Origin of the sequence: Hymenobacter swuensis DY53, from assembly GCF_000576555.1 — a bacterium.
In the GTDB taxonomy this organism is placed as follows: Bacteria; Bacteroidota; Bacteroidia; order Cytophagales; family Hymenobacteraceae; genus Hymenobacter; species Hymenobacter swuensis.
Genome location: NZ_CP007145.1, coordinates 170,494 through 401,179 on the forward strand (window position 1 = coordinate 170,494; position 230,686 = coordinate 401,179).

The 230,686-nt window shown below is 59.0% G+C and carries 194 protein-coding genes, 1 tRNA gene and 3 pseudogenes (1 of these 198 cut by a window edge); 101 read left to right on the forward strand and 97 right to left on the reverse strand.

The window, feature by feature from the left end:
- Positions 1-106: 106 nt before the first annotated feature.
- The 3 genes from HSW_RS02235 to HSW_RS02245 all read right to left on the reverse strand — a co-directional run bounded on the left by HSW_RS02235 (position 107) and on the right by HSW_RS02245 (position 2,828).
- A complete protein-coding gene (locus HSW_RS02235; protein WP_044000657.1) occupies positions 107-793 on the reverse strand; it encodes a DUF4468 domain-containing protein in 687 nt (228 codons plus the stop codon).
- 71 nt (positions 794-864) lie between these two features.
- Positions 865-1,737, reverse strand: a complete 873-nt coding sequence (locus HSW_RS02240) for a DUF58 domain-containing protein (protein ID WP_044000658.1) — start codon at positions 1,735-1,737, stop codon at positions 865-867.
- Positions 1,738-1,850: 113 nt separating this feature from the next.
- The gene (locus HSW_RS02245; RefSeq protein WP_044004004.1) at positions 1,851-2,828 is read right to left on the reverse strand and encodes an AAA family ATPase; all 978 of its coding nucleotides are present in this window, start codon (positions 2,826-2,828) and stop codon (positions 1,851-1,853) included.
- A gap of 176 nt (positions 2,829-3,004) precedes the next feature.
- Here HSW_RS02245 and HSW_RS02250 point away from each other — a divergent pair, with 176 nt between their 5' ends.
- Together HSW_RS02250 and HSW_RS02255 are read left to right on the forward strand one after the other, a co-directional pair.
- Positions 3,005-3,661, forward strand: a complete 657-nt coding sequence (locus tag HSW_RS02250; protein WP_044000659.1) for a hypothetical protein — start codon at positions 3,005-3,007, stop codon at positions 3,659-3,661.
- Between the two features lie 153 nt (positions 3,662-3,814).
- Positions 3,815-4,438 (forward strand): hypothetical protein, encoded by a 624-nt coding sequence (locus HSW_RS02255; RefSeq protein WP_044000660.1) that lies wholly within the window; start codon positions 3,815-3,817, stop codon positions 4,436-4,438.
- 5 nt (positions 4,439-4,443) lie between these two features.
- On the opposite strand, the gene HSW_RS02260 is transcribed toward HSW_RS02255, so the two are convergent.
- Together HSW_RS02260 and HSW_RS02265 are read right to left on the reverse strand one after the other, a co-directional pair.
- Positions 4,444-5,181, reverse strand: a complete 738-nt coding sequence (locus HSW_RS02260; protein WP_071883052.1) for an outer membrane beta-barrel protein — start codon at positions 5,179-5,181, stop codon at positions 4,444-4,446.
- A gap of 11 nt (positions 5,182-5,192) precedes the next feature.
- A complete protein-coding gene (locus tag HSW_RS02265) occupies positions 5,193-5,816 on the reverse strand; it encodes a DUF4159 domain-containing protein (protein ID WP_044000662.1) in 624 nt (207 codons plus the stop codon).
- Positions 5,817-6,023: 207 nt separating this feature from the next.
- Between HSW_RS02265 and HSW_RS22410 the strand changes: the two genes are divergently transcribed.
- On the forward strand, positions 6,024-6,605 hold the full coding sequence (locus HSW_RS22410; protein WP_052346020.1) for a porin family protein: 582 nt from the start codon (positions 6,024-6,026) through the stop codon (positions 6,603-6,605).
- 144 nt (positions 6,606-6,749) lie between these two features.
- Positions 6,750-7,349, forward strand: a complete 600-nt coding sequence (locus HSW_RS02275; RefSeq protein WP_044000663.1) for a porin family protein — start codon at positions 6,750-6,752, stop codon at positions 7,347-7,349.
- An 85-nt stretch (positions 7,350-7,434) separates the two neighbouring features.
- On the opposite strand, the gene HSW_RS02280 is transcribed toward HSW_RS02275, so the two are convergent.
- From HSW_RS02280 to HSW_RS02310, 8 genes are all read right to left on the reverse strand, one after another.
- Positions 7,435-8,760, reverse strand: a complete 1,326-nt coding sequence (locus tag HSW_RS02280) for a TldD/PmbA family protein (protein WP_044000664.1) — start codon at positions 8,758-8,760, stop codon at positions 7,435-7,437.
- A gap of 4 nt (positions 8,761-8,764) precedes the next feature.
- Positions 8,765-10,417, reverse strand: coding sequence for a TldD/PmbA family protein (locus HSW_RS02285; protein ID WP_044000665.1), 1,653 nt, complete (start codon positions 10,415-10,417; stop codon positions 8,765-8,767).
- Positions 10,418-10,500: 83 nt separating this feature from the next.
- Entirely contained in the window at positions 10,501-11,835 is a 1,335-nt protein-coding gene (locus tag HSW_RS02290; protein ID WP_044000666.1) for a TldD/PmbA family protein, read from the reverse strand.
- 125 nt (positions 11,836-11,960) lie between these two features.
- Positions 11,961-13,613 (reverse strand): TldD/PmbA family protein, encoded by a 1,653-nt coding sequence (locus tag HSW_RS02295; RefSeq protein WP_044000667.1) that lies wholly within the window; start codon positions 13,611-13,613, stop codon positions 11,961-11,963.
- A gap of 201 nt (positions 13,614-13,814) precedes the next feature.
- A complete protein-coding gene (locus tag HSW_RS02300; protein ID WP_044000668.1) occupies positions 13,815-14,846 on the reverse strand; it encodes a 5-methylcytosine restriction system specificity protein McrC in 1,032 nt (343 codons plus the stop codon).
- Positions 14,847-14,862: 16 nt separating this feature from the next.
- Positions 14,863-16,173 carry an AAA family ATPase gene (locus HSW_RS24030; protein WP_052346021.1) on the reverse strand — a complete coding sequence of 437 codons (1,311 nt, stop codon included), beginning with the start codon at positions 16,171-16,173 and terminating at the stop codon, positions 14,863-14,865.
- Between the two features lie 107 nt (positions 16,174-16,280).
- Positions 16,281-16,403 (reverse strand): hypothetical protein, encoded by a 123-nt coding sequence (locus tag HSW_RS24920; protein ID WP_262489405.1) that lies wholly within the window; start codon positions 16,401-16,403, stop codon positions 16,281-16,283.
- Between the two features lie 86 nt (positions 16,404-16,489).
- Positions 16,490-18,592: a sigma 54-interacting transcriptional regulator gene (locus tag HSW_RS02310; protein ID WP_044000669.1), complete on the reverse strand. Its 2,103-nt coding sequence runs from the start codon at positions 18,590-18,592 to the stop codon at positions 16,490-16,492.
- Between the two features lie 232 nt (positions 18,593-18,824).
- On the opposite strand from HSW_RS02310, the gene HSW_RS02315 reads away from it, so the two are divergent.
- The 3 genes from HSW_RS02315 (at position 18,825) to HSW_RS02325 (ending at position 21,868) form a co-directional block, all read left to right on the forward strand.
- Complete coding sequence (locus HSW_RS02315) at positions 18,825-20,159, forward strand: TolC family protein (RefSeq protein WP_081768223.1); 1,335 nt, start codon at positions 18,825-18,827, stop codon at positions 20,157-20,159.
- Positions 20,160-20,258: 99 nt separating this feature from the next.
- Positions 20,259-20,684, forward strand: coding sequence for a universal stress protein (locus HSW_RS02320; RefSeq protein WP_044000671.1), 426 nt, complete (start codon positions 20,259-20,261; stop codon positions 20,682-20,684).
- Between the two features lie 77 nt (positions 20,685-20,761).
- The gene (locus tag HSW_RS02325; RefSeq protein ID WP_044000672.1) at positions 20,762-21,868 is read left to right on the forward strand and encodes an HlyD family secretion protein; all 1,107 of its coding nucleotides are present in this window, start codon (positions 20,762-20,764) and stop codon (positions 21,866-21,868) included.
- Between the two features lie 92 nt (positions 21,869-21,960).
- On the opposite strand, the gene HSW_RS02330 is transcribed toward HSW_RS02325, so the two are convergent.
- Complete coding sequence (locus HSW_RS02330) at positions 21,961-22,338, reverse strand: four helix bundle protein (RefSeq protein ID WP_044000673.1); 378 nt, start codon at positions 22,336-22,338, stop codon at positions 21,961-21,963.
- A 77-nt stretch (positions 22,339-22,415) separates the two neighbouring features.
- Between HSW_RS02330 and HSW_RS02335 the strand changes: the two genes are divergently transcribed.
- Positions 22,416-23,987: a DHA2 family efflux MFS transporter permease subunit gene (locus HSW_RS02335; RefSeq protein ID WP_044000674.1), complete on the forward strand. Its 1,572-nt coding sequence runs from the start codon at positions 22,416-22,418 to the stop codon at positions 23,985-23,987.
- 170 nt (positions 23,988-24,157) lie between these two features.
- Here HSW_RS02335 and HSW_RS02340 read toward each other — a convergent pair whose 3' ends face one another.
- The 4 genes from HSW_RS02340 to HSW_RS02355 all read right to left on the reverse strand — a co-directional run bounded on the left by HSW_RS02340 (position 24,158) and on the right by HSW_RS02355 (position 28,281).
- On the reverse strand, positions 24,158-25,195 hold the full coding sequence (locus HSW_RS02340; RefSeq protein WP_044000675.1) for a hypothetical protein: 1,038 nt from the start codon (positions 25,193-25,195) through the stop codon (positions 24,158-24,160).
- 187 nt (positions 25,196-25,382) lie between these two features.
- On the reverse strand, positions 25,383-26,372 hold the full coding sequence (locus tag HSW_RS02345; RefSeq protein WP_052346022.1) for a hypothetical protein: 990 nt from the start codon (positions 26,370-26,372) through the stop codon (positions 25,383-25,385).
- A gap of 162 nt (positions 26,373-26,534) precedes the next feature.
- Positions 26,535-27,893 (reverse strand): TonB family protein, encoded by a 1,359-nt coding sequence (locus HSW_RS24925; RefSeq protein WP_044000677.1) that lies wholly within the window; start codon positions 27,891-27,893, stop codon positions 26,535-26,537.
- The gene (locus HSW_RS02355; protein ID WP_044000678.1) at positions 27,865-28,281 is read right to left on the reverse strand and encodes a BlaI/MecI/CopY family transcriptional regulator; all 417 of its coding nucleotides are present in this window, start codon (positions 28,279-28,281) and stop codon (positions 27,865-27,867) included. Before HSW_RS02355 ends, HSW_RS24925 begins: the two co-directional genes overlap by 29 nt.
- Positions 28,282-28,464: 183 nt before the next feature.
- On the opposite strand from HSW_RS02355, the gene HSW_RS02360 reads away from it, so the two are divergent.
- On the forward strand, positions 28,465-29,676 hold the full coding sequence (locus tag HSW_RS02360) for an alpha/beta hydrolase family protein (RefSeq protein ID WP_044004007.1): 1,212 nt from the start codon (positions 28,465-28,467) through the stop codon (positions 29,674-29,676).
- Positions 29,677-29,753: 77 nt separating this feature from the next.
- Here HSW_RS02360 and HSW_RS02365 read toward each other — a convergent pair whose 3' ends face one another.
- From HSW_RS02365 to HSW_RS02420, 12 genes are all read right to left on the reverse strand, one after another.
- Positions 29,754-30,131, reverse strand: coding sequence for a hypothetical protein (locus HSW_RS02365; protein WP_044000679.1), 378 nt, complete (start codon positions 30,129-30,131; stop codon positions 29,754-29,756).
- A 14-nt stretch (positions 30,132-30,145) separates the two neighbouring features.
- Entirely contained in the window at positions 30,146-31,738 is a 1,593-nt protein-coding gene (locus tag HSW_RS22415; protein ID WP_081768224.1) for a TonB family protein, read from the reverse strand.
- A gap of 75 nt (positions 31,739-31,813) precedes the next feature.
- Positions 31,814-34,309: a penicillin acylase family protein gene (locus tag HSW_RS02375; RefSeq protein ID WP_044000680.1), complete on the reverse strand. Its 2,496-nt coding sequence runs from the start codon at positions 34,307-34,309 to the stop codon at positions 31,814-31,816.
- A gap of 67 nt (positions 34,310-34,376) precedes the next feature.
- On the reverse strand, positions 34,377-34,970 hold the full coding sequence (locus HSW_RS02380) for an outer membrane beta-barrel protein (protein WP_044000681.1): 594 nt from the start codon (positions 34,968-34,970) through the stop codon (positions 34,377-34,379).
- A 199-nt stretch (positions 34,971-35,169) separates the two neighbouring features.
- On the reverse strand, positions 35,170-35,985 hold the full coding sequence (locus tag HSW_RS22420) for a septal ring lytic transglycosylase RlpA family protein (protein ID WP_081768225.1): 816 nt from the start codon (positions 35,983-35,985) through the stop codon (positions 35,170-35,172).
- A gap of 396 nt (positions 35,986-36,381) precedes the next feature.
- Positions 36,382-37,143 (reverse strand): LytR/AlgR family response regulator transcription factor, encoded by a 762-nt coding sequence (locus HSW_RS02390; protein WP_044000682.1) that lies wholly within the window; start codon positions 37,141-37,143, stop codon positions 36,382-36,384.
- Positions 37,144-38,256, reverse strand: a complete 1,113-nt coding sequence (locus HSW_RS22425) for a sensor histidine kinase (protein ID WP_052346026.1) — start codon at positions 38,254-38,256, stop codon at positions 37,144-37,146.
- A gap of 147 nt (positions 38,257-38,403) precedes the next feature.
- Positions 38,404-40,590, reverse strand: a complete 2,187-nt coding sequence (locus HSW_RS02400) for a peptidase domain-containing ABC transporter (protein ID WP_044000683.1) — start codon at positions 40,588-40,590, stop codon at positions 38,404-38,406.
- 73 nt (positions 40,591-40,663) lie between these two features.
- Positions 40,664-41,611 carry an LLM class flavin-dependent oxidoreductase gene (locus tag HSW_RS02405; RefSeq protein WP_052346027.1) on the reverse strand — a complete coding sequence of 316 codons (948 nt, stop codon included), beginning with the start codon at positions 41,609-41,611 and terminating at the stop codon, positions 40,664-40,666.
- Positions 41,612-41,635: 24 nt separating this feature from the next.
- On the reverse strand, positions 41,636-42,856 hold the full coding sequence (locus tag HSW_RS02410; RefSeq protein WP_044000684.1) for a lanthionine synthetase LanC family protein: 1,221 nt from the start codon (positions 42,854-42,856) through the stop codon (positions 41,636-41,638).
- 1 nt (position 42,857) lies between these two features.
- A complete protein-coding gene (locus HSW_RS02415) occupies positions 42,858-44,066 on the reverse strand; it encodes a lanthionine synthetase LanC family protein (protein ID WP_044000685.1) in 1,209 nt (402 codons plus the stop codon).
- Entirely contained in the window at positions 44,044-46,482 is a 2,439-nt protein-coding gene (locus HSW_RS02420) for an outer membrane beta-barrel protein (protein ID WP_044000686.1), read from the reverse strand. The genes HSW_RS02415 and HSW_RS02420 overlap by 23 nt, the downstream gene beginning before the upstream one ends.
- 503 nt (positions 46,483-46,985) lie before the next feature.
- Here HSW_RS02420 and HSW_RS02425 point away from each other — a divergent pair.
- The 6 genes from HSW_RS02425 to HSW_RS02450 all read left to right on the forward strand — a co-directional run bounded on the left by HSW_RS02425 (position 46,986) and on the right by HSW_RS02450 (position 52,600).
- Complete coding sequence (locus HSW_RS02425) at positions 46,986-47,177, forward strand: hypothetical protein (RefSeq protein ID WP_044000687.1); 192 nt, start codon at positions 46,986-46,988, stop codon at positions 47,175-47,177.
- A gap of 131 nt (positions 47,178-47,308) precedes the next feature.
- Positions 47,309-47,500, forward strand: coding sequence for a class I lanthipeptide (locus HSW_RS02430; RefSeq protein WP_044000688.1), 192 nt, complete (start codon positions 47,309-47,311; stop codon positions 47,498-47,500).
- 34 nt (positions 47,501-47,534) lie between these two features.
- Positions 47,535-47,729: a class I lanthipeptide gene (locus tag HSW_RS02435; protein ID WP_044000689.1), complete on the forward strand. Its 195-nt coding sequence runs from the start codon at positions 47,535-47,537 to the stop codon at positions 47,727-47,729.
- Positions 47,730-48,015: 286 nt separating this feature from the next.
- On the forward strand, positions 48,016-48,225 hold the full coding sequence (locus HSW_RS02440) for a class I lanthipeptide (protein ID WP_044000690.1): 210 nt from the start codon (positions 48,016-48,018) through the stop codon (positions 48,223-48,225).
- A 255-nt stretch (positions 48,226-48,480) separates the two neighbouring features.
- Positions 48,481-51,681 carry a lantibiotic dehydratase gene (locus HSW_RS02445; RefSeq protein WP_044000691.1) on the forward strand — a complete coding sequence of 1,067 codons (3,201 nt, stop codon included), beginning with the start codon at positions 48,481-48,483 and terminating at the stop codon, positions 51,679-51,681.
- Positions 51,671-52,600, forward strand: coding sequence for an HlyD family efflux transporter periplasmic adaptor subunit (locus tag HSW_RS02450; RefSeq protein ID WP_044000692.1), 930 nt, complete (start codon positions 51,671-51,673; stop codon positions 52,598-52,600). Before HSW_RS02445 ends, HSW_RS02450 begins: the two co-directional genes overlap by 11 nt.
- A gap of 90 nt (positions 52,601-52,690) precedes the next feature.
- Here HSW_RS02450 and HSW_RS02455 read toward each other — a convergent pair whose 3' ends face one another.
- Positions 52,691-53,068, reverse strand: a complete 378-nt coding sequence (locus tag HSW_RS02455; RefSeq protein WP_044000693.1) for a response regulator — start codon at positions 53,066-53,068, stop codon at positions 52,691-52,693.
- Between the two features lie 141 nt (positions 53,069-53,209).
- The gene (locus HSW_RS24035; protein WP_155832792.1) at positions 53,210-53,353 is read right to left on the reverse strand and encodes a hypothetical protein; all 144 of its coding nucleotides are present in this window, start codon (positions 53,351-53,353) and stop codon (positions 53,210-53,212) included.
- A 234-nt stretch (positions 53,354-53,587) separates the two neighbouring features.
- Between HSW_RS24035 and HSW_RS02460 the strand changes: the two genes are divergently transcribed.
- Entirely contained in the window at positions 53,588-54,562 is a 975-nt protein-coding gene (locus HSW_RS02460; protein ID WP_231501342.1) for a DUF72 domain-containing protein, read from the forward strand.
- 87 nt (positions 54,563-54,649) lie between these two features.
- Here HSW_RS02460 and HSW_RS02465 read toward each other — a convergent pair whose 3' ends face one another.
- Positions 54,650-54,919 carry a hypothetical protein gene (locus tag HSW_RS02465; RefSeq protein WP_044000694.1) on the reverse strand — a complete coding sequence of 90 codons (270 nt, stop codon included), beginning with the start codon at positions 54,917-54,919 and terminating at the stop codon, positions 54,650-54,652.
- A 564-nt stretch (positions 54,920-55,483) separates the two neighbouring features.
- Here HSW_RS02465 and HSW_RS02470 point away from each other — a divergent pair.
- Positions 55,484-57,586, forward strand: a complete 2,103-nt coding sequence (locus tag HSW_RS02470; protein WP_044000695.1) for a matrixin family metalloprotease — start codon at positions 55,484-55,486, stop codon at positions 57,584-57,586.
- Between the two features lie 211 nt (positions 57,587-57,797).
- On the opposite strand, the gene HSW_RS02475 is transcribed toward HSW_RS02470, so the two are convergent.
- A complete protein-coding gene (locus HSW_RS02475; protein WP_044000696.1) occupies positions 57,798-58,745 on the reverse strand; it encodes a 3-oxoacyl-ACP synthase III family protein in 948 nt (315 codons plus the stop codon).
- 160 nt (positions 58,746-58,905) lie between these two features.
- On the opposite strand from HSW_RS02475, the gene HSW_RS02480 reads away from it, so the two are divergent.
- Both HSW_RS02480 and HSW_RS22430 read left to right on the forward strand, forming a co-directional pair.
- Positions 58,906-59,487 carry a hypothetical protein gene (locus tag HSW_RS02480; RefSeq protein WP_044000697.1) on the forward strand — a complete coding sequence of 194 codons (582 nt, stop codon included), beginning with the start codon at positions 58,906-58,908 and terminating at the stop codon, positions 59,485-59,487.
- 397 nt (positions 59,488-59,884) lie between these two features.
- Positions 59,885-62,695 carry a PA14 domain-containing protein gene (locus HSW_RS22430; RefSeq protein WP_052346028.1) on the forward strand — a complete coding sequence of 937 codons (2,811 nt, stop codon included), beginning with the start codon at positions 59,885-59,887 and terminating at the stop codon, positions 62,693-62,695.
- Positions 62,696-62,778: 83 nt separating this feature from the next.
- Here the strand turns inward: HSW_RS22430 and HSW_RS22435 are convergent, their stop codons facing one another.
- On the reverse strand, positions 62,779-63,486 hold the full coding sequence (locus HSW_RS22435; RefSeq protein WP_052346029.1) for a head GIN domain-containing protein: 708 nt from the start codon (positions 63,484-63,486) through the stop codon (positions 62,779-62,781).
- Positions 63,487-63,669: 183 nt separating this feature from the next.
- On the opposite strand from HSW_RS22435, the gene HSW_RS02495 reads away from it, so the two are divergent.
- Positions 63,670-64,140: a nuclear transport factor 2 family protein gene (locus tag HSW_RS02495; RefSeq protein ID WP_044000698.1), complete on the forward strand. Its 471-nt coding sequence runs from the start codon at positions 63,670-63,672 to the stop codon at positions 64,138-64,140.
- Positions 64,141-64,406: 266 nt separating this feature from the next.
- On the opposite strand, the gene HSW_RS02500 is transcribed toward HSW_RS02495, so the two are convergent.
- Positions 64,407-66,464 (reverse strand): M13 family metallopeptidase, encoded by a 2,058-nt coding sequence (locus HSW_RS02500; RefSeq protein ID WP_044000699.1) that lies wholly within the window; start codon positions 66,462-66,464, stop codon positions 64,407-64,409.
- A gap of 94 nt (positions 66,465-66,558) precedes the next feature.
- On the opposite strand from HSW_RS02500, the gene HSW_RS02505 reads away from it, so the two are divergent.
- Both HSW_RS02505 and arfB read left to right on the forward strand, forming a co-directional pair.
- Positions 66,559-66,993, forward strand: a complete 435-nt coding sequence (locus HSW_RS02505) for a hypothetical protein (RefSeq protein ID WP_044000700.1) — start codon at positions 66,559-66,561, stop codon at positions 66,991-66,993.
- Positions 66,994-67,173: 180 nt separating this feature from the next.
- Positions 67,174-67,581: an alternative ribosome rescue aminoacyl-tRNA hydrolase ArfB gene (gene arfB, locus HSW_RS02510; RefSeq protein WP_044000701.1), complete on the forward strand. Its 408-nt coding sequence runs from the start codon at positions 67,174-67,176 to the stop codon at positions 67,579-67,581.
- A gap of 61 nt (positions 67,582-67,642) precedes the next feature.
- Here arfB and HSW_RS02515 read toward each other — a convergent pair whose 3' ends face one another.
- The 3 genes from HSW_RS02515 to mgtE all read right to left on the reverse strand — a co-directional run bounded on the left by HSW_RS02515 (position 67,643) and on the right by mgtE (position 70,786).
- A complete protein-coding gene (locus HSW_RS02515; protein ID WP_155832793.1) occupies positions 67,643-68,314 on the reverse strand; it encodes a hypothetical protein in 672 nt (223 codons plus the stop codon).
- A gap of 90 nt (positions 68,315-68,404) precedes the next feature.
- The gene (locus HSW_RS02520) at positions 68,405-69,322 is read right to left on the reverse strand and encodes a magnesium transporter CorA family protein (RefSeq protein ID WP_044000703.1); all 918 of its coding nucleotides are present in this window, start codon (positions 69,320-69,322) and stop codon (positions 68,405-68,407) included.
- A 78-nt stretch (positions 69,323-69,400) separates the two neighbouring features.
- The gene (mgtE, locus tag HSW_RS02525) at positions 69,401-70,786 is read right to left on the reverse strand and encodes a magnesium transporter (protein ID WP_052346762.1); all 1,386 of its coding nucleotides are present in this window, start codon (positions 70,784-70,786) and stop codon (positions 69,401-69,403) included.
- Positions 70,787-71,060: 274 nt separating this feature from the next.
- On the opposite strand from mgtE, the gene HSW_RS22440 reads away from it, so the two are divergent.
- The 3 genes from HSW_RS22440 to HSW_RS02540 all read left to right on the forward strand — a co-directional run bounded on the left by HSW_RS22440 (position 71,061) and on the right by HSW_RS02540 (position 74,745).
- Positions 71,061-71,882 (forward strand): cyanophycinase, encoded by an 822-nt coding sequence (locus tag HSW_RS22440; protein ID WP_052346030.1) that lies wholly within the window; start codon positions 71,061-71,063, stop codon positions 71,880-71,882.
- Positions 71,883-72,048: 166 nt separating this feature from the next.
- Positions 72,049-73,296, forward strand: a complete 1,248-nt coding sequence (locus HSW_RS02535; RefSeq protein WP_044000704.1) for an OmpP1/FadL family transporter — start codon at positions 72,049-72,051, stop codon at positions 73,294-73,296.
- A gap of 21 nt (positions 73,297-73,317) precedes the next feature.
- Complete coding sequence (locus HSW_RS02540) at positions 73,318-74,745, forward strand: SGNH/GDSL hydrolase family protein (RefSeq protein WP_044000705.1); 1,428 nt, start codon at positions 73,318-73,320, stop codon at positions 74,743-74,745.
- Between the two features lie 81 nt (positions 74,746-74,826).
- Here HSW_RS02540 and HSW_RS02545 read toward each other — a convergent pair whose 3' ends face one another.
- The 4 genes from HSW_RS02545 to polA all read right to left on the reverse strand — a co-directional run bounded on the left by HSW_RS02545 (position 74,827) and on the right by polA (position 79,913).
- Complete coding sequence (locus tag HSW_RS02545; protein WP_044000706.1) at positions 74,827-75,843, reverse strand: YpdA family putative bacillithiol disulfide reductase; 1,017 nt, start codon at positions 75,841-75,843, stop codon at positions 74,827-74,829.
- Between the two features lie 52 nt (positions 75,844-75,895).
- On the reverse strand, positions 75,896-76,333 hold the full coding sequence (locus HSW_RS02550) for a DoxX family protein (protein WP_044000707.1): 438 nt from the start codon (positions 76,331-76,333) through the stop codon (positions 75,896-75,898).
- Between the two features lie 134 nt (positions 76,334-76,467).
- Positions 76,468-76,950 (reverse strand): DinB family protein, encoded by a 483-nt coding sequence (locus HSW_RS02555; RefSeq protein ID WP_044000708.1) that lies wholly within the window; start codon positions 76,948-76,950, stop codon positions 76,468-76,470.
- A gap of 77 nt (positions 76,951-77,027) precedes the next feature.
- Complete coding sequence (gene polA, locus HSW_RS02560) at positions 77,028-79,913, reverse strand: DNA polymerase I (protein ID WP_044000709.1); 2,886 nt, start codon at positions 79,911-79,913, stop codon at positions 77,028-77,030.
- A 138-nt stretch (positions 79,914-80,051) separates the two neighbouring features.
- Here polA and HSW_RS24040 point away from each other — a divergent pair, with 138 nt between their 5' ends.
- The 4 genes and pseudogenes from HSW_RS24040 (at position 80,052) to HSW_RS22445 (ending at position 81,346) form a co-directional block, all read left to right on the forward strand.
- Complete coding sequence (locus HSW_RS24040; protein ID WP_155832794.1) at positions 80,052-80,201, forward strand: hypothetical protein; 150 nt, start codon at positions 80,052-80,054, stop codon at positions 80,199-80,201.
- A 21-nt stretch (positions 80,202-80,222) separates the two neighbouring features.
- Positions 80,223-80,528, forward strand: a pseudogene (locus tag HSW_RS25140) (DUF1684 domain-containing protein); the annotation flags it as partial.
- 26 nt (positions 80,529-80,554) lie between these two features.
- Positions 80,555-80,656 (forward strand): annotated as a pseudogene (locus tag HSW_RS25145) (DUF1684 domain-containing protein); the annotation flags it as partial.
- Between the two features lie 75 nt (positions 80,657-80,731).
- Positions 80,732-81,346, forward strand: a complete 615-nt coding sequence (locus HSW_RS22445) for a 3'-5' exonuclease family protein (protein WP_052346031.1) — start codon at positions 80,732-80,734, stop codon at positions 81,344-81,346.
- A gap of 54 nt (positions 81,347-81,400) precedes the next feature.
- On the opposite strand, the gene HSW_RS02575 is transcribed toward HSW_RS22445, so the two are convergent.
- From HSW_RS02575 to HSW_RS02585, 3 genes are all read right to left on the reverse strand, one after another.
- Positions 81,401-82,231, reverse strand: a complete 831-nt coding sequence (locus tag HSW_RS02575) for a TPM domain-containing protein (RefSeq protein ID WP_044000711.1) — start codon at positions 82,229-82,231, stop codon at positions 81,401-81,403.
- Positions 82,228-82,683 (reverse strand): TPM domain-containing protein, encoded by a 456-nt coding sequence (locus HSW_RS02580; protein WP_044000712.1) that lies wholly within the window; start codon positions 82,681-82,683, stop codon positions 82,228-82,230. Before HSW_RS02580 ends, HSW_RS02575 begins: the two co-directional genes overlap by 4 nt.
- Positions 82,684-82,766: 83 nt before the next feature.
- The gene (locus tag HSW_RS02585; protein WP_044000713.1) at positions 82,767-83,345 is read right to left on the reverse strand and encodes a LemA family protein; all 579 of its coding nucleotides are present in this window, start codon (positions 83,343-83,345) and stop codon (positions 82,767-82,769) included.
- Positions 83,346-83,581: 236 nt separating this feature from the next.
- Between HSW_RS02585 and HSW_RS02590 the strand changes: the two genes are divergently transcribed.
- The 9 genes from HSW_RS02590 (at position 83,582) to HSW_RS02640 (ending at position 97,375) form a co-directional block, all read left to right on the forward strand.
- On the forward strand, positions 83,582-84,583 hold the full coding sequence (locus HSW_RS02590) for a sugar phosphate nucleotidyltransferase (RefSeq protein ID WP_044000714.1): 1,002 nt from the start codon (positions 83,582-83,584) through the stop codon (positions 84,581-84,583).
- 8 nt (positions 84,584-84,591) lie between these two features.
- A complete protein-coding gene (locus HSW_RS02595; RefSeq protein WP_052346032.1) occupies positions 84,592-85,320 on the forward strand; it encodes a DUF4272 domain-containing protein in 729 nt (242 codons plus the stop codon).
- Between the two features lie 92 nt (positions 85,321-85,412).
- On the forward strand, positions 85,413-86,795 hold the full coding sequence (locus HSW_RS02600; RefSeq protein WP_044000715.1) for a hypothetical protein: 1,383 nt from the start codon (positions 85,413-85,415) through the stop codon (positions 86,793-86,795).
- A gap of 189 nt (positions 86,796-86,984) precedes the next feature.
- A complete protein-coding gene (locus tag HSW_RS02605) occupies positions 86,985-87,377 on the forward strand; it encodes a hypothetical protein (protein WP_044000716.1) in 393 nt (130 codons plus the stop codon).
- Positions 87,378-87,503: 126 nt separating this feature from the next.
- Positions 87,504-88,952 (forward strand): hypothetical protein, encoded by a 1,449-nt coding sequence (locus HSW_RS02610; protein WP_044000717.1) that lies wholly within the window; start codon positions 87,504-87,506, stop codon positions 88,950-88,952.
- A 258-nt stretch (positions 88,953-89,210) separates the two neighbouring features.
- Complete coding sequence (locus HSW_RS02615; protein ID WP_044000718.1) at positions 89,211-92,675, forward strand: acetate and sugar kinases/Hsc70/actin family protein; 3,465 nt, start codon at positions 89,211-89,213, stop codon at positions 92,673-92,675.
- A 453-nt stretch (positions 92,676-93,128) separates the two neighbouring features.
- Positions 93,129-94,595, forward strand: a complete 1,467-nt coding sequence (locus HSW_RS24515) for a hypothetical protein (protein ID WP_044000720.1) — start codon at positions 93,129-93,131, stop codon at positions 94,593-94,595.
- A gap of 135 nt (positions 94,596-94,730) precedes the next feature.
- A complete protein-coding gene (locus HSW_RS22450; protein WP_052346033.1) occupies positions 94,731-96,191 on the forward strand; it encodes a hypothetical protein in 1,461 nt (486 codons plus the stop codon).
- A gap of 506 nt (positions 96,192-96,697) precedes the next feature.
- Positions 96,698-97,375 carry a hypothetical protein gene (locus tag HSW_RS02640; RefSeq protein ID WP_044000722.1) on the forward strand — a complete coding sequence of 226 codons (678 nt, stop codon included), beginning with the start codon at positions 96,698-96,700 and terminating at the stop codon, positions 97,373-97,375.
- A gap of 90 nt (positions 97,376-97,465) precedes the next feature.
- Here HSW_RS02640 and HSW_RS02645 read toward each other — a convergent pair whose 3' ends face one another.
- Together HSW_RS02645 and HSW_RS02650 are read right to left on the reverse strand one after the other, a co-directional pair.
- A complete protein-coding gene (locus HSW_RS02645) occupies positions 97,466-98,605 on the reverse strand; it encodes a PepSY-associated TM helix domain-containing protein (protein WP_044000723.1) in 1,140 nt (379 codons plus the stop codon).
- A gap of 100 nt (positions 98,606-98,705) precedes the next feature.
- Positions 98,706-101,162: a TonB-dependent receptor gene (locus HSW_RS02650; RefSeq protein ID WP_052346034.1), complete on the reverse strand. Its 2,457-nt coding sequence runs from the start codon at positions 101,160-101,162 to the stop codon at positions 98,706-98,708.
- A 266-nt stretch (positions 101,163-101,428) separates the two neighbouring features.
- Here HSW_RS02650 and HSW_RS02655 point away from each other — a divergent pair, with 266 nt between their 5' ends.
- The 3 genes from HSW_RS02655 to HSW_RS02665 all read left to right on the forward strand — a co-directional run bounded on the left by HSW_RS02655 (position 101,429) and on the right by HSW_RS02665 (position 104,639).
- Entirely contained in the window at positions 101,429-103,609 is a 2,181-nt protein-coding gene (locus HSW_RS02655; protein ID WP_081768227.1) for a prolyl oligopeptidase family serine peptidase, read from the forward strand.
- A gap of 173 nt (positions 103,610-103,782) precedes the next feature.
- A complete protein-coding gene (locus HSW_RS02660; RefSeq protein ID WP_044000724.1) occupies positions 103,783-104,010 on the forward strand; it encodes a hypothetical protein in 228 nt (75 codons plus the stop codon).
- A 119-nt stretch (positions 104,011-104,129) separates the two neighbouring features.
- The gene (locus tag HSW_RS02665; RefSeq protein ID WP_044000725.1) at positions 104,130-104,639 is read left to right on the forward strand and encodes a GNAT family N-acetyltransferase; all 510 of its coding nucleotides are present in this window, start codon (positions 104,130-104,132) and stop codon (positions 104,637-104,639) included.
- Positions 104,640-104,711: 72 nt separating this feature from the next.
- Here the strand turns inward: HSW_RS02665 and HSW_RS02670 are convergent, their stop codons facing one another.
- The 10 genes from HSW_RS02670 to HSW_RS02710 form a co-directional block, all read right to left on the reverse strand.
- A complete protein-coding gene (locus HSW_RS02670; protein WP_044000726.1) occupies positions 104,712-105,014 on the reverse strand; it encodes a DUF4286 family protein in 303 nt (100 codons plus the stop codon).
- 145 nt (positions 105,015-105,159) lie between these two features.
- Positions 105,160-105,609 carry a DUF6526 family protein gene (locus HSW_RS02675; protein WP_044000727.1) on the reverse strand — a complete coding sequence of 150 codons (450 nt, stop codon included), beginning with the start codon at positions 105,607-105,609 and terminating at the stop codon, positions 105,160-105,162.
- A gap of 103 nt (positions 105,610-105,712) precedes the next feature.
- Positions 105,713-106,090, reverse strand: a complete 378-nt coding sequence (locus HSW_RS02680; RefSeq protein ID WP_044000728.1) for a hypothetical protein — start codon at positions 106,088-106,090, stop codon at positions 105,713-105,715.
- 74 nt (positions 106,091-106,164) lie between these two features.
- Positions 106,165-107,430, reverse strand: coding sequence for an MFS transporter (locus tag HSW_RS02685; RefSeq protein WP_044000729.1), 1,266 nt, complete (start codon positions 107,428-107,430; stop codon positions 106,165-106,167).
- A gap of 37 nt (positions 107,431-107,467) precedes the next feature.
- Positions 107,468-107,797: a hypothetical protein gene (locus tag HSW_RS24060; protein ID WP_155832795.1), complete on the reverse strand. Its 330-nt coding sequence runs from the start codon at positions 107,795-107,797 to the stop codon at positions 107,468-107,470.
- A gap of 6 nt (positions 107,798-107,803) precedes the next feature.
- Positions 107,804-108,739 carry a cation diffusion facilitator family transporter gene (locus tag HSW_RS02690; RefSeq protein ID WP_052346035.1) on the reverse strand — a complete coding sequence of 312 codons (936 nt, stop codon included), beginning with the start codon at positions 108,737-108,739 and terminating at the stop codon, positions 107,804-107,806.
- A 74-nt stretch (positions 108,740-108,813) separates the two neighbouring features.
- Complete coding sequence (locus HSW_RS02695) at positions 108,814-111,282, reverse strand: TonB-dependent receptor (RefSeq protein WP_044000730.1); 2,469 nt, start codon at positions 111,280-111,282, stop codon at positions 108,814-108,816.
- 189 nt (positions 111,283-111,471) lie between these two features.
- Positions 111,472-112,035 carry a hypothetical protein gene (locus tag HSW_RS02700; RefSeq protein WP_044000731.1) on the reverse strand — a complete coding sequence of 188 codons (564 nt, stop codon included), beginning with the start codon at positions 112,033-112,035 and terminating at the stop codon, positions 111,472-111,474.
- Positions 112,036-112,107: 72 nt separating this feature from the next.
- Positions 112,108-114,546, reverse strand: coding sequence for a TonB-dependent receptor (locus tag HSW_RS02705; RefSeq protein WP_052346036.1), 2,439 nt, complete (start codon positions 114,544-114,546; stop codon positions 112,108-112,110).
- A 163-nt stretch (positions 114,547-114,709) separates the two neighbouring features.
- Positions 114,710-115,054: a hypothetical protein gene (locus tag HSW_RS02710; protein WP_044000732.1), complete on the reverse strand. Its 345-nt coding sequence runs from the start codon at positions 115,052-115,054 to the stop codon at positions 114,710-114,712.
- Positions 115,055-115,632: 578 nt separating this feature from the next.
- On the opposite strand from HSW_RS02710, the gene HSW_RS02715 reads away from it, so the two are divergent.
- Both HSW_RS02715 and HSW_RS02720 read left to right on the forward strand, forming a co-directional pair.
- Entirely contained in the window at positions 115,633-116,061 is a 429-nt protein-coding gene (locus HSW_RS02715) for a hypothetical protein (protein ID WP_155832796.1), read from the forward strand.
- Between the two features lie 124 nt (positions 116,062-116,185).
- Positions 116,186-116,629, forward strand: a complete 444-nt coding sequence (locus tag HSW_RS02720; protein WP_044000734.1) for a SpoIIAA family protein — start codon at positions 116,186-116,188, stop codon at positions 116,627-116,629.
- A gap of 34 nt (positions 116,630-116,663) precedes the next feature.
- Here the strand turns inward: HSW_RS02720 and HSW_RS02725 are convergent, their stop codons facing one another.
- Entirely contained in the window at positions 116,664-116,945 is a 282-nt protein-coding gene (locus tag HSW_RS02725) for a hypothetical protein (protein ID WP_044000735.1), read from the reverse strand.
- Between the two features lie 191 nt (positions 116,946-117,136).
- Between HSW_RS02725 and htpG the strand changes: the two genes are divergently transcribed.
- Together htpG and HSW_RS02735 are read left to right on the forward strand one after the other, a co-directional pair.
- On the forward strand, positions 117,137-118,969 hold the full coding sequence (gene htpG, locus HSW_RS02730) for a molecular chaperone HtpG (protein ID WP_044000736.1): 1,833 nt from the start codon (positions 117,137-117,139) through the stop codon (positions 118,967-118,969).
- 226 nt (positions 118,970-119,195) lie between these two features.
- Positions 119,196-120,179 carry a toxin-antitoxin system YwqK family antitoxin gene (locus HSW_RS02735; RefSeq protein WP_155832797.1) on the forward strand — a complete coding sequence of 328 codons (984 nt, stop codon included), beginning with the start codon at positions 119,196-119,198 and terminating at the stop codon, positions 120,177-120,179.
- A 92-nt stretch (positions 120,180-120,271) separates the two neighbouring features.
- On the opposite strand, the gene HSW_RS02740 is transcribed toward HSW_RS02735, so the two are convergent.
- Positions 120,272-120,631 (reverse strand): YraN family protein, encoded by a 360-nt coding sequence (locus HSW_RS02740; RefSeq protein ID WP_044000738.1) that lies wholly within the window; start codon positions 120,629-120,631, stop codon positions 120,272-120,274.
- 267 nt (positions 120,632-120,898) lie between these two features.
- Between HSW_RS02740 and lipB the strand changes: the two genes are divergently transcribed.
- The 10 genes from lipB to porN all read left to right on the forward strand — a co-directional run bounded on the left by lipB (position 120,899) and on the right by porN (position 131,221).
- Complete coding sequence (gene lipB / locus HSW_RS02745) at positions 120,899-121,708, forward strand: lipoyl(octanoyl) transferase LipB (protein WP_081768228.1); 810 nt, start codon at positions 120,899-120,901, stop codon at positions 121,706-121,708.
- Positions 121,705-122,121 carry a hypothetical protein gene (locus HSW_RS02750; protein WP_044000739.1) on the forward strand — a complete coding sequence of 139 codons (417 nt, stop codon included), beginning with the start codon at positions 121,705-121,707 and terminating at the stop codon, positions 122,119-122,121. Before lipB ends, HSW_RS02750 begins: the two co-directional genes overlap by 4 nt.
- A gap of 66 nt (positions 122,122-122,187) precedes the next feature.
- On the forward strand, positions 122,188-123,255 hold the full coding sequence (locus tag HSW_RS02755) for an MraY family glycosyltransferase (protein WP_044000740.1): 1,068 nt from the start codon (positions 122,188-122,190) through the stop codon (positions 123,253-123,255).
- A gap of 39 nt (positions 123,256-123,294) precedes the next feature.
- Positions 123,295-124,452 carry a DUF4271 domain-containing protein gene (locus HSW_RS02760; RefSeq protein WP_052346037.1) on the forward strand — a complete coding sequence of 386 codons (1,158 nt, stop codon included), beginning with the start codon at positions 123,295-123,297 and terminating at the stop codon, positions 124,450-124,452.
- Positions 124,453-124,530: 78 nt separating this feature from the next.
- On the forward strand, positions 124,531-125,349 hold the full coding sequence (locus HSW_RS02765) for a uroporphyrinogen-III synthase (protein WP_052346038.1): 819 nt from the start codon (positions 124,531-124,533) through the stop codon (positions 125,347-125,349).
- A gap of 144 nt (positions 125,350-125,493) precedes the next feature.
- A complete protein-coding gene (locus HSW_RS02770; RefSeq protein ID WP_044000741.1) occupies positions 125,494-126,486 on the forward strand; it encodes a PorP/SprF family type IX secretion system membrane protein in 993 nt (330 codons plus the stop codon).
- A 236-nt stretch (positions 126,487-126,722) separates the two neighbouring features.
- Positions 126,723-127,742, forward strand: coding sequence for a T9SS ring complex lipoprotein PorK/GldK (porK, locus tag HSW_RS02775; protein ID WP_044000742.1), 1,020 nt, complete (start codon positions 126,723-126,725; stop codon positions 127,740-127,742).
- Between the two features lie 99 nt (positions 127,743-127,841).
- Positions 127,842-128,648: a type IX secretion system motor protein PorL/GldL gene (porL, locus tag HSW_RS02780; RefSeq protein ID WP_044000743.1), complete on the forward strand. Its 807-nt coding sequence runs from the start codon at positions 127,842-127,844 to the stop codon at positions 128,646-128,648.
- Between the two features lie 59 nt (positions 128,649-128,707).
- Positions 128,708-130,291, forward strand: coding sequence for a type IX secretion system motor protein PorM/GldM (gene porM / locus HSW_RS02785; protein WP_044000744.1), 1,584 nt, complete (start codon positions 128,708-128,710; stop codon positions 130,289-130,291).
- 48 nt (positions 130,292-130,339) lie between these two features.
- Complete coding sequence (gene porN, locus HSW_RS02790) at positions 130,340-131,221, forward strand: type IX secretion system ring subunit PorN/GldN (protein ID WP_052346039.1); 882 nt, start codon at positions 130,340-130,342, stop codon at positions 131,219-131,221.
- A 128-nt stretch (positions 131,222-131,349) separates the two neighbouring features.
- On the opposite strand, the gene uvrC is transcribed toward porN, so the two are convergent.
- The 3 genes from uvrC to porW form a co-directional block, all read right to left on the reverse strand.
- Positions 131,350-133,167 (reverse strand): excinuclease ABC subunit UvrC, encoded by a 1,818-nt coding sequence (gene uvrC / locus HSW_RS02795; protein WP_044000745.1) that lies wholly within the window; start codon positions 133,165-133,167, stop codon positions 131,350-131,352.
- Positions 133,168-133,386: 219 nt separating this feature from the next.
- Positions 133,387-135,723: a transglycosylase domain-containing protein gene (locus HSW_RS02800; protein WP_081768229.1), complete on the reverse strand. Its 2,337-nt coding sequence runs from the start codon at positions 135,721-135,723 to the stop codon at positions 133,387-133,389.
- A gap of 100 nt (positions 135,724-135,823) precedes the next feature.
- On the reverse strand, positions 135,824-138,973 hold the full coding sequence (porW, locus tag HSW_RS02805) for a type IX secretion system periplasmic lipoprotein PorW/SprE (RefSeq protein WP_155832798.1): 3,150 nt from the start codon (positions 138,971-138,973) through the stop codon (positions 135,824-135,826).
- 211 nt (positions 138,974-139,184) lie between these two features.
- Between porW and HSW_RS23720 the strand changes: the two genes are divergently transcribed.
- The 9 genes from HSW_RS23720 (at position 139,185) to HSW_RS02850 (ending at position 148,216) form a co-directional block, all read left to right on the forward strand.
- On the forward strand, positions 139,185-139,433 hold the full coding sequence (locus HSW_RS23720) for an AtpZ/AtpI family protein (RefSeq protein WP_044000746.1): 249 nt from the start codon (positions 139,185-139,187) through the stop codon (positions 139,431-139,433).
- 33 nt (positions 139,434-139,466) lie between these two features.
- Positions 139,467-139,874 (forward strand): hypothetical protein, encoded by a 408-nt coding sequence (locus HSW_RS02815; protein WP_044000747.1) that lies wholly within the window; start codon positions 139,467-139,469, stop codon positions 139,872-139,874.
- A gap of 33 nt (positions 139,875-139,907) precedes the next feature.
- On the forward strand, positions 139,908-140,972 hold the full coding sequence (gene atpB / locus HSW_RS02820; protein WP_044000748.1) for a F0F1 ATP synthase subunit A: 1,065 nt from the start codon (positions 139,908-139,910) through the stop codon (positions 140,970-140,972).
- Positions 140,973-141,023: 51 nt separating this feature from the next.
- Entirely contained in the window at positions 141,024-141,281 is a 258-nt protein-coding gene (gene atpE, locus HSW_RS02825; protein WP_044000749.1) for an ATP synthase F0 subunit C, read from the forward strand.
- Between the two features lie 166 nt (positions 141,282-141,447).
- Positions 141,448-141,942, forward strand: a complete 495-nt coding sequence (locus HSW_RS02830) for a F0F1 ATP synthase subunit B (protein WP_044000750.1) — start codon at positions 141,448-141,450, stop codon at positions 141,940-141,942.
- Positions 141,943-142,035: 93 nt separating this feature from the next.
- Complete coding sequence (atpH, locus tag HSW_RS02835; RefSeq protein ID WP_044000751.1) at positions 142,036-142,596, forward strand: ATP synthase F1 subunit delta; 561 nt, start codon at positions 142,036-142,038, stop codon at positions 142,594-142,596.
- Positions 142,597-142,602: 6 nt separating this feature from the next.
- Complete coding sequence (gene atpA, locus HSW_RS02840; protein ID WP_044000752.1) at positions 142,603-144,186, forward strand: F0F1 ATP synthase subunit alpha; 1,584 nt, start codon at positions 142,603-142,605, stop codon at positions 144,184-144,186.
- Positions 144,187-144,291: 105 nt separating this feature from the next.
- Positions 144,292-145,182: an ATP synthase F1 subunit gamma gene (atpG, locus tag HSW_RS02845; protein ID WP_044000753.1), complete on the forward strand. Its 891-nt coding sequence runs from the start codon at positions 144,292-144,294 to the stop codon at positions 145,180-145,182.
- A gap of 271 nt (positions 145,183-145,453) precedes the next feature.
- Positions 145,454-148,216, forward strand: a complete 2,763-nt coding sequence (locus HSW_RS02850) for an RCC1 domain-containing protein (protein WP_052346041.1) — start codon at positions 145,454-145,456, stop codon at positions 148,214-148,216.
- A gap of 66 nt (positions 148,217-148,282) precedes the next feature.
- Here HSW_RS02850 and HSW_RS02855 read toward each other — a convergent pair whose 3' ends face one another.
- The gene (locus HSW_RS02855) at positions 148,283-148,993 is read right to left on the reverse strand and encodes an HAD family hydrolase (RefSeq protein ID WP_052346042.1); all 711 of its coding nucleotides are present in this window, start codon (positions 148,991-148,993) and stop codon (positions 148,283-148,285) included.
- Between the two features lie 124 nt (positions 148,994-149,117).
- On the opposite strand from HSW_RS02855, the gene pafA reads away from it, so the two are divergent.
- The 4 genes from pafA to HSW_RS02875 all read left to right on the forward strand — a co-directional run bounded on the left by pafA (position 149,118) and on the right by HSW_RS02875 (position 154,957).
- Positions 149,118-150,830 (forward strand): alkaline phosphatase PafA, encoded by a 1,713-nt coding sequence (gene pafA / locus HSW_RS02860; protein WP_052346043.1) that lies wholly within the window; start codon positions 149,118-149,120, stop codon positions 150,828-150,830.
- A 144-nt stretch (positions 150,831-150,974) separates the two neighbouring features.
- Complete coding sequence (locus HSW_RS02865; RefSeq protein WP_044000754.1) at positions 150,975-151,556, forward strand: inorganic diphosphatase; 582 nt, start codon at positions 150,975-150,977, stop codon at positions 151,554-151,556.
- 113 nt (positions 151,557-151,669) lie between these two features.
- Positions 151,670-152,599 (forward strand): UbiA prenyltransferase family protein, encoded by a 930-nt coding sequence (locus HSW_RS02870; protein ID WP_052346044.1) that lies wholly within the window; start codon positions 151,670-151,672, stop codon positions 152,597-152,599.
- A 69-nt stretch (positions 152,600-152,668) separates the two neighbouring features.
- On the forward strand, positions 152,669-154,957 hold the full coding sequence (locus HSW_RS02875; protein ID WP_044000755.1) for a GH92 family glycosyl hydrolase: 2,289 nt from the start codon (positions 152,669-152,671) through the stop codon (positions 154,955-154,957).
- On the opposite strand, the gene HSW_RS02880 is transcribed toward HSW_RS02875, so the two are convergent.
- Positions 154,940-156,463 (reverse strand): bifunctional ADP-dependent NAD(P)H-hydrate dehydratase/NAD(P)H-hydrate epimerase, encoded by a 1,524-nt coding sequence (locus tag HSW_RS02880; RefSeq protein ID WP_044000756.1) that lies wholly within the window; start codon positions 156,461-156,463, stop codon positions 154,940-154,942. The genes HSW_RS02875 and HSW_RS02880 overlap by 18 nt on opposite strands.
- 39 nt (positions 156,464-156,502) lie before the next feature.
- On the opposite strand from HSW_RS02880, the gene HSW_RS02885 reads away from it, so the two are divergent.
- Positions 156,503-157,297 carry a M949_RS01915 family surface polysaccharide biosynthesis protein gene (locus tag HSW_RS02885; protein ID WP_052346045.1) on the forward strand — a complete coding sequence of 265 codons (795 nt, stop codon included), beginning with the start codon at positions 156,503-156,505 and terminating at the stop codon, positions 157,295-157,297.
- Between the two features lie 83 nt (positions 157,298-157,380).
- Positions 157,381-157,839: a peptide-methionine (R)-S-oxide reductase MsrB gene (gene msrB / locus HSW_RS02890; protein WP_044000757.1), complete on the forward strand. Its 459-nt coding sequence runs from the start codon at positions 157,381-157,383 to the stop codon at positions 157,837-157,839.
- 76 nt (positions 157,840-157,915) lie between these two features.
- Here the strand turns inward: msrB and HSW_RS02895 are convergent, their stop codons facing one another.
- The gene (locus HSW_RS02895; RefSeq protein WP_155832799.1) at positions 157,916-158,521 is read right to left on the reverse strand and encodes a hypothetical protein; all 606 of its coding nucleotides are present in this window, start codon (positions 158,519-158,521) and stop codon (positions 157,916-157,918) included.
- Between HSW_RS02895 and sdaAA the strand changes: the two genes are divergently transcribed.
- Entirely contained in the window at positions 158,505-159,410 is a 906-nt protein-coding gene (gene sdaAA, locus HSW_RS02900) for an L-serine ammonia-lyase, iron-sulfur-dependent, subunit alpha (RefSeq protein ID WP_044000759.1), read from the forward strand. The genes HSW_RS02895 and sdaAA overlap by 17 nt on opposite strands.
- Positions 159,411-159,413: 3 nt before the next feature.
- Here the strand turns inward: sdaAA and HSW_RS02905 are convergent, their stop codons facing one another.
- The 4 genes from HSW_RS02905 to ispF form a co-directional block, all read right to left on the reverse strand.
- Positions 159,414-160,451 (reverse strand): hypothetical protein, encoded by a 1,038-nt coding sequence (locus HSW_RS02905; protein ID WP_052346046.1) that lies wholly within the window; start codon positions 160,449-160,451, stop codon positions 159,414-159,416.
- Between the two features lie 52 nt (positions 160,452-160,503).
- The gene (locus tag HSW_RS02910) at positions 160,504-161,925 is read right to left on the reverse strand and encodes a LutB/LldF family L-lactate oxidation iron-sulfur protein (protein ID WP_044000760.1); all 1,422 of its coding nucleotides are present in this window, start codon (positions 161,923-161,925) and stop codon (positions 160,504-160,506) included.
- Between the two features lie 268 nt (positions 161,926-162,193).
- Positions 162,194-163,876 carry a M28 family peptidase gene (locus HSW_RS02915; RefSeq protein WP_044000761.1) on the reverse strand — a complete coding sequence of 561 codons (1,683 nt, stop codon included), beginning with the start codon at positions 163,874-163,876 and terminating at the stop codon, positions 162,194-162,196.
- 162 nt (positions 163,877-164,038) lie between these two features.
- A complete protein-coding gene (gene ispF, locus HSW_RS02920) occupies positions 164,039-164,515 on the reverse strand; it encodes a 2-C-methyl-D-erythritol 2,4-cyclodiphosphate synthase (protein WP_044000762.1) in 477 nt (158 codons plus the stop codon).
- Between the two features lie 213 nt (positions 164,516-164,728).
- Here ispF and HSW_RS02925 point away from each other — a divergent pair, with 213 nt between their 5' ends.
- The 5 genes from HSW_RS02925 (at position 164,729) to HSW_RS02945 (ending at position 172,195) form a co-directional block, all read left to right on the forward strand.
- Positions 164,729-165,343, forward strand: a complete 615-nt coding sequence (locus HSW_RS02925) for a TetR/AcrR family transcriptional regulator (protein ID WP_044000763.1) — start codon at positions 164,729-164,731, stop codon at positions 165,341-165,343.
- Positions 165,344-165,367: 24 nt separating this feature from the next.
- Complete coding sequence (locus HSW_RS02930; RefSeq protein WP_044000764.1) at positions 165,368-167,059, forward strand: TolC family protein; 1,692 nt, start codon at positions 165,368-165,370, stop codon at positions 167,057-167,059.
- A gap of 100 nt (positions 167,060-167,159) precedes the next feature.
- Complete coding sequence (locus tag HSW_RS02935; RefSeq protein ID WP_044000765.1) at positions 167,160-168,293, forward strand: efflux RND transporter periplasmic adaptor subunit; 1,134 nt, start codon at positions 167,160-167,162, stop codon at positions 168,291-168,293.
- A gap of 19 nt (positions 168,294-168,312) precedes the next feature.
- Entirely contained in the window at positions 168,313-171,726 is a 3,414-nt protein-coding gene (locus HSW_RS02940; protein ID WP_044000766.1) for an efflux RND transporter permease subunit, read from the forward strand.
- A gap of 196 nt (positions 171,727-171,922) precedes the next feature.
- The gene (locus tag HSW_RS02945; protein WP_044000767.1) at positions 171,923-172,195 is read left to right on the forward strand and encodes an acyl carrier protein; all 273 of its coding nucleotides are present in this window, start codon (positions 171,923-171,925) and stop codon (positions 172,193-172,195) included.
- Positions 172,196-172,615: 420 nt separating this feature from the next.
- On the opposite strand, the pseudogene HSW_RS25055 reads toward HSW_RS02945, so the two are convergent.
- A pseudogene (locus tag HSW_RS25055) lies at positions 172,616-172,969 on the reverse strand (YkvA family protein); the annotation flags it as partial.
- Between the two features lie 158 nt (positions 172,970-173,127).
- Positions 173,128-173,727 (reverse strand): C40 family peptidase, encoded by a 600-nt coding sequence (locus HSW_RS02955; RefSeq protein ID WP_044000768.1) that lies wholly within the window; start codon positions 173,725-173,727, stop codon positions 173,128-173,130.
- 315 nt (positions 173,728-174,042) lie between these two features.
- On the opposite strand from HSW_RS02955, the gene HSW_RS02960 reads away from it, so the two are divergent.
- Entirely contained in the window at positions 174,043-174,408 is a 366-nt protein-coding gene (locus tag HSW_RS02960; protein WP_044000769.1) for a hypothetical protein, read from the forward strand.
- A 163-nt stretch (positions 174,409-174,571) separates the two neighbouring features.
- Here HSW_RS02960 and HSW_RS02965 read toward each other — a convergent pair whose 3' ends face one another.
- Entirely contained in the window at positions 174,572-175,360 is a 789-nt protein-coding gene (locus HSW_RS02965) for an SDR family NAD(P)-dependent oxidoreductase (RefSeq protein ID WP_231501344.1), read from the reverse strand.
- Positions 175,361-175,604: 244 nt separating this feature from the next.
- On the opposite strand from HSW_RS02965, the gene HSW_RS02970 reads away from it, so the two are divergent.
- A complete protein-coding gene (locus HSW_RS02970; protein ID WP_044000771.1) occupies positions 175,605-176,093 on the forward strand; it encodes a hypothetical protein in 489 nt (162 codons plus the stop codon).
- A 124-nt stretch (positions 176,094-176,217) separates the two neighbouring features.
- Here the strand turns inward: HSW_RS02970 and HSW_RS22460 are convergent, their stop codons facing one another.
- Positions 176,218-180,933 carry an FG-GAP-like repeat-containing protein gene (locus HSW_RS22460; protein WP_081768232.1) on the reverse strand — a complete coding sequence of 1,572 codons (4,716 nt, stop codon included), beginning with the start codon at positions 180,931-180,933 and terminating at the stop codon, positions 176,218-176,220.
- A 158-nt stretch (positions 180,934-181,091) separates the two neighbouring features.
- Positions 181,092-181,164 (reverse strand) — tRNA-Thr (locus tag HSW_RS02980).
- Between the two features lie 134 nt (positions 181,165-181,298).
- Here HSW_RS02980 and HSW_RS02985 point away from each other — a divergent pair.
- Both HSW_RS02985 and HSW_RS02990 read left to right on the forward strand, forming a co-directional pair.
- Entirely contained in the window at positions 181,299-182,051 is a 753-nt protein-coding gene (locus HSW_RS02985; RefSeq protein ID WP_052346049.1) for an FkbM family methyltransferase, read from the forward strand.
- Between the two features lie 23 nt (positions 182,052-182,074).
- A complete protein-coding gene (locus HSW_RS02990; protein ID WP_044000772.1) occupies positions 182,075-182,356 on the forward strand; it encodes a DUF4834 family protein in 282 nt (93 codons plus the stop codon).
- A 76-nt stretch (positions 182,357-182,432) separates the two neighbouring features.
- On the opposite strand, the gene HSW_RS02995 is transcribed toward HSW_RS02990, so the two are convergent.
- Positions 182,433-185,084, reverse strand: coding sequence for a DUF5686 and carboxypeptidase regulatory-like domain-containing protein (locus HSW_RS02995; RefSeq protein ID WP_052346050.1), 2,652 nt, complete (start codon positions 185,082-185,084; stop codon positions 182,433-182,435).
- Positions 185,085-185,333: 249 nt separating this feature from the next.
- On the opposite strand from HSW_RS02995, the gene HSW_RS03000 reads away from it, so the two are divergent.
- Positions 185,334-185,831 (forward strand): regulatory protein RecX, encoded by a 498-nt coding sequence (locus HSW_RS03000; RefSeq protein ID WP_044000773.1) that lies wholly within the window; start codon positions 185,334-185,336, stop codon positions 185,829-185,831.
- A gap of 100 nt (positions 185,832-185,931) precedes the next feature.
- Here HSW_RS03000 and HSW_RS03005 read toward each other — a convergent pair whose 3' ends face one another.
- Positions 185,932-186,561, reverse strand: a complete 630-nt coding sequence (locus HSW_RS03005) for a DUF4230 domain-containing protein (RefSeq protein WP_044000774.1) — start codon at positions 186,559-186,561, stop codon at positions 185,932-185,934.
- A gap of 145 nt (positions 186,562-186,706) precedes the next feature.
- On the opposite strand from HSW_RS03005, the gene HSW_RS03010 reads away from it, so the two are divergent.
- Positions 186,707-187,909 (forward strand): hypothetical protein, encoded by a 1,203-nt coding sequence (locus HSW_RS03010; protein ID WP_044000775.1) that lies wholly within the window; start codon positions 186,707-186,709, stop codon positions 187,907-187,909.
- On the opposite strand, the gene HSW_RS03015 is transcribed toward HSW_RS03010, so the two are convergent.
- The 3 genes from HSW_RS03015 to HSW_RS03025 form a co-directional block, all read right to left on the reverse strand.
- Positions 187,887-188,798 (reverse strand): 1-aminocyclopropane-1-carboxylate deaminase/D-cysteine desulfhydrase, encoded by a 912-nt coding sequence (locus tag HSW_RS03015; RefSeq protein ID WP_044000776.1) that lies wholly within the window; start codon positions 188,796-188,798, stop codon positions 187,887-187,889. The genes HSW_RS03010 and HSW_RS03015 overlap by 23 nt on opposite strands.
- A 141-nt stretch (positions 188,799-188,939) precedes the next feature.
- On the reverse strand, positions 188,940-191,519 hold the full coding sequence (locus HSW_RS03020; RefSeq protein ID WP_052346051.1) for a YfhO family protein: 2,580 nt from the start codon (positions 191,517-191,519) through the stop codon (positions 188,940-188,942).
- Between the two features lie 149 nt (positions 191,520-191,668).
- Positions 191,669-192,559 (reverse strand): EamA family transporter, encoded by an 891-nt coding sequence (locus HSW_RS03025; RefSeq protein ID WP_044000777.1) that lies wholly within the window; start codon positions 192,557-192,559, stop codon positions 191,669-191,671.
- A gap of 204 nt (positions 192,560-192,763) precedes the next feature.
- Here HSW_RS03025 and HSW_RS03030 point away from each other — a divergent pair, with 204 nt between their 5' ends.
- Both HSW_RS03030 and HSW_RS22465 read left to right on the forward strand, forming a co-directional pair.
- Positions 192,764-195,265 (forward strand): bifunctional UDP-N-acetylmuramoyl-tripeptide:D-alanyl-D-alanine ligase/alanine racemase, encoded by a 2,502-nt coding sequence (locus HSW_RS03030; protein ID WP_044000778.1) that lies wholly within the window; start codon positions 192,764-192,766, stop codon positions 195,263-195,265.
- Positions 195,266-195,345: 80 nt separating this feature from the next.
- Positions 195,346-195,996, forward strand: coding sequence for an OmpA family protein (locus HSW_RS22465; protein WP_052346052.1), 651 nt, complete (start codon positions 195,346-195,348; stop codon positions 195,994-195,996).
- A 214-nt stretch (positions 195,997-196,210) separates the two neighbouring features.
- Here the strand turns inward: HSW_RS22465 and HSW_RS03040 are convergent, their stop codons facing one another.
- Positions 196,211-197,110, reverse strand: coding sequence for a carboxypeptidase-like regulatory domain-containing protein (locus HSW_RS03040; RefSeq protein ID WP_170170376.1), 900 nt, complete (start codon positions 197,108-197,110; stop codon positions 196,211-196,213).
- Between the two features lie 266 nt (positions 197,111-197,376).
- Here HSW_RS03040 and HSW_RS03045 point away from each other — a divergent pair, with 266 nt between their 5' ends.
- Positions 197,377-197,595, forward strand: coding sequence for a FeoA family protein (locus tag HSW_RS03045; RefSeq protein WP_044000780.1), 219 nt, complete (start codon positions 197,377-197,379; stop codon positions 197,593-197,595).
- Between the two features lie 10 nt (positions 197,596-197,605).
- Positions 197,606-199,789, forward strand: a complete 2,184-nt coding sequence (gene feoB / locus HSW_RS03050) for a ferrous iron transport protein B (protein WP_081768234.1) — start codon at positions 197,606-197,608, stop codon at positions 199,787-199,789.
- 19 nt (positions 199,790-199,808) lie between these two features.
- On the opposite strand, the gene HSW_RS03055 is transcribed toward feoB, so the two are convergent.
- The 7 genes from HSW_RS03055 to HSW_RS03085 form a co-directional block, all read right to left on the reverse strand.
- On the reverse strand, positions 199,809-200,519 hold the full coding sequence (locus HSW_RS03055; protein WP_044000781.1) for an SAM-dependent methyltransferase: 711 nt from the start codon (positions 200,517-200,519) through the stop codon (positions 199,809-199,811).
- Positions 200,520-200,646: 127 nt separating this feature from the next.
- The gene (locus tag HSW_RS03060) at positions 200,647-201,426 is read right to left on the reverse strand and encodes an alpha/beta fold hydrolase (RefSeq protein WP_052346054.1); all 780 of its coding nucleotides are present in this window, start codon (positions 201,424-201,426) and stop codon (positions 200,647-200,649) included.
- A gap of 161 nt (positions 201,427-201,587) precedes the next feature.
- Complete coding sequence (locus HSW_RS03065; protein WP_044000782.1) at positions 201,588-203,483, reverse strand: ATP-binding protein; 1,896 nt, start codon at positions 203,481-203,483, stop codon at positions 201,588-201,590.
- Between the two features lie 181 nt (positions 203,484-203,664).
- Positions 203,665-204,258: a hypothetical protein gene (locus tag HSW_RS03070; protein WP_155832800.1), complete on the reverse strand. Its 594-nt coding sequence runs from the start codon at positions 204,256-204,258 to the stop codon at positions 203,665-203,667.
- 72 nt (positions 204,259-204,330) lie between these two features.
- Positions 204,331-205,374 carry a selenide, water dikinase SelD gene (selD, locus tag HSW_RS03075; RefSeq protein WP_044000784.1) on the reverse strand — a complete coding sequence of 348 codons (1,044 nt, stop codon included), beginning with the start codon at positions 205,372-205,374 and terminating at the stop codon, positions 204,331-204,333.
- A 76-nt stretch (positions 205,375-205,450) separates the two neighbouring features.
- Complete coding sequence (gene mnmH / locus HSW_RS03080; protein WP_044000785.1) at positions 205,451-206,467, reverse strand: tRNA 2-selenouridine(34) synthase MnmH; 1,017 nt, start codon at positions 206,465-206,467, stop codon at positions 205,451-205,453.
- 112 nt (positions 206,468-206,579) lie between these two features.
- Positions 206,580-207,293, reverse strand: a complete 714-nt coding sequence (locus HSW_RS03085; RefSeq protein ID WP_044000786.1) for a pyridoxine 5'-phosphate synthase — start codon at positions 207,291-207,293, stop codon at positions 206,580-206,582.
- A gap of 168 nt (positions 207,294-207,461) precedes the next feature.
- On the opposite strand from HSW_RS03085, the gene HSW_RS03090 reads away from it, so the two are divergent.
- The 14 genes from HSW_RS03090 to HSW_RS03155 all read left to right on the forward strand — a co-directional run bounded on the left by HSW_RS03090 (position 207,462) and on the right by HSW_RS03155 (position 221,133).
- On the forward strand, positions 207,462-207,926 hold the full coding sequence (locus HSW_RS03090; RefSeq protein ID WP_044000787.1) for a GatB/YqeY domain-containing protein: 465 nt from the start codon (positions 207,462-207,464) through the stop codon (positions 207,924-207,926).
- A gap of 75 nt (positions 207,927-208,001) precedes the next feature.
- Positions 208,002-208,523 carry a CvpA family protein gene (locus tag HSW_RS03095; RefSeq protein ID WP_044000788.1) on the forward strand — a complete coding sequence of 174 codons (522 nt, stop codon included), beginning with the start codon at positions 208,002-208,004 and terminating at the stop codon, positions 208,521-208,523.
- Positions 208,524-208,598: 75 nt separating this feature from the next.
- Positions 208,599-209,216, forward strand: a complete 618-nt coding sequence (locus HSW_RS03100; RefSeq protein ID WP_044000789.1) for an anthranilate synthase component II — start codon at positions 208,599-208,601, stop codon at positions 209,214-209,216.
- A gap of 5 nt (positions 209,217-209,221) precedes the next feature.
- Positions 209,222-209,998, forward strand: coding sequence for an alpha/beta fold hydrolase (locus HSW_RS03105; protein WP_044000790.1), 777 nt, complete (start codon positions 209,222-209,224; stop codon positions 209,996-209,998).
- Between the two features lie 159 nt (positions 209,999-210,157).
- Positions 210,158-210,835: a CBS domain-containing protein gene (locus tag HSW_RS03110; RefSeq protein ID WP_052346055.1), complete on the forward strand. Its 678-nt coding sequence runs from the start codon at positions 210,158-210,160 to the stop codon at positions 210,833-210,835.
- Positions 210,836-211,026: 191 nt separating this feature from the next.
- Entirely contained in the window at positions 211,027-212,319 is a 1,293-nt protein-coding gene (locus HSW_RS03115) for a BamA/TamA family outer membrane protein (protein ID WP_197031932.1), read from the forward strand.
- A 38-nt stretch (positions 212,320-212,357) separates the two neighbouring features.
- A complete protein-coding gene (locus HSW_RS03120; protein ID WP_044000791.1) occupies positions 212,358-213,251 on the forward strand; it encodes an NAD kinase in 894 nt (297 codons plus the stop codon).
- 128 nt (positions 213,252-213,379) lie between these two features.
- Positions 213,380-214,261: a DUF6089 family protein gene (locus tag HSW_RS03125; protein WP_044000792.1), complete on the forward strand. Its 882-nt coding sequence runs from the start codon at positions 213,380-213,382 to the stop codon at positions 214,259-214,261.
- Between the two features lie 42 nt (positions 214,262-214,303).
- The gene (porG, locus tag HSW_RS03130) at positions 214,304-215,062 is read left to right on the forward strand and encodes a type IX secretion system protein PorG (RefSeq protein ID WP_052346057.1); all 759 of its coding nucleotides are present in this window, start codon (positions 214,304-214,306) and stop codon (positions 215,060-215,062) included.
- 154 nt (positions 215,063-215,216) lie between these two features.
- Positions 215,217-215,963 (forward strand): isoprenyl transferase, encoded by a 747-nt coding sequence (locus tag HSW_RS03135; protein WP_044000793.1) that lies wholly within the window; start codon positions 215,217-215,219, stop codon positions 215,961-215,963.
- Positions 215,964-215,972: 9 nt separating this feature from the next.
- Positions 215,973-218,504 carry an outer membrane protein assembly factor BamA gene (gene bamA / locus HSW_RS03140; protein ID WP_044000794.1) on the forward strand — a complete coding sequence of 844 codons (2,532 nt, stop codon included), beginning with the start codon at positions 215,973-215,975 and terminating at the stop codon, positions 218,502-218,504.
- Between the two features lie 42 nt (positions 218,505-218,546).
- Positions 218,547-219,227 carry an OmpH family outer membrane protein gene (locus tag HSW_RS03145; RefSeq protein WP_044000795.1) on the forward strand — a complete coding sequence of 227 codons (681 nt, stop codon included), beginning with the start codon at positions 218,547-218,549 and terminating at the stop codon, positions 219,225-219,227.
- 44 nt (positions 219,228-219,271) lie between these two features.
- Positions 219,272-219,904 carry an OmpH family outer membrane protein gene (locus HSW_RS03150; RefSeq protein ID WP_044004050.1) on the forward strand — a complete coding sequence of 211 codons (633 nt, stop codon included), beginning with the start codon at positions 219,272-219,274 and terminating at the stop codon, positions 219,902-219,904.
- 134 nt (positions 219,905-220,038) lie between these two features.
- The gene (locus tag HSW_RS03155; protein WP_044000796.1) at positions 220,039-221,133 is read left to right on the forward strand and encodes an RluA family pseudouridine synthase; all 1,095 of its coding nucleotides are present in this window, start codon (positions 220,039-220,041) and stop codon (positions 221,131-221,133) included.
- Positions 221,134-221,215: 82 nt separating this feature from the next.
- Here HSW_RS03155 and HSW_RS03160 read toward each other — a convergent pair whose 3' ends face one another.
- From HSW_RS03160 to mazG, 9 genes are all read right to left on the reverse strand, one after another.
- Complete coding sequence (locus HSW_RS03160; protein WP_044000797.1) at positions 221,216-222,841, reverse strand: tetratricopeptide repeat protein; 1,626 nt, start codon at positions 222,839-222,841, stop codon at positions 221,216-221,218.
- Between the two features lie 47 nt (positions 222,842-222,888).
- The gene (locus tag HSW_RS03165; RefSeq protein ID WP_044000798.1) at positions 222,889-223,848 is read right to left on the reverse strand and encodes a PstS family phosphate ABC transporter substrate-binding protein; all 960 of its coding nucleotides are present in this window, start codon (positions 223,846-223,848) and stop codon (positions 222,889-222,891) included.
- Positions 223,835-224,092 (reverse strand): hypothetical protein, encoded by a 258-nt coding sequence (locus HSW_RS03170; protein ID WP_044000799.1) that lies wholly within the window; start codon positions 224,090-224,092, stop codon positions 223,835-223,837. The genes HSW_RS03165 and HSW_RS03170 overlap by 14 nt, the downstream gene beginning before the upstream one ends.
- Before the next feature lie 196 nt (positions 224,093-224,288).
- On the reverse strand, positions 224,289-225,116 hold the full coding sequence (locus HSW_RS03175; protein ID WP_044000800.1) for an energy transducer TonB: 828 nt from the start codon (positions 225,114-225,116) through the stop codon (positions 224,289-224,291).
- A 236-nt stretch (positions 225,117-225,352) separates the two neighbouring features.
- Positions 225,353-226,183 (reverse strand): energy transducer TonB, encoded by an 831-nt coding sequence (locus tag HSW_RS03180; protein WP_231501346.1) that lies wholly within the window; start codon positions 226,181-226,183, stop codon positions 225,353-225,355.
- A complete protein-coding gene (locus HSW_RS03185; RefSeq protein ID WP_394332382.1) occupies positions 226,180-226,641 on the reverse strand; it encodes an ExbD/TolR family protein in 462 nt (153 codons plus the stop codon). Before HSW_RS03185 ends, HSW_RS03180 begins: the two co-directional genes overlap by 4 nt.
- 74 nt (positions 226,642-226,715) lie before the next feature.
- Entirely contained in the window at positions 226,716-227,345 is a 630-nt protein-coding gene (locus HSW_RS03190) for an ExbD/TolR family protein (protein ID WP_044000803.1), read from the reverse strand.
- 71 nt (positions 227,346-227,416) lie between these two features.
- The gene (locus HSW_RS03195) at positions 227,417-228,283 is read right to left on the reverse strand and encodes a MotA/TolQ/ExbB proton channel family protein (protein ID WP_044004051.1); all 867 of its coding nucleotides are present in this window, start codon (positions 228,281-228,283) and stop codon (positions 227,417-227,419) included.
- Between the two features lie 289 nt (positions 228,284-228,572).
- Entirely contained in the window at positions 228,573-229,406 is an 834-nt protein-coding gene (gene mazG / locus HSW_RS03200) for a nucleoside triphosphate pyrophosphohydrolase (RefSeq protein ID WP_044000804.1), read from the reverse strand.
- A gap of 168 nt (positions 229,407-229,574) precedes the next feature.
- Here mazG and glmM point away from each other — a divergent pair, with 168 nt between their 5' ends.
- On the forward strand, positions 229,575-230,686 hold the 5' portion of the coding sequence (gene glmM, locus HSW_RS03205; RefSeq protein WP_044000805.1) for a phosphoglucosamine mutase. The gene runs 277 nt beyond the window's last position; the window shows 1,112 of its 1,389 coding nt (coding positions 1-1,112); its start codon is at positions 229,575-229,577; its stop codon lies beyond the right edge, outside the window.

A 230,686-nucleotide genomic window follows, 5' to 3' on the forward strand; every position in this document is an offset into this window, starting at 1 on the left:
TGAACGCGGTGCGCAGCCCTAAGGTGGGGAAGCCTCTCCACAGACACAACTTCTACGCCTGGCGTTGCCGCAATCTGCTCACACTGGCCCGGATAAACTACCCGGCTTACGGCAGTGGCTGGCTCAACTCCCGGCCCAACGCGGCTACCAGCGTCGTCATGGCTTCCTGAATACCCTGACACTGCTGCAGCATGCGCGGCTTCGGCTCGCCTTTGGTCGTGTACTCGTCGTAGTCACGCAAGACTGGCTCCACAGGCCGCCGCCGATTCTGAGCTGCAGTAGTGCTAATGCGGGAGAAGTCGTCAGCCCGCTGCCATTGGGCCAGTCCATCGGCCGCCAGCCCGCCGCCGGCGTCACTGGCGGCGGTAGTAACAGGGTAGCTCGGGTAGCTGAGGTCGGTTAGCTCATACTGCAGGCCGCCTGCCTGAGCCCGGAACTGAAAACGGAACAGCAGGTTGAAGCGGCGAGCCTCCAAGTTCTTCTGGGCCGGTCCCACGGCCTGCACAATGGCCTGTCCGATGAGTACGCCCCGGCCGGCATCAGCAAAGCGCACCACTTGGTCGTACTGCTCAAACTGCCGGGCCAGCCACTCCTGGGCGCGGCCATACACCTCGGTTTGGGGCAGTCCGGCGGCTGGCAGCATACCCCGGTAGGTTATCTGGCGGGTCACGGAATCAAGGGGCACTACCGGTAGCGGCCGTTGGTAGCTGGTGAGCAGTGGGGCCGTCTGGGCGTGGGCGGCCGGGGTAGTCAGGCCCAAGGCAAGCAGGCCAGCAAGTAGATAGAGGGTCATAGCGAGAAGAATAAAGCGGTTGACGCCGACTTCTCGCAACTATCGGGCCTGAGGGCCGGAGTGGTATAGCGTCAACCCCGGGCGCGGCGGCGGAGGAACTCGCGCAACGCGCCGGTCAGGGGCTCAGCAGTGCTTAGCTGGTGGTAGTCGAAGCCGTGGGAGCGGGCGCGCTGGGCCGTGTCGCGGAGCCACTGCTGCAGGTGCTGCTGCCAGGCGCGGCGCTGCTGGCCGGCATCCAACTGGAGCTGCTGGCCGGTTTCGAGGTCCTCGAAGGTAATGGCGCCTTTGAAGGTGAAATCCAGCTCGTTGCGGGCCATCAGGTGCAGCAGCAGCACCTCGCCCGAAGCGGCGCGCAGGCGGGTCAGCAGCCGTTCAATCTCGCCACTGGCTTCGTACAAGTCGCTCACGCAGATGGTAAGAGCCGGCTGCCGCCGGGCCGTGAGCGGGGCCAGGGTGGCCGAATCGGGGAATTGGCCGGCAGCCTCGGTGGTTTCCAGGGCGTGGTAGAGGCGGCTGAGCTGGCGGGCGTCGGCGCGGGGCGGCAGGTGGCGCAGGCCGCCGGGGTGTAGTATCGTCAGGGATACCGCGTCGCCCTGCTGGGTGGCCACGTAAGCGAGGGCCGCGCACAGCAGCCGGCCGTAGTGTAGCTTGCTCAGGCCGTTGTCGTCCTGGTGGTTCATGCTGGCGGTGGCATCCAGCACGAGGTGCACCACCAAGCTGGTATCCACCTCCGATTCGCGCAGATAATATCGGTCGGAGCGGGCGGCCAGGCGCCAGTCGAGGCGGCGCAGGTCGTCGCCGGGCTGATAGGGGCGGTACTGGCTGAACTCCATGCCCGCCCCCTTGCGCCGACTCAGGTGCGCGCCGTGCAGCAGTCCCTCGGCCGCCCGCCGGGCGGCCAGCGGCAGGTTCTGCAGCGCATGGAGGTATTCGGGGGTGAGCATGGGTTTGATTGTTCGTTTTCGGTAAGATGTTCTTGTGGGTTCAGGTCGCTGTGGAGGTAATGGCGTCAACTGCCAGGAAACCACTGACGACGCTTGAAACCAACAACCAAAAACTACAAACGAACCGCTTTCAGCAGGGCGGCTACCGCGTCGTCGGGGGTGAGGTTTTCGGCTTCGGCGTTGAAGTTAAGCAGCACACGGTGGCGCAGTACGGCCGGGGCCAAGGCCTGCACATCTTCCAGCGTGGCGGCGAAACGGCCGTGCAGCAGGGCCCGGGCCTTGGCGCACAGAATGAGGGCCTGCCCGGCGCGCGGACCCGCACCCCAGCGGCCGTACTCCCGGATAAACGGTACTTCCGACGTGGCCGGGCGGGTAGCACGCACCAGGCGGTTCACCAGCCCCATCAGCTCCGCGCTAATGCTCACCTGCCGCGTCAGGAGCTGCAGCTGCCGCACTTCCTCGCCACCCAAAATGGGCTCTACCTGCTGCCGGTTGGTGCCGGTGGTGCCGCTGAGTACGGCTAGCTCCTCCTGCTCAGTGGGGTAGCCAATACGCACGTACAGCAGAAACCGGTCGAGCTGGGCCTCAGGCAGCGGATAGGTACCGCTCTGCTCAATGGGGTTCTGGGTGGCTAGCAGAAAGAACGGCTTGGGCAGTGCGTGCTCCTGGCCGGCGTACGTAACGTGGCCCTCCTGCATGGCCTCCAGCAAAGCTGCCTGGGTTTTGGGCGGCGTCCGGTTAATTTCGTCGGCCAGCACCAGACTGGCGAAAATGGGGCCGGGGTTGAACTTGAACGAGCGGTGGCCAGTGCCGTGGTCTTCCTCCAGAATCTCGGTGCCCAGGATGTCGGTGGGCATCAGGTCGGGGGTGAACTGGATGCGGCGGAAGGGCAGGTCCATGGCCTGGGCCAGGGTGCGCACCAGCAGCGTTTTGGCCAGGCCGGGCACGCCTTCCAGCAGGGCGTGGCCGCCGGCCAGCAGGGCTACCAGCACTTCTTCCAGCACCTCGTGCTGGCCCACAATTACCTTTCCTATTTCCTGTTTGAGCAGCGGAATCTTCTGGAGCAAGCGGGTTACGTCGTGTTCGGTCACCGGGAGCGGGCGTTGAAAGTCAGGGAAAGAGAAGGCGAATACCGCAACAAAGTCCATCAAACCCTGCCAAGGCTGCTTACCGATAGGCTGGGGTAGTAAATTTTCTTGCGGCGGTAAAGTCTAATTAGCGCGGCGAGTGGTTTGCGGCCGGCCGGACTTCTCCGCTACTTCGGACCATGATACGCAACTCCTCCCGCATTTTCCGCCCTGCCCGCCTGCTTACCGCCCTGCTGCTCGGTGCCGGCCTCGCCACTGCTGCCCAGGCCCAGACCACCCCTGATGTTTCGGCTTCCACCAAGCCGCCGTATACCAACGCCCTACGCCTGGATATCGGCGGCGCCCTGGCTCGTAATGCGGCCCATAACATCATGAATTCTTCCCCGGAACTGCTAGTGCCTGTTCTGGTAGGTTACGAGCGGCAACTGGGCCGCCGGATCAGCGGCAATGTGGAGGTACTGGTAAATGGGGGTGAGCCGGACGAGCGGTTATCGGGCGTGGCGTTGCAGGGCCGCTATTACCTGTACCAAGGCCGCAAAATGGGGCTGTTGGGTGTGTACGCAGCTCCTACATTAAGCTTCCGGAACGCGCGCCAGCAGTTTTATTACAGCACCACTACTTATAAAAGCAAGCTGGGCGGGGCGGGAGGATTGCTGGGAGTACAGTTACCTCTGGGGAGCCGGCTGCTGCTGGATGTATCGGGCGGGGTCATGACGTGGAAGCGCCTGGATGAAACCGAACTTTCCAGCTTGCCCAGCCACTACCGATACAAAACGTACTACGAAGAGCAGGGTACCGTTTTCGATGGCCGCCTCAGTCTGGGCTACCGGTTTTAAGCTGTCAAGTGAAACACGCCCTCCCCTTCTCTCAGCAGCAATGCCTTGGATATAGTCTAATATACAGTAGGTTATCAGGCCATCAGTTCACGCTAAAATCTTAATCCTATGCTTACGCTATGTAGAACTGAGCGCCGCAGTCTGTGCAAATACATGTTTCTATTAATACTGACCTTCTGGGCCGCTACCATCTACGCCCAGGCCCAAACCGCTCCCGATACCGTCGCCCCGGCCCGCCCCGGCTTCCGTCACGCCCTACGGCTGGATGTGGGCGGCATTCTGGCGCGCAACTTCGCCTACAACGCCCTGAACGAGAATACACAGTTGTTGCTGCCTGTCCTGGTGGGCTACGAGCAGCAGCTGGGCCGCCGCACCAGCGGCAGCGTGGAGGTGCTGCTGAACGGCGGCGAGCCTACCGAGCGGGCATCGGGCGTGGCGATGCAGGGCCGGTATTACCTGTACCAAGGTCACCAAACGGGGCTGGCGGGTATCTACGCAGCGCCTACGCTTAGCTACCGGGCCATAAAACAGGAGGTGTACTATAGCCTCACCACTGAAAAGCGCAAGCTGGGCGGGGCGGGCGTGTTGCTGGGTGCGCAGCTGCCCCTGGGAGGCCGGGGCCGACTGCTACTCGACGTTTCAGGTGGTATCATGACTTGGAAACGGCTCGACCAGGGCCCAAAAACTACCGTGCCGGGCTACTACGATAACGAAACTTTCTACGAGCGGAATTCCGCCGTTTTCGATGGCCGCCTTAGCCTGGGCTACCGGTTTTAGGGCCCCTACGCCGCCGGCCCGATGAAGCGCGTTAGGTTTAGTTGAGCACTCCAGTTCTTGGTCTGGTAGCCGTAGCCAGTGTAGCGGATGCCCCGGCTGTACAAGGGCTGCACCTGCCAGCCCTTGTAGCGGTAGCCTACCCCAATATTAAAACCGGCATCTAACCGTCTAATTGTAATGTCACTGTAATTTCGGGATTTGCTCGAAAATGATACTTTTTTACTGTAGCCGTATTGGTATGTGTTGTAGTCCGGAGAATACTCGGAGCCAATTGGCAGAGTGGCTTCCTCGTGGAAACGGCCGTTAAGGCCCACGCTCACATATGGGCCAGCCAGTAGCTGAAACCGGTGTATTGTAGCAACCAAATTAATGGGTACTTCCACATAGTTCAGGCGTACCTGGGTGAGGCTACGAAGTGCCAGCGTTTTCCCATTGTGCGTTTCCATCCAGGAGTCCTGCATGCGGAAGCCTTTCTGGATGAATACCACCGCCGGCTGTACGGCCAGCCAACCCCATGATATTTCAGCAGCCAAGCCGGCATTGCCACCCCATAGTCCAACTTGCGGAACATCGTGTTGGATATTGGAAGATAGAGATGTTAGCCCCATCACTTGTCCTCCTACGCGTAGGCCATAGCTGAGCTTAGCGGGTTGCAGCGGTTCAAAGTTTACCTGTACCTGTGCCTGCGCAGAGAAGGCCAGACCAGAAAGAAGCAGAGCTGCAGATACTGCTTTTTTAAGCATACAAAGAGGGACTAGGCTGTAAGAGCGTATAGAATGATATTGACCCCAAATTTAGTGTTATCCTCCGCCAAAAAACGCTTGTTGCGGAAGTCGTAATCCCACTCGCAGCCGTAGTCTTTGTTGGAGTAGAGCACCGCCAGCCGGCCGTTGATTTCGATTCCCTTCAGATAGTCGTGCACTAGGTCGTCGCCCCAGCCGTTGAGCTCGAAGCCAGTGTTGGGCGGGCCATCAGGGAACTTGAAAAACTGCGAGTAGATAGGGTGCGTTTTCGGCAGCTTCTTCAGTGCCCCGGCCCCAAAGCACACGCGCATCTGCTCCTCAAAGGAGCGCGCAAACAGCCCGTCGATATCGTGGTTGCAGTCGTCCACGAACACGAAGCCGCCGCCGCGTACGTACTGCTCAAAGTTCTTACGCTCGGGAGCTGAAAACTGCACCAGCCGGTGGCCCGAGAGGTAGCAGAACGGGTAGCGAAACAGTTCCGGCGAGTCGAGAGCCACCACTTTCTCCTTGGCCGCCACGGGTACTTTGGTGTACTGCACCAGGGAGTGCAGCAGGTTGGCGGGCATACGCTCATCCACCGCGTCCCAGTCGCCGGAGCGGTATTGCAGACGCACGAAAGTGAAGGGAGCGGGCATGAAAAGCAGGGAATAAGGAAGGCCGAGAGCCGCAAAGACACCACCCGGCCGCCGAAGGTGGCTTGAAGCCTCTGTCCGGTGGCGGGCTTTTTTTAAACCGCCTGTTCGGGTAAAGGCACGATTTGTGAAACCCAAACATACACCGGCCGCCGTCAGCACCGTTACACTTGCCGGAAGTCTGTTGTCAACCTTCTCACTACCTGTGCTATGAAACGAATTTTGTTGCTGCTGCCGGCCCTACTGCTAGCCGCCGCGGCCCACGCTCAGTTTGGAGTGAAGGCTGGTATCAACGCCGCCGTACTGGATGGTGAAAACCTGGGGTCCACGTCCACTAGGTACAAAACGTACTACCACGCCGGGGTGCTCTACGAGGCCAAAGTGCTCGGGCCAGTGTCTATCCAGCCCGAGCTGCTGTACTCGTTGCAGGGTAGCTCCATTCGTACCGCCATCGGCAACTACGATGCCCGGCTGCATTACCTCAACCTGCCGGTGCTGGCCAAAGTGACGGTAGGGCCGGTGTTTGTGGAGGCCGGGCCGCAGGTGGGCTTTCTGGTCGCGAATGAAGAAGCCAACCTGGTAGGTGGTGGAGTCGGCTACCGCTTCCGCCGTACCGATTTCACGCTGGCCGCCGGTGGGGGGCTCAAGCTAGGTAATCTGCTGCTGGGTGCCCGCTTCAACGCCGGCCTCAACGACATTGACCGGACTCCGTACCCCACCAACCTCAACGACCCACGCTTCAAAAACCGCGTGCTCCAGGCCTATGTGGCCTACCAGTTCGGCGACGACTAAAGGCCGCGGCCAACTGCCGTGCGGGACTTGATCTGTATCAATTTAGTTGCGGGAAATACGATTAAGGCTACCTAGCAGGCGCTAGTGCCGAAAAGGAAATGCGTGTACTTTTCGGCGTATTCCTCTTCGTTCACTTTCTGCTTTATGCGCCAAAAGTTACTTGCTATTGGGGCCGGCCTGCTAGCCGTTGCCATCTCCACCACTACGCACGCCCAAGCCCTGAGCGGCACTCAGCTAGGGCTGAAAGGTGGTATTTCCATCACCACGCTGGATGGCGTGTTAAACGCCACTCCCAAAACCCGCGGCGGCATTGTGCTGGGCCCCATGCTACGCCTGAACCCAAGTAAGCAGGGGTTTGCCGTGCAGCTGGAAGCATTGCTCAGTGCCCAAGGGGCCAACTTGGATACGGGCACCGAAACTATTAAGCGGGACACCTACTATTTCAACGTGCCCCTATTGCTACGGCAGTATATTGGCGAGCTGTTTTACGTGAACGTGGGGCCACAGTTGGGCCTGCACCTGGGGGCCGGCCAAGGACAGTATAAAACTGCCGAAGCCGCCATTGTGGGCGGTTTCGGGCTGGAAACGGCGGGCGGTTTTGTGGTAGATGCCCGCCTGAACTATGGCCTTTCCGATATCAACGACAACCCGGCTGAGCGGCAGCTGCGCCAACAGCTAGGTATTGGGGGCCTGCATAATCGGGGCGGACAACTGACCATCGGCTACTTATTCGGGAAGAAATAAGTATAAGCGGCTCATCTTTCTTACATGTAAAAGCGGCTCCGTTTCAACCGAAACGGAGCCGCTTTTTATACCTGCCCAACACTTCTTATACCGCGTCGGAGAGGCTGGTGAAGGTGAAGTCCCGAATCTTGAGCGGGGGCACCAGGTTGCCGCCCAGGCGCACGGGCTTACCGATGGCCTCAATATTATTGAGCATAATCACCGGGCTTTCGTTGAAGCGGAAGTTCTTGATGGGGAACTTGATCTTGCCGTTTTCGATGTAGAACGTTCCGTCGCGGGTGAGGCCGGTGAACAGCAGGGTTTGCGGGTCCACGTCACGGATGTACCACAGGCGCGTCACCAGAATGCCTTTGGCAGTGCTCTTGATCAAATCCTGCACACTTTGGGTGCCACCTTCCATGATGAAGTTGCCGGAGAAGGCGGTGGGCTCGGTTTTGTTTTTATCGGCCCAGTAGCGGGTGTAGTAGAGATTCTTCACTACCCCCTTTTCCACCCAGTTCATGCGCTTCACCGGCAGCCCGTCGCCATCGAACACCGAGCCGGGGGCCTGCGGGTTCAGTGGGTCGGAGTAGATGCTGATGCGGGAGTCGAACAGCTTTTCGCCCTTGCGGTTACCACCACCCTTTTTGCTCAGGAAGGAGCGGCCCTCATCGGCCTCGCGGGCCCCGAAAGAGTACACTAGGTTGTTGAGCAGGCCCTCATCCGATACCAAGGCGGCGGGTTCCAGAATTACGGTGTACTTGCCGGGTTCCAGGGCTTTGGCATTGCGCGAGCCGGCGGCTTTATCGGCGGCCAGCTGGGTGAGGTTTTTGGCGCTGAACTTTGCTACGTCGGTGAAATCGGCTACGGCGTAGCCTGAGCCTGTGCCGTCGGGCGTACGTACCGTCACCGAGAAATCCAGGCTGGTGCTTTGCTGGTAGGCTTCCAGACCTTTGTTGTTGCGCATGGCCTGGAAGTAGGTGCCATCTTCGAGGTAGCCGGCCCCGGTGAGCTGCTTGGCGGTGCACAGCGCAATACTGTCGCCGGCCGCTTGAGCCCGGAAATCGGGCGTAATGGCGGCGGTGCCGGCCGCGTAGCTCACGGGCGTGAGGTACTGCTGCGGGCCCAGCAAAGGCATATACTCGGGGTCTTCGGGGGCGAGGCGGGCAATTTCCTCGGCCCGCTGCACGCAGCGGCGCAGGGTGGCATCGTCGAACTCGTTACAGGTAGCCACACCCGCCCGCTTGCCAAACCGCGCCTCCACTACCAACGATACGTTATCGGTGGCGCCAGCCGTGCTTACCGAGTTGCGGGCGTAGCGGATGTTGCCGGTGTTGCGGCCGTTCAGGTTGGCCTGGCACTCATCGGCCTTGCTGAAGCCGATGACTTTCTTCAGAATAGCCTGGGCCTCGTCTTTGGAGAGAATTGCCATGGTCTTAACCGATTTTGCGGGCCGTGTTGATGACGTTCACGCTGTTGAAGCGGGACGTACTGGAACCGTGGCTCACGGCCGACGACTGTGAGGGCTGGCCCTTGCCGTCGTTGAAGAAGCCCGCAAACCGGTAATCCGACTGGTCGCAGACGGCGGCGCAACTGTTCCAGAACTCTAGGGTGTTGGTCTGGTAAGCCACGTCTTCCAGCATACCTGTGATTTTACCTTTCTCGATGGCGTAGAATACCTGCCCGCCGAACTGGGAGTTGTAGCGCTGCTGGTCAATGGAGAAGGACCCGTTGCCAGCAATGTAAATGCCCTTGTCTACCTTGCTCACCATATCGTCCACGCTCATTTTGGCGGTGCCGGGGCGCAGGCTCACGTTGGGCATGCGCTGGAACTGCACATCCTGCCACGACTGCGAGTAGCAGCAGCCGTCCGATTCCGTCTGGCCCACGATGTGCGCCTGGTCACGGATTTTCTCGTAGCCCACCAGCTTGCCCTCGTCAATGAGCTTCCACTCTTTGGTTTTCACGCCTTCATCGTCGTAGCCCACGGCACCCAAAGAGCCGGGCTGCAGCTTATCGGCCACGATGTTGACGTTTTTGGAGCCGTAGGGCAGGTTTTTGGCCTTCCACTCCAGCGTGGCGAAGCTGGTGCCGGCGTAGTTGGCCTCGTAGCCCAGCACGCGGTCCAGCTCCAGCGGGTGGCCCACCGATTCGTGAATGGTGAGGCCCAGGTGGTGCGGGTCGAGCACCAGGTCGTACTTACCGGGTACCACGCTCTTGGCCGTGAGCTTCTCCTTGGCCTGACGGGCGGCTAGGGCCGCGTCTTCCAGGATGTCGTAGCTGTTGCGGTAGCCGATAACGCCCGAGCCCTGGGGACCGGCAATTTTGTCCTCGGCCTTGGGCGTGAGGTACTCGTAGCCCAGGCCCATTGGCGCGCTCAGGGCCTGGCGGCTGCGGAACTTACCCGAAGCCCGATCCACCACCGTCACCCCAAACGTGGGGAAAATACGGTGAATATCCTGGTCGATGTAGGAGCCGTCGGTGCTGGCGAAGTACTTCTGCTCGTTCACCTGAAACAGCACCGAATTCACGAAGCTGGCGCCGTTTTCCATGGCCTTAGCGTTGGCGGCCAGCAGCAGCTCCACCTTATCCTTGATCGGCACCTCGAAAGCGTTCTGCTTGATGGGGGCCTTCCATTCCACCTCGCCGTAACCCTTCTGGGGGGCCAGCTTCACCTGCTCCTTCTGCACTTTGGCGTTGGCTTTGGCAATCTGCACGGCCAGCTGGGCGGCTTTGGCAATGCCGGCTTCCGTTACCTGGTTGGTGGCCGCGAAGCCCCAGGTGCCGTTGGCAATGACGCGCACGCCCGCCCCGTAGCTTTCCGAGTTAACGATGTTCTGCACCTGCTTCTCCCGGGTAAACACACCCTGGTTAAGGTAGCGGCCAATGCGCACGTCGGCGTACGTGGCGCCCGCCGATTTGGCGGCGTTCAGGGCCACGTCGGCCATGCGCTTCTTCACGGCTACATCGGGGCCGGGCTCCAGCAGGCGCAGCGGGTCCACGGCGTCGCCGGCGAAGCTGGGCAGGGAGGGCAGCCACAGGGAGCCGGCGGCCAGGCCGGTCAGGCCCACAAAATCACGTCTTTTCACAGGGAGTAGGAGTTGGAATGACAGGGAAGGATAAAGGGGGAGTAAAACAAGTGTAGCGCGAAGCCGGAGCTTCGCGCTACGCCTTACACCGCGTCGGAGAGGCTGGTGAAGGTGAAGTCCCGGATTTTGAGCGGGGGCACCAGGTTGCCGTTCACGCGTACCGGCTTGCCAATGGCTTCCAGGTTGTTGAGCATAATAATCGGCGACTCGTTGAAGCGGAAATTCTTCACCGGAAACTTGATTTTGCCGTTCTCGATGTAGAACGTTCCGTCCCGCGTGAGACCGGTGTAGAGCAGCGTCTGCGGGTCCACGGGGCGGATGTACCACAGGCGCGTCACCAGGATGCCCTTGGCGGTGCCCTTGATGAGGTCGGCAGTACTTTGGCTGCCGCCTTCCATAATCCAGCCGCCGGGGCGGGGCACGTCGGGGATACCGGCTTTCTGAGCCCAGTAGCGCGAGGTGTAGAGGTTCTTCACCACGCCCTTCTCAATCCAGGTGATTTTCTGCTGCGGACGGCCGTCACCGGAGAACGTGAGGTCGGCAATTTCGGGGTTCAGCGGGTCGGAGTAGATGGTCACCCGCTCATCGAACAGCTTCTCGCCCTTGCGGTTGCCTCCTCCTTTTTTGCTTAGGAAAGAGCGGCCCTCGTCGGCGTTGCGGGCGTCGAGGGCACTCATCAGAGCCTGCATCAGCGAGGCATCAGAGTTGGCTACCAGGGCGGCCGGCTCTAGAATAACGGTGTATTTGCCGGGTTCCAGGGCCTGGGCGTTGCGTGAGCCGGAAGCCTTGTCGGCCGCAATCTGGGTGAGGCGGCGGGCGTCAAACTTGCTGGCGTCGTTGTAATCGGCCGTGGCGTAGCCCGAGCCTGTACCGTCGGGCGTGCGCACCGTGATGCTGAACTCCAGGCCCGAGGTCTGCTGGTAGGCTTCGAGGCCCTTGCTGTTGCGCTTGGCCACAAAACCGGCCGCGTCGTTGAGGAAGGCGGCCGAAGTCAGCTTCTTCTCGTCGCAGAGCTTCATGCTGGCGCCCACTTGGGCGGCCCGGTAGTCGGGCGTGATGTCGGCGGTGGCTTTGGCGAAGCTGTTGGCCGAGGTCAGGTATTTCTGGGGGCCCAGCAGGGGCATGTACTCGGGGCTTTCGGGGGCGAGGCGGGCAATTTCCTCGGCCCGCTGCACGCAGTTGCGCAGTGTCGCGTCGTCGAACTGGTTGCAGGTCGCCACGCCCGAGCGTTTGCCGAAGCGCGACTCCACCGTCAGGCTCACGTTATCCACGCCGCCGCTGGTGCTGATGGCGTTGCGGGCCGAGCGCACGTTGCCGCCGGTCTGGCCGTTGAGGGTGGCCTCGCACTCATCGGCCTTGCTGAAGCTGAGCACCTTTTGCAGAATGCCTTGGGCTTCGGATTGGGAAAGAATTGCCATATGGGTTGATGTGCTGATATCTAGGAAAGAAGGTTTGCTTCAGAGTGTCATGCCCAACGAAGAGAGGAATCCGCGAGTATTTAAAAAGTAGTAACCCAGATTCCTCACTTCGTTCGGGATGACACCTAGCCGATTTTGCGGGCGGTGTTGATGACGTTCACGCTGTTGAAGCGGGTGGTGCTGGACCCGTGGCTCACGGCCGACACCTGGCTGGGCTGGCCCTTACCGTCGAAGAAGGAGCCGAACAGGCGGTAGTCCGACTGGTCGCAGACGGCGGCGCAGCTGTTCCAGAACTCTACCGTGTTGGTCTGGTAAGCTACGTCCTCGATCATGCCGGCAATTTTGCCTTTCTCGATGGCGTAGAACACCGTGCCGCCGAACTGGGAGTTATAGCGCTGCTGGTCGATGCTGAACGAGCCCCGGCCGGCAATGTAAATGCCCTTGTCCACCTTGCTGATCATGTCGTCCACGCTCATCTTCTCCTTGCCGGGCTGCAAGCTGATGTTGGCCATGCGCTGGAACTGCACATCCTGCCACGACTGCGAGTAGCAGCAGCCATCCGACTTATTCTGGCCCACGATGTGCGCCTGGTCGCGGATTTTCTGGTAATCCACCAGCTTGCCGTCCTTGATGATGTCCCACTGGCCGGTCTGCACGCCTTCATCGTCGTAGCCCACCGCGCCCAAAGAGCCGGGCTGCGTTTTGTCGGCGATGATGTTGACGTTTTTGGAGCCGTAAGGCAGGTTTTTGGCCTTCCACTCCAGCGTGGCGAAGCTGGTGCCGGCGTAGTTGGCCTCATAGCCCAGCACGCGGTCCAGTTCGGTAGCGTGGCCGATGCTTTCGTGGATGGTCAGGCCGAGGTGGTTGGGGTCGAGTACCAAATCATACTTGCCGGGCACCACGCTCTTGGCCGTGAGCTTCTCCTTGGCTTGCTTGGCGGCCAGGGTGGCGTCCTCCAGCATGTCGTAGCTGTACTTGTAACCTACTAGGCCAGTGCCGGCGGGGCCGGCAATCTTGTCCTGCGCCTTGGGCTGCATGTACTCATAGCCGAGGCCCATGGGCGAGCTGAGCGCCTCCCGGGTGCGGAACTTGCCGGAGGCCCGGTCAATGGCCGTCACGGAGAAGTTCGGCCAGATGCGGTGAATGTCCTGGTCGATGTAGGAGCCGTCGGTGCTGGCAAAGTACTTCTGCTCGTTGATCTGGAACAGGGCCGAATTCACGAACGTAGCGCCGTTTTCCAGGGCCTTGGCGTTGGCGGCCAGCAGCAGGTCCACCTTGTCTTTCACCGGCACCTCGAAGGCGTTGACCTGAATGGGCGTTTTCCAGGAAACCTCGCCATGTCCCTTCTGCGGAGCCAGCTTCACGGGTTCCTTCTGCACCTTGGCGTTAGCCTTGGCAATCTGCACGGCTAGCTGGGCCGCTTTGGCCATGCCGGCCTCCGTTACCTGGTTGGTGGAGGCGAAGCCCCAGGTGCCGTTGGCAATTACCCGAATGCCGGCCCCGAAACTCTCGCCGCTGGCAATGTTCTGCACCTGCTTTTCGCGGGTGAACACGCTCTGGTTGAGGTAGCGTCCGATGCGCACATCCACGTACGTGGCTCCCGCCGATTTGGCGGCGTTGAGGGCCGCGTCGGCCAGGCGTTTTTTCACGGCCACATCCAGGCCGGGTTCCAGCAGGCGGGCGGGGTCAACTAGCGTCCCGCCGAAGCCGGGTACCGAGGGCAGCCACAGGGCCCCGGCCGCCAGACCGGTCAGGCCTACAAAGTCGCGTCGTTTCAAAAGAGTACAGGTTTGGGTGAATAGAGAAAGGAAAGTGCAGGAAGTTTAGGCAGAAGACCCGCCAATTGCAACCTACGGACAAAAAACCCGTAGCCGGGCTGCATTGCTACAGGTGTAAGCTGGTAATTATTGCAAAATTCGCAATGTGCAAGGTCAGCCGAACGACATGCAGAGGCGTTCTTCCCCAACAGCGTAAGCGCGCTACTGCACCAGTGCCAGCAGATCGGCCGCAATCTGTTCCCAGTGCTGAGCCAGATTAAGGGTGACGATGCGCACGGGGTGGCCGCCGAGGGTGTAGCGCACATCCAGGGAGTGAGTGGCGGCCGGGTACAGCAGAATGCCTTCCAGCTGCTGACCGGGCAAAATCGGTTGATTCTGGAGGTAGGCGTAGAGCTGGTAGAGGTGCGGAGCCAGCAGCTTTTGCTGGTCGTAGCGCAGGCGCAGGGCCGCCGCGTAGTACTTGGTATCGAGGATGATTTTGCGCGCCGGGTTTTCCAGGGTAGTATCGGTAATCATGGCGGGCAGCAGCTCCAGGTCAGCGTCCGTTGCGGCGGCGGCCTGCCACTGAATGGTTTCGCTCAGCACCCGAAACTGCCGCTGCTCCAGCCGGTAGAAGTTGCGCACGAACTGCTCGAACAGCTGGGCCATCAGCCGCTCGTCGCGGCGAAAGTCGCGGAAGCGGCCGGTGCCCTCAGTCTCCGGCGTAGGCAGAGCACTTAGATGGATTAACTCGCACACATTCAGCAGAAAGTCACCCAGCCCGCCTGGCCGCTGCCGGCGCACCAGGCGCAGAGTAGTGGCGGAAAGGGCCAACGGTTCCACGGCCGCCGCCCACCGCCGCACCACCGCCCGCAACTCCTGACGCAACGTGGCCGACAGGCTCCGTGCCCGGCTTAGCTGCTGTAACGTGCCCAACAGTAAACCTCCCAGCGGGGTATTCGTGTCCAACTCATCAAAAGTGCATACGGCCCGACCCCGGCGTAGCAGGTCGCGGCTCAGGGTGGGGCTGAGCAGCACCCGACCTCGCAGTTCCGGCAGCTCGGCGGTTTGCTCCGTGTATGTTACAGGTAGTCCCTGGCGCAGTAAGCGGCGGGTGCCGGTGAGCAATACGTAGCTCAGCAATTCCAGCGGCCGGTGGAATGCCTTCCCACTGATGGCCCGCAACTCCTCCTGTTCCGGCAGCCGGTTCCAGGCGTAGCATAGCAGATAGTAGAGGTTCTGAATGGGAATCATGGTGGGCCGCAGCTATTCACGCCAGGAGCTTTTTCTTGTGCTGCGCGGCTTTGGCAGGCTGATCGAGCCAGTAGTCATCCAGTAGAGGCGCAATTTCTTGTTCCAGAATCAGCCGCAGCCAGCCGGCCGCCTCGGCGGGGCTAGTGGGAGGCTGGCAGAAGTAGCTGTGGCCAATGCAGAAATCGGGGCCCAGCTCGGGGTCATCGGCAATGGTTTGGTTGAGAGCGGTGAGGCGGGTGGTAAGCTGGTCGATGACGGCTGCTGGCACGCCCCGTGCCGCCAGAAACTCCCGCAGCGGGTCGCCAAACTCAGGCTGCAGGCGCACAAAGGCAAAGCGGCGGCGTAGGGCGTAATCCAGTGGGGCCAGGCTCCGGTCGGCCAAGTTCATGGTCCCGATGACGTACACGTTTGCGGGCACGAAAAAGGGCGGGCTACCAGCGGGAGAGTAGGGCAGCCGTACAGCGTGGGCCGGGCCGCGTTTATCAGCCTCCAGCAGCAGTAGCAATTCTCCAAAAATACGGGCGACGTGGCCCCGGTTCAGCTCATCAATCAGCAAGAAATACGGCCGTTCCGGGTCCTGGGCCGCGCGGTGGCAAAAGTCGGCCAGAATTCCGTTCTGCAGCCGAAACTGCCCGTGCGCATCCGGCCGGAAACCCTGCACGAAATCCTCGTAGCTGTAGCTGGGGTGAAACTGTACCAGCTCTATGCGAGCCGCGTCGGTAGCACCCAGCGCCAGCCAGGCCAGTCGCCGCGCCAGAAACGTTTTGCCGGTGCCAGGCGGCCCCTGCAGAATCAGGTTGCGGCGGCGGCGCAGGGCCGCCTGAGCCGCCTGCAGCTCCGCTTCGGGTATAAACAGCTCAGCTAGTGCCATTTCCCGGGTGTAAGTCGTGACAGTGGCGTGCTCGTACGCTGGTTGCGGCTCGTGCACCTCCGTGGCTTCCGGAGCTTTCCTTTCTTTGGTCGGGCGCACCACTTCCCGGGTCGCGCCGGTGTACAGTTCCTGCATCCGCTCCTGGGCCGCTACGTCGCCATCTAGCAGGGGCGAGTTCTCCAGCGTAGGGCGCTTCGTAGCAATGGTGAAGCTGAGGTTTTCCAGAATGCGGTTGGTAGGTGCGCCGGCCGGTAAGGGCCACCGCGCCTCCGGTTGCCCCAACGCCAGCCGATACGCCAACTGGGCCACGGCGCGTGGGGCATACCGCTTGCTGCGGTACACCAAATCGTACACCGTGCTCAGGGGCATGCGCGGACCCTCCCGGTCCATGTGGCGGAGGGCCTGCAATACCTGTTCGCGGGTGAGGTGAGTAGGGTCGAAGGGAGAAGTGGGCATCCGGTTCTAAAGTACGGGCAAAACAGTATTGAAACCGCCTGAGCGGGTGGCCCGGATACAAAAAGCCCGGTCAACAGGGAGCTGACCGGGCTTCGTGGCTGGTAGAATTAGCCTTTCTGGGTGGTTTTCTTCTTGCCGTCCGGCTTGTCTTTCACGGTTTCTTCGTTCTTCTTTTCGTCCCGCTTGGTTTCGGGGTCCGTATGCTTGGGCGTGGTGGTCGGCTGAGCCATAATTTCTAGGTAAGGATGGATGGTGCCCAGGTGTACGCGCCGCAGGGAAGCAGGGTTGGTCAGATGCTGCCTGCGCCACCCGGTGCTTACTGCCCCCGCACCTCCACCGTGCGCTGAATGCCGAGTTTTTTCATGCGGGCTTCCAGGGTTTTAGGGTTGATGCCGAGCAGCTGAGCCGCGCCGTTCGGGCCGCTGACCCGGCCGCCGGTGCGGTACAGGGCCGTCAGGATATGGTCCCGTTCCTGGTCCTTCAGGGTTTTGAGCGGACCACCCGTTTCCGCAGTGGCGGGTGCCGTCTGCGCCGCGGCAGCAAAGCCCTGAAACTCCAGAAATGGCCCCTGACTCACAATTACGGCCTGTTCCACCACATGCTCCAGTTCCCGGACGTTGCCGGGCCAGCCGTACTGTTGCAGAGCCCGTAGGTCCCGCTCCCGCAGGCCGCGCACGGGCTTGCCCATCTGCTTGGTGAAGCGTTCCAGAAAATGCCGCATCAGGGCCTCCACATCCTCGGGCCGCTCGCGCAGGGCGGGCAGCCGGATCGGGAATACGTTGAGGCGGTAGTACAAATCGGCCCGGAAGCGGCCGGCGGCCACTTCTTCCTCCAGCACCCGGTTGGTGGCCGTTATGACCCGCACATCGGTCTGGATTACCCGCCGGCCCCCGATGCGCTCAAACTCCTTTTCCTGCAATACGCGCAGCAGCTTGGCCTGCAGATCCAGCGGCAGCTCACCCACTTCATCCAGAAAAATCGTGCCTCCATCGGCCAGCTCAAACTTGCCGATGCGCCGGTCGTGCGCGCCCGTGAAGGCCCCTTTTTCGTGCCCGAACAGCTCACTTTCAATAAGCTGGGCGGGCAGGGCAGCACAGTTGAGCTTGATGAGGGCCCTCTCGCGCCGGGGCGACAGGTTGTGCAGGGCCCGGGCCACCAGCTCTTTGCCGGTGCCGGTCTCGCCGGTGATGAGCACGGTGGTATCGGTGGGGGCTACCTGAGACAGGCGGGTATACACCTGCTGCATCCGGGCGCTGCCGCCCACAAAATCGTCGAGACGGGAAGCGGCCGTGGTGTTGATTTCGTCGATGAGGTAGGTTCGTTCCCGTTCCAGCTGGGTCCGGAGCGCCTCAATCTGCTCGAAGGCCAGCACGTTCTGGATGGCCAGCCGGACCTGGGGCACCAGGGTCTGAATCAGCTCCAGGTTTTCCTCCGTGAAGGCGAAAGGCTGCCGACTGGCCAGAATTAGGGCCACAACAGGTTCTTCGCCGGTTTTCAGCGGGGTACACAACAACGACTGCGTGCCGCGTTCCTCCCGGATAAAGCGTAGCAGCTCATAGCGTCGGGCCAGCTCTTCAAAATCGGAGCCCACGTATACGCCGGGGGCCGCAAACAGCTCGAGCACGGTCTCTTGGGCAGCGGCCCATTGCGGAAGCTCGTCGTGGCGACTGGCATCAAGCGGGGCGAAGCTGCCGTCGGGCTGCCGGTTGAACTCGGCCAGGGCCCGCACCGGCGAGTTGGATTTGCGCACCCGTACGCCAAAATAGTCGCAGGGCACTACCTGGCTGATTTCGGTGGCAATGGTGCGAAATAACTCTCCGCGCTCCTTAATGCTGAGCAGTGCATTGTTAAGCGCCAATTGCATGGATTTTTCCTGCTCCCGCCGGGCAATATCCTCGAAGGCCATGGTGTTGGTCACGGCCACGGCTACCAGGCTCCCGATTTTCTCCAGCAGATCAATGTCATTGGGCGAAAACGTAGGTTGTCGGCGGGCTACTAATGACAACAGCCCGATGAGCCGCCCGCCCGTCCGCAAGGGCACTACCACAAAATACCGCATCCCCCGCTCCAGCAGCGCACAGAAGGGCAGGTACTGCGGATACGTGGTCAGCAGCTCCTCCAAGTCATACTGGAAGAGGTGCGGCTGGCGTACGAACTGTTCAATAGGCGTGCCTTCAATGGGCATGCGGCCCAGTGGCTTGCTGCCGGCTTGGCTGGGTAATAGCACTTCCCCCAGATAGTCGCGCAGGAATATCCGGCGGTACTGGTGCTCGGCATCGAGGGTGAGGATGGTAATGGCATCAAACGGAAAAATCAACCGCAGCTTTTCCGTTACGCTCCGGAAGAGGTCCTCCTTGTTGCGGGTGGTGGCAATGGCCTCATTGAGATAAAGCAGCAGAGAATCGTCTTGGTCAGGCATGGCGGCGGCAGGTGATCTGCGGTAACTATTCCTTAAATATCAGGAATATAAATCAGCATTTCCTGATATTTGAGGATTTAAGGATAGTATATATAAATTCATATAATTGACCCAGGAAAAATATTTTCTTCATTTCCAGTTAATAAGGAGTGTTTTTTTCTATCATTAAAATGATTTTAACGTGTTGGCACGAGGTTAGGTAAAAGGCGGACATCCATAAGCTGTTCCAGATATGCTTTTCCGACTCCAACACACTGCACCGCTACTCACAACCCTCGGGTTGCTGGTAGGTAGTGCAGCTCATGCGCAGGTGCCTATTGCCGCCGCTACTGCCGGCGACTCCCTGTCGCTGGAAACCACTGTCCGCTCGGTGCTGGATGCCAACCCTGCCATCAATGCTTTGCAGGAAGAGGTGAATCAGGCGCAGAGTCGTCTCGATGAAACCCGCACCTACCTGAAGCCGACGGTGGACGGTACGGCCAGCTACACCCGCATCGACCCGGTGGTGAAAATTCCGCTGGGCGACGCCACGTTTCAGCTGGCGCCGGCCAATAACTACGATACCCACGTAACGGCCCGCTACACGGTACTGGACTTCGGGCGAGCCAATGCGGCCATCAACGCGGCCAAGCTGCGGGCCCTAACCGCTACCGACCAGATCAATGTAACCCGCCGCGACCTGGCGTACGCCGCCGCTCAGAGCTACTACAGCATTCTGTTTGCCCGCGAAGCCATCCGGGTGCAGGATGCGCAGATTGCCTCGTTGCGCCAGCATGAGCGGGAAATGGCGAAGCGGGTAGAAGGTGGTGTAAGCACCAACTTTGACGTGACGACGACACAGGTGCGCATTGCCCAAGCCCAGGACCGCAAAATCGACCTTCAGAGCCAGCTGCGTAACCAGGAGATTCAGCTGGCCCGGCTGCTGCACCGTCCCGAGTCGGCAGTGGTTCCGGTGCGCGGGCGCTTCGAGTACAACCCGCAGACCGTGAATGTGCAGGACGCGCTGGCGAAAGGCGCTGAGAACCGGCCCGAGGTGAAGCTGGCCAAGGATGCGGAAGAGGCCGCCGCCGCGCAGCTGCGCATCACCGAAACCAGCAACAAACCCACGCTGAGCGTGCTGGCGCAGGCGGGCGGCAAGAACGGCTACATCGTGCCGAATCTGGAGCGGTTCCGCTTCAACACGGTAGCCGGCGCCCAACTCAACATCCCGATTTACGATGGGGACAAGAACAAGTATCAGCGCGCTACGGCCCAGTCGGCTATCAAAGGAGCCCAGGCCCGCACTCAGGACACGCAGGAGCAGATCCGGGCTGATGTATTGCAGGCCGTGAATACCATGCAGACCAGTACCGCGCGCTACGATAATTCCCAGGTGCAGATTGGGCAGGCCGCCGACGCGCTGACCCGCGCCAAAGCCCGCTACCGCTACGGGGTGGGCAACAACCTGGATGTGCTCGATGCCGAAACCCAGCTGGCCCAGTCGCGCCTCTCGCGCCTGCAGTCCATTTACAATTACACGCTCGGCCAATACCAGCTGCGCCGCGCCACCGGCGAGCAGATTTGGTAGCGGTGAAATGGTGAAAGGTGAAGTTGTAAAGTAGTAGTTCTGCTTTCGCTCCTGACATCTTCTCACAACTTCACCTTTCACAATTTCACCTTTCCCACCATGACCATCCTGTGTCCGATTGATTTTTCTGCCGCGACGGAGGCCCTGGTCACGTATTCGGCGGCGCTGGCGGCGGGCACGGGGGCGGAGCTGCGGCTGCTGCATGTGCTGGAACCCGGTCCGGCGGCCAACACGGCCCCGGTGAATGATGTAGAGCTGGCCCGGCGGCTGGCCCGACATCATGAAGCGGCCCAGCAGGCCGGCGCGCGGGTAACCACGGTGGTTATTCAGGGCAATGCGGCGCAGGAAATAGTGGCCGAAGCCCGCCGCTACCCTGCCGACATCATTGTTATTGGCGCGCACGGCCAGACGGGCCTCACGCGCTTCCTGATGGGCAGCACCGCCGAAACCGTGGTACGCATCGCCTCGTGCGTGACGCTGCTGGTGAAGCCCGGTTCTCCCAACGCCTACCGCCAATCGGCGTAAATCCTTCTGATTACGTGGTTGTTAACTGCCAGCCGCGTCCTTCCCTTCTTTTGAAACCCGAACAACCAAGTACCCATATGGCAACTCCCGTTCAACACGATTCGGCCGTAGCGCCTACCCAGTCTGCCGCCTACGAGCCGGTAGTGGACGAGCAACCCGAGGGCCGCTCCAAGCGCCCGATTATCTTCATTATTCTGGCGCTGGTGCTACTGGTAGGCGGCTATTTCGGTTGGCAGCGGTACCAGTTCGGGCAAACCCATGAGGAAACCGACGACGCCCAGGTGGAAGGCGATGTGTACCCGATTCTGCCCCGCGTATCGGGTCCCGTGCTGGAAGTAAAGGTGGAGGATAACCAGCCCATCAAGAAAGGCGACCTGCTGGTAACCGTAGATCCCGCCGACTATCAGCAGCGGGTAAACGCTGCTGAGGCCGCCCTGGCTGCGGCTCAGGCCAATGTAATAGCCGCCCGCGCCGGCGTAGGTACTGCCACGGCCAACGTTAGCACTGCGCAAACCACCATTGGCGTAAGTGAAGCGAACCGCTCCCGCCTGGAGAAGGACCTGAAGCGCAGCGAATTTCTGCGTAAAGAGGACATCATTCCGCAGAGCGAGTATGATGCCGTGCAGGCCAACCTGAAATCAACCAGTGCCCAGCGTGCCACAGCCCAGCAGCAGGTGCGGGTAGCCCAGCAGCAGGTTGCGGCCGCGCGTCAGCAGGTTGCCGTAGCAGAGGCCGTAGTAAAACAGCGCCAAGCCGACCTCGATAACGCCAAGCTCCAACTGAGCTACACCACTATTGTGGCCCCCGGTAACGGCATCGTGAGCAAGAAGAACGTGCAGCCCGGTCAGGTAGTAGGTCCCAACCAGCAGCTGATGGGCATTGTAGCCTCGGAGCGTACCTGGGTAGTAGCGAACTTCAAGGAAACCCAGCTGGAAAACATGCGCGTGGGCCAGCCGGTAACGGTGGAAGTGGATGCTTACCCGAACGAGGAGTTCGAGGGGAAAATCGAGTCACTCTCGGCCGCTACTGGTGCCCGCTTCGCCCTGCTGCCCCCCGATAACGCCTCCGGCAACTTCGTGAAAGTAACCCAGCGCGTCCCCGTCAAAATCACCCTCACCAAAACTGACCCCGAGCACCCCTTGCGCGCCGGCATGAGCGTGGTAGCGACGGTTAAGGTGAAATAGGGTAGGCGGGTGAGAGGGTAGGAGGGCAGGAGTTTTTCTGCATCAAACGTTCTTACCCTTCTTACTTACCGATTCTTTCTTACCGATTCTTTTCAGTTTCTCCTGGGCGGTCTTTTCTGCTTTCCCGAGGATGGACGTAATGGCTCTCTGGCTTCAGTCAGAAGATCATCCAGCTTACCAAAGGGTAAGTGGCCGCCTTCGTTCAATAGCTCTAGCCATAATACGGCTTTATCAGCTTCTTCTAAGGCAATGTGCAGCTTGGCGTTGAATTCCCGTTCGGAGCGCGCCCGGCAAGCTGCCCGGTAATTGGCGGCTACGGAAGTACCGGCCCGCAAAATCTGCATGCCGGCAACGTGGCAAGACGGCTCCGTTGGCAACTGGTCTGCCAGCTTCATAATGCGCAACGCAAACGTCTTGGTGCGCTGCCGAAACTCCTCGGCGAAATCAAAATTTGATACACTGTTCGGCATAGTGGATAGAAGCTGATTTCTTCCAAAGAAAATAACTCCTATCCGCTTACCCTCACACCCTCATCCCCTATATCAGCGTGGAAACCGGATTTACCAAGTGGATCATCGTCATTACGGTGGTGATGTGCTGCTTGCTGGAGCTCATTGATACCAGCATCGTAAACGTGGCCCTGACCCAGATGATGGGCAACCTCTCGGCCACGCAGCAGGAAGTCAGCTGGGTAGTGGCCTCCTACGGCATTGCCAACGTCATTGTCATTCCGATGACGGGCTTTCTGGCCGAGCAGTTCGGCCGCCGTAACTATTACCTGTTCTCCGTAATTCTGTTCACGCTGGCGTCCATGCTGTGCGGGCAGAGCACCAACATTTGGGAACTGGTGGCGTTTCGCTTCATTCAGGGCATTGGGGGCGGGGCCCTGATGGCTACTTCCCAGGCCATTCTCATTGATACCTTCCCCCCCAAGCAGCTGCCCCTGGGGCAGGCTCTGTTCGGGATGGGCGTGATTATCGGTCCCACCATCGGCCCCACGCTGGGCGGCTGGATTGTGACCAACTACGAGTGGCCCTGGATTTTCTACGTGAACATTCCGGTAGGCATTATGGCCAGCATCTTTACCGTGCTGTTCATCCGCGACCCGGAGCGCATCAAGAACGCCATTCCGCGCCCTTTGCGGGAAATTGACTGGCTGGGAATTTTCCTGCTGATTCTGGGCGTGGGCTCCTTACAGCTGGTGCTGGAGCAGGGCGAAACCGAGGACTGGTTCGAGAGCCTGTACATCAACTTCTTTACGTTGATGTCGGTAATCGGCGTGGTGGGCTTCATCTGGCGCGAGCTGACGGCCAAGCAACCCATCGTGGATCTGCGGGTACTCACGCGCAGCCGCAACCTGGCCATTGGGGCGTTCCTGTCGTTTATTCTCGGCTTTGGGCTGTTTGCCTCGGTGTTCGTCTTCCCAATTTTCTGCCAGCGCATCCTGGGCTTCACGGCTGAGCAGACCGGCTACATTCTGCTGCCGGGGGCACTGCTGTCGGGCTTTATGATGCCGGTGGTGGGCAAGATGATTCAGGGCGGCGTGCCGCAGAAGTACATTCTGCCGGTGGGTTTCATCACTTTCTTTTTGTTCTCCTATTGGATGAGCACCCAGATTTCGCCCACGGCCGGCGAGAGTGACTTCTTCTGGCCGCTGCTGCTGCGCGGATTTGGTTTGGCCCTGCTGTTCCTGCCCATTACCACCATGTCGCTCAGCGGCATCAGTGGCAAGGATGCGGGTCAGGCCGCCGGCCTCACCGGCATGATCCGCCAGCTCGGCGGCTCGTTCGGGGTGGCGCTGGTGGGCACTTACCTGGAGCGCTCCATTGCCCAGAACCGGGTAGGCGTGGCCTCCAACGTGTCGCTCTACGACCCCGAAACCCAGCAGCGCCTCCAGGGCCTCACAGCCAGCTTCATGAGCAAAGGCGCCAGCTTCCTCGATGCCCAGCAGCAGGCCTACGCCGCCCTCAGCGGCATGATTATGAAGCAGACTTCCATCATCACCTACGGCCAGACCTTCCTGATGATTGGCGCCTTCTTCCTGCTCTGTCTGCCCCTGATGCTGCTCATCCAGCGCGCCAAACCCGGCGAAAAAGTGGATTTGAACGCCGCGCACTAGCGGTGAAATGGTGAGTTTGATGTTCAGAATGCACTGGTTTGCGCAGAAAAAACACCGAACTCCTTATTGTATGAAAACGAAAACGGCCCCGACAACCAAAGTTGTCGGGGCCGTTTTACGTGGGAGCTAGGTGTTAGAACATCAAACTCACTATCTCACCATTTCACCACCTACTGATACTGAATGTACAGCGGCTTGGGAGTTAGCTCAGCCAGCACCTCTTTAGGCGTCATGATGTGGTGGGGCTTGGGGCGGGCGTCGTACTCGTAGAACAGCTTGAAGCCGGTATACTGCACGGGCTCGGCCTGGATGTAGGCTTTGTAGGAGTCCTTTTTCAGGGTCGGTTCGCCGTGGCCGTCCATGTGCATCACAATCTGCACGCGCGGGTCCAGCTTGATGTTTTTGTAGTTGCTGATCATCTTCCGGGTGAAGCGGTGCACGGTCAGCACTTTGGGCGGGAGCTTGTTTTCGCTCACGATGCGGGCCAGGAAGTTCACCGTGAAGTTCACGTCCTTGGCATCCAGCGTCCCGATTTTCTGGTTGGGGCGCACGCCGGGCATGGTGGAGAGCGAAAACTCGGGGTCGATGCCCAGGTGTACGATGGGGTCTTTCAGATACTGCTCCAGCTTGGGCAGCTCGGCCTGCAGGGTGCTGTGGCCCGGCTGCACATCCAGGAACAGAATGCAGTTGTGCTCCTTGGCCCAGCTGAGTACTTCCTCGATGGTGGCTTTGGAGTTCATCAGGCGCCATTTGCCGTCCTTGCCGGGCGTGCCCTGGGCCGTAATGGTCACGTTGTGCAAAGCGGCCTGCACCGGAATGCTGGGGTCGGCGGCCTGCCATTCCTTCAGCACGCCTTCAAACTTGCGGAACATCTGCTCCTTCGGCTCCCGGCCCAGAATACCCATGCCCTTCGAACGGATGTTGCCATAAAACGCCACAATGCGGTGACCCGGCAGGATAGCGCCCGGCAGCTGGCCGTTCTTCTTGGCAATGGAATCGGCCTTGAGTGAGTCGCGGCGCATGGCTTCCATTTTCAGCTTCACCGTGTCGATAACCGCAGGTTTGGTAGTATCGGCTACGGTGGCGGGATTCTCAGTATCAGTGCCGGAGCGGGAGCCGCAGCCGGGCAAGGTGGTGAGAGTGAAGGCGAGGCCCAGGGAAGCCAGCGCGGGGGCCGTCAGGCGGGTGAAGGTCCGGAAATAAGACACTGAAAGGAAAGGGATTGAAGTCGGAAACGCAGCGAAGGTACGGGTTTCTCAAAGGTGAAATGGCGAATTCGTGAAATTGTGCCGGGGCAGGTAGTAAGGTAGTCGGGCTGATGCTGCCGGCCAGACCAGAAGCTGCGCATCAACAGCCGACGGGCTACTTCACGCTGCACAATTACACACTTGCTTTTTACTGATACTGAATGTAGAGCGGCTCGGGGGAGAGGGCAGCTACTTCGCGGGGTGTCATGAGGCGGGAGCCGGGGCGCTGGTCGTTGCGGTAGAACAGCTTGAAGCCAGTGTACTGCACGGGCTCCTTCCGGATGAACTTGCGGTAGGAGCTGCGCTTGATGCCGGGCGTGCCCCAGCCATCCATGTGCATCACAATCTGCACGCGCGGGTCGAGCTGGATGTTCTGGTAGTTGGTGACCATATCCTGGCGGAAGCGGTGTACCACCATCACCTTAGGCGGTAGCCGGTTGTCGCGCACGAGGCGGGCCAGAAACTGGCGGGCGTAGTTGATGTCGGCCGCGTCGAACTCGCCCACCTCCGTGCCCGGCCGCCGCCCCGATTTCATGGAAAACTCCGGGTCGATGCCCAGGTGTACGAAGGGCAAGCGCAGGTATTTGGCCAGCGGCGGCAGCTCGTGCTGCAAATCACTCAGACCCACCTGCACATCCAGGAATACCAGGGCATTATGCTCCCGACCCCACGCAATAACGCGGCGAATGGTGCTGTCGGGCAAAGGCAGGCGGTACTTGCCATCGGCCCCGGAGTCGCGCTGGGCAATAATGGCTGTCATGTGCAGGGCCGGGCGTACGGGCAGGCTGTCGGCGCGCTGCCAAGCGGCAGTTTCCAGGCGCAGGCGGCGCAGCATCTCGTCCTTGGGGTACTGGCCCAGAATGCCCATGCGCTTATGCAGCGGATTGCCATAAAACGCCACGATGCGGCTGCCTGGTAGCACGGCGCCCGCCAGCTGCCCCCCGGTGCGGGCCACCGAATCGACCAGCAAAGAATCCTGCAGCAGGAGCTGCTGGCGGCGGCGGGCCAGCTCGGCGGGCGTAGGGCCGGAGTCGGCCGAGGGTTGCCGGGAACCGGAGTCGCAGCCGCTCAGCAGCCCTAGTACAATCAACAACCAACCAAACCACGCAACGGGAGTAACTCCCTTTTTCTTCCGCATCACAGCATAAATCAAGCAGCGGCTCCCACGGAACTCCACTGTACCCAACATCCTGAGCAGCCCTGCACTACCGGGCGCTCAGGGCTAATATACGGTCCAAGGCCAAAAACCGCTGCCCACTCAACAGTGAACAGCGGTTTTGCTAATTAATAGTCCACAGGGTTACTTGATGGCAAACGAAATGGGAATAGTATAGCGGGTTTCTATCGGCTGGCCGTTGCGCTGGCAGGGCGTCCAGCGGCCCGGCAGGCTATTGACGGCTGATAAGGCCTCTTTTTTCAGCGCCGCTACGGCGGTGGCGGGGCCTTTGGGAGCCTTCACTACGGCGGCGTCCCGGATCAGGCCCTGCTCACTTACAATGAACTGCACAAACACGCTTCCGCCCACTTTCGCATTCTTGGCTACGGCCGGGTATTTTACTAGTTTAAAAATATCCGCCATCAACTGGGCCTGTCCACCCGGATAGCCCGGGCCCTGCTCCTCCGTCGGAAGGGCAGGCGGTGGTGGTGGGGGCGCGGGCTGGTCTTCGCGCAGGGCGGGTGGCGGCGGCGGGGCGGGTTGGGCGTGCGTGAGCAGAATCGGTGGCGGCGGTGGCGGCAGCTCGACGGCTTTTTCGCAGGCCAGCAGCCCCAGCAAAGCCAGGCTCAGAGGGAGGGCCAGTCGCTGTTTCCAGCGCCGGACCGGGGAATGGGAGGTAAGCATACGGATACGGGTAAGGGTGAAGGATTGGGTAAACGAATGAGTAAGCGGTAAATCGGAGTGGAGCTGGCGCAGGGCGGCGCGGGCCAGCAGGGCCGCGTAGGTTTCGGCGGTGCCAGGCGTCGGACGGGTGGTGGGGTCGGGCCGGATGGCGGCTTCATCGGCCAGAAACTCGTGGGTCAGCTCCAGGGCCGGCGGAAACAGGTGCACGAACGGGCAGGGCCACAGCAGCACCCGTGCCACTTCCAGCGCCAGCCGCCCGGCGGTGTGGCCCTGCTGGGCGTGGGCCACCTCGTGACGGAGTACCTGGGCCGCTTCGTTCTCACTGAGCGCGGCGGTATCGTCCCAGAATACCCAGCGGCCAAACGAGCCAGTGGGCCGCCACCCGCCCGTGAGTACCAACGTGTAGCCCGGCCGGGGGTGACGGGGCCAGCGGCGTGTCGTCAGCCAGAGGTGAAGCACCTGTCCGGCAAGTCGGCTCAGCCCCAGCGCCACGCCTAGCCCGTAGAGCAGCGGCAGCCACGCTACCGATCCGGTTGCTGCCCCGCTACCCGTCGCCGAAACTGTAACAGCGGGTAGCACGCGGGCATACAGCAGCTGCGCCACGCCCGGAGCCGCCTGCCAGGTAGGCAGCCAGGGCGTAAGCAATGCCAGCAGCGGCGGGAGTAACAAAGCAGCCCAAGGCGCGAGCAACAGAAACCGGCGGTTGTAGCTGAAGCACCGCTCCTGGCGTAGCAGCTGGCGGTAAAACAGCCATGCCAGGCCCAGCAGCAGAGTGCTCTGACCCAGCCAGCTAAGCAGGGTGCTTGTCGGGAGCAGCATCGGCGTCGGCATCGGAAGGGGGGAGTTGCGCGTGATGCAGGAGCTCTTCCAGCTGTTGGGGGTTCAGGTCCTCTTGCTTGGCGAAGAAGGACACCAGCCGCGAAAAGGAGCCCCCGAAGTAGCCGCCCAGCAGCTTGCCCAGTGAGAAGCGTCGGTAGGCATCCTGGGCTACAAGGGCGTGGTAACGGTGCGTGCGTCCGAAGGCCTCGTGCCCCACAAAGCCCTTCTGCTCCAGAATACGGATGATGGTGGACACGGTGGTGGTGGCCGGCGCGGGGGGCGGCAGCTCCGGCACCACATCCTTCACGAAGGAGGGGCCGCGCTGCCAGAGCACCTGCATCACCTGCTCCTCGGCGCGGGTGAGTTCGGGGAAAGTAGGTTCGGGCATAAGTAGTGGATGGTGAATGAGTTGAAGGTATAACTATTTGTTTAGTTTAACAACTAATTTCTTGGCTGAAACAAAATATATTTTAGTCATCGGGGTAAACCACTCTGGCGGAAGCCGGTGGGAACGGCGCGCGGGTCGGAGCTGTTCTATGGGCAGCTTCTTCACCAACTCCTGTTTCTCTTCGTGACGATATCCTTTCTTCGCCGCCTGCCGGCCGTGGGCGCGCTCTGGCTGAGCACGGTGCTGCTGGCCCCCGGCTGCAACAGCAATACCCCCGAGCCCGCCGCCCCCGAAACCCCGGCTGCCACGCCGCCCGCTACCACGCTAACCGGCAGCACCCTGCTGGGCGAGTACACGCCGGCCCAGCTGGCCGCCCGCGTGCCGGATATTCCGCTGGTGGGCTCCCTGGCCCGCTACTCGGTGCGGGTATACCGCCTCACGTACACCACCCGCAACCCCGATGGACAGCTGGTAACGGCTTCGGGCGCGCTGCTGGTGCCGGTGGCCCCGGCGGCACTGCCGGTCATCAGCTACCAGCATGGCACCATCCGGCCCGATGATGAGAATCGGGCGCCTTCCTACTACAGTCAGAGCAGTGAGTTGTGGTCAGCCGTATCAGTGCTGGCGGCTACGGGCTATGTGGTATCGGCCCCCGATTACATTGGTTATGGGGCCTCAAAAGCCCTGCCGCACCCCTATGAGCACGCCGCTTCTCTGGCCTCGGCCTCGGCCGATATGCTACGGGCGGCCCGGGAGTTCTGTAAAAAGGAAAGCGTCAGCGTCAACCAGAAAAACTTTCTGCTGGGCTACTCCGAGGGTGGCTACGCCACCATGGCGTTACATAAGTATCTGGAGGAGAAATACGCTTCTGAGCTGCCGGTAACGGCCAGTGCGCCAGGGGCCGGGGCCTACCACAAATCGGAGTTTGCGAAGTATATCATGCGCTCCACCCAGCCGCTGAATTTTCTGAGTACTTACGTGTGGGTGCTCGATACCTACAACCGGGTATACCAGCTGAACCGGCCGTATTCGTTTTACTATCAGGAGCCGTACGCCACGCAACTGCAGACCAATGCCTTTGGAGAAGTGCCGGCCCAGGCCAGCCAGTTGTTCACGGCCGGTTTCCGGCAACAGGTGCTGAATGATACGGACGTAGCCCTGACGGCTTCCTTGCGCGACAATGATATCTACGACTGGAAACCCAAGGCTCCGGTAGCCTTGTTCCACGGCACTGCCGATGATTACGTGCCGTACTTCAACTCCCAGGATGCCTACGCGGCCATGCGGGCCCGGGGGGCTACGCAGGTAGAGCTGCGCCCGATTCAGGGTGGTAACCACTTCTCATCGGTTACCAGCTATACGCTGCAGGCCTTTGCATTCATCTCGCAGTTTTAAGGGAGAGTTGCGTGCAAAGAAGCTCCAACCGACCCCTACTAAATTCAGTAGGGGCCGGTTGGAGCTTCTTTTGGTGGCTATAGTAGGCTTTGCGGGGCTGCTTTCGGGGCAAAAGCCTGCCGGAGCCATGTTCCGCTCAGGCAGGCCAGACCACCCACTAACCCTGCCAACAGGCCACTTACCAGCACCAGCAGGGGCGCGCTGCCGCCCAGCGGCAACAGCGTTGCTACGCGGGTGGCCAGCAAGCCGGCTCCGTGCGAGGTAAGCCAGGTAGCGGGTAGCCACCAGCTAAGTCCGGCTCCTAGCAGCCCCGCCACAAAAGCCCGGCCACCGGAAGGGTTGCGCCAGGCAGCCAACAGCAGACACGCCGGCACCAGCATCCACCACGGGAGAAAAAGCTGAACCAGTGCACAGGCAAGCAGCACCAGCAGGAAGAATAAGCCAAAGGATTTCATACAAATGAGGCGGATCAGTCTTCGATGGCTCCGGCGTTTTTGCGCGGCAGCTCGGGGGCGGGCATCGGAATAATAACACTCTGGCGCACGGCAATTGGCTGCCCGGTAACGTCACGGGCCGGAGCCCAGACCGGCATGGTGCGCACCAGCCGCAGGGCCTCTTCGTCGCAGCTGCGGCAAAGCGGGCGCACTACCTCGCCGGACCCAATCCGGCCATCGGCCTGCACTACGAAGCGTACTTCCACGGCTCCCCGCAGGTTTTCTTTGGTCAGTACTTTCGGCTCCTTCAGCTTCTCAGTAAAGTACTGGCGCAGAGCTACGCCGCCGCCGGGAAAAGTGGCCTGCGTGGCTGCCTCACGGGGTTCGAAAACGTGGGTCGGGCTGTAGAGCTGGAGCGCCTGGGTCAGCTGCACGCGCACCGTTCTGCCGTTTTGCCGGCCGGGCTCCAGGCGCGGCAGTTTGGCTACGGCGGCCAGGGCGGCCGCGTCGCAGGCAGGGCACAGGGAGCGGAGGATTTTGGCGTCTTCGGCTTGGCCATCCAGTCCCACCACGAAGCTCACGTACACCCGGCCCTCAGTGGTGCCCTGCAGGATTTCCTTGGGCAGTACCACGGCTGCCTGCAAAGCGGAGGCAATGGTGGCTTCGGTGGTGCCGGCCAGCCGAGGCATCTGCTCCACGTAGGTGTACACTTTTTCCTCGGGTTTGGGCAGGGTGGGAGCGGGCGGAATGGTTACGCCGGGCGCACCCGGGGTGGTTTGCAGACTGAAGGTAACCGGTACTGTGTACGATACTGACACGGTGCGGCCATTCTGCTTGCCCGGCTCAAAGGGCGGCAGCACCCGAATTACCCGCAGCACTTCTTCGTCGCAGCCGGCTCCCAGGCCTTTTATGATTTCCGGGTTGATAGCTTTACCGCCGGGCTCCACCGTGAATTTCACGAATACTTTGCCCTCCACCTGTTTCTGCGCGGCCTCGGCGGGGTAGCGCAGACTGGCCTGAATGTAGTTGATGAGGCCTGACTGTCCGCCGGGGAAGACTGGCATCTGCTCCACGTAGGTGTATATCTTGTTCTCCACCACTTCTTCCATCACACGCCCACTGCCCTCCAGACCCGATAAATCGGTTTCACCCCGGACGGTAACGGTTTTCTGGATGGGAGGCTCGAATGGGATAGAAATAGGGTACTGCACCGCCACGGCCTTGTCCTGGTAGCGGGCGGGGCGCCAGCGGGGCATGGCCTGCACCAGACGCAGGGCCTCGGCGTTACTGGCGGCACTGAGGCCCCGGGCCACAAAGGCATCGGTGAGGCGGCCATCCGGCTGCACGATGAAGCTGACCGTTACCACACCCCGCTCCGTGCCGGCCTTCACGGCGGCGGGCCGGCGCAGCTGGGTCTGTAGGTATTGCCGCAGTGCGTATTCACCTTCCGCGTATTCCGGCCTCGTCTGCACTTCATACAGACTGTAGATGCGGGGCGGAGTAGTACTAGCGGCCGGAACAGGCTTTTTAACGGACTTCTGGGCTTGCGCATCAGGCACTATGGCTCCGGCCAGACAAGCCGCTACTAGCACACGAGGCCACGCGGAGTGGGTAAACGATAAAGACATTACAGAGAGGAGATAGAGCGTAAAAAGTGTGCTGCCAGCCCAGCAAGTTACGTACGGAACCGGTACTGCCGAAACCTACTGCTCCAGCCGCCACGCGGCTTGCAGGCGGGGGTGGTTTTCGTCGGCGGCGCGCAGAAATACCAGCTCGTCCAGCTTGCCCACGCGCCAGCTTTCCAGCATATCATCATAGTACGCCGAGGCTGGGTTGCCGCTCTGCCCGCCGGGGAAAATGCCGTAGGCCTTCACCTGCGGCCCCAGCGCCACCACCATCCGCCAGGAGGGGCCGTTGCGCGAGGTAGTGGCATTGACGGTGCCGCGGCTGCCGGCGCACACGATATCCTGGTGCCCGAAGCCCGGCAGCTGGGCCAAGTGGTTGATGTCGGTGCTTTTCTGGTTGGCCCAGCCCCACTTCGGCCCCTGCGGTCCGAATTTGCGGGTCAGCGAATCCACGGCGAAGTGCAGGGACTCCGTCAGCAGGTCGTGCACATTTTCCTTCTGCGGCGTACACCGGTCGTCAATCCAAAGGCTGCCACCCTGGAAGCAGGTAGCCGGATTACCCGATTGGGTAAGTAACAACCGATTTGTGCGGTCCTGCGAGGGGGCGCGCATTTCCAGCCCGGTAGCCGGTTTACCGAAATCATCGTCCCAGAGGCGTTTCACCAGCTCTTGGTACCATAGCTCAAAAATGGTGGCGGCTACGGCGTCGGTAGTATAGTGGTAGTCCCACTTTGCCAACGCCCGCACTGCCGCATATTCCGGCGAATTCGGAGCGGGCGGCGCATAGCAGTTATCGATCATCTTGCTGCCATTTATCGTGGCCAGCATCCACGGCAGCATGGTTTGGGCGTTGATGCCGAGGTTGTCGTTCTGGAGCAGGCGCAGGGTGTCGGCGGTGGCGCGGCGCATCTTGGCTAGCTGCTGGTTGATGCGGTGGCCCCGGTCCCAGGGCGCGTAGTCCCAACCAATATAATAGGGGTAGTCGGGCCCGGCGGAGTGCTGGTTGGCCGACGATACGAAGCCCCGGGCCGGGTTCTGCACCCGCGGCGTCTGCGTCATCGGAATCCAGCCTTGCCAGTCGGTGCGGGCATCGGTGCCATCCAGAATAAACTTGCCCTGCTCGGGCCACTTCAGCGGGTAATGGCCGTTGGGCCGGATGGCAATGTCATTCTGGTTGCTGGCGAAGATGAAATTCTGAGCCGGGGAGGCATAGGTGCGCAGGGCCCGGTCGTAATCCTGGTAGTTGCGGGCGTGGTTGAGCTTCACGAAGGCCAGTACCTCGTCGGCCCCCTCGTGGGCCGTCCAGCGCATGGCGTGTTGGGTGGGCGTCTGCGGGTTGAAGGGCTTCTCGTCGTGGTCGTATACCACGGGGCCGTGGTGGGTGTAGAGCACTGTGTCGAGGCGGTCGGGGAGGCCGCGCACCACAATGCGCTCCACCACACGGCGCACCGGTTTCCAGCGGCCGTCGTGCCAGTACTCGCGTTTCGTGTTGTCCCGCAATTTGAGTTGGTACCAGTCCAGCACGTCGCCGCCCACGTTGGTCACGCCCCAGGCCACCTGCTCGTTGAAGCCGATAATCACGGCCGGCGCACCCGGAATCGTCACGCCGTACACGTTCTGGCCGGGCGCGTGCAGCTGCACCTGATACCAGATGCTGGGCAGGTTCAGTTGCAAATGCGGGTCGTTGGCCAGCAGTGGCAGGCCCGAGGCCGAGCGGCTGCCCGCCACGGCAAAATTGTTGGAGCCCAGCTCGGCATCCGGCTCCCGCTCGGGCACCTTATCCGACAAGGCTGCCGTGAACGAAGGCGGCGAGGCCGGCACCGGCAGCGGCTTGAAATCCAGCGGCGTGCCTACTGGCACAATGGGGTCTTCGCGAAACGGGTAATCCGGGAACAGGTCCTGGGTCACCTTGGGGCCGTACTTGCTCAGGATGTTGCTCAGGCGCAGGTCGTCGGAGCGGCCGCTCAGGTCCCAGGCCATCAGCTTCAGCAGCAGGGCGCACTTGAGCGGCTGCCAGGGCTCGGGCACGTAATCGAGGAACTTGTATTCAAACGGGTACTCTTTTGGCGAGAGGCTGCTGATATAGGCATTCACCCCCGCCGAGTACGACTCCAGCACCAGCCGCGTCGTGTCGTTTTTCAGCATGGCCCGCAATGAGTTTTCGGCCCCGTAGGGCAGGCCCATGCGCCGCTGAAACCGGTCGTACTCCAAGGTTTTTGGTCCTACAACCTCTGAAATGCGGCCGGCGGCCACGCGGGTCATAAACTCCATCTGCCAGAGCCGGTCCCGGGCCGTGAGGTAGCCCTGGGTGTAGTATAAGTCGTGGTCGTTCTGGGCAAAAATGTGGGGCACCCGCCGGTCGTCGAACCGTACGCGCACGGGCTGGTGCAGGCCGGCGAGGTGCAGGGTTTGCTGCGGCGGGAAGTCAGCCGGGGTTTCGGCATTCTGCCAGAAGCCCCGGTACGGGCTCAGCAGGCGCGCCACGGGCGGCACGTCGCCCTGCTTGGTGTTCAGGACCCAGGTAAGGGTAAGCGTAACGAGGAGCACCAGAGTGCCCGGAAGAAATCGAAGCATTTGCCAACCAGTTTCGCGGGAGCGGAAGGTAGCAAATGCTTCGGTTTCTGGTGCCGCCGCCGCGTAACTACTGGCCTAGGTAGGCCCGTAGGCCAATGCTTAATCCTAGTGCCCCATTGCCGTTGTCAAAACCGCCTCTGTTGTAGCTCAGAACTCCTTCCAAGCCAACGTTAGGCGTCAGGAAATACGAGTAGCCAGCTCCAACACCAGCCAGATAGCCGAAATCTGTTCCGCTATACTTCTCTGTCCGGTTATTAACAATTGGGTCGTACACAGAGCGGCGTCCCCAATAGGCATCGGCCAGTACGCCTGCCTGCGCCTCTGCAAATAAACGGTGGCGGCTCTCGGAAGGAATGTAGTACCGAAGCCAAGGCGCCAGCCCCAATACTACATTGTGGCCACGGCTGTCTTCCCTCTTATAGCTTCGATAGTAATACGAAAGTGGTACAGCCACGCCAAACGCCCAGTTGTCGGCAAAAAACTTGCCGACAGAAGGAGATACCGACAAATTCAGATCTGAACCGTAGGAACCAGAATCGTAATACGAGTCACTGCTGGCAATGCCCAGAGTACGGGTGCCTTTGGTGGTCTGACTTTGGCCGAGAGCTGCGGTAAGAGGCAGCAATAATGCGGCGGTAATAAAGTAAAAGGGTTTGCACATACTGTAAGGAATGAGAGGATGAAATTATAAGTGGCTAAAGAAGCCTAAGGCATAGCAGCGTATCAATACGAATCTATACCCACCAATCAGTCAGGTGGCAAATAGTGTGCCGGGACAATATAAAAAGGAGCACTTCCCGTTGCCGGCAAGTGCTCCTTACAAATTCGTGTAACCTAGAAAATCTGTTTGAATCCGTGATTTACAGATTCTCACCCTGCCGGACTAGTCCGGCCACGCCTACGCGGGCCAGCCGGAGCCGTACTTCATCGGCCTCAGCTTGGGTGGCGAAGCGGCCTACTACTACGCGGTTCAGGGCTTTGCCCTCGGCAGTAGTGGTGGCCACGGTGGTTACCAGCAGCTTCGGCTCCACACTCTGGATTTTGTCCATCACGGCACGGGCGTTGCGCGGGTCGCCAAAGGTACCGGCCTGAATTACAAAGGTGGCGGTGGGTTCGGCCAGCAGGGCTACATCAGCCGCTTCCGTCTGGCCGGGGCGAATATCGGTGTGAATTTCGGCGGTAATGGTAGAGTCGGCGGCTAGGGCAGCCAGTTCTTCCGGGGCATCGGTTGGGCCCAGGGGAGTAGTAGCGGGTACAACTTCAGCCACTACCGATACGGCACCGTGCGTGACGATGCCCAGCGGGCGGGCCGCTACTTCGGCCAGATCCAGAATGCGCTGGTGGCGGAACGGGCCCCGATCGGTTACGCGTACTATTACTGCTTTGCCGGTTTCGGGGTTGGAAACCCGCAGGCGGGTGCCGAAGGGCAAGGTTTTGTGGGCGCAGGTGTATTTGTTGCGGTCAAACCGCTCACCGCTGCTGGTGCGCATTCCTTGGTGTTCACGACCGTACCAGGAGGCGCGGCCCCGCATTACGGTTGTTTTTTTAGCGGCGGCCGGGGCTTTTTCATCATCACATGCCTGCCGGGTGCGCGCCGAGGCCATGAAGGCCGTCAGCAACACGAGGAGCAGGCCCATCATCAAGCCCGAGAGATGTAGTCGTAGAGTCAACTTCATGTAGTCCCTTGGTTGGTGAATGCGACAAATCTAGAAGCCTCCACCAAACCACTGCCTAATCAGGTTGCGTATACCACGGGTAACACAGCTAAGAATTGATCTTTTTAAAGAAATATTGTATTTAAGCTATTGGGTGAGCACGGCCCAAATAGTTGATTGTGTTTCGTTGAGACGGTTTTTGCACTCTTTTTAGACATTAGGCAACTGGCTGCTGAAATGCGACTATCCGTCGCTTAAAAAATTTTGGCTTTTTACGGGCTGCCTATGCAAAAGGCAGGTTGCAAAAGTCCCGGAAATGTGCTAAGAGTAAGAGGGAGTTCTATAACCTGGTTTCCTTACCGGCGGTGGTGATGAGAGGGCAGTCCAACGTAACGTGCTCATTACCCGATGACTTCTCTATAATACCCCGCTGTCGGTCATCTTTTTGATCATCTCCCGGTAGCTGATTCCAATAGGTATTTCCGTGTTATTAGCCATTTCAATGACGTTGCCATTGATGGCTTTGATGGCCGACTTCTGCACAATATAGGAACGGTTGACCCGCAGGAAATCGGTTTCATGTAGCATTTCCTCCATTTTGGTCATCGTCATGTGGGTGGTGATGACTTTGCCCGTGGTGTGGATTTTTAGGTAGTCTTTCATGCCTTCAATGAAAAACACTTCGGCCAATGCTACTTTCAGAAACCGCTTGTTCTCCTTAATCAATAGCATGCGCCGTTTGTCCGTCAGCTCGGGCTCGTTGGCTGGGGGTAACTCAGGCCGGGAAGGTGCTGCGGGCACCGGCGTTTTAAGGCGCACCTTCTCCCGCACCTTATTTACCGCCTTCACAAACCGGTCAAAAGTGATAGGTTTCAGGATGAAGTCTACCACATCGTATTCAAACCCCTGGATAGCGTATTCTGAGTAGGCGGTTGTCAGGATAACGGCAGGCTTGAACTCATTGAAGGTTTTGAGGAACTCAATGCCGTTCATTTCGGGCATGTTCACATCCAGAAAAATGAGGTCGGGCCGGAGCTCTTCCACTTTCCCTAGGGCTTCAATGGCGTTATCAAACACGGCCACTACTTCCAGAAACCCCAGCCGCCCCGCATACTTCAGAATCAGGTCCTGGGCCAGGGGCTCATCGTCAATGATGACACACGCTAACGGGTTACTCATCTACCAGATTTTTAACAGAACAGCATATTGGGTTTCGCTTTGCTTTATCTCCAGCGAATGTAGGGCCGGATAGATAATATTGAGGCGGCGGCGGGTGTTGCGAATGCCAATTCCTTCCCGCACTTCCTCCCCCGACTGCGGCGGCTTGGAGTTGACCACGGAAAAGCAGAAGGCGCCGGTTTCGTCGCGGTAGGCCTTAATCCGGATCCAGGCCTTTTTAATGAGCTTATCCACGCCGTGCTTGATGGCATTCTCGATGAAGTTGATAAGCAGCAGCGGCGGAATGCTCTGGTGGCCTATCTGATGGGAAATATCCATTTCTATTTCCAGGCGCCGACTGTGGCGGATAGTTTGAATTTCGATGTAGTTCTTGATGAAAGCCAGCTCTTTATCTACCTCTACCTCCGTGGTGTTGGAGTCATAAAGGGCGTAGCGCATCATATTCGAGAGGGAGAAGACGATGGAAGCCGCCGTGCGGTCCTTATCCTCAATGAGTGAATATACACTATTCAAGGTATTAAACAGGAAATGCGGGTTGATCTGGGAGCGAAGAAAGTTGAGCTCCAGTTTCAGATTGTCCTTTTCCAGCGCAATACTCTTGATGCGGGACTGGAAAGCGGCCCGGAAGGCCTTGATAATAAGCGGGACGAAAATGGCCAGCACCAACTGCTCGAAATGAAAGTAGAGCACTTCCGGGTCGCGCAGGAACGTCCAGGCACCTTGCTTGGAGAGGCTGCGCACCAGGTTTTTGAAATACAGCGGCATGGTGGGCACCGTTGTATTGATGTAGTTATAGGTGTAATAGGCCAGCAGACTGTAGCAGATAAGGGCAATGGTGAGCACACCCAGCACCAGCCCCCAGATCTGGGGAGTGGGCAGCTTGAGGGCGATGCAGTAGGAAATCAGGTAGAAGGAAATGAGCACTACCACGTTCTTGTCCAGTGCGATAATCATCGTCACGAACGGGTGGCCTTCGCCGCTGAGCCAGCGGCCCTGGAAGGCAAACCAGTTGTAAGCCACCACCCAGAACAGGACGTGCAGCAGAATAGTGATATTCTTGTTGCTGTTGGTACCGGATAAAATGGCGGTAAGTCCTTTTGATTGGTCCAGCATAAAATAAGGAGGGAGAGAACAAACACAAGGAGGTGTGCGGATTACCGCACACCTCAGGTTTTACATCTGGGCAGAAATGTAGGGAATTTGTACAGCCAAGCCGAGTAGGCCGGCGGCCTGACGTCCGGTTTTTTGCGCGAACCGGGGCTAGTTGCCCAACTCCAGCTGGTTGTGCACCAACTGATAGTAGTGCCCCCGCAGGCCGACCAACTCCTCGTGGGTGCCGATTTCCTGCACTTTGCCTTTGTTGAGCACCACAATCTGGTCGGCATTCTTCACGGTGCTTAGCCGGTGAGCGACTACCACTACCGTCCGGCCCGCGAAAAACCGGTCCAGGTTCTCCATAATGATCTTCTCGTTATTGGCATCCAGGGCGTTGGTGGCCTCATCGAAAAACAGGAAACTGGGGTCTTTGTAAATGGCCCGGGCAATGAAAATCCGCTGCTTCTGGCCTTGGCTCAGGCCGTTGCCCTCGGCCCCGATTTTGGTGTTGAGGCCCAGCGGGGAGTCCTTGATGAACTGCTCAATATTGGCGGCCCGGATGGCGTGCAGCAGCTTAGGCAGGTCCTTCTTCTCGTCGCTCACCATGATGTTGTTGGCAATGGTATCGGAGAAGATGAAGCCTTCCTGCATCACTACGCCGCACTCCTTGCGGATGGCCGTATGGGAAATGGAGTTGTAATCGGTGTCCTCCATGCTGATACTGCCGGTTTCGGGCTGGTAAATCTTCAGCAACAACTTCAGAATGGTGGTTTTGCCGCTGCCACTGTCGCCCACAATGGCCGTTACCTTGCCCGGCGGAATGTACAGGTCGATGCCGCGCAGCACGGGGTGGTTACCCGCCCCGGGATAGGTGAAGTTGACGTCGCGCAGATGAATGGACTTTTCGTCGGGTAGGTTGGTAATCAGAAATTTATCTTCGGGTTCCTCGTCGGGTACCCGGTGGATGTCGTTGAGCCGGTCCACGCTGATTTTGGCATCTTGGGCCGTTTGCATGAACTGGATGAGCTGTTCCACCGGCAGGTTCAGCTGGCCCACAATGAACTGAATAGCCAGCATTTCGCCCAGCGTAAGCGTACCGTTCAGAACGGCCTGCGCCGCGTAAAAAATGATGAGGATATTCTTCGTCTGGTTGATGAAGAATGCGCCTAGCTGCTGATATTGGCTTAGCGCCAGCGTCTGGGTGTTGTAATTGAACAGCTTGGCCTGAATTCGCTCCCATTCCCAGAGCTTGTAGCTGCCGCAGTCATTGAGCTTGATTTCGTGGACGCCGCCGATGAGCTGCATGATGTTGTTCTGGCTGGTGCTGGAAATAGCAAAACGCTTGTAATCTAGCTTCTTGCGGTAGCGCAGAAAGATGGTCACCCAGGCCATGTACAGCAGGCTGCCCCCCATGAAAATCAGGAAGATGGAATTGTTGAATGACAGTAGCACGCTCCCGAATACCAGCAGGCTGATGATGGAAAACAGCGTGTTCAGCAGCGTGCCCGTCAGAAACAGCTCGATGCGGCGTTGGTCGTTGATGCGCTGTATGATGTCGCCGGTGATGCGCGAATCAAAGAACGAAAGCGGCAGGCGCAGCAGCTTCATCAGGAAATCGGAGAGGATGGCAATGCTAATGCGGCTGCTGATGTGCAGCAGAATCCAGCCCCGAATAAATTCCACCGAGGTTTGCCCGATGGACAAGAGCAACTGCCCAGCCAGCACGATGTAAATGAACTGTACGTCGCGGGTGTTGAGACCGATATCCACGATGGCCTGGGTCAGGAATGGGAGCAGGCTTTGTAGGAACGCACCCGCCAGCAGCCCCACCAACAGCTGCAGAAACAGGTGCTTATGGCTGGTCAGGTAAGCCAGAATTTTGGCCACGCCAATGGAGCTGTCAATTTCCTCCTCCACCGAGTAGAAGGATGGAGTAGGCTCCACAAACAGCACAATCCCTTCTTCCTTCACCCCTTCCCCAATCTGCCACTTCTCCAGAAACTCCGTTTTCCTGTACGAAAGCAGGGATTTGCCGGGGTCGGCCACAAACACCCGGTCTTTCTTTACCTTGTAAATGACCACAAAATGGTTCTGGTCCCAGTGGGCAATGCAGGGCAAGTTGGCCTCCGTGAGCAGGTCTTTATAGTGCACTTTAGCGCCCACGGCCCGGAAGCCAATCTGCTCGGCGGCCTTGCTGATGCCGAGCAGGGACACCCCGTTGCGGCTGTGGCGGGTTTTCTGGCGCAGCGTTTCAAGGCTGAAGTTTTTGCCATAAAACCGGGCTATCATCCGCAGGCAGGTAGGCCCGCAATCCATGGATTCGAGCTGCCGGTAATGAGGAAACGTTGTCATATAGCCAAGAAAGGATAGAAAGGAACGGGCCTACTGCTAGGTCCCGGAGCAGGGCAGGAGCGGGAAATCGGGGCTAAACGGCGGCGGCTTTTTTCGCTTTGACCGGCGGAGCTTTCAGGCTGAAGGCTTCGCTCCAAAGCTCCAGGGCCACGGCGCGGTCCTTGGGTTTCATGGCCACGTTCATCAGGATAATTTCATCGAAGCCATAGTCCTGCTGGTATTGCAGAGCCGTGTCATAAAATTGGTTGGCGGTGCCTACAATGTTGTAGTCGTAGCCTTCCTCGGTGGCAAACACGGCGGCTTTGGCTTTGGCCGTGGTGTGGTGCACCGCCCCGGCCAGCACCAGATTCGTTTGCGGGTAGTGGCCGTGTAGGGCGAAGAAAGACTCTTTAAACGCCAGCAACTCCTCCTTGTGAAACTCCCGGTCGGCTCCCTTGTGGAAGATGGAGCGCGAGAGGTTCATCCTATTATCAATGGCGCGCTGCAGGCCCCGGCCCATATTGGTCGTCAGCGACCAGACTTCGGGGATAGTGCCCTTAAACGGGGGAATGACGGTGCCCAATTGTAGGAGCTCTTCCTCGTTGCGCAGGCAGAACAGTAGCTTTTCGAGGTGGCGGGCAAACGACTCAGGCATGTTCAAACCCGCAATGCCGGTGGCCAGCTCCGCCACCGTGGGCATCACGCCGCCATTGGCCAGGCCCAGATCAATACGGCCGGGAAACAGATTGTTGAGCATCTTGTAGTCGCCGGCTACGTGGTAGGGCTGGTGGATACCCAGCAGAATTCCGGCTACTCCAATCTTGATGCGACTGGTCATGCCGGCCAGTAAGGGGAGCAGAATGGTGGGGTTGCTCCAGGACTGCTTCTTGGAAGAAATGTGGTGCTCACTGATCCAGAGCCGGGAAAAACCCAGTAAATCGGCTCGGCTGGCGTAATCCAGCAGGTCCGTTACGCGCAGCAGGCTGTTCATCTCCGTATGACGAATGCCAAAATCCAATAAACCAATGGAGAGCTTTTTCATGATGGCGGGAGGAGGGTGGAAGGACTAGAAGAGAAAAAGCTGCTCCCAGGACGTTGGGGTATCCAGCATTTCCGTGACGAGAATCAGCAGCATTCCCGGAATGCCCATCAGCAGCCCCGGGGCGTGCTTGTTGGTGAGGGCCTGTCGGTATTCTTCGTCGAGGTAAGTGGTAGTGCGGTGCAGCCAGTACTTTTTGGCCTCGGAGTAGCAGGCCAGGGGCATTTCGCGCAGCAGGGCGTTGTAGCACATAACTAGGCTAGCTGAGCCGTGACAGATATGCGCATTCTCGATACCGGAGGCCTCCAGCGTGCGGCGGGTGCAGGTGTACGCGCCTACCTCATCGGCAAGGGCCACTAGGTGAGGCAGCTGTAGGATGCGGGCGGCGCGGTAAAGCACCAGCACCACGTTCAAATCACCGTAACACCAGCCCATGCGGTTGTTGTACTTCACGCGGTTCAGCGGGTCGCTCGGTGCTATATCGTCATCGAAGCGGGCCGGGAAGAAGGAGTGGTAGCCGTTTTCCGGCTCGGGAGGCAGCTGCAGGCTTAGCAGGTACCGAAGCATGCCGGTGGCTACCGGCCGGATTTCCGCCTGCAGGGTGCCGGCCTCGTATAGTTTCAGCAGCACCAGCAGCAGCCCGCATTGCCCGTGGGCTAGGCCCAGGTTCATATCGGTGCTGTTGTTCATGCGGTTGATGTGGGAGTTGTAGAACCGTACGCCGCGCGCATCTTCCACCTTGTGCGCCAGCAAGTCCTGAAGCAGGATGCGCAGGTAGCCGGCGGCGGCCGGGTTGTGGCCTAGGCGGGTGCTGAGGTAGTTGAGGGCCCCCACGGAGCCGTACAGAAAATCGATGTTGCGGTCCTGCAGGTTAGCCTGCGTATTCCGAAATACCACTTCATCCAGCTGCCGCAGCGTGTCAGTTCCCAGGTCGATGTCGGTTATGCCATCAGTGCTCAGCACCTGCAGCAGGTAACACAGGCATGGAATCACGCCGGGTACACTAATCAGGGCCGAGCCGGCCGGGTTCCGGAGTTTGTCCAGCACTTCATCCAGGCAGGTCATGGCGTGGTCCCAGTGGCCTTCCTCGCCCGTCAGCTTATAGGTGTAGGCATACAGCAGCACATGGCCCAGCTTGCCCGAAAACAGGGAAATATCCGTGGCCGGCAGCTGCGGGAGCAGGTTCAGCCCTTCCGTCAGGTAGGCCGACAGGTTTTTTTCAGCGGTAAATGAAGCAGTAGCCGGCATGTCAGTAACCAATCAGGGATAGAAGAACAGAAGAGTCGGTTTCGTACTCAAGCAGGGCCAGGCCATAGCCGGGCACGCCCTCGAACAGGGAGTAGTGGGCACTGGCCGTTTGCTGATTATAGTGGCCTTTGTAGCCGGCCACGCAGCCGGGCTGCTGGCTCAGGTGGTGCGCCTGCTGGTGCCAGTAGGCGGCAGCCTCCTGGAAAGCCGGGCGCTGCATCGTCTGGTACAGGTACTTGAAAAACAGGCTGTTTCCGCTGGCGCCATAAATCAGGGAGGCATCGGGGACGCGGCACTCCGGGGCACCCCGGCGGTAGGCTGCCGACGTAAGCACCGCCAGCGCGGCCGTGTGCAAGGTTTCCTCCGCGAGGGCCTGGCTTGTTTGCAGCAGGGCAAAGCCGATGCCCAGGTCGCCGTAACAGAGGTTGAGGGTATTGGAGGGTCCCGGCTGCCCCACCACGTCCGGAAACAGGTTCAGGCCGTTGGTGGTCTGGTGGGCCAGCAGGTAGCGGCTGGCTCCCCGCATGGCGGCCTGTAGCTCCGACTGCCGGTACGTGCCACCGGTTTGCAGCACCTTGGCCAGGAACAGCAGCACCGCAGCTATACCATGGCTCCAGCCGGTGTATACCTGGTTTTTGTCAAACAGATAAGAGCGCCAGAAACCGCCCTGCGCTTCTTCTTCATAGGTGCGCAACAGCGTGTCCAGCACCTGTCGCACGGCCTGCTCGGCTCCGGCCGTGCGCCGGCCCAGCAGATACGTGGCCGCCGGCAGGTAGCCCACAAACGGATCAAACAGCTCCTGTTTAGTAAGCAAGGAAATGCCCGGCAGCAGCAGGTGGTCTATTTTTTCCAGAACCAGTTCAAACGATTCATCCAGATAATGCTGCTCGCGCAGGTAGCGGATAACGGTGCCGGCTTCTGCCAGCTCCCGGTAATACAGCGTGGAAGTAGCCGGGTAGCTGGGCAGCAGTTTAATGGCCGTCAGCAGGATTTCGGCCGCGCCGGCCGCGTGCGTTTCACTCTCGGTGAGCGTGGCGTAGGTGTGCAGGAACAGAAACGCCCCCAGTCGCCCCCCCGACAGTCCCGGACTGGCCGGCAATTCCGCGCGGTTGGCCAGCAGAAAGTCGGCAATGGCGCGGAGCTTCTCCCGCAACGGCTCCGCTTCCACTTCGGCCAGCAGGTGGGCGCTACTTGATGCGGCTCTCTTCATCACCGGAGGCGTTGCGGCTCTTGGAAGAAGCCTTGATCTTCTGGTTGCCGAAGCTGTAAGTAAGCGTCGCCTGCAGGAAGTTGGAATCCCAGCGGTACAGGGAGCGGGTGCGCAGGTTGCTGAAGCGCGTATCGGTGAGGGCCCGGGACGTTTTCAGCACGTCGTTGTACACTACCCGCAAAGCGAGCCGGTCGGCCAGAAATTTCTTCTGGAGCCCGAGGTTCACCGAGTATTGCCCCCGGTTGCGGCTCACACCATACGGGGCCGGACTCTGGAAGTAGCCCGAGACGCTGGCATTCCAGCCACCCTTGATTTTGAAGTCGTTGGTCATGCCATACACCCCCGAAAAGCCGCGAATGGTCTGAGGGGCGTTTTCCGTGGACTGCAGGGAGTAAATGCTGTAATAGCCGTTGAAAAAATTGGAAATATTCCACCACGCAAACGGCGCGTAGGGGGCCGTTATCGTGAGGCCGTATTGGCTCTGACTATTCAGGTTTTCGGCTCTCGACTGGGTGACCAGCGAATTAGGCGTTTCGCGCTGCGTAACCCAGGAAATCAAATTATTCGTCCGGGAATAACCGGCTGCAATTACGTAAGTGCCATTAACGGTATAGGTAAGGTCTATGTTATTGGCATATTCAGGTCGTAAAAACGGGTTGCCCTGTGAGTAAGAATAAATATCCTGAAAATAAATAAATGGATTTAGGTCCTGGTAACTGGGGCGTTGTAATCTGCGGGAATAATTGAGACTTAGAAAATCATCTTTGCCAACGGCTTGATTTAATAAAATAGAAGGGAAGAAATTGGTATAGTTTCGCTTGTTGAGAATGTTGCTGGTAACCAAATGCCCTTCTGACTGTGTATTTTCCAGTCGGCCCCCAATCCGGTAATCCAGTTTATTGATTTTGCCGCTATAGCTTAGGTATGCAGCCATAATATTCTCTTTATAGGAAAAATAGTTAGTGCGTTGCGGATCATTTACCCAGTCAATTTCCCGATCCAGCTTTTCGTAGCGGGCGTCGTTATCCGTTTCTACCCGGCTGAACTTGAGGCCGGCTTCGAGCTTGTGCGTACCAATGGTCTGTTCGTAATCGGTTTGGGCCGCCAGAATCTGAATGGCGGTTGGCAGCACGTTCCGCAGGCTGATGCCCGGGGCCAGATTTTTCCCCTCGGGCGTAGTGAAGGAGTTGACAATGAGGTTCGTCTGCCGGCTGTCGTAGTTGGAGTAATCCAGATCAGCGGAAATAGTGCGCACCGAGTCGATGGTGTGGCGCAGGCCCAGGTTGCTGGAGTACTGGGTGGTGCCATATTTCGTATCGGTGAGGCTGAGCAGTGTAGAGTCCGGGGTGGCGGCGTAGCGCAGCAGCTGGGTAGCGGCCGTGGCATTGCGCGTCTTGTCGGAAGTAAAGCCCCGCAGGTAGAGGTTGACGCTGGTGCGGGGACTCAGGGTCCAGTCGAGGCCGGCGCGGTAGTTATGCGCCAGGGAGCGGGAAGGATTTACCAGGTCGGTTTTGTGGGTGGTCAGGACCTGGCCGGTGGCTTCATCCAGGTAATCGAGGCGGTTCTGCTCGGTAGTAGTTACCTGCCGGGCCGACAAGGTATAGCCCGCCGACAAGGCCATGGCGCCCCGCCGGTGGTTAAGGCTGAGGCCCAGATTCTGCCGGCTGTTTTTGGTGAAGGCCCCGCCGGCCGTTACGGTAGCTTTGGTGCCGTCCTGCAGGCCTTTTTTGGTAACAATATTGATGACGCCGCCGGGTCCTTCGGCGTCGTAGCGGGCTCCGGGGCTGGTTATCAGCTCTATCTGCTGCACCTCATTGCTTTGCAGGCCCTTCAGAAATACGGCCAGGTCAGCCTCCGACATGTAGGTTTTCTTGCCATCCAGAATCACCGTGGCGCCCTTGCCATTCAGGGTGATGGACTCGCTCTTGGGGTTGACGTAAATGCCCGGCGACTTCTCCAGAACCTCCAGCGCGGTGTAGCCGGAGGCCAGCACCGTATTGGAGATGTTCACAATCATGCGGTCCGGCTTCTGGATGATGGTGGGCCGGGTGGCCGTAATGGTCACCTCTTTCAGGGCCGTGGCATGGTTGGCGGCCAGCCGAACAGTAAGGCGGGCTACCGGTTCACCGGCGGTTACCTGCACCGGCCGGCTGTCGGAGCTAAAGCCGATAAAGGAGGTTTTGAGCAGGTAGCTGCCAGCTGCCACGCCCGGCAGGCTAAAGGCGCCGGTAGCATCAGTAGTAGTGGCCGTAACGTGGGTGGAATCCTGGGCTTTGAGCAGGACCACGGTGGCAAACTCCACCGGCGCCGGCCCTTCGCCCAGCACCTGCCCGGTAATAGTGACACCCTGAGCCCACGCTGGCGCGGTGCTCAGCAGCCAGAAGAAAAGTGCGAGTAGAATCCTGCCGTGTCGCATAGCTTCGTCGAGTTTGAATTTCTTCGAAGTAACCCGGCGCCAGGCAGGCTAGGAAACTTTTTCGACTAAGTAGAAGCTGCCATAGACGTATTGAAAAGGCCCTTTACCCTATCAAAGGCAGGCCTTAGTAGCTGATAGCGGATTTGACGGCGTTTTCAGGGTTTGCTTTTGCCACCCATGTATGGCTACTGCTTGCAGGACCTCCTGAAGCAATGGCTGCGTGTTAAATGAGATTGATTTTCAGGGGTTTATTTCTGTCTCGAGGTAGAGAGGTAAGGCGCCGTTTGCATGCTCAAACGCCTGTTTTAGCCGTTTATGGAAAGTAGGAAACACGTTTTTACGGGACCACATCTTTCGATATCCGCCAGGAAATTGCCACTTGGTCGAAATACAGCGCTTAGTTTATCCTTCATATGCTGCGGTTGGTCTAGTTTATTTTTTTAGGGAGCAGCAGTGCTATTCATTTGTTTTATCAGCGGTGTACTTCTCTAACCAGAAAGCGTATGAAAGTCTTGCAGAATTTTATAAAGTCATTCAGTAAAAAAGCCTCCGCTTATATTCCGGGGGAGAGTTTTTTATCCGTGAATGAAATGGATTTGGTTTTCGGTGGTAAGCCCGAAGAAATTGCATCTGATGATGCCTATTGGTGGATAGACGAGCAGGATTTATCAGATATTGATACACTGATTAAGTAGTTTTTTTATGGTATTGCTGGTAAGGCGGCGCAATACTATTTTATATGCCTTTTCTACTTCTCTGAACCATACGTGAGGAAGCCGGCCCTCACTGGTTGCATAGTTCCTTTCATTCATCCCCCAAAAAAATTATGAAGAAGAAATCCATCTCCCTGGACAAGTCCCTTTCCCTGGACAAGGAAACCGTAGCCAAGCTCAATGAAGACCAGCTGGGCGACGTAGTTGGTGGCGGTACCACCAACACCTGCAACGGCACCCCGCCTGCCCAGGAACTCGAAGCCATTCCCACCATCAATTCCTGCCAGGCTTGCTCCTGCAACTAAACAGCCCCTTTCCACTTCCAAAATACCAGAACCCATGAAGAAGAAATCCATCTCCCTGGACAAGTCCCTTTCCCTGGACAAGGAAACCGTAGCCAAGCTCAATGAAGATCAGCTGGGCGACGTAGTTGGTGGCGGTACCACTAACACCTGCAACAACGTGCCGGCCCAGGAACTCGAAGCCATTCCCACGATTGGCTCCTGCCAGGCTTGCTCCTGCAACGGAGGTTAAGTGATAGGCAAGTGCTACGGGAGGGCAACAGCTTTTCCGTAGCACTTGTATTACACACGCTGTAGCGTAGCGTGCCCGTTGCGCTAGTTAGTGGCGGTGCTGTAATGAGTTCAGGAATAAACCGTTGGGCCAGGCTGTTCACAAACTGCTCGGCCGGGCGGTTTTCCTGTTGAAAAGCACCCTGCTACACCAGTGGCGTAGGCCCTACTCAGAGGTTAAACTCATTCAGGAAGTGCAAGGGCAAGGTCCTTGTCCCGGCGTCAGCTTCCTGCTAACGTAATCCGCAATGAGAAAGAAGTATGTTCAGCTGAACGCCGCTTTGGCGCTGGATAAGGAAACCATTACCCGCCTCAATGAGGAGCAGTTGCAGGATCTGGTGGGCGGGCAGGTTACGGAAGGCGTTATCACCCAGTCATCGTGCGGGGCCTTCAGTTGCAACCCCGTGGACTGCTACGGTGGCCCCCGAGGAACAGAAGCTCCCAACCAACCCGGGTAGCCCAACGCCACGAGCAGAAAGAAGCGCAGCAGGCCTAGCACTATGCACTGCCTGCTGCGCTTTTTTTCCTTGTGGCTTACCCGGTTTAGCCGCTGTGCTGCTGCTGATCAACAGGATAGATATAAGCAGATATAAGTAGTAGCTTAAACGCCGAATAATGCGCTAGTCTATTCTGCTGCCCGTATTTCGCCGCCGTGCGGGCCATGTGTATCCTTAACGGGCGGCAAATTTCATTCACTTATTACGTGTTGTTCCATGGCTGCCACGCCCCCCCTGAAGCTGGAATCGGAGAAATATTACCTGCTGAGGAAGCCCCTGTTACCACTCCAGACGGTACTTGACCTGAACGAACAAACCCGGCAGGAGCCCGCGCAGCTGGGGCCGGCGCTGTTGCACCTGTTCCGCGACGAGCAGTTGCAGGAGGCCATCTACACGGCTTCGCCGGAACTGTACGCGGAGCTGCACAAGGTGCTGGCAAAAGGCCTGGACCCCACCGGCAAGGACGACCGGCTGGTGGCCACGCTCTACAAGTACCTGATTCGGATGAGCATGCGCTGCACGCCCTATGGGCTGTTTGCGGGCTGCGCGAGCGGCGCGCTGGCGGAAACTACCACGTTTAATTTCACCGGGGTACCACCCCTAAAACAGTCCCGGCTGGATATGAACTACGTGAATGAGCTGGTGCAGCACCTGCTCAGCACCACGGAAGTGAAATACCAGCTGCGCTACTTTCCTAACAACAGCCTGTACGCCATTGCCGACAGCTACCGGTACGTAGAGTACAAGGTTAAGAATAAGCGCCGCCACTACTCCATCACCTCGGTTCGAAAATCGAGCTACCTGGAGGTACTGTTGCAGGCAGCTGGTCCGGGTATCCACTTTGCCCGGCTGGTGGAACTGATACAAGCTGCGGAACCGGAAGCCACGCCAGCGGAGGCCCAGGCCTATATTGAGGAGCTGATTGATTCCCAGTTGCTGATCAATGAGCTGGAGCCCACCATTACGGGCGCGGTATTTTTTGAAGGACTGCCACAGAAGCTAGCCGGTAAAGTAGCGGCTCCGGTGGTAGCGCAGGTAGCGGAAATACAGCAATTGCTGGAAGCGGGCGGAGTACGCAACTTTCAGCGGGTGCACCAGCTGATCAACACGTCCTTCGGGCAGTCCAGCTCCAAGGACCTGATTCAGACCGACCTCTTTTTCAGGCCGGAGAGTAACACGCTCAAAACAGAAGTAATAGAAACCGTGACCAGCCAGCTCAGTGAGCTATTCGCGCTGGCCAATAAAACCAACCTGCCAGACCTGGAACGCTTCAAGAAGGACTTTGTAGAGCGTTTCGAGGACCGGGAAGTGCCCCTGCTGCTAGCCCTGGACAGCGAAACCGGCGTGGGCTACGGCCGCGCCGAGGCGGGTCGCAGTGACCACCTGCCGCTGCTGGATGGCATCACGCCGCGTACTAACACTGCTCCCAAAAGCGCCGAGTGGAAAAAGTACACGCAGTTGGTGCACCGCCTGTTCCGGCAGGCGGCGGCCACCGGCGCGCAGGCCGTGGAGCTGACTCCCGCTGACCTGGCCGGCCTGGAGGCGAAACCCGACCTGGGCCGCAACACACCCGCCAGCCTCTACGCGTTCGGCTCCCTGTTGGCCAGCTCTCCGGCCGCCCTGGATGCGGGCGACTTCCGGTTTGCCCTGGGCGTGTGCTCGGCCCCATCGGCCGCGAACCTGCTGGGCCGCTTCTGCTACGGCGATACCGCGCTGCTGGATAACGTGAAAGCCAGCCTGCAACGCGCCGAGCCTGACACGGAAGAAGCCGTGTACGCGGAAGTAGTTCACCTGCCCGAGGCGCGCATTGGTAACATTCTGATGCGGCCTCATTTGCGGACGTATGAAATTCCGTTTTTGGGGCTGTCGGCCGCGCCGGCCGAGCACCAGATTACGGTGCAGGACCTGCGGGTATCGGTGCGGCAGGGGCAGCTGGTACTCCGTTCGGCCCGCCTGAACAAACGCGTTATTCCCCGGCTGTCCTCAGCGCACAACTACACCACGGGGCTGCCCATTTACCGCTTCCTGTGCGATTTACAGAAGCATGACATCTACTTCGGCGTGAGCTGGTACTGGGATAACCTCAGTTCGGAACCGTTTCTGCCCCGGGTGCAGTACCGGAACATCATCCTGACCAAAGCCACCTGGCACCTCACACTGGCTGATCTGCAGCCGGGCGAGGGCCGCCGGAAACCCCTGACGGAAGCTGTGTTGCACCAGCACCTGCTGGACCGCAAACTGCCCCGGTTCTTCTGCCTGACCGACCATGACAACGAGCTGCTGATTGACGGCCACCACGCGGCGGCCCGGCAGCTGGTAGTGCAGCAGCTGGAAAAGAAAGGCCGCGTGACCCTCACCGAGTTTCTGGCTACGCCGGATAACTGTCCGCTGCAGGGCCCTGGCAATACCCACTACACAAACGAACTGCTGTTGCCACTCTACAATGGGGCGTATGTGCCGCCGGGTACCCCGGCGCGCGCCTTACCGCTGCCCGATGTGACGCGCAGCTTTGCCCCGGGCAGCGAGTGGTTGTATCTGAAACTCTACGCCGGTACCAAAACCATGGACCGAGTACTGACCGAAAAAATCAGGCCGCTGGTGGCGCAGCTGCTGGTGGAAGGCATCATTGACAAGTGGTTTTTCATTCGCTATAACGACCCTCACCACCACCTGCGGGTGCGCTTTCATGTGCCGGTGGGGCAGGAAAGCCGGTTTGCGCAGGTAGTGCAGGCGGTGCAGCAGACCTTGGCGCCGGAGCTGGCGGAAGGGCTGGTGCATAAGCTTCAGCTCGATACCTACGTGCGGGAACTGGAGCGCTACGGGGCTGCCAACATGGAAAACTCAGAGTCACTTTTCTATCATGACAGCCAGGCTATAGCCAACGTACTCAGCCTGCTGGAAGGCGATGAAGGCGAAACCTACCGCTGGCTGCTGGCCCTGCGGGGCCTGGATGAGTTGCTGACGGATTTCGGGCTGGAGCTGCCGGCCAAGAAGCAGGTGTTGCAGCAACTGTCGGAGGCCTTCTTCCAAGAGTTCAACGGCGACAAATCTTTGCAGGTGCAGCTCAACGAAAAGTACCGGCAGGAGTCGCGCCGGATCCGGAGCTTCCTGAACCCGGCCGAAGATGAGCACAATGGCATTGAGGAAGCCACGCAGGAGTTTCTGGTTCGGCGTCGGGAGTCGCGGGAAACGGTAGCGGCTATTCAAGGCCTGTATCCGCAGCCCCTGCCAGCTTCTGCGGCTGGTTTCAGCCTGCTGGCCAGCTACGTGCACATGTACGTCAACCGCTTTGTGCTGTCAAAGTCCCGCCTACATGAGCTGACGCTCTACGGGCTTCTGCACAAGCACTACACGGCTCAGGCTGCTATGGAAAAGAACACGCACTCCGCCCCCAAACCCGTGAGCTATGCCCTCTGAAAACTACTACCACAGTGAGGTAAAGGAAATTATGCTCACCAAGCCCAGCTGGATATTGAAGTGGGGCAACGTCATTATTTTGGCGTTATTACTGCTGGTATTTGCGTTTGCGGCCTTCTTCACCTACCCCGAGTCGCTGACTACCCCCATCACCCTCACGGCAGTACGGCCGGTGGAAGTGCTGAAGCCCCGGCCCGTGAACTGGGGCATTCAGGCCGTACTGGTGAAGGAGGGGGCCACGGTTACGCCCGGCACCCCGCTGGTTGCCTGGTACGATGCCGGACAGGCCGACTACCGGGAGGTGCTTCGGCTGGAAAAGCTATTGCGCGATTATGCTGCCCGGCCGCCGTTACCCGCTGGCACCACCCCAAGCCAAGGACTACTGCGCCGTTTTTTCAGAGTTGATACCCTGAAGCTGGGCACCCTGCGCGGCACGTACCGGATGCTCAACCAGCAGTTGCTGAAGCAGCACGATATTCCCGCCAGCCACATCACGCAGGGCCTGCGCCAGGTGGCCGCTTGGAAAGCAGAATGTATATCGTTGGCGCGCAGCACAGGACAGGCCCGCATCAACTACAGCCTGCCCCAAACAGCCACGCCGGTAGCGGCTACCCAACCCATCCTGTACGTGCAGCCCCCGGCCGCCGAGTACGTGGCGCATGGCTACATCACTGATGCGCAGTATCCCACCGTAACTGCTGGCCAGAAGGTGTTTGTGACGGTGGCCGAGCTGGGTGGGACCCGCATTGCGGGGCGGGTGTTGGGCGTGGCTCCACTGGCCGAGAACAGCCGCCATAAAGTGTTTATTTGTCTGCTGCCCACTGAGAGGACGGTGCTGAACGCCACGTTTTCCGGCACGGCCCGCATTGTGCTGCATAACCGGCCGCTGCTGGAAAAATTTCTGTCCATCAAGAGCTGACCTCCCTACCCAAAAAACCGGCGGCCCGGCACCCACGCTTTGGAAGGTGGGTGCCGGGCCGCCGGTTTTTTGGGTGGCACAAGCTGCGGATTACTGCTCAAGCAACGCCAGAGCCTGCGTGACTACCTGCTCGAACATCGGATACGTGAACGGCTTGGTCAGCACTTTTGAATAGCGTATTCCCAGGCTCTGAACAAAGGATTCGGGGTACGCTGTGGTGATGATGATGCTCTGAAATTGATCCGCGTTTATGCGCACTCCGTCGCCAATGCGGTAGGAGTCATTGGGCTTATCCAGTAAATCCAGGAAGACCAGATCTACCGGGGGAGTCTGTTGCTCATCTACCGTATCGGATAAAGATTCGATGCACCATGTCAGGCGCAGTTGGCTGTAGCGTTGCACATACTTGGTAATAAGTGCGCGGGCTAATTCTTCGTCTTCTACTATTCCACAAGTGAAAATACGCATAAGTAAGGGGCAATTAGGTGCTGCTGTAGGGGGAGGCGGCGAAACTTATAGAGCGCAAAAAAAGGCTGTTTGGAGTTGCTTCCGGAGCAACCCCAAACAGCCTTGACGAGCAATTCTGAAAAGAATAGTTCGGGGAAGCAACTATACCGCGCGGCTGGTGCAGAGCGGAGTGGAAGTCAGGATGTCTTCGGTAACGAACAGCAGGCTGGCGCCGGCGGTAGAAAGATTCGTAACGGTTTCTTTTTTGATGTGGAGTTTCTGGGTAGGAGCAGTAAGCGTTTTCATTAGGCAGTAGTTTATGTGAGATGGATGATCAAATGAAGTAAAAGAGCGCTTTGGTTACCCTATAAATTCGACAAACAGAGAAAACCCTTCGACCATCTGCAAAAGATGGACATATGTACTGAATTTCCCCGGTGGCCAGTAACTATAGCGGCTGTATAACCGGTGTATACAGCTTGTGGGAGCCTGGCAGAAAGGCCGCCAGGAAAGTAGCCGGAATACGGGCAGAATGCCGGTGTGCTACGCCTGCAGCTTCCTGCTACCAACGCGGCCCTGGCTTTTGCCGTACCTTCGGATATGGATTTTGGCCGCCTTTCCGACCTGCGCTACGTTAATTTTCGCCTGCCCGCCGACCACCCCGAAACGGCGGCCGTACTAGCCCGCGCCCTGCCCACGCAACCCGCGCCACCGGCCGTGTACGTGGGTTGCCCCATCTGGACCAACAAGGCCTGGGTAGGCAGCTATTTTCCGCTCGGTGTCCGGGAAACGGAGTATCTGCACCATTACGGCCGGCAGTTCAACAGCATCGAGCTGAACACGACGCATTACCGCATTCCGGATGCGCCCACTGTGCGCAAGTGGCGCGAAGCAGTGCCGGTTACGTTCCGTTTCTGCCCCAAAATCCCGCAGGTTATCAGCCACGACCGGGCCCTGTACAACGCCGATGACCTGACGACCAGCTTCTGCCGTGCCATCGAGGGACTGGGGCCGACGCTGGGGCACGCGTTTCTGCAGCTGCCGCCCACCTTCGGGCCGGAGCACTTACCTCGCCTGGAACGGTACCTGCTCGATTTTCCGGCCTACGTGCCGCTGGCCGTGGAACTGCGCCATCCGGCCTGGTTTTCCGACGCGGGGCTGCTGTCCTCGGTGACGGCTATGCTGGAGGCACTGAATAAGCCGCTGGTGCTGAGTGACGTGGCCGGCCGCCGCGACGTGCTGCACATGCGCCTGACTACCCCCGTGACCTTCATCCGCATCAATGGCCACGGCTTGGTAGATTCCGACTTCCGGCGTGCCGACGATTGGGCCGCCTGCATAGCCGGGTGGCTGGAGGCGGGTCTGCACACGGCGTACGTGTTCATCCACCAGAAAGACATCATGCATTCGCCCATCTGGGCAGAGCATTTTCTGCGCCGGCTGCACGAGCTGACGGGTATGGCGGTGGTACCGCCCCGCGTTATTCCGCAACCGGTGCAGGGTAGACTGTTTTAACGCACCTAAGCAGGTAGTCTCAGGTAGTCTGCTACTGCCGCGCAGTTTATGCGGTGGGGGGAGCTACCTGCTTGAGTGAAAGACTTGTTAGCGGGTAAGACGGCTGCCGAGGCTGAATTTAATCCCAATTTCTGGCGCCAAGCCGAAACGGGCAGGCTGTTTGCCGGTGCCATAATAGGTGTAGTACTTGTACCCAGGCTCCCGACCAATACCAACCCCAACATATGCTTCAAACCAGCCATACTTGCCAATGCGGCGCTGTATGCCCCACAATAAGGTAAGGGTGGAATGCTGATAGGGCCGGTAGTCGTTGTGGCTGAAGGCGGAAGTAGACTGCAGCGCCAGATAGTTGCCCACGAACGGCCCGGTAGCCCGGCCTTTCTGTCGGCGCTATATCTTGGTTGTAATAATATTTCACGCCCACATCAAAACCATAATCCCCGATAATGGATTCCCGGCTGTCGTTGAAGTAGCGTTGCCGTCTTCCCACTCTAAAACCACTGAACCCATTGGCGTACAGGGAAAAGGTCGGTGTGAGGTGATGCTCAACCCCCAGTGCCAACGGAAGCGCAAGGCCATAGTAGCCGCTGGAAAGCCCCCGGGTGAAACCCGTGCCGAGTTTGAGCAACGTGCCCGCCCTAGGCCGGGCCGCAGGCGTGGCCACTGAGTCGGGAGTGGTTTGGGCTATTGTGAACTGGGGGGCCAGTAAGGCGGCAAGAAACGACAGGCCAACTGGAGCCGCTAAAGACAGAATGCGCATAGAAATAAGAAAAGAGGTAGAAATTCAGGTTCAGGATATTGAACCAGGAAGGAAGGTTGCGTACCGGAGCACGAAAAGCAGAAAAAAAACGAGTCGGCCCAACCGGAGGCAGGCAAATCCAGTACCTTGCCAACGCCCCTGACGGCGCGTTTTCTGCCCTTATGAAAGTGAATTTTTCCTCCCTGCTCTTCTCCCTGTTACTGGGAGCCGGCAGCCTCCTGCCTCTCCGGGCACAGGTGCTACCCACGGCTGCCGAAACCCGCTGTCTGCTGCTTCCGCTCGACCCCGCCGCCCGGCTGGACCAGGCCTCCCGAATTGTGGAAGGTGAAGTGCTGGATGCCAGTAGCTTCCGGGGAACCAATGGTCGCATCTTCACTCGTCACCGCCTGCGGGTGTTCAAGCAGCTAAAAGGCCCGGCCACTACTGAGTTGATGGTACTGACGGAAGGCGGTACGCTGGGGCTGGAACGACAGGAGTTGACCAATACACTCCGTCTGGCACCCGGTGAGCAGGGCCTCTTCTTTCTGGAGCCAGTCCGGTTTGCCGGCGTGGCGGCTGGTGCCGGGTGGCAGGCATATGGTAGTGAGCAGGGCTTTATCCGGTATGAACTGAACACTGCCACAGCCATTGAGCCGTTCCGGCAGTATCCGCAGCTGGACGCGGCATTTTATCAGACCGTTGGCGGGGCAACTCCGCGCCTGATGCAGGTAAATCCGGCGCTGGATGCGGCCCTGCTGCGCCGGGCGCAGCCACCGATGGCTGCTAAGGGCCAGGCCCCCGTCATTACTACCCTAACTCCGGCCAGCCTCACGGCCGGTACCAATGCCATCCTGACTATTACCGGCTCGGGCTTTGGGGCCAGCCGGGGCACGGGCAGCGTGGAGTTTCGCAATGCCGATGATGGCGGCGCCTCGTACACCAAAGTCAACGACGACGACTACATCAGCTGGACGGATACGCGCATTCAGGTGCGGGTACCCTCGCTGAGTGCCAGCCGCAACCCCGCCGGTACCGGTACCGTGCGCGTTACCACGGCGGAGCAGGTGCCAGCGGTGAGCCCCGGAATAGTGACTATCGTGTTTGCCGCTGCCAATGTGCTGGATACCAATACCGGGCAGCGAACCGTGCCCGGGCACCGCAATTTTGATGGAGCCGGTGGGGTTACGTTCCGGTTTGATGCGAGCTTTGCCAGTAATGTGGCCGCCTCGGCAGCGTGGCAGCGGGCCCTGGCTACCTGGCGCTGCCAGACCGGCATCAACTGGAGCGTAGGCACTACCCGCACCAAAACCGGCGTGGCCGACGACGGGGAAAACTCCGTGGGGTTCGATAGTGGTCCGGAGCTGCCGACGGGCGTTTTAGGCCGTACCACCAGCTACTACCGGGGCTGCTATCTGGCCAATGGCATAGTGGTGTTCTACGTGCAGGAAATTGATACCCAGTTCGATGATGCTACTAACTGGCAGTTTGGGCCGGCCAGCCCTACGGCGGTGCAGCTTGATTTTGAGACGGTAGCGGTTCATGAGCTGGGCCACGCGCAGCAACTCTCGCACCTGATTCTGCCCACGGCCGTGATGCACTACGCCATTGCCAGGGGGCAGCGCAGCCGCACCCTGGCCGCCGGCAGTGATATTGCCGGGGGCCGCTACGTGTTGCGCACCCGTAGCTTTCAGCCCGCCGCCTGCGGCCCGGCCCCGATGCTGCCTGCCCCGCTTACCGGGCAGCTGGCCACCTACGCGGCCGGAAGCGGTACCACCGTTCAATGGACCACCCGCGACGAATGCTACCTGAACAGTTTTGTGGTGGAGCGGGCCCCGGCCGATACTACGGCAGGCTGGCAGCCGGTAGCTACCGTGGCGGCCGGCGCAACGTCCGGGCAGTATCGTTTCGTGGATGCTCAGCCGCTGCCAGGCCTCAGTTACTACCGCCTCCGCCTGCGCCGTCCCGATAATTCCCTGGATACGGCCATGCCCATCGGGGTGACCGATGATGCCTCGGCCCTGAACTCTTTACAGGTGTTTCCGAACCCTTTCCAGACCGGCGAACCGCTGAATCTGCAGTACGTGGGCGGTTCTGCGACCGGTAGTCTGGTGGTGCGCTTCTATGATGCCGTGGGCCGCTACCTGGGCGGCTCCCGCCTCGATTACCTGCCGGGCCTGAACCAGTTCCAGGTAACGCCCCCAGTCCTACGCGCCGGCTACTACCTCATTCGCTGGAATGACACCAACGGCCGCAACGGCACAGTGCCGCTGGCGGTGAGTGAGTGAGTGAGTGAGATGTCATTGCTAGGGCGAAGCACCCGAAGGACAGCACAGCTAATCCGTCCTTTCCAATTCTCAAAGCCCTGAAAAGCAGAAAGCCCCTGACGTCCGTGTTGGCGTTGGGGGCTTTCTGCTTATCTACTATTTACGCCTCGAAAAGAAAGGATTAGTGTGCTGTCTCGAGTGCCTCGTGCTGCTCGTTCGCCATAACAACCACTCACCGCGTCAGGAGCATGGCCCCGTAGGAGTAGCCGCCCCCGAATACGGTGACGATAATGTGGTTGCCGGGCTGCAGCAGCGGCCATGTATCGGCCAGGGCAATGGCGGCGCCGGCGCAACCGGTGTTACCCAGTTCCTCGATGTTGGAAACGGCGCGCTCCTCGGGCAGGCCCAGCTGCTGCAGCACGTTTTTGGTGATGCGCAGATTGGCTTGGTGCGGAATCAGATACGTCACGTCGGCCACGCTCAGGTTGTTCTGCTCCAGAATCTGCTGAGTGACGCGCGTCATGTAGGTGCAGGCGTGGATGAACACGTCTTTGCCGAAGGGCATTACAATGCCGCGCTCCACGGGTTTCAACGTTACGGCCTGGTCGGCCTTGCCGATATTGCCGGCCCCGCCCGTCCGGATTGCCTGAACGTGCAGGTCGGCAGGCGCCAGGCGCTCCTTGGACAGCAGCAGCACCGCCGCGCCGTCGCCCCACAGGTGCCCGGCCACCGTGTCGAAGTCGTTGTTGTAGGCCGTGTTATGTTCGCTCACAACCACCAGCGCCCGTTGGGCTTTGCCCATGGCAAAGTAGCCCTCCACAATTTCCACCGCGTTCAGCAGCGAAGAGCAGGCCGAGGAAATGCTCACCACCGGAATGTCCGACACGTTCAGCTCGCGCTGCACGGCGTGCGCCACGGTGTAAATGGTATCGTGTGGGGTGTAGGTGCCACCCACAATCAGGTCGATATCGGCCGCCGGAAAAGCCGGAGCCTGTGCCAGCGCACGGCGGGTGGCTTCTAGGGCCATCGTGTTCGTATTCTCGTCAGGAGCCGCCTTGCGGCGGGCCCGGATGCCGGTACGCTCCGTTATCCACTCGTTCGAAAGGCCGTTAAGGCGAGTGAAATGTTCGTTGGTAATGATTTCGGCGGGCAGGTAAGCCGCCACCTGATGAATGTACACGGAGCGAAAAGGAGAATAAGGCGCGAAGCGGAAGTGAGGCCGCAAGGTACGGCGTTCGAAACAAGTTGCCGGCTATTCCGGCCGGGGCCCGTACTTTGCACCGGTGCCGTTCGTTGAACACGGACCTCAGGGCTGGGTTCAACGGCCTACTTACAACATTATGATGTTCCTTAATTCGCTTCGTGCGGGGTGGCTCCTGGCGGCCCTGCTGGGGGCCGGAGCCGTGCTGGCTCCGGCCGTACATGCCCAGAAATACCACACCGCCGCCGGCCTGCGGCTCGGCAAAAACAACTACGGCCTTACGGTACAACAGAAAATCTTTGAGAAAACGACCCTCGAAGGCCTCGGTTTGGTAGGATCCCGCGAAGTAAGCGCCACGCTGCTGGCCGAGCGGCACTTTGGCATCCTGGGCCCCAGCCTCAATTACTACTTCGGGGCGGGCGGCCACCTGGGCCGCAACAAGGACACGGGCGGCTTCGGGGGCTTCGATGCGCTGGCAGGAGTGGAGTACAAGGTGGCCTTTGTTCCCATCGTACTCAGCCTCGACTTCAAGCCCACCGTGGAAATCAACTCCGACGACTGGGCCCGCTTCCCTACGGCCGTCTCTATCCGCTACGTTATCATAAAAGACAAATCGAGCATTTTCGATGGCGTATTCGGCGGCGACAAAAAGAAGAAGTCGAAATCAAAGTCGAAGTCCAAAGCGAAAAGCGGCAGCGGGCGTGGCCTGTTCGATTTCTAACTTCAGCGGCTGATTGCAGGGCTAAAGCCGCCACTATGTAACTCCTGAGAACCTCCGGTAAGTAGCTCGCCAGCTACCGACCGGAGGTTCTCGGCGTTTAGAGTGGAGGTGACAGGGGTTTTTGTGTATGCAAGTTGCTGAACGATAAGTGTTTTTGAAATTAATGAGGTCTTGAGGGCTTGCAAATGAATAGGAATAGTGAAATTCATCTTGTTTAATTAATGCAATTAAAAATGAATAACTTTCAATTATAGAAATTTCATCTATCTTTAGTAGTAAGAATAGTATTGTCTTTATTACAAAAATTCCCCTAAAGATGAAAAAACATTCTGCTTCCGCGAAGTGGCCTCGGCTAGTGTGGCTTCTGGTAGTGGTCTGTTGGCCAACCCTGGTTTCTGTGCAGGCGCAGCCTACGGGATGCACTGGCACCAGTCCCGGTGGGCAGCCGGCTGATAATGGACTGTATGCTGAGTATTTCAGTGGCTATTTCGCCGATGATCCAGCTTTTTTCACTGATAACAGTCATCCGGCCAGCCTCATCCGTACGGATGCGCAGGTGAACTTCGCCGCCAACAACAGCTTCGGCGACCTGCTGCCCATAGCGGGCGGCGCTGCCCAAGATCCGGACCGGTTTAGCCTGCGTTTGCGCGGCAGCCTCACTATCACTACCGCCGGAGACTATACCTTTTACCTGACCTCCGATGATGCCGCGTACCTCTGGCTGGATGATAATGCCCTGGCATTGCCTGCGGCTCTTTCTACTGCCCTCATCGACAATGGCGGCGGCCATTCCAGCCTTACTCGCTCAGCTACGGTAACGCTGCCGGCCGGCCGCCACAACGTGCTGATTCTGTACGGGGAGGACTGCTGCGACAATGTACTGGTGTGGGAGTATGAAGGCCCCGGCATTTCCCGGCAGGTAGTGCCCGCCTCGGTACTGTGCACCTCGGTGGTGCCGCTGCCGCTGGCCCCGCAGGCCATTACCTACACCCCGGCTACTAGGGCCCTGCCTACCGGTGCCTCGCGCAACTCCGGCGTGCCGGTGGTGCAGGATGGGGGCGCGGCCGTTACGGAGTTTGCCGTGACCAACGCGGGTGCGCTGCCGGCGGGTATTACTATCAACGCCACTACGGGAGTACTGACGGCGGCGGCTTCCGTGGCCCAGGGGACATATGATGTGGATGTGGCCATCAGCAACGCCAACGGTACCAGTTCTTTTCGGAACGCCTTCCGGTTTCTGGTCACGGCTCCGCTGCCCGGCGGCTGTGGTGGCCCCGACCCCGCCGGCGAGCCAGCCTCAGCGGGCCTGTACGCCGAATATTTCAGCGGCTATTTTGCCGATGATCCGGGATTCTTCACCACCCTCACGCCGGGCTTGGTCCGCACCGATCCTCAGGTGAATTTCGCCGCCAGTTACAGCTTCGGAAACCTGCTGCCCGTAGCCACCGGCACCACCCAGGACCCCGATGAGTTCAGCCTGCGCCTGCGCGGCAGCCTGTACCTGGCCACTACGGGTTCTTATACCTTCTACCTGACGGCCGATGACGCCGCCTACCTCTGGCTGGATAACAATGCGCTGGCACTGCCAGCCGTGCGCCCCGATGCGCTTATCGATAATGGGGGCTACCATCCGGCCACTACCGTAGCGGTTACGGTAACGCTGGGCGCGGGCCTGCATAACGTGCTGCTGCTATACGGTGATAATGGCTTGGGTAACAGCCTAGTGCTGGAGTACGAAAGCACCGGCCTGGGCATCAGCCGGCAGGTGGTGCCCGGTACGCTGTTCTGCACTTCGGTACAGCCTCTGCTGCCGCCCCCGGCCGCCCTGGGCTACTCGCCCAAAAGTCTGCGGCTGGTAGTCGGTGCTTCGGCTACCTCTGCCGCTCCCACGGTTACGAGTGCCTCGGCCGTAGTGGAATACGCCATTACTAACACGGCTGACTTGCCGACGGGCATTACCATCAATGCCGCCACCGGTCAGGTGACGGCCAATGCCACAGTGCCCGAAGACAGCTACCAGCTAGATATAGCTGCGCGTAATGCCGGGGGCAGTGCCGTCTTCGCCCGCTCGTTGTCGGTGCAGGTGGTGCCGCCCGCGCCGGTCGGGTGCTCCGGGCTTGATGCGGGCGGCCGGCCGGCTTCGTCAGGATTATACGCCGAGTTTTTTCCGGGTTACTTCAACGATGATCCGGCCTTTTTTAACACCACTACCCCCGCCCAGGGGCGCAATGTGGAGGTGCTCGATTTCAGCAGCCCCGAAAGCTGGGGCGACCTGACCGGAGCGGCCGGCGGCACCCCCGAAGACCCGGATAGCTTCAGTGCCCGCTTCAAAGGCCGCATCCGGATAGCGGTAGCCGGTACCTATACCTTCTACCTGACCGCCGATGATGGGGCCTTTCTATGGCTGGATAACGCCGCCTTGGCCTCAACCCCGGCCATTGCTCAGGCACTCATTCAGAACGGCGGCCAGCACTCTGAAACCACTGAGCAGGCCAGCATCTATCTCAGCGCCGGCCTGCACGATATTCTGGTGCTATACGGCGAAAATGCAGCTTTCAACAGCCTGAAGCTGGAATACGCCAGTACCGAGGCCGGCGTGGCCCGGCAGCTCACTCCCACAGCCGGTTTGTGCTCCTCCAGCTCCAATGCGCCACTGCCCGTAACGCTGGTCCGGTTTGGGGCCCAGCCCCAGGATGTTGATGTGGCCCTCAGCTGGGAAACGGCTCAGGAGCTGAACAGTGCGTCGTTTGAGGTAGAACGCTCCGCCAACGGACAAGTATTTGAGGTACTTGGCCAGGTAGCCGCGGCCGGCACCACTACCCAGCGTCAACGCTACACGTTTACTGACCGCGCCCCGTTGTCGGGCATCAGTTACTACCGGCTGCGTCAGCTCGATCTGGATGGCACGGCCCACCTTTCCGGCGTGGTGGTGGTGCAGTGGGGCGGGGCCGTGGTGACGCAGCTGCGGCTGTTCCCGAACCCCAGTCCCAACGGTGAGGTGACAGTGGAGCTGACCCAGCCTACCCCCGAAGCCACCACCGTGGAAGTCTTGGATCTGCGCGGGGCAGTGGTCCACCGCCAACTAGTGCCGGCCGCCACCCACCCCCAGGAAGTGCCCCTGAAGCTGCGCAAATTGCCCGTGGGCATCTACCTCCTGCGCCTGATAACTCCCACGGGCATTACCACCCGCCGGCTGATGCTGCAATAACCGGGCAGGCTTCTGATACGCAAAAGGCTCCAACGACGTGCCGTTGGAGCCTTTTTGCGTCAGGATCTGGCTGATGGATTTGCTTATTCGCGGTGGACGCGGCCGCTGCCTACCACCGAGCTTTTTACCTGCGGATTGCCCGTCACATACACCTCGCCCGAGCCCACAATACTGGCCTCCAGCAGTTGCGTGGCCTGCACCCGACAGTCGCCGGAGCCGCTGATGCTCACGCTGCAGGTTTTGCTTTGCAGCTTAGCCGCCTGCACGCCGCCCGAGCCGCTCACGCTGATGGCCTGTTCCGGGGCTACCCCCGCCGCCTGAATGGTGCCCGAGCCCGAGAGAGAGGAGCTGATTTTATCGGCCGTAACGCTGGTGAGCTGAATCCCGCCCGAACCGCTGACAGCCAGATCCAGATTAGCCGCTTTAATGTCGTCGGCCGCCTTGATGGTACCGGAGCCGCCTACCGACAGGCCCTTGATGACGGGCATGGTCACGTACACCGTGACGTTGCCTTTCATGTTATACCAGCTCATGCCGCTTTGCTTTTTGGTATTGATGCGCAGCTTGTTGTTGGTGACGATGGTTTCGAGGTGGGCCAAGTCCTCGGCGTCGCCCTGTACTTCTACTTTCTGCGGGCTGCCCTGGCGCAGCACCACCTTCATCGAACCGCCCAGGCCTACCGAGGTAAAAGCGCCTACAGAGCGGGTTTCGCGAGTATCAGCCATACGGAAAGCAGATAACAGCACAATGGCCATGAGCAGGCCCGGCAGCAGGAAACGAAAGGCTTTCATAACAAAACAGCGTTGAAGTTGGACGTATGAGAGGATAGATGTGCCGGCTCATGCAACAGTTGCCTGTTGAAAAAAAAGAATTCCAACAAAGCTATACCTCAACACACAGGAAGCTACAGCGGTGTTGAGGTGGGTAAATTCGGTAGCTTTGGCGGGCTCAACTCATCGGCCGCTTCTGTACTTATGCACCCGCACCAGGAATTACTGCACCGCTTCTACCAAGCCTTCCAGCGCCGCGACCACGCCGGCATGGCCGCGTGCTACCACCCCGAAGCTACTTTCGAGGACGCGGCCTTTCAGCTGAAAGGAGCCGAAATCGGGCAGATGTGGCGCATGCTCTGCGAGCGGGGCCGCGACCTGCGCTTGGCCTACAACGACGTAGCTGCCGACGAGCACGCCGGCCGCGCCACCTGGGATGCCCGCTACACCTTCTCGCAAACCCGCCGCAAGGTGCACAACCACATTCAGGCCCACTTCACCTTCCAGGACGGCCTCATCCGCACCCACCGCGACGAGTTCAGCTTCTGGCGCTGGTCGCGGCAGGCGCTGGGGCCGGTGGGCTGGCTGCTGGGCTGGTCGAAGTTTCTGCAGAACAAGGTGCGCGCCACCGCCCGGCAAGGCTTGGAGCAGTTCATGGCTCGCCCGAAACAGTAAGTATGCAGCGGTGCTCGCATGAAAAGAACGTCATTCCGAGCGAAGGCGGAGCCGCAGTCGAGGAATCTCGCGTGCTGACGCTGCAGGGGTAATCATTATGTAGAAGCGGATCTTTCGGCTGGAATCGTTGAGCCACTGAGTTAGCTTGACAACATCAGCACGCGAGATGCTTCGGCAAGCTCAGCATGACGCTCAGCATGCTGATAAGCAAGAAAGGCTTTCTGCACTGCGCAGAAAGCCTTTTTCTTCGTTTTTGAAAAGTCAGCCTACCAGATTTTCACCCGGGCTGAATCAGGCAGGTAGAGTTTCTGGCCGGGCTTCACGTTGAAGGCTTCGTAGAACTCGGGCACGTCGGCGAAGGGGCCGTTGATGCGGAACTGGGCCGGCGAATGTACATCGGTGAGGATGGCCTGGGCCAGCCGCTCATCGCGCTGGTGGGTTTGCCAGCCCAGCGCGTAGCCCAGGAAGTAGCGTTGGGTAGGCGTGAGGCCGCCAATCTTCTCGCCCTTCTTGTACTGCTCGGTTTTCTTAAAAGCATCCAGGGCAATGACGATGCCGCCCAGGTCGGCAATGTTTTCGCCGGCCGTGGCCTTGCCGTTGATGTGCAGCGAATCGAGGATGGTGTAGCCATTGAACTGCCGCACGATGCCGTTGACGCGCTGCTGGAAGGCGGCCCGGTCCTTCTTGCTCCACCAGTTGCGCAGGTTGCCCTTCTCATCAAACTGGCTGCCTTCATCATCGAAGCCGTGGGTTAGCTCGTGGCCGATGGTGCTGGCCCCGGCGTAGCCATAGATAACGGCATCGTCGGCATTGGCGTCAATCAGGCCGGGAATGGCGAAAATGGCGGCCGGCAGCACAATTTCGTTGTTGCTGGGGTTGTAATAGGCGTTGTAGGTCTGGGGCGTCATTCCCCACTCGGTGCGGTCGACGGGTTTGCCTAGTTTGTTGAGGTTGTAGCGGTAGGCCCACTCGTTGGCGCGCATCACGTTGGCGGCGTAGGAGCTGCGGTCTACTTTCAGGGAGGAGTAGTCCTTCCACTTATCGGGGTAGCCTACTTTGCGGGTGATTTTGGTGAGCTTCACCAGCGCCTTTTGCTTGGTGGAGTCGCTCATCCAGTCCAGCTTCTGGATATGCTCGCGGAAGGAGGCCACCACATTTTCGGTGAGGTCCTCGTAGCGCTTCTTGGTGGCGGGGGTGAAGTATTCCTGCACGAACAGCTGGCCCAGGGCCTCGCCCATGGCATTTTCCTCGGCATCGAGTACGCGTTTCCAGCGGGGGCGCTGCTGCTTGGCGCCCTGCAGCACGGTGCCGTAGAAGCGGAAGTTCTCGTTGTCGAAGTCCTGGCTGAGCGTGCCGGCAAAGGCGTGCACCAGCTGCCACTGCAGGTAGGCTTGCCAGTCGGCCAGGGGCGCGGTGGTGAGCAGGCGGCCGGCTTCGCGGTAGAACTCGGGCTGGCCTACAATCACCGTATCTACCTTGGCAAGCTGCATCTGCGCCAGCCAGGGCTTCCAGCTGAGGCCGGGCGTGAGCTTATCCAGGCCCGAAACGGCCATCTTGTTGTAGTTGGCGTACGGGTCGCGCAGGGCTTCGAGCTTGCGCGAGGAGGCCGCCAGCCGGGTTTCCAGCTGCACCACGCGCTGGGCGCTGGCCTGGGCCGTGGCCGCATCCTGGCCCAGCAGCCCGAACATGGTGGTGAGGTGCTTGTCGTACTCCTGCCGGATGTTCTTGGTGCGGGCGTCCTTGTTGAAGTAGTAGTCGCGGTTGGGTAAGCCCAGGCCCGACTGCCACAGCTGCAGGGCCATTTTGTCGCTGTTTTTGGCGTCCTGGCCCACGTAGTAGCCAATGAGAGCATTCACGCCCAGCGGCTGCAGGCGGGCAATGGCGGCCTGCACATCGGCCACCGACTGGATGGCGGCAATGCGGTCCAGCTCCTGTTTCAGCGGGGCCACGCCCTGCTTATTGATGGTGGTGCTGTCCATGCCCGTGGCCCAGAAGTCGCCGATTTTCTGCTGCACCGAGCCAGCAGCGGCGCTGGTTTTGGCGGCGTCCTCGTTGAGCTTGCGCAGGCGGGCGTACACCTCGTTCTGCACCTCCTTGCCGATGCCCCAGTTGCTTTCCGACGCCGGAATAGGATGCTGCTTGAACCAGGCCCCGTTGGCGTAGTTGTAAAAATCGTCGCCGGGGCGCACGGTGGTATCCAGGTTGGCCTGGATGAGGTCGGGGCCAGCGGCCCGGGACTTGCCGCCGGGCTGGCAGGCCGTGAATACAAGGCCCAGCAGCGGGGCCGCCAGCAGCCAGGGCCGCAGGAGAGGAGAGGAAATCATAGAAAACAACAGGTAAGGGAGGACGAATGTAGCGCGAATGGGTTGTTTCGCGTAGCGGCAAGGACGCCGCCGTCTTCCCTGTCGTTGCCTGCCCATGAAACTCCCGCATCTGCTGCTGCTCAACTTTGCACTAGCTACTTACCTTACCGGCCTTATCTGGACGGTGCAGCTAGTGCATTATCCCGGCTTTGCCTACGTGGCGCCCGAGAAATTCGGGGCCTTCCACCAGCATCACACCCGTACCATGAGCTGGGTGGTGCTGGCCCCGATGGTGCTGGAACTGGGCCTGGCCGGCTGGCTGGCCGGGGCCGCCCCGGAGCTGGGCTCAGCCCGTTGGTGGCAGCTGGCGCTGGTGGTGCTGATCTGGGCCAGCACGTTCTTCATCTCCGTGCCTTTTCACAACCGCCTCGGCGCCGAAGGTTACGACTACGTGGCCATCGACGGGCTGGTGCGCACTAACTGGCTCCGCACCGTCGCCTGGACCATGCGGAGCAGCCTGCTGGGCTGGCTGCTGTGGAAGATTTTGTAGCATTGCCGCGGCGCGGGCGTCCCAGGGCTAAAGACCCGGGCTAGTCAGTGAAACAGCCAACGAAGCATAGCGCCGCTCCGTAGCCCAGGGCTTTAGCCCTGGAGCACCCGCGCCGCCCGAACGACAACTACCGTATACCGAGGCGCGAAGCAAAGGCTTCGCGCTACAATCTGTCCCACAATGCTTCCCGCCGCTACCGACTTCCTGCCCGAACTTCAATTCCAGACCAGCCGCAGCAGCGGGCCGGGCGGCCAGAACGTGAACAAGGTGGAAAGCCGCGTGGAGCTGCGCTTCCGGCTGCTGGAGTCGCAACTGCTCACCGATGAGCAGAAACAGACGCTGCAAATCAAACTAGCTTCCAAACTCACTGCCGAAAGCGAATTATTGGTGGTAGCCCAGGAAGACCGGAGCCAGCTGCGCAACAAGGAAACCGCCCTGCGCAAATTCCACGAGCTGCTCAGCAAAGCCCTCTTCAAACCCAAGGCCCGCCGCCTCACCAAGCCCGGCAAAGGTGCCGTGCGCCAGCGCCTGGAATCCAAAAAAAAGCACGGCGACAAAAAAGCCAACCGCGGCCGGGTAGATTTTTAGTGCTTAGTTGATAGTGACTAGTGCTTAGGCTGTTATCGTCTCGTAGCTTAAGCACTAATACCTAATTCAGATCCAAGCCGAACAGAACGCCGAACCAGGGGCGGTGCTGGTAAATCCAGTGGCGGCCATCGGGGCCCAGCAGGTGGTCGGCGCCCACGGCCAGGCCCAGGTTGAAAATGTGCGCGTCGTAGATGGCGGCGGCCCCAGCGTGTAGCACGAAGCCTTCGTAGTCGGTGGTGGCGTGCTGGCGGGTGAAATCGGAGGTGATGGCCGAGGAGCCCAGCCCGGTGAACAGCCCGTAGCCGAGGCCCGTGGTGCGTACCAGCGGCCGGCGCTGCCCGCCCACCTGGCGGTGACTGGTGAGGTGGTAAAAATCGAGGCGACGGCCTAAGTACAGGGCGGCGTTGAAGTTGGTGTTGAGCTGGACCGGCACCCCCGCCCGGGGCGGGCGTATTTTAAACGGAATCGTAAATACGTCGAGGTCGAAGCGGCGGGCAGCCAGGATTACGTGGCGGCCCGGCTGCAGCCGGTAGTACGGCGGTAGCTCCCGGGTTTGGGCCTTGCGGCTGAGGCTGTCCGGGAGCAGGTACAGCGTGTCGGCGCTCTGGCGGGCGTACACCGGCTGGCCCAGCGGCAGCCGGGCGTGCAGCGCCGCGTCGTTGGTCTGGATGGCGCGGTAGCGGCCCTCGGGCAGGGTATCGAGCTGGCCCACAGCCGCGCAGCCGGAAAGCAAGGCTGCCGGCAGCAGCGACGGACACAACCTTCGGTAGCAAGCAGATACTGGACGAAGCTTCATCGTGAACAGACTAATCGGTGCGCCGCTCTAAATCCAGCCCTTGCGCCGGAACCACACGTAAATCCCCACCGAAATGACCACCATCGACACGATGGAAACCGGGTAGCCGAATTTCCAGGTCAGCTCAGGCATGTAGTTGAAGTTCATGCCGTAGATGCCGGCAATGAAGGTGAGCGGCAGAAAAAACGCCGAAAATACCGTCAGTACCCGCATGGCCTCATTGGTCCGTTGCGACGACAACGACAGGTACAGGTTCATCAGGTTGGTGGCGGCCCCGTCGAGCTGCTGGTAGAGAGTTTCTACTTTCACCTGCAAATCCTGAGTGTCCTGGAGTAGCGTAACGTGGGCCGTGGCGCTGGCCGTCTGGCGGCGCAGCATCAGCAGAATGTCGCGGGTGAGCAGCAGCAGCTGTTTGGCAGCTGATGCCTTGCGCTTCAGAAAATACAGGCCCTGCAAGGCGTTGGGCACTTCCCGCTTCAGAAAGATTTCCGCCTCGTAGTCGTCCAGCTCCTTGGTGAGCGTGAGGGCCGGTTGCACGTAGCTGTCGAGGGCATAGCGCACCAGATGAATGGCTACCTCGGCGGGCGTGGCGCACTCCTGGCCGGGGGCGCGGGCCACGTTTTTCAGCTCGCTCACCACCGGATGCGGCCGGCGATGTACAGTAATGAGAAAGTCGGCGGTATAGAACACGGCAATCTTAGTACTCAACTCCTGAATAGTGTCGGCCTGGGTGCTCTCGGGCATGCTGAACACGCGCAGAATCACGAAGCTCAGGCCGCCGGTAGCCTCAAACTTGGGCAGGTGCGTGGGCTCCAGACAGTCACGCACTAGGGCATCGGGCAGACTGTACTGCGCGGCCACGGCCTGCAACTCGGCGGCGCTGGGGTTGGTGATGTCGAGCCAAGTAAAAGGAGCCTCCTGCTGGGTCAGTAATTGTTCGGTCATTGCGTTTGGCCGTTAGCTGGTAGGTGAGGGCTGTTCTTCTACGTTCAGGAGCAGCTAACGGCCAAGAGCTAAAACACCCTACAGCAGCGTGCCGCGTAGCACGAAGGTGGCCACTGAGAAGTAGATGATCAGGCCGGTAACGTCCACCAGCGTCGCCACGAACGGAGCCGACGACGTGGCCGGGTCGAGGCCGAGGCGGCGCAGCAGCATGGGCAGCATGGCCCCCGACAGCGCCCCCCACAGCACAATCCCCAGCAGGGAGAAGCCTACCGTCACGGCAATCAGCTGCCAGTAAGGGCCAAAGTAGCCGGGGTCGATGTAGTTGGCCCACAGGACGATGCGCAATGCCCCCACCACGCCCAGGATACTGCCCAGCGCGAGGCCAGAAAGCAGCTCCCGCCGCATCACCAGCCACCAGTCCGACAATGAGAATTCGCCCAGACTCATGGCCCGGATGATGAGGGAAGTGGCCTGGGAGCCCGCGTTGCCGCCCGCCGAGATGATAAGCGGAATGAACAGCCCCAGCACGGCCGCCTTCTGCAGATCATCTTCAAAATGGTGCATGGCCGAGGTAGTGAGCATTTCCCCGATGAGCAGAATTACCAGCCAGCCGGCCCGCTTCTGCACCATTTTCCAGATGGGCGTATCGAGGTAGGGCGCATCCAAGGCCTCCGAGCCGCCCAGCTTCTGGATATCCTCGGTGTCTTCCTCCTCCCGGATATCCAAGATGTCGTCGATGGTCACGATGCCGAACAGCACGCCTTCGTCATTCACCACGGGCAGGGCCACCCGGTCGTTGCGGCGGAATACCTCAATGGCTTCCTCCTGGTCCTGCATCGTGTTGAGCTGCACGAAGCGCCGGTCCATCAGCTCGCTCACGCGCTTCTGCGGGTCAGCCAGCAGAAATTCCCGGATGCGGATATCATCAATAAGGATGCCCCGCTCATCGGTCACGTACAGCACGCTCAGGGTTTCCGACTGCCCACCGTGGCGGCGGATATAGTCGAGCACCTGCTGCACCGTCCAGCTTTCCCGGATGGCAATGTAGTCGGGCGTCATCAGGCGGCCCACCGAGTACTCGGGGTAGCCCAGCAGCTCCAGCGTCACCTTGCGCTCCGGCTCCGACAGCGTCTGGATCAGCTCCCGCACCAGCTCGTCGGGCAGGAATTCCAGCAGCGCCGTCCGGTCATCGGGCGACATTTCGTTGAGGATATCCGAAATTTTATCCTGCGACAGATTAGCCAGAAAGTGCTTCTGAATGTCGAGGTCGAGGTACTCGAACACCTCCGTGGCCAAACGGAGCGGCAGCAGCCGGAAAATAATGAGCTGCTCCCGCTCTTCTTCCTGTTCCAGCAGCTCTACTACTTCGTTCGGCTCAAATGACTTGAGCGCCTCCTTGAGTTTGAAAAACTCGCCCTCCTGAATCAGGGACGTGATGTGGTCGGTAGTCGGGTGCTGATTCATGAACTGCAGGAAGGGGTGTTTTTCGCTAGGCAAACGGGACTTGGTGAAACGGCGGGAACCGGCGCGCAAAAGTAGGGCTTTCGGGCCCGGTTTCCGTGCCTCTGCGGTAACTTTCTGGTGGGTTCAGCCTCATGTACGCTGAACTCAACGGTAGGGGCGGGGCAGGCGGAGAAAAACGTAATTGTCCACCCCAGTATGGCCGTGTTCCTGCGCCGGGAGCGTTGCGGGTGCGCGGCCACCGCGTACATTTGGCCCTATACCTGCTCTCCTGCTTATGCTCCAGCCGCCCGTTGCTCCGCCCCTCGGCACGCTCGTCGCCCTCGGCGGCGGCGACGATGATGCCATGCTGGCCCTGCTCTGCGACATGCTTCCCACGCCTGGTACGCCCGTGGAGATAATTACGGTGGCCTCCCGCGACGATACCCGTTCGGCCCGGGCCTACGAGCGCGCCCTGCGCGAGCTGGGCTGTACTGCCGCCCGGCACCTGCGCATCAGTGAGCACCACCCCGCCGATGCCCCCGATACCCTGCGCCGCCTGCGCCGCGCCGGCCTCGTGTTCTTTTCCGGCGGCGACCAGGAGCGCATCACCGATTTTTTGCAGGGCACGGAATTTCTACGCGTGCTGCACGAGCGGTACCAGCAGGAGGAAGACTTTATTATTGCCGGTACCAGTGCCGGGGCGGCCGTCATGCCCGAGTATATGGTGGTGGAAGGCTACGGCTGGCGGGCCTTGCGCAAGGGTGGCATGCTCACTAGCACCGGCCTGGGCTTGCTGCCCCAGTTGCTCATTGACCAGCACTTTGTGGAGCGGGGCCGCTTCGGGCGGCTGGCTCACGCGTTGCTGGCGCACCCTATGTGCCTGGGCGTGGGGCTGGCCGAAGAAACCGGCCTCATCATCCGGCAGGGGCGCTACGCCGAGGTATTCGGCGACGGAGTAGTGATGGTGGTGGATGGCCGCCACCTGCACGGTAGCAACCTGGGCCGCATCGGAAGGGGCGAGCCGGTAAGCGGGCAGGATTTCCGGGTGCATCTACTGGTGGCCGGCCAGCTGCTGGACCTACATTCCCGCGAAGCAGGCCCCAGGGTGGAGATGTAGCGAAGAGGCCGGAATAGGTCCGGCCGGATTTTGGTTCCCTGAGGAAGTACTCACAAACTCCCAAAGTCACCCATAGAAACTTGTTCGGCGTGCCGACTAAATCATTGTCTTTTTCCCTACATTTAGGGCCTAAACCCCCAAAATTCTCACTCATCTTTTCTCCGGTATGAATCTAAAATCTCTACTCCTCGCGGGAGGTGCGCTGCTCTCAGGCTCGGCGGCCTGGGCGGGTGGCTACCAGGTAACGCTGGCCGGGATAAAAAACAACGGCATGGGCGGCGTGGGCGTAGGCCTCTCGCTGGACCAGGCAGCCATGTTCTATAACCCCGGCGCGCTGGCCATGGTAAAGGAGCGCGGCGTGCAGATTGGGGCCAACCTGACGCTGGCGCGTAACGCTTTTGTAGCGGAAGGCGGCAACCAGCAGCGGCAGCTGCGGAACACGGTAACCACCCCGTTCAGCCTGTACGCCGGTTTCGGTCCTTCGGAAGGTAAATTCCGGGCGGGCATTGCCGTGTACACGCCGTTTGGCAGCAAACTGCAATATGCCGACGGCTGGGAAGGCCGTACTTCCCTCACCGATATTGACCTGAAATCCATCTTTGTACAGCCCACCGTAAGCTACGCTATTACCGATCAGCTGAGCGTAGGTGCTGGCCTAGTGGTGCTGGCATACGGCGCGGTGAACCTGCAGCGCGACGTGCCGTTGCCCGATTCGTACGGCCACATTGAGTTAGATGGGAAGGCCGAAACGAAGATGGGCTTTAACGCCGGTATCTTCTTCAAGCCGTCTGATAAGCTGTCGGTTGGCATCAACTACCGCTCGAAGATTGATGCGCAGGTAAAAGATGGCGACGTGACGTTCTCCGGTATTCCGGCTTCGTTCAGCTCCCGCTTCCAGGCGACCAGGTTCAGTGCTACGCTGCCGCTGGTGGCTACTACCAGCATCGGTATCGGTATCATGCCCAACGAGAAGCTGACTATCGGTCTGGATGCCAATCTGGCCCAGTGGAGCAAGTACCGCGTGCTGCGCTTTGACTTCGATCAGCAGATCAACGGCTCTACTTCCAGCGAGTCGAAGCGGTTTTACCAGGATGCTCTCACGTTCCGTCTGGGTGGTCAGTACAAGCTCACCGAGGGCCTGACGGTGCGCGCCGGTGGCGTGTATGACGAAACGCCCGTGAAAGACGGCTACGTAACGCCCGAAACGCCGGACAATGACCGCCTCAGCGGTACGCTGGGCGCTTCGTACGCCTTTGGTAAGTTCAGCGTGGATCTGTCGGGTCAGTTCGTGAGCATCAAAAAGCGCACGGAAACCCAGGCCGACCTGCTCAACAACGGCACTACGGACCGCATTGCCGGTACCTACAAAACCAACATCGTGATTCCGGGCATCGGCCTGAACTACGCTTTCTAACCGCGACTCGCTCTCTGACTCATGAATACTTACCTGTTTCGCAAGGTTACGCCTCTGGTGGCGCTGCTGGGCCTGGGCCTCACGGCCTGCCAGCCCGATATAGAAGACGACTTCCGGGCGGATAAAGGCTCCGCTGATTTCTCCCGTTACATTGCCGTTGGTAACTCCCTCACTGCCGGTTTCTCCGATGGTGGCCTGTATCTGGAGGGCCAGCAGAACTCGTACCCCAGCATTCTGGCACAGCAGTTCTCACTGGCCGGTGGCGGCGAGTTCAACCAGCCGCTGTTCACGGAAGCTCAGAGCAATGGCTCGGGTTACCTTCGTCTGACGGGCTTTACGGCCGCCGGGACGCCCACTACGGCCAACGTGACAACTAACCTAGCAGTGCGCAGCGCGACCCCGCTGCTGTACACCCGCTACGATGGCCGCGTAGATAACTTGGGTGTGCCCGGTATTCGCCTGAGCGATATCCAGACGCCAGGGTATGGCAGCACTCAGGGTAATCCTTACTTTGAGCGCATCACGTCTACCAGCACGCCCACGCAAAGCTATTTTCAGCGCGTGAAGGCGGAGGCAGCTACGGCTACGTTCTTCTCTAACTGGCTGGGCAACAACGACGTGCTGGGCTATGCTACAGCTGGCGGAGCTGCTAACATCATCACGAACGTGGATACCTTCCGCCTCAAAAATAACCGTATCATTAACGTGCTGACAGCTAGCGGGGCGAAAGGAGTAGTGGCAACTATTCCGGATGTGACCAACGTGCCGTTCTTCACTACGGTAGGGCCTACATTCCGTGCTACACTCGCGGCCGCTAGCGTACCCGGTATCGTGGTGCAAACAGGTTCGGCCTTCGGCGGACCTACTTCTACTAACCGTAAGCAGGTAGCCACTACCGATATTCGTGATGCCAGTGGTAGCGGCCGCCAGCTGTTCACCCTGCTTTCCTCGCCCTTCCTGGGGTTGCTGAATCAGCGTACCGGCCGCGCCTGGCGCTACGTGTACGCCCAGAGCGGCCAGCCAGCAGCCGGTTTCTCCCTCTTCCTGACGGCCTACGGTATTGATACCACGGCCACCTTCGGTACTAGCGCTGGCAACCCCATCCCCAGCCTATTTGTGCTAGATGATGTGGAGCAGGGCTTGGTACGTACGGCTACCACTAGCTTCAACTCCTCCATTGTGGCCAAGGCGAATGAAAAAGGTTTGGCTGTTTTCGATGCCAATGCTTTCTTCTCACGCGTTGCTACTTCTGGTATTGTGACCAATGGCGTAAACAATACGGCGGCTTTCATTGCCGGTAACCTGTTCTCGCTGGACGGCGTGCATCCTACCCCCCGCGGCTACGCCGTAGTGGCTAACGAGATGATCCGGGCTATCAATGCGAAGTATAGTGCCAAGGTGCCTACCGTGAATGCCAACGATTACCGCGGCGTACGTTTCCCGCAGTAAGTTTTCGATAGCACACCAGTAAAAAAAGCGCCTCTCCTGTTTTCAGGAGAGGCGCTTTTTTGTGGCAGTACGAAGTCCAGTTCAAGAAAGCTGCACCTGCTGCAACACTTCCGGCAACTGGGGCGCAGCCTCGCCGGCCAGGCGGGCGGCAATGAGTTGGGCGTGGTAGCGGCCGTTTTCGATAAACCAGCGGCTGGTGTTGAGGCCGCCACATACGGTGCCAGCAAGGTAGAGGCCGGGGCGGTTGGTTTCCAGCGTATCGGCGTTGTGGGTGGGCGTCTGGGCAGCGTCGGCTTCGCAGGTAATACCCAAGGTGGCTAGGAACGAGAAGTCGGGGTGGTAGCCGGTGAGGGCGTAGACGTGCTGGGCTGGCAACGTGCGCGGGCCGTCAGGCGTGTTCAGCTCTACGGTAGTGGCCGTGATGCTGGCCACGGTGCTGTTGAACAGGCAGCCGATGCGGCCTTCCTTGATGCGGTTCATTAGATCGGGGCGGATCCAGTACTTTACCGATTCGCTGATTTCGGGGCCGCGCACGACCAGCGTGGGGCGGGCACCGGCGCGCAGCAGTTGCAGCGCTGCCTTGGCCGAGGAGTTTTTGGCCCCGATAATCACCACGTCCTGGTCGGCGTGGGCGTAGGGCTCCTTATAATAGTGCGTGACGTGGGGTAAGTCTTCGCCGGGTACGCGCAGCAGGTTGGGCACGTCGTAGAAGCCAGTGGCTACTACCACAAAGCGCGCTCCGATGCGGCCTTTGCTGGTGACTACTTCATAGCGGCTCTGTTCGCCTTCCAGCCCAATTACCCGCTCGTAGAGGCGCAGGGTGAGCTTTTCGGTGTGGGCCACGCGGCGGTAGTAGTCGAGAGCGTCTTCGCGCAAAGGCTTGTAGTGCAACGTCGTCATGGGGTGGCCCCCAATTTCGAGCAGCTCAGGCGTAGAGAAGAACTCCATGTTGGTGGGGTAGCCGATAATGGAATTCACCAGCGCACCCTTGTCCAGCACGCACACTGAGAGGCCGCGCCGCTGCACTTCCAGCCCGCAGGCCAGCCCTACAGGGCCGGCCCCAATCACCACTACATCAAAAGAAGAATCCGTTGTCATATACTATACTACCAACTCAGCGGGCCGAGAGTTTGCGGCGACTCCGTTTCGGCTAAGAACGGCGGGCGCGCTTCTTGTGATTTAACGAATCAAGTGCGCCCGTACTCCACAGTACCCAGCCCATCAGTACGGGCTGGAAAAACAGCCGCCCGAACCGTTTGGCATCGGTATTGAGGCCGAATGCGGAAATATGGTGGGTGTACTGGTGAATATTGCCGGGGAAAACGGCCGCGTAGAAAGCCGCCAGCCCGATGCCCATCCGCACTCGGTTTTTGCCTTTCAGCAGTAGTAACGCCAGTCCCAGTCCAATTTCCACCACACCCGAAGCCAGTACGGTGGTATCCTTGCGCAGCGGCACGAAATCCGGCACCTGGGCCTGAAACTCGCGGCGCTGAAACGTGAGGTGTCCGGTGCCGGCGGCTACCATAAAAGTGCCCAACAGGCCGCGGGCTACGTTTTGCAGCGTGGTGGTATGAGGCTGATGAGGCATGTGGATTCCGGTTGAGGTGAGCAGTATACGAAGACTATACGGCCGCTCAGCCGGTGCGGATACCTACGCTTATGCGCAGGCACACGCAATAGCATCCCGAGTCTGGTTGCGGCACCGAGAGCCTGCCAGTGGGGTTATTTCCAAGCGTGTAGCAGACGACGAATCAGAATGATTTCCCCAGTATGATAAGCTGTATGGTCGCCAATCAGCATAGCTTCGCGCAAAATCGTCTGGCCGTCGCCGTGCGGAATAGGAGCCAGCAAATCCGTGCCGGGGGCCTGCAGCAGATCAGTGAAACGCTGCCGGTCCGCCTGAATCTGCTGAAGCGTCTGCTGCCAGGTAGCCTCATCGGCGATAGCCGTTTTAGCGGGCCAGTAGCCGGTGGGCCAATCCGGGGAAGTGTGCTCGGCACCGAGAGAAAACTCCACAATATCCCATTGGGCAATGCGCACGTGCTCTGCCAGCTGCCAGATGGTATACGGTACTTCCGGCACCTGCTGGTTCCACTGCGCGGGCGTGAGGCCGGCACATGCTTCCTCGAAAGTAGCGTGAGCGTTGGCCTCCGTGAGAAGGCTGATAAGCTCCGTAACAATTCCTTGTCTGGTGGTCTGGTCCATTGGTTTAGTAGAGAATTTAGTGTGCCGCAGTATGCCGTAGTGTGGTAGCGCAAATTTTGCAGTTCGCGCTACTGTCTTTAATGCGCCTGCAACCAGTTCTGGCCGGTGCCAACTTCCACTTCCAGCGGCACGCCGTGGGGTAGGAGCAGGGCGGTGGCCATCAGCTCCTTGATTTTGGGTGTGATGTAAGCCACTTCCTCCTGCACGGCGTCAAACACCAGTTCGTCGTGCACCTGCAGGATCATCTTGGTTTTAAGCTTTTCCTGGCGCAGCCACTCGTGTATGTTGATCATGGCCTTCTTGATGATGTCGGCCGCGGTGCCTTGGATGGGGGCGTTGATGGCGTTGCGCTCGGTGTAGCCGCGCAGCGTGGCGTTGCGCGAGTTGATGTCGCGCAAGTAGCGGCGGCGACCCAGCAAGGTAGTGGCGTATTCCAGCTCGCGCGCCTTGTTGATGCTATCGTCCATGAACTGCTTCACTGACGAAAATTCCTCGAAATACGTGTCGATGATGTCGGTGGCTTCCTTGCGCGAAATGCCGATGCGCTGGGCCAGCCCGAAGGATGAAATGCCGTAGATGATGCCGAAATTGACGGTTTTGGCTTTGCGGCGCATCTCGCTGTCTACCTCACTGAGCGGCACCTTGAACACCTTGCTCGCCGTGCTGGTGTGAATATCGAGGCCCTGGCGAAAAGCTTCAATCATGGTCTTGTCGCCCGAAAAATCAGCCATGATGCGCAGCTCCACCTGCGAGTAGTCGGCGGCCAGCAGTACGTGGCCGGCGTCGCGGGGCACGAAGGCCTTGCGGATTTCGCGGCCCTTCTCGGTGCGAATGGGAATGTTCTGCAGGTTGGGGTTGGTGCTGCTGAGGCGGCCGGTGGCTGTTACTGCCTGGTTGAAGCTGGTGTGCACGCGGCCATCCAGCTCGCACACCAGCTGGGGCAGCGCCTCCACGTAGGTGCTGCGCAGCTTAGTGAGTTGGCGGTATTCCAGAATCAGGGCAGCAATGGGCGCGTCGGCGGCCAGCTGGCTCAGGATTTCCTCGCCGGTGGCATACTGGCCGGTTTTCGTCTTCTTGATTTTGCCCCGGCCCAGGTCCATCTTATCAAAGAGCACCTCACCCAGCTGTTTCGGTGAGCCAATATTGAATTCCTGACCAGCCTCCAAGAAAATCTGCTTCTCAATATCTACAATGTAGCCCTGCAGCTCAGCTGAATACTCGCCCATAGCCGAGGAGTCGATTTTCACGCCCTCGTACTCGATATCGGCCAGTACCGGCACCAGCGGGTTTTCCACCTCGTTGAGCAAATCCAGCAGGCCCACTTCCTTCAGCATGGGCTCAAACACGTGCTTGAGCTGCAGGGTCACGTCGGCATCCTCGCAGGCGTAGTCCGACACCTCAGCCGGGGGCAGGTCGGCCATGGTTTTCTGGTTTTTGCCTTTGGGGCCGATCAACTCCGTGATGCTAACGGGCGTGTAGTGCAGGTAGGTCTCGGCCAGCACATCCATGTTGTGGCGCATGTCGGGCTCCAGCAGGTAGTGGGCCAGCATGGTATCGAACAGCGGCCCGCTCACCTGCACGTTATAGTGCTTGAGGATGGTGAGGTCGTACTTGATGTTCTGGCCGATTTTAAGGATGTGGGCGGCCTCGAAGAACGGGCAGAACTCATCGATGAGGGCATGGGCGGCGGCGTGGTCGTCATGCGGCACGGGCACGTAATAGGCCTCGCCGGACAGCCAGCAGAAGCTCAGGCCCACCAGCCGCGCCGTCATGGTATCGAGGCCGGTGGTTTCGGTGTCGAAGCTTACTTCCGTTTGCAGCAGCAGGAATTCCAGCAACGACTTACGCAACTCGGGCGTGTCGATGAGGTGGTACTGGTGCGGTACGTCCTGCAGCGTCAGGCGCGGCCCGGCGGGCGCTCCAAACGAGTTGGTTTCGCCTTCCTCGGCGCCAATGGCCACGGCCGCATCGGAGCTGTTGCCAAACAAGCTGCCCTGGGCCTCGGCCACCTTCGGCCGTCGCGCCCCGCGTCCGGCGGGCGCGGCACTCACGCCTGCAGGGCTGCCGCCGCCCAGCACGCGGGCAGCCAGCTGGCGGAATTCCAGCTCTTCAAACAGCTGGCGCAGCGCCTCCGCGTCGGGCTGATCCAGCACCAGCTTATCGGCCTCAAACTCGATGGGCACATCCAGGTGGATGGTGGCCAGTTCCTTGCTCATGAGGCCCTGCTCGGCGAAGTTGCGCACGTTTTCCTGCTGCTTGCCCTTGAGCTGGTCCACGTTGGCAATCAGGTTTTCCACCGAGCCGTACTTCTGAATCAGCGCCTTGGCCGTCTTCTCACCGATGCCCGGAATGCCCGGAATGTTGTCGGAGGCGTCGCCCTGTAGGCCCAGAATGTCAATCACCTGCTCCGGCCGCTCAATTTCAAAGCGCTGCAGCACATGCGCCACATCCAGAATTTCGGCAGCGTTGCCCATAAAGGCCGGCCGGTAGATTTTGATGCAGTCGGTGACCAGCTGGCAGTAGTCCTTGTCGGGGGTCATCATGAATACCTCCCCGAAACCCTGCGCCTCGGCGCGGCGGGCCAGCGTACCAATCACGTCGTCGGCCTCAAAGCCTTCCACCATCAGAATAGGAATGTGGAAGGCTTTGATGATCTGCTTGATATAAGGAATAGCCAGACCGATGTCCTCGGGCATGGCCTGGCGCTGGGCTTTGTACTCGGCGTACTGCTCGTGACGGAAGGTCTTCTTGGCCGCGTCGAACGCCACCCCAATGTGAGTGGGCTTTTCCTTCTGCAGCACTTCCACCAGCGTGTTGGTGAAGCCCAGTATGGCCCCGGTATTAAGGCCCTTGGAGTTTACGCGCGGGTTCTTACTGAACGCGAAGTGGGCGCGGTAAATCAGGGCGAAGGCGTCGAGCAGGAAAAGCTTATGGGGCTGGTTGGCGGGGGCGTTGGGAGTCATGGAGGCGAAGGTACGGAAGGCAACGGGGCCGGGCCATAGCAACCAGCGGCTCGCTACCGGTGTTACGAAACTTCGGCCGCTGTTGCCGGCGTACAGCCGAAAATCTGCTCCAGTAGCCCCGGGGTTTGTTGTTTCTTTGTGCTTATACTACTTCTCTCCCGTACGCTGACCGGCTTGCTGCTGATTGCGCCAACTGTTTTAGCGCAGAATGCTACCCTGCGTCCTGCCGCGCCGGAACACGCCCGACAGGTAGCCGTCTTCCAGCAGGAACTCAACACAGAATACTAGGACTCCACCCGTACGCCTCTGTTGCGCGCCGCCCGCACCACGTTTGCGGGCCTGCCGTTCTATCCGGTTAATTACGCGGCCTGCGTGGAAGCCCGTTTCATACCCGATTCTCTGGGAGCTCCTTTCCAGATGCCAACCAGCACTACCCGCCGCCCGCTCTACCGCAAGTATGATACGCTGGAATTCGTGCTTGAGGGCAAACCGCAACGACTGGTCGTGCACCAGAGCCTAGATTTGCTGCAGAGTAAAGAATACAGCGACTATCTGTTTGGGCCTTGCATAGAACGCACCAACGGCCATGGGAGCTACGGGGGCGGCCGCTACATTGAACTACGTCGGGGCCAGATCAAAACGGCCGCGTCCTACTCGACTTCAACTGGGCTTATAACCCCTATTGCGCTTATGGTGGTACCTGCTCTGTCCCGTGCCTCCCCCGGAATACCGGCTGGCGTTAGTAGTGAAAGCGGGTGTGATGAGCAACCAGTAAGCTGCTCGAACATCGGCCTGAACCCGTGCGTACGCTCAAGCCTATGCGCTATATTTCCCTCGACCTTGAAACCTCTGGCGGCAACCCGCTGCGCCACCAGATCCTGGAACTGGCCGCCGTGGTGGAAGATACCCGCCACCTGAGGCCGCTGCCGGAACTGCCATATTTCCGGCGGGTGGTGCAGCACCCGGAGCTGACCGGTACGGCCGGCGCACTGGCCCTAAATGCCGGCTTGCTGCAGGAGTTGGCCCGAAAAGAGCCCAATCCCGAACTATGCACGCCCCAAGAGCTGCTGCCGCAACTGCGGGGGTTTCTGCTGGCCCAGGGCTTTAAGTCAGACAAAAAAGACTGCGTAGCCGTGACAATGGCCGGCAAGAACATTGCGTCGTTTGACCTGGGTTTCCTGCGTGAATTGCCCGGTTACGGCACCCTGATGCGCGCCGAGCCCGCCATGCTCGACCCGGCCGCCTTCTACCTCAACTGGCGCAAAGACACACGCCTGCCCACCATGCAGATCTGCAAGGCCCGCGCTGGTTTCGAGGATACTACGGTAGCCCACCAGGCCTTGGCCGACGCGCTGGATGTGGTGCAGTTGCTAAGGCCGTTTTACGCTTTACCCGTGTACCAGCAAGTGCCGGCCAACGGAAAAGAAGAATAAAAAAAGGCCCGGAGAACGTCCGGGCCTTTAGAGTTGCTGCAGATAAGGGAGACTTTACCAGTCGCCGGAGGCACCGCCGCCGCCGGAGCTACCGCCCCCGAAACCGCCGAAGCCGCCCCCGCCACCGCCACCGCCAAATCCGCCACCGCCACCGCCGAATACGCCCCGGCCGCCGCTGAAGTCGCCGAAGATAATGGGCGGAATCATGGCGCCGCCGAAGCCCCGGTTGCGCCGGCCGCCTGAGCTGCCGCCGCCCCGGTTTCGGAGCAGGATAATCAGTAGCAACGCCCCGATAACCACCCAGAACATCCAGCCCCCGCCGCTGTCGTCCGAGGAGGAGCGACGGGAGCGGGGCTGAGTAGCGGGGTCGGCTTTGTATTCGCCTTTGGCCAGTGCAATGAGCTGGTCGGTGGCGCGGTCAAGTCCTTCGTAATAGCGGTTTTCCTTGAAGGCCGGCGTAAGCGTACTGGTGATAATGCGCTTGGCCAAGGCGTCCGGAATGGCTCCTTCCAGGCCGTAGCCGGGCTGAATCCGGACTTTGCGTTCCTGCTTGGCAATAAGAATCAGGACGCCGTTGTTGTTGTTTTTCTGGCCGATACCCCACGTCTCGTAGAGCTGTTGGGCATAACCGGCAATTTCGTAGTCGCCGAGTGTGGGAATGGTCACCACCGCAATCTGCGACGAGGTGGAGTCGTTGTAAGCCACCAGCTTGCGCTCCAGCTGAGCCACTTCATCAGGGCGCAGCAGGCCCGCTAGGTCGTTGACCAGGCGGGGCGGGTTGGGGCGGGGCGGCACGTTCTGGGCCAGAGCCGCTAGTTGCAGCAGCAACAGACAGGCTGCCAGTAGCCAGCTCCGTCGGAGCGAAAAATGGAACAGGTGCTTCATGGGCGTTTGGTAGCCGAATCGCCAAAGGAGATGGAGTCGTCCAGCTCGTTCTGGTCGGTTTTGGCGTCGTAGGGAAAGTAGCGGCGCAGCTGCTCGCCTACCAGCCGGATGCCTTGCTCTAGGCCATCCACGTATTTCTCGGTCCGAAAATGCTGCAACACATTCTCCTTGGCAGTTTCCCAGAAGTCATCGGGTACGGCAGAATTAATGCCCGTGTCGCCGATAACGGCGAACTGCCGGCTCTGCCAGGCCAGGTAAAACAGCACGCCGTTGCGCTGAGCCGTCCGGTGCATGCCCAGCTCCGCAAACACCTGGGCGGCGCGGTCTAGAGGCTCGGGCGTAGGACAGGTGTCTTCTAGGTGTACGCGAATTTCGCCGGAAGTACGCAGCTCGGCCTGCCGGATGGCCGCTACCAATGCTGCTTCCTGCTCAGAAGAGAGGGGGTTAGTCATAGTCAGTTGTCAGTTAGCAGTTGTCGGTTGTCGGTTGGCAGAACTGTTCTGCCAACTGACAACCGACAACTGACAACTCAAAATTAAAACTGAACGGTTGGCGCTTTCTGGGCTGCTGCGTCGGCAGCGAAGTAGGGCTTCTCGGCGAAACCGAACATGCCCGCAAACAGGTTATTCGGGAAGCTCTTAATGTACCCGTTGTAGTCGTTGGTAAGCGTGTTGAGCTTGTTGCGCTCCACATTTATGCGGTTCTCAGTACCCTCAATCTGGGCCTGCAGCTCCTGGAAGTTGGCGTTGGCTTTCAACTCAGGGTAGTTTTCCGATACGGCCAGCAAACGACCCAGGCCGGCACTCACCTGCGACTGGGCTTCCTGGAACTGCTTCAGGTTTTCGGGGGTCAGGTTATCGGCGTTCAACTGCACGCTGGTAGCTTTGGCTCGAGCCTCGATTACCTCCGTCAGAGTTGATTTCTCAAAGTTGGCGGCGCCTTTTACGGTGTTTACCAGGTTCGGAATTAGGTCGGAGCGGCGCTGATAGGCACTCTGCACGTTACCCACCTGGGCTTTTACCGCTTGGTCTTTGGACACCATGGAGTTGTAGCCGCACGAGGATTGCGTGAGCAGCAATACCAGGCCAGCGAAATAGAGCAGAAAACGTTTCATGGGGAGAAAGTAAGAAAGATGAAAAAGGGAGAGGAAAAGCGTTTTTCGAGGCCGGTAGCGGCCGGGCCGCTGCGGTTTTAACGGCCGGCGGCTACAAAACGGCCGGATGCCTGTTACTGCACGTAGCCGAACCGTTGCGCTGCAAAGTACGAATTCGCGCTCCGGTAGTTGTGCCGGGCCGTGCTCCGGTGCTATTGCGTATTTTGCGCGTCGGTGCTCCCCGATTTTTCTCTCGCATGAAAGCAGTTATTCCCGTAGCCGGTATCGGCTCCCGTTTACGTCCGCACACGCACACCCAGCCCAAAACCCTGGTTCCCGTTGCCGGCAACACTATTCTGGGTCACATTATTGATCGGCTGGTAGAAGCCGGCGTGCAGGAGTTTGTGTTCATCATCGGCTACCTGGGCGAGAAAGTGGAGCAGTACGTGCGCAAGCAGTACCCCGAGCTGCGGAGCACATTTGTGGTACAGGAACCGCGCGAAGGCATTGCCCACGCCCTCTGGCTGGCCCGGGAGCAGTTCCGCCACGAAGCCGATGGTATCCTGATCATGCTCGGCGACACGATTGTGGACGTGGACCTGCCCGCCATGATGCGCACGCCCGGCAACGTGCTGGCCGTGAAGGAAGTGAAAACACCCTCCATGTTCGGGTTGGTGGAAACTTCTACTAATGGCCGCGTGACAAAGGTGGTGGAGAAGCCGCGCATCCCGAAGTCGAACTACGCCATGGTGGGCCTCTACAAGATTGCCAACGCCGACTGGCTGGCCTCGGCCCTGGAGCGCATTGTGGAGCAGGACCAGCGCACCCACGGCGAGTTTCAGCTCACGGATGCGCTGATGCTCATGATTCAGGACGGGGCCGAAATGACCACGGCCTCGGTGGATAACTGGTTTGACTGCGGCCGTAAGGAAAGCCTGCTGGAAGCCAATGCCCGCCTGCTCAACCGCCCCGAGTTCCTGAAGCGCCGCGAGTACCCCGAGTTTCCCGATACCATCATCATCCCGCCCGTCAGCATCGGCAAGGACTGCCAGATTAGCGGGTCCATCATCGGCCCCAACGTAGCCATCGGCGACCGGACCATCGTCAAGAACACCATCCTGACCGACTCCATCATCGGCTCTTACTCGGAGCTGCGCTCCGCCGTGATGCACGACTGCATCGTGGGCTCCGACGCCCTGTTCCGTGGCACCCGCCACAGCCTCAACATCGGCGACAACACGGAAATCGACTACAGCTAGGTGCCGTTATGTTTGATTCCCTGAGAAAACTGTTTGGCTCTGCGGCCAACAAAGCCACCGACCAGCAACCGGCCTCGCTTATACAAGAGGAGACCATGACGGATGAGTTTCGCCAGCGAGTTAAAACGGAATCTGAGGCGAAAGTGCTGGCTCTTGATGGGCGAATCTGTGACTGGCTACCGCTTCTGGACGCGCCAGAAATACGCGGAATAGAAGGGATAAGGGCGCGCATGAGTGTGCTGAACGCACTTATCAATATTTCTTTTCAGGCGCCCGTAGCTGTCATTGAAAAGTGGCTTACGCAGGAGAACTTGCTGGCCTATCTGTCGCCGGATGAGGCTGCTATATTGACAAAGACCAATAAGCAGCTGACGGAGCAGGAGCTAGCGAACCTGCGCTGGAATCTGGAAAGCCTGTGGGCCATGATGTGGGCCACGCAAATGGTATCTGAACTGGACCCTGTAAAGTGGTGCGGCGACAATATGGCGTCGTTGTTACCTAACCTGGAACAGGGGCAAACCAACGAGAAACTAACAGGACTGCAGAACCTAAGATCAGCGGCTGAGCTATACCGAATGCTGGACTTTTACTATCGTCTGCATTGGTATTGCGTGGATGAGCGGCTACACGGTCGGGCCGCCAATGTATCAGAATCTTTGGTGTATGAGCGGCGGAAAGCACTGGAGTGGATTTACAACAATCAGTATGAGTGGGATGATGTAGAAATGAGCACTTAGCGGCTTTTCTATCAAAACAGGACTATACCAGATTCGGGACAACTTCACCGTTCATGTATCCGCTGAGGGCAGATTGTCGTTACTTTAGCCCGATGCGCTACCCGACCTCCTTCTCCCGCCTGCTGCCCGCCCTGGGCCTGACGCTGCTGTTGCTGCCCGGCTGCTACTCCCGCTCCGATATGAAAGGAGAGGAAGCAGCCGCCACCACCGATAAACCCAAGGCCGAAATGCCCGCCGCCGTGCGGCCCACGGAAGCTCCCGGCGTGGAGGCACCGGAGGAAGCGTCGGATGTGGTGAGCAGTGCCGTCACCCAGCCGCTGCAGGCCGTGAACGTGTTTCTGGAAGTATCCGGCTCCATGGAAGGCTTCATGCCTAAAACCGGAGCCAGCGGCGAGAATACCAAGTTTCAGCAGCACGTGGCGCAGTTGCTTTCGGAAATCAACCGGACGCCAGCCGCGCGGAAAAAGGCGTTTTTCCGCATCAAGGAGAAGCCCTACGCCGATACCTACCAGGGCATTTCGGGAACAGTGCGCAGCGGCATTCAGCAGCCGGCCAAAAGCACCGAGCTGCCCGCCGTACTCGATACGCTGATGACGCGCTACTACCGGCCCGGCACCGTGAGCGTGCTGATTTCGGACTTCATCTACTCGCCCAAGAACGCCGGGGCCATTCCATACATCAAAACGGACATCACCGACGCCCTGCAGCGCAACGGCGCGCAGCCGGACCTGGCCGTGTCGGTGTACGGCTACACCTCCAATTTCCGGGGCACGTATTACCCGGCTCTGAAGGCAGCCGGCAAGAAAACGGCCTGCTGCGACACCGAAATTCCCTACTACATCTGGGTGCTGGGGCCGGCGGCGGCCGTGCGGCAGTTTGATGCCGCTTTGCTGGAGCAGCAGCCTGCCAAGCAGGCCCACTTCGGCGTTACGTATCCGCGGCCGGCGTATTCGCTGCTGAGCAAGTTCCAGAACAAAGGCAGCTGGTACTACGGCGACGCCGGGGCCAGCAAGCGCAGCGCCGATACCTACCGCGTGGTGGCCGTATCGGAAGCCTCGGCCCAGCAGCCGGTGGAATTTGTGGTGGGCCTGAACCTGGCCCAGCTGCCCGGTCAGTACCGCGACGTGGCCTACCTCAAACAAAACCTGACCCTGCAGGGCGTGGATACTGACGCCAAGCTGCTCGACGTGCAGGCCGCCTCGGCCCAGACCAAGGCCAGCAGCGGCCCGGAAAGCAAGTTTACGCACTTCGCCAAAATCCGCCTCACGAAAGCGCCCAAAGCGGCCCGCCCGTTGGTGTTGCGCCTCCAAGACCAGCGCCCAGCCTGGGTAGCTCAGTGGACCACCCGCAACGACGGCACGCCCGCGCCCAAGACCTTCGCCCTCAGCTCCCTGCTCGACGGCTTGGAGCCGCAGGCAGCCAGGGAGAAGCGCCCGGTGTTCGAGCTGCCCCTGACGGTGCAGCCCGCCGAGTAGGAGCACAAGCAGTAGCGCGAAGTCTTTGCTTCGCGTATAGCCGCGTACAAACGCACACTGCGCGCCGCATTACTTGGCACGATAGTCGTTCAACACCGCGCGAAGCAAAAGCTTCGTGCCACTGACAATTTCGCCCCTCGTCGTATCGTTCCATCACCCGCGAAGGGAAACTTCGCGTTACTTACTTTCATGAAAGCACTCTTCCGCTTCCTCTACGAGCTCATCGGCGCCCCGCAACCACCCGCCGACACCCCGGTGTACCGCGATGTTATCTTCCCCAACCTGGGGCTGCTGAACCTGGGCGTTTCGCTGGGGCTGGTGGTGGTGTTCTACCTGCTCATCAACCGGGCCATGGGTGTGGCTACCTTCAATAAAGGCCGGCATTGGGCCATCTTTCTGGGGCTGAACGCACTAATTGCCTTCCTCGTCACCATCTGGCAGACCAACGCCCAGCAGGTCACCGACCACAGCTACATCTACTGGCTGGCTACCTGGAACGCCATTCTGGGTATGTTCTGGTTTTTCCTGTTCTCCGTATTGCTTAAGCGCGGCTCGACCAACGCCAGCACGACTCCGTTCTAATCTTAGAAGTCAGATATGAGAACTAAGAACTGAGAGCCTTGTGGACGCCAGTATAAATGGCTGAAAGGTTCTAAGTTCTTACCTCTAAGCTCTTGGTTCTCATTTCTAAGCTCTTCCTTCCAACTCATGGCTAAACTCTTTTTATTCGGTATTGGCGGCACGGGTTCCCGCGTCATTCGTTCGCTCACGATGCTGCTGGCCGCGGGCGTAGAGCTGCCCAACTGCGACCGGGTGGTGCCCATCATCATCGACCCCGACGCGCACAATGGCGACATGAACCGCACGGTGCAGCTGCTGCAGAGCTACCAGCAGATTTACAAGCGCCTCGGCCCTCGCGAAGAAGGCTTCTTCAAGACCGATATCAGCACCTTGAGCGGCATTTCGCAGGACGTGAACGGCTCGGTGAAGGACACCTTCATCTTCGACTTCGGCGGCATCAACCAGAGCTTCCGGCAGTACCTGAGCTACGACGGCCTGAGCGTGGACTCGAAGGGGCTGGTGGACTTGCTGTTCACCCAGGACAATTTGGAAAGCCCGCTGACCATCGGCTTCCGCGGCTCGCCGAACGTGGGCAGCATTGTGCTGAACAAGCTGGTGGAAAGCCCGGAAATGCGGTTTTTCGCCGATAACTTCCAGGACGGCGACCGGGTATTTTTCGTGTCGAGTATCTTCGGCGGCACGGGCGCGGCGGGCTTCCCGCTGATGCTCAAGAACCTGAAGGACTCGAACACCCGCCTCAGCAACGCCCGCTACCTGCGCGACGCCCCCACCGGCGCCGTGACGGTGATGCCCTACTTCGCTTTGCAAAGCGAAGACAACGCCGTTATCGATTCCAACAACTTCCTGACCAAGACCAAGGCGGCGCTCAGCTACTACGAGCACAACCTGCAGGGCCTCGACGCGCTGTACTACCTCGCCGACACGCCCGACACGCCCTACGAAAACCAGCCCGGCGGCACCCAACAGAAGAACAAGGCCCACGTGATTGAGCTGCTGGCGGCCCTGAGCATCGTGGATTTCATGCGCTACTCGCCCGCCGAGCTGCGCACCGGCGGCCCGCACTTCCACGAGTACGGCCTGCAGACCGATGCGCCGGAAATCCAGTTCAGCCACCTGCCCGATGAGTCGCGCGAAATCATGGCCAAGCAGCTCACGCAGTTCCTGTACTTCACGCGCTACCACAAGCAGCACCTGCCCACCGATAAAGCGCCCTACGCCGACAACCTGAAGCTGGACTATGCCATGCGCAACGAACCCATCTTCCGGGAGCTGAACACCTTCCTGCACAGCCAGGACATGGGCGTGGATCAGTGGCTGCAGGAGCTGGCTCAGAACCGCCGCGCCTTCCGCCCCTTCGACTTGCAGACCGACGATTTCAACGCCATGATCCTGGGCAAGCCGGTGGAAAAGAAGTGGAACGACTTCTTCAACAAAGGCCTCAGTCACAACTACCTGCTCGACAACCTCAACAAAACCGAGAAGTCCATCCAGGAACCCGACAACTTCCGCAAGCTGCTGGAGCTGTTCTATGATGTGACCGATAAGGCGTTTGAGGAGAAGGTGAAGGTGGTGTAGAACGAAAACTCCCCTCCTTGAAAAGGAGGGGACGCCGTGCCGCAGGCGCGGCTGGGGTGGTTTGCCCGCGTGCTGATGTTGTTTACCTGAACTACTCAAGCCGCACCGTTCAACGAATCAACCACCCCTAGCCCCTCCTTTCCAAGGAGGGGAACTAGCTTTCTAGTTGTAGTTTCTAGCAGTAAAAAATCACCCCGAGCAACCTTCGTCTGGCTCCCCCTCCCCACCGGGGAGGGGGCCGGGGGGTGGGGTCCCGATATGGCCAAAGTCCTTCGCTTACACAACAACGGCTCCCAGCAGGTACAGGGCTGGCAGAAAACTGCCCCCGTCACCAGCACCGAAATCAACACCGTGACCGACCCGGCGGGCGGCAAGTCGCGCAACCTGGCCGTGAGCATCCCGACGCCATTTGCGCGGATGCACCTGTTTGAAACGGCTTTCGACTTCCTGGCCCGCGAAGGGCAGCGCAACCCCGGCTCAGTGTACCACGAGCTGACGACGCACTTCTGGGACTTGCTGGAGCTGCTATACAACTACCACCTCTACACCCAGGCCGGCCGCAAAATCACGCTGCGCCGCTGGAACTCGGAGACCGAAATCCGCCGAATGCGGCAGGACGAGGGCACGCGCCTACTGGGCGAAACGCTGCAGTTATACATGCAGGACGAGCGGTTCCGCGACTTCACCGACATGTACCTGGTGTACTATGAGTCGCCGGAGCTGGCGGGCGGCACGCGCCTGCTGGGCGGCACCTCGCCGCTGACCATCCTGTTCACTGGCCCCGCCGTGGAACCGCTGGACCTAGAGCGACCCCAGGCCCGTGGCCACTATTTCGACAAGCAGACGGTGCTGCTCGAAGACCGCGACCCGCAGTTTCGGGAGTTCGTGTATGAGTTGTTCCTGGCGTATCCGCAGCTGCAGCGCCGCGAGTTTGCCGGCAGCGTGTACGCGGGCTTCGACCGCTCGAAAATCAACCAGCTCCAGATGCAAGGTGACCGGAGCGCGCAGCAGTTTGCCACTCGTTACCCGGCCTTGGCCGACGTGCAGGGCAACTTGGTGAGCGTGAAAGGCGTGCCGCTGCCCGGCCGCGCCGACCAGTCGGCCGTGACCAGCTCCGACCTGTTCATCCAGCCCACCCGCGAATCGACGACGGGCCGGCCGCGCCCGCTGGTGCTGCGCCCGAACCTGACGATGCCAGGGGCCAACTACCTCAACGGCCAGCCCTGGGACGACCGCACGCCGGTTCCGTATTACGATGAGGTGGCGCTGGAAAGCCGCGTGCTGCCCGGCAAAGGCTTCAAATACCCCTACCTCACGGTAGGCGACTTGCTGGAAGACTCCCTGGTGGAGCTGCCCTACGAACTGAACACCCAGCGTTTCCACACCGGCAAAGTCACGTTTCAGTATGGTGCCGATGGTCATGGCCGGGCGCGTTTCCCGTATCTGCTGCCGCTGAAACAGGCGTTTTTCGAGTATTTCACCGAGAACGAGCTGGCCGAGCTGCTTACTTTCACCATCGACCTGAGCCACGTGCGCGTGCAGCTGCGGGTGCCGGTGCAGGCGGGCCGCTTTATCACGTTTGAGCGCAGCTACTACACCAATCCGCAGAACCCGAAGGATGCCCAGGGCCGCGAGATTCTGGAGAAGGGCCGCATTGTGAAGGCCGCCGTGGGCGTGGGCGTGTTCCCGTTCTACAAGGTGCGCTACCAGCCCGAGTTCAACGACCTCTATAAGGTGATGCTGGTAGACGCCGACAACGCGCCCACCATGCTCAACCGCCGCTACGACCTCACGTTTTTCGTGAACGGGGAGCGAATCACGGAGCAGGGTGCCGCCCGCCGCGCCACTCGCTATGAGCGCACCCAGAAAAGCATGGCCACCGCCGGCAGCACCTACTACGAAGTCACCGGCACGCACTTTGACCTCGCCGAGCTGACCTGCCCGCCCGCCACAATTGGCGCGGAGCCGGCCCGGGGCCTGTTCGTGCCGCGCTGGCGCGAGCTGGACCGCGGCACCCGCCGCTTCACCTTCGCGGTGGACTTCGGCACCACCAACACCCACATTGCCTACGCCGATTCGCCGAGTGCCCACCCGCGTCCGCTGACCATTGGCGAGTCGGATGTGCAGGTGGAGTGGCTGCACGCGCCGGTAGCTGATCAGGGGCTTTCGGCGGCGCAGCGCTACCGCACGGGCGCCGGCCAGATCTGGGACAACATTGCCACGCTGCAAAACCGGGAGTTTGTGCCCTCGTTCCTGGGCGAAGGTGGCTCGGTATATGAGTTTCCGATTCGGACGGCCGTGTGCGAAACCACGTCGTTTGCTAACGAGCCCGCCAAGGTGCTCAGCAACATCAACATTGGTTTCAGCATCAACACCGAAAACACGGCCGAGCTGCCCCAGAACCGCTTCATCACTAACCTGAAATGGTCGGCGGAGCTGGACCCGCAGGGCGTGTCGCGCATCGAGGCCTTCTTCAAAGAAATTCTGCTTCTGCTGCGCCACAAGGCGGCTTTGCACGGTGGTATTTTGGAAGATACCCGCGTGGTGTGGTTTGCGCCGCTGAGCTTCGATGGCTTCCTGCGCAACCAGTTCCAGCAGGTCTGGGACGAGTCGTTCCAGCAGGTGTTCAAGGCCAAGCGCCCCACCATCTGCCTCACCGAATCGGTGGCGCCGTACTACTACCTCACCGCCACCAACCAGGTAGTGCCCAACCGCGACGAAAACGTGGTGAACATCGACATCGGCGGCGGTACCACCGACTTGCTGCTGTTCGCCGACCAAAAACCGGCCTACAGCACCTCGTTCCGCTTCGCCGGCGACGACCTGTGGGGCGACGGCTACGCCCGCGTGCAGGGCGCGCCCAAGCAAAACGGCCTCCTGCGCCTCGGCGTGGGCCACGTGGAAAGCCTGCCCGATTCCGAGCAGAACCAGGAGTACAAAGGCTACCTGCGCGCCGCCCTCAGCAACACCGATTTCGGCTCCGCTGACGTGACCAGCCTGCTGTTCAAGTACGATGATGCGCTACGCTTCACCCAGGCTTTGGGCCTCGGGAAGGGCCGGCAGCTGCGGGTGCTGTTCTATCTGCACTATACCAGCATCATCTACCACACGGCCCAGCTCACCAAGCACCTCGGCCTGAAAACGCCGCGCTACCTCTGCTTCTCCGGCAAAGGCAGCCTCTACCTGCGCCTGCTGGCCGGCGGCAGCTCGCTGGTGGCCATCGAGAAGATTACGAAGGCCATCTTCCAAGCCGTAACGGGTGTGGAGCCGCCGCACAACTTCCGCGTCATCCTGGCCGACAACCCCAAGGAAGCCACCACCAACGGCGGCGTGCTGTTCGAGGAGAAAACCACCACCGACTACGACAACATCAAGCCCGTGAAGTACAGCGGCGCCGTAGAAGGCACCGAGCTCAACCAGCAGCGCCTGAAACTGAATCAGGTGGATGCCGAACTGAAAAACACGGTGCTCGACAACGTGCGCAACTACCTCACCCTGGTGCTGGAAGGCGACGACGTAGCGCCCTACCTACGCGAAGTAGGCGTGGACGTGGACCGTCAGCGCGTGAAAGACATCCTGCTCCGCGAAATCGAGGACAGCCTGAGCCTGGGCCTGCATCAGTTCCAGCGCCAGCTTTCCTCCGACGAAACCCTGCCAGAAACCTTGTTCTTCCTGCCGCTGAAACAGGCGCTGTACAACCTGAGCCGCGAGCTGCAGGCGTAGCTAAATGGGTAAAAGATCAGTAAAGCAACTAGTATTCTTTACAGCCTTCGGGGTATTTGTGTACTTCCTGCACTCCAGCGGAAAAGAAGGTGATATAAAAGTGTATGCAAAGAATATCAGGAGCGAATACAGGGGAGTAATAATTGAAAAGTACCGTCGAAAAACAGACTACATCAAAATTCGTACGGAGGATTCAATTATCGATATTCCTTTGCTAAGCCCTACGCTCGAAGAGAATGCGCAAGTAGGAGATTCAATAAAAAAGGTTGCCTTAAAGAATGAATGTGTACTCACGAAAAATGGGCAGGTTATGCACATGGAGTATGTCTTCATTTCAGAATCAATAAGGAATGATAGTCGTTGGCCCAAAGACTTGTCACATGTAGTTGCCTCTGACGAATAGTACATTCATTGATTCGAATAAAAAAAGCCCGCTTCCTACCCCAACACCCTATGACCCTTTCCCGCCGCGTTGCTTCTTTGCTTACCGGCCTGCTGCTGCTTGCGGCGGGCGTCCATGCCCAAACGCCCCTCGGCCAGCCCACGCTGGAGGAGCGCAAAGTGCAGATCTGGTGCGCTACGGCCAAGTTCGTGTACGAAGACACGGGCCACCCCGAGCTGAAAAGCCAGTTGAAATGCGGCGGCCCGTTGAAGGACTTTGCCGGCAGCATCAAGGCCGATGAGCAGCGTGTGTACTCGGCGCTGTACCAGCCGCTGGAAGTGCAGGGCGTGATGTACAAGGGCCTGGGCTCGGATAACTCCCGCCTGCAGACGCTGGTGCGCGAAATCATCAACCGGCTGCGCACCTCCCCGGCCCGCAAGGGCAATGCCGCCCGGCTGGCCGGCGTGACGAAGCTAGAAACGGCCCTGAAAAACTACCTCGACCAGGGCACGCCCATCGGCGACCTGTCCGCGGCCGAAGCCGCCGCCGAAACCGAAACCGTCGATACCACTGCCACCACCGACGAGGCGACGGCTGCCGCCCCCGGCGACGCTGGTCTGGACGAGGCGGGTGTGGCTACTCCTACACCAGCCGCCGCATCCGGGGCCGGGGAGAGCCTAATGAACAAGTTTTTCGGCCCTCTGGGGCTGATTTTGGCCCTGCTAAGCTTGGTGCTGTACGCGCTGATGCGCAAGAGCCTCGGGGAGTTTCAGAAGGAGCTGAGCGCCCGCATCGACAAACGCCGCGACGAAATTCTGGCTTTGCAAACAACGCCCGGCAGCAGCGGCAAGCCCGCCGAGCTGTTCTCGCCGGCCCAGCTGCGCGAGCTGGAGCAGCTGATCCAGCAGCGCGTGGAGCAGGAGCTGCAGAAGCGCCAAGCCGCGCCGAAAACCAACGTAGCTGCCGCGGCTCCTGCTGCTCCGGCTCCGCAACCCGTAGTGCCTGCGCCGGCTCCGCAATCTGCGGCACCTACTCCGGCCCCGGTAGCACCACCCGTGCCGGTGGCAGCGCCCACGCCGGCTCCGGTGCCGCCATCGGCTGCTCCGGCCGCCCCGGTGAGCAGCCCCGCCGCCCCGCAGGAGGAGTTCGACAACCTGGTACCGCCCGTGCAGCTGCCAACCGCGCCCGCCGCTGCCCCGGCCGTATCCGCCGCCGACCTGCCCCGCACGCGCTACGTGAAGGTGCCCGTGAATGGGGTGTTCAACGAGTACGACTTCTCCGACGAGCCCCAGCACGACAGCATCTACGAGATTCACCTGGATCCGCAGTGGCCCGAGCTGGCCACGTTCAGCGTAACGCAGAACCCCGCCGTGCACGCCTATGCCATCCAGAGCGCGCAATATTCCCTGCGCGAAGCTTGCAAGTACCAGCAGCCCGCCGGCCCGGTCACGCGCATCGTGACGGAGGAAGAAGGCGTGCTGCGCAAAGCCGCCGGCGCCTGGCAGATCGAGCAGAAAGCTGCCATCCGGTTTGAGTAGACACCGTCTGTCATCCTGAGCTTGCGAAGGACCTTTCTACGTTTGAACGAACCTCGTAATAGTGGCTTGTTCTAACGTGATAAGGTCCTTCCTTCGTCAGGATGACAGCGTGGGAATGCCGTACTTTACTGTTCTATGCTTGAAATCATCCTCGAAGTTCTGGTGGTGACCGTGGTGGTGGGGCTGCAGATTCGCACGTTTCTGCGGACGCGGGCCAATGCCCGGCGGCTGGCCGTGCTGTATCCACCCAAGGAAAGCCTGCGCGTGGAGCACCGCATTGTGCTGCCCGACGGCCGCGACCTGCCCGATTACGCCGCCGACGCCCCGCCCGAATCTTTCGCCTCCAACCTCGTCAAGGCCGAAAACGCCTCGCCCGAGTTTCAGGAAATTCTGCTTGATACCAACGACTACCTGCGCCACAACAAAGGCGCAGCGGCCGATTTTGGGATTCTGAAGGACATTTCGGAGCGCCAGAGCGAGGTGCTGGACAATGCAGTGCAGGCCGAGGTGGCCACTCCCCTGTATCTGGGGCTGCTGGGCACGTTTCTGGGCGTGATTCTGGGGTTGGTGGGTATTGCTCGCAACGGGGTGTCGGATGAAAACGCGCTGACGCCCTTCCTCACCGGCGTACTCATTGCCATGACGGGCTCCTTCGTGGGGCTGCTGCTCACGCTGCTCGGCAACGGCGTGCTGCGCCAGGCCCGCCACCAGCTCGACCGGCTCCAGAACCAGTACTACACCTTCCTGCAGGCCCGCCTGCTGCCGGTGCTGCACGCCGATATGGCTAGCTCGCTCACCAACCTTAAGTCGGTACTCGATGCCTTCAACCAGCAGTTTGTGGGCCAGGTGGAGCTGTTCAACCCGCTGATGGAAAAGGTAACGCAGAACATCCGGGTGCAGAGCGACTTCCTGGAGCGCCTCGATACCATCGGCTACGACAAGATGGCGGCGGCCAACATCCTAGTGTTTGAGAAGGTGCGCGAGTCGGCGGAAATGTTCAGCGCCTTTACCGGCTACCAGCAGCGCCTCAACGAGATGCTGCAGAACGGCTACCATTCGGCAGAGGCGGTGAACAGCATCCTAGACCGGCTGCGGGGCTTCGAGAAGGGCATCAACGACCTGGGCCAGTACATCGGCGGTAACAACAACTCGGTGCAGCTGATGCTAGATTTCTTCCAGAAGCACCAGGTGGAGCTGCGCAACCTCAAGGACCGCGCCGAGCAGCACATCGACCAAGCCGGCGTGGGCCTCGCCGACGTGATGAACAAGCGCCTGGCCTACAACGAGCGGCAGGCCCAGCTGGCCTACGAGAAGTGGCAGCAGTATTTCGAGCAGCTCAACGCCGACAACGTCTTCGAGAAGCTGCTGAAACAGCTGGAGCCTTTCCAGAACCTCAACACCCAGCAAGCCGACCTCAGCCGCGACGTCACGGCCACCCAGCGCGAGCTGCTGCGCAAAGTGGAAGTCGATTCCCAGATTCAGGCCAAGTTGCTGCTGGAGCTGTCGAACCTGAACACCGTGCTGGTGAAAGCCACGTCCAAGAACCGTTTCCAGCGGTTTATGGATAAGCTGTTTGGCGGTGTGAAGCCGCAGTAAGGGTAGTAATTATGACGGTATTTTTCCTGCGTATATGGCTAAATTTGAGCTTTTTAATCACTGTATATCCTTCGCAGAGTGAGGTAATAAGGATTGAAATTCCTAGTCATTACAGTAAGCTCTACAATGAGGAGTTGATTAAGCGTCTCGTAATTCGTCCGGGCCTTGATAAGACAAAATACATTACTGCTGCCGATACGGTTTTAAACGCGCTGGAAGTATGCGGTGGTAATGGCGTTTACTATTTCGGCCAAGGCCCGACGGATCACACTGCTGGTAAGTATCAAGTTGTAACCAGAGTAGGGAATGAGTTGCAATATGTACGTAATCGTACAAGTCAATTGAGCCACAAGCGACTAGTTGAGGCATATTATGCGGGCACGCTGTATAGTGATAAGTGTTTCACATATAAGCGTAATGAGTCACTGATGAGTCAAGTTATCAAGCTAGTCGATCTTAATCGGAAAAAGGTTTCCAGCGACAAATTCTAATTTCGACTCCTTTTCATGAACAACGCCACCTCCAACAAACGCCAAAGCAACGACTTCTTCTGGCCCAGCTATGTGGACCTGATGACGTCCTTGTTCGTGGTGATGCTGGTGCTGTTTGTGTACAGCTTCAAGCTGTTCAAGGACCGGGAAGGGGAGCTGAAGCAGGCCAACGGTGAGCTGAAAGCCAAGGCCGCCGAGCTGGAGCAGATTACTAAAATCCGCCGCTCTTTGCAGCAGCTCGAGGGCCGCTATTTCCGCTACGACCCCACCAACGAGCGCCACGAGCTGCTGGTACCCGTGCAGTTCAAAGCCGGCCGCGATGAAATCCAGGACAGCTACAAGCCCGCCCTGCTGCAAGCCGGCCGAACCCTGCGCACAGTACTTAAGAGCATCAAAACCGACCAGCCCGTACGCTACCTAGTGATTGTGGAAGGCATGGCCGCGCGCTACCCCCAGGGCGACCCGCGCAACGCTCGCGAGGAGCAAACCACCTACCAGCTCAGCTACCGCCGCGCCCTCAACCTGCTCAACCTCTGGAAACAGAACGGCCTCAATTTCGGCCAGGACCGCGGCATCGAGCTCATCATCGGGGGCAGCGGCTTCTACGGCACCGGCCGCTACCAGGGCCGCCGCGAAGGTGACAACAAACGCTTCCTGATCCAGGTGATTCCGAAGGTAGGGCGGATGCAGTAGGGGAGAAGTTAAAAACTAAAAGACCGTCATGCTGAGCTTGGCGAAGCATGACGGGCTGTTTTGTGCCTAGATAAGTCCGCCGAAATAAAACTACACCGCTTGTAGCCGCAACTGCTTCTTCTTGGTTTTGTTGCGCCGACCCCACCAGATGACGGTTCCGGTTACGGGCAGACTGGCGCAAATCAGGCTGGTCAGGAAAGCCACGAGTTTGCCGCCGAAACCCAGAATCTGGCCTACGTGCAGGTCGTAGTTCATGTCGGAGAACTTGGTGCCGGCGCTTTTGGTGGCATGAAAACGCGACTCCAGCAGCTGGCCTGATACGGGGTGGAAGGCATACTCGTCGCGGTGGTAGTAGTGCAGTGCCTTCTGGTAGGTCCAGCAAAACGCGGGGGCTTTGCCCGCGCCGGTTGGGCCAATGAGCACCATTTCGTTGGCGGGCGAGAGGTGCCGCGCGGTGCGGTACACTACGTCGGATAGAGGCTGGGCGGCAGTGGATACGGTTTGCAGCGTATCGAGCTTGGTTTCCATCAGTTCCTGCGTCGCTGGCTTACCCCCATCCACCACGTACACAATCGACTGCAGCATCCAGGGGAAAATCATGAACAAGCCTGATAAAGCCAGCACCAGCCCGATGCTGGCCGCGTAGAAGCCCAGCACGTTGTGCAAATCATAGTTGACGCGGCGCCACCGGGCTCCCCACTTGATGGTGAAGCGCTGCTTGCGCTCCTGCTTGCGCTTGGGCCACCATAATATCAGGCCGGTCAGCATCATCACCACAAAAATGGAAATGCTGATACCTACCACCCATTTCGCCACCGGCTCGGGCAGCAGCAGGTGCATGTGGATTTCCTGGATGATAGTGAAGAAGTGCGTACGCAAATCCTGCTCGTGCAGTACTTGGCCCGTGTAAGGGTTCAGAGACACCATAATAGGAGCGCCGGCCTTATCAGTGAAGAACACGGTGGCCGAGCGCTCCGGCCCGAAGTAGGTAGTCCAGCAGTCTTTAGCTTGTATGCCGGGGTGTGTGGCCAAGGCGACGGCCTGCAGCTGCGAGGGCAGCACCTGCGCGGTCGTCTGGGCTTCCACCTTACGCCACGGCTCCGTCAGGTCCCGGATATCATCCTGAAACACGAAGATGGCCCCGGTGATGCTCACAATGAACACCACCAGCCCCGAGGCCAGCCCCAGCCACAGGTGCAGTTTCCCGACGGTTTTCTTGAATGTGCTCATAGGCGAAGGCAAAAGCGGCTGTCATTCCGAGCAGATCAAAGAATTTGCGCTACCTGAGTGAAAGGTAAATCCAGATTCCTCGCTCCGCTCGGAATGACCGTTAGAACTTGTAGGCGACGCTGCCGATGATGCTACGCAGCTTTTGCGCATTAAAGGTGGTGTACCCAATCCAGTAGTGCTCATTGGCCAGGTTATCAGCCTTCACTGAGAAGCGGTAGTGCGGCAGGTCGTAGAAGGCACTGGCGTTTAGTACCGTGTAGCTGGGCAGCGTGAATACGCCCTGCGAGACGCTATTCAGAATCTTGTTTTCGCTGGCGTAGTTGCCGCCGAAGCCCAGACCCAGCCCTTTGAGCGGGCCTTCCGGCTGGCGGTAGCTTACCCAGGCATTGGCTAGGTAAGGCGAGGACGCCGTGTTGGGACGACGTCCGTTCACGTTTTCGTTGGTGTTGACGAACTTCGAGTAGTTGTAGGCAAACCCGCCCACCACGTTCAGGCCCGGCAGCGGATTGGCCGTCAGGCTCAGCTCCGTGCCGCGGCTCCACTGGGTGCCGTCTTGGGCGCTGATGGTCAGCGTGGTGTTATCGGGGTTGGTAACGGTGTAGAGCGGCCGCAGGATGTTCTGTACCCGAATGTCGTAGTAGCTCACCGTGGCGCTCAACCGGCCGGCGGCAGCATCCAGCTTTACCCCGGCTTCCGCTTGGTTGGCGCGCTCGGGCTTGGTCACAAACGACTGCCGTTCGGCATTGATGTAGGAGCTGTTCTGGTTGTTGAAGCTGTTCTGGTAGTTGGCGAATACGGCAATCCGGTCTTTCACGGGCTGGTACACTAGGCCGAATTTCGGCGAAACGGCTGTTTGCTGGTATGCTTCCACCGGCGAGTACAGGATGCCGCCTTTGTTATCGTAGCGGTCCACGCGCAGGGCAGCCAGCACGCTGAGTTGGTCGGTCAGGTTCAGCACATCCGATACGAACGCGCTGTAGGTATTGACTTTGGTGGTAACCGGGTAACGCCCCGGAGCCTGGGCGGCGTACTTGGCATCGACGACGCCTTTATTGAAGGAGCGGTAATCAGTGCCCGGCACGTTGATCTGCACCGTATCGATAGTGCCCCCGAAGAACTCAATGTCGGAGTCGAGGCGCAGGAAATCCAGCCCGAACACTACGCGGTTACGGAGGTTGCCCACCTGAAAATCGCCGTTGAACAACTGCTGCACCTGGTAGGTCTGGCGGCGGCTGTCCTGCGTCGACTGATCGGCGCGGATCAGGCTGCTGACCCCGGGAGTGGTGCCTCTGCCCAGCGCAATGTCCGAGGCCAGATAGAAGTAGGCGCCGTTGCCTTCGGAGTAGCTGCGGCTCGACGACAGGTACGTAGTAGAGGTGAAGCTGGGCGAAATGCGGTAGCGCACCTGCCCAAACAGGTTGGTGCTGCGCGAATCCTGCGTCAGGCCCGGCCCCTGGTACGACTGACGGTAGTCGAGCGGCGCCTGATCGGCCCGCGAGAAGCCGAAGTTGTCGACTTTATCGAGGAAGTAGAGGTAGATGAGCTGCTTGCCCACGTTGGTGCTGCGGTACACCTCCGCGTCCAAGTTGATGGTCAGGCGGTCTGAGGGTTTGAACTGCAGGCTCGGTGCAATGGCTACGTCTTTGGCGAAGCCCGTATAGCCCGCATTCTGAAAGTTGTCTTCGTAGGTATAGGCCCCGTTAAGGCGGAACGCCAGCGTCTTATCTGCGTTGAGCGGCGTGTTTACGTCGACACTGGCCCGGTGGAAGCCATAGCTGCCGGCAGCTACAGCCGCTTCACCCCCAAATTGCTCGTAGGGTTTCTTGGTTACGCGGTTGAGCAGGCCACCGTAGGAGGTCAGGGCCGAGCCGTACAGCGTAGCCGAAGGACCTTTTATAACTTCCAGCTTCTCCAGATTGGCCGCGTCGATGGTATTGGTTACGCCACCGGCCACACCATTGCGCAGCTGGCTTGATACCACAAAACCCCGTGAGGCGTAGAACGAGCCACCGTCGCCGCTACGGCCAGTGGGCTCCCACATTTTCTGGACGCCCGGCGCGTTGCGTGTGGCGTCGTCCACGCTGAATACCAACTGCTCCGTCAGCAGCTCTTTGCCCACGGTGGCGTACACCTGCGGGTTTTCCAGATTGCTGAGCGGCATCTTGCCCACGTCTACGCTGGCGGAGCGGTTGAACTTATTGGTGCGGTTGCCACTGATAACTACCTCTTTGAGCTGCTGGGTATTTTCGGTTAGCATGAAGTCGACTGCCGTGGCTTGGCCGCCACTCACCGTCACGGCCTTTTCTTCACCTTTCAGCCCTACCGCCGAAATAACCACAGTATACTGCCCGTCGCGGACCCGCTCAATCACATACTCGCCTTGGCTGTTGGTAATAGCCCCCTGGCTGCGTCCCTTCAGGCCCACGGTCACGGCCTCGGCCGGGTTGCCATCGGAGGTGGTTATGCGGCCCCGAATGGTGGCGGTTTGCTGGGCTTGTGCCACCAGGGCGCAGGTTACGAGGGTAGAAGTCAGGCCCAGAAGGCGAAGATTCAACATGGTGTGTTTGTTTAGAATCGGTCCAGATTGCTGCAAAGGAACACTGTAAAATCTATTTAGAAAAATTCTTAATATAAAATATGTTGCTACAGTTGAGCTTTAGAGAGTGTTCAGGACCGGCAGTGGTCAGGTGCCAGCTCAGGTACTCATGTTCCATCGACGTACTGATGAAGCCAGCAGTAACCGATCTGAAAGAATCAGGTAGGGGCACTGCATCTGCCAAAACTGTGGGCTATCTTCGGCGCTTCTCCCGCTATTCCCATCCGATGCAGAAATTTGTCTTTCCCGTAGTAGCGCTGGTGGCGCTGGCCTCGTGCCGCTCCACCCAGTCGAAGGCCCCTGGAGCCGCTGCTACTGCCGCTTCTACCTCTACCGCCGCGCCCGTGCAATACCCCGATTCCCGCAAATCCGACCAGAAAGACGACTACTTCGGCACCTCCGTAGCCGATCCGTACCGCTGGCTCGAGGACCTCGACTCGCCTGAAACCAAAGAATGGGTGACGGCCGAAAACAAGGTCACGTTTGGCTACCTGGAGCAGATTCCGTTCCGCGACAAAATCCGCCAGCGGCTCACCAAGCTCTGGAACTACGAGAAGTTTGGGATTCCGCAACAGGAAGGCAATCAGCTGTATTTCAGTAAGAACGACGGCCTGCAGAATCAGGCGGTGCTCTACACCCAGCAGGACGGCCAGCAGGGTCAGCCGGATCTGTTGCTCGACCCCAACAAGTTTTCGGCCGATGGCACCACCGCGCTGGCTGGCACCTTCTTCTCCCCTGACCACCGCTATATGGCCTACGCCACCAGCGGCGGTGGCTCCGATTGGCAGAAGCTGAAAGTGCTCGACCTGAAAACCCGCCAGCCGCTCCCCGATGAGCTACAGTGGGTGAAGGTGTCGGGCGCGGCCTGGTACAAGGATGGCTTCTTCTACAGCCGCTATGATTCGCCCAAGGCCGGTGAAAACCAGCTTTCCGGCAAAAACGAGTACCACAAGGTGTACTACCATCAACTCGGCAAGCCCCAGGGCGCCGACAAGCTGGTGTACGAAAACCCCAAGATGGCGCTGGGTTTCCGCACCGTGGGCACCACCGAAGACGAGCGGTTTCTGGTGCTTTACCTCACCGATGGCAAGGCCGACGGCAACCGCCTGCTGGTGCGCGACCTCACCGACCCCAAGCAGGCCAACAGCTTCACTACCCTCATTAACAGCTACGAGCAGAATAACTCGGTAGTGGGCAACGTGGGCGGCCAGCTCCTGGTGCAAACCAACTATAAGGCCCCCAACTACCGCGTGGTGCTCATCGACCCGAAAAAGCCCGAGGAGGCCAACTGGAAAGAGGTGTTGCCCCAGACCGAGCAGAAACTGGAAGGCGTGGACCACGTGGGCGGCTACCTGGTAGCCTCGTACCTGAAGGACGCCAGCAGCCTCATCAAAGTGTACACCGAGAAGGGCGAGTTCAAGCACGATGTGGCCCTGCCGGCCATCGGCACGGCCAGCGGCTTCGGCGGCAAGCGGGATTCGAAGTCGGTGTACTACGCCTTCACCTCGTTCACGTACCCGACTACCATCTATAAGTACGACCTCGCCTCGAACACCAGCACCGTGTTCCGTGCCCCCACCGTGGACGTAAAGCCTGAGGACTACGTAACCACCCAGGTGTTCTACGCCAGCAAGGACGGCACCAAGATTCCGATGTTCATCACCCACAAGAAAGGCGTGAAGCTCAATGGTCAGAACCCGACCTACCTGTACGCCTACGGCGGCTTCAACATCTCGCTCACGCCGGGCTTCTCGGTGGCGCGCATGTTGTGGCTGGAAAACGGCGGCATCCTGGCCATCCCGAACCTGCGCGGCGGCGGCGAGTACGGCGAAAAGTGGCACCAGGCCGGCATGACGCCCAATAAGCAGAACGTGTTCGACGACTTCATTGCGGCCGCCGAGTACCTGAAAGTGCAGGGTTACACCAGCACCGAGAAGCTGGCTATGGCCGGCGGCTCCAACGGCGGCCTGCTGGTAGGTGCCACCATGACCCAGCGCCCCGACCTGTGCGGCGTGGCCTTCCCGGCCGTAGGCGTGATGGACATGCTGCGCTACCAGAAGTTCACCATCGGCTGGAACTGGGCCCCCGAGTACGGCACCAGTGATAACTACGCGCAGTTCCAGAACCTCTACAAGTTCTCGCCCCTGCACACGCTGAAGGCAGGCACCACGTATCCTGCCACTATGATTACCACCGCCGACCACGACGACCGGGTGGTACCCGCGCACTCCTTCAAGTTTGCCGCCGCTCTGCAGGCTGCTAATGAAGGCCCTAAGCCCCAGCTCATCCGCGTGGACGTAAATGCCGGCCACGGCGCGGGCAAGAGCACCAAGCTGCAAATTGACGAGTGGGCCGATATTTGGTCCTTCGCATTCCACAATATGGGCGTGAATCCCTATGGGAAATAGATTGAGTTGTCAGTTGTGAGTTGCCGGTTGCCAGTCCGTTCCAGCAAAAGGATGAAAGACTGCCTGCTAGCTTAGTTTCGAAAACTGACAACTGGCAACTCACAACTCACAACTGATTTGCTGTATCTTCGCGGCCGCAACCTCGTAATTGCCTCAGTCATTTGCTTTCAGATATGAAAAAAACGCTCCTGTTCGGTCTGTTGGCCGGCTCGTTGCTCTCTGTCACCTCGTGCAGCAACCCCGATTATAAAAAGGATGATGAAGTGACGGCTAAGCCGCTCGAATATCCGGCAGCTGTTGATACTACCGGCGGCAAGAAAGCTCCCGAAAACGCCGCTACGCGCGAAGTCAACGCAGCTAATGCTACCGAAGACATCAAGAAGATGCAGCCGGTGATGTAATTGCCCGGCGCAATTCGCCCGGAAAGTGAGTAATGGCCCGGGTCGTTGCTCACTTTTTCTTTTTCAGGCTATTTTACGGCAAACGCCGCCTGTATCTTCACTACTAACTACGCACGAATATGAACATCCGTCGGGGCCGGGAGGCCGATTTGCCGCAGGTGCTGGCCCTGATTCAGGAGCTGGCCGAGTACGAGCAAGCGCCGCAGGAAGTCACCAACACGCTGGCCGACATGCAGCGCGACGGGTTCGGGCCAGAGCCGATTTTCAAGTTCTTTGTGGCCGAAGACGCCGCGGGCATCATCATCGGTATTGCGCTGTATTACACGGCGTACTCCACCTGGAAAGGCCGAATGCTGTTCTTGGAAGACTTGGTAGTGACGGAAAACCAGCGTGGTACCGGCTTGGGGCGCAAGCTCTTTGATGCTGTAGTGGCCGAAGCGCGGCATATGGGTGCCAACCGCATGAAGTGGCAGGTGCTGAAATGGAATGAGCCCGCCATCGGCTTCTACAAAAAGCTAGGCGCCCACCTCGACCCCGAGTGGGACAACGGCAACCTCAGCCACGAGCAACTTCACACCTACGCCTGTGACCCCACCGTGGAAGCAGCCGTAACGGGGCCAATAGAGTAGACTGCCACACCACCTGATAACAAAAAGGCCGCCTGAGCAAGGCGGCCTTTTTGTTATCAGGGTTTTCCGAAGTTACTCCACTATCTCCAGCATGGTACGGAAGGAGGCGTAGCGGCCGGAAAAGTGCTTTTCCACTGCTTCGCGCAGGGCGGGGGCTGCTACTTCCTGGTATTCTTCCAGCTGGTTGAGGCTCACACAGTAATACTGCGCGGCGTAGGTAACACCATTGTCTTCCTCGTTGAGCAGGCGGCAAAGCTGGCTTTTGATGAAGAAGCCGGTAGCCATTACTTCCGGAATGTGCGTGTCACGCATGAAGCTCACCCATTGCTCTTCAATTTCCGGGTCGAGGCTGGTGGTGACGTTGTATAAAATCATGGTTTCAGGGTCTGAGGCCTTAAATGATGCGCTGGCGGATAAACGGCCGGGTTACTACTGCCTGTTGCAACGTGCGGAAAGGCGTAACACAAAAGTCGGCCAAAAAATCCATGCCCGTAAAACTTCCAAGCCTGAAACCACATAATCACACCCGCAGGTGGTCGAACTGGAAGTGCTGGATGCGGGCCTGAATGTCTTTAGAAGAGAGCTTTTCGCGGATGGCGGCCTGCACCAAGCCGGGTAGTTCATCGTCGCCGGCAAAGCGCAGGGCCAGAATCTGGCTGAGCTGCAACTGGGCTTCGAGGGGGCGTAGGCTCTGACCGGTAATTTCGAAGTAGCGCTGGCGCACTTCCAGCCGGATGAGGCGGTCTTGGAGTTGCAGCGCGTAGTGCTGGCGCATCATGACCAAGGCCCCCAGGCTTACTATAGCCAGGGCCATCACCGTAAACCAGAGGCGAGACGTTTCGTCGTCATTACCTGCTACATCCAGGTAGCGCCGGATGCCGTAGCCTGCCAGGATAAGGGCAGCGGGCACCAGCACAAAATGGTGCCACGGGTAAAACATTGGGGTGTTTTTGGTGGGTTGATTGGCCATTGGGGAGGGAAAATAAAGAAAGTAGGTGGGGAAATACGCAAAAACTCCGACCGAGGCCGGAGTTTTTGGGGTGATACAGCGCGTTGGCAAACCAACGGCCAGGTTACATTTTGGCAGCTTTCTTGGCTTCGCGGGCTTTGCGCTTTTCGTCGCGGGCGGCCTGCTTGGCAGCCGATTCCTGACGGCTGGCTTCCTTGGCCACGTCGCGCTGACGTTTCAACTCAATTTTCTGTTCCTTCATCTGACGCTTCTGCTCGCGCATGGCGTTTTCCTGGTCCTTGAGCTGGGATTTGGTCTGGTCGACGCTGCTGCGGGTAGCGGCCGTTTCCTGCTTGCGGGCATCGAGGGCCGTTTTGGCATCTGCGGCGCGTTGCTGTTGCATCTGCAGACGCATCTGGGTAGAATCTACCACCTGGGCCTGGGCGTGGCGGCCACTCAGGGCGAGGACGGCCACGGCGGCTACAACAAAAATATTTTTCATAAGAGGGGGCGGATTTCGATAGGAAATCCGCCCCTAGTACGAAGCTGAGCCGTAATAGTTGATATTCGACTGGCTTATTCTTCCACGTAGTCGAGGTCTTTGCCGAAGCTTTCGGGTAGCGTGCTCACGGCCCAGAAGGCAATTAGTAACGACACCAGCCCCACTACAGCTCCGGCCAGCACGCGGTTGGGGGTGCCGGGCTGGCCCAGCGCGGCGGCGGTGTACTGAAAAATGGGCACCAGCAGCACCACCGAGCCCCGGGCGAAATTGGGGGCTGTGGTAGCCACCGTGGCCCGCAGGTTGGTACCGAACTGTTCGGCCGCCACCGTCACGAACAAGGCCCAGAAGCCCACCGAAATGCCCAGCACAAAGCACACGGCATAGAATACGGTAGGTGAGGCACCCTGAATACCAAACAGGTACACGCCCACCATCAGGCCGCAGAAGGCCAGAAACACCTGCAGCGCCCGGTTGCGGCTACGCAGCACTTGGCTGAGCGTGCCGCTGGCAAAATCGCCGAACACCAGCCCGAAATAGCACCAGAACACGCCCAGGCCGGCCGTGACGGGCCCGGTCAGGCCCAGATCTTTGCCGAACTCGGGGGAAAGCGTAATTAAGATGCCCACCACAAACCACAGCGGCACGCCAATGAGCAGGCACTTGAGGTAGCGAGCCAGGCGCGGGCCGTTGGTGAACAGGGCGAAGAAGTTGCCGCGCTCCACCTCGCTCTTTTTGGCCTGCTCAAACAGGCCCGACTCGTACACGCCCACGCGCAAGGCCAACAGCGCCAGCCCCAGCCCGCCGCCCACGAAGTAGGCGTTGCGCCAATCGAAGGCCTCGTTCACCCAATAGGCCAGCATGGCGCCGGATACGCCCACGGTGGCCACAATCATGGTGCCGTAGCCGCGCTTTTCCTTGGGCAAGGTTTCGGAAACCAGCGTGATGCCCGCTCCCAACTCCCCGGCCAGCCCGATGCCCGCAATCAGCCGCAGCCAGGCGTATTGGTCAATGGTCTGCACGAAGCCGTTGGCAATGTTAGCCAGTGAGTAAATCAGGATGGAGCCAAACAGCACCGACAGCCGGCCCTTCTTATCACCCAGAATACCCCACAAAATACCGCCGAGCAGCATGCCGCCCATCTGCATGTTGATGAGATAAAGGCCCTGGCTGGTGACCTGGTCAGCGGCCGTGATGCCCAGCTCGTTGAGGCTCTGCACGCGCACAATACTGAACAGAATCAGGTCGTAGATATCCACGAAGTAGCCCAAGGCGGCTACCACCACAATGGCGCTCAGCAGGCCGGTGGTTTTGGGAGGAGAAGCTGGTGTAACGGTATTCATGCGGGAAGGGAATTTGGGACCCGCAGATTACGAAGATTTACTTGCTCTTCAACTCCAAATACTGCCTGCTGCACTGTTTAATGATTCTTTCTGCTTCATCAAACTCCATCCAACCCGCATCATAGGTTTCTGCTGTCGTACCAGTTACCTGAAACCCGAAGGTATCTGCTTGCAGCATAGATGACATATCAACAGCACTAACTTCTGCCGTTTCGGAAACACAGAAGCTCCATTCGTGCCAGCGGGCGTGGAAATAGAAAGGGCGGGAAGCAACTGTGCCTTCAGCCTGCACCGGGCAACATCCTTCCAGCGTCCCCATTAGATGGAGGCTTTCGTCAGTCAGAATACGTTTGTATTCTCGTTCCATTGTACTTTAGGTTACCTGCTCGTCGCAGCAGCCGTGGGCGCCCATCAGCGGGAATTCGTCTTCCAGCTGCACGGTGCAGTGTTGGATGTTGAACTCGTGGAGCAAGTCGTGCTGCAAGTCGCGCAGGAACTGGTTGCCGTTCTGGCCACCGGGGCGCACCAGGTGCACCGTCAGGGCCGTGTCTTGGGTGCTGAGGGGCCAGATGTGCAGGTCGTGGAGGCCGGTAACGCCGGGGCGATCCAGCAGCCAGCGGCGCACCGCCGCCACCTCAATGCCGGCCGGAGCGGCCTGCAAACCCAGTTGCACGGTTTCGCGCAGTAGCTCCCAGGAGCTATAGCCCACCACGGCCAGAATCACGAAGCTGATGGCCGGATCGAGCCAGAGCCAGCCAGTGAAGTACACCAGCGCCCCGCCCACCACCACGCCCACCGACACCAGCATATCCGTGAGCATGTGCAGGTACGCGCCGCGCACGTTCACGTCGCCCTTCTGCCCGCTCCGGAACAGCCAGGCCGTGAAACCGTTGATGAGAATGCCCAGCCCAGCCAGGCCCATCACCACCGGGCCGTTTACCGGAGCCGGGTGGCGCAGGTGGTCGATAGTGTCCCAGAGAATAAAGCCCAGGGCCAGATACAGCAGCGCCGCGTTCAGCAACGCGGCCTGAATGGTGGCACCCTTGTAGCCGTAGGTGAACCGCTCGGCGGCGCGGCGCTTGGCCAGCAAGGCCGCGCCCCAGGCCAGCGCCAGGCTCAGCACGTCACTCAGGTTATGGCCCGCATCGGAAAGCAACGCTGAGGAGTTGGCCCACAGGCCCCCGGCCGCTTCCCCGGCCACAAACAGCAGGTTCAAGGCAATGCCCCAGCCAAACGCCCGGCTGAAGTTGCCATCGGCGGGCGGGCCGTGGTGGTGGGCGTGGTCGTGTCCGGCGTGGTCGTGGGGCATGAGGGCTGGCGAAGTGTTATGCAGTGGAAGACAGTAGCGCGAACTTTGTAGTTCGCGCTACTGCTCGTGCTGACTTACTTAAACGACAACGGCACGATCAATTTCACACTCACTGTGCGGCCCAGGTTGAACACGCCTTGGCGGCCCGTTACCTCGTTCACGGCCGTGTATTTCAAGCGGCTGAGGTGGTTTTGATACGCAACGTCGAACAGGTTGTTGGTCGCCAGGTACACCGAAAACAGCGTGCGGTCCTTGCCCGCCACCACGTCGGTGCCCAGGCCGGCATTGAACAGGGTGTAGCCGGGCGTGCGGGTTTCGGTGTCGAAGGCCGAGAAAATGCGGTTCTGCCGAAAGTTGTGCTCCACCGTACCCCGGGCGTAGAGGTTGCGCAGCCGCGAGTTGCGCACCTTCCGGAAGTTCACCCGCAGTTCCGACTGCAGTCGGTCGGCCGGGATGAAGGGCAGGTTGCGCTGGCCGGCGGGCTGGTTCAGCTGCACGGCCCGCACCATCGAAAACGAGTTTTCAAAGTGCAGCCAGTCGAGCGGGTGGGGGTGCAAATCCAGGCTGATTTCGCCCCCGGCCAGGCGCGCGTCGCCCTGCCCGTAGCGGAACACCCGGTCACCTTCACTGGACACCGAATCCTGGCCTGTAGGCGTGCTCAGAGCCCGGGGAAATATGTAGTTACTGATCTGGTTGCGGAACACGTCGGCCGACAGGCTCACGTGGTCGGAGGTGAAGCTCAGGCCGCCATCCAGTTGAAAGCTGGTTTCGGCCTTGAGGTCCGGCTCCCCGATTTCGTAGCGCACGGTGCCCTCGTGGATGCCGTTGGAGCCCAGCTCGGCAATGTTGGAGGCCCGGAAGCCCCGGGCCGCGTTGGCCTTGATCAGCCACTTTTCGCTCAGATTATAGGCTGCTCCCACGCTGCCGCTCACGTTGCGAAACGTGCTCCGGAAGCCCGCAAACTTGGTTTCGCCCTGCCCAACGGGCACCGGCTGCTCGTAGGGGCCCAGGTCCAGGGCATCGGCCGTGATGCGGCGCACATCGTAGCGCAGGCCGCCGCTGAGGTCGAGCTGGCCGAAGCTCTTTTTGGTGACGCCGAACAGGCCGCCGTCGAGCAGGCGGTAGGCCGGAATCAGGAATTCCACGCCCTTGTTCTGGTTTTCCTGCTGCATGCCGCTCACGCCCACGGTGGTGTTCCAGCCCTGCATTTCGGGCAGAAACCAGCGTAACGCGTAATCCACGGTGCGCAGCTGGAAAAACAACGACTTCTCGTAGTAGTCCTCGGGGTTGCCGAACTCCCGGCGCAGGTTCTGCTGCCAGCCCACGTTCAGCGTGAGGCGGTGCTGGCCCAGGATGAAGTTGTTGTCGGTACCGATGCGTAGGTGGTTGATTTGCTGCCGGGGCACATCGAGGCCGTAGCCCGAGAAGCCGCGGCCGGTTACCACCTGCTCTTCGCCCAGGTCATTCACCCGCAGAAACCGGCCCGAAGTGCTGTCCCGCTCGCCCTCAATCAGCCCCAGAATCTGGTTGAAGGAGCTGACGGTGAGGTGGGAGTAGCCCCAGCTTTTGTTGAGGCCCACGTAGCCGCTGCCGTTCAGCTCCCGGAAGCCCGAGTTGTACACCCGACCGTCGTAGCGGTTGCGGTAGTCGGCGGCCACTTTGCCCGAGCCGCGCACCTGCCAGTTGAAGCCGTTGAGGTTGCCCGCATTCCACACCGAGTAGCCCTGCTGGTAGTTGTTGGTCTGGTAGTTGGCCGTCACGGAACCCAGAATCCGGCCGTCCTCCACCGGGTCGGGGGCCAGGAAGTTGATAACGCCGGCCAGCCCGTCGGAGCCATATAATAAGGAGCCGGGGCCTTTGATGATTTCGGCCCTGTCGATGCTGTACTCGTCGATTTCGATGCCGTGCTCGTCGCCCCACTGCTGGCCTTCCTGCTTGCTGCCGTTGTTGAGGGTGATAACGCGGTTGGCCCCCAGCCCCCGGATAATGGGCTTGCTGATGGCCGCGCCGGTGGTAATCTGGTTGAGGCCGGGCGTGTGGGCCAGGGCATCCACGACGTTGGTGGCGGCCGTCTGGCGCAGGCGCGTCTGGTCCACCACGCTGGTCGGAATGGGCGAGCGGCGCATTTCGGTACTGGCCGATACGCCCGTGACCACCACCTGCCCGATTTCGGTTTCGGCGGGCGTGAGGGTTACGCTGAGCGGGGTTTCGGCGCCGGTATCCACGGTGCGCACCACGGTGGTGTAGCCCACGAAGCGCACCTGCAGCAGAAACCGCCCGCGCGGCAGCCGCGCAAACCGAAAGTTGCCCTCCGCATCGGCCGACGTGACCTGCTTGAGGTCGGGAAAAATGATAGTAGCGCCGGGCAGGGCCTCGCCGGTGGCGGCATCGGTGACGCGGCCGGTAACGGGCGTGGCCGCCCCGCGCGCGGACCGGATGGCCGGGGCCGGAGCTGCCGCCGGGGCGGGCGAAACGGGGAGATTCTGGGCCAGTACGCTGCCCGAGAGCAGCAGCAGACCGGTGGTGAGGGGAAGGCGGGACATAGAAACGGACATTACACGCAGCCATCAACGGCAAATGGCACCATCGGGCTGCATTCGGCCAAAAACAAAAGAAAACACCGGCCAACGGCCGGTGCCTTCTTGGAAAATTCTCCACAACCAAAACGGGAGAAAAAAGATGGAGAAGCCGTTTGCAGCCAGCCCCTCCTGAATCACTAAATCACCATTTCACTATCTCACCGCCGTGGGGAAGTTCACTTCCACGTCGGTGTCGCCGGGGGTGGCAGTGCCGTTCTTAGTGCCGGGCTGGTGGCGCAGCGTGATTTTGAGGTTGCCGGTGGTGCCGGTGGCGTTGACCGCACCGGTTTGCAGGCGAGTATCGAGGCCCACTTCCAGGTTGTTCTTGTCCTTATCGGTGCGGGTGATGGTGACGTTGGTGCCGGTGGTTTCGAACAGGAACAGGTGCTCATCGGCCTCCTCCTTCACCTCGGCGGAAATGTCCTCGGCCGGACTCTTGGTTTCGTCGAGCAGCACTAGCTTGCCGGTGTAGGTAGTATTGGGGGCCAGCGTGAGGCCGGTAATCACGGGGGCCGCGCCGCCGTCACCGTCCACGTCGCGGTACTGGGCCGTGAGGGTTGCGCCGCCGGTGGTGGGCGTCAGCTCGTAGCGCAGGGTGGTGATTTGCTCGTTTTCCTCGTCGGGCGTAGGTGTCTCGTTGTCGTCGGAGCAGCTGGAGAATACCGGAGCAGCGGCCAAAGCGGCCAGGAAAGCGGAGCGGAACAGCAGGTTTTTCATGAGTTCAGGGAGTAATAAGGGTGATGGAGTAAAGGGTGAAAAGTGCTGGGTGGAAAGTAGGGGAGGTGTTGGTTAAGGCGTTTTGGAGGCAGTGGCGCGGCCGAATTCCAGCGGCACCCGCAGGCGCAGCGTCAGGTTGCGGCCCATTTCGTCGGCGAAGTAGCGGTACCGGTTCAGGTAGTCGCGGTAGCGGTGGTTGAGCAGGTTGGAGCCCGCCACGCTCAGCTCCAGCGGCAGGCGGCCCCAGTGCAAAGTGGTGCCGGCTTCCAGCCCCAGCAGCCCGTAGCCTGCCGGGGGCAGGCGGTAGTCCCGCTCGGCGTAATTGCGCGGCACGCGGGTCTGGCGGGCCACGCCGGTACCCAGCACCTGCACGTAGCTGTTCTGCAGGCGGCCACCAGCACGGTTGGCCGGCTCGTAGCGCAGGCTCAGCTCGGCGCGGTCGGCGGGCATGAAGATGAGCCACTCATCCTGGCGGGTGTCGCGGCCGCGCACCACGGCGGCCTTGCCGGCCAGCAGCCAGCGCGCGGCCAGCTGGTAGGAGCCGCTCACGTCCAGCCCGCGCAGCGTGGCGTCAGTCTGCTGAAACTGCCAGCTCGCCAGCACCCCCCGGATGTTCACCACCGGCGGCAGAATGGGCGACTGGTACAGAAATCCCTGAATGCGCGTCTGATACACGGTCAGTTCCCCGTTCAGGCGCGGATTGTCGTGCAACGTGGCGGTGAGGCCCAGGTTGAGGGCCGTTTCGGGTCGGGCCGGGCCGTTGCCGGGCACCAGGTCGTAGCCCAGCTCGTATTGCGCGTTGTGCACCCCGTCGCTGAACCGCTCGTTGGGGGCGGGTGCGCGCCGGGTCAGGCCCGAGGCCAGCCGCACGGTGAGGTGAGTAGAGGCATCGTACACGGCCCCCAACGAGGCGGCCGGCGTAGTGTACTGAAAGCGCGATTCCGCCACCCCGAATACGCCGCCCTCCCGGGTAGCACGCTTCACCTGCAAATCGCGTCGGTCCAGGCGCAGGCCGCCTTCCAGCAGCCAGCGGCCCTGCTGCCACTGCTCCAGCCAGAACGCGCCGCCCACGTAGTTGGTGTAGAACGGAATGAACTGCCGGCTGCCGTCGGCATAGCGGTTGAACTGGTAGGTGCCCGCCAGCCCCACGCTGCCCGTGAAGCCGTGCCAGGGGCGATGTTCCCACAGCAGCTCGGCGGTGCTGGTGCGGTTGGTGTAGCTCAGGGCCGGCCGGTCGAGGGCGGCGCGGTTGTCGTTGCGGGGGCGGTATTTGTCGTACTCGTCGCGCCCATCTACCTGCTGGGCCACAGTGGTGCTCAGCCGGCCAGCATTGCCCGTTTTCACGAAACCCGTAAACTTGAGCACCTGGTGCCGCACCTGCTGGTAGGCCCGCTCGATGTCGTAGGTGAAGCCGGTGGTTTCCAGCGGCCGGTCACGGGACACGGCCAGCAGAAAATCCTGCTGGTTGCCCACGTGCGCCGCCGGTAGAATTCCGATGCGGGTGTTGAACTGGCTGTAGAACATTTCCGCCCCGTAGGTGGGCTTGCGCCAGCCCACGGCCCCCGAAAAGTTGCCTTCTTCAAACCCCGAGTTCTTCAGATAATAGCCCGGCGCGCGCATAGTGCCGACTTTGCGCACCGTGCCCTGGGCCCGCCAGCTCAGGGCCGGCAGACGGCGCAGGTTGCCTTCCACCGTGCCCGAGGCCGCGCCCAAGCCGTTATTGCTCATGCCCACCAGGTTCAGCTCCCCGCCCGTGCCGGCCGAGTCGCGCAGGGTGCGGGGCTGCACCAGCACCACGCCGCCCACGGCATCGGAGCCGTAGCGCACACTGGCCGCGCCCTTTACCACAGTGAGTTGGGAGGCCAGAAACGGGTCGATTTCCGGGCCGTGCTCCTGGCCCCACTGCTGGCCTTCCTGCCGCACGCCATTGTTGAGAATGGTCACGCGGTTGGAGTGCAGCCCGTGAATCATGGGCTTGAAGATGCCGGGTCCGGTTTGCAGGGCCGTCACGCCGTTCACCTTCTGCAGGGCCTCGCCCAGCGTCTGGCCCCGGGTCTGCTGCAGGTCTTTTTCGGTGAGGGTGGTGGCGGCCTGCGTTATGGGCGCAGCCACGCGCTGTCCGCTTACCACGGCTCCTTTCAGGGCCACGGCGTCGGGGTGGAGGCGGAAGTCCCGGTAGGCAGCGGCCGTCAGACGTACCTCGTCGGTTTCGGGGGCAAAGCCCACGAAGCTTACCTGCACATGGTAGGTGCCAGGACAGAGGTTATCGAGGTGATAATGGCCGTCGGGTTCGGTTTGGGTGGCCTGCCGGGTTTCCAGCACAACCACCGTCGCCCCCGCCAGCGCCGTGCGCGACTCATGGTCGAGCACGCGGCCGCTCAGCAGCAGGGCGCAATTCGCCGGAGCAGGGGCCTGAGCCCACAGCAGCCGGGGTAGCGCGCACAGCAGCCCTACCGCCAGCGCGAGGCCAACCCATCCACCCCGGAAACGGCCCGGAGTACGAAAAAACATACGAAGTCAAGGGAATCTGCCCGATTCTGCTCTAAACCAACCATTCCCGTCGCCGGGCCGGGAGCGGGCAGGCTCCGGCCGGTATCAACCGCACGTTCTCAACTACACAACAGTCCCCACCAGGCGTGGGGCGCAGAGTTTACCTCAGGAATGGTTACCGCACTTACGCCCGGGCCGGCGGCCCGCGCAGGTCGGGCGTGGTAAAGTGGTCCGTTACCTGAACGGCGGCCACGGCGGCCGTAACCGGGGCGGCAAACTGCAGCGGCTCCGCCGGAGCTGCCTGCGTGGCCGGTGCCGGCTCGAAGGCCGACTTGAAAAACTGATCCGCGTCGCAGTGCTGGTGCTTGGCCGATACCAGGGCTTTCCCTTTGGGCCAGCCGGTAGCCTGCGTGGGCTCTTCGGTGGTGTGCGCGTGCTGGTGCAAAGCCAGTACCCACGCATCGGGCAGCAGCACCCGCGCGAAGCACAGGAGCAGCACCAAAGCCAGCCGGGAACGAAGAGTCTGCATTTGCAACAATGTGTCGAACAAGAGCAAATGTAGGAGGAAAATGCGGACGATGTGCCGGTCAGCCCCAATAAAATTCGGTCATCACGCAAGGGTAATAGTCTGAACATCTTGCCGCAACAGCCCGAGCGGACCTTTGCGGCGGAAAAAACCAACTCTGTTTTGCTATGAAAAAGCTCACTGCTCAGTTCCTGCGCCGCCTGGCGGCTACGTTGCGCCCGTTGCCCAAGCGCGGCGGTATAGGGAGTGCCGAAGCGTTGTTTGTATGAGCGGCAGCGCCCAGGTTTCCTTTGGTTACCGGCTGGGGCATTTTGGGTACCGACGGCTGGTAGCAACTCCGCCTAGGCGGCCATCCGCGGTTCACAGTCCGGTAGCTGCCCCGTTGCCCGGGCGGCAGGTAGCCGGAAAATCAATCCGGCAAAATCCCGCATTAGTCGAGCTTCCATTCGGAGTCAGCTAAAACCCGAAGTTGGCGCCTAGTCGGGTAGCTAATTTTATGGCTGTCAGCCGGCTAAGAAAGCCGGTGGCAGCTGATTATGGTGTGTGCGTTTGAGTCGCTCTTTATGCAGATTGAGCCTTCGTTGAAGTTATTGCGTTGGGACTGGCAGGGGCCGATGGACCGCCCGGCTTTTGAGCAAGCCTTCGAGCAACTGCTGGAGTGCTCCAGCAAGTATCATGTGCGGAAATGGCTGGCTGATGTTTCGCGCATCCCTTTGGTGGGCACTGATGAGCAGGCGTGGCTCAGCGAAACTTGGCTGCCACGTTTCGTGCCGCTGCAGGTGCGCACAATAGCGCTGGTGCTGCCCGTGAGTCTGCACAATCAGCTAGTGGTGGAAAGCCTGCTGACCGACGGCCGGCGGCAGGTGCGGGCTGATATCCAGTTCTTCTCCGACGTGCCCGCTGCCCTCGACTGGCTTACCACTTCCGCCGATACGTTGGTGCAGCAGCTGGAGCAGGAGTGGCAGGAGGCCATGCGCAAGCCCGGGGCTGTTCGGCAGGGCCGATGCTAAAAGACCGGTCGGGCAAGAAAAATAGTTGGGCGGCAATTTGCCCCTGCTGATCGAATCTGGAGAACGACAGAAAAATTGGCGCAGTACTATTATTCTTATAATCAATAGCATAAGCTCTTTCTATATGGTAACGCACGTGTCGGGTACCCCCTGGAGCTGTTTTCTGGTCCGGCATGAGCAGGCCCGTAATCTGCTGTATATTGAGTGGCAGCCGCTGGTGAGTGCCGCCCCGGCGCGGGAGATGCTGCAACAGCTGCTAACCGCCATTGACACTCGGCACGCCGTCCGGTGGCTAGTGAATCTGCACGGCATGCCGGCCCTGTCCCTCTCCGATCAGCACTGGTTGGAGCAGCACTACCTGCCCCAGTTGGTCCGGTTGCCGCTACAGTATATGGCCCTTATTCTCACTTCTCATCGTCAGCACGAAGATCTGCTGGATGTTACCGCCCATTTCCCACCGCCGTTTGAGGTGCAGGTGTTCGACGACCTGACTACTGCGCTGGAATGGCTGCATTACGTGGGAGCACCCGCCGTCCCCGAAGCGGTTCGGCATTTCCACGCCGCCTGAGGTGGTACTGATTTTGGCTATTGCTAGGCTGCAGTTACGCCGTCAGTAACTGCAGTTCGGTGAGCAGCATTTCCTGCCGGAACTGGTAGCGCACCCAGTTCACCAGCGTACCGCCTAGGCCGGCCGTCAATAGTCCCAAGCCAGCTTCTGTCTGTTGCGGGAAGTAGGCTGCTACCAGCCCGCCGCCTACCAGCACCAGCAGGCTCAACACGGAAAACAACACAAACTGGCGGGCGTTGGACGCTAACGATTCTTCCAGCGTAAGCAGGGCGCGCAAGTCGCGGGCGCGGAAACGGGGGGCGGTAGCGGTAGGCATAAGAGTAAACAACAGATGGGTAATGAGTTGGCAGCACGTACGGGCGCGGGCAGGTGGCCGGATTGCGCTGTCAAACTGACAGTGGCCCGCGAACTGGAACGCCGTTTGAAAAATGGGAATCCGCGCGGTTTGCGGTCGGTAGGCTGGCAAATCGTCCGGTTTTCGTTTTCATTCACTCCTTCCCATCTGTTATGCAAGAGAAAGGTAGCATCTCGATTCACACCGAGAATATCTTCCCCATCATCAAGAAATTCCTGTACTCCGACCACGAAATCTTCCTGCGTGAGCTGGTGAGCAATGCCGTGGACGCTACCCAGAAGCTGAAAAGCCTGGGCCAGCTGGGCGAGTTCAAGGGCGAGCTGGGCGAGCTGAAGGTGAAGGTGAGCGTGGACAAAGAGGCCCGCACCATTACCATCTCGGACCGCGGCCTGGGCATGACGGCCGAGGAAATCAAGAAGTACATCAACCAGATTGCCTTCTCCGGCGCCACCGAGTTTGTGGAGAAGTACAAGGAGAAGGATGCCGCCGCCAAAGACCAGATCATCGGTCAGTTCGGCCTGGGTTTCTACTCGGCATTCATGGTGGCCAAGGAGGTGGAAATCTTCTCCAAGAGCTACAAGGAGGACACCGAAGGCGCGCATTGGGTGTGCGACGGTAGCACCGAGTTTAGCTTGGAAAACACTGAGAAGGCCGACCGGGGCACCGACATTGTGCTGCACGTAGCCGAGGACTCCGACGAGTTTCTGGAGCCGGCCCGCCTCAAAGGCATCCTCACCAAGTACTGCAAGTTCCTGCCTATCGAAATTGAGTTCGAGGGCGAGGTCATCAACCAGACGGCTCCCATCTGGACCAAGCAGCCCTCGGAGCTGACCGACGAGGATTACGTGAAGTTCTACCAGGAGCTGTACCCGTTCTCGGAGCCGCCGCTATTCTGGATTCACCTCAACGTGGATTACCCCTTCAACCTGACCGGGATTCTGTATTTCCCCAAGGTGAAGGACGAACTGCAGTTCCAGCGCAACAAAATTCAGCTGTACTCGCGCCAAGTGTTCATTACCGACGAGGTGAAGGACGTGGTACCCGAGTTCCTGATGCTGCTGCACGGCGTCATCGACTCGCCCGACATTCCGCTGAACGTGTCGCGCAGCTTCCTGCAGGCCGATGCGGCGGTGCGCAAAATCAACCAGTACATCACCAAAAAGGTAGCCGACAAGCTGGCTGAGCTGTTCCGCAAAGACCGCGCTGGGTACGAGAGTAAGTGGTCGGATATCGGTCTGTTTGTGAAGTATGGCATGCTGTCGGATGAGAAGTTCTACGACAAGGCCAAGGACTTTGCTCTCGTGCAGAACGTAGCCGGTAAGCTGTTCACGCTGCCCGAGTATCAGGAGTTTGTGCAGGCCAACCAGAAGGACAAGAACGAGCAGACGGTGGTGCTGTACACCACCGACGCAGAGGCCCAGCATGGCTTCGTGCAGGCGGCTCAGGACCGGGGTTACGACGTGCTGGAGCTCAACGGCCCGCTCGATTCGCACTTCATCGGGCAACTGGAGCAGAAGCTCGAAAAGACTACGTTCAAGCGCGTGGATGCCGATACGGTGGGCAAACTCATCGAGAAGGAGGAAACCACAGAAAGCGTACTGAGCGACGATGACACAACCAGGCTGCAGGACGTGTTCAAGGTGGCCATCAGCAACGAGCACATGCATGTGCAGGTAGAGGCTCTTTCGCCCCAGGATGCGCCGGTTATCATCACGCTGCCCGAGTTCATGCGCCGCATGAAGGACATGCAGCGCGCCGGTGGCGGCGGTGGCATGCAGATGTTCGGCTCCCTGCCCGACAGCTACACGGTGAGCGTGAATGCCAATCACCCGGTAGCCCAGCGCGTGCTGAAAGCCGAGGGCGAAGCCGGCAGTCAGTTGGCCCGTCAGGCGTTTGATCTGGCCTTGCTGGCCCAGGGCCTGCTGAAGGGTGAGGCGCTAACCGCGTTTGTGAAGCGCAGCGCCGACCTTCTAGCGGCTGAGTAGTCTTAGAAAGTCTGTAAAGTATTAAGCAGTACAAAACCTCGGTGGCTCAGGCTGCCGGGGTTTTGTCGTTTGGGCTAGCAGAAGCTACATGGGTTTGAGCATGAGCTTTTTGCCTGCGTGTGAGGGTGGAAGCTGGCAAGTTTGGGCATCAGAACCATTTCACTAAGCTGCTCAGCGTACTCAGCTACTCTCCCTTAGGCACCAAATCCCTCTATATTTACGTTCGATGCTGCGAATCCTGCCCGTTACCCCAATGCGTCTGTTGCGTTTCTCTGTGCTATTGCCGGTCCTGCTGTTGCTAGGTGCCTGCTCCAAAAAAACCGTCTCGTTCAATAGCCGGCCCGATGCGCCCGTGGTGTTGGCTAGTAGTGATACGCTAACCACGGCGGCTGACACGACTGCCGCGCCCTCGCTGCAGGCCAAGCGCACAGCTCTGACCAAAGACCAGGAAAAGGCCGCTAAAGAGAAGGAGAAGCTGGCCCAGCGCAAGCCCAAGAAGAAGAAAAACGTCTTTTTGGGAGAGCGAATCAAGAAAGGATATGTGAAATCAGGGCCGAAGGGCAAGAACCAGTACGTGGAAATCTTCTACTACCTGCGCACCTTCCAGCAGCCCAACCCATTTGCGCCGGCCCGTTACTATTTCAACCCCCGCAAGCGCAAAATCTTCAAGGCCAACACTGAGCTGAATGCCGGCACTGACAAGGTGTTGCATGGCCCCTACAAAAAAATGCAGGGCGGCAAGGTGATAGAAACCGGGTACTTCGCGGTAGGTACCCGCCATCTGCGCTGGGAGAAGTTCAACCGCGACAATACGCTGCTGGCCAAAACACACTACGAAATGGGCTTCCCGCGCGACGCCAACGTGACCTACTACGACGCGGGCCAGAAGCAGGTGAAGGAAGTAGTGCCCTACTACAACGGCAAGCTGGAAGGCGACTATGTGCGCTACAACGAGAACGGCCAGATGGAATGGGTGGGCCAGTTCGAGAACGGCAAGCGTGTGGGCAACTGGGACCGGTACTGGGGCTTCCGTAACACCCGCAACCGCCTGCGCTACCAGTACCAGTACGGCGAATCGGGCTACGACCCGGAAGTGACCGAGCCGGTGCTGGTAAAGGAGTACAACCGCAACGGCGTGCTTATTTACGAGAAAGATAAGCTGGATAACCGCGATAAACCCGACACCGCCCGCCCCGGCAGCAAGCGGTGAAGTGGTGAATTTGTGAAATGGTGAGTTTGACGTTCAGCCCGCGCAAGTGGCGCAACAAGAACGTCAAACTCACCATTTCACAAATTCACCACTTACCAGAATGCATCCTCGAAGTGTTCGATGCGCAGACCCTGGGTGGTAGGGGAGAGGGCCAGAATATCAAAGCGGATGTCACCGGCCCAGTTGAGCTCTTCCTGCAGGTGTTCGGCTGCCAAGCGCAGCAACTGCCGTTTGCGCTCTGTCACGAATTCTTCGGGGTGACCGTACTGAGCTGAGGAGCGCGTTTTCACCTCCACAAACACCAGCAGCTCCCGGCCCCGGTGCATAATCAGGTCTACTTCGGCGCGGCGGTGGCGGAAGTTGCGGTACAACAGCTTGTAGCCCCGGGCCAGCAGGTACTGCAGGGCCGTCTCTTCTCCGTCATGGCCAAGTTGGTGGGCGGCAGTTGGCATAGAGGGTGGGCTCAGGTTAATATGAGTGGCTGGAACAGGTGAACTAGTACCTGAAGTAGCCGGTTTGGTGCTAAATCTAGTACCTTTGCGCGTTCCTTGAGCGGTAGGCGCTGCTCTTTTCGGTGGTGGTATCCGTTAGTGCCGGTTTGCTGCGTAAGAAACCTGCTCGCCATCTAAAAAGGGCCAATTTTCTGCCTGTTGGGGCAGCTAGTTCGTAGCCAGCAGGAGGATTTGCGCTTATCAGGTCCCGTCTTTTTCAGATAGCCCATGTCTCTATATTCTGCCTGCGTAAGTCCCACTGATGTTGGTGCTACGCCGGAGCCGGCCGCTGCTCCGGCCACGACTGGCCAGAACCGCCGGGTGTCCGTACGCCGTCTGGGGTTGGTTGACTACCAGCCCGCCTGGGATGCTCAGGAACAGCTGCTGGCCGAAACGCTGGCGACCAAAACCCTGAACCGGCAGCGGCAGGAAGCCGGAGAGTTGCCCGAACCCACTGCGAACTACTTACTGCTTTGTGAGCATCCACACGTCTACACATTAGGCAAAAGCGGAAAGCCTGAACACCTGCTACTCGATGAAGCCGGCCTAACGGCACATCAGGCTACCTTCCACCGTATCAACCGGGGTGGTGATATCACCTACCACGGTCCCGGCCAACTGGTTGGTTACCCCATTTTCGACCTCGACAACTTCTTCACGGACATTCACCGCTACTTGCGGCTGCTGGAAGAAGCCGTCATCCTCACCCTGGCCGAATATGGCGTGCGGGCCGGCCGCATTGCGGGCCTCACCGGCGTCTGGCTCGATTTTGAGGAAGGCGCGGCCAACCCGCGTAAAATCTGTGCTATGGGTGTGAAATGTAGCCGTTGGGTTACCATGCATGGCTTCGCGCTCAACGTCAATACCGACCTTTCGTACTTTGGCTACATCGTACCCTGCGGCATTACCGATAAGGCGGTTACCTCACTCCGCCAGGAACTAGGCCATGCCGTGCCCTTGGCTGAAGTGCAGGACCGCCTGCTTCCACACCTGGCCCGCCTGTTTGGGGCCAGCCTTGCCACTGAATCTGCTTTATGAAGGAAGATATTGCCTTTGCTCCGGTAGAAGGAGTTTCCATTGCCATTGTGCCCGATGAGGCGGCTACTACCACCGAAGGCCAGCCCGGCTGGTTGGTGTACCTGCTCAACTACAACGACCATGAGCTGGAAAATGTCATCGTTAGCTCCAACGGCTACGGAACCAACGCGGAAGGGGAGCCGGTGCGCACCTCTACGCTGCGTCATTCGCTGTTGATGGTTCCCGAGCAAGCCGCCGTTCCCGTCGAACCGATTGATCCGGCCCTATTTCACCTGAACAACCAATATTGGGTGAGCTATTACGTCGGTGGTCAGATTTTTGATAAGAAGTTCATCTTCGTGCCCGATTCCATCGTGGCCGCTAACCTGACGCCCATTACTTTGCTGGACCGCTCTGGGGTACTGCACAGCTAACCGTATCTTTGCTTTTCCATTTCCTGTCTCACGTTGAGGCATGTTTACAAAAATAGCCGAACCGCAATGAATGCACTCGGAATTCAGTTGGGTCTGTCCTCCCTGTGGGCGTTTCTGGTGGCCTTGTTCGCCGTCCCGTCCATCATTTACATCGCCCACCTGAAAAACATGCTCGATACGCCCAACGTGCGTACCGTGCACGAGTCGCTGACGCCGCGCCTGGGCGGCGTGGCGGTATTTGCAGGCTTTATGTCGGCTCTCACCATTTTTGCCCCTCTTAACAACGGCGTGCAACAGCTACTGGCAGGTTGTATCGTGCTGTTCTTTGTGGGTTTGAAAGATGATCTGGTCAGTATTTCCGTTGCCAAGAAATTTGTGGGCCAACTACTGGCCACAGGTGTGGTCATGATTATGGCTGATGTGCGCATTACCAGCTTTCAGGGCATTCTGGGAATTCAGGAGCTGCCCATCGGCATCAGCTATGCCTTTACCTTTTTCGCCATCGTGGGCATCACCAATGCCATCAACCTCATTGATGGCCTCGACGGACTGGCCGGTTCCATTGTCCTCATCATTGTAAGCACTTTCGGCTACTACTTTTACCGCTACGGCGGGCCTGATTTTCAGAACTATGTGTTCGTGTCGGTGTGCGTGGTAGGCGGTATTTTGGGCTTTCTGCGCTATAACTTTCACAAGGCCACCATCTTCATGGGCGACACCGGCTCGTTGGTGTGCGGCTTTATCGTGTCAATACTCACTATTCAGTTTATTGAGATGGGCCTGAAAGTAGGCCAGCCGTTCGCCTCCTCGGCACCGTCGGTAGCCGTGGGTATTCTGTTCGTACCGCTGTTCGATACGCTGCGGGTGTTCATTGTACGCATGATGGCCGGCCGCTCGCCTTTCTCGCCCGATAAGAACCACGTCCACCACCGTATTCTGGCTATGGGCTTCCAGCAAATCGGCACAGTTATTCTGTTGGGCCTGCTCAATATTGTGGTCATTCTGTTTGTCATCAACTTCGCTTACCTCGGCAATACCATTTTGATTGCCATGCTGGTAGCATTTTCTCTGTTGCTGAGCGTATTCCTAGGCGTGTATCATAGTCGCGCCGAGCGGCAGCGCGTAGCTTCCTAAACAACGACCGGAAGGGTGCAGAACAGTTATTGTCTTTTCATGTGCCTGCTCTGGCTTTGTGGCCTGAGTCTGGGGCCGGCCACCGCCCGGGCCGCCGAATACCGTCCATTGCCTCCTGCACCGCGCGCCGGACTTACTGCCGACTGGCTCATTTTTGATGAGCCACGCAACCGCTTGGTCCTGTATCTGCCTGACTACCACCAGCCAGCCCATGCATACTACCAATGGTTGACCATCCGCCCGGGCAAAGGCCTGCCTGTTAGCTTCACAGCCCGCGAGAAGCTGAGCCTTTTTCTGGATAACCGCTTGGTTTTCACGGCTCGTGTGCCGGCTTCGTATACCGTCGACTTGTCGTTGCTGTTGCCGGCTGGTAGTCCGGCCGGACCCCACTTATTGTGCGTCTGGCAGCCCGACGCCGCCCCTGATCTGGCTTCCTTCAGCAATGCGGTGCCCTTGGTGGCAGCAAAGCCCGGGGCCGCTTCTTCCGCTTCACTAGCAGCTCAGCCCCGGCCCAGAGGGCATCAGGGGCAGAATGTTTTTGTGGGCTTCCTATTGCTGATCGGGTTGTGTTATGGCGGCCTCCGGGCTACGTATCAGCCGGGATTTACGCGCATCTACCAGCTGGAAGGCCTTTGGGGCAAAGGGGCTGCCGAGCAGGATTTCCTGATCAAGCCAACCCTGACTTGGCTGAACTTGGTGCTGGTGCTACTGTTTTCGCTGTCATTTGCGTTGTTGCTGGTCGCCATTCATACCAATATTCAGAGCATCGTAATCCTGCGCCGCCTGTTTGATGTGGCCGAGTCTGCCATTATGGTGCGCGTCCTGCTGTATACGCTACTGGTCGCCGGGTTCGTGCTGGGCAAATACCTGTTCCTGGAGTTGCTGGGCTACATCTTCGATGTAACGGAGCTGGTCACCATCCAGTACCGCGAATTTATCCGGACCATCCTGTTTATGGGTCTGTTTTTACCCGTTGTAATGCTGCTGTATCTGGGCCTTAATCAGCGGCTGCCTGAAACTGTGCTGTGGGTTTCCAACGGAGTGGTTTCCTTGCTGTTGGTTGGAACCTTACTGCGGGTAGCTCGGACCTTACACCGCAAGACATCCTTACTGAATCTGCATTTGTTTTCTTACCTTTGCGCCACAGAAGTGATTCCCCTGATCATTCTGCTCAAGCTGATCGTTTTTACCTACTGACACACACCACTACCGACCTGCATCGGTAGATCCGCAATGCCTCCCTTATTGCCTTAGACTTACCCTTTTTTCTACCCTATGGCCGAGAGCAAAGACCAACCGGGGGCGGGCCGCCACACTAGGCGCATCTCCAGCATTCTGGTCACCCAGCCTAAACCCACTAATGATGTCTCGCCGTACTTTTCTATTGCAGAAAAATACGGGATTAAAGTAGACTTCCGGGAGTTTATCGAGGTTCAGCCAGTTTCCTACAAGGATTTCCGCAAAGAGAAAGTCAACATTGCTGAGCATACGGCGGTTATCTTCACCAGCCGCAATGCCGTTGATCATTTCTTCCGGATTTGCCAGGAGGCGAAGATTGAGATGCCCGCTGAAATGAAGTATTTCTGCATTTCGGAGCAGACGGCCAATTACTTGCAGAAGTACATCGTACTACGCAAGCGCAAGCTGTTCGTGGGCCAGCGCACGGCTGCCGACTTGTTTGAGGTCATCAGGAAGCACAAGGGCGAGAAATTCCTGTATCCGTGCTCTGACATCCGCAAGGACGATATTCCAGAGTTCATGCGGGCTAACAGCTTAAAATTCACCGAAGCGGTTATCTATCGTACCGTTGCCAGCGACCTGTCGGATCTGTCAGATGTGAAATACGATTGTATTGCCTTCTTCAGTCCTTCCGGCATCAGTTCGCTCTTCATCAACTTCCCCGATTTTGAGCAGAACGGTACCCGCATTGCAGCTTTCGGACCCACAACGGCCAAAGCAGTTGTAGACGCCGGACTTGAGCTTGATATTGAAGCCCCGCAGCCTAATGCGCCTTCTATGACCGGTGCCATTGAAGCGTATATTCGGTTGCACCATGGCACTGAAGCCCCCAGAGAGAAAAAACAGAGTAAATAAGTGCCTGCCTTTTTAGAACAAAGGGAATAGATTTCTATTCCCTTTTGTTTTTCTGGTAGAATTTGTTGCAGAGGCTTTTTTGCATACATTTGAAAAGGCCATGCCCATCATTTTTTAGGCATAACTGGCTATACTCAATACCTTATGAAGAAGGCTCTACTCACTGCTATTGTCTTCTCCTTCGCCTTTGGCACTGCTATGGCGCAGCAGCAGCCCCAGTTTAGCCATTACGGCTTTAATGGGATGTTCCTGAACCCAGCATATGCGGGTATCAAGGGGCAGGGAGAAATTACTGCGCTTGGCCGTTCACAATACTTTGGGTACAACGCAACGTTTGATAACGGGGGCTCCCCTCAAACCTATATGCTTACGGCTTCCCTTCCGGTAGCAGCTATAGGTGGCGGCCTCGGTATCGGTATCTACCGGGACAAAATTGCCGAACTTACGACAACCAACGTTCAGCTTTCGTATTCCAAGCATATCAAGATAGGAGAAGGCCGGCTGGGCATTGGTGTGCAGGGAATATTCAATAATATCTATCAGGGCACCTACCGGGCTATAGATCAAGATGATATAAAGGTTCCACGAGAAGGCGCCGACCGGAAGATTGACGCGGGTGTTGGGGTGTGGTATGAATCCGATAAGCTCTATGCCGGCTTGAGCGTCAATAACCTGCTTCGTTCTAGCTACAAATTCAATAGCCAGGTGGTGGGAGGTAAAACGGCTGAGTACATCAACGAAAATCACGCGTACCTGACGGCTGGGTATAATATTGAGGCCTCATCCTCCGTTGTAGTAACGCCTACTGTGCTGATGAAAGTGGTATTACCGGGCAAGTTTGGAGATGATAGTAAGTTTGCCTTCAAAAATAATTCGTACGAAGCAGGCGTACGCGCTACTTTTAATGATCGGTTTTGGGGGGGCTTAGGCTATCGGTACGATGAATCAGTTACGGCTTTAGGAGGCTTGAGCTTCTCGAAAGACAATGCAATGCGGGTGGGATTAGCTTACGACTTAATTGCATTTAATCAGGATGCAAGGGCGCTTAGTTCATTTGAAATTATGCTCTCTTATCGTCTGCCCAAACCGGGTTTAGCAATCCGCCCAGCAATCCGTACACCGCGCTACAGCTTCTAAAAAGAGGCTTGGAATACAGTTAACTCATTACTCGCCATATATTGATCTAGCACAACTGACGAGCTGATATTAACTCATTGTTAACCATTGTTTAACCGGCTAATCAGCCAGTTCGCAGACAAATGGGATGCATTGAGCGATAGGCTTGCGTACGAACGTATGATTCGTTAGATTTGCCAGCTCGAAAAATTGTAATCTTTGGATATCGCCGCCTCGACCGTCTTTTTCTTTCTCACATGAACAAGTTTCTCGTATTGCCTCTCGTCGCTTTTTCGACGCTCATTCTGGGGGGCTGTGGTTTCGGTACAGGGCCGCAGGGTGACCTGGTTGGTGCGGAGGACCGTCCGGAGTTTAACCCGCAGGAGGTGCCCTACGGCATGGTACCCTGTCCTGGTGGAACCTTCCACATGGGCCAGACGGACCAAGATATTTCGGCCTCTATGGTCAACATGAACAAGCAGGTGACTATCGCCGGCTTCTACATGGATGAGACGGAAATCACGAACAATGAGTACCGCCAGTTCATGAATGCCATCCGGCAGGACTCCATTGACGTACTGGGCGAGGAGTACGTGATGACGGAGCTCTACCCCGATACTACGGTTTGGGTGCGCGACTTTACTTACCACATGGGTGACCCCCTGATGGAGTATTACTACACGCACCCAGCCTTCGATGACTACCCGGTGGTTGGGGTTGACTGGTTTGCCGCTAAGTACTTCTGCAACTGGCGCACCAAAAACAAAAACGCGGCTAATGCTGAAGCCGGTCTGGCTCCTACCCCCAACTTTCGCCTGCCTTCCGAGGCCGAGTGGGAATATGCTGCCCGCGGTGGCCGTGACCTAGCTACATATCCCTGGGGTGGTCCTTATCTGCGCAACTCGAAAGGCTGCATGCTGGCTAACTTCAAGCCCGGTCGTGGCGACTATGCTTCGGACGGTTACGCTTACACTTCGCCGGTGGGTGCCTTCTTCCCCAATGACTTTGGCCTGTACGATATGTCGGGCAACGTGTCGGAGTGGTGCGATGATGCCTACATGGAAGCTTCCGTACCGGTGGTGTGGGATATGAACCCAACCAACCCCGATGATAACGAGCCCCGCAAAGTAGTGCGTGGCGGTTCCTGGAAGGACATTGCGTACTTCCTCGAAACCGGTACCCGCAACTTTGAATACCAGGATTCGGCTCGCTCTTACATTGGGTTCCGTACCGCCATGATTCAGATCGGCATGGGTACCAACGAAAGCCTGAACTAATTGCCGGTAACATCCGGTGCAGTAAAACTCCCACACACTACTGCTTTGCTTTCTTAAAATTCATTACCACAACAACTTCTTTTCCAACATCACAATCACATGGCAGCTAAAGGCGGTAGTTTTCTGTACGATGTGCTGATGCCCAAAGTGTACGGCATCGGCGCAGCAGTCGTAATCGTAGGGGCATTGTTCAAAATTCAGCACTGGGAAGGTGCCAGCGAAATGCTGATTGTAGGTCTGGGCACAGAAGCCCTAATCTTCCTGCTGAGCGCATTCCAGCCCAACCCCAAAGAAGTTGACTGGTCCTTGGTTTATCCGGAACTGAGCGAAGGTTACGATCCTTCCACCAACAGCAACAAGTTCGTTGAGCAAAGCACCGGCACGGGCCTGACCCGCAAGCTAGACGATATGCTGAAAGATGCCAACGTGACGCCTGAGGCTATTGCGTCGCTGGGCCAGGGCCTGAACCGCCTGAGCACCACTACGCAGCAGCTCTCGACCCTCGGCGACGCTACCAGCGCTACCGATGAGTACACCACCAAGGTGCGCACCGCCGCTCAGTCGCTGGAGCGTATCAACGAGGCATATTCGAACACTGCTACGGCCATGACGGCTATGGCTGATGCCACCAACGATGCTCGTGAGTACCATGTGCAGGTGCAGAACGTGACCAAGAATCTGGGCGCGCTGAATGCAGTGTACGAAATGGAACTGCAGGATGCCAACACGCACCTGAAGTCCATGAATAAGTTCTACGGTACCTTGGCTCAGGCCATGGAGAATCTGACCGAAGCTGGTAAAGAAACCGACCAGTTCAAGCAGGAAGTGACCAGCCTGACCACCAACCTCAGCTCGCTGAACCGTGTGTATGGTAACATGCTGAACGCCATGCGTGCTACCAACTAAGGTAGCTGCACTGTACGTCTCAGATTAAATTCCACACAGTATAGTAACAGGTAGACACGATGGCGGGAGGTAAAGAGACTCCACGGCAGAAGATGATCGGGATGATGTACTTGGTACTCACCGCTCTTCTGGCCCTACAAGTAAACTCAGCAATTCTGCTCAAGTTCAAGTTTCTGGATGACAGCTTGTCGGCTATCAACGGCAAAGTGTCGAAGGCGAACGATGACAAGGTAAAAGGCATTAAGGGGCAGGTTGAAAAAAACCGTAACCAAGCCAAAGACCTTGCTGTGCTGAAGCAGAGCGAAGAAGTTCGGCAGAAAACGCAGGAAATAGTTGCGTACTTGTCTTCCGTCCGCACCAAGCTGCTGGAGAAAACGGAAAACAAGGGTAAGAACGAATTCAAGAACATGAGCGCCGAGGATAAAGTGGCAGAGCTAATGTTGGGTGCCAGTCAGAATGGGGAAGGCTATACGATGAAAGGGCAGTTGAACAACTACTCTACTTACATCAAGCAGTTCGTGCCTAACGCTGGTGCTTTGGCCCTTGATGCCAAGGAAGATCCAATGGTGACGGAGAAGGAGCAGAAGAGCAAGAACTTTGCTCAGCTCAGCTTCGAAAATACGCCGGTAGTTGCTGCTTTGGCCGTTCTCTCGCAGAAAGAAGCCGAAGTGCTGAAGTATGAATCAGATGCACTGAGTGCGTTGGCCCAACGCGTAGGTGGTTCGGTTATCGTATTCGACAAAATCGGGGCTTTTGCTAGCGCGGAGTCGAATACGGTGGCTGCTGGTACTAAGTACAAAGCAGAACTTTTCCTGACGGCTTCAGCTTCGGGTCTGAACCCCAGCATGACGCTGAACGGCTCACCGCTGAAAGTGGATCAGGCAACCGGCAAAGGTAAAATCGAATTCACGGCTCGTCCCGGCGCTTTCGACCAAGCTGGTAACGCCAAAGGCTCTTGGACCGGTACCATTCGATTCAAGCAGAATGGCCGCGACACAGTCTTTACTGTAAAGACGCCTTACACCATTACCAAGCCCGTAATGCAGATTCAGTCGGCTTCGGTTCAGGCGTTGTATTTCAAGTGCGGCAACAAGCTGAGCGTACAGGTACCCGCGCTGGGTGCTCAGTACGATCCTAGCTTCTCTGCTTCCGGTGCTTCTACCATCAAAGGCTCGGCTAAAGGAGAGGTAACGCTGGTTCCCAATTCGAAGGAAGTAACTCTGAACGTTAGCAGCGGCGGCAACCCCATTGGCTCGCAAACCTTCCAGGTTCGCCCCATTCCTAAGCCGGAGATTCAGTGCTGGGTAGGTGGCCGTCCGGCTAACGAAAAGCAAGGTACTCCGATTACGGCCGTTCGTAACATGAATATGAAGGCGGTAGCCGATGCTGGTTTTGCTACCTTCCTGCCAGATGATGCTCGTTTCCGGGTATCGCGCTACGAAATCACGTTGGTACGTGGCAAGCGTCCGGCTATGCAAACCATTACTGTCAATGGTCCAACGGTTGATCTGAGCAGTGTGGTAAACACCGCTCGTGAAGGTGACCGTCTGTACATCGAAGTAAAAGGTGTTCAGCGTCAGAATTTCCAAGGCAACGTGGAAGACGTAAATGTTTCAAAGCAGTTCAATATTCCGCTGCTGTAAGCGTTACTGACTCTGAACTATCCGTCGCGCTTTTTTGATTACCCTGGTATGAACAAATTCCTCTCCTTCGCCGCTCTGACGGCCGGCCTGACGCTGTCGGTGGCAGCCTCGGCTCAGGAACAAGCTACCACCGCGAGCAGCAATGGCTCGTACCGCCCGATTCCGAATTCGGACATCATGTTCCGAAAGACCATCTGGCGCGCGATTGACCTGCGCGAGAAGCAGAACAAACCCATGTTCGCCGAAGGCAAGGAAATCAGCCGTGTAATCATCGACGCGGTGAAACGTGGCGAACTGCAGGCTTACCGCAACGACTCCCTGACCACTACCTTCTCCTCGAAGGAAGTAATCAGCAACATGTCGTACGCAGAAGCCAGCGCAGGTTTGAGCGACGAGGAAAAAGCCGCCGGTTTCTCCGAAGATACCGGGGATGACTGGGGTGCTCCCGTTAAAAAAGGAGCCAAGGGCAAGGCTGTAGCTAAAAAGGCGCCAGTAGTAGCACCGAGCTACGAGATTCGTCCGAAGGATATGTATCAGATGGAGATGAAAGAGGATATGATTTTCGACAAGAAACGGTCGAGAATGTATCATGATATCAAGTCCATTACGCTGCTTGTTCCTTCTACGCTGAGCTCTAACACTGCCGGTATCGAGAAAACCATTGGGGTGTTCAAATACAGCGACCTAGTTCGCGTATTCCGGGCCAACCCGGATAAGGCTATCTGGTTTAATCCCCAAAACGATGCCCAGCATAAAAACCTTGCTGACGCTTTCGAACTGTGGCTGTTCAACTCATACATTGTGAAGGTATCGAACCCCAGCGACTCGCGTCTGGATGAGATTTATGGTGGTCAGCAGCAAGGTATTCTGGCTTCGCAGCAAGCGGCAGCCGACCTGATCGAGTACGAGTATAACCTGTGGTCGTTCTAATATCACGGACTTGGGCGGATGTATCGGATTAAACGAATTTCGTAGTCGATTCATCTGTCTGATTACACAAAAGAGCCCCAACCTTACGGTTGGGGCTCTTTTGTGTTTGATCACCTCGGTTCATGATATTAAGATTGTTGGGGTTCTTCCTGCTGGCTAAAATAGTTAAGCAGAATGCGGGCTTTGGCTTTTCCAACCTCTTCAATAAGCTGGGCTTCGGTTAGCTCTTTGATCTTTTTGACGGACTTGAACTTGGTCAGGAGCTTATCGGCGGTGACGGGTCCGAGGCCTTTTACGTCGGTCAACTCGGTTTTGAGGGTGGCGGCGTCGCGGCGGGAGCGGTGGAAGGTGATGCCGAAACGGTGGACTTCGTCGCGCATGCGCTGAAACAGGCGGAGCGACTCGCTCTTCTTATCGATATAGAGCGGTAGAGGGTCGTTGGGTACGTAGATTTCCTCTAGGCGTTTGGCAATGCCGATGACGGCCATCTGGCCCCACAGGTTGAGGTCTTTGAGCGCCTTTACGGCCATGCTGAGTTGGCCCTTGCCACCATCCACAATAACCAGCTGCGGCAAGCTGGCTCCTTCATCTACCAAACGGCGGTAGCGTCGCGTAACCACTTCGTACATGGAGTCGAAGTCATTGGGGCCGATGACGGTTTTGATGTGGTAGTGGCGGTAGTCCTTTTTGCTGGGCTTAGCGTTGCGGAAACACACCATGGCAGCCACCGGATTATCACCCTGGAAGTTGGAGTTGTCGAAGCATTCGATGTGCTTGGGTAGCTCCGTCAGGCGTAAATCCTTGCGAATGGTTTCCATGATGCGGACTTCGTTCAGGTCCTTGCTCCGGTCGTTCATGCTTTCCTTCTCCTTGCGCAGGTACAGCACGTTTTTCAGGCCTAGCTCAATGAGCTTGCGCTTGTCGCCAATCTGGGGCTGGGCGATGCTGACGCCGGGCAGGGGCAGGCTAGGTACAGGTAGGTTGGTGAGAATTTCCTTCGATTCACTCTCAAACTCCTGCCGCATCTGCATGATGAGCGGGGCCAGAATTTCCTCATCGGGTTCATCCAGCTTCTTCTGCACCTCTACCGACTGCGTGAGTACGATGCTGCCGTTCATCACCTTGAGGTAACTGATGAATGCCGACTTCTCATTCGACACGATGCTGAATACGTCGATGTTTGACAGGGAAGCATTCACGATGGTGCTCTTGCTCTGGAATTCGTCGAGCTTGTCGAGCTTGAGCTTGAACTGGTGCGCCAACTCGTACTGCTGCTCCTGGGCCGCCTGGGTCATTCGTTCCCGGAAGTATTGCTTGGGCAGGCGCAGGTCGCCATTGAGGATCTGGCGGATCTGCTGGATGTACTGGCTGTAGGTTTCCTCATCTTGGTGGCCTTCGCAGGGGCCTTTGCAGTTGCCCAGATGATACTCCAGGCATACCTTGAACTTGCCGGCCTCAATGTTCTGGGGCGAGAGATTATAGGTGCAAGTGCGCAACGGATACAGGGCCCGAATGAGCTCCAGCAGCAGGTTCATACCCGTCACGTTGGCATAGGGGCCGTAGTAGCGACCCTGGCCAGCAATCTTGTTACGGGTGGGGATGAGGCGCGGAAAGCGCTCGTTGGTCAGCAGCAGATACGGGTAAGTTTTCCCGTCTTTGAGCAGGATGTTGTACTTAGGCTGGTGCTGCTTAATGAGGTTGTTTTCCAGCAGAAACGCGTCCGACTCCGAGTCGACAATGGTAAACTCAATGCGGCGGATGTTCTTGACCAGTTGCTGGGTCTTCTTGTTGTGGTCCTGCTTGGTGAAGTAACTGCTGACCCGTTTCCGCAGGTCGATGGCCTTGCCAACGTAAATGATGCTATCCTCGTCGCCGAAGTATTTGTACACGCCCGGGCGGTGGGGCAGCTGGCGGATCTGGTCCTGTAGTTCGGGGCGGGCAGCCATATCACAGAGTAGTGCTGAGTGTTCAGCTGGTTATGCGGGTTTCGGGCTGTAGTGCGAGAAGCAGGAAAGCCTCTGCGGAGGTACGCAGCCAGGGAGCCCAGAGGTTCGCAGAAGAGAAAAGAGGTACTGGTTTTACAACAAAAAATGTGGCCGGGACGTCCCGGCCACATTCCGTAAAATTCAGTGGGATCAGCAAAAAAGCAGGGAAAATCCGGGGGCTTAAATGTCTTCCTCGTTCAGGTCTTCCAGTTCTACTTGGTTTAACTTTTGGTCCGAAGGAATGGTGTCGCGCTGGCCGGATCCGTTGTAGTAGCGCGAGCAGTCAATTTCGATGCTTAGGGCTTGGGCCGGTTTGGGGAAAGGGCCGGTGTTGATATCGACACTCTTATCGGCGTACACTTTCTTCATAAAGATGCCATAGAGTGGCAGGGCCATGCGGGAGCCCTGCCCGTACGCGCCGGTTTTGAAGTGGATGCTCCGGTCTTCGCCTCCCACCCACATACCGCATACTAGGTCGGGAGTAAGGCCCATAAACCAGCCGTCGGAATAATTGGAAGTAGTGCCGGTTTTGGCACCCATTTCATAAGGGAACTTGAATCCGCCCTTCAGGATGATGCTGGTTCCACCTTTTTCCTCGGTGGCTCCGCGCAACATGTAGGTCATGAGGTAAGCGGTTTCCTCGCTCAGGGCTTCGCGCGTCTGGGGCACGAACTCGCGCAGCACGTTGCCGTTCTTGTCCTCAATGCGCGTTACCATCATAGGTGCCGTCCAGATGCCTTTGTTGACAAACGTGCTGTAGGCACCTGCCAACTCGTAAATGCTTACATCAGAAGAGCCAAAGCCCACGGCCGGCACGGCTTCAATAGGGGAGGTGATACCCAAACGCTTGGCATAGCTTACTACCGTTTCGGGCCCCAGTTTCTGCACCAGCCAAGCCGTGATGGAGTTCATAGAGCGGGCCAAGGCCTGCCGCAGCGTGAAGGTGCGGCCGGAGTAGCTGCCCTCGAAATTACGGGGCGTGTAGGCCGGCCGGCCCCGCTCAGCGGGAAAGGTAGTGGCCACATCGGGGCGCTGATAGCAAGGGGAATAGCCCTGATCAATGGCTGCCACGTACACGAATGGCTTGAACGTGGAGCCGGGCTGACGCTTGCCCTGCTTTACATGGTCGTATTTGATGTACTTGAAGTTGATACCGCCCACCCAGGCCTTTACCTGCCCGTTGAGCGGGTTCATGGCCATGAAGCCCGAGTGTAGCAGCCGCTTGTAGTAAGCCAGAGAGTCCATCGGCGACATCAGCACTTCCTTCTCGCCCCCGTTCCATGTGAACACCTTCATTTTGTACTTCCTGTTGAGATAGTACTTGATGGAGTCTTTGTTGCCCTCGAAGCGGGTGGTGAGGGAGCGGTACCGCTCGGTGCGCTTGATGGAAGTGCTCAGAAAGTTCGGGATGATGCGGCCGTTCTCGTCGCGCCAAGGCTGTTGGCCCTTCCACTGCTGGTCGAACCACTTCTGCTGCAGCTTCATGTGCTCGGCCACGGCCGCCTCGGCATACTTCTGCATCCGCGAGTCGATGGTGGTATAGATTTTCAGGCCGTCGGCGTACAGGTCGTGGTCGGTTTCCTTGGCCCATTGCTTCAGCATCTTGCTCACCTCCACCCGGAAGTAGGGGGCAATGCCTTCGTTCTGGTTTTCAACGCTGTAGCGCAGTACAATGGGCTTCAACGTATCGGCTTGCAGCTGTTGGGGTGTGATGTAACCGTACTTATTCATCTGGCGGAGCACCCAGTTTCGACGCACCCTGGAACGCTCCGGGTTGAATTTCGGGCTGAAACGGGTGGGCGCGTTTAGTACGCCAACCAGCGTGGCCGCTTCGGGGCGTGTCAGCTCCCGAGGCTTCTTGCTGAAGAACGTTTTGGCAGCCGTATTAATGCCGAAAGCGTTGGAGCCGTAGTCGTTGGTATTCAGGTACATGCGCAGGATTTCGCGCTTGGTGTAGCTGCGTTCCAATCGGGTAGCCAGAATCCATTCTTTGGTTTTGGTAACGAGCATCCGTACGCCGGGGACATCATTCAACGTGCCATCATTCAGGTCTTCGCGGGTGCGGAACAGCACTTTGGCCAGCTGCTGGGTCAGGGTAGAGCCGCCGCCGCCGCTGCCACCCGTGAGAAGCCCTGCCGCCACTCGACCGGTGGCTTTGGGGTCAATGCCGGAGTGCTCCTCGAAGCGGGCATCCTCAGTGGCAATCAGGGCATCTACTAAATGCTGGGGCAGGTCTTCGTACTCGGCGGGCGTCCGGTTCTCACGGAAGTATTTGCCCATGAGCACATTGTCAGTGGAGTAAATTTCTGAGGCTAACTCGCTACGTGGGTTTTCCAGTGTTTTGAGGTTTGGCATCCGCCCGAACAGGTTCAGGAAATTGACGCTCACGGCCAGCACGTAGAGTACCAGCCCCGCTGCTCCGGCCCCGAACAGTAGCCAGAATGTGCGCGCCCAGCCGGTATAGCGGCCGGTAGGAGTGGTTTTACGAATGGAATTCTTGGTGGCGGATCTGGCCATTTCAGGAGGTAAGAATGAAGGTCGGATAAACCGCCCGTGAACCGCTCCCGACCACCGAAAGGCAGCCGATAGTGGTTCACGGGCGGTTCCGACAGCAAAATTAGCGGTAGTTCTGCTGATAGAACTGCTGGTACTGTTCTATGCTTTGGGTTTGGAGCAGTACCGGCAGGTTCTCAATACTGATTACCAGCGTTTGGTAACCCGCTCCGCGTAGCTTGCTCAGCGGCGACTGAGGCCCGCGCAGCTTCAGGGCGTAGCTCTGGGCCAGTTTAGCATTGGGTAACGATTCCACCACCACTAGCTGCGTGGCGCCTAGCTCCTGTTGGCGCACCAGCAAGCTGCTGGATTTGAAGTAGCGGGTGTTGTACGCGCCAAGCTGAGGCGGGATATCCTTCAGCGCCTGGGCGTCTTTGGCGAATACCAGCACAATAGCATGCGCCGTGGCGAGGTTGGCCTTGAACGGTGAAACCGGTGACGCCGGGGTGGCCACGGGCGTACTGGCTGGAGTAGTACCAATAGAAACCGGGGCAGTAGTAGGAGCCGTCGTTGATGGTGTAGGCGCAGCAGACGGAGTTGGTGTCGTGGGAGTAGGAGCAGGTGTCTTCTTTGGCACCGGAGCTTTTTTACCCCGCGCCCGGGCTTGGGCCGCCGTTTGTCGGGCCGCTTTGGCGGCTTCTTCCGGCGTGGGCTCAGGCTTGGGCTCAGGGGTCGGTGGCTCTACCGAGGCATCCGGCGAGGAAACCGCAGATGGGTCCGTGGTGACAGGAGCCACTGGAGTCGAAGTAACAGAAGGAACCGAAGAAGCGGCCGGTGCCCCAGTACCGGTGGCAGCCGGTGCGGTGGGCTTTTGCACTAGTGGCGTTAGTGGGGTTTCGTTTTCCTGGTAGTAGATGCGCATGCGGTTTTCTACTTCGCCGGGCCGGAATGCCGATACCACGGGTTTGTCGGTAGAAGCCATAACGCCCGCAATCTGCCCGCCTTCAGCCTTTTTGTAGGTTTCGATGAGGGTGGCGGCCTGGCCGGCCAGTGGGCTTTGCGGGTAGTCTTTATAAAACTTCTCCACTGTGGCCCGCGCCGTCAGCGGTGGCTGGGTGCGCACCATCAGGAGCGTACCCAGGAAGGCTACCCGGTCGTTCAGGTCGTTTTCAGGGTACTGCTTTTTAGCCCTAGTCAGTACGGCCGTGGCTTTCTTGAACTCCTGATTCTTGTAGAAGGTGAAGGCCGAGTCCACCAGTACCGTCACCTGCGCATTTGCTACGGAAGTCCGCCGTAAATACTCCGGGTCGGCCACCAAGCGGGCGTAGGAGGACGTTGGGTACGCCTGCCGCAGCCGGGAGGCATAGCTTTCGGCCTTGCTCGCGTCGTTCTGCTCCTTATACAGCAGATACAGAATATACAGGGTTTCGGGAGTGTGCTTGCCACTGGGGTAGCGCGTGAGTAGCTTCTCGTAGGTTTCCACCGCCCGGCTCTGCTCCCGCAGTTGTTGGGCATAGATGCCCCCCAGCGCGTACAACGCCTCTTCGGTCTGGGCATCCGACTGCTGCACCTGGGCCGGGGTGAGGGGCAGGCTCTGGCGGTAGCGGCCCACCAGTTCCCGTAGCTGCACGGCTGGATCGAGGGTGGTCGCTTCGGGCGTATTGACCACGGTGCTGCCGTTGCCAGCAATGCTCACCGGCATGTTACCGCCCCGGACCGTTACCGGCGAGTTGCTGGCCGTACTCACGATGCGCCAGTTATCCTGCAGTGGCCGGTCGCCCCAGCGGCGGATAAAGTCGTTCTTGGCCGTGCTCAGGGCAGTTGGGTTGTCGAAGTACCACTTGGCTCCGGTGTTGCCCGCCAGAAAATCCTCGGCACTGACGCCCGGTTGCAGGTCGCGCTCCGGGCTGAGGCCGGTCGCCGTTTGCTGCTGACTGCGCCGCTCCTCCAGGGCTTGTTTGGCCGCCAGGGCTTCGGTCTGCCGCTTCTGCGCGTCCAGCTCAGCTTGGGCGTAGGTGGTCAGGCGGGTGCGCAAGGTGGCTGAGTCCAGCCTGGCCAGGGCCTGAAGGCTATCCTGGGTTTCGATGATGGTCAGCTGCTGCGCGAAATCTTTGAGAATCCCGGCCCGCTCAGAAATGGCCGCGTAATCGGGCGCCTCCCGGGGCATGTTCTGAACGGTGCTGTCGTAGTAGGCTGCAGCAAGCCGGTACTTCTGCAGGTTCTCGTAGTAAATCCGCCCGTCTAGCAGGTAGGTATACGACTTCTGGGCACGGTTCGGGGTAGGAACGCGGGCCGACTTCTGGAGTAGAGCCAACGCCTCGGGGTAGCGTTGCTGGCGGTATTCCAGCCGCGCCATCTCGTAGTAGATTTTGTCGCGGTACTCCTTGTTCTTGGTGTCCTTGAGCAGCTTGGCGAAGTACTTGTCGAGGCGGGTACGGTCAGTCTGATTCAGGTCGGAAACCTGGCCCAGCATCAGCTTACTGTAGAAATCCAGCTCGTAGGGCGGGTTTTTCTTCAGAATCTGATTCAGCTGCGCGTAGGCTTTCTTGTCCTCCCCAACGTTCTGATACAGCTGCGCCAGCACGTAGCGCGTGCGCGACTGTTCGTTCTTAGGCTCCACGTAGGGAATGGCCTTCTCCAGGTTTTCGATAGCCCGAGCCGGTTCGCCTACTCGCAAGAAATAGTCAGCGCGAGTCAGAAATAGCTCCCGCGCATTCTGCTCGGCGCCCTGCTCTTTGTCCAGCAGATTGGAAACAGCGGTGGCGTTTTCCAGTTCGTTCAGCGCCAAGAAGGTGCGCATCAGCCAGATCAGGGCCTCATGGCGGGCATTGGCGTCCTTGCTGGTGCTGTTAACGTACTTAAAGGTCTTGGCCGCGTCCTCGTACTCCTTCTTATAAAAGCGCGCCTTACCGATGAGAATGTAGCTGTCATCGGTCCAGTCGGAGCCCGGGCGGTGCTGCACGGGCAACGAGGCTTTCTTGATAATGTCCTCCAGATCAGCCGTCACGCGGCCCACGGTGGCATCGTCCAGCGTCGGGAACAGGGGCAGGGTGCGGTTGTAGTCGTTGAGCCGGGCCGCATACAACGTGGTTTCCACGGCCCGCATCTTCTCACGCGCCAGGAAATAGGCATTGTCGCGGGCCACCACGTTGTCGTAAGCGTGGCCCAGGGTGGAGGGACGCTCCGAAGCGCAGCCCGCCACGCCGGCCACCAGCAGGCCAGCCGCCGTTGGCAGCATAAGGGCGCGGAAAAGCAAAGAGGTAGTCGTCGTCAAAACGGCAAAAGAGCTCAGGGCGAAGAAAAGACAGTAAGCGGAAAACGCACCTGCCGGTCGGAATCGTTCGACGGGTCGTTTTTCTCACAACGTTGCAGGGTGAGTAAAAGTACAGGTTTCCGGTGGTACCCTACCGTGCCTCCCGGGGGCTGGTATGGCCGCTAACTTACCACGGTGTAATTTTGTGATTCCCACCGCTTCCCTTGCCCTCATGTCAGCCCCTCCGTCACCGCCGCCCCGCCCCACGCCCGAAGGCACCCCCGACCGGATGCGGGCCGTGGCCAAATACTCCGGTATTGCTGCCCAGATGATAGCCACCATCGGTCTGAGCACCTGGGCCGGCTACTGGCTCGACGGTCACTTTCAGACCAAAACGCCGTGGTTCACGCTCAGCCTGATGCTGCTGGGGCTGTTTGCGGCCTTGTATAATGTCATCCGCTCGGTTACGAAGGACCAGTAGGGGCCAGCCCCGTTCACCCAATTATCCTTTCTGTTGAAAGCCTTCCTGCGTTCCTACTTCCTGTTCTGCCTGCTCACTGGGTTTGCGCTCTACGCCCTGCACAGTCAGTTCGGGCCCCGCATCATTCATCCGTTCACGCCCTACACGTTTGCGTTCTTCGCTGTGCTAACGCTGCTGACCTATTGGGTGACGGCAAAACTGGTGCAGGCCAACGCGCAAAACTTTATGGTCGCGTACTTAGGCAGCATGGTTGCACGGCTGCTTTTGTCGCTCACGCTGGTGCTGGTGTACCTTTTCATCGGCGGCGGCCGGGAAGGCGACGGGCAATGGGCCTTCCTGGGAAGCTTCTTTATCCTGTATTTTCTCTTTGCCGGGTTTGAAGTGTGGGCCGTTCTGAGTAACTTGCGCCCGTTTTCAAAACCGGGTGAAATCACAAAATGAAGATTTTGTGAATATATCTCTAAACTGCTCTGAATGAAGCGCTTACTTTTAGCTATCTTCTGTTTCCTCTCGTTCGCAGCGTATGCCAACGAGCCCACGGCAACAACCGAAGAAGCCACCGACAAGGAGGCGTTCAGTCCTGGTGAGATGATTCTGCACCACATCGGCGATTCGCACGAGTGGCATTTCGCTACCCTCGGCGACGAGGCCCACGGTACGCACGTAACTATTCCCCTGCCCGTCATTGCGTATCGCCCGGCCCAGGGCCTGAGCGTGTTCTCGTCGTCGCAGCTGGCCGAAGGCAAAGTGTACGATGGCCTGAAACTGGAGCACGAGCACCTCGTGTCGGAAGATGGCAGCAAAGTACATGATTTCTCCATCACCAAGAACGTGGCGTCGCTGATGCTGAGCGCCGTGCTACTGCTGGTTGTGTTTACGGCCGTAGCCCGTGGTTACGCCAAGCGCGGCAGCGGGGCTCCAAAAGGCATTCAGTCGTTCTTCGAGCCTATCATCATCTTCATTCGGGATGAGGTGGCCAAGAAATCCATCGGTCCGAAGTACGAGCGGTATATGCCGTATCTGCTGACGGTGTTCTTCTTCATCTGGTTCAACAACCTGATGGGCCTGATGCCCGGCGGTGCCAACCTCACTGGCAACATTGCCGTGACCCTGACGCTGGCTGTTCTGACGCTCCTTATCACTCTGTTCAGTTCCAACAAGAACTACTGGCACCACATTTTCGCTACGCCCGGCGTACCGAAGGCGCTGCTGCCCATCATGATTCCGGTAGAACTCATCGGCATCGTAGTAAAGCCGTTCTCCTTGATGGTTCGTCTGTTTGCCAACATCACGGCCGGCCACATTGTAATCCTGAGCTTTATCTCGCTCATCTTCATTTTCGGTAGTGTCACCGTGGCTCCCGTAACGCTGGCGTTCGGCTTGTTCATCAACATGCTGGAGCTGCTGGTAGCCATCCTGCAGGCCTATATCTTCACTCTGCTGACGGCCATGTACATTGGTGGCGCAGTAGAAGAGCACCACGATGCTGACTACCAGATGGGCGGCGGCGACGGTGCCGATACAGCCCACGCCCACTAAGCTTTCACACCCCTGATTTTTTTGTTTTTCACTCCCCACAAACCTTTTTTTATGCTTCTTTCTCTGTTGTTGCAGATTGCTAACGCCGCTGGTCTGGCTGTATTTGGTGCCGCTATCGGTGCTGGTCTGGTTGCTCTGGGTGCTGGTCTGGGTATCGGCCGCATCGGTGGTCAGGCTATGGAAGCTATCGGCCGTCAGCCGGAAGCTTCGGGCAAGATCCAGACCGCTATGCTGATCGTAGCTGCTCTGATCGAGGGTCTGGCCCTGTTCGCAGTAGTAGTCTGCCTGCTGATTTCGTTCAAACTCTAGGGATAGAGGTAGTACACAAGCAGCCCGCTGCGCGCGTCGCTTCAGCGCACGGCGTAGCGGGCTGTCTTGGCTTTTCCGGGTTGGCCGGATGCGCAGTTTGCTGTGCAAACGCCTTCGGCACCCGCTCGGATTCTAAAGTATTCACTACTGATTTCTCTACTCCCTCATGCAAATTGTAACGCCCGAATTAGGCCTTATTTTTTGGCAGCTGGTGATTTTCGGTATCGTGCTGCTCTTGCTGCGCGCGTTTGCCTGGAAACCCATTCTCAGCTCGCTGAAAGAGCGGGAGAGCTCCATTGAAGGAGCCCTGCGCATGGCCGACCAGGCCAAGCTGGAAATGCAGGAGCTGAAAGCCGGCAACGAAAAGCTGCTGGCCGAAGCCCGTATGGAGCGCGACCGTATTCTGAAAGAAGCCACCGATGTTTCGAACCAGCTCATTGAGCAGGCTAAGAACAAGGCAACCGAGGAAGGCAGCCGCATGATCCTGCAAGCCCGCGAAGCCATCCAGAACGAGAAAAACTCGGCGCTGGCAGAGGTGAAAAACACCGCTGCCAAGCTCTCCATCGATATTGCCGAGCGCATCCTGCGCCGCGAGCTGGCCGACCAGCCCGCCCAGCAGCAACTCGTGGACTCGTACCTGAAAGAAGTAAAACTGAACTAAGCTGCAAGCTGCAAGCTGCAAGCTTCCAGCTGATGTACTAACGTTAGCAGAGAGCTTGCAGCTTGTAACTTACAGCTTGCAGCTACCTAATAAATGTCTGAACTACGAGTTGCCTCCCGCTACGCCAAATCCTTGCTTGATCTGGCCCAGGAGCGTGGTGAGCTGGAGAAAGTGAAGCAGGATATGGACTTGTTCAGCAAAACGCTGAACGAGAACCGCGAACTGCGCCTGCTGCTCCGCAACCCCATCGTGAAGCACGACAAGAAGCTGGCTATTCTGCAGGCTATTTTCGGCGGCAAGGTATCGGTGATGACGGAGAAATTCTTCACCATCGTCACCCAGCACAGCCGCGAAAGTGCCCTGGAGTTTATCGGCTCCGAGTTCCTGACCCAGTACAACACGCTGCGCGGTATGCAGGTGGCCCAGGTAACTACGGCTACCCCGCTTGATTCTCCGACCCGCCTGCAGGTGGTGCAATTGGTGCGTCAGCAAACCGGCCTCCAGGATGTAACGCTCCAGGAAAAAGTAGATGCCTCGCTCATCGGTGGCTTCGTGCTGCGCATCGGCGACAAGCTGATTGATGACTCGGTAAGCTACCGGTTGCGCAAGCTGCGCAACGACTTCTCGAAGAACCCCTACCAACCCCAACTATAACCCACCATGGCAGAAGTACGTCCGGATGAAGTATCCGCCATTCTGCGGGAGCAACTCTCCAACTTCAAAACCGAAGCCGAACTCGAAGAGGTTGGTACGGTTCTGCAGGTTGGCGACGGTGTAGCCCGCATCTACGGCCTGGGCAAAGCCCAGTCGGGGGAACTTATTGAATTTGAAAATGGGCTCCAAGCCCTCGTGCTGAACCTAGAAGAGGACAACGTCGGGGCCGTAATGCTCGGCGACTACTCCGAAATCCGGGAAGGCGCCACGGTCCGTCGGACCAATAAAATTGCTTCGATTCAGGTTGGTGAAGGCATCATTGGCCGCGTGGTAAATACGCTGGGCCAGCCCATTGACGGCCGCGGCCCCATCCAGGGCCAGACCTACGATATGCCCCTGGAGCGCAAAGCACCCGGCGTAATCTACCGCCAGCCGGTAGCTGAACCGATGCAGACCGGCATCAAGGCTATCGACGCCATGATTCCGATTGGCCGGGGTCAGCGGGAGCTCATCATCGGTGACCGTCAGACGGGTAAGTCGACGGTAGCCCTTGACGCGATCCTGAACCAGCGCGAGTTCTTTGAGCGCGGCGAGCCGGTTTTCTGCATCTACGTAGCCGTAGGCCAGAAAGCCTCTACCGTAGCCCAGGTAGTACAGTCGCTGACCCGCGGCGGTGCCATGGATTACACCGTAGTGGTATCCGCTTCGGCCTCCGATCCGGCTCCGATGCAGTTCTTCGCGCCCTTCACGGGTGCCGCCATCGGCGAGTTCTTCCGCGACACGGGTCGTCCGGCCCTGGTAGTGTACGATGACTTGTCGAAGCAGGCTGTGGCGTACCGTGAGGTGTCGCTGCTGCTACGTCGTCCTCCCGGACGCGAAGCTTATCCCGGCGACGTATTCTACCTGCACAGCCGCCTGTTGGAGCGCGCCGCGAAGATCAATGCTTCCGACGCTATTGCCCAGGACATGAATGACCTGCCCGCCAGCATCAAGTCCATCGTGAAAGGTGGCGGTTCGCTAACGGCGCTGCCCATCATCGAAACCCAGGCTGGTGACGTTTCGGCGTACATCCCGACCAACGTAATTTCGATTACTGATGGTCAGATCTTCCTCGAAACCAACCTCTTCAACTCCGGTGTGCGCCCCGCCATCAACGTAGGTATCTCGGTATCGCGCGTGGGTGGTAACGCCCAGATCAAGTCGATGAAGAAAGTGGCTGGTACGCTGAAGCTGGACCAGGCTCAGTTCCGCGAGCTGGAAGCCTTCGCCAAATTCGGTTCCGACCTCGATGCCTCGACCAAGCTCACCATCGAGCGTGGGCGTCGTAACCTCGAAATTCTGAAGCAGGCCCAGTTCTCGCCCCAGAAAGTAGAGGACCAGGTGGCTATCATCTACGCCGCTACCAACGGTCTGCTCGACCAGGTGCCGGTAAACAAGGTGCGCGAGTTCGAGAAGGAGTTCACACAGGTGATGCACACGCGCCACCCCGAGGAGCTGAAGGCCCTGAAGGCCGGCAAGCTGGATGACGCCATTACCGGTGCCATCCGTCAGGTTGCCAAAGACCTGTCGGCGGTATACGCTTCCAAGTAATTCATTGGTTGTCAGTTGTTGGTTGTCAGTTGTCAGGGCAAGGCCGTCAGGCGGTACCCAAACTGACAACTGACAACTAGCAACTGACAACTTATTTTCACGAGAATGGCTAGCTTAAAAGAAGTTCGGAGCCGCATTACGTCGGTGCAAAGCACGCAGCAGATTACCAAAGCCATGAAAATGGTGGCGGCGGCCAAGCTGCGGCGCGCCCAGGATAACATCCTGCGCATGCGCCCCTACGCCCAGCGGCTCAACAGCATTCTGGGTAACCTGACAGCGTTGGCTGGCGAGGAAGTGGTGAGCGAGTACGCGGAGCAGCGCGAGGTGCGCCGGGTGCTCATCATTGCCGTAACCTCCGACCGGGGCTTGGCCGGCGCGTTCAACAGCAACGTGTTCAAGGGCGTGACGGCCGTGGTGCAGGAACGCTACGCGGCGCAGGCAGCAGCCGGCAACGTGGCCTATATGGCCATCGGCAAGAAGGCGCACGATTTCTTCAATCGGCGCGGCCCGCTGGTAGGCAACTACACGCACGTCTTCAGCAAATTGTCGTTTGATACGGTGCGCGAAGCGGCCGAGCAGGCAATGGACGGCTTCCGGGCCGGCCAGTACGATGAGGTGGTGATGGTGTACAACGAGTTCAAGAACGTGGCTACGCAGGTGGTCCGTACCGAACAGTTATTGCCCCTGGTGCCAGCCGCTTTGCCCGCCGGAGCTTTGGCCACGACCAATGTGGATTACATCTTCGAGCCCTCGAAAGAGGAAATCGTGCGGACACTCACCCCTCAGTCGCTGAAGGTGCAGTTGTACAAAGCGGTGCTGGAAAGCAACGCTTCGGAACACGGCGCCCGCATGACGGCCATGGAGAAAGCCACCGAAAACGCCGGTGAGCTGCTCAAGTCGCTCAAGCTGACCTATAACCGGACGCGTCAGGCGGCCATTACCACCGAGATTCTTGAAATAGTGGGTGGTGCTGAGGCCCTGGCTGCCAGCCGGTAAAGCGTCTTACCAAGAACAGAAAGGCCTGTCTCCAATGGAGGCAGGCCTTTTTTTGTGCGCTGCTCCTGCCCATCTGCAGAAAGGTATGGCGGCCCGCCTCTGCGCGTTCCAGCGTTTGCGGACGTTGTGTATCGTTTCAATACCAGGCAGTAGCAGCGGTAGAATAGTATATTTGCTGGCTTGCATATATCTGCCTGCTGCTTCCGGCCCGCTGCTTTACTTGAGGGCGGCCCAGTTCTTTTTTCTCCGGGCCTGCTGGTCTGGCTGTTGTATGGAATACGCTTACACGAGTAGCCGGCGCGAAATGCGCGCCGGGAAGTATTGGGGTGCCGGAATGGGTTGGCTACTGCTGCTGCTATTGGAATTGCTGCCCATTTCTGGCCGTGCGCAGACGGTAGCGGCCGGCAACGGCTTCTCGTTTAGCATTCACCCCGATGGCACACTGTGGGGCAGTGGCTTCAACACCAACGGCCAGCTCGGCGACGGAACGGGCATATCGCGCACCCTACCCGTGCGGATCGGGACGGCCACCACTTGGCAGCGAGTGGCTTCGGGCAGCGCCTTCACCCAGGCCATCCGTACCGATGGCAGCCTGTGGTCCTGGGGCCGTAACGACCGGGGCGAGTTGGGCGACGGCACCACCAGCAACCGCAATACCCCCGTACGCGTGGGCACGGCCTCAGACTGGCGCAGCGTGGCGGTGGGTGCCACCCACACGCTGGCTATTAAGACTGATGGCACCCTCTGGACTTGGGGCCGCAACGACCAGGGCCAGCTCGGCAACGGCACCGCCAGCAGCACCAGCAACCCCACGCCCGTGCAGGTGGGTACTGATACCGACTGGCAAAGCGCGGCGGCCGGCCAGTTGCACAGTTTGGCCATCAAGACGAACGGCACACTCTGGGCCTGGGGCTTCAACGGCGACAGTCAGCTCGGCGACGGCACCACCACCCAGCGCCTCGCGCCCGTGCAGATTAGTACGGCTACCACTTGGCGGCACGTAGCTGCCGGGCTGGGGGCGCTACACGGCGTAGCCATCCGTACCGATGGCACGCTCTGGACCTGGGGCCGCAACGTGAACAACCAGCTCGGCGACGGCACCACCACCGTGCGCCGCAGCCCGGTTCAGATTGGTACGGCTACCACCTGGCAGCAAGCCACAGTCGGGCCTAACTATACAGTGGCCCTGCGCACTGACGGCACGTTGTGGGGCTGGGGCAACAACGACTACGGCCAGCTCGGCGACGGCACCACCAACCAGCCCACGCCTGCCCAGATGGGCACCGAAACCACCTGGCAGGCCCTGGTCACCGGCAACTACCAGAACTTGGCCCAGCGCACCGATCAGTCGGTATGGGCCTGGGGCTGGAATTCCAACGGCCAGCTCGGCAGCCCCGATGCGCCCAACCCTTTGCGCGCCACGCCCACTCAGATAGGCAGCGGCCTCACCTGGGCCACTGCCGCCGTGGGTAACGACTACACGCTGGCTACCACCACGGCCGGCGAGCTGCTGAGCTGGGGCGAGAACATCAGCGGGCAACTGGGGCGCGGCAGTGCGTTGAAAGCCCTGCTACATACCCCCGGCGCGGTAACTGGCGCGGCTACTTGGCAAAGTGCCGCGGCCGGGCAGCGGCACAACATGGCTTTGCGCACTGATGGTACCCTCTGGGCCTGGGGCAACAACGGCAGCGGTCAGACCGGGCAGGGCACGGCCTTCAACAACCCGCCCGTATCGACGCCCGTGCAGGTGGGCACGACCCCCTGGCAGCGAATGAGCGCCGGGCAAGAGTTCACGCTGGCCATCCGCCCCGATGGCACGCTCTGGGCCTGGGGCCTGAACAGCAACGGCCAGCTCGGCGACAACTCCATAACCCAGCGTACCGCGCCCGTACAGGTGGGCACCGAGGCCGACTGGCAGCAGGTAGCGGCTGGCATAGGCTTCTCGCTGGGCGTGAAAACCGATGGCACGCTCTGGAGCTGGGGCCTGAACGGCAATGGTCAGCTCGGCGACGGCACCACCACCCAGCGGCTGGTGCCCGCGCAGGTAGGCGTGGCTACCGATTGGCGGCAGGTGGCCGCCGGCAGCGGCTTTGTCCTGGCTCTGCGTACCGACGGTACGCTTTGGGTCTGGGGAGCCAACGGCAACGGTCAGCTCGGTGACGGGACCACCACCCAGCGGCTGGCCCCGGTTCAGATCGGGACGGCTGCTACCTGGCAGCAGGTGGTAGCGGCGGCCGGCCACAGCTTAGCCCTGCGCACCGACGGCAGCCTGTGGGCCACCGGCCTGAACAGCAGCGGCCAGCTCGGCGACGGTACCACCATCCAGCGCACCAGCTTTACCCGGGTGGGCACGGCTACCTGGCATGCCGTGGCCTCCGGGCCCACCGCCGCTCACGTTGTGGCCGTGCAAGCCAACGGCAGTCTATGGGCCTGGGGCCTGAATAACTACGGCCAGACCGCTCAGGAAATTACGGCTCCCGCGCCGGTGCTGGTGTTCCCATTGTCCACCCCGCTGCCCGTGGAGCTGATGCAGTTCTCGGCTATGCCGGAAGGCCTGCAGGCTGTACGCCTGAACTGGGCCACGGCCTCGGAAGTGAACAGCGCCCATTTCGAAGTGCAGCGTAGCCTCGATGGTCGCACATTTGTAGCTGTGGGCACAGTGGCAGCGGCGGGCAGCAGCATGGCCTCGCGTCGCTACACGTTGCTGGATGCGTGGCCGCCAGCCGTAGCAGTGCTCTACTACCGCCTACGCCAAGTGGATCAGGATGGTACGTTCAGCTACTCGCCGGTGCGGGTAGTGTCTCGAACCACCGTGCTCTACCTCTATCCCAACCCGGCGTCGAACGGCGCGGTCACGCTCATGGGTGCGCCCCCCGGTACGGCCGTCATGGTGCTAGATGCACTGGGCCGCCCGGTGTTGCGCACCACCGCCGACGCCACGGGCACGGCCCGGCTGTTGCTGCCAGCCGCCCAGCTAGCAGGTCTGTACCTAGTGCGCTGCGGCGCGCAAGCGGTGCGCCTGCTTCGGCAGTAGGCACCGGGGTGTCAGCAATTCCGGAGCGCGAAGAGTTGCGCCTCCACACCGTGCTGCCGGGTGGTCTTATGGCTTCTTGTGTGGCTTGGGCACGGCGGAATGTTGTTCCAGCAGCTCTAACAGGTGCTTGGGCGTCAGCTCAGTGAAGTCGCGGATGTAGGTGAGCGAGGCCTGAAAGTCGGTGGCTGAGAGGGACGTGCCCACGGCCACGCAGCGCATCCCGGCCCGGTAGGCGGCCTGCTCACCCAGCACGGCATCCTCAAACACCAAGCACCGCTCAGGCTGCACGCCCAGCTGGCGGGCCGTGGCGGTATAGGTATCGGGGTGGGGCTTGCCGCGCTTCACGTCGTCCTTGCCCACTACTACATCAAAGTAACGGCGCAGCCCCAGGTGGTCGAGGATGTAGCCGATGGTATCCTCGCCGGAGCCCGTGCCCAGGCCTATGCGGAAGCCAGCGGCGCGGGCGGCTTGCAGGAATGCCGTGAGGCCGGCCACCTCGCGCCGCTTGTTCCAGTAGAGCACCCGGTAGAGCAGCTCGCGCTGGGCGGCGTATTCTTCCAGCTGCTTTTTCGGGACGGGGTTGGTGAAAACGGTGGCCAGAATCTCGGAGGCGGGCATGCCGTTCAGGCGGCGCAGCAGGCGGCGGGCGTTGGTGGTCAGGCCCAGGTCGCGGAAGAGCAACTGGAAGGCTCGGGCCTGCTCGGGCGTGTTATCAATGAGCACGCCATCCATGTCGAAAATGAGGGCGTACGGTTGGTCGGTAGCAGAGTCAGACATACTGGAAGGGTAACGGGGCAAGCGGTTGGGTAGTAGTACGCAACTCCGGGCGGCTGGGCCTATCTTTGCAGCCCGGCGGGCCGTAGCGGCTTCTTAGCCGGCCGTTCCACTCTTCCTTTCCGCTTTGAAAACACGCCTGAGTTTGTTGCTGGCCGCCTCCTTGGCCATTCCCGCCTTCGCGCAAAAGCCCGGTAAACCCCTTGACCGCCCCAAGCTGGTGGTAGGTATTGTGGTGGACCAGATGCGTTACGACTACCTCTACCGCTACTGGAACAAGTACGGCAGCGGCGGCTTTCGGCGGCTGCTGGGGGAGGGTTTCAGCTACGAAAACGCCCACTACAACTACGTGCCTACCTACACTGGCCCGGGCCACGCCAGCATCTATACTGGCACTACGCCCTCGGTGCACGGCATCATCGGCAACAACTGGCTGGAGCGGGAGCAGGGCCGGGGCACCTACGTGACGGAGGACAACACTGTGCAGGCCGTGGGCGGTACGGGCTCGGCCGGGCAGATGTCGCCGCGCCATATGCTCACGTCCACCATCACCGACGAGCTGCGGCTGGCCACCAACTTCCAGAGCAAGGTGATTGGGGTGTGCATCAAGGACCGGGGCTCCATTCTGCCGGCCGGGCACGCGGCCAACGCGGCCTATTGGTACGACGGGGCCAACGGGGCCTTCATCACCAGCACCTTCTACGCCCAGCAGCTGCCCGAGTGGGCCACGAAATTCAACGCCGAAAACCGGGCCGCCAAGTACCTCGACCAGCTCTGGAACACGCTGCTGCCCATTGCGCAGTACACCGAAAGCTCGCCCGATGACGTAGCCTGGGAAGGCGCGTTTAAGGGTGAGGCCAAGCCTGTATTCCCGCATGATTTGCCCGCGCTGAGCGCCGCGCCCAGCCGGGCCGTGAAGGGCAACATGGAAGCCGCCGGCGAAAAAGCCCCCGTGGCCTCGGCCCGCAACCTCGACCTGATCCGCTCCACGCCCTTCGGCAACTCGCTCACCCTGGATTTCGCCCTGGAAGCCCTGCGGGCCGAGCAGCTGGGCCAGCGCGGTCAGACCGATTTTCTGGCCCTGAGCTTCAGCAGTACCGATTACGTGGGCCACCAGTTCGGGCCGAACTCCATTGAGGCCGAGGATACTTACCTGCGCCTTGACCGGGACTTAGAGCGGCTGTTTTCCTACCTCGACAAGGCTGTGGGCAAGAAGCAGGCCCTGGTGTTCCTGAGTGCCGACCACGGCGCGGCCCATTCGCCTAACTTTCTCATTGACAAGAAAATCCCGGCCGGCTCCGTGGGGCCGGGCCTGATGCGCGACTCGTTGCAACGTAAGCTGGTGCAGCTGCACGGCCCCGGCAAGTGGGTACTCAGCTACGAAAACCAGCAGGTGTACCTGAACCGCCCGCTGCTGGCTGAGAAAAAGCTGGACCTCTACCAGATGCAGCGCGAAGTAGCCACCCTGATGCTGGGCTTCGCGGGCGTTACCCGCGCGCTGGCCGCCGAGGACGTGCAGAAGTCACACTGGGAGAGTGGGATGCTGATGTACTTGGAAAACGGCTACTTCCCCAAGCGCAGCGGCGACGTGCTGGTGGTGCTGGAACCCGGCTGGCTGGAATCGTACCAGTTCCCGGTAAACAAGGGCACCACCCACGGCTCCTCCGGCAACTACGACACCCACGTACCGGTGGTGTTCTGGGGCTGGAAAGTAAAGCACGGCGAGTCGTCGGCTCCGGCAAAGATTACCGATATTGCACCCACCATTGCCCGCTGGCTCCACATTCAGGAGCCCGACGGCTGCACCGGGCAGCCCCTGCCCGAAGTACTGGGCTGGTAGGAGCAGGTTTTTTGGTTTGGGTTGTTCGTTTTTGGCCCGCGTGCGTATCTGTCGCACGCGCGGAGCTAAAAGCGCCTGATCCTGAGCAAACGGCCTCTGGCGCAAGAAATAAACAACTAATAACGAACAACGAATACCCCCTCAATGGCTCATTTTAACCCTTGGCACGATGTGGAGCGCGGTGAAGACGCTCCGAAAGTAGTAAACGCCATCATCGAAATTCCGAAAGGCTCGAAGGGCAAGTATGAGCTGGACAAGGAAAGTGGTCTGCTGAAGCTGGACCGCGTGCTGTTCTCGGCCGTACATTACCCCGCCGCCTACGGCTTTATCCCGCAAACCTACTGCGACGACAAGGACCCACTGGATATTCTGGTGCTGTGCTCCGTGGACATCGTGCCCATGTGCCTGGTAGACGCTAAGGTAATTGGTGTAATGCAGATGATTGACCAGGACGAAGAGGACGATAAAATCATTGCCGTGGCCGCCAACGACGTGTCGGTGAACCACTTCAACGACATTGCCGACCTGCCCCCGCACATGCTGCTGGAGATGCAGCGCTTCTTCGAGGACTACAAAGCCCTGGAGCACAAGCACGTAAGCGTGGAGCGGTTCATGGGCCGCGAAGATGCTTACCGCATCATCGAGGACAGCGTGAAACTCTACGAGGAAACCTTCCCGAAAGGCAACCCCAAAGACGAGGAGGACGTAAAGGAGGCCCTCAGCTAATCCACCCTCCTTCCTTCTACACACCATGCAGCCCCCGGCCGTCAATTACTGGCGCCGGGGGCTGCTGCGTTAGGGCCACCTGCGGACTGCGCCGGCCTAGTACCTTTGCCCTGATGCCGGCTGCCCGTTCCTTTTCCGCGTTGCTACTGACCTGGGTGCGGGGAGGAAAGCGGGTGCTCGACGCCGTGCTGTACAGCAGCGTGTGGCTGTCGGGGGCGGCTTTGGGGCTGATGTGGGTCACGTTTCTGTTCTGGCGGGTCCACATTCCGGGGCGGCTGGGCGCGCTCATCTTCGCGGCCACACTTTTTCTCTACAACCTCGACAGCGTGCTGCCCTATAAGCAGAGCCAGCCGCCCGGCTTCTCGCGGCGCAAGCAGTGGATGCAGGCTCACCGCCGCCAGCTGACCCTGCTGACGCTGGCGGCCGGGCTGGTGGCGGGGCTGCTGTTTTTGCTGGATGGCCGCTTGCTGCGCCTCACGCCGTTTCTGCTGCACTTGGGCCTGATTTCGGTGCTGTACTCTATGCCGCTGCTCCGGCGCCACGGCCGCTGGTGGGCCCTGCGCGACCTGCCGCTACTCAAGGTGTTTCTTATTGCCTACGTCTGGGCCGGGGTCACCGTCTGGATTCCGGCTTTGTACCTGGGCCGCGCCGTAACCGAGCCGGTGGTGCTGATGCTATTTGCGCGGCGGTTTCTGTTCATTCTGGCCCTGGCCTCGGTGTTCGATATCCGGGACTACACAAAAGACCTAGCCACCGGCACCCGCACGTTTCCGGGGGTAATCGGCATTCGGGCCACCAAGTGGCTGGCGACGCTGGTGCTGCTGCTGGCTGCCACGCTGGTGCCACCGGGTACGCCCGCCGGGCAGGAGCCCGTGTTGCTGCTGCCGCTGCTGGCGGCGGCCGGCGTTATCTGGGGAGCCCGCGAAAACCGGCCCGACTACTATTTCGCCCTGCTGACCGATGGCGTGATGGTGCTGCAGTTTCTGGCCGTGTGGTGGGCCAGCCGGGGCTCGGCCGGGTGGTTTTCCGGAGTGGCGGGCTGATTTTTGGCAGAAAACACCTATTCTTGCCCGCCCCACCTGCTGCGGGCGTGTAAACCTGTATCGGTGAGAATGTTGAATCTCCTACGAGCCACTGCGGCTGTGCTACTATTGCTGATGGCTAGTCCGGCCCGCAGCCAAACCCAGGAACCCGTGGACCTGGTGAACCCGCTGATGGGTACCGATTCCAAGCCGAGCCTTTCCAATGGCAACACCTACCCGGCCATTGCGCTGCCTTGGGGCATGAACTTCTGGCTACCCCAGACCGGCAAAATGGGTAGCGGCTGGGCCTACCAGTACTCCGCCGACAAGCTCAAAGGCTTCAAGCAGACGCACCAGCCTTCGCCCTGGATGAACGACTACGGACAGTTTGCCCTCATGCCCATCACCGGCAAGCTGCGCTTCGAGGAAGAGGAGCGGGCCAGCTGGTTTTCGCACAAAGCGGAGGTGGCCCAGCCGCATTACTACAAGGTGTACCTGGCCGACCACGACGTAACCGCCGAGCTGACGCCCACCGAGCGGGCGGCACGCTTCCGCTTTACCTTCCCGCGCACCGATAGTGCCTACGTGGTGCTCGATGCCCTCGATAAAGGCTCCCACGTCCGGATTTTGCCGGAGCAGCGCCGCATCGTCGGGTACACCACCCGTAACAGCGGCGGCGTGCCGGCCAATTTCAAAAACTACTTCGTTCTGGAGTTCGACCACGCGTTCAGCACCACCACCATCTACCAGGATAAGGTGCTGGATGGCAAGCTGCTGGAAGCTACGGCCAACCACACGGGCGCGGTGGTGGGCTTCAAAACCCATAAGGGTGAGCAGGTGCAGGTGCGGGTGGCGTCGTCCTTCATCAGCCCGGAGCAGGCCCTGCGCAACCTGGAACAGGAAATCGGGGCCGCTGACTTTGAAACGGTGAAGCAGAAAGGCCGGGCCGCCTGGACCCAGCAGTTGGGCCGCATCAAGGTAGAAGGTGGCTCGGAGGCGCAGCAACGCACGTTTTACTCCTGTCTGTACCGCAGCCTGCTGTTTCCGCGCAAGTTCTACGAGCTAGATGCCGCCGGCCAGCCCGTACACTACTCGCCCTATAACGGGCAGGTGCTGCCCGGCTACCTCTACACCGATACCGGCTTCTGGGACACGTTTCGGGCTTTGTTTCCGTTCCTGAATCTGTTGTACCCCGGCGTCAACAGCCAGATTCAGCAGGGGCTGGTGAATACCTACAAGGAAGGCGGCTGGCTGCCGGAGTGGGCCAGCCCGGGCTACCGCGACATTATGGTGGGCAACAATTCGGCCTCCATTGTGGCCGATGCCTACCTGAAAGGTGTGCGCGGCTACGACATTAACACGCTGTATGAAGCCGCATTGAAGGGGGCCAATAACCAGGGGCCGCTGGAAGCCGTGGGCCGGGCCGGCGCGGGCTTCTACACCAAGCTCGGCTACGTACCCTACGATGTGAAAATCAACGAAAGCGCGGCCCGCACCCTGGAATACGCCTATGACGACTTCGCCATTGCTCAGCTGGGTAAAGCCCTGGGCCGCCCCAAAAAGGAAGTGCAGCTCTACGAAAAGCGCAGCCAGAACTACCGCAACCTTTTCGATAAGCAAACCGGCCTGATGCGGGGCAAAAACCAGAACGGCACGTACCAGACGCCCTTCAACCCCTTCAAATGGGGTGATGCCTTCACGGAGGGCAACAGCTGGCACTACACCTGGTCGGTGTTTCATGACGTGCAGGGGCTGATGAACCTGATGGGCGGCCCACGGCCGTTCGTGGCGGCGCTGGATACCGTGTTTACCCTGGCCCCGGTGTTTGATGCCTCTTACTACGGCTCGGTTATCCACGAAATCCGGGAAATGCAGATTGCGGGCATGGGCAATTACGCCCACGGCAACCAGCCCATCCAGCACATGACCTACCTCTACAACTACGTCGGGCAGCCCTGGAAGACACAATATTGGGTGCGCGAAACCCTCAACCGCCTCTACCAGCCCACCCCCGACGGCTACTGCGGCGACGAGGACAACGGCCAGACCTCTGCCTGGTACGTGTTTTCGGCCTTGGGTTTCTATCCGGTGTGCCCCGCTACCGACCAGTACGTGCTGGGCGCCCCGCTCTTTCCCAAGGTGACCATGACGCTGGAAAACGGCAAACAGGTAGTGCTGAACGCGCCCAACAACAGTGCGGCCAACCGCTACATCAACACCCTCACGCTGAACGGCCAGGAGTACAACCAGAACTGGCTCAACCATGAAACTCTGCAACAGGGCGCCACGCTGAACTTCGATATGGCCCCCGAGCCCAACCTGCGGCGGGGAGCCACCCTGAAAGCCGCGCCGTATTCCGTTTCAAAGCCGGTGCGGTGAGGCCATTAATTCCTGCAAGGCTGGCCCGATAAAGCGCACCAGGTCGCCGGCCACGAGGCCCGCTTCGCCGGTTTCCCGGGCAGCCAGGTCGCCGGCGCGGCCGTGGGCGTAGAGGCCCAGCAGGGCCGCATTGAGGGGAGAGAGGCGTTTATCGGCGCGCAGGGCCAGTAGCAGGCCGGTGAGCACGTCGCCGCTGCCGCCGGTGGCCATGCCGGGGTTGCCAGTGCTGTTGAAATAGATGATGCCATCGGGTGTGGCCAGGACGGTGTAGGCTCCTTTCAGCACGCAGTAGCAGCGGCGTTGGCGGGTGAAGGCTCGGAGCTGCTCCAGGCGGTGGTAATCGTCGCGGGCAGGCTCTCCGGTTAGCCGCTCGAACTCCTTGGGGTGCGGCGTCAGTAGGGTATCGGGGGGCAGCAGGTCCAGCAGGTCACGGTTGGCTCCCAGCAGGTTCAGGGCGTCGGCGTCGAGCACCAGCGGCACCTTAGCCTTATGCAGCAACTGGCGCAGTACCTCCCGGCTGGCCTCCGCCTGGCCCAGCCCCGGCCCCATGCCCACGGCGGCGTAGGGCTGCAAGTCGGGTAGCTCGGTGAGGAAGTCTGGGGCGGGGTCGGTGAGGCACATGGCTTCGGGCACGGTGGTTTGCAGGATGAAATAGCCCACTTCCGGCACCCGCACCGTCAGCAAACCCACGCCCCCGCGCAGGCAGGCCGAGGCCGCCAGCACCGCCGCGCCCACCTTGCCCCGGCTACCCGCCAGCAGCAGCGCGTGCCCGAAAGTGCCTTTGTGGCTGAACTTCGGGCGCGCCGGCAGGCGTCCCTGTAGGAAAGCCGCGTCCACATAGTAGTTATCCACCGCTGTTTTGTGGATAACCACGGGCTCCAACCCGATTGGCAAAATGTGCCATTCGCCCACGAAACCAGCATTCTGTGGCAACAGGAACGCCAGCTTGGGTAGCTCGAAGCTGACGGTATACTGCGCCTGTACTACCGCGCTGTCGGGCTCTTGGGCCGCATCGGCAAACAACCCCGACGGAATATCCACGGCTACTGTGAAGGCAGCGGCGGCGTTCAGGTACGCCACCACGGCCGCCGCCAGGCCGGTAAGCGGCCGGTTCAGCCCCGCGCCAAACAACGCATCCACTACCACCGCGCCGGCTGGGAGGTCCGGAAGGCGGGCGGTATCCAACTCCTGACAACTGATGCCGTCGGGTAGCTGGTGGCGGTTGGCGGTAAAATCGGCGGAATACCGCTCGGCGGGCAGCAGCCAGACGTGTGCCACGTAGCCGGCTTCGTGTAGTAGGCGGGCTAGGGCCAGCCCGTCGCCGCCGTTGTTACCGGGGCCGCAGAATAGGTGAATCGGGGTGGTGTAGGTGGGCTGCAGCGTCGTCAGCAGCCAGTCGAGCAACGTTGTGGCGGCGCGCTCCATCAGCTCCAGGGAGGTAATGCCTTGCGCTTTGCTGGTGGCCTGATCGAGGGCGCGGGTCTGGGCGGGGGAGAGGAGTTTCATATTCTGCCTATACTTGAAACCTACTTACTCCGATACGTGATGCGCTTCATTCTCTGGCTGGCGGCCCTGTCCCTCGCGGTTGCCTGTTCCGAACAACGCTCCTCCCCTGAAACCACGGTGGCAAGTCCCGCAGCGCCTGCGGCCGTTGTTCCTGTTGATGCTGACAACGTAGTCCGCGTGCAAAACCTGCCGCTCAATCAGCTGCCGGCCGGAGTGCCACGCCAACCGGGCCGGGTATTGGAACTAAAGCAATGGAGGGATAAGAATGGACTGAATCTGCTGGTACTTACGCGCAGTCCTGTCCGCGACGACCCGCCCCAGCCCGATGGGCCGGAAGAAGCACAGTCGGTGGATATGTATGCCCGCCAGTATGTACAGCGGGCTGGCCAGTGGCAGGAGCTATGGCACCTACAAGATGGGGTGGCTGGCTGTCCGTTTGATCTGGGACTGGGGCCGGTGCCTGGGGCCACGGCTGTAACCGACCTGGATGACGACGGACTAACCGAAACGACGCTGCTGTACTCGCTTACTTGCACCAGCGACGTAAGCCCGGCTACCCTGAAGCTCATTATGCACGAAGGCGCGGCCAAGTACGCATTGCGCGGCTATACGGTAGTGCAGTACGACTCGATTCCAGCTTCCGAGCGCCGTCCCGCCAATGCCTGTTGTCTGGATACCATCAGCGCGGCCCGGCTGGAAGTACATTACGAGTTGTTTGGCGGGCGCTACGAAAACGAGAAGGATTTTCGGAAGGCCCCACCCGCCTTTCTGCGGTTTGCCCGGCAGGAATGGCGGCGGTGGTCGGTGCAGGGAAATACGCTGGAAGAACTTTGAAACACACCGGTAGTGTGAGAAAACTTCCCGCCCGCCTCTGCGTTTGCACAGCAGTTACTTTGCTGACCTTATCTTCCCAACCCATGCAAACCTGGAACGACGTAATCCGGCTGGCCAACCACGGCAGCCCGGCCCCCGATAAGCGCGTAGAAAAAACCGATGCCGAGTGGCGCGCCCAGCTCACACCCGAGCAGTACCACGTTACGCGGGAGCACGGCACCGAGCGGGCCTTCACCGGCGAATACTGCGAGGCCCACGAGGCCGGCCTCTACGCCTGTGTGTGCTGCGGCACCCCGCTCTACGACTCCCGCACCAAGTTTGAAAGCGGCACCGGCTGGCCCAGCTTCACCCAACCCGTCGACGAAAGCGCCATTCGCTACAAGAAGGATACCAGCTACGGTATGACCCGCGTGGAAGTGCTCTGCAACGTCTGCGACGCCCATCAGGGCCACGTCTTCCCCGATGGCCCGCCCCCCGGCGGCTTGCGTCTGTGCATCAACTCGGCCAGCGTGAAGTTGGTGAGTGAGACGCAGAAGGCGTAGAAAGCATACTCTATCAGCACGAAAAAGCGGGCCGCAGATGTTATATCTGCGGCCCGCTTTTGTCTTTCTCTAAATATTAACGGAAAAACTCTTTCGAGTTAATGTTGTAGTGCACAATTTTTAGGGAGTCATTTGCCTCGCGCTCCAGTCTGAAAGTTTCTGCAGCCTCGCCTTTGGTGTACTTATTTTTGTACTGCAACTGATACTCGCCCGATGGATTAGTGCCACTGGTAACTTTGGTTGTCCAGTTTTCTAGAGAAGTACTTTGCAACTGCCCTAATACTTCGTCGCGCTTTTTGAAAAGCTGCATTACCTCATCCCGCGAAGCAGCTTGCCAAAAACGGGCCGAAAACAGCTGTAGATTGGGGGTAATTTGGCTGACCTTCTGATTAGAAAAGTAACCATCCATCAACTTTTCGGCTACCATTTTATCCTGTTCGTTATTCAGACGGGAGGAATTGAAGTGGCAGGCAGTGAGGCCAGAGAGTACAGCGCCTACCAAAGAGGAGGCGACAAAATGATTTTTCATTAAAGACACAGATACAAAATCAGCAAGTAGAATACCAGAGCCAACAGGTTTGCTACTTGCCAAAATACGAGCTTCGCCGTAGAAATTCAGTCCGTTTTTAGTTGTTCTGCCGCCCACCCCACTTTTCCTCCCACCCATGTCTTTGCTCTTCACCGATTTTGCTTCCTGGGGCGCGCATTGCGCCGCCACCGGCGAGCCGCTTTACCAACCCGTGCTGGCCTACGAAATCGAGCAGAAAGGCCGCACTGAAGAACAAATCTGGACGGGGCTGCAACGCGCCTACGATGTGATGCGCGACGCCGTGCATACCGGCCTCACCCAGGACATGACGTCCCGCTCAGGTATGGTAAACAATGGGGCCAAGAAAATTGCCGCCTCGCCGGTAACCGTGCTTTCCCCCGAGTTCAAAAACCTGATTACGCGGGCCCTGGGCGCGAAGGAAGTGAATTCGTGCATGGGCCGGGTGGTGGCCGCGCCCACGGCCGGGGCCTCGGGCATTCTACCGGGCGTGCTCGTAACGCTCCAGGATATTCATAAGCTGGAAGACCGCGCCATTCTGGAAGGCCTGCTGGTGGCAGCCGGCGTGGCCCTCATCATCGAGCAGAACGCCTCTCTCGCCGGCGCCGTGGGCGGCTGTCAGGCTGAAACCGGCTCGGCGGCGGCTATGGGCGCGGGAGCCATTGTGTATTGCCTGGGCGGCTCGGTAGAAGAAACGTTTGCTGCCGTGGCCATTACCATTCAGTGCATGCTGGGCCTCGTCTGCGACCCGGTGGCGGGCCTGGTGGAAGTGCCCTGCGTGGTACGCAACGCCTCGGCCTCGGCCATTGCCTTCAGCTCCGCCCAGATTGCCATTGCCGGCGTCGACCCGGTGATTCCCGTGGATCAGTGCGTGGCGGCCCTGGGCGAAGTTGGCCAGTCCATGGAAACCCGGTACAAGGAAACGGCCCTCGGCGGCTTGGCCAATACACCCCGGGGCCGGGAAATAGAGAAGATGGTGCTGGTGCAGGACGTCCACATCCTGCCTGACGAAGACCAGCAGTAAGGACTAAATCGGTTTGATTTCCGGGGCCATAACGAGCCGGGCCAGATATGCAACGGCCCCGGCGTAGCGGCTCCGTAGCTCTAGGTATTGTTCCCAGGCCCCGTTTTCCTCCTGAAGCGCAATACCGGCCGCTCGTAGCTGCTGGCAGGCCAGCGCAAAATCGTGGCGGTGCGGCTCGTCGGGAGCGGGGCCGGCTGTATCCTGGGCCTGGGCCTCATATTTGAAGTAGCGCGCCACTCGGTTGATGGCCACGCAGCCCGCTTTGAAGCACAACACCATGTGCGGGTCGCGGGGCTGGGACACGGTACTGCTGATGAGGGCCGCCGCATCCAGAATGACATCGGCGGCCGTTACCCAGGAGCGGCCCGGCTGCGGGGAGCGGAAAAACGCCAGAATGGCCAGGGACGTGTGCGTTTCTTCAATTTCCACGAACCACTCTTCCCAGGCCTGCCACTGCTGGCTGTCATCCTGAAAGGAGCCGGTTCGGTTGAGCCACAGCAACAGCTCCACCGCCGAGGCTTTGATGCCAGCCCGCAGTTCCAGCCGGGCTACTGTGAGCTCCCGCCGGGAAAATGCCTGGTACATGGTGGGCAGATAAGAAATGAGCAGTGTGAGCAGCAGCAGCCCCAGCGTAGCCTCGGAGTACGACATGACGCTGGCGACCAGCCCATGCGTCGGCTCATCGGCCCCGATGGTAAGCAACGAACTGGCACTGATGCGGTAGCAGCGCGTCAGGTCGCCCTCATCCAGGGCCCAGAAAATAGCGGTATACCCGAGGCTGACCACCGTGAGCCACACAATAGGTAAGGCTACCAGGCCTACCGGGGCGTACAGGGCCATTACCTTATCCCGCTGACTGTAGGTGCGACCCAGCGCGGCCATACCTTCAAACGCCCGCCGCACCACCCGAAACACCCAGGTATTCAGCAGGGCCGACTCATTCCGGGGCAACACAAACGACTGAATGGCCGCCAGTACGGTGGACGCGACCAAAAAAGCACCAGCCGCAAAAGCCAGTACCCGAAACACTACATCAGGCATATACAGAAACACGGGCGGCTGCAGTGCCGCCCTGCTTGTACTGCCAGGGTTGCTATAGAGTTGGCTGACTGATCGATTTCCGTTCCTTCCAGAGCTGGCGGAAGGTTTTGGGGGCCACCTGCACGGCGTCGCGGCGCTTGTTCCAGCCTACTTCGCCCAACAGGCGGCTGAGCACCCAGTTTTTACCGGCGGCGGGGGCCAAATCCCACACCCAGCGGTGCTTCATGCCATACAGCCACAGCCCCACGGCCCGACGCTCCTCTTTTTCGGTGAGGCCCTCCTGCACGCTTTGCTGGCGGTTTTTGAGCAGGATGTTGTGAATGGGAATGCGCACCGGACACACCGAGGAACAGGCACCGCACAGGCTGCTGGCGTAGCTCAGGTGCTTGTTTTCGGCCATGCCCGAGAGGTGGGGCGTAATCACGGAGCCGATGGGGCCGGAGTAGGTAGCCTCGTAGGTATGGCCGCCGATGTTTTTGTACACCGGGCACACGTTCAGGCAGGCCCCGCACCGGATGCAGTTCAGGGCCTCACGCTTATCGGGCTGGGCCAGCAGGTTGGTGCGGCCGTTATCGAGCAGAATCACGAACATTTCTTCCGGTCCGTCTTTTTCCAGCGGCTGGCGCGGACCGGTATAGATGGTGTTGTACACCGTGACTTGCTGACCGGTACCGCTGGTGCTGAGCAGCGGCCAGAACAAATCAAGGTCTTGCAGCCTCGGAATCACCTTTTCGATGCCCACAATAGCAATGTGGGTTTTCGGGAACGTGGCCGACAGGCGGGCGTTGCCTTCGTTTTCGGTCACGCACACGGCACCCGTATCGGCAATAAGGAAGTTGCCGCCCGTGATACCCACTTCGGCCGAGGTGTACTTGTTGCGCAGCAGATGGCGGGCCGTGAGTACCAGCTTCTGGGCATCGTCGGTGTACTCAATACCGAGGTGCTTCACGAAGATATCAGCAATATCCAGCTTGCTCAGGTGCATGGCCGGCGTCACGATGTGGTAGGGCCGCTCTCCGTTCAGCTGCACGATAAACTCGCCCAAATCGGTTTCTACCGACTCAATACCGCGCTTCTCCAGGTACTTGTTGAGGTGGATTTCCTCAGTGGTCATGCTTTTGGCTTTCACCACGGTGCGGGCCTTCCGGCGCTCCATGATCTTGCCCACCTCAAATAAGGCTTCCTCGGCGTTCTGGGCCCAGATAACCTTGCCGCCCCGGGCCGTAAACTTCTCCTCGAACTGCAGCAGATACTCATCGAGGCGGTTAATTACCTCCGTTTTCAGATAGGAGGCGCGGCTGCGGGCCAGCTCGTGGTCCTGGTAGAAGCCCAAACCGGTCTGCACGGCGGCGTTGTACTTGCCAATGTTGAACCGGATTTTGCGCCGGTGCTCCAGATCAAAAGCCTTGTGGTCGGAATCAACCAGAAACTGGGCCGATTTCTTGGGGGCGGGCGTGAGAGTCGTCGGGTTCATGGCAGCACAGAGTACAACGGGTTCTTAGCAAAGATAAAAACCCGCCGGACCTTGAGAGGTTCAGCGGGTTTTTATTTGGGGTGACTCAGAATCGGAGTCATTGCGAGGCGCAGCCGAAGCAATCCTTCCTTATCAGGGTCAGAAGCCCTGAAAAGCAGAAAGCCCCTGGCGCCTAGTGCTGGCGTCAGGGGCTTGGAATAGGTCAGAGCTGGGGCCTGGAAAAGTACGGATTACTTCGCCTCCGGCTCGTAATGACAGACTGAGCTGTCTACTTTTTATTCGAATCCACTACAATGCGTTTGTCGCGGCTGGCGAGGTCCCAGGCAGTGTAGAACACCAGACGGGCGCGCTTCTCCATCTTCGGAAACTCGATTTTCTCGATTTCGTCGCCGGCACCGTGGTAGTCATCGTGCACGCCGTTGAAGAAGAAGGCTACCGGGATTTTATGCTTGGCGAAGTTATAGTGGTCGGAGCGGTAGTAGAAGCGGTTGGGGTCTTCCGGGTCGTTGAAGCGGAAGTCCAGGTCCATCTTGGTGTACTTCTCGTTCTGCGCCTGCAGAATGGTGTGCAGCTCGGAGCTGAGCTTGTCGGAGCCGATGACGTACACGTAGTCGCCTTTGCCCTCATGGTCCTTGTCGGTGCGGCCTACCATGTCGGTGTTCAGGTCCACCATCGTCTTTTCCAGCGGGAAGATGGGATGGTCAGTGTAATACTCCGAGCCCAGCAGGCCTTTTTCCTCACCCGTTACCGTCAGGAACAGGATGCTACGGCGCGGGCCGTGGCCTTCGTTCTTGGCTTTGACAAACGCCTGGGCCATTTCCAGCACCGTCACGGTACCCGAGCCGTCATCATCGGCACCGTTGTGTACTTCGCCGTTAATAATGCCGATGTGGTCGTAGTGCGCCGACAGCACCATTACTTCGTCCTTCAGGTCCGAGCCTTCGAGGTAGCCCAGCACATTTTCGGTCACGAAGTCCTCCGCCTTCTTGGGGGCTTTCACCACTACTTTGGCGGGCTTGAAGGGGCTGGCGGTGGGCTTGGCCGCCTTATTAACGGCGGCGGTGTATTTGGTTACGGCCGGGGCCGTGCTGCCCAGCAGCTTGTAGCCCACAGCCGGGCTCACAAAATACGCCGTGGGGCGGGTCGTCTGGGAGGCTTCCTTGAAGGCAATGCTGGGCCGGCTGATGTACGGGGCCATGCGGGCCGCCAGCTTCTCGAAGTTGCTGTTGGGGTTGAAATCCACAAAGAACACCGAACGAGCACCTTTCTGGGCCGCCAGCGTGAGCTTGGCCCGGAAATCCTGGCCCCATTTGCTGTTCTGGCCATCTTTGCCCAGCAGGGCCGCGCCTTTGTCGGTCTGGGGCTCGCCCAGCAAAATCAGCAGGTCCTTGCCCTTCACGTCGCCCAGGGCGGCATAGTCGGAGTAGCCATCCTGCTCAATACCGTAGCCCGCAAACACCGGCTGCACGCTGGTTTCCTGCGCGAAGCCGTTGCCGCCGAGGGCGTAGAAATCCGTCAGCCACTTGTAGCTGCTGGTCCCGATTTTCAGCGTGGCCCCATCGGCCCAGGAGCTGCGCACCATGGTGAAGTGCTGCAGGTAGGGGTTGTCGGAGCCCTGCACGGGGCCCTGCAGACCGAGGTCGGCGAACTGCTTGGCAATGTACTCGGCGGCCATTTTCTGGCCTTTCTCACCGGTTTCGCGGCCTTCATACGCATCCGAAGCCAGCACGGAAAGATGCTGGCGCAAATCGGCCTGGGTGATGGTTTCGGCGTAGCCCTGGGCCAGGTCGGCGGCGGGAGCAGGGGCGGCGGTTTCCAGTACCGGCGTGGCCGTTACTTCAGTTTTGGCTTTGCGCTTAGCTTTTACCTTGACTTTCTCGGGAGCCTGGGCCACCGCGGAGGTAGCTACGCCCGCGGCCAGCAGCCAGGTGAGCAGGGAAGTTTTGTTCATACAGCGTAAGAAGTGGTAGGGGTGGAGGTGGGCTAAAGACAAGGTGGCGGCAAAAGGCTGCATCCGGCAGCTGGTAGCGAGAAGCCTTTGTCTTCGAGTTCTGCTACACAGATATGCCCGGTCATGAGTAACAAAACGCGAAGCAGACTTCGCGCTACGGGGCTACTTGGTGATCAGTACCGAGGCGTAGGCGGCCACACCTTCGCGGCGGCCCACGAAGCCCAGCTTCTCGGTGGTGGTGGCTTTGATGCTGATGTCATCGGCGTCGATGCCCATTACCTCGGCCAGTACGCGCTGCATTTCGGCAATGTGCGGGTTCACTTTGGGAGCTTCGAGGCAGACGGTGGAATCGATGTTGCTGATGGTGTAGCCGCGCTCCGTGAGCAAACGCACTACTTCCTTCAGCAGCCGCTTGCTGTCGATGCCTTTGTACTGCGGGTCGGTATCGGGAAAGTGGAAGCCGATGTCGCGCAGATTGGCCGCGCCCAGCAGCGCGTCGCAGATGACGTGGATGAGCACATCGGCATCGGAGTGGCCCAGGGCCCCGTGGGTGTGAGGTACCTCAATGCCGCCAAGCCAGAAGGGCAGCCCGGGCTGCAGCTGGTGAACGTCGTAGCCGAAGCCAGTCCGGATTTTCATAGAGTTCAAAGGAAGGAAAACAGAATAGAGCGACAAGGTACGGTAATGCGGCCGTTGGGGAAGAGCAAAAAAAACCGCCGGCGGGTAAGGTAAAAACCTGCGCTGTGCGTCCGCACGGGCACACGGCCCGGAACCAGTGAAAAAGGATAGCAGAAATTTAATGGAAACTTTGGAATCATTAAAAGTTTCCGGCGTACCTTTGCTGCCGTAATCATGGAAATCAAAGACCGAATCTTACAGGCATCCATTGGGCTCTTCACCCGCAACGGGATTAAGAGTGTGTCGATGGACGACATTGCCACCCACCTGGGCATCTCCAAGAAGACGCTCTACAAGTGGTTCGAAAACAAGGATCAGATTGTCTCGGCCGTCATTGCCAGCCACCTGCACGGGGTGCAGGGTGAGTGTGAAGGTATCATCGGGCACGCCCGCAACGCGGTGGACGAGATGGTGCAGATGATGGACTGGGCCAAACGCCAGTTCTCCAACGTCAACCCCAATGCTATCCACGATCTGCGCAAGTACTATCCGGCCGCCTGGGGGCTGTTTCATGAGCACAAGAGCAGCTTCATTCTGCAGCAGATTCAGGCCAACCTGCGCCGGGGCGTAGCCGAAGGCCTCTACCGCGCCGACCTCGACATTGAGGTGCTCTCCCGGTTGCGCCTGGCTCAGATTGACGTGCTGTTTGATCCGGAAGTATTTCCGCACGCGCAGTTCGACCAGATGCGCGTGCAGATAGCCTGCAACGAGCATTTCCTGTTGGGCGTGGTTTCGCTCCGGGGCCACAAACTCATCAACGAGTACCGTCATGTGACGGAAGAAGAATAAGCTTCATCACCCGCTTTCCCTGATATGAAAAACAACATCCGCGTTTTGCTGCTGGCTACCGCGCCGGGCCTGCTGGCTCCCGCCGGGGCGGCCCTGGCGCAGACGGCTCCGGCCGCGCAACCAGCCCTGGCCACCTCCATGGCCACTGGGCTCATGCCGCTGTCGTTGCAGCAGGCCATCGACTACGCCGTCAAGAACAAGCCCACGCTGCTTTCCACGCGCCTCAACGAGCAGACTGCCCGGGCCAAGGTGGGGGAGATTAAGTCGGCTGGCTTGCCGCAGGTAAACGTGGCGGCTAACGTGGCCGACAACTTTAAGCTGCAGAAAAGCCTGGTAGATTTTGGCGCGCTGGGGGGCGGTAGCTCGGCTACGACCCTCACGCCCGCCGATATTGCCGCCGCCCAAAGCGGCCGGACGGTAAACCTGGGCACAGTAACGCTGCCCTCGGAGCCGGTGCCGCCACAGGCGTTTGCCTTTGGTCTGCAATGGGCCGGCAACACCAGCGCCTCGGTGTCGCAGCTGCTGTTCGATGGGTCTTACCTCATCGGGCTGAAAGCGGCCAAGGTGTACGAAGACCTGGCCAAGAAGCAGACCCAGCAGGCCGAAATCGACGTGGTGGAACAGGTGAGCAAGGCATACTACAGCACGCTCGTGGCCCGGGCCCGCCTCACGCTGTTGGCCCGCAACGTGCAGCGCCTCGATACGGTGCTGTATCAGACCAACGAAACCTTCAAGGCCGGTTTCGCCGAAAAAATTGATGTGGACCGGTTGCGGGTGCAGCGCAATAACCTGCTGGTGGAGCAGCAGAAAGCACAGCGCCTGACCGAATTGAGCGTGGCCCTGCTGAAATTCCAGATGGGCCTGCCCCAGAGCCAAACCGTTCAGCTCTCCGATTCGCTGGGGGCGGCCGTGGTAGATGCCGGGGCCTTGCGCCAGCGTCTGGGCGTAGCCAGCGCCGCTACCGGTGGCGGTGTAAGCGGACTGGGCGACGTGCCAACTGGTACGGCTCCAACAACCGGCAACACCGACGCGCAACGGCAGCAGGACCAGCAAACGGCCCTCAGTGGTGCCCGCACGGGCCAGCTAGCCGCCGCTTTCAACTACAACAACCGCATCGAGTTCAGTACTCTGGAAACCCAGCAGGCGTTGGCCGGGCTGGATCTGGCTAACCGCCGCGCCGGGGCTTACCCACGGCTGCTGGCTACGGCCGCCTACGGTTTCTCGGGCTCGGCCAAGAACCCCGGCGACCTGTTTGCCTTTCGGGGGCCTGACTCGCGGGCTGGCAACGGCTTCCCTAACCAGAATTGGTTCGGGTTTGGCAACGTGGGACTGAGCCTGCAGGTACCGGTGTTTGATGGCTTCCGCCGCAAGTACCAGGTGCAGCAGGCCCGCATTGCCCAGCAAACGGTGGAGAAAGGCTTCGAAACCCTGCGCCAGAGCATTGACCTGCAGGATGCCCAGAGCCGCACTACGCTCATCAACGCCCTGGACGTGCTGGATAATCAAAAGGCCAACCTCGACCTAGCCGCCGACGTGGCCCGCGTATCGCGCATCAAGTTTCAGGAGGGCGTAGGCTCGAACCTGGAAGTGGTAACGGCCGAAACCAGCCTGCGCGAAGCCCAGACCAACTACTACGCCGCCATTTACGACGTGCTGGTAGCCAAGGTGGACCGCGACAAAGCCACCGGCGAGCTGTATAACCAAGCCCGGAAATAAGAAGCCAGAAGTCAGAAGCAAGGAGCTAGAAGCTTCTGACTCAGTTGCCCAACCACGATGTTCTAGCTCCAAACTCCAAAGCTCCTAGCTTCTTCCAAAGATGAAATACCTCTCTTCTGCCTTTCTCCTGACTCTGGGCCTGCTGACTGCCTGCGGGGAAAAAGACCCCAAGGCCGAGCTGGCCAAGCTGAAAAGCGAACAGGCGGCCAACCAAGCCAAAATTGCTGCGCTGGAAGCCAAAGCCGGCCCCAGCGCCGATGCGGCCGTGCTGACCACGCCGGTTTCGGTGATTAAAGTGGCTCCCGAAAGCTTCAAGAGCTACCTCGAAGTACAGGGTCGGGTTGATTTCGACCAAAACGCCACCGTAGCGGCCCGCGCTGCCGGTACCCTCACCAGCCTGCGCGTACAACGCGGCGACCGGGTAAGCAAAGGCCAGACCCTAGCCACCGTGGATGCCAGCATTCTGGATGCGAACATTGCCGAGCTGCGCACCCGCATGGATCTGGCCCGCGTGATATATGAGAAGCAGGACCGCCTCTGGAAACAGCAGATTGGTACCGAAATCCAGTATCTGCAGGCCAAAAACAACTACCAGGCCCTCCAACGCAACCTCTCCACCCTCAACCAGCAGCGCGCCCTGTACAGCGTGGTGGCTCCCTTCTCGGGTACGGTAGATGATGTGCTGCCCAAGCTGGGCGAAACTGTAGCGCCCGGCGCACCGGTCGTGAAGCTGCTCAGCAGCAGTGGTACCGGCAAAATTGTGGTAGATGTATCGGAAGCCTATGCCAGCCGCATTAAAGTAGGCGATAAGGCCTTGGTGACCATTCCCGACTTGGGGGGCGAAGAAGCTACGGCTACCGTCCGGGTAGTATCGAGCACCATCAACCCCACCAGCCGCACCTTCGTGACGGAGCTACGCCTGAACGGCAGCAAGGCCGGCCAGCTGCGCCCCAACATGGTGGCTAACGTCCGCATTCAGAACTACGACCGCCAGAACGCCACCGTGTTGCCCGTAGACCTGGTGCAGAAGGACGAACAGAACAGCTTTGTGCTGATAATAGGGCAGAGGGGTGGCCAGAAAGTGGCTGCCAAGCGCATTATCCAGGTTGGCCAGACTTACAACGGCAAGGTGGAAGTAACCAGTGGCCTTCAGCCCGGCGACCAGGTAATCTCGGCCGGCTACCAGAACCTGAATGAAGGCCAAGTAGTGACGCTGGAAGGAGCGCGGAGCTAGAACGTCAAAATCAGAACTCATGCAGGATCCCGAAAAAGAGTTTGGACCAACCAGTTGGTCGATTGATAATAAGACCAGTATTTACATCATCACGCTCATTCTGTGTGTGATGGGTATCTTTTCCTACATCAAGCTGGGCAAGGAGAAATTCCCGGATATCGTGATTCCCCGCATTATTGTGGCCACGATTTACCCCGGCACGTCGCCCACCGACATCGAAAACCTGGTGACGCGGCAGCTGGAAAAGGAAATCAAGAGCGTGAACGGGGTGAAGAAGATTTCTTCGACCTCGAACCAGGATTACTGTATCGTGGACGTGGAGTTTACCTCCGGCGTGGACGTGCAGTACGCTAAGCAGCTCATCAAAGACGCCGTGGACAAGGCGCAGAATGAACTGCCCAACGACTTGCCTTCACCGCCTACCGTGCAGGAAGTAAACCTCTCGGAACTGCCCATCATGAACGTGAACCTGGCCGGCAACCTGCCCGTGAGCCAGCTCAAGAAGTTCGCCGATGATTTCCAGGATAAGATTGAGGCCCTGCCCGAAATTACCCGCGTCGACATCATCGGGGCCCTCGACCAGCAGGTGAACGTGGACGTGGACCTGAATCGGCTGCGCGCTTCCCGCCTGAGCTTCTCCGATATTTCGGCCGCCATCGGCCGTGAGAACATTACTATTTCGGGCGGTTCCATTGACGTGGGCGAGCAGAAGCGGGCCGTGCGCGTAGCCGGCCAGTACGTGCGTGCCGCCGATATTGCCAACATCCAGGTGAAGAACCTGAACGGCGCGGCTGTGCGCCTCGGCGACATTGCCACTGTCACCGACGGCTTCAAGGACCGGGAGTCCTTCGCCCGCCTCGACGGCAAAACCGCCGTGACCCTGAACGTCATCAAGCGCCAGGGCGAAAACCTGATTGACGCCTCCGACAAGATCAAGCAGATCATCGACGAGTCGAAAAAGACGCTGCCCAAGGAGCTGACCATTACTGTCACCGGCGACACGTCCAACGACACCCGCGTTACGCTCCACGACCTGATCAACACCATCATCATCGGCTTTATCTTAGTAACGCTGATTCTGATGTTCTTCATGGGCACCACTAACGCCTTATTCGTGGGCCTCTCGGTGCCGATTTCCATGTTCTTGGCCTTCGTGCTGCTGCCGGGCTTCGGCTTTGCTCTGAACATGATTGTGCTGTTCGCCTTCCTGCTGGCCCTGGGTATTGTGGTGGATGACGCCATTGTGGTAATTGAAAACACCCACCGCTTGCTGCACGAGCATCCCAACCTGACCACGGCCCAGGCCGCCAAGTACGCCGCCGGCGAGGTATTCATTCCGGTATTGGCCGGTACGCTCACCACGGTAGCGCCCTTTGTGCCGCTCATGTTCTGGCCCGGCATCGTGGGCTCGTTCATGTTCTATTTGCCCGTGACGCTGATTCTGACGCTGATGTCGTCGCTTATCGTGGCCTTCATCATGAATCCGGTATTTGCCGTGAGCTTCATGGAGCGCGAAGACCACCACACCGGCGAAAAGCCCAAAGTGACGCGCAACTTCCTCATTGCCATGGGTGTCATGGTGCTCATCGCGCTGGTGGGTTACGCGGCCGGCTCTACTTTCGTGGGCAACCTGATGCTGACGCTGGCCGTGTTCGTGGCCCTTGACCGGTTCGTGTTCGTGCACATGATTGCCTGGTTCCAGACCAAGGCGCTGCCCCGCTTCCAGGATGGCTACGCCAGCCTCGTCGGCTGGGCCATTGGCCACCCCGTGCTGGTGATGGTGAGCATGCTGGTGCTGTTCGTGGTGTCAATTTTCGCCGTGGGAGCCCGCAATCCGAAGGTGGACTTCTTCCCCAAAGGCGACCCGAAATTCGTGTACACCTACCTCAAAATGCCGGTAGGCACGCGGGTGGATGTAACCGACTCCATTGCCCGCGTACTTGAAAAGCGCATCTACGGCGTTATCGGTAAAGATAATCCCGACGTGGAATCGGTGATTACCAACGTGGCCATCGGGGCCTCCGACCCCGGCGAAGCCTCCGCCGCTGGTACTTCCCAGTCGAACCTGGCCAAGGTGGCCGTGGCCTTCAAGGAGATGAGCGACCGGACCGGCCCGCCCACCGCCACCTACATGGATAAAATCCGGGAGGTAGTGAAAGGCATTCCCGGTGCCGAAATTGCCGTGGACCAGGAGTCGAGCGGCCCGCCCACCGGTAAGCCCATTGCTATTGAGGTAGCCGGCGACGACTACCCCAAGCTGATTGCCTTGTCGAAGGACGTGACCCGCTACATCGAGTCGAAGAAAATCGGGGGTATTGAGCAGCTGCGCTCCAACCTGGAAGACCGCAACCCCGAAATTGCGGTGAACATCGACCGGATCCGGGCCAACCGGGAAGGTATCAGCACGGCCCAGATCGGCGTGGAAGTACGCACGGCCATCTATGGCTCGGAAGCCAGCAAATTCAAGACTCCCGACGACGAGTACCCGATTCAGGTGCGTTATGCCAAGCCCTACCGCGACGACATCGACGCCATCCTGAACTCGCCCCTGACCTTCCGCGACGCTACCGGCGCCATCCGCCAGGTACCCATCTCCTCAGTGGCCGATGTGAACTACGGCACCACCTACGGCGGCATCAAGCGCAAAGACGTGAAGCGCGTAATCACCATCTCATCGAACGTGCTCAGCGGCTTCACCGGTCCCGACGTGGTGGCGCAGATTGAAACCGCCCTGAAAGCCTATCCCACGCCGGACGGCTACAGCATCAAGATGGGCGGGGCCCAGGAGGACCAGAAGGAAACCTCCGATTTCCTTGGCATTGCTGCCGTGGGCGCCATCGGCCTCATTTTCCTCATCCTCGTGATGCAGTTCAACTCGGTCAGCAAGCCGGTTATCATCCTCACCGAAATCATCTTCTCGGTGATTGGGGTGCTGCTGGGCCTGGCTATTACGGGCATGAACATCAGCATTGTGATGACGGGCGTGGGCATTATCGCCCTGGCTGGTATCGTGGTGAAAAACGGGATTCTGCTGGTGGAGTTCACCGACATCCTGCGGGCCCAGGGCATGCCGCTGCGCGAAGCCATTGTGCTGGCCGGCCGTACCCGCCTCAACCCGGTAATTCTGACTGCCACGGCCGCCACGCTGGGCCTGATTCCGCTGGCTATTGGTTTGAACATCGACTTCTACGAGCTGTTCAACTCCGGCCACGCCAACTTCTTCATTGGTGGCGAGTCGGTAACGTTCTGGGGCCCGCTGGCCTGGACCATCATCTTCGGACTGGTGTTTGCTACCGGCATCACGCTGCTGGTAGTGCCGGTGATGTACCTGCTGACGGAAAGCCTCAAACTGCGCCTGCAGAAGCACCCCGAAACCCCCGCCGACGCCGAAGAGGTGGAGGCCGCCACGCCTCCGGTGATGGCCGAGTACTAGTATCTGACCAGGCCCGGGCGGCACGTAACCTGATGCGTTGCGTGCCGCCCGGTGCCCCAGATAACGCCCCGATTTTTCTGACCGCGCTTGCAACCATTTCCGGCGCTCGAATACTCCTCCGCCCGAACGGGCGGGCTAGTGCCGGAGCTGGCCCTGCTTGCTCGCTTTTTCTCTCTCGTACCCTGTCGTTTCTCGTATGGTTCTCCTGACGACTACCGCCCCTAAAACAATTCAGCAGCAAGTGCTGCGCATCATCAGCAAGCGGAAGGCCATCAAGGCCAAGCGCCTGCGTATCGGTACCGACCTGAGCCGCGAGTTTGGCTTCGATACCGTGGATGTAGTGGATATCATTCTGGAGTTGGAGCGAAACTTCCACATCACCATCCCCGATGAAGTACCCCTGGCAACGGTGGGTGACTTCGTGAAATACGTGGTGTCGCACACCCCGGCCCGGCAACAAGCCGCTTAACGACTTACCGTTGCTTCTATCCGTTTACAGGAAAATGAAGTAGCGGAGTACCCAACTACGTCAGAAGCCCCGTGGGGGCAGCGCACTACGGTGCGGCTGCTCCCACGGGGCTTCCTTATTGGTACTGGCCTGGACTAGAAACTACCGAACGTTACCGCCTGCATCACCCCCATTGGGCCGGCTGTCCGCCGATTCATTGGGTTCCCGGGTGCTGTCGGTTGTGGTGGTAGCCACGTCAGAATAGGGTGTAGCGGAAGTATGTACTTCAGAAGAGGTCTTGGGGTGGCCCGATGCGGAAGCAACTGGGCGGGCCGGCTCATCATCCGACACTACAACGGCATCCTCTACCACGCTGGGGCGGGTTTTCTCCCACTCGAGAAACCTATCCAGCTCCTCTTTAATAGTCGTGCTGAACCAAGCCACCAAGGCTACGTCATCTAACAGACCCAGCACCGGAATAAAGTCCGGAATGAGGTCAATAGGACTTAGGAAGTAAATAGTCACGGCCACGGCCGCTACCACCGTAGAAGTGGGCAGGCCCGTGTATTCACCCGAAACCGACGTGCGAACCAGTCGCAGCATTGTCTGCAGGGTTTCCCAGGCTTCGTGCGCAATAGAGCCAACGTCCTTTTTGTCGCTGGCTTTGGTATATGCGTCATTCAGCAGCTGCTTCATGCGCGTAGGCTTCTTGATATATTCTTCGGCCTTACCGACGAATTTCTTAAAAATCGGGGAGGAGGCTATGTCCTCACCTTTGGGAGTTTGCTTATCCATGTGTGCGGAGGGAGAGAAAGGAGTAGACCGAATGTAGCGTCTGACTTTGGGCTATACCGCCATTTCAGTAAAATGGTTTTCAGACCTAAGGTCGCAGAAAAAACAAAAACGCCCCGTTTGCAAAAACGGGGCGTTTCAAACTGTAAAAACTAGCTGGTCTACCGCTCCACGCGGCCTGCTGCGTAAAAATTGCGGCTGTAGTAGGCTTGGTTCAGGGAACTTACCATGACGCCGCCGCCGCAGGCTGAGTGAGCGAATTTGCCATCCTTCAGGTAAATACCAACGTGGTAGATGGGCTGGCCCGGACCTCGACGGAAAAACACCAAGTCGCCGGTCTGCATTTCATCCTTCTGCACATGTTTCACGCTGGTGAACATGGAGCGGGAACTGCGTTGCAGGGTTACGCCGTACACTTCTTTAAATACGCGGGTCACAAACCCGGAGCAGTCGGTACCGCTTTTGCTGTTGCTGCCGTAGCGGTAAGGAGTGCCCAACCACGATACCACGGTTTCCAGCAATGATTTGTCTTCTGTATAGCTGGCTTCAATGCCCAGCCGATGCGCTACTTTATCGTAAGCTACCGAATCGGAGGCGGTGAGCAGGCGGGGTTCCTCTTCCCCTGAGAACAGGGTGCTGAGAAGAGAAGCTTGCTGCGTAGTTGCCAGAGGCGAAGCGGAATTGGCAGCGGGGTTTTTTTCGAAGAAAAAAGACAGGACCATCGAGGCCGCGGCGAGGCAATACAGAATGCTGTTTTTCATTGTCCGTCGTGGGAGGGAGGATGCGCTGCCGAAGGCGGGCCGGCAACGTTGTGCGTGCTTCTTTTTGACCGATAGGCAACCGGAAATCCGGATGACAAAAACGTGATGAAAATACCCTTTTCAGGCGTCGAATCTTATGAATAAGACGACGGCCATTGGTTAAAGCTAACCCTAAATACCCAGAAGCACCAAGCTTTTATCCCGAATTGGGTGTAAGTTCTTCTAAGGACACAACTTGTTTTTGAAAAAATTACACTCAAAAACCCAACTAGTTCAAAATGCCCTCCGTATACTCCGCCCTGTTTTTCCTGCCCCATGCAACAGCCCCGCATCGTCGAAAATTCGCCCTTTGCCCGTTTGGCTCGGCTCAAATTACGTGCGCCTAATGTGGCCATGGTGCTGGGCAACAGCATTCATCTGAGCGGCGTTACGCGCGAACAGTTTCTGCAGGATCCGTTCTGGGTGGCCCACGAGATGGAGCACATCCGCCAGTTTCAGCAGTATGGCCGCCTGGGTTTCTTGGCCCGCTACCTGCGCGACTGGATGCGGCACGGCTACTTTAATATTCCTTTTGAAGTAGCCGCGCGCGAAGCCGCCGAGCGGGATGCTCACCTCTACGCCCAGGGCAAACCCCTCCCTTCAATTGCCGAGCGCCACCCTACGCCGAAGGTGAAATTGTGAAATGCTGAATTCGATGTTCAGCATAATAAAATACAAAGCCCTGTTGGAGCGGCATTGCCGCCCCAACGGGGCTTTGAGTAAATGGAAAGATGGTTTCTACCGTTCTGTTTGCGTCGCTTGTGCCGACAGAACGGCAAACGCACCACTTCACAAATTCACCATTTTATAAAGCTGCCAGCCGGCCGCCATCGGCCACCAGGGTGGTGCCGTTGATAAAGCTGGCTTCGGGGGAGGCCATAAAGCAGATAGCCGCCGCCAGCTCCTCGGGCGTGCCTACCTGGCCGGTTAGCTTCTCCTTGCCGCTTTTGATATTGGGGTTGCTCCAGAGCATGGGCGTATCCACGGCCCCCGGAGCTACGGCGTTAATGCGGGCGTGAGTGTGCGGAATTTCTTGGCTGAGCCCGCGCACAAATGATTCGGTGGCCCCTTTACTGGCAGCGTAGGGAATTACATTGGCAGTGGTTTGCTGGGCATGTACGGAGCTGACGGCCACAATAGCTCCGTGCTTCATGTGCGGCAGGCAGAGTTGCGTAAGCCGGAACAATGGCCGCAGGTTCACCTGCATCAACTCATCCCATGCTTTAGGGGCCAGCTTTTGAATGGGGTCGAAGGTCATCATGCCGGCGTTGCTGATGAGCACGTCAATCCGACCCCATTCCTTCAAGGTGCGCTCTACGGCCTGCACCAACTGGCTGTCTTTGCCCACATCGGTGCGGATAAATAATGCCTCGCCGCCAGCCTGCGTGATAAGGCGGACGGTTTGCTTCCCTTCATTGGCGTCGCGGCCCAGCACGGCAACGCGGCCTCCTTCGCGGCCTAGGCGTACGGCCACTGCCCGGCCAATACCTGAAGTAGCCCCCGTGACAAGGCATATTTTATCCTGAAAGCGTTTGGCAGAATCGGCAACGGGCGTGAAGGGCATCGAAAGGGAGTTAGGAGAAGTACGTAGCAACCCAAACGGGAAGCTCCTCCGGATGTTTAGCAGCGGGCATCCTTCCCCATTGCCTGAAGGGCTGAGAAGGAGGATGAAAAACAGAAAATCCGGACTGTCAACCACGGAAAATACCGGGAACAGGCTGGATATGGGCCGTTGGCTAAGCAGCAAAGTAACCTTCTGTGTACTTTTCACGAATAGGGGAGAGAACTGGCCTTGCGGCCGTTCCACTAACTCTTCCTATCACGCAAATCCTACTCCCATGAGCACACAAAAATCACATCAGCCCGGCGCTCCAGCCCATAAGCACATCACCTTCACGCCCGCCAGCGAAGTGTCCGGCTCGTCGGAACAGTCGGAACAGAACGATTCGACTGTGAACACCCAGTCGGTATCCACCCGTCAGGATGGCCAGCAGAAGTCGTGGCTGGACCAGCAGCAGTGGCTGAAAAATATTGATGTAAACCAGCTCTCCCAGCAGGTAAAAGATATCAGCTCCAAAGCCAAAGACCTCGGTACGAAAGCCGTAGATCAGGTGAACCGGCTCACGCCCACCCAGAAGGTAGTAGGTGGCGCGCTGTTGGTAAGCGGCCTGAGCTGGCTGGCTTTGCGCTCAAAGAGCAGTGCCCCGAAAGGCCAGACCTACCGTAGCAGCAAAGACGAAGACACCACCTGGAAAAACTCCAACGAATCGGTGTACCGTGGGGCTACCCGCAGCTACGGCGAGGACGACTACGCCGCTGACCTGTAAGGTACCGTAGTTTTCATTATACACAAGAGGGCCCGATACAATCGGGCCCTCTTGTGTGTATGGGGCAGGAAAAGTCTTACTGCCAGAGGCCAATTACGCTTACACCCTGAGCAGCTGGCAACCCTTATTCAACCAATAGTTGTTTAGTAACCGGGGACCCGTTAAGCAGTACGTGCACGTGGTAGACACCAGCAGGGAGGCCGGCTAAATCCAGTTGGTACTGGCCACTAGCAGCAGAGGCTCGGGCCGTACGGGTGGGCACGCAACGGCCTACCGCGTCGAATAAGGTAATGGAAACTGGTGTAGCGGCTGACGTAGAAGGCACCTGCACGGTTACCTGGCGGCGGGCCGGATTTGGATACAATATAACGGCTGCGGCATTCAGCTGCTGAGCAGAACTGGTGACTACACGAGGGTTGTGCGGTAGCGCAGTGAGGAACGCCGTAGCTCCTCTACCAGGAACGACAATGGCGAAGGGAGGGAAGCGAACCGAATCGGTAGTAAGCGGGCTGCCTCGGTAGGTGTGACCGGCGGCATAGAGGGTATTGCCTGATAAAACCAAGTCTGAAACATCTTGGGAATTCACATAAGAGGAGCCACCTCCTACTTGCACCCAGTCTAACGTGCCTGTGGAACCTGCATCATAGTAGCGAGCTACGTAGCAGCCAAAATTATGCGGGCCCGGTTGCAGCGTAGTTGTGCCAAGTCGTGACCCCTCATGGTAACGGCCGCCCACGTATACGGTAGCATCACTAACAGCCAGCGAGTTGACTTGCACTGCCCCTCGTTCCCACTGGGTATAGAGGGGTTGGGCCCATGCAAAAGCCGCGTCAGAACCTGTATCAGAGAGCTTGGCTACGAAACCATGCACTTCTCCGTACGCAGTAGGGCTACTAAGTGTGAGCGGGGCCGCTTGCGCTATGTGCTCATACTGCCCCGTTACATATACGTTGGTGCCTTGCACGGCCAGTTCCTCCACAACATCGGTGCCGGTCCCGCTTATCCCTCGTACCCAAGAGAAGCTGGGAGCAGCACCACCATCCAGCAGCTTTGCCACAAAGCCATCGGACGTGGGGTCATTGGCGGGTGTGAAAGTAGAGTTGACAAGTAGAGTACCGAACCGGGCTGGGTGGCTGCTCAAGCCTCCTCCTACATATAAGGCGTTACCAGCTACAGCCAATGAGCGGACTTCTTCTTTCTGGGCTCCGCCCATTTGCAGCACCCAGGCAAAGCTGGCCGTAGTGCCAGTATCAACCAGTTTCGCCACAAAGCCATCTTGGTCCCCTGAACTGCGCAGCGTAGTGTTGCCCAGCACCAGTAAAGGAACCGACGTAGTGGAGGAAAAATTACCGGCTATGTAGATACTGTTGCCCTGGACAGCCAAGGCCGTAGCCTCTATTTCGGCATTGGTGTTTAAGCCCTGCTGCCAAACCAGCTTGCCCTCTATGGTATACTTGCTGATTAAGGCAAGGCGGTAGGGTGTATTTTGAAAAAATCTGCCGGCTATATAAATACTGTTCCCACTGACAACCAGCTGTCCTTGGGTGTAAGTAGAGCCCTCTACAAATTTAGCCCACTCGAAGTTTTTGCTGACCGCACTCCATTTCGTCAGAAAGGTACTCCAACCATACGGGTGGGCAGTCAGCTTGGTACTGCCAAACGTGGCCTCGCCGGCCATGCTGCCCATCAGGTACACATTGCCGGCTGCATCGGTCGTACAGGTTTGCACGTAGCATTCCCCTCCCTGCGAGACGGTCAGGCCCTGCCAGGGCGGGGCGGTAGCAGTGGCGGGACCATCCACCGTAAAGTTCACGAATGTGGTGGAGGAAGGCCCATTGGGAGTAGTCACCAATATGTCGCCCGTTGTTGCGCCACTAGGCACTACTACGCCCATAATGCGGGTGCCGTCGGCACTTATGGTAAAGCCGCTGACCACGGTGTTATGCGCTACACCTTTGAAGCTGATAGCAGTAGCTCCCTGAAGGTTATTGCCAGTGAGCGTAACCTTGGTGCCGGCCGCCCCACGGCGCGGCGATACGCTGCTAAGCGTGACTGGTACCGTCACGGCGAAAGGCAGGCCGTTACTGGTTCCACCGGCCGTCGTGACCGTTAAGAGGCCAGAAGTGGCCCCACTCGGGACTACAAAGGCAGGTCCACCAGCGTATGTAGTAGGCGTTGCCGGAACACCATTGAGCTGGACTGAGGTAATTCCCCAAAGCCCTGTGCCCAGCAGTGTAACGGATTTGCCAGCACTGGCGGCATAGGGCTGCAGGGCCGTCAGGCGGGGCAGCACAGAAAACGGTAGCTGATTACTGGCACCACCAGGAGTCACGAGATAAACCGGCCCCGTCGTTGCATTCAGCGGTACCTTCACCTGAATAGTGGTGCCATTGATAACCTGGTACTCGGCCGAGGCGCCTGGAAAAGCAACGTAGCTCGTCCCCAGCAGATTTGTGCCTGTTAGCGTTACAAGAGCGCCAATTGGGGCAGCGGCCGGATTGAAGCTGATGATGGTAGGCGGCTGAGGGGGCAACACCGTGAATTGGATGCCGGCACTGGGCCCACCCGGAGTTGTAACAGTAGCCAGCCCGGTCACAGCACCGGGCGGTACGGTAATATCGGTTATCCGAGTGCCGGTGCTGTTTATCGTAAATCCGGTAGTTGTCACGTTGTTGCTGGTGCCGGCAAAAGTTACGGCGCTGGCATTGGTCAGGTTCGTGCCTTCCAAAGTAACCGGATAGCCACGCTGGGCGCTGGCTGGTACAAACCCCGCCAGTACCGGCGGCGGCACAACGCCAGTGCCTTCGAACTGCAGGGTGTAGCTGGGGTAGCCGACTGAGTTACTGGTTATGACCACGCTGCCGGTGCGCACGCCCAGGGCCGTCGGTCGGAATGTTACCGGTAGTGTAGTGGTAGCTCCGGGAGGTAGCGTAGCGGCTATCGGACCTGCTACTGCAAAGTCGCCGGTGGCGGTGGCGGCGGAAAGCACCAGAGGCTGCGCCCCCACATTGAGCAGGGTTAGGGTAGTAGTGGCCGACGTAGTGAGGGTGGGTTGCGCCCCGAAGTTGTAGGCGGCTCCGCCTGGGGCATAGGTAGTGCCGTTGTACTGAACGAGTAGTAGCGGGGCCGGTACGTCAAATGAACCGGTGCTGGTAGCGGTACCACCCGCGGTGCGTACGCTAACCGGTCCGGTAATGGCCCCGGGCGGTACTACCACGTTCAGCAACTGCGTACCCGCCGTATTCATTGTGAAGCCACTGCTTACCCCCGTGCCCAGCGGACCAGAAAACGTGATTTGCTGCGTACCCTGCAAATGAGTACCCTCAATCGTAATAGCACTTCCCGGTACGCCGCTGCCAGGGCTAAAGCCGTGCACAAGGGGCTGCGGAGTATTACGGGCCAGCAGTACCTGGCCTGTCACCGCATCAGCCGTGATAAGATCCAAGTCGCCATCAGCGTCCACGTCGCCGAGGGTTACGCCCAGGCTGCGTGGAGCGATAGTGCTGCTGCCCGCGCCTACCAGCATGCCGTTGGGCTGCAGGCTCAGGTTTCCGCTGCCGCCGTTCAGGTAGGTATACACGTGGGCTCCCACTCCTTGTGCCACCAGTACATCCGCGTCGCCGTCGGCATCCACGTCGCCCGTGGCCAAGCCCGTGGGGGAGCTGCCCGCCGGTAAGAGCAGGGTAGTGCCACCGCCGAATGTACCGGCGTTGTTGAAACGCACCGATATGCTGCCTGCCGCGCGGTTGGCCGTTAGCAAATCCAGATACCCATCCGCATTCAGGTCGGCCAGGGCCAGGTCAGTGGGGCCAGCACCTACCGGTACAGCCACGGCCGGGCCCAGCCCAAAGTTACCCGTTCCCTCATTCAGGCGCAGAGCCACAGAACTGCCGGATTCGTTGCTGGTGAGCAGGTCCAGGTCTCCATCATTGTCGATATCGGCCAATTGTACTGCCGAGGGTTGAGGCCCCATGCTTAGCGCTCCGGTGCTGGTGAAGTTTCCGGAGCCGTCATTCAGCCCAATAGTAGCAGCGTTTAAGGCGGCGTGAGCTACTGCAAAGTCCAGGTCCCCGTCAGCATCCACGTCGCCGACGGCAATACTGGAAACGGTACCCGGCAGCGGTAGGCGCTGCGTCGGGAAGCCCAGGATGCCAAACTGCCCGGTCCGGTCATTCAGCGCTACCACGATAAACCCATTACCCCCGTCCCCCACCAGCAAGTCCAGGAAGCCATCCTGGTTAAAATCGCCCAATGCCGTACCACGCGGGAGCACGCCGCCAAGCACACCAACATACGGCTTGAATTGGCCTCTACCGTCATTGCGGTAGGAAAATGCCCCACTCAAGCCGCCAGTTGTAACCAGATCCAAGTCGCCGTCATTATCAATATCGCCCAACAGCTGGTCACGGCTGCTGGTAACGCCTACGGTAGTAGTGTCCAGGAAGCTGCCCCGCCCGGTGCCCCGGGTAGCAGCTGTAAAGTGGTACACCTGGCGGCTGGTCTTCAAACCAGCCGGGCTGGTTAAGGAGGCCGGTACCGTTACACTGACCCGCTCACCGGGCAAGAAGGGTTGGGCGGGAGTAAACTGCAGAGTAGCTGTGCCACCGCCTTGCAGGGAGCCGGGCCGTAAGCCGCGCAGTTGGCTGCCGTACACCCTCAGGGCATTTGCAGTAGCAGGCGCTATGGGTTGCGTGAAGGTTAGGCTGATGGGCCCGTTAACGGGGGCCGAAACGGCATTTCTGCCAGGAGTAAGCGCCGATACCGCGGGGCCCTGGGCCAAAACAGCAGGAGCCCCCAGAAATAAGCCGGAAAGGAGAAGTAAAGTAGTTGTACAATGCATAGACTGCTGAGATAAAGCGAAGAACTAAAGTATAGCCTTTTCCAAATAGGCTACCCCGGCGGCAGAAAGGAATTGACTAGCAGAGTAGGGCAAATACAAAAAAATCCGGAAACCCGCTCCTGCTGCCAGGTATACGGATTTCCGGATTTTAGTACCAGAGCCTGTTATTGGACTCGAACCAACGACCTGCTCATTACGAATGAGCTGCTCTACCAGCTGAGCTAAACAGGCATTTCCGAGGCGGCCTATCCGTCAGGGGCAGCAAAGATAGAAAGCTGGGCGAACAACGTGCAAACGACGGCGCGTTTTTTTTCAGTTAGGCGAGGTTCCCGGGTTTCGGCGGTTTCCGGCATCTTTGCAGGGTTATGATGAAACAAGTGCGCAAGCTGCTGGTCAGTACGCTGGGATTTGAGCGGTATATCCGGCTGGTGAGCCGGGTGTATCTGCGGCTGGTGGGCTCGGGCTGGGGCCGAAAGAAGTACCCGGAACTGTTTTTTCTGGAGCAGCTGATAAAACCCGGCTTCGTGTGTATAGATATTGGAGCCAACCTGGGCTATTACTCGGTAGCTCTATCCAAGTTGGTGGGTGCCAGCGGCACTGTGCTGGCCGTGGAGCCGATTCCGGATTTTCAGGCTATCTGGCAGGATAACGTGCGCCTGAGTGGCCACCAGAACCTCACGCTGCTGCCGTACGCGCTGGGCGGCGAGAATACCACCGTGCAGATGGGCACGCCCGAGCGCAACGGCCTGCTGCACCACGGCATGACCAAAGTAGCCGCCAGCAACCCCGCCGAACACTACGCCCGCACCTATGAGGTGCCCATGCGCGTACCCGATGAGCTTTTCCGGGACCTGACCCGGCTGGACTTCGTGAAGTGTGATGTGGAGGGTTTCGAGTACGAAGTATTCCGCCACATGCGGGCCACCCTGCAACGTTTCCACCCAATCATCCAGACGGAGCTGAACGGGCTGGAAAACCGGCGCGCCGTGGCCGGTTTACTGGCTGAGCTGGGCTATAAACCATTTGTGCTGTCGGCACGTTCTGAACTCGTGCCCTGCACGGCGGCCCAGTTGGAAAGCGCCGTTACGGCCGATTTTTACTTTCAACCCGTCGTTTAGCTCTGTCTCCCCGCGTTTCGCCGATGAAATTTTTGCTTGTTCTTCTGCTTCTCTGGCTGATTATGCGGTATGTACTGCCGCTGGTAATACGCCTGGTAGTGAAGCATCTACTTAAAAAGCAGGCCCGGCAGTTCGGGCAGCAGTTTGGGAGTGCACCATTCGCCACTACTGGCAACTCGGGTGCCCGGCCGTCGCAGGCCGCGCCGGGCGAGGTGCAGGTAGACTATGTGCCGCCCCGCGAGAAGCCGAAGAAGCCCAAAGAATTCAAAGGCGGCGACTACGTGGACTTTGAGGAAGTGAAGTAAATCAAAAGAGAGAAAGTAAAAAGCCAACGCCCGATCATCCCGGGCGTTGGCTTTTTACTTTCTCTCTTTACCTTTTTTAAAACCCGATGCCCACCCGCACACCGGTGCCGGCTCGCTGACCCGACTGCAGGCTGGTGTAGAAGTCAACCCGCACGATTTTCAAAATATGCTCCACCCCCACGCCCAGCTCCAGATAATGGTTGGCGGTGGGCGTGGTGAGATAGTTCAACGAGGCTACTTCCTGCCATTGCAGGCGGCGTAGCAGCGGGATTTTGTTCAGGAGGAAGCCGTTGAAATGGTGACTGTAATGCGCCTCCAGAAACTGGTCGGCGGTGCTGAAACGGTAGTAGTCCAGCAGCTGAAACTTGGCAAAATCTTCCGTCAGGTAGGTGCGGTTGCCACTGAAATGCCGAAAGTCCATGAAGGCGAGCCGCGTGCTGCTGCCTGGGAAGAAGCCGGCCGCTACCCGGTAGCTGCTGGTACCGAGCAGGCCCAGGCTGACGGAATGGCGTATGCCGGCTTCCAGCAGCGTGTAGCGCACATCCGACCCCAGCACGCCACTAATGCCCTGCCGCCAGGTCAGTAGAAACGTCGGGTATTTGGAGCCCATGTTGATTTTGCCATCGGGGCGGGTGATGTACCGCTGACCGGGCCGGAAAGAGGCCGTCAGTTCGGTGGTCAGGGCTTGGCTACGGCCGAACTGGGTGCCGTCGGGTCGTTCCGCATTCACGGGCAGGTTCGGGGTGAAAGCCCGGCCGGCCCGGTCGGTTATCAGTTTGATGGTGGTGTTTTCCAGCTCCCGGCGCGTCCAGAAGCTGCCGGCGGCCTGCACCGTGAGGCCGTTCAGGGGCTCCCACTCATAGCCCAGGGCCAGCCCGTCGCGGCGGTAAAGCTTGGCGTAGTTCCGGTTTTCGAAAAGCGTGTAGTAGCTATTGATGAAGGGCGTGAGCTGGCTGTTGGGGTCGAAATTCTCGATGGAACGGCCGGCCCGGATACTCAGACGGGAAAGCTTCACGGCATCCAGCTGCCAGCTGGCGGCTACACTCGGGCTCCATAACTCGTTGCTGAAACCATAGCGCAGACTGGGCGTTACCGACCAGCTCCGACGGTCATCGGTGCGCTGGGTGTAGGTGGCCTGCGGGTTTATTACCAGGCCCTCTACGGTGTTGTAGTTGACGATATTGAACACCGGCGCCACGTACCAAGTGCGCTTGCGGAAGGTGTTGCTGTAGCCGTAGCCAGTGAGCAGCAGCTTGCCCACGCTCAGCTCGTTCCGCTTGCGGTCCATGGAATCCTGGTAGGGCCGGGAGTTGCGAATGACTTCGGTGCTGTCCTTTACGTGGTAGTCCTTTCGTTCGTCATCGGTGAGCGGAATGGGGCGGATGGTGGCCCAGTAGGCCGTATCCCGCTCATTCACGCCCTTTTCTACCAGCATCACCTCCCCACGCTTCAGCTGGCGCAGGCCCAGCCCGGCCGTGTCGCGGGTGGCCGCCTGACGGCTTTGCCTGCGCACGGCCTGGCTGAGGCCATCCAGCTTAGGCTTCTGCTTTTTCACCTGCGCTACCGTTTCGCGGGTTACGGGGGCATCTTCGGGCTCTTTACCAGTGGGCGGGGGTGTCGTGGTAGGAGCGGGGCGGTTAGGGTAAGTAGGCGTAACCTGGTAGTTCGACAGCACCGCCGTCACGAAGCCGTTGCCCTTGAAGCCGAAGGCCGTGAAGCCCATCGTCACCTTCTGGCTCTGCATCACCCACACGTCGGACGGGCCGGGAGCGGGCGCAAAAATCTGCTCGATGTGCAGGTTGTCCACGTAATCCAGCTGGGCGTCCTTGCTCAGGTTGAGGCTCACGGAATGCAGCCGCCAGGTGCCATCCACAATGTAGATGTGGCCCGAGAATACCGGGTCGGTGCGGCGGCGGGGCGTTACCTTGATTTTGTGGATGAGCAAGCTGCCCTGCTGGGTGCTGCCCTCCAGTTCGTAGCGGTAGAACAGCGGAGCATTAGCAGCAATAGGTGACACAAAGCCTCGTTCCGAAAAGCCACTTTTCAGGACATTCTGATAGAAATTGAGGCCCCGGCCGGCGCTGGCCCGGTTGAAGCTGATGCCTTTGGTGTCGCCACTGACGCGGGAAGAAATCATCCGCTCCTGCACCACGTTGGGCTGGCGGAAGCTCATTTCCGAAACCGATTCGGAGAGGTAGAAAATACCTGGCTTGAAATCGGGTCCTACTTTCACCAAGCCTAGAATCTTGCCCGGTACATCGGTGAAGCGACCCAGCACTTTAATATACGTTCGGGCTTTGAAGGCTGCCACCTCCCGCTGATGGTAGCGCCGCCATTGCATGGCCTGCTGCACAATGGTGTAGGCGGGGTCCTTATCGGTGGAACGCACCACCACTTCGCGCAGCTGGTAGCTTTCGGGGCTGAGGCTCACGTTCAGAATCGTGGCCGTGTCGCCGCCCGCCACCCGGATGGTTTCCAGGTGCGGCTTGAAGCCAACGTACTGAAACACCATTTCGTAGATGCCGGCCGCCAGCCGCAGCTGGTAATTTCCCTGCTCATTGGAGGCCGTGCTGATAGAGGTGCCCCGTACGGCTACGTTGGCAAAGGCCAGCGCCTCACCCTTAGTACTCAGAATGCGGCCCCGCACAATGCCGGCGTGGGCCGGCCCCGCCAGACTAAGTAAAAACAGGAATAATACCGCGCTAACGCGCATGCAGGAGCTGAACATAACCGATAAGCAAATGAGGTACTGCAAGTAAGAGGAAATCCGGCGGCCGGCGGTTGCCTGTGGGGTAGTTTTTGCTGAAACAGAGGGGCAACTGTAGTAAGAGCAAGTTTCCGGTCACGCCCAGGGTACTGAGTTGTAGTTCACTGCGGAGCAGGAGCTGATTCAGGGCCGCGTTATTGAGTTATTTTGCCGGGCGCGGTGTTCTGCGTAAGCGGTTTTCCCGCCATTCCTTCCCTTTCGCTACGCGTTATGATGCAGCCCGCCAAAAAGAAGTTCTACACGCCCACCGAAGCCCTCCAGAAAATAGCCGCCTTCTGCACCTACCAGGACCGCAACCAGAAGGAGGTGGAAGCCAAGCTGCGCGAGTATGGCCTAGATGAGGACGAAGCCGGCGAAATCATCATCCGGCTCAGCCGGGAGAATTTCTTGGATGAGGAACGCTACGCCCAGACGTTCGTGCGGGGTCATGTCCGTAAGAAATGGGGCCGCCGACGCATTATGCAGGAGCTGAAGCAGAAGGGCATTTCGGAGTACTGCATCAAAGTTGGGATGAAGGAAATCGACGGTGATGAGTACTACCAGAATCTGGTGGATCTGCTGGAAAAGAAAGACCGGCAGGAGAAAGAGCGCCACCCCGGAAAGCGTCGCCAGAAAATCCAGCTCTACCTCACAGGCAAGGGATACGAGCAGGACCTTATAAAAATGGCCCTCGAAGACCTGGGCAAAACGCCAGAGGACGAAGAGTAAAAAGCAGCCGAAGAAGTTGGTACATCATGCCTCATCTGGCGTCTGCCTGTCGAAGCATGACGGTCAACATGGCTCGTGAGGAGCTTGACGTTCTGCCGCACTACCGTTTCCCGGGAAGCTTCGGATTCTGCATCTGGCGTGAGAGAATGACGCGGCGGCCGGTCATAGTTTGCAGCATGGGGCGCAGAATCTGCTCGGCATTTTGCGTGGTCTGGGCCAGAATGCCGGATTGCAGTGCAGCGGTGCGCACGTTGGCCTCAGCGTATTTGTAGCCGGCATCTACCAGTTCGGCATCCTGGAAAAAGCCGTTCTCTACGCTGTATACTTTGCTTTTGCTGTGGTCAACCTGCCAGATGCACAATTCCGGCTCGGGCAGAGCCAGACGCAGGATAGAGTCACCTTCCAGTACCACGTCCTGGGGCCGTACTTTGCGCAGGTCGAGGCAGCCCACGGCATTACCTGCCACAATGAGCGCCACTTTGGCGTCAGGGAGGAAGCGGTAGGTGCTCTTCTTGTATTCGACCACATCCTTGAACTGATAGCGCACCAGCTCCATCCGGCCCAGGGCCTCCACTTTTTCCAGCACCGTGTTGTGGGTGACGGTAATGCGCGGGGCGGGGTTAAGCGGGTTTTTCAGGCCGGATAGCGCGGGGCGCACTTTCGTCCAGAGAAACCAGCCCAAACCCAGCAAAAACAACAAAGGCAACAAACGGCGCAACAGGTAAGGCATAAGCAGGCAGAAGCGGGTACAGCGGGAAGGTCAACGGAAATACGGATAGTTCAGCTTCGAGGCGGAAAAAGTTTAGAACGGTCTGTGTTGCGGAGGCCCCAGGCGGCTACCAGTTTTCCCGGATTCTTCCCGTCCTTTGCAGGTAATGCTGAAAATCAAGCCGCTACCCCTATCTGCCGAAACTGCCGTTGTGCCCGGTCCCGCGTGGCTGCGACAATGGCACGGGTGGCTGCTGGTGGCGGTGTGGGTACTGGTGCAGTTGCTGGTATTGGCGCAGAACCACGGCCCCCGCTACGTGAACGATAGTGGCCGGTACCTCGCCTACGGCACGCGCATCGCCCAAGAATGGCACTTCGAGCGGGACCATAACTTGCGCTACGTGGGCTATCCGCTGTTTATTGCACTGTGGCTGAAGCTGGGCACCGGCTGGTGGGGTATTGTGCTGGGGCAGATGACCGTGAGCGGCCTGGCGGCCCGCGCCTTTTACCGCACCCTGCGCCGCCTCACGCCTCAGTCCTTCGACTGGCGGCCGGCAGCTCTGGCAACAGCCGCGCTGGTAGCCTGGCGCGATGTCCAGCAGTTTAACGTATACCTGCTCACCGAGTCGTTGTTTGCCAGTTTCACCATTCTGGCCTTCTGGGCCCTGGTGCGGGCCCGGCGCGGCCCGGCGGGCCGGTGGGTGATATTCGGGCTACTGGTCCTGCTGACGGGCATTGTGCGGCCCAACGGGTTTGTGGTAGCCGGGGCGGCAGTGGTGGCCGGCCTAGCCCGCCTCTGGCAACTGCCGGGTAGGCGGGCCTTTCGGAGGGCCCTGCTGGGGCTGGCGGTGCTGGCACCGGTTTGGTGGTGGGTGCTCAACAAACTGCTACTCACCTTTACGTTAGTGGAAACTTACCTACGGGGAGAAATCATCTATGGCTTCACGCCCCGGGTGGTGGAGCCCACCGAGCCGCTGCTGCTACCCCCGCCCGGCCTGGCCCCGGTGCTGCGGCTGGGCTACTTCATGGCTGCTAACCCCACGTACTTCCTCAAACTGGCGACGCTGAAGGGGCTACTGTTCTTCAGCTACGTCAAAACCTACTACTCCTGGAGTCACATTGTGCTGATTGTGGCCTTCATTTATCCGTGCTATTGGCTGGCACTGCGCGGCCTGCGTACGACCACAGCCTGGCTACCGGCCCGGGTCTTTCTGGCGGGCGTGGTGCTGTTGCAGGGCTTCGTGGTGATGATGACCGTGGAAGACTGGGACGTGCGGTTTCTGCTACCCGTGCTGCCCTGCGTATTTGCCCTGGCCGGCCTGAGCCTCGGCCGCTGGCTCCCGCCTGTTACCCCAAACCCGGAGGCGTAGGCGCACCGCCAAACCCAGCCCAGGCCTGCAGGCCGCCGGTATGCACGGCCACTACCGTGCTGCCCCGTCGGAAATGGCCCCGCGCCAGCAAATCCAACACGCCCACCAGCATCTTGCCGGTATAAATGGGGTCGAGCAACACGCCGTGGCGGGCCTGAAACTGCGTAATAAAGGCGCGCAGCTCCGGGGTGAGCTTGGCGTAGCCGCCGCCGTGGTAGGCCGTGTGCAATGCCCAGTTCCGGTACGTGCGGCCCGTGGCTGCTTGCGTCAACTGGTCAATGTTGGTTTGCAAAAAGTCAGCTCCTTTCAGGGCGGCAAAGCCCAGGACCTGCTCCGCGCCCTGCAGGCCGGTAACGAGGCCAGCCAGGGTGCCGCCGGTACCGCAGGCCACGCACAGCGCATCAAACGCCGTCAGGGCGCGCAGCTCCGTCGCCAGCTCGGCGCAGCCGGGCAGGGCCAGGGCGTTGGAGCCGCCCTCGGGCACCACGTAGGCCGGGCCGGTTTGCTGCAGCAACTCCGCCAGCACCTCGGGCTCCTGCTTGCGGCGGTAGGTGGTGCGGTCCAGAAAGCGCAGCTCCATGCCATCGGCGGCGGCGCGGGCCAGGGTGGGGTTGAGGGGGCGTTGGGCCAACTCCTCGCCCCGCACTACCCCCACAGTGCGCAGGCCGGTGAGGCGGCCGGCGGCGGCCACGGCGGCCAGGTGGTTGGAAAACGCCCCGCCGAAAGTCAGCAGCGTGTAGTGGCCGAGCCTGCGGGCTTCCTGCAGGTTGTATTTGAGCTTGCGCCACTTGTTACCGGGCAGCTCCGGGTGCGTCAGGTCGTCGCGCAGCAGCAGCAGTTGCACGCCGGCCCGTTCGGCCGCTGGCTCGGGCAAGGGCTGAAGCAGCATGGCAGTTGAAATCAAAGGTGTAAAGTCAAAGCCCTGTTGTCATCTTGAGCGCAGCGAAGGACCTTACCACGCTAGAACAAACCGTTCCAACGGGATAAGGTCCTTCGCTGCGCTCAGGATGACAAATGAACAACCAACCTCCTACGCCAGCAGGGTATCCGTCAGGCTGTGGGGCTCGGGGCGCTGCTTGAGGGCGTAGAACAGGGCCACCAGCATGGCCCCAATCAGCAGCACCGACGATACCAGCGACACGGTATTGCCGATGGTGTAGGCCGCGGGCTCAAATTTGAACTCGATGGTATGGGTGCCGGCCGGCACCGGCAGAGCCCGCAGCACGTAGTTGGCGCGCAGGTGGGGCACCTCCTTGCCATCGATGAAGGCCTGCCAGCCGTCGGCGTAATAGATTTCGGAGAAGACCACCAGGCCCGCCTGCGCGGCCGTGGCGCGGTAGGTGAGGGCGTTGGGCGTGTACTTGGTGAGGGCAATGCTGGAGCCCTCGGCCGGGTAGGTGGTCTGGCTGAGGGGGAACTTGCTGACATCTACCACGGCCGTGGTGGCGGCGTTGAGGCCCATGAGGGCCTTCATTTCCTCGTCGGGGCTCTGCACTTTCTGCACTTGGCTTACAAACCAAGCATTGCCCAGCGCGCCGGGATTGCGCTGCACCTGCTGGGGTTGGCCCTGCTCCTGGCCGGGTACAATTACGTAGCGGGTATTCAGCATGCTGAGCACGGCCGTGTTGTTGGTCGAAATCTGCCGCTCAATGAGGTCCTGGTAGCGGTGCAGCTTCGCCCCGTGGTACCCCCCGATGCTCTTGTGGAAGTAGGAGGTCTGCGCCTCGTTGAACGGGTTTTGCACGTTCAGCACCCGGTAGCTCAGGTCCTTGTCCTGCAGAATCTGCTGATCGGCGGGGGAGGGCACAAACTGCTCGGCAATGGTTTCCTGCTGGAAGTTACCGTCGTTGAGGTAGCGCTTATCCACGCCCCACAAATCCACCAGCGTGAGCAGGCCCACCAGCGTAGCCGCCAGCCCGGCCGAGAGCTTGCGCTGCAAAAAGAACCACAGCACCGCGCCGGCCGCTACTACGAAGAACAGGGAGCGGAACACGTCGGTGCGCAGCAGGGAGGCGCGGTCGGCACGCAAAGCATCCAGCGGGAAGCCACTCTGCTGGAGCTGGGCATCAATGGGCGAAGCAAAATCGGATACCAGCCCGGCCAGGAATGCCAAGGCACACAGGCCGGCCGTAATGGCCAGCGCCCGCACTACGTGCTTTTTGAGCAGCGCCGTGTCGGCATCATCGGTGGGCTTGCCGGTGAGGGCGGCCAGCGTCGGGTGGGTGCTAACCGGGGCGGCGGCCACCCCGGTTAGGGTGCGGCCGCGCAGCACGCGGCCCAGGGCCAGCACGGCCAGCAGCGGCATGGCCAGCTGGGCAATGGTGAGAGCCATGCTCACGGCCCGGAACTTGTTGTAGCCCGGGAAGTAGTCGAACATCAGGTAGTTGAAGGCCTCAAAGTTCTTGCCCCAGGCCAGCATGATGGACAGCAGCGTGCCCGCCAGCAGCCAGATGCGGGTGCGGCGGTCAGCCACCATCAAACCCAGTACAAACAGGAAAAACACCACCGCGCCCACATACACCGGGCCGCTGGTGATGGGCTGGTCGCCCCAGTAGGTGGGCATCTGGGCCAAGTAATCGGCCAGCTGTACGGGGGGCACGCCGGCGGCGGCCAGGGCCTTGCCGGTTTCCGAGTTTTCGGAGAGCTTCATCTGCGAAGCCCCGCCATAGAAGTTGGGGATGAGCAGGGTGGCGGTTTCGCCCACGCCGTAGCTGTAGCTGAAGGCGTACTCCTTGCCCAGGCCCGAGCCGGCATCATCGTCGGCTGGGGCGGCGGGCTGGCCGGGGGCGGTGGGCGGGGGCGTGGTCAGCTCGGCTTTACCCCGAATGCTGTACTTGCTGTATTCGAGGGTGGTGTAGAGGCGGCCGAAGCTTACGCCCACGGCCAGCAGCGCGGCCACACCTAGTAGGGTGGTGCGGGCCAGGAAATCGGGCAGGCGCTTTTCGCGGGCGGCGAATACCAGCTCCACCACGCCAAACACCAGCACCAGCAGCAGCAGATAATAGGTAATCTGGAGGTGGTTGGAGCGGATGTTCATGGCCAGGCCTAGGGCAAACAAAGCCGTGCCCAGCCACTTGTTGCGCCGGAACGCCACCAATAGGCCCGCCAGCACCAGTGGGGCGTAGGCCAAGGCCAGACTCTTGGTATTGTGGCCGGCGGCCAGAATAATCAGGTTATAGCTCGTGAAGCCCAGGGCCACGGCTCCCACCACGCTCACCAGCGGCGAGAGGCCCAAAGCCACGCACAGCGCGTAGCCGCACACCAGGGCCAGAAACAGGTTGGCCACCACCGCCGGCAGCCCCAGCGTGAACAGCTTGTGCAGGTACTGGCTCAGGTCGCCGGGGAAGCGGGTGCTGATGAGGTAAGTCGGCATTCCCGAGAACATGGAGTTCGTCCAGAGGGCTTCCTCGCCGGTCTGGTCGCGGAACTGGGCGGCCTCGTGGGCCCCGCCGTTGAACTGCACGATATCGTGCTGGGCCAGCGTCTTGCCATCGAACAGGATGGGGGAGAAGTACACGGCGGCCAGCACCAGGAAAAACACAACGGCCAGCAGGTGCGGCAGCACCCGCCGCCACCACGGCGCAACGGCCTGACGGGGAGGAGTAGTCATTCGGCTTACTAAAAAGTCGGATAAGGCCAGAGTTGGACCCAAGCCCGAAGGTAAGCAGGATAGGTGATTAGGAGGGTAGGAGGGTGTGCGGGTAAGAAGGTAGAAGGGCTGTAATCCTGAGCGGAGCCCATTCCTACCCGCGCACCCTCTTACCCTACAGCTCTACCCCGCCAGTTATATAGCCCGATCGAGAGGAAGATGATACCGTAGGCGGCCAGCTGCAGGCCCGTGGCCTGCTCGCCGAAGTACAGAAACGCCAGCAGAAAGCTCAGCAGCGGGTTGAGGTACATGAAGATGCCCACCGTGCCCGAGGGCAGCACGTTCAGCGCGTACAGGTTCAGAAACAGCGGAATGATGGTGAACACCGTGCTCAGCAGCAGGGCCACCAGCAACAAATGCCCGTCCTGGAACCCTGCCACCGGCTGCGCCCCCAGCAGCGGGGCCAGCGGCAGAATTACCAGGGCCGACAGAGCCAGCTGCACCGTCAGCAGCACCAGCCGGTCGTAGCCCTGAAGGCGGCGCTGGCTGATGAGGTAGGCCGCGTAGGTAGTAGCCACCACCAGGCTCATGCCCAGCGTCCGGAACTCGCCCGAGCCCAGCAGTCCGCAGCTAGCCGCCGCCAGCCCAATGGCCAGCCACTGGTTGCGCCGCAGCTTTTCCCGCAGCACCACAAAGCCCAGCAAGGCCGTGAGAATGGGGCAGATGAGGTAGGCAAACGAGCCCGCCTGCACGCTCACCTCGTTGATGACGTAGATGAACAGCAGCCAGTTCGACGTCAGCAGCGCTCCGCCCACCAGGGTGCTGAACAGCACCGCCCGCCGCTCCGACGCGGTGGCTGCCTGCCACTGCGCCCGCGTCTGCCGCACCGCCTCGCGCCGTCCCAGCCCGTGAATCAGCAACAGCAGCAGCAACGAGAGCAGCACCCGGAAAAACAGGATCTGCCCGCTGGCATACCCGGCCAGCCAGCGCAACGGAATCGGGAAAAAGCCCCAAATAAAAAAAGCCGCAAAAGCGGCCAGGTGATGACGCGAAAGTTTCAATTGAAACGAGGGGAGTAGAAAAACGAAAGTGCAAAGGTAGGGCAGGGGGAGGGAGTTGAATTAATTATGAATGATGAGTTATGAATAATGAGTTGTTAGAGGAACGGGTATGAGGGGCTGTAACCCGTCGGCCTCGCTGCCGCCACCCTCCCCGCAACTCATCATTCAACTCTCATAACTCACTCCTGTACCTTTGCCCCTGCTATGCTCCAGTTCTCCGACCTGCCCGCGCTTACCGGCGGCACCCTGCTCCAACTTCCCGCCACCCCGGCAGCCATTCAGCGGCTGCTGCTGGATAGCCGCCGCGTGCAAACCCCCGCCGACAGCCTGTTCCTGGCCCTGCGCGGCCCCCAGCACGACGGCCACCGCTACCTGCCCGAGTTGTACCGGGCCGGCGTGCGCCAGTTTTTGGTGCAGGACGACGTGCCGCTGGCCGACTTTCCTGAGGCCGGTTTCTTACGGGTGCCCGATACCCTGGCAGCCCTGCAGGCGCTGGCGGCCCACCACCGCCGCCGCTTCCCCATCCCGGTGTTCGGCATTACCGGCTCCAACGGCAAAACCATCGTGAAGGAGTGGCTGGCCCAACTGCTGAGCCCCGACGAGCTGATCTGTAAGAGTCCGCGCTCCTACAACTCCCAGGTGGGCGTGCCCCTGAGCGTGTGGGAGCTTACCGCCAGCCACACGCTGGGCATCTTCGAGGCCGGCATTTCCGAGCCCGGCGAGATGGCGCGGCTGGTTCGCATCATCCAGCCCACGCTGGGCATCTTCACCAATCTGGGTACGGCCCACGATGCCGGTTTCGCCTCCCCCGCCGAAAAGGTGACGGAGAAGATGCGCCTGTTTGAGCAGGTGGATACCCTGTTCTATTGCGCCGACCACGAGCTGATTCACGCCGCCGCCCGCCGCCAGCTCAGCCCCGCCCGCACCACCCGCGTGGCCTGGACGCGCCAGCGCGCCCGCTTCGACGCCCAGGAAGCCGACCTGCTCATCACTATGCAGGAAGCCGCTGCCGACCGGGCCGTGGTGCGGGTGGAGCGCGCCCGGCCCCGCCCCCAGGAGCACACCTTCACGCTGCCTTTCGCCGATGAGCCCTCCGTAGAAAACGCCCTCCACGGCCTGGCGGTGCTGCTGTGGCGGCAGGTGCCCCCCACCGAAATCCAGCAGCGCCTCGACCGGCTCCAGCCCGTGGCCATGCGTCTGGAGATGAAGCAGGCTTTGCACGACTGCTACGTCCTCGACGATACCTACAACAACGACTTGGCCGGCCTGCGCCTCGCCCTCGATGCCCTGGCCCGGCAAGCCCGCCGGGGCCGCCGCACCCTCATTCTCTCCGATGTGCTCGAATCGGGCTTAGCCGGGGCCGAACTGTACGCGCGGGTGGCGGCTTTGCTGCCGGCCCACGGCGTGGAGCGCCTCATCGGCATCGGCCCCGATATCAGTCGGCACCACGCGGCGTTTGCGGGCCTGCAGGCTGAATTCTACCCCGACACGGCCGCGTTTCTGGCCGCTTTCCAACCCGAGCAGTTCCGCCAGGAGTTGATTCTGGTGAAAGGGGCCCGCCGCTACGGCTTCGAGCGGATTGTTGCCGCCTTCCAGCAGAAAATCCACGGCACAGTGCTGGAAGTAAACCTCGACGCGCTGGTGCACAACCTTAACTTCTACCGTCGCCGCCTGCAGCCCGGCGTGAAGCTGATGGTGATGGTGAAGGCCTTTGCCTACGGCAGCGGCTCGGCCGAAGTCGCCAACCTGCTTCAGTTCCACCGCGCAGACTACCTGGCCGTGGCCTACGCCGACGAGGGCGTGGACCTGCGCCAGAGCGGCATCAGCCTGCCGCTGATGGTGATGAACCCGGCTCCCGACGCCTTCCAGAAGCTGCGCCAGTACCACCTGGAACCCGAAATCTACTCCTTCGAGCGCCTGCACGACTACCTGGCCGCCGCCCGCGAGGCCGCCATGCCCGCCATCCACCTCAAGCTCGATACCGGCATGCGCCGCCTGGGCTTCGCCGAGGAAGACCTGCCCGAGCTGTGTCGGCTGCTGCACGAAAACGCCGCCCACCTGCGCGTAGCCAGCGCCCTCACCCACTTGGCCGGAGCCGACGAGGAGCAGCACAACAGCTTCTCGCGGGAGCAGCTGGCCGCCTTCGCCCGCATGACGCCCCAGCTGGAGGCGGCCCTGGGCTACCCCATTCTCCAGCACGCCCTCAACTCGGCCGGCATTGTGCGGTTTCCGGAGGACCAGCACAGTCTGGTACGCCTTGGCATCGGCCTCTATGGGGTGGAAGCCAGTGGCCAGGAGCCCGACGCGCTGCGGTCTGTGAGCACCCTGCGTACCACCATTTCCCAGATCAAAACCCTGCCGGCGGGCCAGACGGTGGGCTACGGCCGCCGCGGCCAAGCCACCGACCACGAGCGGCGCATTGCCACCCTGGCCATCGGCTATGCCGACGGCTACGACCGGCGCTTCGGCAACGGGGCGGGCGAGGTGCTTATCCGTGGGCAACGGGCGCCCATCGTAGGCAACGTGTGCATGGACATGTGCATGGCCGACGTGACTCACATTGCCGACGCTCAAGCCGGCGACGCGGCCGTGGTATTCGGCGAAAACCTGCCCCTCACGGAGCTGGCCGCGCGCATCGGCACCATTCCGTATGAGTTGCTGACCAACGTAAGCGAGCGGGTGAAGCGAGTGTTCGTAGCAGAATAGAGCTGGCTGAATATTGCAGGATTGCAAACATCCCGTATCATTGCCCGTAAGCCAATGTTCACCCTATTCTCTCCCCCACAATGAAAAAGATCTTCCTCTCCGCGCTGGCGGCTACCGTGTTGCTGGCCTCCTGCTCCGACCTCAAGAAGCCCGCCGAAAAAGACCAGCCCCAGGAAGCCACTGCGGATACGGCCGTAGTGTACCGCGACGGTGAAACCGCCGCCGGTGCTGCTGCCACTGCTACCGATGCGGCCGGCAACGCTGTGGACAAGGCCACCAACGCCGTGGAAAGCACTTGGGACATGACCAAAGCCAAACTCGCTGACGTGAAGCTGGAGGAAATCGATTTGCCCGAAATCACTGTGCGCGGCGACGATGTATACAACGTGTACGGTCTCGAAGAAAAAGTGCTGTTTGACACGGATAAGGCCGAAATCAAGCCAACCGCCACCCGTGCGTTATCGGAAATCAGTGCCTCCATTGCCCGCCGCCACCGGGGCAAGCAGGTCCGCGTGCTGGGTTTCGCCGACTCGCGCGGGGACAAGAGCTATAACAAGGAGCTGAGCGCACAGCGCGCCGCCGCCGTGAAGGATTGGCTGGTGAAAAATGGCATGATGACCGCCACTCAGGTAACGCTGGAGCCCATGGGTGAAGCTGCTCCTGCCGCGTCCAACGCCACCGCTGCTGGCCGCCAGGAAAACCGCCGCGTAGAAATTGCCGTGCTCAAATAGACTCACGGATTTCTGCGGATTAAACTGGATTGACGCATATTTTGTAGTCGTGTTCTTCTGATCAGCCAGAAATACGCAAGGGCACAAACAAAAGGGACTCGCCAGCCGGCGAGTCCCTTTTGTTTGTGCCCTTGCGTATTTGAGTTATGCTACTGGCCGATTCTGGAATCGTCCACGAAATCCGTGTCAATCAGACTTAATCCGCAAGCCTAGCCTAGTCCTTGATCTGGTCTACCTCGGCCCGGATCATGGCGTTGTAGCGCATGCCGTTGTTGGCGAGGGTAATCAGGCTCCAGCCGCGGCCCATAGTGTAGTTCCAGGTACGGGCCTCCTTGAATTCGAAGGTGGGACGCAGGATCTGGCCGTAGGGCGTGTAGTTGTCCATGAAGTTGGTGGTGTAAAAGCCGTCGCCGCTTACAATCCACTCCATAGCTACAAAAAAGCCTTCTACCGGGGCCTCAATGTTGTACTGCGTCAGGTCGACGGTGTACCACTCGCCGCCTTTCGGAGCCGAAACCACGATGTTCTCGTTCAGCAAATCGGAGTTAGGGGAGTTATAGTTGCCATCGGCCTTGTAAAGGCGTACGCGGAATGGCTCCCGGGGAAAGCCGTTTTCCCCGATGTAAAACGATACTGAGCGTACGTTGCCGAGCTTTTTGCCCTTCTCGTTCTTCACGAAGAATGCGTACTGACTACCGGGCATGCCCTGAATCATGCCTTCACCGGGCGTATTCGAGTTTGAGCCAAGGGCCAGGTTTTTCACTTTACCGCCCTTTACGGTTACGTTGCCCAACTCGATAGCCCGCTTCGGAACCTCAATAATCATGTCCTGCACTTTGATGCCAGGCTTGATAAGCACCGCTTTGCGGAAGTAACCCAGCGCCATAATCACTAACGAATCCTGTGGATTCTTTTGGGGCATGGCCATCTGAAAAAAGCCGTATTCATTGGTCAGAGCACCGGTTTGCTCTTCTTTCAGCCCGATAGAGGCGAATGGAATAGGCTCTTTCGTCTTTTCATCAACGATACGACCGGTCATTTTGGCGTCTTGAGCGAAACTCAGAACCGGGAGCAGCAAAGCCAGTGCAAAAAGAGAAAGTACGCGTTGAAGCATATGAAGGCAGACTAGTGTATATGCCAAAATTACAATGAAATGCGGCATAAAAAGCAAGTCCTCCCCGAATATTTATACCAATACAATTTGATTTCGGAATAATTACAAATCAGTCACTTAGCTATGCCCCAATAGCTTGTCTTCTCTTCGCAGCGAATGTTGGCTGAAACATAATTGGGTGGTACCTTTGTTTGAAGTAAATCTAAATAGTTCCGCCCGTGTCTAACCGCCCACCTCTTGCCCCACCGCCGTCCGCTCCGCGTAGCGTGACCGACCTCCAGTTAGGGGAGAGCGGCACCATTTGTTGCCTCCAGGACCCCGAAATGGCCCTGAAGCTGCTGGAAATGGGGTGCATTCCGGGCACTACGGTGCGCCTCAACAGCCGGGCCCCGCTGGGCTGTCCTATTACGTTGGTGGTGGGCGACATGGCCGACTACACCTTGTCGTTGCGGGTGAGCGAGGCGGCGACTATTCTTCTGAAATAACTACGGGTACATGGCAGGCGGACAACTACTATCCGGCCGGGCCGGCGCGGGGGTGTCGGCAGTGCAACTGGAAACGGCCGCACTGCGGCAGCCGGGCCCGCTCACGCGCATTGCGCTGGTAGGCAACCCCAACTCGGGCAAATCTTCGCTGTTTAATCAGCTTACCGGCCTCAACCAGAAAGTAGGCAACTTCCCGGGCGTGACAGTGGACCGCAAAACGGGCATCAGTCAGCTCACGGCCCAGCACCGGGCCGAAATTGTGGACCTGCCAGGCACTTACTCGCTCTATCCCAAAAGCCTCGACGAGAAGGTCATTACTGACCTGTTCTACGACAAAGCCAGCCCCCAGTACCCCGACTTCGTAGTGGTGACGGTGGACGCTAGTAACCTGCGACGCAACTTGTTACTGTTCACTCAGTTGGCTGACATGGGCCTGCCCACCGTGCTGGCCCTGAACATGATGGACGTGGCCGAGCAGCACGGTGTTCAGATTGACATTCCGGCGTTGCAGCAGGAGTTGGGCGTGCCCATCATCCCGATGAACGCCCGTAAAGGCGTGGGCATTACGGCGCTCAAAATCGTTATGGCGCAAACGTTGAACGCGCCTACGGAGCGGTTCTACGAGCCAGAGGCGGATTTGCACCCGATGCTCCAGCAGATCCGGGAGCATTTCCAGCTGCACAACGACTATCTGGCACTGCACTACGCTCACCAGTACCGCCACATCAGTCTGCTTACGCCCGAGGACCGGGCGTACATGCAGGCCCTGACGGCGCAGTACGGGTTCGAGCCCATGGCCCGGCAGGCCCAGGAAACTATTGCCCGCTACGGCCGCATCAACGAGATTCTACTTAACTGCGTGTCCGTAACGCGCACCGAGCAGAACGAGCCGTACAGCAACAAGCTTGATAAGGTGCTCACGCATAAGGTGTGGGGTTACCTGATTTTCTTCGGGGTGCTATTTCTGATGTTTCAGGCGGTGTTTGCCTGGGCCAGCTACCCCATGGAGCTGATTGACCAGGGCGTGGCCTGGATAAACGGACTGATCCAAACCAATTTCGATGGGCCGCTGATTAATCTGCTGACCGAAGGCGTGCTGGCCGGTTTGGGCGGCGTGCTCATCTTCATTCCCCAGATTGCGCTGCTGTTTGCTTTCATTGCAGTACTGGAGGAAACCGGCTACATGGCCCGCGTGACGTTCATGATGGACCGCATCATGCGGCGGTTCGGGCTGAACGGCAAAAGCATCGTGCCCCTGATTTCGGGGGTGGCCTGCGCCGTGCCGGCCATCATGAGCGCGCGCACCATCGAAAACCGTAAGGACCGGATTATCACCATCTTCGTGACGCCGCTTATGTCGTGTTCGGCCCGGATTCCGGTGTACACCGTGCTGATTGGACTGGTGGTGCCCGATGAGGCCGTGCTGGGCGTGTTCAACCTGCGCGGCTTTGCTTTGATGGGGCTGTACCTGCTGGGCTTTTTCGCGGCCATCCTCTCGGCCTGGGCTATGAAGCTGCTGCTCAAAACCACCGAGCGGAGCTACTTCATCATGGAATTTCCGGTGTACCGCTGGCCGCGCTGGAAAAACGTGGGCATCACCATCGTGGAGAAGGTGAAGGCCTTCGTATTTCAGGCCGGCAAGGTGATTCTGGCCATTTCCATTCTGCTCTGGGTACTGGCCTCCTACGGGCCGGGCTCAGCCATAGAACAGGCCGGCGAGCGGGCCACCACGGAAGCCCGCCGACAGGGCCTCACACTGGCTGAAATTGACTCCCGCGTGGCTTCCGAAAAGCTGGAAGCCTCCTACGCGGGTCACTTCGGGCACCTCATCGAGCCGGCCATCCGCCCGCTGGGCTTCGATTGGAAAATCGGCATTTCGCTGCTTACCTCATTTGCGGCACGAGAAGTGTTTGTAGGCACCATGAGTACTATTTACAGCGTGGGTCAGGATGCGGATCAGCTCACCGTGCAGCAGAAGCTGGCTGCTGAGAAAGACAGTAACGGCCAGCCGTTCTTCACCCCGGCTCGCTCATTTTCTCTGCTGGTATTCTACGTGTTTGCTATGCAGTGCATGAGCACGCTGGCCGCTACGTACCGCGAAACCAAAGGCTGGAAATGGCCCATGCTGCAGCTGTTTTACATGACAGGGCTGGCGTATTTCTCCTCCTTGCTGGTATACCAATTAATGAAGTAGCAAGACGCTTCGCTGCACGCTACTGACCAATCAGGAAGACTGCGGGCTGCTTGTGAATTTCCGGCAGGGGCTTTTTCTTCCAACCGGCTATGGTATCGGTGCGGATGTACTCGTTTTCGGCGGTGAGGCTGGCGGCTACGCAGAGGCGGGTGCCCGGATGCAACGTGTTGAGCAGGTCCTCCAACAGAGGCAGGTTGCGGTAGGGAGTTTCGATGAACAACTGGGTTTGATGCTGTTGTAAGGCCTGCTGTTCCAGCTTCTTCAAAGCAGCCACGCGCTTGCCTCGCTCGATGGGCAGATAGCCGTGAAAGGCAAAGCTCTGCCCGTTCATGCCCGAGGCCATCAGAGCCAGCAGCAGCGACGATGGGCCTACCAGCGGCACCACCCGCACGCCCAGCTGGTGAGCCCGGCGGGCCAGCTCAGCCCCGGGGTCGGCAATGCCGGGGCAGCCGGCTTCGGAAATCACGCCCGCATCCTGGCCCGTTACCAGCGGCTGCAGGGCCGCCTGAATCTGGGCCTCGGTACTGTCTTTGTCGATTACACTGATGCGCAGCTCCTCAATTACCTGCTGCGGGACAACACTCTTGATAAAACGACGCGCTGTGCGGGCGTTTTCCACCAGAAAATACTGCAGCGCGGCCACTCGTTGTGCCACCTGCGGCGGCAGCACCTGGGCAGCCGTATCGTCGGCCAGAATAGTGGGAATCAGGTAAAGCGTGCCGGTTTTCAACGGGGAATGGGTAAAAGGGTGAATGGGTAAAATAGTTGCAATGTTGGATGGGTAAATGGGGCTATTGGCTGCTTATCGGTTCTCGACTCAGCCTTATATCCTTTCAGCCATTCAACAGTTCAGCCATTCAATTCCCGATAAACGCTTTGACTAGCCCGAAGACTTCCTCAGGCTTTTCAGCATGGACCCAGTGGCCGGCATCTACCACGGTTTCTACCTGCGAGTTGGGGAACAGGGCCGGGATGCCGTGCAGCTTATCGTCGGCATTGATGTAGTCGGAGAGGCCACCGCGGATGAACAGGGTTGGCTTGAGAAAGGGCTGGGCGGCGGTGATTTCCTCGCCAACGTGGGCCATGCCGGCCGTGAGAACGGCCAGGTTGGGCCGCCAGGCGAAGCTATTATCGTCGCGGCGGTACAGGTTTTTGAGCAGAAACTGCCGGGTATCCATCTGCCGGATGTGCTGGGCCAGGGCGTCATCGGCCTGCTGGCGGTTCTCCAGCGCGGCTAACGGCACGGCATTGAGGCCGGTAATTACGCTGTCCTGGTGCTCCATATCGGAGAAGCGCGGGGCAATGTCCACCACAATCAGCTTACCCAGGCGTTGCGGATGGTCGAGGGCGAAGCGCATGGCCACTTTACCACCCATACTGTGGCCCATGAGCGTGGTGTCGGGGCCGAGCTGGAGTTGGTCGAACAAGCCCAGCAAGTCCTCGCTCATCAGGGTGTAGGTGTGCTCGGGGGCGTGGGGGGAGCGGCCGTGGTTGCGTAGGTCCACCACAATGACCCGGTGGCCGGCCTCGGCCCAGCGGCGGGCTAGTGTCTGCCAGTTGTCGAGGGTGCCAAACAGGCCGTGCAGAATCACGAGCGGGGCTCCCTGCCCCATTTCGCGGAAGTGTAGTTGCAGCATAAGAATGCAAAGATGGGGCTTCGTGAATGGAGTTGCCCGTTGGGAGTTGTCCGTTACCGGGGCACGCCAGGTTATAGGTGCCAAAAATGGGCTCACAGTATCTTCGTGCCAGGGCTGTTCAGCAGGGTTACTCCCGTGTCAGTTATCTGGCAAGCGGCAACTTACTCCAGATGGGCGGCCGGAAGATGCACGCACACCGTGGTACCTTGCCCGGGCGTACTTTCAATTGCCAAAGATCCACCCTGTCGGTCAACGAAAGCCCGGCACAGCAGGAGGCCAAGACCGGTGCCGGAGCGGGAGCCGCGCAGCGGGGCCAGACCATCGGGGGAAAATAAGGCGGTTATCTGGTCTGGTGCTATACCGGAGCCGGTATCCTGCACGCACAGCGCCACATTTCCTCCGGTTCCAGCCTCAGTTCGCAAAGAAATACTGCCTCCCGCCGGGGTAAATTTCAGGGCGTTGCCTACCAGATTGCGCAGAATTGTTTCGGTCATGTGGGCATCGGCCCACACGGCCACATGCGGTGGGCAGTCAAGATGGAAGGTAATCTGCTTGGCTTCGGCGGCGTTGGCGTACAGGCGGGTGGCCTCCTGGTACAGATCGGCTACCAACAGCCGCTTGGGTCGGAAAGCCAGCTCCCCGGTTTGGTTTACGGCCCAGTTTAATAAATTGTCAAGCAAATGATTGAGCTGATAGGCTGACTGCCGAACCAGTGCGGGCAGGCGGCGCAGTCCGTCCTCGTCGCCTTGTTTGAGGTAGAAGTCAATCAGCTCCGTAACGCCGGCAAAAGAGGTGACCGGACCACGCAAATCGTGGGCGACAATGGCGTAAAGTCGGTCTTTGGAGGCGGCCAGCTGCCGGAGCTCCTTCGTTACCTCTTCCAGTGCCCGATGATTACTGGAAAGCTCGGCCCGGCTGCGGCGGAGCTTGGTGTAGAGGTACGCCATGCCACCCAGGCCCAGCAACAGTGCCGCAATGGCGCCCCACAGCGCCCGATTACGCTGCTGCATCACCGATTCCCGCTCCGTCAGCCGCCGGATCAGGTGTTCCTTGTCGGCGGTTTCGTAGCGGGTTTGCAGGGCCGTGAGGGTTTGCACGCGGGAGCGGCTGTTGAGGCTGTCGTTCAGGTCGCGGAACCGGCTTTGCCACTCGTAGGCCTCCTCAAATTGCTTGCGGCTTACGTTGATTTCGGCCAGCAGATTATAGCTGTCCAGCACTCGTTCCTTGTAGTCAATCTGGCGGGCTAAGCGCAGGGCCCGGCGGGTCAGCTGCTCGGCCTCCGGTAGCTCGTTCTGCAGCAGCAGTACCGTTGCTAGTAACTCCAGATGACCGGCCTCAAACCGGTGGTTATGCAAGGGCTCAACAATGGAAACCGCCTGCCGCAGCAGTCCTTCTGCCGTGTCCAGCTGGTTCATCTGCATATAAAATGAACCCAGATCGGCTAGGTACAACGACTCGCCCGCCCGGTCACGGGTGCGGCGGGCCAGCTGCAGAGCCCGGCGCGTGAAGACAAGGCCTTCCTGCTGCTGTTTCAGGTAGAAGTACAGGTTGCCCAGGTTTCCGAACAGCATCAGCTGGCTGCGTACCTGCACATCAGGAAGGTAGGCGTAAGTGAGGGCGCGGCGATAATTGCGCAGGGCGGCGGCCGTATCATTCCGCTCGTGGTACACCCCGCCCATGCCCGTATAGCTGCGCACCAGCCCGTCGTTGGAGCGGAGCCGGCGGGCTAGTAGCAGAGCTTCCTGCTGCAGCTGCAAGGCGTGGGGGCCGTCGGCGAGGTTGGCGTAGCAGCTGGCAAGGTTCAGCAGGGCCCGGAGCAAGCCCTGGGAATGGTTGAGCCGCCGGGCTAGTGCTACGCTCTGCTCACCGTAGGGCAGGGCGCGGGTGGGCTCATTATCGTGCAGCGCGTAGCAAAGCTCATTCAGGAGCCGGACCCGAGCTGTGTCGGCAGGCTGTGTCCGGAGCTGGCGCAGCAACGCCGGGACAGCCGCCGCACGGGCCGCTACCGTACCGGCAAGGCAACAGAGCAAAAACGCAACCAGCAGGAAACGCCGCATCGGTAACGGTGGGCAACAGGCATGAGTAAGCCCGGCAGTATCTTCAGTTACGGAAGATTATACCGGGGTAGAAGGCACTCAACAAATATAGGCAGCTGTCCGACTTGAATAAGCAGGCGAAAAGAGCAGTTAAACGAGTGAAAAAGCAAATTGAACCGTTTCGCACAGGGCAACCACCAACTCAGATCCAGCAGAACCACCTGCGCCGCCTTTCCAGCGGGGTATTGCGCAAAAACTCCGTTACCGGCTCCAGTTTGGTAAGGACTGAGGTGAGGGTAAGTGTCTCACCTGTACGTAAATGCAGCTGTAGATAGTTGTACGGGCTCCAGAATAAACGCTCCGACTGGCACGTAACCCGTTCTACCCGCACTAGGTCGCTTTTGCCAAACGGAATGTGCCGCGTGCCCTCGTACACTTCCAGGGTATTCTGCTTAGGATCGAAAACCAGGGTGGTTTCCAGGTTGCGGGCATAATAGCGGGCATGCAACACAAAGGCCGGCACCGAAAACCCCAGCACCACGGCGGCTACGGCTGTCAGCAGAACCAGTTCATACACTGCCAATGTGCCAGCATAGAAGAACGAGCCCAGAAACGGCAAGCCCACGCCCAGGCACAGCAACGGCCAGAATAGCAGGGAAAACTGCCGCATAAATGTGGGCCGATACGCTCGACTTTTACGTCCGAAAAGCCCGGTAACCAGCCGTAACCCCACAATAATAGCGGTAACAACGGCGGCTATTTCCAGCAACGGGCGCAGAAAGGAGAGAAGCTTCATGGAAAGGCTACTACGACTATCGGCCCCGACGGATAACCATCGGGGCCGACATGGATGCGTTCAGGTTAGTTATTAAGCACCTACAATAATCCAGGGCTCATTGGCCACGTGGGCGCGCAGGGTACCGAAGGACTCCAACTTCAGGCCGTACTGCGCAAATACGGCCTGTACCGCATCCTGGTCCGCTGGCTCCACGCATACCAGCAGCCCACCCGACGTTTGGGGGTCGCAGAGCCAGGCCCGCTGCTCGTCGGTGATGGGGCCGACTTTGTGCCCATATGAATCCCAGTTGCGCACCGTGCCGCCCGGAATGGCGTTTTGCTGCCGGTATTCCTCGGCTTCGGGAAGCAGCGGCACCTTAGCAAAGCTGATTTCGGCCGTAAGGTTGCTTCCCTCGCATACTTCCGAAAGGTGGCCCAGCAGCCCGAACCCCGTTACATCGGTCATGGCGCGCACGCCGGGCAACTGGCCCAGTTCTGCCCCGATTTTGTTGAGCTGCATCATGCTCTGGGGTGCAATGTGGACATGTTCGGGGCGCAGGATGCCGCGTTTCTGGGCTGTGGTAAGTATACCCACGCCCAGCGGCTTGGTTAAGAACAGTTCGCAGCCGGCCGTGGCGGTGTCGTTCTGTTTGAGGTTTTTGATGTCGAGTAGCCCCGTCACAGCCAGCCCGAAAATGGGCTCCGGTGAGTCGATGCTATGGCCGCCGGCCAGCGGAATGCCCGCCTCGGCGCAAATGTTGCGGCTGCCCTCAATTACGCGACGGGCCACTTCGGGCGCCAGCTTATCAATAGGCCAACCCAGCACAGCAATGGCCATGACCGGCCGGCCGCCCATAGCATACACGTCGCTGATGGCGTTGGCCGAGGCAATCCGCCCGAAATCATAGGCATCATCCACGATGGGCATAAAGAAGTCGGTGGTGCTGATGATAGCCTGCCCGCCCCCGATGTCGTATACAGCCGCGTCGTCGCGGGAGGAGTTGCCCACCAGCAGTTGCGCATCGTGGGGCTGCGGAATACTGGTATGCAGAATCTGGTCGAGGACTTTGGGCGCAATTTTGCAGCCGCAGCCTGCGCCGTGGCTATATTGGGTGAGGCGGATTTCTTCGGTCATAAGCGGGGAGTTGCGCGCCAGTAGGCGCGAGGAAATTGATTGGGTTGAGAACCGTTGGGCAGACGACCCCGGTACGTTACTGCGCCATCTGTGCTGTTCGCATCACCAACTCGGCATTTACGGCCGGGTCGCAGGTATCGGAAGGCACGGGGATAATGCGGCGGCCCTCAAGGCCATGGCTGTAAGTGCGGTCATAGTAGTCGAGTACGAGACTGACCATCTTTTCCATGTCTTCTTCGCCGATGGCCGCCAATGCTTCCTTGGTGACCAAACCGCCCAGCCGCTTCCGGATACGCAGGATGGAAGTGGCCAGCGCAGCCGGGTCGTGGCGGCCATACTCCTCGGCCAGCTTACGTACGCGCTGTTGGCGGGGTACTTCCAGTAACAGCAGCGGAGCGGCATGCATCTGCTCGTAGAGCGGGGCCGGCAGGTGCACCGGCCCGATGGTGCGGCTTTCGTCTTCTACCCAGATTGTAGTATCGGGGGTAAACGCGGCTAGTTCAGCAGCAAGGTTGTTCTCGAACTGCTCCTGCGTGGGCGAGGCCGGCTGGCCAATGCTGCCAAAAGCCGAGCCCTTGTGGTTTGCCAGCCCTTCCAGGTCGAGGACAGGTTGCTGGCGGTCGGCAAGGATGTGCAGGACGTCGGTTTTGCCCGAGCCGGTGAGGCCGCCCAGAACCCATAGGGCGCGGGGCTGAGCAAATTCGGCCAATGCCCAGCGGCGGTAGTCTTTGTACCCCTTATCCAGCAACTCTACCTGAAAGCCCGCCAACTCCAGCAGCCATAGTACCGCACCGGAGCGCATACCGCCCCGCCAGCAGTGCACCCGCACCCGCTTGTGCGGAGCCAGCTTCTGGGCCAGCTTCACCAGCTGGCTCATCTTCGGCCCGAAGAAATCCAGCCCCAGTAATACCGCCTTGTCCTGGCTCATCTGCTTGTAAGTGGTACCGATGCGGGCCCGCTCCTCATCTGAAAACAGCGGAAAGCTTACCGCCCCCGGCATGTGGCCGTGGGCATATTCCACCGGCGCGCGCACATCCAGAATAGGTGACTCGGAGTGGCCTTGCAGAAAATCAGTAAGCGGAAGACGCGGCACAGGAGGTAATGGTAAGTGGTGAAATGGTGGGTAGTGAGTGGTGCGGTTTATGTTCTAACGGCGCAGTTAGCGCAAATAGAACGTCAAACTCACCATTTTACCACTCACCATCTTACTTGAGCTGCCGGCGGTAGAGCTGAATGGTATTTTCCAGCCCCAAGTACAGCGCGTCGCAGATAAGAGCGTGGCCGATGCTCACTTCCACCAGACCAGGCAGGTGCTGGTGCATGTACGCCAGGTTGTCGAGGTCGAGGTCGTGGCCGGCGTTGAGGCCCAGGCCCAGCTCCTGCGCCAGCAGGCCGGCTTCGCGGTAGGGGCGCAGGGCCGCCTCGGCACCGGCGTGGTACTGGCGGGCGTATTCTTCGGTGTACAGCTCAATCCGGTCGGTACCGGTAGTAGCGGCGGCCCGCACCAGTTCGGCAACGGGGTCAAGGAAAATGCTGACGCGGCAGCCGATACTTTTGAGGTCGGCTACTATATCGCGCAGGTAGTCCTGATGGCGGATGGTATCCCAGCCGGCATTGGAGGTAATGGCATCGGGGGCGTCGGGTACCAGCGTCACCTGCTCGGGCCGTACCTCCCGCACTAGGTCCAGAAAATCGGGGGTCGGGTTGCCTTCCACGTTCAGCTCGGTGGTTACCACGGCCTTCAGGTCGCGCACGTCTTGGTAGCGGATGTGGCGCTCATCGGGGCGGGGGTGCACCGTAATGCCCTGTGCCCCGAACCGCTCACAGTCGCGGGCGGCCTGCAGCAGGTCGGGGCGGTTGTGGCCCCGGGCATTCCGGAGGGTAGCTATTTTATTTATGTTTACACTAAGCTTCGTCATATCGGGAGCGGCACAATGGGTGGTACGTAGTCAAAGGTACGTAGCTAAACCGGCGGGCCGGCGTTGTAGTTTCGGGCTGCCCAAGGCCGGTGGCAGCCCGTATACCGTGCTGTCGGCCCCGGTTGCCTGTAAAAACCGTAATCTTGCACCTTCCTAATCCCCCTTCCCATGGCTCTGAAAGAAACCATCGACGCTGATATTAAAAAGGCCATGCTGGCCAAAGACAAAGTGCGCCTGACCACCCTGCGCAGCATCAAGTCCCAGATTCTGCTGGCCGAAACTGCCGAAGGCCAGCACGGCGCGGCCCTCACGCCCGATGCCGAAATCAAGCTCCTGACCAAGCAGGCCAAGCAGCGCCGGGAAGCGGCCGAAACCTACAACAAGCAGTTTCGCTCCGACCTGGAAGAAATAGAGCTTAACGAGCTGGCCATCATTGAAGAATACCTGCCCCAACAGCTTTCCGAAGCCGACTTGGTAGAGAAGCTGGTGGATATTATTCAGCGCGTGGGTGCCACTGGCCCCTCCGATATGGGCAAGGTAATGGGCGTAGCTGCCCGCGAGTTGGCTGGGCTGGCCGATGGCCGACTGATTTCCCAGACTGTCAATAACCTGCTCAACAACACTAATTTGTAATTATGAGAGTTGAATTATGAGTGATGAGCTACTTGAAATCATGACTCATAATTCAACTCTCATAACTCCCCTCCTATGTCTGCCCTCGATATTCTGCTGCTGATTCCGCTGGGTATTGGAGCTGTGCAGGGCTACCGACGCGGGCTGGTGCTGGAAGTGGCCTCCTTACTGGCCTTCGTGCTGGGTGTGGTAGGCGGGCTGGCGTTGCTCAACGATGCTATTCCGCTAGTGCGGCAGTACGTGGGCGAAGCCTTCGGCCTGCTCCCGCTGGTATCGTTCGTGTTGGTATTCGCGGCTATCGTGTGGGGGGTAAATCTGCTAAGCTCCTTTATTAAAAAAGCAGTGCATCTCACCCCATTGGGTGTACTGGACAACCTGGGCGGCGCAGCCAGCGGCGTACTCAAGTGGGTGCTGGGATTGAGCCTACTGCTACACGGTATCGGGTTGGCGGGGTTACAGGTGATTTCGCCCCAACTGGTGGCCGAGTCGCAGGTGCTGCCCATTGTGCGCGAAGCCACTCCGGTAGCCCTTAGTCTCGTGAGTTTTGTGCTGCCTTTCGCCGGCACCCTGCTCGACAGACTGCGGGAAGTATTCTGATAAACGCAACTGAGTGGTCAGATAGCCTGTTCAGTTATCGGCTCCGCCACTCACTTTACTCGGGTATCTCACGGCATGCGTCTGTTATTGCTGGATAACTTTGATTCCTTCACCTATAATCTGCTGGATTACTTCCGGCAGTTGGGGTGCGAGGTGCAAGTACGCCGAAACAATGTGCCCATATGTGAGCTGCAGGAGTTGGCGGTGGATGCCGTGGTGCTGTCGCCCGGTCCGGGTACCCCGGCTCAGGCCGGCAACCTGATGGACGTTATTCAACTGTTTCATGCTCGCCTGCCTATGCTGGGCGTGTGCCTGGGGCACCAGGCGCTGGGAGAATTCTTTGGTACCCGGGCGGTGCGGGGGCAACGACCGATGCACGGTAAAGTATCGGAAATCGAATGGACGCAGGCCGATGCCCTATGCCAGCAGTTGCCCGCCCGGATGTCCGTCACCCGTTACCATTCCCTTATACTACCGCACCTGCCGGCTACGTTGGAAGCCCTGGCTTTTACCACCGATGACGCCCATGAAATTATGGCCCTGCGCCACCGTACGCTGCCTTTGCATGGCGTGCAGTTTCACCCCGAAGCCCTCCTGACGCCTCACGGTCTGGCGTTACTCGGCAATTGGGTCAAGAGTTGTATCATTGCACACCCCGCCTCTGCGGCCCCGGCCGGGCGGGTTATTTCCTAGAGAAGATGGAATTGCAGATCAAGGAAAAAAACGAGTTTCAATACGTCGATGAAGGCACCGGTGAGGTGCTGCTGCTGCTGCACGGCCTGTTCGGGGCCCTCAGCAACTGGGAAGACGTAGTGGAGGAATTCAGCCCGCGCTACCGCGTAATCATTCCGCTGCTTCCCATCTATGAAATGCCACTGCTGAAAGCCGGCGTTCCGGGCTTGGTGAGCTTTGTGGAGGATTTTCTGGCGGAAATCGGCCTCACGCAACCCTGTACGCTACTCGGCAACTCCCTGGGCGGGCATATCGCCCTAGTGTACACTCTCCAGAACCCCAAGCGGGTAAGCCGGCTAATACTCACCGGCAGCAGCGGCCTGTTTGAGGATGGCATGGGAGGCTCCTTCCCTAAGCGCGGCAACTACGGGTTTGTGCAGGAGCGGGTGGCCTACACGTTCTATGATCCGGCAGTTGCGACGCGTGAGTTGGTGGATGAGGTGTTCAATGTGACTAACTCCAACGCCAAGTGCCTGCGCATCATCAGTATAGCGCGGTCGGCCCAGCGGCATAATCTGGCCAAGGACCTGCACCGCATCACGGTGCCGGCGCTGCTGGTCTGGGGGCTCAACGATACCATCACGCCTCCCGTGGTAGCCCACGAGTTTCACCGGTTGCTGCCAGCCGCTGAGTTACGCTTCCTCGACCACTGCGGCCACGCCCCCATGATGGAGCGGCCCCGGGAGTTCAATCAGCTACTGCTGGGTTTTCTGGAGCATACCAGCACGGCAATTGCCCGGTAATGGACGGCTTTCATCGGCCGGGTGCAACTATTCATCCGGTACTCCCACTCTTTTAGCTGCCGATGTACGTAGGTATGCAGTGGAAAACCTTCCTTTGGGTAAAACGCTTATACTGCCCCGCCGCCCTGCTTCTCGTTTCGCCTAACTGCCTATTCTCCGATGAATTCTATCCTCGCCGAAGATTTATTGAATCAAATGATTCCGCCCCTGAAGGTGACGGATTCGACGGAGAAGGCTGCCCGCTGGCTGGAAGAGTTTCACGTCGGTCAATTACCTGTGCTCGATAACCGGCAGTATAAAGGCCTCGTTACCGAATCAGATTTGATTGACCGGGAAGGAACAGCGTGTGACTTAGGCAGCTTGCCACTCAACTACGGTGAGGTGCATGTGCAGCATGATCAGCACTTCTACAACATTATTGAGCTGGCCGTTCAGAATAAAATCCAGCTTGTGCCCGTGCTCGATGCGCAGCATGAGTATATGGGTGTGGTGACGGTAAGTGATACGCTGGCAGCTTTTGGCAAAGTGCCCGTCGCTACCAATCAGCAGGGAATTATTGTGCTGGCCATGGAGGAGCGGGACTATTCGCTCACCCAAATCAGCCGTTATGTGGAGGAAAACAACGCGAAGATCATGAGTGCCCACGTAGCGCAGGATGAGCATGATCCTTACCGTATTCGGCTGACTCTTAAACTCAATACGCCCAATATTACTCGCATTATTGCCACGCTGGAGCGTTTCGGCTACTCTATTACGGCGCAGTTCAGCGGCACCGGCGAAGTAACCGAGGATGAGCAGGAGCGCTACGACGCCCTGTTGCGCTACCTTAACATCTAGCGCGGGGACGGGCAGTGCTATTATTCCTATTGCTGCTGGTGCGCGGTCTGTTTCCGGTGGCATCCTCCTATCCGGCCATGGCCGTTCCTGCTGCAACCACCGCGTTTCCTCCCGATTCCCTCCGCCGGTCCGCTAATGATAGCCTAGTGCAGGCGCAATGTTCCGGTTATCCTGTATTCCGGGTCGGCCGTGTGCTATTCGTAGGCAATAAAGTAACCCGGGAGCCGGTGTTGCGCGCCGAGCTGGACTTTCAGGAAGGCGATACCCTGACGGCCTCCACCCTGATCCGCCGCCTTGAAGTCAACCGCCGCCGCCTCTTCAACCTGCAGTTGTTTCATCAGGTGCTGGTGCAGGCCGTATGCCGGGATGGAGAACTGACCATTCTTTACAGCATGCAGGAACGGTGGTACACCTTCCCCATTCCTATCTTCTCCCTGGCCGACCGCAACTTCCGCTCCTGGCTCGACCGCTCTGACCGGTGGAAGCGGGTGGACTATGGTATCCATGTGGTCCGGCGCAACTTTCGGGGGCGTAACGAGCAGCTGCTGGGCAACCTGCAACTGGGCTTCAACCGGAAGTACGAGCTGTTCTATGAGGCCCCCGGTTATGGCCGCCGCCGCCGCATCGGGTTCGGAGCCGGCTACTCCTACTACCGCAGCCATGCCCTCGACTACGCCACCGTCAGCGACAAGCTTCGTAACCTGCGCCAGGAAGATGCCTTTCCAATTGAGCGGCAGTACGCCACCCTCGGTCTGCGTTGGCGCCGGACGGTGCAGCACCTTACGGCCCTGGATGTGGCCTACCACCATGAGCGGGTTTCTGATTCAGTCCTTTACTATAACCCGGATTACTTCCTGAATGGCCCGCGTCGCGAGTACGTGGATATCAGTCTGATAAGCACCCTTAACCAGCGTAATACTTTTGCCTACCCCCTTACCGGGCAATACGCCCAGGTGAGCCTCACTTACCGGGCTTTTCTGGCCAACCGCAGCCCGAACAGCTTCACGTTGCGCGGCCGTTATGCCCGCTATGTGGCATTAGGCGGTCCTTTTTACTATAGTATCGGGGCAGTAGGGCAAATGCGCTTCGCTGAAAAGCTGGCTTACCCTGACAACCGCGCCTTTGGCTACGATCTGCTGGTACGCGGCTATGATGCGTACGTAATAGAAGGACGCCACTTGGGCCTGTTGCAGCAAGGACTCACGTACCGACTATTCGATTTGGGTAAGATGCAGATCAGCGGATTGCAGAGCACTCGTTTCAATAGTATTCCGCTGGTATTTTATTTAAATACCTTTGTCGATGTAGGCTATGTTCGGCAGCCTACCGTATTACCGGTCAACCGGTTGCCTAACCGGTTTTTAGCTTCAACCGGGGTAGCCTTACACCTCGCCACGTACTACGATTGGGTTTTCACGCTGGAATATGCCCGCAACCGCGAGCAGCAGGGCGGCTTTTTCTTTCGTACCCAGTTTCCCATCTGACCCCTTCTGCCCGGCCTTGGCTGGGTTATGTTTTTGTTATGAAAATAGCCATTCTGGGTAAGCCTTTTGACGAAAACCAGACTGCCTTTATGCAGGAAATGATGGACGATCTGATCCGTCGACAGGCAGAGGTGCGCATTCTCGATACGTTTCACGAGTATCTGAGCCAGCATATTCAGCTTCCGGAAGGTATCACCACTTTTCACCGTGGTGACTCGCTGGCAGGCACCCGATTTGTCCTAAGCATTGGGGGCGACGGTACTCTGCTGGATACTGTTACCTACGTAGGTGCCCTGCAAATCCCTGTTCTTGGCATCAACACCGGCCGTCTGGGGTTTCTGGCTACCATCTCTCCCGATAAGATTGCTCAAGCCATTGATGCCCTGTTTAAAGGTCATTTCGTGCTGGAAGACCGTAGTCTCATCCGGGTAGATACCGACCCCGATACTTTCGGAGACATAAATTTCGGTCTCAACGAGTTCAGTATCCTCAAACGTGACACTTCCTCCATGATTGTGGTGCATACTTACATTGATGGAGAATACCTCAACTCTTACTGGGCTGATGGGCTGATTGTAGCTACTCCCACCGGCTCTACCGGTTATTCGCTTAGCTGCGGGGGCCCGGTGATGCTCCCCCAAACGAACAATTTTATCATTGCTCCCGTATGTCCCCACAATCTGAACGTGCGGCCTCTTATTGTGTCCGACCGGAGCGTGATTTCCTTCGAGATAGAGGGGAGAAGCAATAATTTCCTTCTTTCCCTCGATTCCCGCTCCAAGACTGTAGAGGCCGGAATTCAGATTGCAGTTCGCCGAGAAAACTTCAGTGCTCGTCTGGTAAAGCTGAATCATGTTAACTTCCTGAGTACCTTGCGCAGTAAGTTGAACTGGGGCCTTGACCGTCGGAATCCCGCCGGAATCCCGGTATGACTGTAGAGTTTTTACAGAAAATGTTTTTTTAGTTCCCGGCATCGTCTACTTTTGTCGCTGACTGCAACCGTGTACATACGATTCTTTCGCACTTTTTCTCAGCTTGATATCTCTAAATTTCGCTCCATATGAAGCAACTCTTCACCCACACTTTGGCCCTGTTGCTGGTCCTCGCGCTGGTAGCGTCGGAGGCGAGTGCGCAGCAATTCAGCAAGCGGAAACAGTACAACTCCGTCGGTGTTACCCTGAATGGCATGGCATATTTCGGTGATATCACGCCGAAGCCCAGTATTCCTAGCTTCCGCGCCGGTGCCACCCGTCCTAACATCGGCCTGTCCATCACCCGTCGCTTTGCCCCACGTATTTCGGGTCGTGCTTCGCTTGCCTATGGCCGTATCACAGGCGACGATGCCAAGGCTGCTGACCAGTCGGATCCTGACGCGAAATTCCGTTACACCCGGAACATGAATTTCCGTAACGACATTCTGGAGTTGGCAGCCACCGGTGTTTTTGACCTGATCGAAAACCGCAACAACTACATCAAACGTCCCGATTTCGTCCCGTACGTATTTGCCGGGGTGGGTGTAATCCACCACAATCCCAAAGGCGAAGATGCAGAAGGCAATATTGTGAACCTGCAGCCGTTGAAGACCGAAGGCCAGGCAAGCACTTATAGCTTAACGCAGTTTGTAATTCCTTTCGGTGCAGGTGCCCGCTATAAGCTCAACAAAAGCTTCGATGTTGGTATCGAACTGGGCTTCCGCAAAACCTTCACTGATTACCTTGACGACGTAAGCACGAACTACGTAACTGACCGCAATACCCTCGGTTCGGATGCTGCCAAGTACTTTGGCTTTGATATCACGAATGGTCGCCCTGACACTTACTCGGAGGCTAACCAAGCAGGTGGTCAGCGCGGTAAGAGCAATGAAAAGGACTGGTACTCTACCTTGGGTATATCAGTTAACTACATCCTCGCTCCGCGAGTACGTAACCCCAAATTCAGATAGTCAGTACTCTGGCTGTCTAGTTTCCTCCACCAGCCAGTCAGTATGACGAATTTGAACGCCTTCAAAACGCTCCTTATCGGTATTTTGCCGGTAGGGAGTGTTTTTTTTGCCTATACGGCAGCTGCACAGAACACCAGCGAACTAGGAATTGGTATTGGAGGGCTATCCTACAAAGGCGAATTGTCACCTAATTATCAGTTTCGCAACAACCGCCCCGCCCTTACAGCCTTTTATCGTAAGGATATCTCAGGGCCTGTTACCCTACGCGCCGGCCTGATGGGAGGAATGTTGCGCGCTGATGACCGGAACGTGCGCGGTACCAATGGCAATACTCCACCGCTGGCCGCTTACCGGGACGCGAATATGAAAGGTAGCTTGTTGGAGCTGTCCGGCGGGGTGGAGTACAATTTCTTCGACTACCATAACCGGCGCGACAAGGTTCATTTCACGCCATATGTGTTCATCGGGCTAGCAGGCTTCTATGCCAATACCGAAACAGCCAGTACCACTCAGCCGCAGCTGAATCAGAAATCAAGCTTGGTAAGCTTAGCAATTCCAGCCGGACTGGGCTTTAAATATGCCTTGTCGGAGCATTGGAACTTGGGGCTGGAGGCTGGAGCCCGAAAAACTTTCACTGACAATCTGGACCATGTCGATGGCAAGTCACGGGGGCAAAATGACCTTGTAGGTAACTCCCATGACCAAGACTGGTATTTTCACAATGGTATCAGCGTTTCTTATACCTTCTACAAAATCCGATGCCCTGATAAGAGCCAGGAAAAAGGGAAGAAGAAGGATTGAGTGGATAAAAGGACGCTTTAAGCGGTCTACTGCCCCTGGCATACGAAATGCCAGGGGCAGTTCGTATTTTAGCGTACAGGTCGCAAGTGGTTATCGGGCAGAGGGGAATGCAACCATTTGCGTAACTTGCGGCCTCTTTACGCAAAAAGTACCAATGGCCGTCCGGTCCGAGATTGACTCCCAGAATATTCCCGCTCACGTAGCTGTCATCATGGATGGCAATGGCCGTTGGGCCAAGCAGAAAGGCGGTTTGCGCATTTTCGGGCACCAAAACGCCATTACGGCGGTGCGGGAAACCGTGGAGGCTGCCGCCGAGGCTGGAGTGCGCTACTTAACGCTGTATGCTTTCTCGACCGAAAACTGGTCGAGGCCCGCACATGAGGTAATGGCTTTGATGCAGCTGCTGGTACATACTATCCGCAAGGAAACGCCAACGCTGCTGAAAAATAACATTCGGCTTCAGGCTATCGGGCAAATCGAAAACCTGCCTGCTTCCTGTCAGAAGGAATTAGCAGAGGCAATAGAACTGACTAAAAGCGGTTCAGGTACTACCCTGCTGCTGGCCCTGAGCTACAGTGGCCGTTGGGACCTGACGCAGGCCACGAAGCGTATGGCCATTGAGGTAGCGGCTGGCCGCCTGCATCCTGAAAACATTACGGAAAATACGGTGGCGGGGTTCCTCTCCACGGCTGGTATTCCGGACCCCGAATTGCTGATTCGTACCAGTGGCGAGCAGCGCATTAGTAACTTTTTGTTGTGGCAGCTGGCCTACACGGAACTGTTTATTACCGACTTGCTCTGGCCTGATTTTCGGCGCGAGCATTTTTACGAGGCCTTGCGTGCTTACCAGCAGCGGGAGCGTCGGTTCGGGAAAACCAGTGAGCAGCTAACCGTTTCGTAATCGCAGAACATGAGTTCTTCCTACCATAAAATTATTCCGGTAGCCGCGCTGGCACTGGCGCTGGGTACCGCTCCCGCAACCACTGCTTTGGCTCAGACCCAGCCGGCCACTGCCGATGGTACACAGCCTCAGCGCTACACGCTGGGGGGAATTACCATCAGCGGAGCCCGCTACCTGGATGCTAATACGCTCATCGGGCTGAGTGGCCTGAAAGTAGGGGACCCGATTACTATTCCGGGGGAAGAAATCGGCAAAGCTATTCGTCGGCTCTGGGACCAAGGCATTCTGGGCGATGTAAGCGTGAGCATTGCCCGCACTGAAGGCTCCAGCATCTTCCTGGATTTCAACCTGAAGGAACGGCCCCGGCTGTCGAAGTTCGAGTTCACAGGTATTGGCAAGGGCCAGTCTGATGAACTGAAGAACAAAATCAAGCTGATTCGGGGCAAGGTGGTGACCGATGCACTGCTGAGCAATACCCGCTCCCAGGTGCGGAAGTTCTATACCAACAAGGGCTTCCTAGATGCAAAAGTGAATATCACGCAGAAGCCGGACTCAGCGTTGTCGAACAGCGTGGTGCTGCTTATCAACGTGGACAAGGGGGCAAAGGTGAAAATCAACGACATCGTGTTTGAAGGCAATACAGCCTTCTCCGATGGCAAGCTGAAAGGCAAGTTCAAGAAAACAAAGGAGAAGAAGTTTCCGAAGCTGTTCAATTCCGGTAAGTATCAGGCCAAGGAGTTTGCCGACGACAAAGACAAGCTGATTGAGTTCTACAACAGTCAAGGCTACCGTGACGCAACCATTATTTCGGATTCCCTGGCCCGGGTAGGTGAGGGGCTGCGTCTGACGGTGAAAGTAGATGAGGGACCGAAGTATTACTTCCGCAATATCACCTGGAAGGGTAACTACCTCTACGATGACAAGACACTGGCTTCGGTGCTGGGTATCAAGGAAGGCAGCGTGTACAGCAAGGAAACGCTGGACAAGCGCCTGAACTATAACCCTACGGGCCAGGACGTGACGTCGCTCTATATGAACGATGGTTACCTGTTCTTTCAGATTGAGCCGGTGGAAACCAAGGTGGAAGGCGACTCCATCGACATTGAAATGCGCGTGACGGAAGGTGTGCAGGCCCGCATCAAAGATGTGAATATTGCCGGCAACACCAAAACCTCTGACCACGTCGTGCGCCGCGCCCTCTACACGCTGCCCGGCGACAAATTCAGCCGGGAGCAGCTCATCCGGAGCCAGCGCGAAATTGCCACGCTGGGCTACTTCGACCCCGAGAAAATCGGCCTGAACCCGGTGCCCAACCAAGCTGACGGCACGGTGGACATCAACTACACGGTGGAGGAGAAGCCTTCTGACCAGATCACACTTTCGGGTGGCTGGGGTGGCTATGCAGGCTTTATCGGTACGGTAGGTCTCGTATTCAATAACTTCTCACTGCGCAAAGCCGGTACCCTGCGCAACTGGACGCCAGTACCTGCCGGTGACGGCCAGCGTCTGGCGCTGAACGTACAGGCCAACGGTTTGCAGTATCAGGCCTATTCCTTCTCCTTTACGGAGCCGTGGCTGGGAGGGCGCAAGCCTAACTCGCTGTCGGTAAGCCTGACTAAAACGATTTACCGCGTTGGTACCAACTTCGATGCCAGCACTGGTAGCTACCTGAAAACCAACGGAGCCAGTGTAAGTCTGGGCCGCCGGCTACGCTGGCCCGATGACTACTTTACGCTGAGCAATGCTCTGTCTATCACACAGTATAAGCTGAACAACTATCCGGGGCTTGGGGCTAACTTCTTCCCGACCGGCACGGGCAATGCGGCCAACGTGACGCTAAACACCACGTTGTCGCGGAACAGTATCGATAATCCTACCTTTACGCGGCGCGGCTCTTCCCTGTCGTTGAGCGTAAATCTGACGCCGCCCTACTCACTGTTCCCCGGTTCGCATCCGAGTGTGAACGAATGGGTGGAATTTCACAAATGGATGTTCGATGCCTCTTGGTTCTCGCCCATCGTAGGTAAACTGGTACTGAACACCCGGGCGCACTTCGGCTTCATCGGCAGCTATAACAGTGCCCGTCCTATTGGGCCGTTTGAGCGGTTTAAATTGGGCGGAGCCGGCCTGGGCTACGGCGGTTCTTCTAACTTCATTGCCGGTACCGAATACGTGGGCCTTCGTGGTTACGCTGACCCGAACGAAGCCGATGCGTTGCCCACGGCCCGACAGTCTTCGGCCGGTGGGGTAGTGTACAATAAGTTCGTGATGGAAATGCGTTATCCGGTCAGTCTGAACCCGGCAGCCACAGTGTATGTGTTGGGGTTTGCGGAAGCTGGTAACTCCTTCGAGCAGTACACCAACTATAACCCATACAAGCTGTACCGCTCTGCCGGGATAGGTGCCCGGATTTTCATGTCGGCATTCGGTTTGCTAGGGTTCGATTACGGCTGGGGTTTCGACAAAGTACCGGTGCAGAGCGCCGGGCAGAAACAAGAAGCCGGCCGCTTCCATTTCATCATAGGTCAGCAGATCCGCTAAGCCTAGCGGCGCGGCGGGCCGTACCTCTTCCTTCTTATCTGTATGAACAAATTGTTTTTGTGGACGGCGGCCTTACTGGGGCTGCTATGTGGAGTGATGGGCCCGCAGACCGCCCAGGCGCAGAAATTCGGCTACGTTGATTCGGAGTTCATCCTGAGCAAGCTGCCCGACTACACCCAAGCGCAGCAGGAACTCAATACACTTTCGGCGAACTGGCAGAAGGACATCGAGACCCAAAAAAAGGACCTTGATAAGCTCTACCGGAATTATCAGGCCGAAGAAGTGGTTCTTACGGAAGCTATGAAGAAAAAGCGGCAGGACGAGATTCTGAAGAAGGAGCAGGATATTAAAGCTTACCAGAACCGAATATTTGGATTTGAGGGCCAACTCTTCAAGAAACGCCAGGAACTCACCAAGCCGGTGCAGGACAAGGTATTCGAAGCCGTCGAAAAAGTAGCCAAGAAGAAACAGCTGGCTATTATGTTCGATAAGTCCGGTGACCTGACCATGCTCTACACAAATCCCGTGCATGACTACACGGAATTTGTGCTGGAAGAGCTGGGTCTGGCTTCTGAGGACCGTAACCAGCCGGCCCAGAAAGGCACGGTGAAAACTGTAGCTACTCCGCAAACGCCTGCCGGCGACACGGTTGCGGAAGAGGAGCCGGTGCCCGGCCGACAGCCTGCCCGCACTACTACGCGGCCGGCAACCCGAAAAAAGTAACTTTGCGTATCTAACTCTCTGACTTTTCCTTTTTGATGACCACCATGAACAAATTCCGCGTTGCGCTGGCTGCTGCCGCCCTTACCTTCACTACGGCTACGGCTTCGATGGCTCAGACTGCCGCACCGCTGAAAATTGGCTATACCAGCGTGGAATACGTGCTGAGTCAGATGCCCGAAAGCAAGCAGATTGAGTCGCAGTTGAAAGACTATAGCACCCAACTCAAAAACCAGTTGGATGCCAAAGCCACTGACTTCCGCACGAAAGGCGAAGCCTACCAGAAAGGAGCCGCTGCCATGTCGGATCCGGTGCGCGCTGATAAGGAGAAGGAACTGCAGAATCTGCAGCAATCTATCCAGGAGTTCCAGCAGAACGCGGAGGCTTCGTTGCAGCAGAAGCAGCAGGCGCTGCTGAAGCCGGCTCTGGATAAGCTTCAGAAGAACATCGATGCAGTGGCTGAGGAAAACGGCTTCACCTACATTTTGAACTCCGATGGTGCCAGCCCGGTGCTGCTCCACGGACCCAAGGAGGGCGACGTATCGGATCTGATTCTAAAGAAGATGGGTATTACGCCCGGCGCGGCTACCGCTCCTAAGGTGACTACGCCTGCTGCCCCGGCTCCTTCGGCCGTACCAGCAGCTTCGACTACTAAAACCAAGACCAAAACCAAGAAATAAGGTGCCGTCCTGTTTCTGACCTGACCATCGGCGCAGCCGGGGCATATGCTCCGGCTGTTGCTGTTTTATAGACACCCACTTGCCGCTCCCGCCCCAGAGCAGCTGCGTGAACACACCCCGTTGATTTGAGCCGTATGTCGGAGCCGGAAGAAGACCAGGAGTACCTTGCCCAACCGCCAGTTCCGGTAGCTGCGGCGGCTGTTGAGGAGGAAGACGATGAGGAGCGTGGCGACGAACTGTATGAGCATCACCGCATCACGGCCAACCGTAAGCAAGAACTGTTGCGGCTGGATAAGTTTCTGCTAAACCGGCTGCACAGTAGCTCTCGCACCCGAATTCAGAACGCCATCAAGGCCGAAGCGGTGCAGGTGAACGACCGGCCGGTAAAGTCGAACTATCGGGTAAAACCCTTTGATGTCATCACCATCACGCTACCCGAGCCACCCCAGGAGTTCAAGGTCATGCCTGAACCTATGGACCTGGATATTCGCTACGAGGACGCCGAACTATTGCTGGTGAATAAGCCCGCCGGTATGGTGGTGCATCCGGCTTTCGGCCACTGGAGCGGCACGCTGGTCAATGGTTTAGCGCATCACCTGCAGGGCCTGCCTACGGGCCGCAACGGCGAGGTGCGCCCAGGACTGGTTCACCGTATCGATAAGGATACGTCAGGGCTGCTCGTCATTGGGAAGTCGGAGTATGCCATGACGCACCTTTCCAACCAGTTTTTTCACCACACCATCGAGCGAACCTACTTGGCGCTAGTATGGGGAGTTCCCAAGGAAACGGAAGGCATCATCCGTACGCATATTGGTCGCAGCCTCAAGGACCGGAAGGTGCAGACCGTATTTCCGGAGGGCGACCAAGGTCGGCACGCCGTGACGCACTACAAAGTGCTGCGTACGTTCGGGAAGGTGACCCTGGTACAATGCAACCTTGAAACTGGGCGTACCCACCAGATCAGGGTTCATATGAAGCACATCGGCCATCCGTTGTTCGGGGACGCTACCTATGGCGGCGACCGTATCGTATACGGGCAGCGCACGGGGGCTTACAAAATTTTTGCGGAGAAAACATTAGAGCTAATGCCCCGGCAGGCTTTGCATGCCAAGTCATTGGGGTTTGAGCACCCTGTTTCGCGTGAGCATCTGCAGTTTGAGGTAGAATTGCCGGCCGATTTCGTGGAGCTGCTGGCCCGATGGGAGCAGTATGCCGCCGAGAACGAATAAGCTCCTTGCATAACTTTGAAACGTAAAAAGGGCCGCTACGATTAGTAGCGGCCCTTTTTACGTTATTCTGAAGAAGCGGCAGTTATTTGCGCTTCACGGGAGCTTTGGCCGGGGCTTTAGCGGGCTTGGTAATTTCGCTCACAGCCGTTTTGGCCTGCTGGTCATTAGGGTCCAGCGTCAGCGCTTGCTGCCAGTAGGGCAGAGCAGCGGTTTTGTCGCCTTTCTGGTAGTAATAGTAGCCCAAGTACTTGTTTGCCTCAATCAGGCCCGACTTGTACTTGGTTGCATCTTCAGCGGCCGTAGCTACTTTGATGTACTGCTCATAATACGGTTTGGCCAGACCCTGCTTTGAATCCTTATCCATGTTTGCATTGGCACGAGCGCGCATCTGGTAGCCAGGGATGTAGGTCGGGCGCTCAGTTACTACCAAGCTGTATAGGCTGTCAGCTTGTGCGTACTGGCTGTTAAGCTCGTAAGCACGGCCGAGATATACTTTATCCGTAAGCTCACCGCCTTTGTTGGCTGCCATTCGCTGCTTCAGCACCGTGATGGCACTGGGGTAGTCTTTAGCCGCCAGGTAAGCTTGAGCCAACTCATTCTGCAGTTCAGCCGCTTTCTTGGGGTCAGCATCAATGGCTTTCTTGATGATAGCCGCGCCTTCTGTCGTTTTGCCGCCTTTGATGAGCATCTTACCGTAGTACACGTTGTCTTCGGTAATCACCTTATTCTCAGCCTGAGCTACCTGCAGGTATTTCTGCATAGCGGCCAATGCCTCGTCGTTTTTGCCGGTTTCGTACAGGCTGTAAGCCCGCAGGCGATTCATGGTGAGGTTGTTAGGCTCTTTAGCCAGAACTTTATCCACCTCTGCCAGTGCCTCGGGGTACTTCTTGGTTAGGTACAGGAATGAAGCGTACTTGGCATCCGTCGTCGAAGACTTTTCGGCCAGCGAAGAGTACTTCTGGAACTGCGCCAGCGCATCGTCGTAGCGGCCGGCGAAGTAATAGGTTTCCGCCAAGGCATTGTAGGCCGGAGCATAGTTAGCATCCAGACTGATGGCCTTGTCGAAGTTGGTTTTGGCTTCGTTATACGAGCGGGCGCGCATGTTCAACTGGCCTTTGCGCACATAAGCCTGCACGTTGTTGGGGTCAGCCAGCGAGGCGCGCTCGTAGCTGTTCATGGCTTCGCCGCCACCGGTTTCGCTTTTCAGGTAAAGGTCGCCCCGGGCAATCATCAGAGCCGGATCGTCCTTGCCTTTGGCTAGCTTCTCGCCGGCACTCACGTAGGTAAGGGCTTTAGTGGCGTCTTTTACGTTCGATTCCGCGTAGGCCTGCGCAATCATCGTGTATACCTTGGCATCTTTCCCTTTCGAGGCCTTCACCGCGTTGTCGAACTGAATTTCAGCTTCGGCAGTCTTGCCCTGGGCCAGCGCGGCGCGGCCGGCGGCTACCATGGTCATGGGGTCTTTCTGGTTCAGAGAAACCTTGTTGAAATAAAACGCGGCCGAATCCGGCATGTCGCGCATCTGATACAGCCGACCCAACTCAAACGCGGTTTCGTTCGATTGGGGGGCACGCAGCAAAGCAGCACGGGCTTCGCCGTAACGCTCCAGCTCAATAGCTTTCTGAGTGCTGGTGGTCTGAGCAAGAGCGGCCGAACCGGTAACAGACAAAGCAGCGAGGAGCGTGAGCTTCCAGGGCTTAAGATTCATGAGCAAAAGATTTGGTGAAAAGACTTGGGAAGGAAGAGAAAACAGCATTAGTTGGGCTTTACCTCAATCATGCGTACCTGGCCGGTGGCGGGCATAAGGCCTGCTTTCAGCATGATGAGCTGCCCCTTGTTGCCTGCCAGAAAGGATGCAAAACCGGTGCCAAGTCCGGCCCGTGCTTCCCGGCTGATAACATACAGCTCCCGGCGCAGCGGATACGTCTTCTGGGCCAGGTATGCCTGATAAGGTTGAACGTAATCAGATGGAACCGAGCCACTGGCTTTCGGACTGATACCAGCTACCCGCACGCGGCTCAGAAACTTCGGAACCTTGGGGTCGTCCCGGTCACTTATCCAGTTTACCCCAATTACCCCAATAGCATTGGGATGAGTAGCAACGTAATCCAACAGGGCCGGGTTCGATTTAGAGGCAAAAACTCCTTTGGTAAGGGCCCCGCCTCGGGTTACCGAATCCTGCACGAAACGGGCCGTACTGGAGTTGTTGTTATCGAATACCGCCGTAATGGCACCCAGCTTATTATTCGCGCTGAGTTGGCTCCACTGCGTCAGCTTACCCGCAAAAATGCCCTGTAGCTGCGCAACAGTTAGCAAAGAGTCGGCATTGCTCGGATGTACGATAATGGCTACACCATCAACCCCGATACGAATGGTGCGTGGCTCCAGCTTCTGGCGCTGGAACGTGGCCCGTTCGTCGGCAGTCAGGTCGCGTGAGACAATGGCGAGGCGTATGCTGTCCTTAAGGAAGGCCTGCATTACGTCCAGCTCCGGGTTGTACTGTGCCTGAATGTGGGCACTGGGATAGAGCTTCTGGAATGTGTCTACCTGTGACGTCAGAATAGGAGCAAACGTCTCGTCCACGCCAATCTGGATAGTGCCGCTGCTGGTTGTATCCAACTCCTGCTGGCTGCCGGACGAGTTACTACCACAACCGGCCAATAAGGAGCCACACAGCAAACCCGCCCCGATACCCCAAAAATTACTGCGCTTCATCCTGATTTTTTTTGAAATGTTGCTGGTAGGTGCGGACAAATCTAATGATTCCGTAAAAAACGAAGACAGCAGCCAGTAAGCGTCGTGGTGTATCGGTAAGGCCAAACAGACCAGCCGGGGAAAACCATAAGAATATCCCCACGCAGGCATACAGAGCCGACATGATTAAAGTAAAGTAGCGCACCACAGTTGGTTGGCTTCGGTTGCCTAACCGTTCATCGGTGGTCGGACGTTCAGGAATCATAGTAGGTGAAAAAGCAGGTTACTACCTTCTAAACGTGAAAACAGCACGCTTTTGTTCGATTTCTTCCGGTATTGAAACAGCAGGACCAAATACGGAAAGCGCAAAAAAAGCCAAAAAACGGCTGGGTTTATGCATCCCAGCCGTTTTTCGACTTCCGAAAAACCAATTCAGAAAAATCTATGTAGCACGCTGGGCACTATTCGTATTTAAACGTGATAGGCAGCGTGTAGCGCACTGGCACCGCGTGGTTGTTCTGGTAGCCCGGTTTCCAAGCCGGCATCTGTCTGATGACCCGGCTGGCCTCCTCATCAGTACCATAGCCCAGGCCCTTCAGAACAGTGACATCATTGATGGTCCCATCGGTATTTACAGTAAATGACATAAACACCTTGCCTTCTACACTGGCCCGCAACGCCTGAGCCGGGTAGCGCAGCTGCTTCTGCAGGTATTTGATGAGCGCGGCATTGCCTCCTATAAATTCGGGCATTTGCTCTACGTGCACAAAGGGCTGGGTTACTGACGGGGCAGCGGGCTTGGTGGCGGTGTCATTGCCAACTGGTCCTGTAACGGCCGCTACACTTCCATTGCCAACTTTGGGTATATCTCCTACCACAACCGGGCCGTCGACAACTGGTTGGGTAATTGCGTCCTCTTTAGGCACATCTTTTACCTGATCATCCGGTGCAATACGCGTTGGAATAATGGTGACAGGGCGTACTACTACGGTGGGAGTCGCCGGAGCCACGTCAACTGCGGCAGGGGGCGTGATGGCAGGCGGAGGCATTATATCTACAAACGGCCCGCTGGGTACGATAGGCGGCACTACCACTACCGCTGGCCAGATGCGCTGCACCAGTACTGGTATGGCAATTAACACAACTGCCAACGCAATAGAAATAGCTACGGCTTTGGCAACATGTTGGCCATAGACTTTGCGCAATACGTAGGCCCCGTAGGCCTTATTGCGGCCCTCAAAAACCATGTCATCGAGGGAGGGGAGGGAGGTGTGAGCGGCTGTAGTCATGGGCTGGATAGATTAAGTGAACGATGAACTGATACAAACCCGAAACGCGCGAAGCCACCAACCCTTCTCTACTTCCTTACCAACTGGCTTTCAAGTATTCAACGTCGGCATACTGGCCAATAGTATGTTAGCCGACTATATTTTTTTATCGAAGTATAGACAAACAAAAACCCCGAACCGGACTTGCGTCCAACTCGGGGCTTACGTTGCATCCGGCAGTAGCCAGAGAGCAAAATTTACTTGATGGCGAAGGTCACCGGAACCGTGTAATACACAGGGACTGGACGACCATTCTGGCGGCCAGGGGTGAAGCGGGGCAGGTTCTTGATAACGCGGAGCGATTCTTCGTCGCAACCGGCACCAATACCTTTCTGTACTTCAGCACCTGTAACGCTGCCATCGGCACCAACTACGAACTTGATGAAAACCTTGCCTTCTACTTGGTTACGTAGTGCCATGGCGGGGTATTTGATGTTTTTGCCGATGTAGGCCAGCAAAGCTTCAACACCACCGGGGAAAACCGGCATTTGTTCTACGTAAGTGTAAGGTTTAGTTTCTACCACTTCCTCTACCGCTTTCGTGCCTTCACCGGGCTCCAAACCTGCCAAGTCGGCGGGGTTGTCGGTGTTGCCTTTCACGGTTTCGTTGGCTACCACTTTATCCTTCAACTCTTCCTGGTCAGGAATTTCTTCCTGCTTCTGTACCTCGTTGTCCTTTTTGATAACAGGCGGTACAAATTTCACCGTGGTGAGCTTAGGCGGCGGTGGCGGCGGCGCGTCTGGCGGCGGCGGCGGTGGGGGTGGCGGCTTTGTGGCATCCAGCGGTGGCGCTTCAAGCGTGTTCACCTTCAGCATCTTCTCATCAGCTACCACTTCTTCCTTCTTCATCATGCGCGCCACCAAGGGGAAGGCAATCAGAAGAGCAAAAACAGCAATGGCGATAAGAACAGCCCGGGTTACGTGCTTGCCATATACCCGCCGGATTACGTAGGCTCCATAGGCCTTATTGCGCCCCTCGAAGACGATATCGTCGAGGCTTGCCTGGGCCAACTGTGCGTTGTCCATCATAATCCAGAAGATTTAATCAGTTCCTGGTCGGGCTTCGCAATGTCTACCAGCGCGTACTTTTTGGTACCCGTGATATTCATCTCGTCAAGAATATCGACCATGTTCTTGTAAGCCGACTTGTCGTCGGGCTTGATCAGCACTACGAGGTCGGGGTTCGTGTTACGCTGAAGCAACACTTTCCGGATGCCATCAGCACCATAGTTGGAAAGCTTCAGCTCCGGCTTCTGGCTGGCGCTCAACAGGCCGTCGTAATAATACAGCTTGTTGTCTTCACCCAGCAGCAGGGTCAGGGCGTTGGATTCTTTGATTGCCGGGGGCTCCGGATCATCAGCTTTCGGCTTCACTGGCATAGCCACTTCCATTACGGTGGGCTTGCTGAAGGTGGTCGTGAGCATGAAAAAGGTGAGCAGCAGGAAGGCCAAGTCTACCATCGGGGTCATGTCGATTTTGGTCGACATCTTTTTGGCCCGTTTCTTCCCGCCTTTACCGGAATCACCTCCTGATTGTTGTATTTCTGCCATGTCTGTGCGGATTACTTACCGGCTACTGGTTTGGTTTCCAGGTCGGTAATGAGGTTGAACCGGTTAATGTTCTTCTCCTGCATCAGCTTGATGACTTTCCTCACCGTTGGCACATCCGTCTTGCCGTCGCCTTTAATGGCTACGTAAGGGGCTTTGCCATAGGCCGATTTGCGGCTCAGCGCCTGAGCAGTCTGTACCCACTCAATGAACTGGTTGTTGGTGGAGTCAGCGGGAATACCTTCCTGCTTCACCAACTTGCGCTGCTCGCTGTCAAGGCTAAGCAGAGCAGGCAGTTTCTCGATTGGGGTACCAAAGCTCGATGCTACGCCTTTGAAAGCCTGAATTTGAGAGGGCGTAAAGCTTACTCCGTATTTGGCTCCCACCTGCGTCAGCAAGTCGGACTTGATAGCGTCGTCATCCACGCCGAAAAACACGCGTTTCTGGTCGTCAACCGCAATAGTAATTACGTGTGACTCCGGCAAGCGAATTTCCGAAGTGGAGGTAGGCGTATCCACCACCACTGCCTCTTCCGGGGCAAACTTGGTGGTGAGCATGAAGAAAGTCACCAGCAGGAAGGCCAAGTCCACCATCGGGGTCATATCCAACGACGGCGATGTTCTATGAGGCTTTACTTTGGGCATTGCTGGTGTCGTTTAGTAGCGTTATTCAGAAACGATGTAACCTCTGCTTTAGTGCATTAGCGCACTAAAAATTAAGCAGGGTGGCTGTGGTCGGTTTCGCCGTGCTGAGCAGCGAAGGTCTGAATGATGCTGAAGCCAGCTTCGTCGATGCTGTAGGTCAGCTCGTCAATTTTGCTGGTGAAGAAGTTGTAAGCTACGATGGCCAGAGCCGACGTACCGATACCCAGTGCCGTGTTGATCAGAGCTTCCGAGATACCGTTAGCCAGACCTACTGCGTCAGGAGCACCACCCTGTGCCAGAGCCGAGAAGGCCTTGATCATACCCAGTACCGTACCGATCAGACCGGTCAGCGTAGCTACCGAAGCCAGGGTCGAGATGATAACGAGGTTTTTCTCTAGCATCGGCAGCTCCAGAGCCGTCGATTCTTCGATTTCCTTCTGGATGGCCAGTACTTTCTGGTCTTTCTCCATGTTGCGCTCACGGGACATCTCCTGGTATTTCACCAGACCGGCACGTACTACATTGGCTACTGAGCCTTTCTGCTGGTCACAGGTAGCAATAGCACCCGTAATGTCGTTCACGTTCAGTTTCTGACGGATGGTACGTACGAAGGTTTCGATGCTTTTCGAACCTTTGGCACGGCTGATGGTCAGGGCACGCTCAATCGAGAAGATGAACACGCACAGGAACATGGTCATCAGGACCGGTACTACCGGACCACCTTTGTACACTACACCGAAATAGTCACCGGCGAGGGGGTTGTTGTCGTGGTTACCACCCTGGAAGTGGCTACCGTCGCCCAAGATGAAGATGAAGATCAGTACGCTGACAATAAACGCCGCCAAGATGGCGATAACGGCAAACGAGGATGAACCACCGCCCTTGGACTCGCCCTTAGGCGCGGCAGCAGCGGCGGGCCGGGCCGCAGGCTTGTTCATGGCATTCTTTTGTTCCATTGTTCCGGAGAATTAGTGGGTTGTTGGTGAAAGGTTGAACGTACGGGTAAAAAAAAGAAAAATGCTTGGCTGCTTGTTAACGAGTAAACTTTGCTCACCCACACGCTGCATTGGGTGCCCGGAGGCAAGCAGCGTGGGTCTGCTCGTGTGCGAAGTCCCTCCTGGAAACAGGGGTAGCCTTGGCAAACCTAAATAAAAAACCTGAGTGCCGCCAAATGAAAAATGGGTTTAAACGCTTTAAACCGATGTGGACCTCAAAAAAAGGCTATTTTTATTGCGTTCTTTCACTGTTGCCGCCGGGTAGCCTTTTCGCTTGCTCCCAGTAAACGTCCATCTGGGCCAGCGTGAGCTCGTGTAGCTGGTGGCCATCCTGCGCCGCTTGCGTTTCTAGATACTGAAAGCGGTGAATGAACTTCCGGTTGGTGCGCTCCAACGCTTCCTCCGGATTGATGCCCGCGTGCCGAGCAAAGTTAATGAGCGAGAATAGTAGGTCGCCAAATTCGGCTGCCGCCCGCTCCTGGTTGATTTCCGTAGCCGGAAGGCCGGAAAACTCCGCTCCGAACTCCGAAAGTTCTTCTTGCACCTTTTCCCAGACCTGCTCCGGCTGCTCCCAATCGAAGCCGGCCCCGCGTGCTTTTTCCTGAATGCGCATAGCCTTCACCAGCGCCGGTAACGACGAGGGTACGCCACCCAGAACGGAAGAGTTGCCTTTCTCCTGAAGTTTCAACTGTTCCCAATTGCGCTTCACGGTTTCCTCATCCTCGGCTTTCACATCGCCATAAATGTGCGGGTGCCGGAAGATGAGCTTCTCACACTGCGCGTTAAGCGCGTCGGCAATGTCGAAGGCACCCTGCTCACTAGCTATTTTGGCGTAAAAGGTCAGATGCAGCATCACGTCGCCGAGTTCCTTCTTCAGGTCGGGCAGATCGTGGCGAATGATGGCGTCACTGAGCTCGTAGGTTTCCTCAATTGTGAGGTGGCGCAGGCTTTCCAAGGTCTGCTTCCGGTCCCAGGGGCACTCGGCACGCAGCCGGTCCAGTACATCGAGCAGGCGACCGAAGGCTTCCAGTTGAGCTGGCCGGCGGGCAGCGGTGTTATATTCCATTAGGCCAAATATACAACGGCTTACGGCTTTTGTGGTAGCTACACGAATAGGATTAGGCCGGGCTTCATCCAGACGGGTAGATTCTTTCGTAGGGAAAGCAGGACAGGTTGGCTACTTTTGCGGCCTCATTTCGCCGACTCTCGCACTTTCAACATAGCACAACATACTGTGGCACTGATCAAATCAATTTCGGGCATCCGGGGTACCATTGGGGGCAAGGCCGGCGACGGTCTGACGCCTATCGATGTGGTGAAATACGCCGCTGCTTTCGGTACCTGGGTTCTGCAGCAAACCAATAACAATACTATCGTTATCGGCCGCGACGCCCGTCTGTCGGGCGACATGGTGAGCCGGCTGGTAGCCGCCACGCTGCAAGGCCTGGGCATTCACGTTATCGACCTGGGCCTGAGCACGACGCCCACCGTGGAAATGGCCGTGCCGGCCAAAAATGCGGGCGGCGGCATCATTCTCACGGCTTCGCACAACCCCAAGCAGTGGAACGCGCTGAAGCTGCTCAACAACAAAGGCGAGTTTATTTCGGACACCGACGGGCAGCTGGTGCTGGCGCTGGGTGATTCGGAGGCCTTCGACTTTGCGCCCGTAACCAAGCTGGGTTCCTACACCACCGATGACACGTTCCTGCAGGAACACATCAATACCATTCTGGCCCTGCCGCTGGTGGATAAAGCTGCCATCAAAGCCAAGAATTTCCGGGTAGTAGTGGACGCCGTGAACTCCTGCGGTGGGTTTGCCGTGCCGATGCTGCTGGAACAATTGGGCGTGGAAATCATCGAAAAGCTGTTCTGTGAGCCGACCGGTGATTTCGCCCACAACCCAGAGCCGCTGCCCGAAAACCTGCGCGAAATTGCCAAGACAATGGAAAAAGGCTCCTTCGACCTCGGCATTGTGGTGGACCCCGACGTGGACCGCCTGGCGCTGGTAAACGAGGACGGCACCATGTTCGGCGAGGAATACACGCTGGTAGCCGTGGCCGATTACGTGCTGCAGCAGAACGGCGGCGGTAATACCGTGAGCAACCTCAGCAGCACCCGCGCGTTGCGCGACGTAACCGAGAAACAAGGTGGGCAATACGCTGCCGCTGCTGTGGGTGAGGTGAACGTGGTGAATAAGATGAAGGAAACCAACGCCATCATCGGGGGCGAGGGCAACGGGGGCATCATTTACCCCGAGCTGCACTACGGCCGCGACTCGTTGGTGGGCATTGCGTTGTTCCTGAGTCATCTGGCCAAAACTGGCCTGACTATGACGCGCCTGCGGGC

What these genes read in the sequence shown, in the direction of transcription:
- HSW_RS02710 (WP_044000732.1), bottom strand. Translation starts at nt 115,054, where the DNA reads ATGCAGACTCTTCGTTCCCGGCTGGCTTTGGTGCTGCTCCTGTGCTTC.
- HSW_RS02400 (WP_044000683.1), bottom strand. Translation starts at nt 40,590, where the DNA reads ATGACAACGTTTCCTCATTACCGGCAGCTCGAATCCATGGATTGCGGG.
- HSW_RS02500 (WP_044000699.1), bottom strand. Translation starts at nt 66,464, where the DNA reads ATGATTTCCTCTCCTCTCCTGCGGCCCTGGCTGCTGGCGGCCCCGCTG.
- HSW_RS02505 (WP_044000700.1), top strand. Translation starts at nt 66,559, where the DNA reads ATGAAACTCCCGCATCTGCTGCTGCTCAACTTTGCACTAGCTACTTAC.
- HSW_RS02910 (WP_044000760.1), bottom strand. Translation starts at nt 161,925, where the DNA reads ATGAACCCGACGACTCTCACGCCCGCCCCCAAGAAATCGGCCCAGTTT.
- HSW_RS03095 (WP_044000788.1), top strand. Translation starts at nt 208,002, where the DNA reads ATGTCTGCCCTCGATATTCTGCTGCTGATTCCGCTGGGTATTGGAGCT.
- HSW_RS22420 (WP_081768225.1), bottom strand. Translation starts at nt 35,985, where the DNA reads ATGAAGTTGACTCTACGACTACATCTCTCGGGCTTGATGATGGGCCTG.
- HSW_RS02380 (WP_044000681.1), bottom strand. Translation starts at nt 34,970, where the DNA reads ATGTGCAAACCCTTTTACTTTATTACCGCCGCATTATTGCTGCCTCTT.
- HSW_RS03010 (WP_044000775.1), top strand. Translation starts at nt 186,707, where the DNA reads ATGCTGAAAATCAAGCCGCTACCCCTATCTGCCGAAACTGCCGTTGTG.
- atpB (WP_044000748.1), top strand. Translation starts at nt 139,908, where the DNA reads ATGAAGCGCTTACTTTTAGCTATCTTCTGTTTCCTCTCGTTCGCAGCG.
- HSW_RS02850 (WP_052346041.1), top strand. Translation starts at nt 145,454, where the DNA reads ATGGAATACGCTTACACGAGTAGCCGGCGCGAAATGCGCGCCGGGAAG.
- HSW_RS02615 (WP_044000718.1), top strand. Translation starts at nt 89,211, where the DNA reads ATGGCCAAAGTCCTTCGCTTACACAACAACGGCTCCCAGCAGGTACAG.
- HSW_RS02265 (WP_044000662.1), bottom strand. Translation starts at nt 5,816, where the DNA reads ATGCCCGCTCCCTTCACTTTCGTGCGTCTGCAATACCGCTCCGGCGAC.
- HSW_RS24515 (WP_044000720.1), top strand. Translation starts at nt 93,129, where the DNA reads ATGACCCTTTCCCGCCGCGTTGCTTCTTTGCTTACCGGCCTGCTGCTG.
- HSW_RS02605 (WP_044000716.1), top strand. Translation starts at nt 86,985, where the DNA reads ATGAAAGCACTCTTCCGCTTCCTCTACGAGCTCATCGGCGCCCCGCAA.
- HSW_RS02680 (WP_044000728.1), bottom strand. Translation starts at nt 106,090, where the DNA reads ATGAAAAATATTTTTGTTGTAGCCGCCGTGGCCGTCCTCGCCCTGAGT.
- HSW_RS24035 (WP_155832792.1), bottom strand. Translation starts at nt 53,353, where the DNA reads ATGAAAACGCTTACTGCTCCTACCCAGAAACTCCACATCAAAAAAGAA.
- HSW_RS22445 (WP_052346031.1), top strand. Translation starts at nt 80,732, where the DNA reads ATGCGCTATATTTCCCTCGACCTTGAAACCTCTGGCGGCAACCCGCTG.
- HSW_RS02315 (WP_081768223.1), top strand. Translation starts at nt 18,825, where the DNA reads ATGCTTTTCCGACTCCAACACACTGCACCGCTACTCACAACCCTCGGG.
- HSW_RS03165 (WP_044000798.1), bottom strand. Translation starts at nt 223,848, where the DNA reads ATGAAGCGCAGTAATTTTTGGGGTATCGGGGCGGGTTTGCTGTGTGGC.
- HSW_RS02960 (WP_044000769.1), top strand. Translation starts at nt 174,043, where the DNA reads ATGCAACAGCCCCGCATCGTCGAAAATTCGCCCTTTGCCCGTTTGGCT.
- HSW_RS02760 (WP_052346037.1), top strand. Translation starts at nt 123,295, where the DNA reads ATGTGCCTGCTCTGGCTTTGTGGCCTGAGTCTGGGGCCGGCCACCGCC.
- HSW_RS02880 (WP_044000756.1), bottom strand. Translation starts at nt 156,463, where the DNA reads ATGAAACTCCTCTCCCCCGCCCAGACCCGCGCCCTCGATCAGGCCACC.
- porN (WP_052346039.1), top strand. Translation starts at nt 130,340, where the DNA reads ATGAACAAATTCCTCTCCTTCGCCGCTCTGACGGCCGGCCTGACGCTG.
- HSW_RS02655 (WP_081768227.1), top strand. Translation starts at nt 101,429, where the DNA reads ATGCAGAAATTTGTCTTTCCCGTAGTAGCGCTGGTGGCGCTGGCCTCG.
- HSW_RS02450 (WP_044000692.1), top strand. Translation starts at nt 51,671, where the DNA reads ATGCCCTCTGAAAACTACTACCACAGTGAGGTAAAGGAAATTATGCTC.
- HSW_RS02995 (WP_052346050.1), bottom strand. Translation starts at nt 185,084, where the DNA reads ATGTTCAGCTCCTGCATGCGCGTTAGCGCGGTATTATTCCTGTTTTTA.
- HSW_RS22415 (WP_081768224.1), bottom strand. Translation starts at nt 31,738, where the DNA reads ATGTCTTTATCGTTTACCCACTCCGCGTGGCCTCGTGTGCTAGTAGCG.
- HSW_RS02925 (WP_044000763.1), top strand. Translation starts at nt 164,729, where the DNA reads ATGGAAATCAAAGACCGAATCTTACAGGCATCCATTGGGCTCTTCACC.
- atpG (WP_044000753.1), top strand. Translation starts at nt 144,292, where the DNA reads ATGGCTAGCTTAAAAGAAGTTCGGAGCCGCATTACGTCGGTGCAAAGC.
- HSW_RS02940 (WP_044000766.1), top strand. Translation starts at nt 168,313, where the DNA reads ATGCAGGATCCCGAAAAAGAGTTTGGACCAACCAGTTGGTCGATTGAT.
- HSW_RS02330 (WP_044000673.1), bottom strand. Translation starts at nt 22,338, where the DNA reads ATGCCGAACAGTGTATCAAATTTTGATTTCGCCGAGGAGTTTCGGCAG.
- HSW_RS02550 (WP_044000707.1), bottom strand. Translation starts at nt 76,333, where the DNA reads ATGCCTCATCAGCCTCATACCACCACGCTGCAAAACGTAGCCCGCGGC.
- HSW_RS02425 (WP_044000687.1), top strand. Translation starts at nt 46,986, where the DNA reads ATGAAAGTCTTGCAGAATTTTATAAAGTCATTCAGTAAAAAAGCCTCC.
- HSW_RS02670 (WP_044000726.1), bottom strand. Translation starts at nt 105,014, where the DNA reads ATGATTTTATACAACGTCACCACCAGCCTCGACCCGGAAATTGAAGAG.
- HSW_RS02430 (WP_044000688.1), top strand. Translation starts at nt 47,309, where the DNA reads ATGAAGAAGAAATCCATCTCCCTGGACAAGTCCCTTTCCCTGGACAAG.
- ispF (WP_044000762.1), bottom strand. Translation starts at nt 164,515, where the DNA reads ATGAAAATCCGGACTGGCTTCGGCTACGACGTTCACCAGCTGCAGCCC.
- HSW_RS02405 (WP_052346027.1), bottom strand. Translation starts at nt 41,611, where the DNA reads ATGAAAAAGCTCTCCATTGGTTTATTGGATTTTGGCATTCGTCATACG.
- uvrC (WP_044000745.1), bottom strand. Translation starts at nt 133,167, where the DNA reads ATGGCTGCCCGCCCCGAACTACAGGACCAGATCCGCCAGCTGCCCCAC.
- HSW_RS03175 (WP_044000800.1), bottom strand. Translation starts at nt 225,116, where the DNA reads ATGACTACAGCCGCTCACACCTCCCTCCCCTCCCTCGATGACATGGTT.
- HSW_RS02590 (WP_044000714.1), top strand. Translation starts at nt 83,582, where the DNA reads ATGAAAGCAGTTATTCCCGTAGCCGGTATCGGCTCCCGTTTACGTCCG.
- HSW_RS02750 (WP_044000739.1), top strand. Translation starts at nt 121,705, where the DNA reads ATGAAGGAAGATATTGCCTTTGCTCCGGTAGAAGGAGTTTCCATTGCC.
- HSW_RS02870 (WP_052346044.1), top strand. Translation starts at nt 151,670, where the DNA reads ATGCCGGCTGCCCGTTCCTTTTCCGCGTTGCTACTGACCTGGGTGCGG.
- HSW_RS02610 (WP_044000717.1), top strand. Translation starts at nt 87,504, where the DNA reads ATGGCTAAACTCTTTTTATTCGGTATTGGCGGCACGGGTTCCCGCGTC.
- HSW_RS03020 (WP_052346051.1), bottom strand. Translation starts at nt 191,519, where the DNA reads ATGACTACTCCTCCCCGTCAGGCCGTTGCGCCGTGGTGGCGGCGGGTG.
- htpG (WP_044000736.1), top strand. Translation starts at nt 117,137, where the DNA reads ATGCAAGAGAAAGGTAGCATCTCGATTCACACCGAGAATATCTTCCCC.
- HSW_RS02280 (WP_044000664.1), bottom strand. Translation starts at nt 8,760, where the DNA reads ATGGCAATTCTCTCCAAAGACGAGGCCCAGGCTATTCTGAAGAAAGTC.
- HSW_RS02440 (WP_044000690.1), top strand. Translation starts at nt 48,016, where the DNA reads ATGAGAAAGAAGTATGTTCAGCTGAACGCCGCTTTGGCGCTGGATAAG.
- HSW_RS02755 (WP_044000740.1), top strand. Translation starts at nt 122,188, where the DNA reads ATGAATGCACTCGGAATTCAGTTGGGTCTGTCCTCCCTGTGGGCGTTT.
- HSW_RS02970 (WP_044000771.1), top strand. Translation starts at nt 175,605, where the DNA reads ATGAGCACACAAAAATCACATCAGCCCGGCGCTCCAGCCCATAAGCAC.
- HSW_RS02595 (WP_052346032.1), top strand. Translation starts at nt 84,592, where the DNA reads ATGTTTGATTCCCTGAGAAAACTGTTTGGCTCTGCGGCCAACAAAGCC.
- HSW_RS03185 (WP_394332382.1), bottom strand. Translation starts at nt 226,641, where the DNA reads ATGTCGACCAAAATCGACATGACCCCGATGGTAGACTTGGCCTTCCTG.
- HSW_RS03070 (WP_155832800.1), bottom strand. Translation starts at nt 204,258, where the DNA reads ATGAAGCTTCTCTCCTTTCTGCGCCCGTTGCTGGAAATAGCCGCCGTT.
- HSW_RS02945 (WP_044000767.1), top strand. Translation starts at nt 171,923, where the DNA reads ATGGTTCTCCTGACGACTACCGCCCCTAAAACAATTCAGCAGCAAGTG.
- sdaAA (WP_044000759.1), top strand. Translation starts at nt 158,505, where the DNA reads ATGTCTTTGCTCTTCACCGATTTTGCTTCCTGGGGCGCGCATTGCGCC.
- HSW_RS02420 (WP_044000686.1), bottom strand. Translation starts at nt 46,482, where the DNA reads ATGCGACACGGCAGGATTCTACTCGCACTTTTCTTCTGGCTGCTGAGC.
- HSW_RS03170 (WP_044000799.1), bottom strand. Translation starts at nt 224,092, where the DNA reads ATGATTCCTGAACGTCCGACCACCGATGAACGGTTAGGCAACCGAAGC.
- HSW_RS02520 (WP_044000703.1), bottom strand. Translation starts at nt 69,322, where the DNA reads ATGACCGAACAATTACTGACCCAGCAGGAGGCTCCTTTTACTTGGCTC.
- HSW_RS02875 (WP_044000755.1), top strand. Translation starts at nt 152,669, where the DNA reads ATGTTGAATCTCCTACGAGCCACTGCGGCTGTGCTACTATTGCTGATG.
- HSW_RS02310 (WP_044000669.1), bottom strand. Translation starts at nt 18,592, where the DNA reads ATGCCTGACCAAGACGATTCTCTGCTGCTTTATCTCAATGAGGCCATT.
- HSW_RS02915 (WP_044000761.1), bottom strand. Translation starts at nt 163,876, where the DNA reads ATGAACAAAACTTCCCTGCTCACCTGGCTGCTGGCCGCGGGCGTAGCT.
- HSW_RS02720 (WP_044000734.1), top strand. Translation starts at nt 116,186, where the DNA reads ATGGTAACGCACGTGTCGGGTACCCCCTGGAGCTGTTTTCTGGTCCGG.
- HSW_RS22435 (WP_052346029.1), bottom strand. Translation starts at nt 63,486, where the DNA reads ATGAAAGCCTTTCGTTTCCTGCTGCCGGGCCTGCTCATGGCCATTGTG.
- polA (WP_044000709.1), bottom strand. Translation starts at nt 79,913, where the DNA reads ATGACTCCCAACGCCCCCGCCAACCAGCCCCATAAGCTTTTCCTGCTC.
- mazG (WP_044000804.1), bottom strand. Translation starts at nt 229,406, where the DNA reads ATGGAATATAACACCGCTGCCCGCCGGCCAGCTCAACTGGAAGCCTTC.
- HSW_RS02365 (WP_044000679.1), bottom strand. Translation starts at nt 30,131, where the DNA reads ATGAAATCCTTTGGCTTATTCTTCCTGCTGGTGCTGCTTGCCTGTGCA.
- HSW_RS02470 (WP_044000695.1), top strand. Translation starts at nt 55,484, where the DNA reads ATGAAAGTGAATTTTTCCTCCCTGCTCTTCTCCCTGTTACTGGGAGCC.
- HSW_RS02555 (WP_044000708.1), bottom strand. Translation starts at nt 76,950, where the DNA reads ATGGACCAGACCACCAGACAAGGAATTGTTACGGAGCTTATCAGCCTT.
- HSW_RS02865 (WP_044000754.1), top strand. Translation starts at nt 150,975, where the DNA reads ATGGCTCATTTTAACCCTTGGCACGATGTGGAGCGCGGTGAAGACGCT.
- HSW_RS02700 (WP_044000731.1), bottom strand. Translation starts at nt 112,035, where the DNA reads ATGAAAAACCTGCTGTTCCGCTCCGCTTTCCTGGCCGCTTTGGCCGCT.
- HSW_RS03090 (WP_044000787.1), top strand. Translation starts at nt 207,462, where the DNA reads ATGGCTCTGAAAGAAACCATCGACGCTGATATTAAAAAGGCCATGCTG.
- atpH (WP_044000751.1), top strand. Translation starts at nt 142,036, where the DNA reads ATGTCTGAACTACGAGTTGCCTCCCGCTACGCCAAATCCTTGCTTGAT.
- HSW_RS02290 (WP_044000666.1), bottom strand. Translation starts at nt 11,835, where the DNA reads ATGGCAATTCTTTCCCAATCCGAAGCCCAAGGCATTCTGCAAAAGGTG.
- HSW_RS03145 (WP_044000795.1), top strand. Translation starts at nt 218,547, where the DNA reads ATGAACAAATTGTTTTTGTGGACGGCGGCCTTACTGGGGCTGCTATGT.
- HSW_RS02770 (WP_044000741.1), top strand. Translation starts at nt 125,494, where the DNA reads ATGAAGAAGGCTCTACTCACTGCTATTGTCTTCTCCTTCGCCTTTGGC.
- HSW_RS02325 (WP_044000672.1), top strand. Translation starts at nt 20,762, where the DNA reads ATGGCAACTCCCGTTCAACACGATTCGGCCGTAGCGCCTACCCAGTCT.
- HSW_RS03190 (WP_044000803.1), bottom strand. Translation starts at nt 227,345, where the DNA reads ATGCCCAAAGTAAAGCCTCATAGAACATCGCCGTCGTTGGATATGACC.
- porL (WP_044000743.1), top strand. Translation starts at nt 127,842, where the DNA reads ATGGCAGCTAAAGGCGGTAGTTTTCTGTACGATGTGCTGATGCCCAAA.
- HSW_RS02415 (WP_044000685.1), bottom strand. Translation starts at nt 44,066, where the DNA reads ATGAAGAGAGCCGCATCAAGTAGCGCCCACCTGCTGGCCGAAGTGGAA.
- HSW_RS03030 (WP_044000778.1), top strand. Translation starts at nt 192,764, where the DNA reads ATGCTCCAGTTCTCCGACCTGCCCGCGCTTACCGGCGGCACCCTGCTC.
- HSW_RS03060 (WP_052346054.1), bottom strand. Translation starts at nt 201,426, where the DNA reads ATGCTGCAACTACACTTCCGCGAAATGGGGCAGGGAGCCCCGCTCGTG.
- HSW_RS22440 (WP_052346030.1), top strand. Translation starts at nt 71,061, where the DNA reads ATGCTCCAGCCGCCCGTTGCTCCGCCCCTCGGCACGCTCGTCGCCCTC.
- HSW_RS02545 (WP_044000706.1), bottom strand. Translation starts at nt 75,843, where the DNA reads ATGACAACGGATTCTTCTTTTGATGTAGTGGTGATTGGGGCCGGCCCT.
- porK (WP_044000742.1), top strand. Translation starts at nt 126,723, where the DNA reads ATGAACAAGTTTCTCGTATTGCCTCTCGTCGCTTTTTCGACGCTCATT.
- HSW_RS22425 (WP_052346026.1), bottom strand. Translation starts at nt 38,256, where the DNA reads ATGCTGGACCAATCAAAAGGACTTACCGCCATTTTATCCGGTACCAAC.
- HSW_RS02410 (WP_044000684.1), bottom strand. Translation starts at nt 42,856, where the DNA reads ATGCCGGCTACTGCTTCATTTACCGCTGAAAAAAACCTGTCGGCCTAC.
- HSW_RS02800 (WP_081768229.1), bottom strand. Translation starts at nt 135,723, where the DNA reads ATGGCCAGATCCGCCACCAAGAATTCCATTCGTAAAACCACTCCTACC.
- HSW_RS02390 (WP_044000682.1), bottom strand. Translation starts at nt 37,143, where the DNA reads ATGAGTAACCCGTTAGCGTGTGTCATCATTGACGATGAGCCCCTGGCC.
- arfB (WP_044000701.1), top strand. Translation starts at nt 67,174, where the DNA reads ATGCTTCCCGCCGCTACCGACTTCCTGCCCGAACTTCAATTCCAGACC.
- HSW_RS24060 (WP_155832795.1), bottom strand. Translation starts at nt 107,797, where the DNA reads ATGGAACGAGAATACAAACGTATTCTGACTGACGAAAGCCTCCATCTA.
- porM (WP_044000744.1), top strand. Translation starts at nt 128,708, where the DNA reads ATGGCGGGAGGTAAAGAGACTCCACGGCAGAAGATGATCGGGATGATG.
- HSW_RS02480 (WP_044000697.1), top strand. Translation starts at nt 58,906, where the DNA reads ATGATGTTCCTTAATTCGCTTCGTGCGGGGTGGCTCCTGGCGGCCCTG.
- HSW_RS03085 (WP_044000786.1), bottom strand. Translation starts at nt 207,293, where the DNA reads ATGACGAAGCTTAGTGTAAACATAAATAAAATAGCTACCCTCCGGAAT.
- selD (WP_044000784.1), bottom strand. Translation starts at nt 205,374, where the DNA reads ATGACCGAAGAAATCCGCCTCACCCAATATAGCCACGGCGCAGGCTGC.
- HSW_RS02675 (WP_044000727.1), bottom strand. Translation starts at nt 105,609, where the DNA reads ATGGCCAATCAACCCACCAAAAACACCCCAATGTTTTACCCGTGGCAC.
- HSW_RS02725 (WP_044000735.1), bottom strand. Translation starts at nt 116,945, where the DNA reads ATGCCTACCGCTACCGCCCCCCGTTTCCGCGCCCGCGACTTGCGCGCC.
- HSW_RS24920 (WP_262489405.1), bottom strand. Translation starts at nt 16,403, where the DNA reads ATGGCTCAGCCGACCACCACGCCCAAGCATACGGACCCCGAAACCAAG.
- HSW_RS03065 (WP_044000782.1), bottom strand. Translation starts at nt 203,483, where the DNA reads ATGCGGCGTTTCCTGCTGGTTGCGTTTTTGCTCTGTTGCCTTGCCGGT.
- HSW_RS03160 (WP_044000797.1), bottom strand. Translation starts at nt 222,841, where the DNA reads ATGAATCTTAAGCCCTGGAAGCTCACGCTCCTCGCTGCTTTGTCTGTT.
- HSW_RS02690 (WP_052346035.1), bottom strand. Translation starts at nt 108,739, where the DNA reads ATGCCCCACGACCACGCCGGACACGACCACGCCCACCACCACGGCCCG.
- HSW_RS23720 (WP_044000746.1), top strand. Translation starts at nt 139,185, where the DNA reads ATGTCAGCCCCTCCGTCACCGCCGCCCCGCCCCACGCCCGAAGGCACC.
- HSW_RS02740 (WP_044000738.1), bottom strand. Translation starts at nt 120,631, where the DNA reads ATGCCAACTGCCGCCCACCAACTTGGCCATGACGGAGAAGAGACGGCC.
- msrB (WP_044000757.1), top strand. Translation starts at nt 157,381, where the DNA reads ATGCAAACCTGGAACGACGTAATCCGGCTGGCCAACCACGGCAGCCCG.
- HSW_RS02705 (WP_052346036.1), bottom strand. Translation starts at nt 114,546, where the DNA reads ATGTTTTTTCGTACTCCGGGCCGTTTCCGGGGTGGATGGGTTGGCCTC.
- feoB (WP_081768234.1), top strand. Translation starts at nt 197,606, where the DNA reads ATGGCAGGCGGACAACTACTATCCGGCCGGGCCGGCGCGGGGGTGTCG.
- HSW_RS02535 (WP_044000704.1), top strand. Translation starts at nt 72,049, where the DNA reads ATGAATCTAAAATCTCTACTCCTCGCGGGAGGTGCGCTGCTCTCAGGC.
- HSW_RS24925 (WP_044000677.1), bottom strand. Translation starts at nt 27,893, where the DNA reads ATGCTGCTCCCGACAAGCACCCTGCTTAGCTGGCTGGGTCAGAGCACT.
- HSW_RS03125 (WP_044000792.1), top strand. Translation starts at nt 213,380, where the DNA reads ATGAAGCAACTCTTCACCCACACTTTGGCCCTGTTGCTGGTCCTCGCG.
- HSW_RS02990 (WP_044000772.1), top strand. Translation starts at nt 182,075, where the DNA reads ATGAAATTTTTGCTTGTTCTTCTGCTTCTCTGGCTGATTATGCGGTAT.
- atpA (WP_044000752.1), top strand. Translation starts at nt 142,603, where the DNA reads ATGGCAGAAGTACGTCCGGATGAAGTATCCGCCATTCTGCGGGAGCAA.
- HSW_RS22450 (WP_052346033.1), top strand. Translation starts at nt 94,731, where the DNA reads ATGCTTGAAATCATCCTCGAAGTTCTGGTGGTGACCGTGGTGGTGGGG.
- HSW_RS02575 (WP_044000711.1), bottom strand. Translation starts at nt 82,231, where the DNA reads ATGAAGCACCTGTTCCATTTTTCGCTCCGACGGAGCTGGCTACTGGCA.
- HSW_RS02855 (WP_052346042.1), bottom strand. Translation starts at nt 148,993, where the DNA reads ATGTCTGACTCTGCTACCGACCAACCGTACGCCCTCATTTTCGACATG.
- HSW_RS02580 (WP_044000712.1), bottom strand. Translation starts at nt 82,683, where the DNA reads ATGACTAACCCCCTCTCTTCTGAGCAGGAAGCAGCATTGGTAGCGGCC.
- HSW_RS02600 (WP_044000715.1), top strand. Translation starts at nt 85,413, where the DNA reads ATGCGCTACCCGACCTCCTTCTCCCGCCTGCTGCCCGCCCTGGGCCTG.
- HSW_RS02985 (WP_052346049.1), top strand. Translation starts at nt 181,299, where the DNA reads ATGATGAAACAAGTGCGCAAGCTGCTGGTCAGTACGCTGGGATTTGAG.
- HSW_RS02540 (WP_044000705.1), top strand. Translation starts at nt 73,318, where the DNA reads ATGAATACTTACCTGTTTCGCAAGGTTACGCCTCTGGTGGCGCTGCTG.
- HSW_RS02355 (WP_044000678.1), bottom strand. Translation starts at nt 28,281, where the DNA reads ATGCCCGAACCTACTTTCCCCGAACTCACCCGCGCCGAGGAGCAGGTG.
- HSW_RS02585 (WP_044000713.1), bottom strand. Translation starts at nt 83,345, where the DNA reads ATGAAACGTTTTCTGCTCTATTTCGCTGGCCTGGTATTGCTGCTCACG.
- HSW_RS02765 (WP_052346038.1), top strand. Translation starts at nt 124,531, where the DNA reads ATGGCCGAGAGCAAAGACCAACCGGGGGCGGGCCGCCACACTAGGCGC.
- mgtE (WP_052346762.1), bottom strand. Translation starts at nt 70,786, where the DNA reads ATGAATCAGCACCCGACTACCGACCACATCACGTCCCTGATTCAGGAG.
- HSW_RS03000 (WP_044000773.1), top strand. Translation starts at nt 185,334, where the DNA reads ATGATGCAGCCCGCCAAAAAGAAGTTCTACACGCCCACCGAAGCCCTC.
- bamA (WP_044000794.1), top strand. Translation starts at nt 215,973, where the DNA reads ATGAGTTCTTCCTACCATAAAATTATTCCGGTAGCCGCGCTGGCACTG.
- HSW_RS02665 (WP_044000725.1), top strand. Translation starts at nt 104,130, where the DNA reads ATGAACATCCGTCGGGGCCGGGAGGCCGATTTGCCGCAGGTGCTGGCC.
- lipB (WP_081768228.1), top strand. Translation starts at nt 120,899, where the DNA reads ATGTCTCTATATTCTGCCTGCGTAAGTCCCACTGATGTTGGTGCTACG.
- HSW_RS02930 (WP_044000764.1), top strand. Translation starts at nt 165,368, where the DNA reads ATGAAAAACAACATCCGCGTTTTGCTGCTGGCTACCGCGCCGGGCCTG.
- HSW_RS02495 (WP_044000698.1), top strand. Translation starts at nt 63,670, where the DNA reads ATGCACCCGCACCAGGAATTACTGCACCGCTTCTACCAAGCCTTCCAG.
- HSW_RS03040 (WP_170170376.1), bottom strand. Translation starts at nt 197,110, where the DNA reads ATGCTTCAACGCGTACTTTCTCTTTTTGCACTGGCTTTGCTGCTCCCG.
- HSW_RS03015 (WP_044000776.1), bottom strand. Translation starts at nt 188,798, where the DNA reads ATGCTGCTTCAGCCCTTGCCCGAGCCAGCGGCCGAACGGGCCGGCGTG.
- HSW_RS02885 (WP_052346045.1), top strand. Translation starts at nt 156,503, where the DNA reads ATGCGCTTCATTCTCTGGCTGGCGGCCCTGTCCCTCGCGGTTGCCTGT.
- HSW_RS03120 (WP_044000791.1), top strand. Translation starts at nt 212,358, where the DNA reads ATGAAAATAGCCATTCTGGGTAAGCCTTTTGACGAAAACCAGACTGCC.
- HSW_RS02250 (WP_044000659.1), top strand. Translation starts at nt 3,005, where the DNA reads ATGATACGCAACTCCTCCCGCATTTTCCGCCCTGCCCGCCTGCTTACC.
- HSW_RS22465 (WP_052346052.1), top strand. Translation starts at nt 195,346, where the DNA reads ATGAAAAAGATCTTCCTCTCCGCGCTGGCGGCTACCGTGTTGCTGGCC.
- HSW_RS02235 (WP_044000657.1), bottom strand. Translation starts at nt 793, where the DNA reads ATGACCCTCTATCTACTTGCTGGCCTGCTTGCCTTGGGCCTGACTACC.
- HSW_RS03195 (WP_044004051.1), bottom strand. Translation starts at nt 228,283, where the DNA reads ATGAACAAGCCTGCGGCCCGGCCCGCCGCTGCTGCCGCGCCTAAGGGC.
- HSW_RS02905 (WP_052346046.1), bottom strand. Translation starts at nt 160,451, where the DNA reads ATGCCTGATGTAGTGTTTCGGGTACTGGCTTTTGCGGCTGGTGCTTTT.
- HSW_RS02300 (WP_044000668.1), bottom strand. Translation starts at nt 14,846, where the DNA reads ATGATTCCCATTCAGAACCTCTACTATCTGCTATGCTACGCCTGGAAC.
- HSW_RS02455 (WP_044000693.1), bottom strand. Translation starts at nt 53,068, where the DNA reads ATGCGTATTTTCACTTGTGGAATAGTAGAAGACGAAGAATTAGCCCGC.
- HSW_RS03110 (WP_052346055.1), top strand. Translation starts at nt 210,158, where the DNA reads ATGAATTCTATCCTCGCCGAAGATTTATTGAATCAAATGATTCCGCCC.
- HSW_RS02735 (WP_155832797.1), top strand. Translation starts at nt 119,196, where the DNA reads ATGCTGCGAATCCTGCCCGTTACCCCAATGCGTCTGTTGCGTTTCTCT.
- HSW_RS02660 (WP_044000724.1), top strand. Translation starts at nt 103,783, where the DNA reads ATGAAAAAAACGCTCCTGTTCGGTCTGTTGGCCGGCTCGTTGCTCTCT.
- HSW_RS03105 (WP_044000790.1), top strand. Translation starts at nt 209,222, where the DNA reads ATGGAATTGCAGATCAAGGAAAAAAACGAGTTTCAATACGTCGATGAA.
- HSW_RS02320 (WP_044000671.1), top strand. Translation starts at nt 20,259, where the DNA reads ATGACCATCCTGTGTCCGATTGATTTTTCTGCCGCGACGGAGGCCCTG.
- HSW_RS02695 (WP_044000730.1), bottom strand. Translation starts at nt 111,282, where the DNA reads ATGTCCCGCCTTCCCCTCACCACCGGTCTGCTGCTGCTCTCGGGCAGC.
- HSW_RS22410 (WP_052346020.1), top strand. Translation starts at nt 6,024, where the DNA reads ATGAAACGAATTTTGTTGCTGCTGCCGGCCCTACTGCTAGCCGCCGCG.
- atpE (WP_044000749.1), top strand. Translation starts at nt 141,024, where the DNA reads ATGCTTCTTTCTCTGTTGTTGCAGATTGCTAACGCCGCTGGTCTGGCT.
- porG (WP_052346057.1), top strand. Translation starts at nt 214,304, where the DNA reads ATGACGAATTTGAACGCCTTCAAAACGCTCCTTATCGGTATTTTGCCG.
- HSW_RS03180 (WP_231501346.1), bottom strand. Translation starts at nt 226,183, where the DNA reads ATGATGGACAACGCACAGTTGGCCCAGGCAAGCCTCGACGATATCGTC.
- HSW_RS02955 (WP_044000768.1), bottom strand. Translation starts at nt 173,727, where the DNA reads ATGAAAAACAGCATTCTGTATTGCCTCGCCGCGGCCTCGATGGTCCTG.
- HSW_RS03135 (WP_044000793.1), top strand. Translation starts at nt 215,217, where the DNA reads ATGGCCGTCCGGTCCGAGATTGACTCCCAGAATATTCCCGCTCACGTA.
- HSW_RS02240 (WP_044000658.1), bottom strand. Translation starts at nt 1,737, where the DNA reads ATGCTCACCCCCGAATACCTCCATGCGCTGCAGAACCTGCCGCTGGCC.
- HSW_RS02685 (WP_044000729.1), bottom strand. Translation starts at nt 107,430, where the DNA reads ATGAATACCGTTACACCAGCTTCTCCTCCCAAAACCACCGGCCTGCTG.
- HSW_RS22460 (WP_081768232.1), bottom strand. Translation starts at nt 180,933, where the DNA reads ATGCATTGTACAACTACTTTACTTCTCCTTTCCGGCTTATTTCTGGGG.
- HSW_RS02275 (WP_044000663.1), top strand. Translation starts at nt 6,750, where the DNA reads ATGCGCCAAAAGTTACTTGCTATTGGGGCCGGCCTGCTAGCCGTTGCC.
- HSW_RS02345 (WP_052346022.1), bottom strand. Translation starts at nt 26,372, where the DNA reads ATGCGGAAGAAAAAGGGAGTTACTCCCGTTGCGTGGTTTGGTTGGTTG.
- HSW_RS02445 (WP_044000691.1), top strand. Translation starts at nt 48,481, where the DNA reads ATGGCTGCCACGCCCCCCCTGAAGCTGGAATCGGAGAAATATTACCTG.
- HSW_RS24030 (WP_052346021.1), bottom strand. Translation starts at nt 16,173, where the DNA reads ATGCCCACTTCTCCCTTCGACCCTACTCACCTCACCCGCGAACAGGTA.
- HSW_RS02645 (WP_044000723.1), bottom strand. Translation starts at nt 98,605, where the DNA reads ATGAGCACATTCAAGAAAACCGTCGGGAAACTGCACCTGTGGCTGGGG.
- HSW_RS03155 (WP_044000796.1), top strand. Translation starts at nt 220,039, where the DNA reads ATGTCGGAGCCGGAAGAAGACCAGGAGTACCTTGCCCAACCGCCAGTT.
- HSW_RS03100 (WP_044000789.1), top strand. Translation starts at nt 208,599, where the DNA reads ATGCGTCTGTTATTGCTGGATAACTTTGATTCCTTCACCTATAATCTG.
- HSW_RS02935 (WP_044000765.1), top strand. Translation starts at nt 167,160, where the DNA reads ATGAAATACCTCTCTTCTGCCTTTCTCCTGACTCTGGGCCTGCTGACT.
- HSW_RS02640 (WP_044000722.1), top strand. Translation starts at nt 96,698, where the DNA reads ATGAACAACGCCACCTCCAACAAACGCCAAAGCAACGACTTCTTCTGG.
- HSW_RS02830 (WP_044000750.1), top strand. Translation starts at nt 141,448, where the DNA reads ATGCAAATTGTAACGCCCGAATTAGGCCTTATTTTTTGGCAGCTGGTG.
- HSW_RS02375 (WP_044000680.1), bottom strand. Translation starts at nt 34,309, where the DNA reads ATGCTTCGATTTCTTCCGGGCACTCTGGTGCTCCTCGTTACGCTTACC.
- HSW_RS03150 (WP_044004050.1), top strand. Translation starts at nt 219,272, where the DNA reads ATGAACAAATTCCGCGTTGCGCTGGCTGCTGCCGCCCTTACCTTCACT.
- HSW_RS02255 (WP_044000660.1), top strand. Translation starts at nt 3,815, where the DNA reads ATGTTTCTATTAATACTGACCTTCTGGGCCGCTACCATCTACGCCCAG.
- HSW_RS02435 (WP_044000689.1), top strand. Translation starts at nt 47,535, where the DNA reads ATGAAGAAGAAATCCATCTCCCTGGACAAGTCCCTTTCCCTGGACAAG.
- HSW_RS03005 (WP_044000774.1), bottom strand. Translation starts at nt 186,561, where the DNA reads ATGCCTTACCTGTTGCGCCGTTTGTTGCCTTTGTTGTTTTTGCTGGGT.
- HSW_RS02650 (WP_052346034.1), bottom strand. Translation starts at nt 101,162, where the DNA reads ATGTTGAATCTTCGCCTTCTGGGCCTGACTTCTACCCTCGTAACCTGC.
- HSW_RS02260 (WP_071883052.1), bottom strand. Translation starts at nt 5,181, where the DNA reads ATGCTTAAAAAAGCAGTATCTGCAGCTCTGCTTCTTTCTGGTCTGGCC.